The sequence below is a fragment of the Bacteroides sp. D2 genome (genome assembly GCF_025147085.1).
GTDB lineage: Bacteria > Bacteroidota > Bacteroidia > Bacteroidales > Bacteroidaceae > Bacteroides.
The window spans coordinates 1,787,818-2,018,503 of record NZ_CP102261.1; the positions used below are offsets into that span (position 1 = coordinate 1,787,818).

Here is a 230,686-nt window from a genome sequence, read left to right on the forward strand (position 1 = left end):
TTGTGTTGGGGAGATGATAATACATTGTTTTTTGGAACTGCCAGTCAGGGAGTAGGCATGATGGATATGCGTACTCGTGAAATAAAAAAAGTTCAAGGTCAGAGCGGTAGCACGAAAATGTCGAACGATGCGGTAAATCATGTGTACAAGGATAGTCGGGGACTGATATGGATTGCTACACGTGAGGGATTGAACGTATATGATGTAAGACGCCATCTGTTTCTTGATTTATCTCCTGTTGCAGAGGCCAAAGGAAGTTTTATTGCTGCGATTACGGAAGATCAGGAGCGTAATATGTGGGTATCGACCAGTAGGAAGGTAATCCGGGTGACAGTAGCTTCTGACGGAAAAGGGAGTTACCTTTTTGATTCCAGGGCTTATAATAGTGAGGACGGATTGCAGAATTGTGATTTTAACCAGCGTTCTATCAAAACCTTGCACAATGGAATCATTGCCATTGGAGGTTTATATGGGGTCAATGTTTTTGCTCCCGATCATATACGCTATAATAAAATGCTGCCTAATGTGATGTTTACAGGTCTTTCGTTGTTTGATGAGGCAGTAAAGGTGGGACAGTCGTATGGTGGAAGAGTATTGATAGAAAAGGAGTTGAACGATGTAGAAAATGTCGAGTTTGATTATAAGCAGAACATTTTCAGTGTATCTTTTGCTTCGGATAACTATAATCTGCCGGAGAAAACTCAATACATGTATAAGTTGGAAGGGTTTAATAATGACTGGCTAACCTTACCGTTAGGAGTACACAATGTCACTTTTACGAATCTTGCTCCGGGAAAGTATGTTTTGAGAGTGAAAGCGATAAATAGTGACGGTTATGTCGGCATGAAGGAAGCGACGCTGGGTATTGTAGTCAATCCTCCTTTCTGGATGTCATGGTGGGCCTATTTGTTGTATGCCATCGGTTTGGTGGTCGTGCTTTTCGTGGCACGCTACCGGATGCTGAAACGTGAACGTGAGAAGTTTCATCTTCAGCAGATAGAAAACGAGGTGGCGAAGAACGAAGAAATCAATAATATGAAATTCCGTTTCTTCACGAACGTCAGCCATGAATTGCGTACACCGCTTACATTGATTATTTCTCCTTTGGAGGGTATGCTGAAAGAAACAACCGATGAATTGCAAAGTACACGTTTGCAGTTGATGTATCGCAATGCGCAGCGGTTGTTGCACTTGGTCAATCAACTGCTCGATTTCCGTAAAGGGGAGATGAGTACTCATCAGTTGTCTCTGTCGGAAGGAGATATTATCTCGTATGTGCATAGTGTTTGCAACTCTTTCCTGTTGATGGCGGATAAGAAACACATTCAGTTCTCTTTCTTCTCGGGGATAGATACATTCTCAATGGCTTTTGATGCTGACAAGGTGGGAAAGATTGTCATGAATCTGCTTTCCAATGCCTTTAAGTTTACTCCCGAAGGAGGACGGGTGACGGTGATGATAGAGCATGTGGCTGGAACTCCTGATATGCTGGAGATCAAGATTGCCGATACCGGAATAGGAATAAGTGATGTGGATAAGGAACATATCTTCGAGCGTTTCTACCAGGCAGATCATAAGGGGGTAGAGGAAACTACCGGAAATGGTATCGGCTTGAGTTTGGTACGTGACTTTGTAACTCTGCATGAAGGAGAAGTGAAGGTCTTTGATAATATAGGAACAGGCTCCGTTTTCGTTATTCAGTTTCCGGTAAAGCATGTGGAGACACAGGTGCAATTGCCGCCAGAGACAGGTATATCGATCGGGGAGGAAGAAGATAAGGAGATAAAAGAGGAAACGGAACGCAAGGATTTCCCATTGTTGCTGATAGTAGATGATAATGAAGACTTCCGTATCTTTATGCGTTATAGTCTGGAATTGCAGTATCGTGTCAAACTGGCTGTGAATGGTAACGAAGCATGGGAGATGATGCAGGAAGAATTACCCGATCTGGTTATCAGTGATGTGATGATGCCTCAAATGGATGGTAATGAGTTGTGCCGTCTGATTAAGCAGGATAAGCGCACAGCGCATATCCCTGTGATTTTGCTGACAGCACGGCAGAATACCGAAGCGAAGCTGGAAGGATTGCAGACGGGAGCGGACGATTATGTAACGAAGCCGTTCAATATGACTATTCTTGTATTGCGTATCCGTAAACTGATAGAATTAAGCCGCTATCATCGTGTCACCCAGGGAATGATTGACCCTGCCCCCAGTGAGATTGTGATTACTTCATTGGATGAGAAGTTGATAGAGAAAGCAATCAAGTATGTGGAAGATAATATGTCGCGTACCGAACTCTCGGTAGAGGAGCTTAGCCGGGAACTGGGTATGAGCCGTGTGCATCTGTATAAGAAATTACTCCAGATCACAGGAAAGACGCCGATTGAGTTTATCCGTGTGATCCGCTTGAAACGGGCAGCGCAATTATTGCGTGAAAGCCAGCTTCATGTATCTGAGGTAGCCTTCGAAGTAGGCTTTAATAACCCTAAATATTTCAGTCGTTATTTCAAGGATGAATTTGGTGTTTTGCCCTCTGTTTACCAGGAAAAAGAAGGGAAATAACAAATGATACCTCTGAAAAAAACATATCGTCCGGTCACTGTTTAAAAGTTCCCCTTCTATAAAACATTAGAAGGGGAACTTTTCATTTATAGTACTTACTTTTGCGATATGAGAAAATATATTGTTGAACCCTAAAGGTAGGTATGATTATGAATATGAAAAACATTTTCTGTTGCCTGTTGCCGGGACTTCTTTTCGGAGCATGTGCCAATAAGGTCTATGAGGAAGCAGGCGACAGCGTGATAGTTAAAGTACAACAGGAAGTAACGGGAGGTCCCCGACTGGTTCGTCTGCAAGTGATGGGAGATAAATTAATCCGTGTTTCTGCTACTGCCGACAGCAAGTTTGCCGATCCGCAAAGTTTGATTGTTGTTCCGCAGGAAAAACAAATCCCATTTGCCGTCATGCAGAATGGCGATACGATTACAGTGTCTACAGAAGAAGTGAAAGCGTCCGTACTGGCCAGTACCGGAGAGGTGTGGTTTGTGGATAAAGACGGAAAGTTAATCCTGCAGGAAAACAAGGGAGGAGGAAAGAAGTTTACTCCAATCGAAGTAGAAGGGACAAAGGGATATACGATCTGTCAGGTTTTTGAATCTCCTGAAGATGAAGCGTTCTACGGATTGGGGCAGCATCAGGCGGATGAATTTAATTATAAGGGTAAGAACGAAGAACTGTTCCAATACAATACGAAAGTCTCTGTTCCATTCGTTGTTTCAAATAAGAATTATGGTATACTGCTGGATAGCTATTCATTGTGTCGTTTCGGTAATCCGAATGACTACTCCCAATTGAACCGGGTCTTTAAGCTTTATGATAAGACAGGTCGGGAAGGTGCGCTTACCGGTACTTATGTGCCGAAAAAAGGAGAGACGTTGGTTCGCCGGGAAGACTCCATTTATTTTGAGAATCTGAAAACGATTCAGAATCTTCCGGAGAAATTGCCGTTAATGGGGGCTAAGGTCACTTATGAAGGCGAAATAGAACCTGCTCAAACAGGAGAATTTAAGTTTATTCTTTATTACGCCGGATATGTCAAGGTCTATTTGAATAATGAACCGGTGGTGCCGGAACGTTGGCGGACTGCATGGAATCCTAATAGCTATAAGTTTGCTGTTCATCTGGAAGCAGGGAAACGTGTGCCGTTGAAAATCGAATGGCAGCCTGATGGTGGGCAGTCTTATTGCGGGCTGCGGGCATTGACTCCTGTAGATCCGGCAGAACAGGGAAAACAGTCATGGTGGAGCGAGATGGCAAAGCAGCTTGATTATTATTTTGTGGTTGGTGAGGATATGGATGAGGTAATCAGTGGCTATCGGACTCTGACCGGAAAGTCACCTGTTATGCCGAAATGGGCAATGGGTTTCTGGCAAAGTCGGGAGAAGTATAATACACAAGATGAAATGTTGGGCGCTCTGAAAGGTTTCCGTGATCGTAAAATCCCGGTGGATAATATCGTACTGGATTGGAATCACTGGCCGGAAAATGCCTGGGGGAGTCATGAGTTTGATAAGGCACGCTTTCCGGATCCCAAAGCAATGGTCGATTCCATTCATGCTATGCATGGGCGTATGATGATTTCGGTGTGGCCTAAGTTCTATGTTACTACCGAACATTTCAAGGAGTTCGACAAGAATGGGTGGATGTATCAGCAGTCTGTCAGGGATAGCTTGAAAGATTGGGTAGGTCCCGGTTACCATTATGGTTTTTATGACGCTTATGATCCGGATGCACGTAAACTGTTTTGGAAGCAGATGTATGAGCACTATTATCCGTTGGGTATCGATGCCTGGTGGATGGATGCCAGCGAACCGAATGTACGTGACTGTACCGACTTGGAATATCGGAAGGCTTTGTGCGGACCTACGGCGTTGGGTTCCTCTACGGAATTTTTCAATGCTTATGCACTGATGAATGCAGAAGCCATTTATGACGGTCAGCGCGGAGTGGATAATAATAAGCGTGTGTTCTTATTGACCCGTTCGGGATTTGCCGGGTTACAGCGTTATTCTACAGCTACATGGAGTGGAGATATCGGTACACGTTGGGAGGATATGAAGGCACAGATTTCTGCCGGACTGAATTTTGCCATGAGTGGAATACCTTACTGGACAATGGATATTGGCGGCTTTTGTGTAGAGAACCGTTATGTAGCGGGACAGAAGCAATGGAATGCGACAAAGACAGAAAATGCCGATTATAAAGAATGGCGTGAATTAAATGCCCGTTGGTATCAATTCGGTGCATTCGTTCCTCTGTATCGTGCACATGGACAATACCCGTTCCGTGAAATATGGGAGATTGCTCCGGAAGGGCATCCGGCCTATCAATCGGTTGTTTATTATACCAAGCTACGCTACAATATGATGCCGTATATTTATTCGTTGGCAGGCATGACCTGGTTTAATGATTATACAATCATGCGTCCATTAGTCATGGATTTTACAGCGGATACCCAAGTGAATAATATTGGTGACCAGTATATGTTCGGTCCTTCATTTATGGTATCTCCGGTTTATCGATATGGTGACCGTAGTCGTGAGATTTATTTCCCCCAGGCAGAAGGCTGGTATGATTTTTATTCCGGTAAATTCCAGCCCGGAGGAGAGAGAAAAGTAATAGAGGCTCCTTATGAGCGTATCCCGCTGTATGTGCGTGCAGGCGCTATCGTACCGTTCGGAGATGATATTCAGTATACGGATGAAAAACCGGCGGATCATATCCGTTTATATATTTATCAGGGGGCTGATGGAGAGTTTACGCTATACGAAGATGAGGGGGTGAATTATAACTATGAACAGGGTATGTACGCCATGATACCGATGAAGTATGATGAGGCTACTAAGACTTTAGTAATCGGTGAACGCCAGGGAGAATTTCCGGGTATGTTGAAGGAACGTACTTTCACTGTAGTTACGGTTAATAAGGAGAAAGCACAACCGTTTGATTTGAATGCGAAAGGAGTGACTGTGAAGTATAATGGCAGCGAGCAGACATTGAAACTGTAAGCTGAATGATAGGATTCGATGATGATTGGGAAACTGAAATATTTGATACTGGGGAGCTGTCTGATGCTGTTGGGAGCATGTAACAGTTCTTCTCCCATTTCTCCACGCGAGCGGTCTGACTTTAATGCGGATTGGCGTTTCCACTTGGGAGACGGACTACAAGCTGCACAACCCGGTTTTGCCGACAATGACTGGCGGGTATTGAATCTGCCTCATGATTGGGCGATTGAGGGAGACTTTAGCCGTGAAAATCCTTCCGGCACAGGGGGAGGGGCGCTTCCGGGTGGAGTTGGATGGTATCGCAAAACTTTTAGTGTAGACAAAGCTGATATAGGAAAGATCTTCCGCATTGAGTTTGACGGAGTATATATGAATTCGGAAGTATTCATCAACGGTGCTTCGTTAGGAGTGCGTCCTTATGGGTATATTAGTTTCAGCTATAATCTGACCCCTTATCTGAAATGGGATGAACCGAATGTGCTGGCTGTGCGTGTGGATAATGCCGAACAACCCAATTCACGTTGGTATTCGGGTTGTGGCATTTACCGGAATGTATGGCTAAGCAAGACTGGTCCGATACACGTAGCCGATTGGGGAACGTATGTCACGACATCATCGGTTGACAAGGGAGAGGCTGTACTGAATCTTGTTACTACCATTGTGAATGAAAGTGATACAAATGAAAATATCACGGTCTGCTCATCCTTGCAGGATGCTGAAGGCAGAGAAGTTGCCGGAACACGGTCGGCAGGAAAAACGGAAACTGGCAGAGAAGCTGTTTTCGCCCAGCAATTGACTGTAAAACAACCGGAGTTGTGGGATATTGATACTCCTTATTTGTATACATTGGTTACCGAGGTGATGCGAAACGAGGAATGTATGGATAGGTATACGACTCCTGTCGGTATCCGTACATTTAGTTTTGATGCCCGGAAAGGATTTACATTGAACGGTAGGCAAACCAAGATTAACGGGGTATGTATGCACCATGATCTGGGTTGTCTGGGGGCAGCTGTCAACACACGTGCCATTGAACGGCAATTGCAGATTCTGAAAGAAATGGGATGCAACGGCATACGTTGTTCCCATAATCCTCCCGCACCCGAACTGCTTGATCTCTGTGATCGTATGGGATTTATCGTGATGGATGAGGCTTTTGATATGTGGCGGAAGAAAAAAACAGCACATGATTATGCCCGTTACTTCAATGAATGGCACGAGCGCGATTTGAATGACTTTATTTTGCGTGACCGCAATCACCCTTCTGTCTTTATGTGGAGTATCGGTAATGAAGTCCTCGAACAGTGGAGTGATGCTAAAGCGGATACATTGAGTCTGGAAGAGGCCAATTTGATCCTGAATTTTGGGCATTCTTCTGAAATGTTGGCAAAAGAAGGAGAGGAGAGTGTCAACTCTTTGCTGACGAAGAAATTGGTAAGCTTTGTGAAAGGGCTTGATTCTACCCGTCCTGTCACTGCCGGATGCAATGAACCGAATTCCGGCAATCATTTATTCCGTTCCGGTGCACTGGATGTGATTGGCTATAATTATCATAATAAAGATATTCCTCATGTTCCGGCTAATTTTCCGGACAAGCCTTTTATCATTACTGAAAGTAATTCGGCATTGATGACACGTGGATACTACCGTATGCCCAGTGACCGGATGTTTATCTGGCCCGAGCGTTGGGATAAACCCTTTGCTGATTCTACTTTTGCCTGTTCATCTTATGAGAACTGTCATGTGCCTTGGGGAAACACTCATGAAGAAAGTCTGAAGTTAGTCAGAGACAACGACTTTATCAGCGGGCAATATGTGTGGACAGGATTTGATTATATCGGAGAACCGACTCCTTACGGATGGCCTGCACGTAGTTCATTCTTTGGTATTATCGATCTGGCAGGTTTCCCCAAAGATGTCTACTATCTATATCAGTCGGAATGGACAGATAAACAAGTGTTGCATCTTTTCCCGCATTGGAACTGGACTCCGGGGCAGGAGATCGATATGTGGTGCTATTATAATCAGGCTGATGAAGTGGAATTGTTTGTGAATGGAAAGTCGCAGGGAGTGAAATGTAAAGATGCTGATAACCTGCATGTTGTTTGGCGTGTAAAGTTTGAACCGGGAACGGTGAAGGTCGTTGCACGCAGAAAGGATGAAGTGATAGCAGAAAAGGAAATTCGTACAGCCGGAAAGCCTGCAGAAATTCGCCTGACTCCTGATCGTTCAGTTCTGGCTGCTGATGGAAAAGATTTGTGTTTCGTCACTGTAGAGGTGCTGGATGAAGAAGGGAATCTTTGTCCGAATGCAGATAATTTGGTGAATTTCACAGTGAAAGGTAATGGTTTCATCGCAGGAGTGGACAATGGAAACCCGGTATCGTTGGAACGCTTTAAGGATAAAAAGAGGAAAGCATTTTATGGAAAATGCCTTGTTGTAATTCAGAATGACGGGAAACCGGGAAAAACGGAGCTGACAGCTACTTCGGAAGGGCTTCGGCAAGCCGTGGTAAAGGTCTCGGCAAAAGATTGTAAACTGTAAATGATTATTGGAATAATGAAGATATTTTTATTGACTATATGTTTCCTGTCTGTTCAGACAGGCATGGTGGCGATTGCTCAAGACAAGAAACAAACACTGGTGTATCTGGATGATGCACAACCGATAGAGGTTAGGGTACAGGATGCGCTGAACCGTATGACTGTGGAGGAGAAAACTCGTCTTAGTTATGCACAAGGGAAGTTTAGCTCCCCTGGCTGTCCCCATTTGGGTATCCCTGAACTTTGGGTGAGTGACGGACCCCACGGCGTGCGTGCCGAAATTAACTGGAATGATTGGGGATATGCCGGATGGACGAACGATAGTTGCACTGCTTTTCCTGCACTGACCTGTCTGGCAGCTAGCTGGAATCCGCTATTGGCAGAGAAATATGGATATGCCATCGGTGAAGAAGCCCGTTATCGTGAAAAGGATGTTTTGTTGGGACCGGGTGTGAATATCTATCGTACCCCGCTCAACGGACGTAACTTTGAATATATGGGGGAAGACCCTTATTTAGCCTCGGAGCTTTGTGTGCCTTATATTCAGGGAGTGCAGAAGAATGGAGTAGCCGCCTGTGTGAAACATTACGCACTGAACAATCAGGAATTATGGCGGGGACATATCGATGTGCAACTAAGCGACCGTGCATTGTATGAAATATATCTGCCTGCTTTCAAGGCTGCTGTAGAAAGAGGTAAAACGTGGTCTGTTATGGGAGCTTATAATAAAGTGCGTGGAACCCATGCTACCCATCACAAATTGTTGAATAATGATATCTTGAAGGGGGAATGGAACTTCGACGGATGCGTCATCACGGACTGGGGAGCTGCACATGATACTTATGAAGCTGCCATGTACGGATTGGACATTGAAATGGGATCTTACACAAATGGTTTGACTTCGGAATCGGAATTTGGTTTTGATGATTATTATTTGGGTAAGTCTTATCTGAAAATGGTTCGCGAAGGTAAGATTCCGATGGAGGTAGTGAATGATAAGGCCGCACGTGTGTTACGTCTGATTTTCCGTACAGCGATGAATCGCCGGAAACCGTTCGGTGCACTGACCAGCGAAGAGCACTATCGTACAGCTTATGAGGTTGCAACAGAGGGCATTGTCTTGTTGAAAAATGGGACAGGTAAGAAACAGCCTGCATTATTACCTATTCCCCAGGGAAAATATAGACGTATTTTGGTTGTGGGAGATAATGCTACCCGTAATTTGATGTTAGGCGGCGGCTCTTCGGAGTTGAAGGTTCAGAGGGTGGTTTCACCATTGGAGGGTATAAAAGCGAAGTTTGGTGAGAATGTGGTTTATGCACAAGGCTATACAAGCGGTCGCCCGATGTATGGCCGGGCGGATGTTGTTCCACAGACAACTGTAGATTCTTTACGTAATGACGCGGTAGAAAAAGCAATGAATGCGGACTTGGTGATCTTTGTCGGAGGACTGAATAAGAATCATTTTCAGGATTGTGAGGGTGGTGACCGTCTGTCGTATGGACTTCCTTTTGGACAGAATGAATTGATAGAAGCTCTGTTGAAAGTAAATAAGAATCTGGTAGCAGTGATTGTTAGTGGAAATGCAGTGGAAATGCCTTGGGTGAAGGAGATACCTTCTATTATTCAGTCGTGGTATTTAGGCTCTGTCGGCGGAGAGGCACTGGCTGATGTGTTGAGCGGAGATGTGAATCCCAGCGGTAAGTTACCTTTTTCTTATCCGGTGAAACTGGAAGATTGTCCGGCACACTTCTTCGGTGAGATTAGTTACCCGGGTGATAGTATCCGTCAGGAATATAAAGAAGATATTTTGGTTGGTTATCGCTGGTATGATACGAAGAAGATTCGGCCGCTCTTTTCTTTTGGCTATGGTATGAGTTATACCGCTTTCGAATATAGTAAGCCTGTGGTATCGGCTAAAACAATGAATGCTGATGGCAGTATTGATCTTACTGTAAAAATTAAGAATACAGGAAAAATAGCAGGGAAAGAGATCGTTCAGTTATATATTGGCGACGAAGAGTGTAGTGTTCTTCGCCCGGTAAAAGAGTTGAAGGACTTTCGGAAAGTACAGCTTCTTCCGAATGAAGAAAAAGAAGTGAAGTTTACGATTAAACCGGAAGCATTGCAATTCTTTGATGATAAACAGCATACTTGGGTGGCAGAACCTGGTAAATTTAAGGCATACATTGCCGCTTCTTCTTCTGATATTCGCGGTACGGTGACATTCGAGTATACCCAATGATAAAGTTAACAGGTTAATACACAGCGTTTAGTGGGCATATAGATACAGCGCGGTGGATATATACTCACCATTGTGTATCTATATGTCCACTACGATAAGTATATATGTCCACCGAACTGAAGGACGATGTCTTATGATTGTTTATTGAATACCCTATTTTAGTTTCTTCTGATACTCGTCCGAATTCAGTATTTCCAAAGCTTTTTGTATACTTTCATTCGTTGTATTCATTACCCGGAAATATTCGTTCATATCCCAAAGGTCACGGGCTATCAGTGCTTTGAGCTGGGTTTTGATAAGAGGGAGCGATTTCTGATATTGCTCTTCATTGAACTTCACCCCTTCTTTCTCTCCGATTTCCTTTAAAGTGGCGAGCATATCATCATCGACTACGAACTTCTCATCAAACGATTCGAACTTCTTGTATTTGTTTGCCAACTCTTTCCGGTGTCCTTCAATAAACTGCATGGTGAATTTAATCACGGCTCCTTTAGCTACCAGATTACGGTGATAATCCGTATAAAGAGTCGTGTCGATAGGCACGAAATAATCCGGCATGATACCACCTCCACCATAAACGGTACGTCCGAGTTTCTTGGTTTGTACTTTCAGTGAATCCGGGAAATGGATGCTGTCGGCATTCATCAGTTCACCGTGGTTGAAACGCTCTATCAGGTCTTTATTGTAATCGACAGTGCTGTCGTATGGTTTCTGGATCGAGCGTCCTGATGGAGTATAATAACGGGCGATAGTTAAACGAATCATGGAACCATCCGGCAAATCGATAGGACGTTGCACCAAGCCTTTGCCGAAAGAACGGCGGCCTACAATAATTCCTCTGTCCCAATCCTGTACCGCACCGCTGACAATTTCGCTGGCGGAAGCTGTATACTCGTCTACCAATATGATGAGGCGGCCATTACGGAAGTCTCCGTTACCTTTGGCATAGAAATCACTACGCTTGGCAGTCCGGCCTTCGGTATATACGATTAGCTCCTTTTGTCCCAGGAATTCGTTAGCAAGGTCAATGGCTGCATTGAGATAACCACCTCCGTTTCCTTGCAGGTCAAGAATCATATCTTTCATACCTTGCTTCTGGAGATCCTTCATTGCTTTCTTGAACTCTTCAGCAGTTGTTGCTCCGAAGCGGTTGATGCGAATATAACCCGTTTTAGGTTGAATCATATAAGAGGCGTCGAGGCTAAGGATAGGTATCTTATCTCTCTTTACTGTAAACAGTAAAGGGTCCTTTACGCCGCGACGAACGATTGTCAGATTAACTTTCGAACCTTTCGGGCCACGAAGACGCTTCATTATATCTTCCGTACTCATTTTCACTCCGGCAATAGCGCTGTCGTTCACGGCAATGATACGGTCACCGGCAAGGATACCGACTTTCTCGGAAGGTCCGTTGCTGACAGGCTGTACCACCAACAGGGTGTCTTCTATCATCTGGAATTGCACTCCGATACCCTCGAAGTTACCTTGGAGCGGTTCGTTCATCTTCTTCACTTCCTCTGCATCCGAGTAAGTAGAGTGCGGATCAAGTTGTGCCAGCATCTTGATGATGGCTTCTTCTACCAACTTGTCTTCATCTACTTTGTCCACATAGAAATTGGAGATTGCAAACTCTGCCATTTGTAGCTTTCGCATGGCTTCGGAACCGAAGTTCTGGGCTTGTGCGGCAACTGCCCACAAGCAAACGGATAGTATAATCGTTAGTTTCTTCATCATCTTTTCTGACTCACTGCCTATTCCCTAACGAGTGTTATTCACTCATTTTCATTCCTTTGGGAATAAACAGGCTGATATCTTTATTATAGGTTAATAACTCGCGTACAATTGTAGAGCTGACGCAAGTCAGTTCCGGTTCTGTGAAGAGCAGGATGGTTTCAATCCCTGCCAGTTTGCGGTTAATGTCTGCAATGGTCTCTTCATACTCGAAATCCTTCACCGTACGAATACCGCGAACAATGAATCTGGCTCCTACTTCTTGTGCAAAATCAATTGTCAGACAATCGTAGGACATCACCTGGATACGAGGTTCGTCTTTATAAAGTTCCCGAATCATTTCTTCTCTTTTCTCAATGGGGAAGTAGGTATTCTTGTTCTCATTGATACCGATTCCTATCACGATTTCGTCCATAAAGGTAAGTGCACGTTCCACTACCGAGTAATGTCCGATGGTGAAAGGGTCGAAAGTACCCGGGAATATTGCTTTTCTCATGATGCCAAGTCTTCTTCTATAACCAGATTGTCTATAATAAAGTTCTGTCGTTCCATGGTATTTTTGCCCATGTAGAATTCGAGTAGTTCTTTTACCGCGTCCGTTTTGCGCAGTGTCACCTGCTCCAGACGCATATCTTTACCGATGAAATGTTTGAACTCATCCGGTGAGATTTCTCCCAAACCTTTAAATCGGGTGATCTCCGGATTCGGTCCTAGTTCATTAATGGCATTGATACGTTCTTCCTCGCTGTAGCAGTAATTTGTCTTTTTCTTGTTGCGTACACGGAATAAAGGCGTTTGCAGGATATATACGTGCCCTTTCTTGATGAGATCAGGGAAGAATTGCAGGAAGAAAGTAATCAGCAATAGGCGGATGTGCATACCGTCCACATCGGCATCGGTTGCTACGATTACTTTGTTGTAGCGTAATCCTTCAATACCATCTTCTATATTCAGGGCTGCTTGAAGCAGGTTGAATTCCTCGTTCTCGTAAACCACCTTTTTGGTCAGTCCGAAAGAGTTCAACGGTTTACCACGGAGACTGAATACTGCTTGTGTGTTGACATCACGACTTTTGGTGATGGAACCGCTTGCAGAGTCTCCCTCGGTGATAAAGATACAGGAGTCTTCTTCCAGTCCTTTGCCTTTCGGGTCGTTGAGGTGGACGCGGCAGTCACGCAGTTTGCGGTTGTGCAGGTTGGCTTTCTTGGCACGTTCACGGGCAAGTTTCGTTACCCCTGCAATGGCTTTACGCTCCTTCTCGGATTCTTGTATCTTTTGTTGTATTGCTTCGGCTACGTCCGCATTTTTGTGCAGGAAGTTGTCCACTTCCTGTTTGATAAAGTCGCCTACATACTTGTTGACCGTTACGCCACCGGGAACCATATTGGTAGAACCCAGTTTAGTCTTCGTCTGACTTTCGAAGATCGGTTCTTCCACATTGACGGCAATGGCAGCAACCAATCCGTTACGGATATCGGTGTAGTCCATGTTCTTGTTGAAGAACTCTTTGATGGTGCGGGCAATATGTTCTTTGAAAGCACTTTGATGCGTACCACCCTGGGTAGTATGCTGACCGTTGACGAAAGAATAATATTCTTCTCCGTACTGCCCTGTATGTGTGAAAGCGATTTCGATATCTTCCCCTTTCAGATGGATGATCGGGTAAAGTCCGGTTGCCGTCATGTTGTCGTTCAAAAGGTCTACCAGACCGTTGCGCGACAAGATACGGTGTCCGTTATAGATGATAGCAAGCCCCGTATTGAGATACGTGTAGTTGCGTAGCATTGTTTCAATAAATTCGGGCTTGAAACAGTAATTCAGGAATAGTGTATTATCCGGTTCGAAGAAGATGTAAGTTCCGTTTTCTTCTTCGGTGCTTTGAGTCTCATCGGTCAGCAGGTTACCTTTTGAGAAAGTGGCAATACGCACTTTGCCGTCGCGGTAACTGCGTACCTCGAAACGGGAGCTTAAAGCGTTGACGGCTTTCACACCGACACCATTCAGTCCGACACTTTTCTTAAATGCCTTGCTGTCGTATTTACCACCGGTATTCAGCATGCTGACGGCCTCGATGAGTTTTCCTTGCGGGATGCCTCGTCCGTAGTCGCGTACACTGACACGAAGGTTTTCTTCAACGGTAATCTCGATTTTCTTACCGGCTTGCATTTTGAACTCGTCAATACTGTTGTCAATTACTTCTTTCAGGAGGACATAGATTCCATCTTCGGCATGTGCACCGTCGCCCAGCCTTCCGATATACATACCGGGGCGTGTGCGTACATGTTCCATGTCACTCAAGTGGCGGATGTTGTCGTCAGTGTACTCTACTGCATTGTTGTTGTCTACAGGTATCAATTCGTTCTCTTCCATAGCTGTTTTTTATTTTATCTCTTTGATGAACGCACGGCGGCGCTTATGTTGTTGAGTCTCAAAGTAATCCCATTGTGCCTGAACTTTACCGTTCAATTCCAGTTCGGGATTGCTTTCTGCAAATATAAAACCTAATTTTTGATAAACTGGAATTAAATCGGAAAATAACAAAGCGTTAACACCTTTATTCTGATATTCCGGCTTCACTGCAACGAGTAGTAGATCAAGCATTTTGGCACGGCGTTTCATGAATAGTGCCTTTAATAGATAGAACCATCCGAGTGGCAACAAACGTCCGTTTGATTTCTGTAAAGCCTCGGCCAGTGAGGGCATGGAGATGCCTACGCAGACCAGTTCATCGTTGGCGTCAGTGATAAGGGTAACCATCCGTAAGTCGAGGATCGGCAGATACATTTTTACGTACTGGTCGATCTGTCGCTGTGTCAATGGAGAATAGCCGTAGAGTGGGCTGTATGCTTCATTCATCAGTTCGAAAATCTTCTGTCCGTAGTCTTTGGCTATCTTTCTTCCGGAGGAGTATTTTTTTATCTTGAGGTTGTATTTTCGTTGGATTAGTTCGGAGATACGCTTATGTTTGTCGGGAATGGCATCCGGTATGTAGATTTTGTATTCCACCCAATCGGCGTCTTTCTCGAAGCCCAACTTTTCCATGTGTACCGGATAGTACGGGTAATTGTAGATAGTGGCCATGGTGCTAAGTTGATCGAATCCTTCGATCAGCATTCCTTCCGCATCGAAATCGGTAAATCCGAGAGGGCCGGCAATATGAGTCATGCCCCGTTCTTTTCCCCAGTCTTCCACTGCTTTGATGAGTGCGGACGATACTTCGGGATCGTCGATAAAGTCTATCCATCCGAAACGAACGTTCTTACTTTCCCACTTTTCGTTCGCTTGATTATTGATAATTGCAGCTACACGTCCTACTATTTTATCGTCTCGGTATGCGAGGAAATAATCTGCTTCACAGAATTCGAATGCTGCGTTTTTCTTCTTGTTGAAGGTGTTGAGCATGTCGTCATAGAGGTCGGGCACAGAGTAAGGGTTGCCCTTGTACATTCTGTAATTGAAACGGATAAATTTCTTAAGCTCTCTCTTTGTGGAGACTTTCTTGATTGTAATAGCCATATCTCGTATTTATGATTTGAGGAGGCAAAGATACGTGATAATCTTTAAATTACAACGTGCCTGAAAGAGAAAATATAGTGTCAGGAGGATTAAGCAGTGGGTTGTAAATAGGAAAATACCGGAAATGATGGTCATACATTCATTACCGGTATTTTCTTTTTGTTTTTTGGTATATCGTTTATTGGCTGATGTGTCCTTCGAACGGGGAAGCCGGCAGATTCACTGAATTGTATAAGTTTGCATCATCCGGGTTATCCCCCCAGGCATATCGTACGGAAACCGGTTGTTGTATTTCCGTATTCCATACTATTACTTTATTATTTTCTATTTTAGCTTGTGCCCATTGGTATTTACCATCTGTGCCGGCAATGGCGAATCCTGATAAGTAACCGTATTTATTACGGGCTATTAGTTCTCCGGCACAAGAGTCAAAAGTAACTTCCAGCGTATTCCCGATTCTTTTTACTGACTTGAATACCGGACCTGTACAGACGATGGAGTCATATCCATAGTCATTGCGAAGTGCATGTAAAGCAAGCCGTTTACCTACATCCTGCTTATTGCGGGGATGTATATCCTTTTCCTCACCGATATCTATAATGACAGCTTGTCCTGTATATGGCAAGGCCAGTGTCTTTGACTGTGCATCTCTTAGATTTGCCCAATGGCTTTCGGAAGGCTGTCTGGCAGGAGCCATAAAGTTTGCCAGCTGAACCCAATAGAATGGGAATTCGCAATCCCATCTGTTTCTCCAGTCTTTGATTAAAGCAGGGAATAGATCGATATATTCATTGGCACGACCGGCATTGTTTTCTCCCTGATACCAGATCACTCCTTTCATACCCAAGCCGATCAGCGGATTGATCATTGCGTTGAAGAGTAAAGAGGGAAAAGAGTTGGGACCATATTCTACGTAATCATATTGGGCGTTTGATACGGCTACTTTGTATTTCCAGTCATCACATAAAGGGAAAATCCGGTTGTTGATTTTCAAGTATACTTCATCTTTAGTACCATACAGCCCGCCTCCTCCGCGATAGTCGGATATTTTGATAGTGATGGTATTTTGCTCTTTTAATATCTTTGCAGGTATTTTGTATAGACGTTTCAAATCATAACCTACTGTACGTCCAACTTCATGTCCGTTAACCCATGTAATGTCATCATCGTCAATGGTGCCAAGACTTAATTCCGCATCCTGATTCAGGCAGTTGGCCGGTATGGAGAACTGATAAGTAAACCATACAACACCGTCTATGGCAGATAATTCTTCATTAGACCATAAAGATGGGACGGCATGCTTCTTCCAGTTTTCTGTAGAAGTATCTTCTGAATACCATTTTTCAGTTTCTCCCGGCTCATTAAGGATGGCTTGTTCAAACTCTGTTTTAACTTTGTCACTGCGTTTGATATATTCTTCAAATTCTGGAGAACGCATACGGGACAATGACTTCTCATATTTTGGGAAATGATCCATAACTTCCATGCTAATCCAAGTCTCAATATCCGTCCCACCCCACGACGAGTTTATGAATCCGATAGGAATATTGAGTTTCTGGTATAATTCACGTGCAAAGAAATAACCGACAGCCGAAAAGTCAGAAGCGGATGTGGGGGAACATACTTCCCATTTGCCTTTCAAGTTGTTTTTGGGAGTATGTCTCATTTCTTGTATGACATTGAAAGAACGGATTTGAAGATAATTGGCTGCTGCAATTTCTTCGACGGCATGGTTAGCGCTACGTAAGCGAAACTCCATATTCGACTGTCCGCTGCAAATCCATACTTCACCGATTAGGATATCAGAAAAGAATAAGGATTGTTCAGGGCTCTTTACAGTCAGTGTATATGGTCCGCCTGCTTGCATGGGAGGTAGGCTGACCAACCATTTTCCGTTTTTATCTGCCCGGATACTCTTCTTGATATCTCCTAATGTTACACTGATTTTCTCGCCGGAATGGGCCGTTCCCCATATACGAATTGGTTTCTCACGTTGCAGTACCATGTGATCTGAAAAGAAAGAAGGCATGGAAAGCTGTGCAATCATCTGTGATGCAGCAAATAGCAAACAATATGTAAATAATAAAAATCTTTTCATCATGCGGGTATTTAATGATTATTCATTAATGTATTCTTTTGGGAGCAGTATTTTGCGGAGTGTATCTGCAAAAATGGCAGCCATGCGTTGCTGGATGAATGAGTGCTCTCCGTGAGGTGGATGCCATCCGAATACTTCTCCGTGAGTTGTTTGTGAGTCTCCTGTGTAGATTAGGCTATATTGTTTGCCTGTAACCGGATGTTTCCGGTTTTTGGAAAATCCGATGTATCTGTCGAATTCCACTACCGGAAATCCCCATTTCTCTGCCAGTTTCCGGACTGAAGTGTTGAATACTGGACGACTGTCATGCCAGTGAGTACATAAAACGATAGAAGCAGGTTTTCCGTAGGGAGTATTGTAATATTTGGATTTGGGGTTGAATTTTTGGTTATAACAGTCTGATATGTAACGCTTGATGACATAATCGTAGCAAACGGCATAATCGGAAGCATCAAAAGGAGTTGCGTAGTCCTTATAGTTCTCTTTTAGGTTTGCTTCATTATATACGTCTTTTTCATGTACTTGCATTAGGACGAAGACATCAATGTCGTCAAACTCTTCCGGAGTATAGAGGGTGCCGTCCAGCATTTTATTGGCTGTGTGGGCTATGGATTCTGCACTTATGGCACGATTGATAGGAATGGCGTGAAGGGCACGACATCCCATTTCAAACCACTTATTGTTAGGTTCGGCAAAAGATGCTCCGGATAATAAAATGGTATAAGTATCTTTATTTTGAGCTACTCCTGCTAAAGCAAGCAGGCAAATGAATGTAAATAAGATGATTCTTTTGTACATAATTATTGCTGATTGATTAATAGTTGTGTGAAATCAAGTTCAAGTGAATGTTTTCCGGCTTGTAAAGTTATCGATTTTTGGGATTCCTGCATTGTAAAAGGAACAAATGTTGCAGAAGTTCCTGCCGGGATATCGATTGTATAACGGATGCAGTCATTAGTTTGACGAATCCAGTTGATATTTAACCACCCATAAGGAGTATTATAGCGTATGGTAAGTTCATTCATATCTGCCGGAAAGAAAGGTTTTAGCAGGATATGTCTGAATCCGGGATGCTTTTCATCGATTTGAATCCCTCCCAGTCCTTTGTATAGCCATGCTCCTATTTCTCCGAACATAATATGGTTATATGAGTTGTCAACGATGACATCTGTCCGCCAATTCTCATGTAGGGTGGTAGCTCCTTGTTTAATCCAATATCCCCACGAAGGATAGGTGTCTTGTGATGCGACTTTGTAGGCAGTTTCTGCATATCCGTTATCTGACAGGGCGGAGAGTAGTGCCTTACTGCCCAATAAACCGACATCCAGATGATAATTGTCTTTTTCCACTAGCTGATGAAGTCTGGCAGCTACCTTCTTTTTATCTTTTTCCGGAACGATCCCCCAATATAGCGGCATGGCCAGTTCGGTTTGTGTTCCTTCTGCGTATATTCCAGTTTCCGGGTTGAGAAAACGAGTGTTGATGGCATTCTTTATGTTCTGGGCTAATGTGTTATAATAGGATGCATCTTTTGGATATCCGAAAAGTAGTGCTGCTTTTGCCAAAATATGGACATCCGTATAGTAATAGATCGAAGAGGTCAGGGTGATATTGCTTTTTGAGCGTACAGGCACCCAATCTCCCAATCCCCAATCTGTAAGATATTCCGGTGATATGGATTCTATATACGAAACATATTTCTTGATTGGTTCATACATACGGCGGAGTAGTGTGGTGTCTCCGTAAAAGCGATAAATCTCCCAAGGGATAATGGCGACGGCACTTGTCCAGTCAACCCCGTTGGCCCAGTCATATCCCCATATAGAAGTTGGAATGATACACGGGAGCACTCCGTTGTCTTTTTGCTCATCGCAGAAATCGTTCATCCATTTTTCATATACGGAGATGCCGTCGAAATTGTATAATCCTGTTTCAATGGTGATATGCGCATCTCCTGTCCAACCATTCTTTTCCCGTTGAGGGCAGTCGGTCGGATAACCGAACAGGTTGGCTAAGTAGGAACTGTTGGTAGCTTCCCATATTTTATTTAGCAGGTCGGATGAAGAAGACCAGTAGCCGGTTGCCGGAACATCACTGTGCATTTCGACAGCAATGAGATTCTCACCGGATAGTTCGATGGGAGCGGATGACGAAATTTCTACAAACTGAAAACCTTTGTAGTTGAACTTGGGCATGAAGCTGTCTTCTTTTCCGCTAAGGATGACGATGTCTGTTTGAAAAGGATCGCTGTCGTCTGTCGGCCGGTAGTGATAATCTATATTTGCCATGTTTACCCTACCGTTTTTGTCTAAAAGTTCTCCATGTTTCAGGCGCAATATTGTTCCTTTTTTCCCTTTCACATTTAGTTCGGTGACACCTGCAATGTTTTTGGGGAAATGGTAGACGTAGCAGCTGTCATTTATTTTTTTACATTGAGTTGCTGTATAGCGGGCTGTTTCACGAATCGGATGCATAACTTGTGATTTGATTGTTTCCGTAGGTGATTCGGTTTCTTGTGCATGATGCCATTCGGTAGCGTTGAATCCGGGTGAGTCCCAACCTGTTAATTCTTTTTGTGCATCATAATGTTCGGCTGTATAGATACTGTTGAAAATAATGGGGCTGTCAGTTTTTTGCCAGGTTGAGTCAGTACCCAGATATTTTGTTGTGCCGTCTGTGTAACGCAGATGCAGTTGTGCAGTGAATCTAGGACGGTTTCTCCATGAAGCCTTGTCGAAAAACCATACTGCTGTGGATTGATGATTATACCATCCGTTCCCTAGCTGTACTCCCATAACATTCTCACCCATAGACAGTGATGATGTAACATCATGAGTGACTGATAATATACGTTTGTCGAAATGTGTATACATAGGGTCTAGGAAATGATTTCCTGTCCGTTTTCCGTTGATAAAAAGTTCATGTAGGCCTGCCGATGCAATAGTAAGTAAGGCCTGTTCGACTGTTTTGTTTAATTGGAAACTCTTTCTATAATAGGGTGCCGGGCGGTATGTGATGTCATGTCCGTCAGTAATCCATTTCCCTTTCCAGTCATTGGTTGATAAACAGCCTGTTGTGAAGGAGGATATGGGGGAAAATGTAGTTTTCTGTTTGGAGGAGGTTTGATAACCTATTTTCCAATAATAAGTCGTATATGAATCTAATGGTTGTCCATCATAGGAGGCTCTTATAGGAGCTCCTATGATGGATTTGTTCCAATAAACGGACTGACAGTCTGATAATTGGGCACTGTCTGTTGATAGCCATATTTCAACTTTGTTAATACTATCTTCCTCTAGCAGCGGAAGTTTCCAGGAAAGTCTGGGAGTTTGAGTATCCACTCCTATAGGAACGGGTATATTCTCACATTTTAATTCAAATGGCGTTTTTAGCTCTTGAGGCGTACATGAGAATAGGGCTGTACCAAGTAGTAAATACAAATAGGATCGAATTGGAATATGAGCCATATTGATTCGTTGATTAGTGATGAATTTATTTTTTTCTTCTTTCTTCGAGTTCCGTTGATATCTCATATAATCTTTTTTCATTTAGCGGATAACGTGAAATGAAGATTGCAGATAACATGGTAGCAATGGCCGGGAAAATACTCATCATCATACAAATACCGGTTTGGGCAAAATCAGATTGAATCACGTTTGCTTTGAAACCGAAATAAGCCAGTAACCATCCGGTCAAAGCACCTCCGATAGTCCATCCGAACTTTTGAGACATGGATGAAGAAGAAAATATCAGACCGGTTGCCCGTCTTCCGGTTTTCCATTCGGAGTAGTCCGATATATCTGCATACATAGACCATAACAAGGGGGAGATAATACCGGCACAGATACTTATTAAGATCTGTAAGCATAAAATTCCCCAAATAAAATCTTTGGGAAGAAAGTAGAATAACACACTTAAAATGGTGGCGCAAACCATAGCCATGAAGTACGTTTTCTTTTTACCGATTCTCTTGGTGAGGGATGGTACGAACATGATTCCGAGAATATTGGCTGCTTGTCCTAATACCAGGTAAATAGTAATAAGTGTGATGGCACTGTTCATGAATGAGAAGGAGAATGTGTCGGAACCATCTACATAATATTTAAAATAGAATACAGCGGAACCGTCACGGAGAGAATTGAAAACTAATGCCATGATTCCTGCGCATAAAAGTATCCACCAAGGTTTGTTTTTACCTAAATCTTTCAGGTCTTCTTTGAGTGATCCTTTTTCTTCCTTTATAGGCTGCACTCTTTCTTTGGTCCATAGAAACGTTAACAGGAACATGCCGCTGGCCATAATGGCGAATACGACTGCGGCCATCTGCCAGCCGAAAGCAATGTCGGGTAGGCTCTCTGTTATCTTCATCTTACTGAATATATCGACCAGCGGCTCAATGAGGAATAATACCAGAATACTTCCCCCAAACGCAAATGTCATACGGTAAGAGGAAAACTCTGTGCGTACTTGAGGATTGGCAGACATTACTCCTAATAGAGATGCATATGGCACATTGATTAAGGAATATACCATCATCATAAGAGTGTATGTGGCGTAGGCAAATATTATTTTGGTGGTCATGTTATCTCCGAAAGAAGAGAAGGTTAGTATGCCACAGATACCGAATGGTATTGCCACCCATAATAGGTAAGGACGGAATTTTCCCCATCGGGAACTGGTCCGGTCACCTAATATTCCGACAAACGGGTCAAGGAAAGTATCCCAGATACGTGTGATGAGAAACATTGTTCCTACAACGGCCGAGGAGATACCTACCACGTCTGTATAGAAGAATAATAGATACATGGTGAATAACTTCCAGAACATGGAAGAAGCTGCATCTCCTAATCCATACCCGATTTTTTCTTTTAGTTTTATGTTTTCCATGGTGGTGCGTTTATTGTTTCAGGTATTGTTTATTATGATTTACCATAGTAATGATCTGTTTCACGGATTCTATGGAACGAAAACCGTCTGCCGGCGTGTGCAGACAATAATCTACAAGCTGGCTTACTGTTGATTCGGCTACATGAAGACGGGTGTCGGAAGACGCATAATAGATATAAACTTTTCCGTTGTCATCTTCAATCCATCCATTTGAGAATAATACATTCGATACATCACCGATTCTTTCTTCTCCTATGGGAGCCATGAAATAACCTGCAGGTTCGGCTATAATCTGTGTCGGATCTTCTAAGGAAGTCATATATAGGTATAATACATAGCGTAGTCCGGCTGCGCATCCTCTTACTCCATGTGCCAAATGTAACCATCCTTGTGGGGTTTTTATGGGGTGTGGCCCTTCTCCGTTTTTTACCTCCTTGATCGTATGATAAAACCGTTTATTGATGATCTTTTCTTCTTTTATTTCGGCATGACAGATGTCGTCTATGAGTGCCCAGCCAATGCCTCCTCCATTACCAGCGTCGATAAAGCCATCTTGGGGGCGGGTATATAAAGCGTATTTCCCGTTAACGAATTCCGGATGAAGCACAACGTTTCGTTGCTGGCTTGGAGATTTCAGGTCCGGTAAACGTTGCCATGTTTTCAGGTCCTTTGTTCGTGCAATACCTGCTACGGCCACTGCTGACGATAAATCACCTGCCGGAGCGTTCGTATCTTTACGTTCCGCACAGAAAATGCCGTAGATCCATCCGTCTTCATGTGCGGTCAGGCGCATGTCGTACATATTGGTGTCGGGAACATCTGTTTCCGGCATTTCTATCGGATAATCCCAAAAGCGGAACCCGTCTACCGGGCTGTCGCTTTCCGCTACTGCGAAGAATGACTTTCGGTCTGCTCCCTCGACACGTGCCACAAGGTAATATTTATGATTGATTTTGATTGCTCCTGTATTCATTACCGCGTTGATGCCAATCCGCTCTTCCATGAATGGATTCTGTTTCTCATCAAAATCATACTTCCAGATTAATGGTGCATGTTCTGCTGTTAACACAGGGTAGTGATAACGTCTGTATATACCGTTATTGTTATTGCATATCTCATTTTTCCGGGTGATAAGAGCTTCATAGTGCTGTGTCAGCTCTTCTAATCTGTTACTTTTCATATTCTATAGTTATTTTTTATCAGTTGGTTATTCGATTATTAGAACCCAGTCATTTCCTTTTCCTTCTGTAGGCGAGGATATGGAAATCGTATCTGTTGTCGTATACTGGTAGAATGTGGTTTGTCCGTTACGGGGATTCATCCATTTTAAAGTCTGTTTGGGACTACTCATGGGAGGCAGATAGATGGTTCTTTTCCCACCTTGCGGAAGATATACCAGTATATAGTCTTTGTTGCCGAAGGCTACGGGGTAGTTTGTCTTTTCTAAAGAGGCATTGCCAAAAATGCTTTGTTGGCTCTTCCCTTGAGTAAAATCAAATTTCTCCCATAATCTGCGAAAGTGAATTAAATCCCATGCTCCTTGTTTGTCCATAGCCTGATGCCATGGAGTATCGGCATCACATTTAGATTCGCGTCCGGTGTCGAACATTTGCCATATATCATTACAACCATATGTATAGCCACAGGCTCCACTGAACATGCTTTGGTAGAGTGTATGGCGGACGTCATCCTCTCCGAATCTTCCGTTCTCTTTTTTAAAATTGATCGGAATATTCTCATATCGGGGTTCTCCATCCATACATGGTTTGTGTGGCTTCCTATTTAAGTCGGGTAGAAGTATGCGTTGATAGATGGCGAAATCCTGTTGAGCATGTCCGGACTGACACATATTGAAGTCCAACCATGGAGCGTCGTGAAACCAGTATGAGGATGAGTGTTCACCCTGCGGATGATAGGTCATCAAATGATTTTGGTCTATACTTTTAATGCCGGTTGCCAATGCGTTCCAGATGGATAGGTTTTTTCCGCCTCCACTCCGGTCACCTCCTATTACCCATATCAGGTTGGGCATATTCATATAGCGTTCTCCTAACCACTTGCCGTATCTATACGCATTCTCCGGGGTGAAGATTTCCGGTCCTTTTCCCCATTGTTTGTCTACTTTATCGCCCCAGGTTGGTAGCAATGCTATATATAAACCTTTGGCCGCAGCCAGAGAAATTACTTTGTCTACACGGGCGAAATACTCGGGGGAAGGTTGGTCGATATTACCGTCGATTAATTGGGGGACTCCGTTGGAGGAGGTGTTAATGCCGTCTAATTCATCCAGAATTACAGTTTGTATGACGGTAAATCCCTTTTCTCTGCGATTCTCCAGATATCGTTCTGTCTCTTTGTCGTTTAAACGGCTGATGAGTTCCCAAGCTGTATCTCCCAGATAAAGAAAAGGAGTTCCATCCGTGTATTCCAGGTAGCGACCGGACGAATTTACCCGTAAGTTGCCTTTTGATAGATTCGTGGCACTTCCTGTCCACCGGTCTTCTTGAGCAGAAACACAGGTTGTACAAAGAATGAATAAAACGTAGCAGATGGAGAGTCGTTTGAGCATGATTCTATTTCTTTAAAGTATGCGTATATTTCTCAACTATGGGCATTTGCGGCCTGTCTTTTCCCTCTTTAGGGGTGATTGCCATGAAATAGGTATCCCACCACGGACCTGCTGCCCAATAGGTGCCGTTGATTCCGTTCTCTTGTAAATAGTGCAGGAACAAATCAAGAGTTTCATTCCAACGGGGATCATTGTCGGGAATTCCATATTCTCCGATAAAGCCATGGAAATTATTTTGTTTGATCCATTCGACAAAAGGTTTTACCCGGTCGATACCTTTTTCCGGATAACATCCCTCTTCTTCATAGGAATATTTATAAGTACCGGATGCATCTTTGTCAAAATATACATGCGCTTCAAAAGCGAGATTATTAGCAGGGTCTTTTAAGAATTTGAGTGTATCGCTTTGCTCAATCCAGCGTTCTGCCGATGACCAGTCATTGCCGCCTACCATGATAAGGGTGTTGGTATCGACCTGTCGAATGGCATTGATGGATGCTTGCGCCATGTCGAACCAATTACTTCCGGGAGCCAGATCGTGTGGTTCATTCATCAGCCCGTAGCCGTATATATTTTTGAAAGTCGAGAATTCTTTAGCGATAGCTTGCCAGAAAGAGGCCAGATCTTCTATTGTTAATCCGTTACTTCCGATAAGGGTGTGTTCGTTATTCATGTAACGGCGACAATAATTATGCAAATCAAGAAGTACGACCATATCCCGCTTTTCTGCAGCTCTGACCAGTTCTTTCATTTTATTGAGGTCATGTTGGTTCAGCGGGCCTTTCAGATCCAGTTGCAACCGTTCCCATTTAAATGGTAACCTGATAAGTTTCAGACCTTTTTTGTGCCAATATTCGAGGTCCTGATCTGTCGGATAAGTATAGTCTTTATTATATTCTCCGGGAAAAGATGAACCGAAGTCGGCACATGCGAGGTTGACACCATAAGGTTCACCAGTCTCTTTTACTGGAGGTTGATTGCTTTTACATCCATTTAGAGTAAGTAAGCTTAGTAGTAGAAAAGCCGAAATAAAAACTTTTTTCATAATGTTCTGTTTAATAGGGTTATTGGAGGTTCCAGCCTTTTACAATCACTGGAGATTCCAAGTTTATTTTTAATTTTTTTGATTCCTGTGGATTAAGCCATATATAGTTCTCCGAAACGATGAGTTGATCCATCTTCTCCGGTACTTCTATGTGTACTCCGATGGCAGGATATTTTCCTGTATTTGTCAGAATCACTGCATTGCCCCTACGTTCCGTCTTTATGGTTGTCTGGGGCATTGATAAGATGGAGCCCGGGCGCACTTCATAATTGGTGAAGTAGTAATTCCGGTAGATACTCCGGTTATTTTTCACTATATCCAATACAAAGAACAACATGGTAGATTTGGTTTGCTCTCTGTTTAAATAGATTTCTCCTAGTTTTTTTACAACATTCTCATCTCCGGTGCCATTAAACGTATGGTTGGCGACAGTGTCTAGTTGATCATTGTATATAGATACCTTCACTTGATAAGGTTTTTTGTCCAGTTCTTGGCAATCATCGAGCAGATAAACAGGAAGGCTGACTTCCTGGCTGGAGAGATTGCTACGGTCAAATAACATAACTGCCGCTAGCGGAGCAAAAGATTTTTGCACAAAATAATGAATGGGTTTAATGATGCCGTAATAATCTACGCACGACCACGAGACGCCGGGATAATTGTCGTTCATCTTATAATAAAGTGCTCCCGTAGTATGAGGCCATAATGTACGTGCCCGTTCTAGTGTATGTCTCACTCCCACTACTTGTGCTAATTGTGATCCGAGAATGAAAGAAGCCAGCGAATCTTTCGGCATAAAATAACCGGAGTATTGAACGAGCTTTCCCATTTCTCCCATTGTTCCGAAGATAGGAGTGTGGTGTGTGAAGTTACCGCTCCTTCGGGGAGGCCACACCTCTTTCTCCCCATCTAAATATTTGTGTACTGTCTCAATGTGAGGCAATGATGCTATCCCAAATTCTCCCCAAAAAGGAGCGGTCATATTCAAATTATGATTGAGGTGGGCATTATCCCACCAGCAGTTATAATTGTGTTGGCTGCCTCCCCAAGCTTCCCCGCGATGGAAAGGACGAGTTCCGTCGAGTTCGATGCTTAGTCGTCCCATCATGTCAATGGCAGGGCCGAATGGCTTGTCCGATTCATTTCCTGCTCCCCACATCACAAGAGAAGGGTGGTTTCTGAGTCGTTTGGTATTTCTTTCTACCGTCTCTTTTAAAAGAGAGTACGGCTGCGTGTTATGGCTATTCCAGGCTGTTGGCCATTCTTGCATAACCAGTATTCCGTATCTGTCGCATAATTCGTAGAAATCATCCGTCTCGGGCATTCCTCCTCCCCAAGCTCTTAGCATTTGTATGTGCTGGCTTTTGGCTATCTGAAGTAAATGCTCATATTTATTTCTTGAAAAGTCCATTAATGCATCCATGGTACACCAACCTGTTCCTTTTATAAACATCGGTTTCCCGTTGATGACAAATGTCCAGTTATAATAATCTTCTTTAGCACCATCGGTTAATGGCCTCATCTCAATCGTCCGGATGCCGAATGATGTTTTTACATGAGCTGTTTTTCCTTTTTGTGGAATGAAACGGAGATTAAGATCATATAGAGCTTGTTCTCCTCTGTCATTAGGCCACCAAAGGTGTGGATCCTTGATTTGAAAGTCCAAAGACAAGGTTTCTTGTTTACGTCGGCTGTTAATGTCAAAACGATAATATTGTTTTATTCCTTTGAAGTTTTTGGGAGATACTTCAGCATATAATACTCCTTTTAATGGAGATGATTGTTCGTGTAAATCAAACGTCAGACGCATTTGACCATCGAGTGAACGAGTGGCGACGAAAGGTGAGTCTATATCTACGGCGGCTTGTTCTTTTAGTTGGACACTTCGCCAGATTCCCAATGACGGAATTTGTGCATAATGCCATCCGTAAACACAATTGAACACGACTGTATATTTCCAACTTTCATTTGCGTTGGGCGGCCAGTTCCCTAAAAACATTTGAGGAATGGCTTCAAGTTTTACTATGAGCGTATTTTTGTTCTTTAAATATTTACCTATTGAGAAATCAGGTCCTCCGAACATTCCTTCGTGTGTTCCTAGGAGTTTTCCGTTGAGCCATATAGTACATTTATTGGCAATTCCGCCAAAAGATAATATGCTGTGAGATAAAGGGGAGTTTAGTTCGAACTCCCGCTTCATCCACCATGTTTTATAAGATTGTTTTTCCGCTATAGAATCATTTTGACCGATGTATGGATCGGGTATGATTTTATTTTCTACCAGTGCGGTATGAATACTTCCCGGTACACGGGCAGGTATTTGATCTCTCCAGGAGGTATGCAAGCGTTCTTTTTCTGTTCCTCCTTCCGCCAGTTGCCAGATTCCGTCCAAAGAGAACTCCGCAGGTATATTTCCAACTGGAGGAATATTACCTGTTTCAGTCATCTGTGTACCTTTTACCTCTATGGGAGAAGGCTTTGCTGCAAAGCTTTTCCTGTCTATCTCATCCATGGATTTCTGTGCGATAACCATTGGTGTAGATAGAAGTAAAGTGATGATAGTGATGAATCGGGTTCTCATGGACAGTATTTAAATCTGGTTATTGTTGCGTACTTTTATATTTCAGGAGCGTATTCAGTTGCGGACGATCCTGAGTGTAATTGTTGGTCGGTTGGACAGATAAGGGATAATCGCCCCATCGCGGACCGGCGGACCAATAAGTTCCGTTCACTCCATTTTCTTGTAGATATTTGAGGGCTGAGTCAAGAATATCTAACCATCGGCCATCGGTATCAGGTACTCCATATTCTCCGACAAATCCGCGTTTGTTGTTTTCTTTCAACCAGTCAACGAAAGGTTTCAAACGTGCTACTCCTGTTTGAATGGTTGCTCCATCTTCATCATATCCTTTATCATAGTTTCCGGAAGAATCCGAATCGAAATAGATATGAGCCTGGAATATCAGGTTGTTACTTGGGTCTGTCAGAGTTTTCAGGTTGTCGCTACATTCCTTCCATCGTCTGGCGGAGCTGAATTCATCTCCACTGACAATGATGGTTGTTTTAGTATCTACTGTACGGATAGCGTTAATGCAGGCTTGGGCTATGTTCACCCATGGAGTTGATGCGAGCATCTCATAAGGTTCATTCATTATATCATATCCCCAGATATTCTTGTAATCCTTAAACTCTTTTGCCAGTTTTTTCCATACGTCGCAGAAATTATCAACAGTGCACCGTGCATTACCAATGATTGCATACTGATTGTTTTGCGAACTTTGTCCGTCGCAATATACGCAATATCTTCCAAAGTTATGCATATCCAAGAGTATCTGCATGTTTCTATCTTCAGCAGCTTTGACGAATTTTTTCATTTTTGCCAACTCTGTTGCATTTAGTTCTCCATTCATTGTGGGTTGTATGCGTTCCCAACGGAATGGAAAACGTACCAGATAGAGGCCTTTGGCTTTGAAATAGTCCAGGTCTTTTTCTGTTGGATAACCATAGTGTGTACCATCTACCCCCGGATATACATTTCCAAATTCAGCTCCTGACAGATTCACTCCGAAATAAACCGTCTGTTTGGTGGGTTGGGGGTCATCACCATTTTCTTCTTCTTCTGATTTAGAACAGGATGAGAATAGAAGTGCTACAATTGTAACTAATGAAAATAAATCTTTTAGCATAAATCGAATCATTTTTGTTGGTGAGGGAACGCCTTTGTTTTGGCGTTCCCTTTTTATTTTTACTTATGAACAAATCTGAAATTACACATACTCAAGTCGAAATCTTGAGCAGATTCGGGTGAAAATATGATTTTGAAAGCAGTATTGGTACTAGGATCGATAGGGTTAGGTAATAATGCTTCCGTATCGGCACTGATTCGTACTGTTTGCCATCCGCCATAGGTGTTGACTGGAAGTCCGCCTTTGGAAGGATACCATCCATAATCTCCTAAAATGATACGTGCTTGGGTTGAAATCGGGAATTTAGCTCCAGTACAAATCTCAAATCTTAAATCGTAAGAGGAAGGATCTGCGGCTACTTCTGTCGGTACGGTGATATATCCGGCCCACATAACCATCCATCCCCAAGCTTTCACGGAATTATTGAAGCGGATATATTTTCCTCCTTCTACTAATGGTTCCGGTTGTCCTTCTAATGTGCCATCACATAGGAAATTTTTCGGGGCATCAGGGAATTGACTGGAATGCGTAAAAGCACCAGCTCCCGGCCAATTGTTGAAGTCGAAAAGCTGAGATACTCCCGGATCCATGTATGTGAGTTTGTATGCTTCATCCATGTTTGCTCCTTTTATGGTAAGGGTTGATTTGGGAGTGGCATTTGCCGGGATTTCTATTGTCAGTTCTGTACGGGTTGCATCGATTACATTAACCGGTAGGTTACCCAGATTGACAATCGCTTCTTCGATGGTAATGCCGTAAAGGTCGAAATTGTCGCCTGTAATAACTGTCGTATCTCCCGGTTGGGTGAATTCATTCTTGAGTCCGTTGATGGTTAAATCAGGGATGGAAACAACAAAAGGAATACTAAGTTCTCCATGTTTGGTTGTGATATAAATCGTGTTTGACACTTCTTTAGGAAGTGCACGGGGAATAGGTGCAAGAAGCATATCGTAGGTAGAATAGATCTCCTTGCTATCCACTTCAATGTCATTGAATTTCAGTGAAGTGATGTCTCCGAGATTTGTTCCTTCAATTCGTACTACTTGTTCGAAATTTGCCCCGTCGATAGGAAATTCGGCATCTGTTGCCAAAACGACTTTGTCTACGGTCGGAGCACCTGTTGACGGTTTGTTTTCTTTGGCCTTCAGATCGTCCACTTCAACAATATCCGTACAGGATGTTAAAGCGAATATGGATGCTGCGATTATTGCAAAATATTTTATTTTCTTCATAATCTGTTTTTTTACATGGTTATAAGTGATTAATCCCATCCTGGATTATTTTCATTAATTCCTTGGTTGGTCAGGATTTCGAGAGTCGGAATCGGGAACAGTAAATGCTTGCTGGAACGTTGTTTTACGTTGTTTGCCTCATCCATTCCGCCTAAAGCATTCATGGCTTGCAAATAAATTCCCCAGCGTATTAAATCCCAACGACGATCACCTTCTAAGGCTAATTCCATTGCACGTTCTTCAAGGATAGCGGAACGCAGGCTGGCTTTGTCGGTGAAATTTGCTAATTCTTTGCCTGTTGCGTTACTGCGTGTGCGGACATCGTTTAAAGCATCTACCGATTCTTTTGTCGGACCGTTTAATTCATTGGCTGCTTCTGCAAAGATTAAAACAACATCGGCATAGCGGAGGAATGGGTAATTAGCATCCGTACGGGGCTGTGTCTGATCAGCTATCTGTTGCGAGTATTTAGTCGTGAAAGCAAAGAACTGTTCTGATCCTCCCTCGTCACATCTCCATCCGGAAGTTACTTTAGGATTATCGAATGGAGGTTCTTTAGCTTCAACCATACGTTGCCATTTTCCGAAATTCGGATAATATGAGCCGCCTCCCCAGCTGGTATCGGAGTTCTGGCGTATCCAGCAATGTAACACTCCTTTGTCTACACGGTAGTCTTTTTCTTCAAATAATAGATACCAGTGTTTTCTGCATCCTACTGTCAAGCTGTTGTCTATGTTGCCTGCTGCATTGAGTCTGCCACAGTAGTGAGAGCTGAATAATGTACCATATAGTTCGTCTCCGGATTTAGTTTGCAAGCTGAATAAATGCTCGCTGCAAGTCTTACCGGAAGGAGACCAGATCAAATCATAGTTTTCAAGTTGGTGTGTTCCGTATTCTCCTCCTATTACATCTTCAGCAATTTCATAAGCCAGTCTATAGTATTCTCCGGAAGAGAAACTTTCATATCCGGCAACCTGATCTTTAGAGAATGTGGTTGGGACAGGTTCTGTGTACACTTTAGTCATAGTACCATTTACATTCTGCATGACAAACGGTGCACCGGTTTTTACTGTTATTTGTTCTCCGGTAGCCATAGAAGCAGAGCCGATAGTTGCATATACTTTGGCTAACAAACCTGCTGCAGTTGCAGCACAGACCCTTCCGGGTTTAAAACCATTATCTGTGTTTTTATAAATCATATCTTTAGCGTCTTTAAGCAAAGGTATGATTGTTTCCGTGTATACTTGTGCAATCGGAATACGCGGATTGTTGGTGTATTGTCCGGATTCGTTTACACTGACAGAATAAATAGGGATAGCTCCATAAGCGCGTACCAGATAGAAATATGCCCATGCTTTAAGAAAATAGCATTCTCCTAATGCATTCTTTTTAAATGCTTCTGATACATTTTGCATCTTATTGATTTCAGAGACCGCTATATTGGCCCGGTTAATCAAAGAGTACATTCCGGTCCAAAGTACATCGGCCTGTCCGTCACCTCCCTGGAAGTTTCCGCTTCCGAACTGGCTGAACTGCCATACAGCGCCGGAGATATAGTCACAGTCATAATCCAGAGGACGTGGAAAACTACCATATCTGAACATGGCTTCGTGCAATGTATTATAGACTCCGGTTACCCACATGTCGGCACCATTATCGGAATCCTCAACATCTTCAGGTACAATGAAGTCGAAAGGCTTTTCTTCGATCATACTTTCGCATGATGTCATTACTGCTCCGGATAATAGGAGAGTGGATGCCATCAGATATATGAATATATTTTTCTTTTTCATCATTTCTTGAGATTATAACGTTAATTTAAAACCTATTGAATATGTTCTGCTGCTCGGGTATGAGAAGATATCGACTCCTCTTCTGGAAGCGTCAGAACCAAAGGCGTTTACATCCGGATCAAACCAGCTATAACCTGTAATCGTGAATACGTTTGTTACTGTTCCGAAAACAGACAGGTTGCTGATACCTTTTATGACTGAACCGAAATTATAGCTTAAGTTGATCGTTTTTAGTCTGAAGTAAGAGCCGTCTTCTACATAACGGTCAGAGAGTTTCATGTCACGAGTCATGGCAGTAGTGACGCGGGGCCATTTGGCGCCAGCTGCGTTTTCCGGTGTCCAGCGGGAGTCATAAGCATCTTGGGTGATATTGGCAATACTGCTCATTCCGATATTTGTCAGGTTACCGTTGAAAATATCATTACCGTGAGTTCCTTGGAAGAATAGTCCCAGAGACAAGTTTTTCCATCGTAGGTTGGCATTCAAACCGTAAATAAAGTCCGGATTGGTATCACCGATGATAGCACGGTCTTCTGATGTTATCTTTCCGTCGTTGTTTTTATCCAGATATTTGATCTCACCGATCATTCTGCGGGCTTCGTCATCAGAAGCTTTGGCATATATCGGATCTGCACGGACTTCTGCTATATTATCGTAGAAGCCGTCTTCTATATAGCCGAAAATTGTTCCGATAGGCAATCCGTTTCTTTGCAAAAATACTTCTTTGGCGCTATACCATAATTGGTTGGCATATTGATCTGCTGTTAAACCTCCAATTTCGTTTTTATTAAAGGAGATGTTACCGTCGAATTCTAAAGTCCAGTCTTTTTTATCCAGTGCAACGATTTTACCGGTTAGCTCAAGTCCTTTGTTTTTGACATGGCCGAAATTCGTCCACATGGTAGTATATCCTGTACTATTAGGTATAGATACATTTTGTAACAGGTCTTTGGTTTTCTTGTAGTAATAGTTGGCGGATAAGCTGATTCTGTTGTTCCAGAATCCTATGTCGAGTCCGACATTGTATTGGTCGGTTGTTTCCCATTTGAGTTTGTCATTCAGGGGACCTTTATAAGTTTGTCCGGCAAATCCACTGCTCAATGTTCCGTCCAGAGGATAATTGGAAGGTGCAAGTGATGCCATAGTTTGATAACTGCTGATGGCCTGGTTACCTGTTTGACCGTAGCTGAGGCGCAACTTTAAATTGCTGAATATATTCAGATTCTTGATGAATTCTTCTTCGGATAGAGTCCATGCTACTGCTCCTGAAGCGAAGTTGGCAAATTTGTTTCCGGGAGCGAAACGACTTGAACCATCGCGACGGAATGACGCTGTGAAGATATAACGGTCTTTGAATGTGTAGTTGGCACGTCCTAATAAAGAGACAAGAACTGCCTGTCCTCGGTAACTGGCCGGAGTTTCAATATTTAATGCCTGGCTCATATCGAAGTCTTGTGTGATATCAGTCGGAAAATTAGATGCATTCATTGTTTTGCCACCCCAGTCTGATTTTTCGTAAGTAAAACCTGCTACTACATTAAGATGGTGTAGCTTATTGAATGTCTTATCAAAGGTGATCAATGATTCTGCAGTTAGATTCTGCCAGAAGTTATCGCTCTTACCGGCTCGCCCATTGGATGCTTTGCCTTCTCCCGTTTCGCGATTATAGTAACTTGCACGGTCGTTTACCGAATAGCTGATACCTAAATTCTGGCGGAACTTCAGACAATCGAGAATGGAGATTTCAGCAAAAGCGGAAGTAAATACATTGATTGATTTCAGTTCGTCCTTAGCCGTATTAACGTATGTGCGAGGATTTGCTGATAACCATGCGTAAGAATCATCCTCTGTCTTGTCTCCTACATATAGTGTTGGTAAATAGAGCATGGCAGAACGGATAATACTATAATCATAAGAGTTTGATTTGGCAAACTTAGTCAACGAACGGGTGAAGTTGATATTCAATCCTGTGTTCAGCCAAGGTTTGATGTGGCTCCCGATGTTGGCACGAACAGCAAAACGTTCATAACCGGAATTCTTGATGATACCCGATTGATCTGTGTAATTACCGGAGAATGCATAATTGCTTTTCTCATTTCCTCCCGATACACTAAGGTTGTATTCCTGTGTTAATGCATCCTGTAAGATTTCATCCATCCAGTTTGTACCCTCCACCCACTCTTTATTGCCATATTCATCTTCACGATAGCCAGGGTTGAGATAATCTTCCGGTGAAGCATAGTATTTACCGGAGTTAGGAACGATTTTGTCGTTCTCATCGCGACGGTAGTTCCATTTTCCACGATAAGGAAGGTATGAATAGGGAAGATTGTCATAAGCAGCTCCGTTGATTACACCTTCATTTACATAATTAGCGTAGGTGTAAGCATCCAGCATTTTTACCATTTTGGCTATTTTAGAAAGGCCGAAGTTGGCAGAGAACTCAACCTTAGCGTCTCCGGCACGACCTCTTTTAGTGGTGATCAATACAACACCATTGGCTCCGCGGGAACCATAAATAGCTGTTGCAGAAGCATCCTTCAATATATCGATTGATTCGATGTCGTTAGGGTTGATTAATGAAAGCGGATTGGTGGTGGAATTATTGCCTTCATTTGCTTTACTGCTCGGAGTATCTCCCACTTCGAACGGAATGCCGTCAACGATGTAAAGTGGCTGTGAATTTGTAGAGAACGAGTTTGCGCCACGGATAGTGATACTTACACCTGAACCGGGAGCGCCGTCACTCTGGTTTACCTGCACACCGGCTAACTTACCTTGTAAAGCTTGGGAAATATTGGTAGGATTACCGATCATCAGATCATCACTTTTGATAGAAGCAACGGCTCCGGATAAATCTTTTTTCCTCATTGTACCATAACCGATGACTACCACTTCATCCAGAGACTGAGTATCATCTTTTAATGAAACGTTGATTGTTTTGCGATTTCCTACAGTAACTTCTGTTGTTTTATAGCCGATAAAAGTGTACTGAAGAACAGATTTCTGGCTTTCAACTGTTATAGTATATTTACCACTCAAGTCGGTGATAGTACCATTGTTTTTTTTGACTCCTAGTTCAACAATATTAACCCCGGGAAGAGGTTCGCCTTTGCTGTCTGTTACAGTACCCTTAATCTCAATACCTGCTGCTACGGCAGCTGTATTTACTATCCAGAACATAATCAAGAAGAGCCAGACTCTTTTTGACTCTTTAAGCATCCGCACTTTTGAGCGGGGAAAAGAAAAGAGATTCTTTTTCATTTTTATCAAATTTAAAATTAACTTTAGTATAAAATCTCGTATTGTTATTTATTGGTGCAAAGTTAACGAATCGGGAATGTAAATAATTGACGTTTTTTGCCTAAAGCTGATATTATTTTATCATTCTTTATTTTTTATAAATATGTGAGTTGTATTGTCGGATAAACTTACGGCTTTGGAGGCCTGCAGGTTTTATTAGTGACTCGTCCCATCCTCCGTTTTTATTAGCTCGTGGGAGGATCATGGAGCAGGTTTCGTTCTTGTCTGAAATGGACCAGTTGACCCAGCTGATTTTTTTGCTTTCCAACCATTCTACCCAGCGGGTCCATTCCGGTATGTCTAATGGTCCATCGCCAGTACATTCCATACCGGCACATTCTGAAACAAAGATAGGAATGCCTTTTTCCCATGCTGCTTCAGCTCTATCCCGTAGCTCTTGTTTGTGGGTGGCGGCATAAAAATGAAGAGTATACATTATATTATTAAATCCTTTTAAAGGGCTTTCTGCTACCAGATGTAAGTCCTGATCCCAATGAGGGTTGCCTACGAGAATGATATTGTCAGGATCATATTTACGTATTTCAGATATGATGTCAGTCGCATATTCTTTCACACTTTCCCAACTGTCTTCCATGGGTTCATTGTATATCTCATAAATAATATGAGGGTACTTCCCATACTTTTGTGCCATCATTGAGAAAAATGCCTTCGCTTCTTTTTGCTGCGGGTAATAAGTGTGCCAGTCAATTATTACATAAATATCATTTTTGATGGCTGCTTTAATTACTTTATTCATGCATTTTAGAGCAAATTCCGGATTTTCAATGTAATTATCTTCAATAACTGTTCCCATTGCTGCGCGTAAAACGGTGCATTTCCAATCTTTTTTCAACCATTTTACAGATTGCTTATTGTAAAACCTGGGCCATAGATTATGCCAACCATAACTGACCCCTCTTAATACGATAGGTTCTCCGGCCTGGTTACATAATTGATTACCTTTTACTTGTAGTTGTCCCCATTGTTTTACAGGATCTTTGCTGTAACTGAATAATGATATCATGGAGAATAGAGTGATGAATAAAAAGACTTTTTTCATTTTCATAATAAATTAGATATAACATATAAGATGGACGTTGCAAAGTAAGCACAAAAAACATATGTAAAAAAGTGCTTTATTATCATATAATGATACTTTTCTTACTAATTATTTGAATAGAGAGTATATTGCCTTAATTATATATATACAAAAAGGTTAAGTAGGAAAATAAATATGATAACAGATGTTTATAGGTCAGAATAGTATATTAATTTGATAATAAAGTGGTTGTATCCTTCTATAAGTTGCCGTACTTTTATGAATTAAATTTTATAGAGAGATTGATGTTTTATTTTATAATTATCACCTTATGAAAAAAAGTATTTTTTTAGTTTGTTGGGCTGTATTTGGGACTGTATCATTGTCTGCAATCAGTCCGTTAGTGACAGAGGTCTGGTCGGATAAGCAGCCGGATAGTATTTCTTATGGTATATCCCGGATGGTGAATATTGCTTCTTTGCCTTTGTTAGATCGTGGAGTTTCGGTACATTATGAAGGCAGTATTGATAAAAAAGGAAAGAATGCCGATTGGGATTGGAGTCTTTATCAGGATCAGCGTGGAGAATGGGTCATCTTTGATGTTGAGGGTCCGGGATGTATTTATAATCTTGTGCAACATCGTTATATGAGTTCAAGCGATCCTCTGTTCCGTTTTTATTTTGATGGAGAAGAAGCACCTCGTTTTAGTCTGCGTTTATCTGAATTTGGGGAGAAGGCTCCTTTTATAAAACCTTTGGCTGAAAGCTATATTGGTCCGTTTGATAATGGAAGAGGTCCCATACGTGTGGCACGAAGCTTTGTACCGATGGCATTTAATAAGGGGTGTCGTGTGACTACAGATGTAAAATTGGAAGGCTATGACAGAACAAAAGGTGAAGGAGGTTGGGGACATGTTGTATACCACACTTACACGGACAATGGAATCAAGACATTTACCGGGAAGGAGAATTATGATACTTTGATACAATTGTGGAAGAAACAGGGAAGCAGTTTTTTGTGTGATGATCAATTGGCATATCATCGAAAGTCGGAACAAAAGGTCGATGCTGGTGAATGCATTACTTTATTGGATGAAAAAGGAGAGGGAGCTATCGGTTCTTTAAAATTTTATCTTCCGGAGATTAATGAGCAGCACTTGCAGGATGTGTGGATTCATATGTTTTGGGATGCTCATCAACAACCCGACATTTCTTGTCCTTTGGCTTGTCTGGGAGGTAACTCTTTGGGTTTTCACGATACTAACTATTTACTGTCCGGATATAACACGGACGGTTGGTTCTATAATTATTTTCCAATGCCATATTGGAAGCATGTGAAGATAATGATTGAAAATCGTAGTGGCGTTCCTGTTTCTTTGGGATTTTCAGAAATAGCAGTTTCTCGCTCGGTTTATCCTACATCTAATACCGGATACTTTCGTAATACACCATATTATACACGAAAATATGTGGCAGGAACAGATAGTCCGATAGCTGCTATTCAAGGAAGAGGAAAAATGGTTGCCGCTCATATCACATGTCATGCCGAACGTTCACATATCATTTCTTGCGAAGGGGATGTTCGTGTATATGTTGACGGCAAACGGACACCACAAGTTGAGAGTGACGGTTCTGAAAGTTATGTTTGTTATGGCTGGGGATTCCCGACTCCACCTGAAGTACATCCGATGGGTGGATATGACGGTCTTCCGGATAATCCTTGGTCTATGACTCGTTTTTGTATTGGTGATAGTTATCCTTTCTATTCGGAGTTAAAGTTTGGAATAGAGTCGGGAGAATATAACAATCAGTATTTGGAACATTCGGGTACTATCTTTTATTATGGTCAGGATAAAAGTGTGTTGGTGAAAACCGATAGTTTGAATTTGAGTTCTCCGCATGCTATTAAACAGCATTCTTATAAGGCTATGGGCAATGTGCGGAAAACAAAACTGGAAAGTTTCTTTGAAGGGAAAGAGGACGGTGTTTTATGCATGGGAGAAGTTGTCCGGTTCAAGAACTGTAGTAGCTTCAGAGTGAATATCCTTTCTCAAAATGAAGGAGTGCGCTTGCGTAGGTTGAGTGATCAAAACGATGCCCGGCAAGCTGCACGTGTTTTTGTTGATGGTGAAGAGGTTATAGAACGTTTATGGTATGTAGCTGATAGCAATCCTTATAAACGCTGGCTGGAAGATGATTTTGAAATTCCAGCCAGATATACTAAGGGAAAGAAATCTTTAAATATTCGTATTGTTCCTGTTTCTATGTCTAAGGAGGGGAGGATTGCTTGGAATGAGGCAGAATATCAGGTCTTTTGTTATATTATTTAAGTGTTATAAATCAATACCACCGTGTATGCCACATAACAAAGTATCATAACCCCTCCTTCAATTCTTGTAATCGTTCTTTTGGCAAAGAACAACCCGAATAACCAAAGCAGAATACCGGAACCTACTAATGTGAACAAGTCGAAATTGGTGATTCCGCTAAGGTGGAGAGGCGTGATGCTCGCGCTGCATCCCAGTACAAAGAATATATTGAAGAGGTTACTACCAATCACATTTCCGATGGCTATTTCCGGATTTTTCTTTAATGCGGCAACGATAGACGTAGCCAGTTCAGGAAGAGAAGTTCCTCCTGCCACCAGAGTCAGCCCGATAATCGATTCGCTGACACCCAGGTTGCGGGCGATGCCCGTAGCGCCGTCGACAAACAACTGACCTCCATAAATAAGTGCAGCCAAACCTCCGATGATATAAAGAATGGATTTCCACCAGGGCAGTGATTTGATTTCTGTTTCCTCTTCTATGACCGGATATTCTGCTTGTTGTTCCATTGTAGCCGGCTTGGAAGCGATGGCAAAAGTGTAGCCCATGAAAATGACAAAGAAGCAAAGCAACAACAAGCCGTCTACTCTGTTCAGGATATTTTCTGAAGCTTTATCCAGAAAGACGTCATTGGCACAAATCAGCAGGACAATGGAAGAAAGTATACAGAGCGGAATTTCTTTTCTAAGTGTATTGCGGGTGATGACAATCGGGGCGAATAATGCCGTGCAGCCTACAATCATCAATGTATTGAAAATATTACTTCCCACTACGTTACCTATGGCAATATCCGTACTGCCTTTGAGGGCGGAAGATACGCTGACCGTCAGTTCAGGGGCGGAAGTGCCGAATGCAACGATGGTAAGACCGATTACGATGGGAGGGATGCGAAAACGTCTGGCTACTGAAGCAGCACCATCTGTCAACCCGTTAGCTCCTAAAAGAATGAGGATTAATCCTCCGATGAGTAGCAATATATTCATGGTTTTTCTCTTTTAGTGGCAAAGATAATCAAATTGGAAATGGTAATGTCAAAAACAATCCGTATGTTTGCCCTGTTTTTAATGAAAAGTTAGATTTACCTTAATTATAATCAAGGAGTATAAGGTATGGAAATAAATAAAATGAAGCGGTCATTACTGGTGTTATTCCTTTCTTTCCTGGCAATCGGTGCGCAAGCACAGCTGGAACAGGCTGTCAAGAAGATATTTGCCGGAGATACAATAACGAACGGACATGTTCCTCTGAAACGGGATTCGGACTCTATCCATCTGGCGAATATGCAGAAATCGTTGGAAGAAGCCCGGCTCAATGAGGCGAATATGCGGATGGAAATGGAACAGATGAAGCTCCAGATGGCTTCCGCCGACTCTGTAAAATATGCACAGCAGAGACAGCGTATCGACTCTTTGCGCCAGTTCACTAAAGGAGTACCGGTAGTGGCGGACGGCGATACTTTATTTTACCTTTTCACTAAACGAGGCGGATATACTCCCCAGCAACGTGCTCAAATGACCGGTGCGGCGATTGAAGAAATAGGAAAACGCTTTAATTTGCAACCCGACTCTGTGGCTATCGATCATTCGGATATTGTCTCCGATTTGATGTATGGCAGTAAGGTATTGCTTTCTCTTACCGATCAGGATGCTTTATGGGAAGGCATTTCCCGTGACTCGCTGGCCAAAGAAAGGCAGCAGAATGTCATCACCAAACTGCACGAGATGAAAGCGGAACACGGACTTTGGCGAATGGCCAAACGTGTGCTTTATTTTGTATTGGTGATTGTAGGGCAGTATTTCCTGTTCCGCTTGACCAACTGGCTGTTCCGAAAACTGAAAGTGCGTATCCTGCGTCTGAAAGATACGAAGATTAAACCGGTATCGATACAGGGATATGAATTGCTGGATGCGCAGAAACAGGCGAATCTGTTAGTGTTCCTGTCCAGTATCGGGCGCTATATACTGATGGCCTTGCAGCTACTGTTTACCGTACCGCTGATTTTTATCATCTTCCCGCAGACGGAAGGACTGGCATACCGCCTGTTAGGCTATATCTGGAACCCGGTTCGCACTATCTTTGTCGGTATTATCGATTACATACCCAAATTGTTTACTATCATCGTTATCTGGTATGCTGTGAAGTATCTGGTGCGTCTCGTTCTGTATCTGGCGCGTGAGGTGGAAGCAGGACGGCTCAAAATCAACGGCTTCTATCCGGACTGGGCAATGCCGACTTTCCATATCGCCCGTTTCCTGCTCTATGCATTTATGATTGCGATGATTTACCCTTATCTGCCGGGTTCTGATTCCGGTGTGTTCCAAGGTATTTCAGTATTCGTCGGGTTGATTGTTTCGCTCGGATCAAGTACGGTTATCGGTAATATTATTGCCGGACTGGTGATTACTTATATGCGCCCGTTCAAAATGGGCGACCGGATCAAATTGAATGATACCACGGGAGATATTATCGAAAAGACTCCTCTTGTTACCCGTATCCGGACACCCAAGAATGAGGTGGTGACCGTACCTAACTCATTTATCATGTCGTCTCATACGGTAAATTATAGTACCTCGGCACGTGAATATGGGCTGATTATTCACTCGGAAGTATCCATCGGTTATGATATTCCCTGGCGACAGGTTAATCAGATACTGATTGATGCTGCATTGAACACTCCCGGAGTGGTAGATGATCCGCGTCCGTTTGTGTTAGAGACCTCTTTAAGCGACTGGTATCCGGTCTATCAAATCAATGCATACATCAGGGAGGCAGATAAAATGGCACAGATTTATTCGGATTTGCATCAGAATATTCAGGATAAATTTAATGAAGCCGGTATTGAAATTATGTCGCCGCACTATATGGCTGTACGGGATGGAAATGAGACAACCACTCCCAAAGAGTATCAGAAAAGTAATAATCCTTCCAATAAGGCGGGGGAAGAAAATAAACCTGATTAAAAAAGGTGTCCCTTTCATCACGAAAGGAACACCTCCGGTTGTGTGTTTTTTCACTGAGAGTAGAATTTATATCATCAAGAGAATTTATTTCTTTCGGGTAACCGTATAAAGTATATTCCCTTTTTTATCTATCATACGAAGGTTGAGCTCTTTTTTGTCGATAGAACAAACGGAGAAGCCCGGTTCGGGGCTACAGAATTTCGTTCCTTCGATAGGCTCCACTTTGCGTGCCAGTGAGCCGGCGGAGTTGACGATATAGTCGATGTCGCTTCCCGGAACACGGATATGCTGGAAGTTATGGATGTGTCCGCAGATATACATATCTACCTTATGTTTGCGTAAGATGGAGTCAACCCGTTTCTGCATGTCCAGTCGTTCACTTTCTTCTTTGGGGGTATAAGCGTAGATGGGATGGTGTCCGGCTACGATAATCCAGTCCTCTTTGGCATTGGCAAGCACAGATTCCAACCATGACAGTTGTTTGTTGACATCCTGTTTGCAGGCGTCGGGATATTTGTCACTTTCCTTGCGGTATTTCTCGATCAGAGGAGTGGTGTCGATCCAGATAATGCGGATGGTGGCACCTTTCTCTTCGAATGTCCGGGTGTAATAACGGTCGGGCATTATCCAGCGGCGACTGATGTTGGTGTAATCCAATACGGCTTGCGTGTTTCCACGATATTCATGGTTTCCCAGGATAGGGAACCAGTCAATCATCAGTTCCGGATGCGAATAAATTAATTCGTAGTTGGTCATCCACAAGGGGTCGTTTACGCTGCGGACTCCTTCAAAGTGATGAACGTCTCCGGTAGCCAGAACAAATTCGGGGCCTATCTCTTCGCCCATCGTACCCATTAATTCGGCAATTAGCTTCTGGTCGTAATAGCCGTTACGCCCTAAATCGTTTGCTACATAGAAGTTAAACTTCTTGTCAAATATAGAGTAATCCGTCAACTGTGCCTGAACAAATGTGCAGACGAAGATCAGGGAGAGAATCAATAAACTTTTAATCTTAATATTCATATTCTGTTGTATATTAGTGATTTATAAATGTACGTAATTACTTCAATTTTTTCGGGTTTGTTGGTTTAAAAGGAAGAGGTCGTTCCTTTTAAACCAACACCCCGTTCCTTTTAAACCAACGGGGGCTTCCTTTTAAAGGAATAAATGGCGTGATTTAGTTCGTATCAGAAGTTTATTTTTACACCGGCATTTATCTTTACACCGTAGTGCTCTGACTGCATGGTACGGTCTTTAGTGCCCTGGTAATAACGTAAAGGTTGGTTCAATAGGTTGGTAGCGTCTGCATAGAACGTTGTTTTGAACTTCTTGCCGAATGTATAGCTTGCATTCAGGTCCATGTAATTTACGGCATCGTAGTAGCGGTCAAGTGCGGCAACTTCTCCCATTTCATCGATAAAGCTGGATGCAAAGTTGTAGGATAGACGCACGTTGAATCCTTTTTTCTCAAAGTAGAGCGATGCATTTGCCGTGTGTTCGGGAGAACCGGGCAGGGAAAGGTCTTTCTCATTTTCGCGTCCCTCAAAGTTGAAGTTGTTCACTTTGGTGTGAGTATAGGTGTATGTACCGTAGAATCCTACGCATTTCAATGCGGGAGCAATGAAGCTGAAATCGCGTTGATAGGCAAGTTCTACGCCAAGCAAGTCGGCATCACCTGCGTTTTTGGGTTGGGTGAACTTCTTGTATTCGTTATTCTGGTAGGTATAATTACCAATTACCTGATCGACAATAAAGTCATTGATCTTTTTATAGAAGATACCTGCGCTGACCAGACCGACACTTTTGAAATAGTAATCGGCACTTAAATCGAAGTTGTAGGAAATGGTGGGAGTCAGGTCGGAGTTACCCATCACCAGTTCGTTATCGCTGCGGTTGATATTGACGCATGGGATTAATGCGGAATATTTAGGACGGCTCAATGTCTCTGTGAAAGATGCGCGTACTTTGAAGTCATCGGTTACATCATATTTCAATAATACGCTGGGGAGCCAGTTGGTATAATTGTTCTTATGATTCCCGGTCGGTTGAAGCGTTTCATTTTCGTCTTCATCCACCATCCAGTTCCAGCCGTCGTATTTGATATGAGTGGCTTCCATGCGGAGCCCCAGCATCATTTTTAGTTTCTTTCCCAAGTTCTGGTCGAAGCGGAAGAAAGCGGAAGTGACATTTTCTTTAGCGTGATAGTTGCCGGAAGATTCTTCGAGCACTTGTTCGCCTTCCATATTTTTCAGGTCGAGCGAACCCAGATATTCTTTCGATACGAAATCGGTGGCTTTATACTGATTGCCGGGCATGAAACCGTCGCGAATCTGGCTTGTGAGATTGTTCATGTATTCTGTCTGGTAGGTATCTTTGTATGCATCTGCGTAGTCGTAGCAAGTCACATCACGATTTTTAGTCTTAGATGCGTATTTGGCTCCGAATTTCAGACTGTTTCCATAGATTCCGTTAACCAGCGGCAGTTCGAAGTCAACTTTGAATTTCAAGTCTTTTTCGTAGATTTCCTGATTGCTTTCAGTCAGTTCTTTCACTTTCCATTTACCTCTTTCACCATCCACTTCGCCGTTGTGCAGACTTACGTCTGTTGTCACATACGGGAAACGGCCGCCTGCATCTACGATGTTAAATCCGAGAAAGTTCTGTTTCAGATTAAAATATCTTTCGTTCGGGCGGTCTTCGCTGGCACGTGCGTAAGAAGCTCCCCAGTTCATGGACAGTTTACCGAACTGGTGTTCTCCGCCCAGACTGAAATCCATTGTCTGTTGTAGTTCCAGACGGGCATTTCTGTTGTTGGGGGTACCTCCCTTAGTCTCTATCTGGGCAGATTGTTGCATTTCACCTTCATCGTCCAGTCCTGTTTTGTCCAGGTCTTTGTAGGTGACGCGATAGCGGTTTTCCCAGTCGTGACGACGGTTGTAGATGCCTTGCAGCGTCAGTCGGTGGTTCGGGTTTATTTCGTAGTCGAAGGCAAGTGAGTAGCTTTGGCGTTCACGTGTCACGTAGTACTGGCGTTTTTGTGCTTCCACCATTACGACTTCCCCTTTCTTGTTGACATCGTATTCAAATTCTACATCATCCGAACCTACCGGAGCATTTTGATAAGAGACGGCTGCCATCATTCCCAGTTTGTCGTTAAAGAAACGGTCGCCGTAAGTGAAACCCAGGTTCAGTTGGGCTTTCTCGCTGATCCAGTTGTATCCAGTCCCTGCTGTAGCACTGATAACTCTCTTGTAAGGCGTACTTTTAGTGACCAGATTGATAGAACCGCCGATGGCGTCTCCATCCATGTCCGAAGTAACCACTTTGTTTACTTCGATGGTCTGTATCATATCAGCGGGGATCAGGTCGAGCTGGACGTTGCGTGTGTCGCCTTCGGCAGAAGGGAGGCGGTTGCCGTTGATTGTAACGGAACTAAGATCGGCTGAAGTGCCGCGTACTTGTCCGAAGCGGGCTTCCCCCTGATCGTATTGTACGTTGATGCCATTGATACGTTTCAACGCATCCCCAATATTGGAATCAGGAAATTTACCTACCTCATCGGCTGAAACGACATTAGTGATACCCAGCTTGTTCTTCTGCGAATTGATGGCGCGTCGTTGTCCCTGGAAGGCTCCGCCTACTACTACCTCTTGCAACTCGAGTCCTTCATTCAAGACTACGTCTTTCTCGAGTGTCTTTCCGGCAGGAATGGTGATTTTCATTTCAACGGGTGAGTAGCCTACGTAGCTGACTTTGATAGTGTATGTGCCTGGAGTAAGATTGGCGAAAGTATAATAACCGTTGACATCGCTCGTCACTCCGGTATGTAATTTTTCGATGTAGATGGATGCTCCCGGGAGAGTTTGTTTGGAAGTATCTACAATGCGTCCGCGGATAGTGCCTTGTCTGACTATGTTCACTTTTTCTTCTGCGAAAGTGTTACCGCTTGTGCTCATGACTAAAAGAACGAATGAGACAAATTTCAAAAATCGTTTCATAAATGTTAGCGTGCGTTAATTATTTGCTGCAAAAGTAGAGGGTTGACGTTTCTTACTTTTTACAGCCGGTTGAAGAACGTGTAACAATTATGCTACGTTTATATTACAGCATCCGGAAGCTCCGGATGAGAGGATGTGTTGCTGCTGTTATTACTGTCGCCGCCGTTATTATTGTTGTGTTGTATAATGAATATCAAAACGTCCGTTAGTCAGACGTTTGCCGTTGCCGAAGGTTGCACTGATAATATTCAATTCTGGGTCGAAATGGCTTATAAAGGCTGTTCCGTCTTCCAGTTCTTCTCCTCTGAACCGTATATCGGTGAGAGTTGCTTCTTCTCCTTCCCGGGGGGATAAAATGGTAAAGTGTATGTTGATGTCAGGCTTAACGCAAACATGGACGGATAGTTTGTCCTCCTCCGGATAGTAGTGGAATGAATCATACGTCCAGACATACGAGTGTCCCCAATTCAGGTATCGTCCTCCCACATAAATCCATCCGTCCATCAGGCAGCCAAAGGTGTTGGCACCTGTAGTGGTGGCAGGAGGTAAAACGGTGATGTCAATCGATTCATCTTCCGTACAGCTCCAAAAGCTGATGATGGAAAAAAGAATGAGTATATATTTCTTCATAGTGCTTTTTTAGTGAATGTTAGAAGTAATAGGATAATCCCGTAGTGAAATTTATTCGTGTGAGGTTGGTATCATCATTGCCATCGAGTTTTACAATAACCCTTTCTCCGTGATAGTGGGTTCTCATTCTAAGCAGTTCGCTATACATATATTGTACTCCTAGACTGACTCCCAGATTGGGATTCAGCTTATAGGTGAGATTGGCATTGGTCAAAAGACCAATAGTGAAGGCTTTTACTTTCCGTGTTTTGCCGAACACCTCACTGTTGTTCCGTAGAATGACTCCACCGGGACCGGTTGTTACGCGGATTTGCCAATGTTTGGTGTTGGCATTACACATTCCGATTTGGGTGCCAATGAAATGAACCCATAAATGGTCCTTCCCTTCCGGATGACTTCCTTTGGAAGAAAATCCGGAGTAGATTCCTCCAAAGACAAAACGTTTGAGAGGGCGGAAATTATATTGTCCATCCCAGCTTACGCCTTGTGCGAGTGTACGTTGGTAGCTATGGGTGCTTAACGTGAGTGTGGGAGGGTGATGGAACATAACACCGTAGCCCGCGTGAAAAGAGAACTCGTGTCGCTCAAAATCTCTCTGTGAGAAAAGTGGAGTGTGACAGGACAAGGTGAATGCAATTAGTAATAGAATCGCTTTTATGAGTGTTTGATTCATCTGGATTAGTTTAGATTGTGTTTCTTTTTTGCAAAAATAGAAAATAGTTCAGACTTTCTCACAGCGAATCAGAACTTTTTGCCCATTATTTAATGTACTGGCAAATAAGTAGGTATCTCCTCCTTCAGCCAAATGGATTCGTTTGCGGAGTTCGGCTACTGTGGCGGGGAAGTTACGGACAGTCACATTTGCTTTTTTCAGGTCTGTCAGATTCTCCTTTACTTCTTTTTTATTGAAACTGCACTGGTTGACAATACGGAATATTCTTCCGGGGAAGTTTTCAATGAAAGTATCGGAAGTATAAAGATGGCTATTGGGATGCAGTTTGCGGACAGGGTAAGCTGCTGCAATGCTACGGAAAGCACCGGCTTTCAGAAGGGAGGCATTCGGTTCGTAAAGATAGGTTTCTAAAGAATCCGTATACGTACATTCGCTGTATTGCTCCTGTTCGCGGGTGAATACAAAGTGTTGTTCTTCTTGAGTCCCTTTCGTGGAGAGGTTCACGCAATGAATGGAGATTTCTGTCGGTGATGTTTGTCCGAGTAGGATAAGTAGTTCCTTACATTCGTTGTTGACGGACAGAATGTGAACTTCTTGTGTCTGTTTCAGTTCTTTCAGTGCCAATGAAAGATCGAGCATGGGGGAGAGTTTTATCATTACCCGGTTGGCCTTTTGAAGTAAAAGCTCTTCCAGTTCGGCTACGTTTGGTTCGCAGTCGGAGATGGCAACCGTTTTTCCGCCGTGCTCATTGCGACGTGCGGGGTCGAGGAAAAGGCAGTCTACGGGGGACATTGCTTGCAGGTAGGTTACTCCGTCTTCGTTTTTTATGTTTATATGGTTTAGATTCAGTACGGGAAAGTTATGTGCTGCTATTTCGCAGAGTTCCTCCTGACGTTCTACGTAAGTGGCGGACTTGAATCCGATGGCAAGAAAAGAACAGTCAATGCCGAATCCGCCGGTGAGGTCGGTCAGAGAATCTCCCTGCAAAAGACGTGCTTTGTAGCGGGCGGTGATTTCTGAAGAGCATTGTTCCAGCGACAGATGTTTCGGATACCATATCTTTTCGATTTCCCACCATGAAGGAATCTTTTCGGCCGCTACCTTCCTTCCTGCAATTTGGGTGATGGCAGTTGGCATATCTATATCCGGGTACTTTTTAGCTTGTAAAGCCAGCGCACGTACATCGTCCGATGAATGTTCGCGAATAAAAAGTTGAGTTTCAGGAGAGATTTGCATCATGGTGTTATTGTGTTATAGGATATTACAATGAATCGTCGAGCTCTGATTATGGGGTTGTTGAGTGTCGGTTATGGTATTAACTTATACTTCTGTTTGGCTACGTCCCGGCTGCAAAAATTGAAATGCCACCATTCGCTGGATAATGCACGGAATCCGGCCTCTTTCATCACTTTTCGTAGCAGTAATCGGTTCTGACGCTCTGTTTCACTCATTTTTCCATTATGTACCAATCCGATCTCGTCTGTGATGTGTGCTTCCATGCCTAAGTGGTCTACTTTGGTTCCCATCGGTAGGGGCTGTCCCAGAGAGTCTTGGATACTGATGTCTACTGCCAGTCCGTAGTTGTGTAACCCGCCTCCACGGTTGGGGTTGGAGACATATTTATATTTGGACGTTCCTTTCACTACGTTCCACATCTTTTTCTGTACCGACATTGGACGCGCCGCATCGTAAATGATAAGACTATAAGACGGGTGTAGTTTCTTTAAGGCTTTTTGTGCTTCTATCAGAGCGTATGCCGCATCCGGATGCAGGTAGGCTTCCGTTAAGTTGTCGTAAAGCACTTCGCCTGTGAAATTATCAGCCTGTGTATACATCAGTTTTACAACGAGACTGCTATCCAGGTCAGCTATATTGACGAGCCCTAATGAGTCCATGTAGAGAGCCATTTCGCTTCGCTCCGGTGGTGAGACGGTGGAATATTCTTCGTGTGGTTGTATATCCTCCGTCGTTTGTTCGTATTCCATGAGGGGAGTGCTCTCCTTTTCCTTATGACTGGAAAAGAAGGAGCATCCTGTCAGCAGCAAACAGAAAATAGCTAAACTATATTTTAGAATAATCATTCAACCTTTTGTATTTAGTGTGCCAAAGATACTTCTTTTCGGCTTTAGCTCCAATAAGCTACCTCTCTTACCGTTGGATATTAGCTACTGCTTTCTTCAGATTGGCCACTCCTTTCCATGCGTCAAGCAGGTGCAAAACATGTTCGTCTTCGGTTTTGCTATGGTTGATGGATAACAGCTCTGCATATATTTCCAGTAATTTCTTTAAGTCTTTGACAGGCTTTTCTGGAAGTCCGGTCAACATTGCCACGATTAGTTTCTCCAATTCCCGGTTATGCAGCGGACTGACGTTTATCATTTGTTGCTGTATCAGGTCAGTGAGTCTTTTCAGTGGTCCCCAGCCGGTATGTTGATGCGAACCTAAGATACTGCCTATTCGTCCACTGTCTATGGAGCCTTGACCTACACGCTCTATCCAGATTTCGGCAGCATAGGAACGGGAAGTTTTATCGGCTACCAGCATGCAAGTGGCTTCCAGCAGATAAGACACTTCGTGCCATGTATGCCTTAACTGATGAAGCGCTTCAATGGCAGCTTGGGTGATACCTGCTTCCCTTACCTCATTTAACGTCGGGTCGTATATGGCGCTGCGGATGCACCATACCAATAGTGGCTCCGGTATATTGGGAGTTAACCATGCCAAACGTGGCAAGTCGTTCTGTATGTCGTCAAAACGTTCTATCTGTGGGTACATTTCAACCAGTAACGGATGCGGATCGTATGAATAGTAACTGACTCTTTCATTATATTTGTCTTTATTGATGACATGAGAGTTCTCGCTTTCCGGAATATCGAAAGTAAGAGTTGAACAAATCCATTCTACCGTTTTCTTGTTATAATCCGTGTACGAGTCAGTATACTGATAGGTTCTCCATTTAAAGTTTCCGGTCAGAAATTCACGTGGACTTTTATTGTAAGAGAAGTCTTTAAATTCAGTATAGATTGTTTCCGGTGATTTCATTAATCCTGCCATCATCCACCAGGAAGGATGATTGAAAGGTGCTTGGGGAAGTACGTCTTTTTCTCCCAGCAAAAAAGTGAGCAGGTGCCGGTATTCTCCTTTCAAACTTTGGAGGAGCAGAGGAAGCTCTTGCGACGAACTTTCCAGTGCCACTCGTGAAAGTGCCGTTTGCATATCCATATCGTCCGGTTCGGCATTTGCCTGCTGATATTGTTTTAATCTTTCTATCAGGGTTGCCGGAGCGATAAACATCGGTGTATGAGTGGGAGTGGACAATAGGGGCAAAGGTTTCTCCTTGCTTTCCAGAAGGTCTAATGTCCGGCATAACAGTTGCTTATGAACGGGGAACTTTATTTTTTTGTTCGTCTTTTCACGAATGGTAAGTTTTTGCAGATTACGATACCCCCATTTGCCTTTTTGAAGTTCGTCTTTTTGTACCATTTTCAGATGTAAGTTGTTTAACTCTTGGGCTTCTTCAGGGAAACGTTTAATCAGCAGTTTGGCATAATCAAGGAGGAAGATGGCCATTAACTGGTCTAATATACCGTTTCGGGAACTCCCTCCGCTCATCAGCAATTTGTAGGCACGTTGGAGGATAGGGGTCCATTGAGAGATTTGTTTTGCTTCCTGTTGTCGGTCCCATTCCACTAAGGCGCCGAGTAACAGGTCGAAGTGATAGATCTCGTTCACGTCGAGCACTTGGCTGGCTAGAAATATCAGGTCTTCAGTGGAAGTGATTTCCTGTATCCGGTTGTCTTCACGGATGATAGGGAGTATTGGCTCATACGTGAAAGAGGCGGAATCTTCCGGCTCGTTATTTTCCAAATACGCTTTCAGATCCTTTTTAGTATTGGCCAACATGGTTTCCGTATATATGGAAAGTACCTCTTTTAATGTGGTGGATGCTGTCTCTCCATACGTCTGAATGAGTTTGACTATCTTACTTTGGGTGGATTCTTCCCGGCTCATCAGTCCTTGTGCGGCTGCACAACAGATAGCGTCGCGATGTTCTTTTCTTTCTTTTGCCAGCTTATGGAGTACAGCCAGTGTGTTTTGGTGAATCGCTTTTACGTCCGAAGCAAAGAGCACGGAAGTCTGATTTAGAAACTCTTCAATCTGGAATTGTGGGTGAGTGCATAGGTTCTTCAGCAATCCGAGTATGATATTTACCGGACGGCTGTGAGGGGCGGACAGAACGGCGAATATTTCCGGTTGAAGTGTCAGCTGTTCTTCTATATTGGGGCTAAGTGCGGTAAACATGCCTGCAAACCAACTGCTTAGGTTTTTGTTCAGATTCCGGTTGACGGCAAGCAAAGATTCTTTTAATACACGCATACGATCTAGTTGACCGTGTTCTACGAAGTATCTGAAAGAGAAATAAGGTTGTCCGCCTGTACGATTATCCGTCCAGTTTTGCCCGCAATCGTATTGGAACAGATACCAGATATGTTCTTTGAGTGTGATTGCCCGCTTTTGCAGGAAATCGGTGTTGTTCATGTAGTTCACCAGATAACCGGCGATGGTTTGCGGAGAGGGTGTTAGGGTGAGTACTCCCTGTTCTATCCAATCCATCAGAGTTTCGTAATTCATTCCATAGAAACCGCCGAATTCCTTGCTTTCACCCTCTTTGAAGAAACTGTCGAGCCAGGAAGGAATATACCATGGGATCAATTCATTCAGTTGTTCCGTATAGATTCCCCATTGGTGTTTGCGGAATTCTTTCAGCGAGTAGATGACGAGGGCGGTAAGATTGATGATACGATGCTGTTCGGGAGTTCCGTGTGTACCGTATGTGTTTTCGTTAAGTTGCACGAATTTATTGTAGTGTTCTTCCAATTTGTTAAGACAGGGAACAAGTGTTTTTCGTTCTTCCTGCGTTAGTCCTTGCAGAAAAGGGATGATGGCGTCGCCTTGTCCTTTTTCTACTATCTCGTTGAGGCGTTCTTCTATGGTCATAATCATGAATTTGTTATAGGTTGTTGAGTGAAGTCGTCACTTTTTTCAGGTTGCTGTTTGTGCCCCATTCTTGCAGGCGTTGCAGGAGTTGTTCGTCTGTAACCTTGCTGTGGTTGATGGTCAATAGCTCCAGATAAAGTTCGAGCAGTTGTTTGAGTCCGGTAACGGGTTTGTCGGGGAATCCGCCTATAAATTCTGTGAGCAGTGCTTCCAGTTGCTGGTTGTGGAAAGTACTTCGTTTGTACATGCTTTCGTACACTTGGGTGGTGAAGCGTTTTAGCGGAGCAAGTTCCATCTGGATGAGGCGGGCCAGGATTTCTCCTATTCGATGATTGTTTATTCTTCCTGTGGATACTCCTTCTATCCATAATTCGGCTGCATAGGAACGGACTGTTTTGTCTACAAAAAGCAGCGAACCACTTAGTAGGAGCAAACTCATCTCTTTGAGCGGGCAGTGGAAAGACAACAGCATGCGCAAGGCACAGGCGAGGGTACGTTTGCTATCTTCCTGCGGAGTGCCGAAAGTCATGTAGCAAGTGATAATCTGGGCTATTAATGGTTCCGGGCGGTTGGGAAAGCAGCATAACAAAGGTTCCATGTAACGGGAATCATCCATGTTATATTTACTGTTGATAATCAGATGTTCCTGCCATAACTGATGGCTGTTGCATTCGGCATATGTATGCCATTTGTAGAACTCGAGTTGGAGTAGACGCCTGTCTGTTTCGTATGATTTCTCTTTGGGTTTTACCTCTTTCCACTCGTAGTCTCCTGTCAGATAGTTGTGCGGTAATGTGTTACAAGCGAAAGATTTGAATGCTTCGAATTCCGTCTCCGGTGCTTTTACCAGTCTGGCGGCCACCCAGGCGGTCGGATAATTGTAGGGCGGTTCGGGTAGCGTGTTTTCATCCAACAGGAACAGAGAGAGATGCAGGTATTCATCTTGCAACAGTTGTCGGGCGGTGGCGATGGCTTCTTCTTTGTCTTCCATGGTGCAGCGGGCAATAGCTAGCTGGAAATCCCATGGACAGGGTTTCGCTCCTGCTTTCTGATATACGGCAAGCCGGCGTATCAGTTCGGTAGCCTGTACGTATGCCGGGGTATGGGTGGGAGTAGAAAGTAGAGGGAAGGCATTGCCTCCTTTTATTTTACGGATCACATTCAGCCATAATTGTTTGATGGGGGTGAAACAGGTTGCGTTGCTGTAGCCGGGTTTCCAGTCGGCAAGTCGTTTGAAAGAGCGCTCGTCATAAGCTCCTCTGTTTTCATCTATTCCTTTCAGTCTTTCTTCCAATCGGGTGAACATATTTCTCAAAAATCCAGTGTTGGAGGTATCTTTCTGTGCCCATAAACGTTGATATTCCAGTAGGAAGGTAGCGAGAAGATCTTCGTATGGCTCCCAACCATTGGCAACGATAGTGGCAGCCCGTTGGAAAACCGGTTCCATCCGGTTGAGATCTTCTTTGTCCAATTGGGGATGGAAAGCAATGATGGCGGCAATGGTTGTTTCTATCTCCCAACTTTCCTCCATGTCGAACAAACGACTAAGCTGGAACAGGAAATCTTCTTTGTTGGCGGGGAAGGAAATAAGGTTGTCTTCCTTGCAGATGCGTCGTACCGTTTTTCCCATACTTACATCGGGTTCATGGGCTTCTTCTGCAGGCCGCGGTTTAAAAGACGAGAGTATCGTATACACGCTTTGAAACATCTCCGGTTGATAAGATTGCAGTGTTCCTTGGAGATTGGATGAAGAGGCGTCTCCATACTTTGATATAAAATTAGCGGCTTTCTTTTGCAGGCTTTCGTCTTTCTTCAAGAAGAGTTGGCAGAGAATGATGCAGCAAGACTCTTTCATCTCGGGATGTTGTGCGACGATCTTTTCAAAGAGGGCGTAAATGGTAAGCAGCGAGTTTTTGGGGCTGGAGAAGAAAAGGGTGGTTGCCCGTTCGATGAATTCCTGATAACGGAATCCTTCTTCGGATGCAATATTTTTCAACTGTTGCAACATCACGTTCACCGGTTTGGTATAGGAAGAGGTGAATATTTGCATCATCTCTTCTTGCAAGGATAACAGTTCTCCGGTAGTTGGTTGCAGGGTTTCGAAGAATCCGGCAAACCATCCTGCCATGTCTTTCTTGAAACCCCGGTGGAAAGTGGCGAGTGTGGCTTTTAATAGGCGTTCTCTGTCCAGATGGCCGTCCTGCGAAAAGCGGTAGAGAGCGGCACTGATACTTTCATCCCGTGCGGTAACTCCTTTTTTATAAGCCTCTTGGGCGCAATCATCTTGATAGCCGATGGACGATTCGTATTCGAAAATCGTCCAGATATGTTCTTTCAGGGTGATGTCACGCTTGAGTAATAACTCACTGTTGAAAGTATCGTTTCCTTTGGGTTCCTTATTTCTGATACGGGTAATCCAGGGGAGTACATGTGCAATGCGGCTTGGAGCGATTTCTTTGAGGTATCCCATATCCATGAGCTGCATCAGCTGTTCGTAATTGAGATCGAAATTAAACCAAGTTTTGTCATCATTGATAAAATCAGTCAACCAGGTGGGGTAGTAGAGCGGGAGTAGTTTGCAAAGCATATCAAACTTCACATGATATGCCATATCCATCTCCCGTTTGTTGGCGCAGACAAACTGGACAGCAGATAGAAAATGTGCCCGTGCCGCACTGCAGGTTGTCTCACTACTGAAACCGGCAAACTTACTTTTTATCCATTGTAAATCCCGGATAACCGGCAGCAGTTTCCGCCTTTCTTTCATTGGTAACTCCAGTAATCTCTTAACAAAAGGGATTAATATCTTCTCTTCATTCTCCGGAGTATCCACATAAGCCTTGGATAATTTCTCCAGTTCTTTTTTTAATTCTTCCATTGTACTAGTTTCTTTACTGCCAGAATATGTTTGCAAGCTCCCCGTTCTCCCTGATTGCTGCTGAACCAGGTGCAAGTGCAACGCTCCTTCTCACTCTCTCTGTCGAGAATGACCGTATGCCTGACACCTCCGCTTCCTGCCACGCGTGCTTCTGTCCGTTTCTCGTCATTCGATATGATTTCTACTTTTTCTTCTTCCAGTAGTTTTTCTGCTGCTATCATTCGAGGATTGAGACTTAAAATACGTTCGGTTTTGAAAGGCAGGCGACGGTAGAAGAAGCTGTTTTCATCCAAATCGAATCCCAATAACCCCATGGCTGCCAGCCGTGCCGCGAGAGAATCTACCTTATTCAGGTCAATATGTTCCTCTATGGCAAAAAGAGTGGGGTTGAACTGTTGGTTGGCATAACTGTATTTGTCCATTGCCTCTATCCATCTTTCGGGAACATCTTCGAGCAGAGATTCCAGTGCGGCGCCTTCTCCGGAAAATCCTCTCCAACATTCGCGGGAAAGAGAAAGGCTGAAGCGTACTGGACCGAAATAAAGTTGCCAAATGGTAGATTGCATGGTGGGATGCGCAAAGACTTTCAGCTCATCGGCAAATGGAAGCAAGGGTTCGAGCAAACGTAAACGATGAAGTCCTCCGATGCAGACGGCATTCATACTTTTCACCGGTGAAAAGGCGGGTTTTTGACCGTGCATCACTAAATAATAGTCGCATTTCACGTTACTTTTCGGAAGAGTCTGGAAGAGTTGCAAGGTTTGTATGCGATTGAAGGAGTAGAGCTGTTCCGCAACGGATTGATAAATCTGTACCGTAGTCAGCCCTTTTATCCATTTCACGGGAAGAGGTACTTTCCGTTCTATCACTTTCTCACCTTTATGATAAAGTCCCACCTCTTTGGGACCGACCGACATCACCACATTCTCCTGTCTGACTATTCCTCCTAAAGCGGAAATCATTCCGGGGTTAAAATCTACGTTTGTTGTCCCGTTTTCCAGAAATTCTCCGTCGTGTCCGTCAGGAAGTACGTCGACCCTGGCATATACACCTGCACAATTAGAAAATCCTTCAAAGCGCAGGCGGTCATTTCCTGCGGTTACAATCGGATCTTTCAGCATGGAAAGCTGTGCCGGTGTCAGATTAAAACTGGACTGCACAACATTGGATAATGCGATGAGGCAGCGTGCTGTCATGTAGGGTTGTGTCAACTTTCCCCAAAAGAAACAGGGTGCTTCTTTCTTTTCTATTTCGCTGTATTTGGCAAGAAACAGTTCGTCCTGATCGGCTGACCGTTGCAGTGCGGAAGGAGCTGCATATTGGTAAGAGATGGTATCAGTCATAGATAGTAAATCTGAATTTGGTTGTATATTCTCCAAATATAGAAATTAATTCTTAGTGAAAAAAAGAAGTAGGAGAATTTACATCGCTTTGCAATGCTGATATTATAAAATATCGTCAAATGAAGCATTTATGCCTCTTTGGGCAGCAAATATTAAATACAATTCTTTATAGTTAGGCACAATTTTTTATACATAAAACAATTATTCTTTATAACTATTCTTAAATCCTACGTTCCTTTTTGCTGGAAAATAATACTTTTGTTCCCATAATTAGAATGTTTTAGCAACATAATCTAAATTAAGTCTTATGAATTTTTAAAGATGAAAAAGACAGCTGTTTGTGAAAATCGCTAATATTGTTTGTTTTGTTTGTGTTATCCCATTTTGAGTCAGGTGTGACTTCAAAATGGGATTTTCGCTATAAGGACAGTCTCAAAACCACCTGAATACTATCAAATATGACCTAAATTCTATCAGTGGATAGATTTTCCCCTAAACAATGTCTGTTCTTCACCTGTCACATTTGTTGAAAACCCGTAAACTTGCAACATCGAAATGATGATAACGAATACTCACAATTTAAAAATAACGTATATGAAAAGTTTAAGCTTCAGGAAAGATCTGATAGGAGTACAGGATGAATTACTCCGTTTTGCATATAAACTGACAACCGATCGTGAAGAAGCAAACGATTTGTTACAGGAAACCTCATTAAAAGCATTGGATAACGAAGATAAATATACCCCCGACACAAATTTCAAAGGATGGATGTATACTATAATGCGGAACATCTTTATTAATAATTACCGCAAAGTAGTGCGCGATCAGACATTTGTCGATCAGACTGAAAACCTCTATCACTTAAACCTGCCGCAAGATTCAGGTTTTGAAAGTACGGAAAGAGCTTACGATTTAAAAGAAATGCACCGTGTAGTCAATGCTCTGCCAAAAGAATACAGAGTTCCGTTTGCTATGCACGTTTCAGGATTCAAGTACCGTGAGATTGCAGAAAAGCTGAATCTTCCGTTAGGTACTGTAAAGAGCCGCATATTCTTTACCCGTCAGAAATTGCAGGAAGAATTGAAGGACTTCCGCTAAGCGTTCACTATCAATTTTCAGTTGGTATCAATAGGTATAGGGCAAAAGGATCTCGTTTCCTTTTGCCTTTTTTATTTTATGTGTTGGAGGTCTGTATTTGTTATGGGAATTTTTTCAGTAACTTTGTCACTGTTTAATTGACTGCTCTGACTTATCAGTCGAGGATAGTCGATTTGCTTCTCTAAATTATCGAAGAATGAATAAAGATATAAATGTTATGATAAAAGCAATCATGCTCGATGTGGATGGAACATTGGTAAGTTTTGAAACTCATAAAGTGTTGCCATCCTCTGTTGATGCCCTTAGGAAGATTCATGACGGTGGAATTCGAATAGCCATTGCTACCGGTAGAGCGGCAGGCGACCTTCATGAAATAGCTGATGTTCCGTATGACGGAATTATAGCATTGAATGGAGCCGACTGTGTTTTACGGGATGGCACTGTGATAAGAAAGCACCTTATTCCGAAAGATGATTTTAAGAAAGCCATGGAAATAGCAAAGGCCTTTGATTTTGCAGTTGCTATTGAATTGGATGAAGGTGTGTTTGTCAATCGTCTGACTCCGACTGTCGAACAGATTGCAAAAATCGTGGAACACCCTATCCCGGCCGTTGTAGACATTGAAGACCTGTTTGAAAAGAAAGAGTGCTGTCAGCTTTGTTTTTATATCGATGATGAGATGGAACAAAAGGTGATGCCGTTTCTGCCTAATCTTTCTTTGTCGCGCTGGCATCCTTTATTTGCTGACGTGAATGTGGCAGGAATAAGTAAGGCAACCGGCCTTTCGGTATTTGCCGATTATTATGGGATCAGAATGACGGAAATAATGGCTTGCGGTGATGGTGGTAATGATATTCCTATGTTGAAAGCTGCCGGAATCGGAGTGGCGATGGGAAATGCATCGGAGATAGTCAAAGCTTCAGCCAATTTTGTTACTGATACGGTGGAGAATGACGGGCTTTGTAAGGCGTTGAAACACTTTGGAATTATTTAATATTAGGTGCTCTGAAGCTTAATATTATAGGCTTGTTTCCCTATTCCTTATTCTTCGCTATTCCTGCTTTGTCCGTTGCTGTTGTTTTTACCTGTTTGGGAACAATTAGTTATCTTTTACTCTAGTTGGAGGATGGTTATAAAAAGGAAAAATCCCTGCAAGTATTTCACTTACAGGAATTTTTCAGTGGACCAGCCTGGGCTTGAACCAGGGACCTCCAGATTATGAGTCTGTTGCTCTAACCAACTGAGCTACAAGTCCGATGTATCCTTTGTTGGATGCGGTGACAAAAGTAGTATTTTCCCTCGAATTATGCAAATCCTTTTGATAAAAAACTACGATACTTTATTTTTAGAACTTATATTTGCGCTTCGGGTTCTTGGGGAACCATCCTTTTTGTACCCGCTCTTCCTGTTCGAAGACCTCTTTAATCGTCCAGAAGGAAGAAAACGCAAACACGCCAAGCAAAGAAGATAAAATCACATTATCGATGCTTAATGAGGCGACCACACCGGCTATGCCGAGTACCAGGAATATCCACCAGCATTTTGTACCCCAATAGTATTCGGCCTTTACCACGACGGGGTGAAAAAGGCCGATAATCAAAAAGGTACATATTCCGATGAATAACCCCGCAAGGTGATATTCATTTAGAAACTCCATCACAATTATTTTTCAACGCGGATGGGGATTTCTTTCTTGATACTCTGTTCCAGAGAAATCAATGTCTCGGTAGCTACCACACCCGGTATTTCTTGCATTTTGTTATTCAGCAAATCCATCAGATGTTCGTTGTCGCATGCATAAAGTTTTGTCAGCATTGTGTACGGGCCTGTAGTGAAATGACATTCCACAATTTCGGGAATCTTTTGTAGTTCCGCTACGACAGATTTGTACATGGAGCCTTTTTCCAGTTTGATACCCACGTAGGTGCAAGTTCTGTATCCCAGCGATTTCGGGTTAACGTGGTAACCAGAGCCTACAATGACACCTAGGTCAATCAGTCTTTGCACACGCTGATGAATAGCTGCGCGTGACACTCCACATTCGGCTGCTACGTCTTTAAAAGGGATGCGGGCATTCTGGGAGATAATCTCTAAGATCTGCCTGTCGAGGTTGTCTATTCTTTCCATAATAATAAATTGTAATTTCCTGTTGTTATCAAATAGTAAGCAAATATAGAGATTTATTTTAATTATTCTTCTTTTCCGAGAAAAAAAATAGGAAAAAGCAAAAAAAGAGGCGCAAAACATTTGCGCCTCTTTCCTTTTTCTATTTAGAAGGAACTTTCTTATTTTTCGATGCTTACCAGTTCAACTTCGAAAATCAAAGTAGAGAACGGTTTGATCTGGTTGCCAGATTCTCTTGCACCGTAAGCAAGGTCTTGAGGGATGTAAAGTTCCCATTTAGAACCTACAGGCATCATAGTCAATGCTTCTGTCCAACCTTTGATTACTTGGTTAGCACGGAAAGTAGCCGGTTCGTTACGTTTGTAAGAGCTGTCGAATTCTGTTCCGTCGATCAAAGTACCTTTGTAGTTTACTTTCACTTTGCAAGTGTCAGCAGGAATTTCACCCTTACCTTCAGTGATTACTTTGTATTGCAGACCGCTCGGAGTTGTTTTTACACCGTCTTTAGTCTTGTTTTCAGCAAGGAATTTTTCGTTTTCAGCTTTGTAGTCAGCATATTTTTCTGCCAAAGCTTTTGCTTTGATAGTTTCCATAGCTGTACGAGTATATTCTTGAGCTGCTTCCATAGTCATTACGCCACCTTTTTCCAAAGTACCTGCGATGAAACCTGCCAGGAAGTTTTCTTTGCTGATAGTTTTAGTAGAGTCAGTGCCAAATAATTCCTGGTTGATACCTTTCATCATCTGGTTGCTGATTTGCTGACCGATTTGCAGACCTGCCATGTAAGCGATGTCTTTTTTGCTAGTCTTGTTTGCACCTTCGTTCAAACCTTTGATGAAATCTGCCATGTAGGTAGTATCAACATCCAGACGACCTGTCAGATAGCCTTTCAGACCTTGAGTCTGCGCCATACCGATAGAATAAGACAGTGAGTCGATGTCTGATTTCAGATTTGCTTTAGGAGCTTGAGCTGTACAAGAAGCAAGGCTTGCAGCAGCGGCGATTGCCATAAAAATACTAACTTTTTTCATTTTGCTTTGAAATTTTTTATTTATAATACTTCGAGTAATTCTACTTCAAAAATGAGTGTGCTATGAGGAGGGATCATTTCTCCGGCACCTCTTGCGCCATAGCCAAGTTCTGAAGGAATATACAGTTTCCATTTAGAACCTTCCGGCATCAGCTGCAATGCTTCCACCCATCCCGGGATTACTTGGTTGACACCGAATACAGCCGGTTCTCCGCGTTGGATAGAGCTGTCGAACAGTGTACCGTCGATCAATGTTCCTTCATAGTGGCATCTTACCTGGTCGGTAGCTTTCGGCTTTTTGCCTGTGCCTTCTTTGATAATTTCATATTGTAGTCCGCTGGGAAGAACAACTACGCCCGGTCCTTTTTTGTTTTCTTCGAGGAAAGCCTGTCCTTGTTCGATAGCAACGGCACCCATTTTAGCTTCCAGTTCTTCGAAATACTTGTTTACTATTTCGCGGGCTTCATTGTGGCTGATAGCCGTCTGATTGCCTTCCAATACGTCTTTGATTGCTTGTGCGAAATCATCTACCGCAAGGTTTCCGATTCCCATACTTGATAAGTTTTGACCAATTCCGAGGCCAATAGCGTAACTGAATTTATCCATATAATGTTTTTTGTTGGCGATTGAAATGTATCACCATCATGGTTTTAGCTTTCAATCAATTGCAAATTTATGAATCGCAAAAGTACGTGTTTTATTTGAATGATTTAGCATTTGCTATTTAAAAATTCTTATATCTGTGAAAGTTAATCGCTTTTCTTTAAAGAATTAGTTTTTTTGTTCGTAGGATTTAATCGGCTTATTCTTATTATTTAGGTTGGTTTATGTAGATAATTAATCGTCTGACAACTGTTGAACTTGCGTCTGACAATTGTTGTTTTTTCGTCTGACAACTGTCAGACGAAAGAATAACAGTAGTCAGACGAATAGTTGTTGCCATAAATAATGCTAACTATCTGCATCTTTCATTTTAAAGTTCTGTATAAACCGGATTATATTAAGCGTAAGAAAGTATTCTTTTATTCGATGATTCTGATTACATTTGTGTGGTTATTAAAAAAGAAGGAGGAATAGTAATGAAGAATCTGGTAGTTTTGACGGGTGCGGGTATGAGTGCCGAGAGTGGGATTAGTACATTTCGCGATGCAGGCGGTTTGTGGGATAAATATCCTGTGGAGCAGGTGGCTACTCCTGAAGGTTATCAGCGTGACCCGGCTTTGGTGATTAATTTCTATAATGAGCGTCGGAAACAGTTGTTGGAGGTAAAACCGAATCGTGGACATGAATTGTTGGCGGAACTGGAGAAAAATTTCCATGTAACGGTGGTGACACAGAATATCGATAACTTGCATGAACGTGCCGGGAGCAGCCATATCGTTCATCTGCATGGCGAACTGACGAAAGTGTGTTCCAGTAGAGATCCTCATAATCCCCATTACATAAAAGAGCTGAAACCGGAAGAATATGAAGTGAAGATGGGGGACAAGGCAGGCGACGGCACTCAATTGCGACCTTTTATCGTATGGTTTGGAGAAGCTGTGCCGGAAATTGAAACAGCCATCCAATATGTGGAGAAAGCGGATATTTTCGTTATTATCGGTACGTCGCTTAATGTATATCCTGCAGCGGGGTTGCTTCATTATGTACCGAGAGGAGCAGAGGTGTATCTGATTGATCCGAAACCGGTAGATACGCATACTTCCCGTTCGATACATGTAATTCAGAAGGGAGCTTCTGAAGGAGTGGCTGAATTGAAACAGTTGTTGGGAGTTTGAGAGGTTTTCTCTTCCCGGTTTTATTCCAGTTCGGTGGCAAAAATATGATTGTTCCGGAGTACTTCCGATATTTCGAGTGCAGAGATATCCCTGCACTCGATTCTTAATATTTTCTCCCAGTCCTCAAAGTCCACATTCCATTTGTCTATTTGGGGGAACTCTGCCAAAAGCTCTCCTATGCGCTTGATGTCACGCTTTTGAGTGATAGAAGTTCGAAAAATCAGAATCTTATTTTCTTTTTCCATATTCTTTAGAGTTTTATTTTAATGAACGGAACTTCCGGATCGTCATACTGAAATGTAACCTAAAATTGCGACTTAAAAGTGAAAGGCTGCTAAAGCCGCAAAGGCGGGCGATTTCAGTGGCGGAAAGTTCCTTGTTTCGTTTTAATAATAGGGCTGCTTTTTCAATCCGGATGCGTTTGATATAATCCGTAGGCGTTTCGCCCGTCAGAATTGTAAATACGCGATGGAAGTGGAAAGGAGAAAAGCAGGCAATACCTGCCATTTTCTGTAGTGATAACGGCTGGTCTATGTGATTGTGAATATAGTCGGTCACTTTATTGATCCGTAACTGATATTCCTGTTTATTGATATCTTTCGTCTCCATGTTTTCTGCAAAGTAAAGGATAATAAATGCCGGAGAGTTGTCCTATCTTGCTAACTTCTCCGGCAGATAATCAATCTCTTTTTTGTCCTATATAGAATACGTAGCCGTAGTATTCTTTATACTTATTATATAGACTCTCTTCATACCGTTGCCCGGTGATGAGGTCTGCGGCTGCGTCATTTCCTGCATATTCCTTTAAGAAAGCTTCCTGAACCGGGAACTGGGGAGCATAGAAATGCTCGGTCCAGCAATTTTCCGGTAAAATGAAATGGGCTGTCGGGATATATCCTGCTTTTTCCATTTGCATTATCTTTCTTGGGATCGTATCGATTTCCGGGTAATTGGCCATCCAGAAGTCTTCTATTTCGGAGGGACGTTCCGGGGTGAACCAGGAGGCTTCCGTTACAGCGATAAATCCGTTCTTTTTCAGGAATTTGTTCCATTCGTTCATACCGCGTTCGAATCCTATGTTATAGATAGCGCCTTCGGACCAGATCAGATCGAGTTCTTCCTCTTGAAACGGCAGAGCGTCCATGGAGCCGACGATACCCTTTACTCTGTCTTCACAATGGGCTTCTATTGCATTTTTGTTGAATCGCTCGATAAAGTCGGGGAAAAGGTCGATACCTGTAATTTGTCCTTTCGTATAGTTGGCTAATGCCATTGTCTGACCGCCTGTGCCACAGCCAATGTCGGCTATTCGTGCCTTGTCGGACAGTTCGTTGATGAAGCTTACGGCTTTTTGTGTGACTTCAGGACTTCCGGGACCTTGACGTTTTAATGCCTTGAAGTAATTACATATCAGTGTAAAATCGAATTCGTGGATTGATTTAAAATCGTTACTCATTGTTTTAATGTTTTAGTTGTACGGCGAATGGAGGCATATAATGATGCTTGCAACCATTTGACCATACAAATAGTTTGAAAATTTAGATATAGAAAATAACTCTGACAAGAGTATGTCAGAAAACATAAGGGATAATCTGTAATGAGAGGAAGGTTTACAGATTATTTACAGAACGGAATCCTTATGGAATGAAAATGAGTTAAACATCCAATTTTTCTTTTAGTTTGTGACAAAGATAGGGTTTTAGCTGTAAAACTCAATGATAACTTGATTGAAAAAAGACTGTAAACCTGCATTTTAGCAAGAATAGTCAAATAGGAATGTGTTTATATATCCGCTTGTATGGATGAGATTGATCGCCCAAATTGATTGAAACTACATTTTTTTGAGTTATTTTTGTCGAATATTAAATACAAATCTCTTATTTAATGTATGATACCGATGAAAAGCAAATTATTACTCACATGTACCATCCTGTTTTTCTGTTCCTCTTTTCTGTGCGGACAGAATCAATCTTCTAAAGTGGCAAACTCTGTTGAAACGAATAATGGATGCATCCGGCACCCGTGGCAAGGAAAAAGAGTGGGATATTTGGGAGACTCTATTACAGATCCCAACTGTTATGGTGACAAGATAAAGAAATACTGGGATTTTCTGCAGGAATGGCTGGGAATCACTCCTTATGTATATGGTATCAGTGGCAGGCAATGGAATGATGTGCCCCGGCAAGCCGAGCAACTGAAGAAAGAACACGGTGGAGAAGTAGATGCTATTGTGATTTTGATGGGTACGAATGATTTTAATGACGGTGTACCTATTGGAGAATGGTTTACGGAAACAGAAGAACAAGTGATGGCAGCCCGTGGGCAAACCCAAAAGCTGGAAACCCGTAAGAAACGCACTCCTATAATGGATGGAAGCACGTATAAGGGACGTATCAACATAGGAATCAATAGACTGAAACAACTTTTCCCGGACAAGCAGATTGTGTTGCTGACCCCGTTGCACCGTTCACTGGCCAATTTTGGAGAAACGAATGTGCAACCGGATGAAAACTACCAGAACAGTTGTGGCGAATATGTGGATGCCTACGTGCAGGCTGTTAAAGAAGCCGGCAATGTGTGGGGAGTCCCCGTGATTGATTTTAATGCGGTAACCGGATTGAATCCGATGGTGGAAGAACAACTGATTTATTTCTACGATGCGGGATATGACCGTTTGCATCCCAGCACGAAAGGACAGATACGGATGGCACGAACGCTGATGTATCAGTTGCTTGCGTTGCCTGCTACATTTTAAATAGGCCGGATGGAATTCTATGAAATTGTACACTATTCTATAGTACATTTTCTGCAAACTTGTAATTTTGTCTTCTATAAATAATAGAACCTATGGGATATAAACTTCTGTTTTCTTTTTTCATCTTTTTGATAGTTGCTTTACCGATTCGTAGTAAGGATTTTGTTTTGACTTCCGGTCAAACAGTTGTCATCGCTTGCAGCCCTTCTGAAGAACTGGTTGTGCGAACCGCATTGGAAATGCTGGGACGTGATATTCAGACAGTATTGTCGTCAACCACCCAAACGAATGAGAAAACAGGTGAAATTGTGATAGGAACGGTGGGCCAGAATGAGCTTATCAGCCGGACCGGGGTAGATGTTTCTGCGTTAAGAGGCAAGAAGCAGGCTTTTCTATTATCTGTTTCTCCGGAGGGTAAATTGATCGTAGCTGGCAGTGACAAACATGGTACGGCTTATGGAATACTCGAAATATCCCGTTTGTTAGGTGTCTCTCCCTGGGAATGGTGGGCGGACGTAACTCCGGAAAAGAAGAAACTTTTTAAGCTATCTTCCAAATTCCAAAGTCTTCAGGCTCCTTCGGTGGAATATCGGGGTATATTTATTAATGATGAAGACTGGGGCTTGATGCCATGGAGCAGTCGGACCTATGAACCTTCAAAAGTGAAAGGTGAGATAGGCCCGCGTACCAACGAGCGTATTTTTGAACTCTTACTTCGTCTTCGTGCCAACACCTATTGGCCTGCAATGCACGAATGTACACTTCCTTTCTTCCTGACCAAAGGCAATCGGGAAGCTGCCAAGAAATATGGAATCTTCATCGGTGCTTCCCATTGCGAACCGATGGCTTGCAGCGCTGCCGGCGAGTGGAAACGAAGAGGGGAAGGGGCTTATGATTATGTGAATAATGCTCCGGCTGTTTACAAATTCTGGGAAGACCGTGTAAAAGAGGTGGCAGATCAGGAAATACTCTATACGTTGGGTATGCGTGGTGTACACGATGGCAAGATGCAGGGAGCGAAGACGGTGGAAGAACAGAAGGCCGTAATAGATCGTGTGTTTGCAGATCAACGCGGGTTGATTGAAAAATATGTTGATAAGGATGTAACTAAAGTCCCGCAGGTTTTTATCCCTTATAAAGAGGTACTCGACATTTATCATGCCGGATTACAGGTGCCCGATGATGTAACATTGATGTGGTGTGACGATAACTATGGCTATATCCGCCATTTTCCTACGGCCGAAGAATGCGCACGTAAAGGAGGGAATGGAGTCTATTATCATGTTTCTTATTGGGGACGTCCGCACGACCATCTCTGGTTGAGTACGATGAGTCCGTATCTGATTTTCCAACAAATGAAGCTGGCTTACGATCGAGGCATACAGAAGATGTGGATACTGAACGTCGGAGATATCAAGCCTGCCGAGTATCAGATAGAGTTGTTTATGGATATGGCCTGGAATATAGAAGCTGTTGCCTCGGAAGGAGTGACCTCTCATCTGAAACACTGGCTGGAACGGGAATTGGGAGCTTCGTGCGCAAAGGCAGTATTACCTGTGATGCAGGAACACTATCGTCTGGCCCATATTCGTAAACCTGAATTTATGGGAAATACGAGGGAAGAGGAGAAAGATCCTGTTTATCGTGTTGTCAAAGATCTCCCATGGAGTGAAAAAGAAATCAACGGACGTTTGCAGGCTTATGATAAATTGTCGGAGACAGTGGAACGGGCAGCTTCGAGAATCCCATCCGGCAGACAAAGTGCCTATTTTGAATTGGTGAAATACCCGGTACAAGCTGCTACACAGATGAATCGGAAATTGCTATATGCCCAATTAGCCCGCCACGGAAAAGCGGATTGGGAGAAAAGTGATCTTGCCTATGACAGCATTGTAGTATTGACGAAGCAGTATAACTCACTGGAAGATGAAAAGTGGAACCGCATGATGGATTTTCAACCCCGAAAACTCCCCGTATTCAATCGCGTGGAAAGAGAAACGGCTACTTCTCCGATGATGAAAGAGCGTGTAGCTATCTATAAATGGAACGGCTTGGATGGGAAGAATATCCCGAATGGTAAGAATACATTAAATGCACGGAAAGGAACTTCTGTTATTTGTGAGGGTCTGGGATATGAAAGCAAAGCGACAGGCATTGACAAGGGAGATGCACTGATGTTCTCTTTTGACAACTGGAAAACAGACTCGGTAGAGGTTGACATCCGCTTATTGCCTAATCATCCTGTGGGAGGAGATCAATTACGTTTCTCAATATCGTTGGACGATGCAGCGCCTGAAGTGATCTCTTATGAAACGAAAGGACGGAGTGAAGAATGGAAAGAGAACGTGCTGCGCAATCAAGCCATTCGAACGGTTCGACTTCCGATATCTGGAAAGAAATCCCACAAATTGGTAATCAAGGCATTGGACGAAGGAGTGATATTAGACCAGGTAATGCTTTATATGCCTTCGCCTACTGGTGAGTAACTGCACGGATCACGAACCATGCATGATGCGCCACGGTTCCAATCAGCCCGTAATGCTTTGCCATGATCCGAAATCTTTCTTTGAGAGATGCTTTCTGATTCCGGGTAGTCATTCCCTCCTCCAGATAGTCGATGATTGTCAGGTGAGTATTGTGCAAAGTACGTGCTTTCTTCATGATGCGGATGCACCAGTCGAAATCTGCAGAAAAGCGATATTGCAGATTGTATGGCCCTACGAGCGTGTGGCGGGGGAAGAATGCCTGGTGGCAGACTAACATTCCCTGTTTGAAACTTTTCCAGGTGAGCGTTTCAGGGGCGGACAATCTGCGCATCCGCAGGAAATGCCTGTCCTTGTCTACAATAGCGGTTTCCCCGTAAAGCACATCAGGCAGCTCGTTGCCATTGATGGTGTGCACCATTTGTTGCAGAGTATCGTCCTCATGAAAACAGTCGCCTGCATTCAGGAAACAGAGATAATCACCGCTGGCAAGGGCGATGCCCTTATTCATGGCGTCATACAGTCCTTTGTCGGGTTCGCTGACGACGGTGTGTATGCGTGACCGGTAGCGGTTGATAATAGAGAGGGTTCCATCCTTGGAAGCTCCATCCACGATAATGTATTCTATATGATGATAGGTTTGTGAAATAACACTTTGAATCGTGTCTTCCAATACCTTTTCAGCATTGTATGTCACCGTAATGATAGAGAACTTGGGAGTAGGATGGACACTATGCATATTTCCCCGTTATTTTATTGTAGACATCTGTATATTTCTTTGCAACGATACTCTCCGAATAATTACCCAGAACCTTGCGGCAGGCCTGTGCAGAGAGTTCGTTGTATTCCGGTTCCGTCAATATCCAATGTATGCCGTTGGCAAAATCTTCCGAGGATTTGTATTGTGCCACGTAGCCGTTGTGCAGATGATCGATCATTTCGGGGATACCTCCCACATTAAAACCGACACAAGGCACTCCACAGGCCATTGCTTCCATAATCATATTGGGAAGATTCTCTTCCAGAGACGGGATGGCGAAGAGGTCTACGGCATTGTAGATATTCACTACTTCATGCTCATTTTTGATATAAGGGAGCGGGTATACATGGAAAGGAAGTTGTTCCTGTAACTGCTGCGACTGGTTGCCGAATACGACTACACCCAGTGAGTCTTTCCATTCCGGATGCTTTTCTGCTAACAGTTTGCATGCCCCAATCAGATAGTCGACCCCTTTTCGTTTATCGGTGATCTTTAATGAGCCGAACAAAACTAGTTTCTTACCTTCCGGCAACATGAATTTGGCACGCGCTTCCTTCTTGTTCATGGGTTTGAACAAGTTGGTATTAATAGCGTTCGGAATATTGGTCACGCTTTTCCCTTCAAATAATGCACTGGTCTGGGCTTGTTCCTTCAGCCAATGGCTGCACGTGACGAAATGAATGGGAGCGTAGCTGTATAACTTCTGTTTTTTGCGGAACGTGCGATAGGATAAATCCTTTCGTCCCCCGCCTTTGTAGATGTACGGACAGTCGTGACATTCCTGCTGATAGTTGTTGCACTCCCGTGCGTAATGGCAGATGCCGGTGCATGGCCACATATCGTGCATGGTCCAGACTACGGGTTTGCCGGAGGTCAGTATCTTTCGTATATCGTTCAGTGAGAGCATTCCCTGGTTGATCCAATGCAGATGGATCACGTCGGCCTGGCGGAATTCCGGGAGTGAGGTGATGTCTGTACCTGTGTTGGCGATGTCTACGTCAAACAAATGGTAACGCCGGAAACGGTTGGCACTCCAGATCACAATCCGTTCCCACATGAACTTCCACACTTGCAACCAGTTACTTTTTAAGCGGACAACACTGATTTGGTCGGTCTGTTTGTCACGTACCAGCATTTTGGCTTTGATGCCGTTGTTTTTCAGTGACTCCATCAACCGGCTTGCTGCGATGGCTGCTCCTCCTATTCGTTCAGATGTATTTATAATCAGGACTCTCATGGGCAAAAGTTTATGCAAATGTACGGTTTTTAGAGGAAATGTTTGATATTTCCAGCAAGCTTTCTGCTATTTCGCGTGAAAAGATTTCGAGGTTGAAACGTTCTTCCGCCAGTTTGCGGGCATTCTCTCCCATGCGCCGTGCCTCTTCGGGGTGGTCGGCGATGTAGCGGATAGCGTCTATCCAGCCTTGTACGTCGTTATATTCTACGGTGATGCCTATTCCTTCCTTATCGATGTCTATTTCGAAGTTGGGGTTGCGCGAACAGATGACGGGGATGCCGAGGGCGAATGCTTCCACGAGCGTGGTCAGTCCTACGGTATAGGGGAAGTCCAGGCAGCAGATCACGATGCAACTTTTGCGTGCCACCAGTTTCCCTAGTTCATAGGGAATGACTCCGTCGGTATAATGGATGCGAATGGAGTCGGGCAATGCATACGGGTCGATGATCTTTTTATAGTTGATGTTACCGCATGAGACGGCAATGTACAAATCCAGTTTCTCGTTCGTTGCGGCAAATGCCTGGAGCAAGGTGTCTACGTCCCGGTTTTCTTTGCCGGTGGAGATAAATCCTTCGGGCTTCCGGTCGGGCATTTCTGCAAGCAGGTGGTCGTAGAAAGGAAGATCCGGTCCCCAATGGATGAGTTTCAGTTTGTGGGACGGTGCTTTCCGGGTTTTCTGCGAGTCCTGAATCAGTTTCCGACTGAACAGGAACATTTGGTCTATACCTTTGTAGAAAAGGCGGGAGATTTGTTCGCGCCACGGTTTGGGATTGGTCACGACTGCCGTATGATGCCAGATCACGATGGGTTTGCGATACAGTCCCAGGGCACGGAGGAAGATGACGGGCTCTATACCCCGGAAAGAGGTGGCGTAGAGGACGTCGTATTTCTCCTTGCAGAAGAGAATCTCTTTGGTGGCGTAAAGCATGAGTTTCAGACGGCCGGAGAAATATTTGCATTTGTGCATCACGGAGCGTATTCCGTAATTCTCCAGTAAAGGAAGTCCGTATAAGATGTGTCCGGGGAATTTATATTCTTTCCATTCCTCGTAGCTTTCCCGTGTGAGGCGGGTATGGTAAAAATAAATAGTAAGCAACTTATTTAGTGGTGCTTGTTTCTTTTCAGCCATTTGTTGATTCGGTTTTTGACAGCTTTCGTAATGAGGAAGAAATTACCGTATTTCAGGTTGAGGAACAGTTCTTCGAACGAACGTCCGATCTTGATCCACGGATGATCCCAGCCCATGATGCGGTAAACGCTCTCTTTGTAGGCAACGTTTTCGATGACGTAGCGGGGATGTTTCAGTGGAAAATCCACCTCATAGCGCTTCATCGTGAAGATGCGGCGGTAACCTTTGGGCAGGGTATGAATCGAGCCGGCGAAATGGGTGGAATCTGCCGTTGCTCCCAGGTTGTTAATCATGTTGCGGGTAGGCACGATGCTTAGCCCGGAGTTGAACAGTATGGAGGCGTGGAAGATCGTTTCATAAAAGGCTTTCTGCTGTTCCCGGTGACGCTGGCACATGTAGATAAAGTCGCTCCGGAATTTGCGTTCCTTGATAAGCTGTTCCAGTTGTTGCATGTTGAAGGAGTCGTCCAGGAAGCTGTAGAACTCATCCCATTGGTCGACTACCCGTTTCCAGCTTGCCCATCCCCAGATAGAGAAGGTGGTGGTAAAGAAATAGTCATAGGGCATGTCTTGGGTGATTTCTTCGGGGTTAAATCCGGCAATCATGCTGATGCGGGTGTCATGTTCGTATTTATCCAGCATCTCCTTGCAGAATTGGAAAAAGGAGACGGCGGGCACATCGTCGTCTTCCAATACGATGCACTTGTCGACTTTCGAAAAGGCCCATTTCTGCGAAATGTATTCCGAAGGGTCGCAGCCGAAATTCTTTTCCTGATAAAGCCGTTCTACTTCACATTCCCAGTCTATCTGTGATACGATTTCACGGCAGGCTTCTATTCCGGGCAGGTCACGTTCGTTTCGTGCTCCGTCCTGATAGAGGAAGAGTCGGGACGGACGCGCTTTCTTCACTTGCTCGAACACTTGCGACAACTGTTGCGGGCGGTTGAAGAACAGGATAAGTACCGGGACGTCTACTAAAGCGGATTTCATATTCATAGTTCTTGTTTTGGGGTTGTACTGAATGACAGAGCGGCAGGATAGTGGTTGTTCACTTTTTCCTGCTCTTCTTCTGTAAATCGATGCAGGGTTGGATAGTTATAACGCAAAAATCCTTCCAGGTCATCGGGAGCGGTCACTGTGAGAGGGCCGAATTTCACGGGTTGCAGGTGGCGGATGCTTTCTACGGTTACGTGGTCGGCAGTGGCCATTACGTTGTTGTAGTAACGGGTGTTTCGTGAGTTGAAACAGCTTTGAACTGACACCAGCATGCGGTAGATTGCTTTTTTAGAGAAAAGCAGGTCGACTACCCTGTTCAGGAAACAGGAGAAGGCTCCCCGGTTCGTGGGGTTCTCTATTTCACATGTACCGAAGTGTTTCCACATCCATATCTCTTTTCCCATCAGGCAGCATTTGAGGAAGCCGAGTGTTTCGGATTGTATTCTTCGCAGCAGCTTGTTGTCGGGAATTTTGTCGAATGGGAATATATCGACAAAAATGCCCGGATGCATCGGGACATTCTTGAACATTTCTTCTACAAAAAGGGTGTCGTTTTTCTTGACTTTGGCAAAATAATACGGGGTATGAGGGTCTGTCTCTATCCATGAAAGGAAGTAGGAAGGACCCAGTTCCCCGGGAGCTACTTTCAGAAATTTGTTGTAGTTCTCCCGCGTCATGCCTATGTCAATATCATCATCCCAGGGGAGAATCGCCTGGTCGTAGAGTGCACCGATTGCCGTGCCGCCAATCACAAAATAGGGAATGTTGTGCTTCTGACACACCCGGATGGTTTCTCCCAATATGTCGTAGAGTTCGGCATGTAATAAATCAAGCTCTTCGGCTGTATATTTCTTGTTCATCGGAAATGGTTAATGCACGTTGTGCTACAAAAGTAGTAATTATATTGCTAAGTTACTATAACTTTGAGTTACTATCACTTTAAGTTCCCTTGCATGTTGAGTTTCCTTGCATAAATTCGGTGGCCACTTGTCCGCGTCCCGGTATGGGAAGGACGGATGCTTGCGGAAAGTCCTTGAGCAGACAGTCTGCCGGATTGATGTCCGGATAGAATTTCTTCAATAGGAACAGGCTGGGGCCGGTGGTGATGCTTCCTATAAAGACGGAGGCGTCCATCAATATCTGTATCGAGGAAAGGAAACGTGCCATTTGTTTCTGTTTCAGCTCTTTGGTGGTCTGCGTGAAGGCGCTGTTGACGTATCCTTTTTCGTCGGGGCTGCAAAGGGTGTACCAGTGTATGTCCGGGGCAAGGGTTTGTACTTGCTCGAAAAGACGGTAATCGTCGGTCAATACAAAGACGTCGCGTAGGGCGGTCTTTTCTTTAATAAGCCGTATGTAGTGTTCCGGTGGAAGCAGATTGGTTTCGGTGATCTTGTCTCCTCCCCGTATCTGGCATCCTGCGTATTGGGGTGGAAGTTGCAGGTCGGCGGCACATTGGCGACATTCCTGTGCGGTGGTGTCGTTGAGTTTCCAGGTGATTTCCGTCAGTTTTTGGAAGGTATGGAGATAGTCGCCGTCTATTCCCAGTTCGGGAATATGGAAATGCTGATTGGGGTTGAATGTCAGTTGAAAGTTGAGCAAGACCGGTTTGCCGTATGTGAAAAAGGCAATCGTTTTTCCGATGATGTTCTTACAGGTTACTTTCAGTTTCCATTTCAGTAACTTCGTCTTAGGCAGCTTTTTGTCTTTCATCAATGCCTGCCAGGAGGGGAGGCGATGGGTGTTATAGGTGTGATGAAACGGTTCGTGCACTTGCTCGCAGAAGGGGGCGAAACAATCTTCCCAACCTTTTTCCCATCCGAAGTTGGCGTCGTCGGAGTAGAGTTTGAACTGTATTTTGTGTTGCAGGCAATAAAGTATTGCGTGAAGCATATAGGTATATTCGGTGAAGAAACCGGCATCTATGCCTATGTGATAAATCATCGTCTTTTTGAAAGAACTATTCAGAAGGCGGTATCGGGTGGCAAGGTCATTTGGGTTCATGTGTCTTCTTTTTGATGAAATATTGGATGCTTTCTTTAAAAGTAACCGATCGGCTGCCCCACATGGCTGCTACGTAGAGTGCTGCAGCAAGCACTATCTTGCTTGCCAGGCGGAGATAAATATTCTCGATGGAGCGGGTGGTGTAATAGGTGATTACCATAACCGTAGCCGCAATGGCAGCATAAGGAAGTATGTCCATCAAGGCATGGCGAAGTTTCAGACCTATTTCCTGCCATACAAAGTAGTGCCATGTCAGTAGCCACAATATATTGATGGATACATAGACGGTAAGCATGGTAAAGATCCCGTAAGAGTGGGCTAATAGAACGCTTGACAGTAAGATGATGCCGAGCGCTATGGTGTTCCACATATAGATGCGGGATTTTCCTTTACTGATAATCAGTTGCTGATAGAGGTATGCGATGGGAGCAAAGGCTCCGCTGATACACAGTATTTGCATGATTAATATGCTGGAATACCACTTGTCGGTGATGGTGATGATAATCAGTTCTTCCGATACGATTCCCAATCCCAACATGGCGGGAAACGAGACAAAAGCGGTGAAACGCAGCATTTTGCGGAATACCCGTTTTTGCCGTTCAAGGTCGTCGGACACTTTGGTGAGTACCGGTTGCGCCACTCCGTTTATCATGCCGGAGATGAAGAGTTGTCCCATGCCGCACCATTTATTGGCTTGGTTGTAATATCCTACTTCTTTTTCGCTGTAGAATTTACCCAGTATCACGGAAAACAGATTGTTATTGATGTGATTGAATACATTGGTAACCAGTAGTTTCCCACTGAATCCGAACATTTCCTTAATCGGGGTGAAGTTGAACTGCAAGCTCGGTCGCCAACGGGTGAAATACCAATAACAGGCTGTGTTGATGGTTACGTAAACGATGCTTTGCGTAGCAATTCCCCAGTAAGAGAAACCAAAGTAGGCAAGAGTGACTCCGGTGAGTCCGGACACGGTGAGTCCGATAACCGAAGACAATGCCCGCTGTTTGACCATCAGATTACGCAGGAGATAGGCACTGTGGGATATTCCCAGACTGGCAATGAAGAAGCCGATAAAAGAATAACGTGCCAGTGGTGTCAGTTCGGGAGTATCGTAAAAGTCAGCGATAAGCGGTGCACAGAGGAATAACAGCAGGTACAGCGACAGACTGATGGCCGCGTTGAACCAGAATACGGCATTGTAATCATTGTGCGTCACTTCTTTCTTATTAACAAGGGCAGCTGTGAAACCACTTTCCTGTATTGAACTGGCAATGAGGGAGAAGATGGCCAACATTCCCACCATTCCATAATCTGACGGAGTGAGCAACCGCGCGAGGAATATTCCGAAAAGCAGATTTAGCAACTGCTGTATGCCATTGCTGAACCCTCCCCAAAATAGTCCTTTGGCTGTCTTTTCTTTTAGTGACTGATTCTCGCTCATGTTATTTGCAAAGAATACATGAAAAGGCTATGCGTGATGATAGCTTTTCATGTATTCCCTATTCTAGTTTTATTATTTTACTTCGCTACCTGGCTTCACTTCACGTCCCGGCATGATAACTGCCAGACTGCCGTCGTTGTTTTCGGCACTAAGAATCATGCCTTCGCTGACGATACCTTTCAGTTTGCGCGGAGCAAGGTTGGCGATGAAGCAAACCTGTTTGCCTACCAGTTCTTCCGGTTGATAATGCTTGGCAATGCCCGATACGATGGTACGTGTTTCCAGTCCGTCGTCGATTTTGAATTGCAGCAATTTATCCGCTTTCGGCACTTTCTGACATTCAAGAATGGTACCTACGCGGATATCCAGTTTCTCAAAATCCTCGAAGGCAACGTTTGCCCGGATAGGATTGGCTTTGTAGTTGGCTTCCTCGTTTGCTTTCTTTGTATCGAGCAATTTTTGTACCTGTGCTTCGATAGTAGCGTCTTCAATCTTCTCGAACAGCAGTTCCGGTTTGTTCAACTGGTGACCTACGGGAAGAAGGTCGTCACGTCCCAGTTCAGACCATTCGAAAGTATCCATGTTCAGCATTTTGCGGAGTTTTTCCGAGCTGAACGGCAAGAATGGGTCGAAGGCGATGGCAAGGTTGGCAACCAGTTGCAGGGAAATGTTGAGGATGGTTCCTACACGTTCCATATCTGTCTTAGCCAGTTTCCACGGTTCGGTGTCGGCCAGGTATTTGTTTCCGATACGTGCCAGGTTCATAGCCTCTTTCTGTGCATCGCGGAATTTGAATACGTCGAGCAGTTTTTCTACTTCTGCTTTCACGTCTGCGAATTCTTTCAGCGTTTCCTTGTCGTAGTCGGTTAAGCTGCCCTGTGCGGGTACGCGACCGTCGAAGTATTTTTGAGTCAGCACCATTGCACGGTTTACGAAGTTGCCGTATACGGCTACCAGTTCGTTGTTATTGCGTGCCTGGAAGTCTTTCCAGGTGAAGTCGTTGTCTTTCGTTTCCGGTGCGTTGGCGGTCAGTACGTAGCGGAGTACGTCTTGCTTTCCGGGGAAATCAGCCAGATATTCGTGCAACCATACGGCCCAGTTGCGGGAAGTAGAGATCTTGTCTCCTTCGAGGTTGAGGAATTCGTTGCTCGGCACGTTGTCCGGCAGGATATAGCTGCCTTCTGCTTTCAGCATGGCAGGGAATACGATGCAATGGAATACGATATTATCTTTTCCGATGAAGTGAATCAGACGCGTTTCAGGGTCTTTCCACCATGTTTCCCAGCTGTCGGGAAGAAGTTCTTTGGTGTTGGAGATGTATCCGATCGGAGCGTCAAACCATACATAGAGCACTTTTCCTTCTGCTCCTTCTACGGGAACAGGGATACCCCAATCAAGGTCACGGCTTACGGCACGTGGTTGCAGACCCATGTCGAGCCAGCTTTTGCATTGACCGTATACGTTCGGACGCCATTCTTTGTGATCTTCCAGAATCCATTTGCGCAGCCATGCTTCGTGTTTGTCGAGAGGAAGATACCAGTGTTTGGTTTCTTTCATTACCGGTTTGCTACCGCTGATGGCGCTTTTCGGGTTGATAAGATCTGTAGGGGAAAGTGAGGTTCCGCACTTTTCGCATTGGTCGCCGTAAGCGCCTTCCGAATGGCAGTGAGGACATTCTCCGGTGATATAACGGTCGGCAAGGAATGTTTTTGCTTCCTCGTCGTAATATTGTTCGGATGTTTTTTCGATGAATTCTCCTTTATTGTATAATGTTTTGAAGAAATCCGAAGCCAGTTGGTGATGCGTCGGTGAAGTGGTGCGACTATACACGTCGAATGAGATACCGAATTCTGCGAATGATTTTTTAATCAGTGAATGGTAACGGTCTACTACATCCTGTGGAGTAATTCCTTCTTTCTTGGCACGGATGGTGATAGGCACTCCGTGTTCGTCTGAACCTCCGATGAATAATACATCTTCTTTTTTCAGACGCAGATAGCGCACATAGATATCTGCCGGCACGTATACACCCGCCAGGTGACCGATATGGACAGGACCGTTCGCATACGGCAGTGCCGATGTGACGGTGGTTCTTTTGAATTTCTTTTCCATTATATAGTGTGATTTTTGTTGTTTTCAGCTTTGCAATGTGCAAAGATAGTGACTTTTCATCACAGATTACACGGATTAACACAGATTTTTCATTCTCATAGCCGTGGTTGTCTCATAAGAATGATGTAAATTTGATAGCTATTCTAACATAAAACTATTTGCTGATATGTTGGATTTATTTTCGTATGTTCTGTTTTTAAGATTGAAACAATATATGAGTATCTAAACTTCGTCCTAATAAAATAAATAATGTATAAGATATTGTAAGAATATGCAGAGATAATTATGTGGATTTGAATATAAATAAGCAAATATGTATAATTATTGGCAGAATTGAACACCGTTCCTTTTAAAGGAAGCTTCTGTTGCTTTTAAAGGAACGATTCATTGGTTAGAAAGAAACATGTCTTTGCTTTTAAACAAAGAGGTAAAAGAGTCTTTTAGGCACAAATTTTCTTCTGGTTGTTCCTGAAATAGTGAGATGCTAATGGTGTTAATTTGAAATGTAAAATTGAGATAATTGATTCTTTTTTATATATAATCTCTTTGAACTATTAATATAATTTGTTTTAATCCCTATTTCGTGTGAATTTGAAATTTACAAATGGTTTCTCTTTCCCTTTTTTGATACATATTGATCTTTGTAGCGTATATTCCAGATTCTCCATCAGTTTTATATCCGTTTTTTCTGCATAAAAATAATTTCATCCCTGATGATCTGAATTTCATGAAGAGATGACGGCTTCATTTTTCAAAAAGTTAGTATAATCTATTTGTAATCTTAATCTTTTTCTTTTTTACAGTCTGTTTCTATATACAATTCTCCCCTTTTTCTTTCTTTTTTCTCATAAGAAAGAATATATTTGTATTCAAGTTAAACGAAAACCAAAGCATGATATGATAACAACCCAGTTGCTTCGTCCTGAAAGCATTGTCGTAGTAGGGGCATCGAATAATGTACATAAGCCGGGTGGCGCAATATTAAAGAACCTCATTAACGGAGGTTATCAGGGAGAACTTCGAGCGGTGAATCCGAAGGAGAAGGAGGTGCAGGGAGTTCCCGCTTTTGCCGATGTGAATGATCTGCCGGATACGGATCTGGCGGTGTTGGCTGTGCCTGCTTCAATGTGTCCTGATATAGTGGAAACATTGGCTAGTAAAAAACAAACCAGGGCATTTATCATACTTTCGGCAGGTTTTGGTGAAGAAACTCACGAAGGAGCACTGTTGGAAGAACGTATTCTGGAAACAGTCAATAAATACGGGGCCTCATTGATTGGACCTAATTGTATCGGATTGATGAATACATGGCATCATAGTGTGTTCAGCCAGCCGATTCCTAATTTGAATCCGAAAGGGGTGGATTTGATTTCCAGCTCCGGTGCTACGGCGGTATTTATTCTGGAAAGTGCTGTGACAAAAGGTTTGCAATTTAATTCTGTTTGGTCGGTGGGAAATGCCAAGCAGATCGGGGTAGAAGATGTATTGCAATTTATGGATGAAAGCTTTGATCCTGAAAAAGACTCCCGTTTGAAACTGCTCTATATTGAAAGTATTCAGAATCCGGACCGGCTGTTATTCCATGCCTCCTCTTTGATTCGAAAAGGATGCAAGATTGCAGCAATCAAAGCTGGCAGCTCGGAGAGCGGAAGCCGGGCGGCGTCTTCCCATACAGGTGCAATCGCCAGTTCCGATTCGGCAGTGGAAGCATTGTTCCGTAAAGCGGGGATTGTACGTTGTTTCTCTCGTGAAGAATTGACTACTGTAGGTTGTGTGTTTACTCTGCCCGAATTGAAAGGGAAGAATTTTGCTATTATCACCCATGCCGGAGGTCCGGGAGTGATGCTGACAGACGCCTTGAGTAAAGGCGGACTGAATGTTCCTAAACTGGAAGGAGAAATAGCCGAAGAACTAAAAGCCCGACTGTTCCCCGGTGCTGCCGTTGGGAATCCTATTGATATTCTGGCTACCGGAACACCGGAGCATCTGCGTCTTTGCATCGACTACTGCGAGGAGAAACTCGACAATATAGACGCCATGATGGCCATCTTCGGAACTCCGGGATTGGTTACCATGTTTGAAATGTATGACGTGCTTCACGAGAAGATGCAAACTTGCAAGAAACCGATTTTCCCTATACTTCCTTCGATTAATACAGCCGGAGCGGAGGTTGCCGCCTTCCTGGCAAAAGGACACGTGAATTTTGCAGATGAAGTGACCCTGGGTACTGCCCTTTCCCGCATTGTCAATGTTCCTAAACCTGCAGTTCCTGAAATAGAACTGTTCGGAGTAGACGTTCCGAGGATTCGTCGCATTATCGATTCTATTCCGGAGAATGGTTATATTGCTCCCAATTACGTACAAGCATTACTGCATGCTGCCGGTATTCCGCTGGTAGATGAGTTTGTTTCCGATAATAAAGAGGAGATAGTAGCCTTTGCCCGTCGGTGCGGATTCCCGGTAGTTGCCAAAGTCGTTGGTCCAGTGCATAAATCGGATGTCGGTGGTGTAGTTCTGAACATCAAAAGCGAGCAACATCTGGCACTGGAATTCGATCGTATGATGCAGATTCCTGATGCTAGGGCAATTATGGTACAGCCGATGCTGAAAGGTACGGAACTGTTTATCGGTGCAAAGTATGAAGAGAAGTTCGGTCATGTGGTACTTTGCGGTTTGGGAGGTATTTTTGTGGAGGTGCTGAAAGATGTGTCTTCCGGTCTGGCTCCGCTTTCCTACGAAGAGGCGTATTCAATGATTCATTCGCTGCGTGCCTATAAAATCATTCAGGGAACACGGGGACAAAAAGGAGTCAACGAAGATAAGTTTGCTGAAATTATTGTTCGTTTGTCCACTTTGTTACGCTTCGCTACAGAAATCAAAGAAATGGATATAAATCCGCTTCTAGCAACACAAAAGGCTGTTGTAGCAGTTGACGCGCGTATCCGAATAGAAAAATAGGACTATTCTTTCATTCATTGAGACATATTTACTATCTTTCCGCTATGATTTTGCCTACATTTGGTAACTCAAACGGAAGGATAGAAAACACGTATGTTTATGAAGAAGGTTCTAATACTTTTAATATGTTTAATAGGCTATCAGATAGGCTGTCATGCACAAATGGCGGACGAACATTACTATTTTAAAAATCTAAGTGTACAAAACGGATTATCCCAGAATACGGTCAATGCGATTTTGCAGGACAGACAGGGCTTTATGTGGTTCGGCACCAAAGATGGCTTGAATAGATATGACGGTTTGTCATTCCGTAAATTCAAACATGATGACCGTACGCGGCAGAGTATCGGAAATAATTTTATCACAGCACTTTATGAAGATGCGAAAGGAGATATCTGGGTAGGTACCGACGTAGGACTTTATATTTATAATCCTGAAAAAGATTCTTTCCGGCACTTTGCTGAATTGAGTGAGGAAAACACTAAAATAGAACATACTGTAACTGCAATTTCCGGAGACAACAAAGGGTGTGTCTGGGTGGCGGTAGAATCACAGGGGTTATTTTGTTATGACCTGGAGGAAGGAAAACTCCGGAATCATACGTTAAAGAACTTTTCTTTTCTTACCACTAATATCCAGTCTTTTGTCTTCGATAATAGCGGAACTCTCTGGATCGGTTGCTATGGAGATGGGCTTTTTTATTCAAAAGACCATTTAAAAACTCTTCAGCCTTATGTCTCGCCCGTGGATAACAAGGAATTTTATGCGAACGACGTAGTGACCTGTATTGTGAAAGGTGCATACAATTGTCTGTATGTTAGTTCTTTAAAAGGAGGGGTGAAAGAACTGAATCTGACTTCAAATAAATTACATGATTTACTTTTTGAAGATGAAACCGGAGAGTCTGTTTTTTGTCGTGAACTGCTGGTTGCTTCTGACAATGAACTGTGGATTGGTGCAGAGTCGGGACTTTATATTTATAATCTCCGGACGGCCAAATATGTTCATTTGCGCAGTTCGATCAATGATCCTTATTCTTTGTCCGATAATGCTATTTATTCATTGTGCAAGGATCGTGAGGGTGGCATTTGGATTGGTTCTTACTTTGGCGGTGTGAACTACTATCCCCGTTTTTATACGTATTTCGAAAAATATTATCCGAAAGGAACAGATAATGGTTTGCATGGAAAACGAGTACGTGAGTTTTGCCAGGATAATCAGGGTATTCTGTGGATTGGTACGGAAGACGGTGGTTTGAACCGTTTCAATCCGAAGACTAAGACTTTCTCCTTCTTTACACCCAGCAATGCTTTTACAAATGTGCATGGGTTGTGTTTGATTGATAATTATCTTTGGGTAGGAACCTTCTCAAAAGGAGTGAAAGTGGTGGATACGCATACGGGGGCTATTGTGAAAACCTATCAGAAAACAGATTCTCCCCGTTCATTGATTGACAATAGTGTGTTCTCTATTTGCCGCACAACGACAGGTGATATTTACCTGGGAACTTTATTCGGCTTGCTGCGATATAATAAACAATCTGATGATTTCGACCGGATACCGGAATTGAACGGCAGGTTTGTATATGATATAAAAGAAGATTCCGGTGGTAATCTATGGCTGGCAACTTATGCAAATGGAGCTTATTGCTACAATGTGAGCGAAAAGAAATGGAAGAACTATTTGCACGATGAAAATAATCCGAAGAGTCTTCCGTATGACAAGGTATTGAGCATCTTTGAAGATTCTCACCGGCAAATCTGGCTGACTACCCAGGGAGGAGGGTTCTGTCGTTTTCAGCCGGATACGGACACATTTGCCAATTATAATTTATCGGCCGGATTGCCGAACGATGTTGTATATCAGATTGTGGAGGATAAAGATGGATTTTTATGGTTGACAACCAATAATGGTCTGGTTTGCTTCCAACCTAACACTGGAGTGATGAAAGTATATACCACCTCCAATGGTTTGTTGGGCGACCAGTTTAATTATCGTTCAAGCTTTGAGACCGAGGATGGTACGATCTATCTGGGTAGCATCGATGGTTTTATCGCTTTTAATCCCAAGAATTTCTCGGAGAATAAGTTCATTCCGTCTGTTGCCATTACTGATTTTTTTCTGTTTGGTAAGGAGGTATATGCCGGCGAACCGGGATCTCCGTTGGAGAAGAGTATAACTTTCTCCGACCAGCTTGTGCTTCAATCCAATCAGAATTCTTTTTCTTTCCGTGTAGCAGCGTTGGATTTCCAGGCTCCAAAAACGAGCCGGATTATGTATAAACTGGAGGGATTTGATACGGATTGGCTGACAGTTGGTGAAAGCCCTATTGTTACCTACTCCAATCTTCGATATGGTGATTATACCTTCCGGGTGAAAGTTGCCAATAGTGATGGAGTATGGAGTGACGATGAAGTGATATTGGAAGTGCATATTCTTCCTCCTTTCTATCTTTCTATATGGGCGTATTGTGTGTATGCTTTGCTGATTATTGGCTGTTCTTTATATACAGTTATGTATTTCAAGAGGCGTAGTAACAACAAACACCGCAGGCAGATGGAAAAATTCGAGCAGGAGAAAGAACGTGAAGTTTACCATGCAAAGATTGATTTCTTTACCAATGTGGCCCATGAAATACGTACGCCGTTGACATTGATTAAAGGTCCGTTGGAAAACATTATATTGAAGAAACAGGTTGATGCGGAAACACGGGAAGACCTGAACGTAATGAAACAGAATACGGAACGATTGTTGAACCTGACTAACCAGTTACTTGACTTCCGTAAAACGGAAAGTCAGGGATTCCGTTTGAATTTTGCGAAATGTAATGTAACGGAGGTCTTGAAGGAGACTCATGTACGTTTCACTTCCCTTGCCAAACAAAAAGGTTTGGAATTCACCTTGCAAGTGCCTGAAAAGGACTTTTATGCACATGTGAACCGGGAGGCGTTTACGAAGATTATCAGTAATTTGTTGAACAATGGGGTGAAGTATGCTGAAAGCTACGTACACATATCTTTGGAAGTGCCGGAAGCGGATGATAATAATTCATTCCGTATTCGTACAGAGAATGATGGGGTGATTATTCCCAATGAGATGAAGGAGGAGATATTTAAACCTTTCGTTCGTTTCAATGAAAAAGAAGACGGAAAAGTGACCACTGGAACAGGAATCGGCTTAGCTCTTTCCCGTTCATTGGCAGAACTGCATCAAGGAACCCTGGCTATGGGAGCAGGGGAAGAAAATAATACCTTCTGTCTGACTTTGCCGATCGTTCAGGATATGACAATAACCTTAACACCGGAACCGGAAGTTGAAATAGACAGGATGAATGAAATTCCTGTTGGAGAGACGGAAAAGAAAGATAATCGGCCTACAGTGCTGGTTGTAGAAGATAATCCGGATATGCTTGCCTTTGTAGTGCGTCAGCTATCGAAAGAATATACTGTATTGACTGCCACTAATGGTGCGGAAGCGTTGCAAGTGTTGGATGGTAATTATGTGAACTTGGTGGTTAGTGATGTTGTGATGCCTGTGATGGATGGTTTTGAATTGTGTAAGACGATCAAGTCAGATTTGAATTATAGCCATATTCCCGTTATTTTGTTGACTGCGAAGACGAATATCCAGTCTAAGATAGAGGGAATGGAACTGGGAGCAGATGCTTATCTGGAGAAACCTTTTTCTGTGGAATATTTACAGGCTTGTGCTTCCAGCCTTATTCAGAATAGGGAGAAACTGCGCAAGGCTTTTGCACAGTCTCCTTTTGTGGCAGCCAATACGATGGCGTTGACAAAAGCTGACGAAGATTTTATAAAGAAGTTGAATGAGGTTATCCAGGTGAATTATAGTAATCCGGAATTTAGCATGGATGATATGGCGGATAGCCTGAATATGAGCCGTTCTAATTTCTATCGGAAGATAAAGGGAGTCTTGGATTTGAGTCCGAATGAATATCTTCGACTGGAACGTTTGAAGAAGGCTGCTCAATTATTGAAAGAAGGAGAAAACCGGGTAAATGAGATTTGCTATATGGTAGGGTTTAATTCTCCGTCTTATTTTGCCAAGTGTTTCCAGAAGCAATTTGGAGTGCTTCCAAAGGATTTTGTAAGTTAATATTAATTTATAGCTATAAAGATAAGGTAAAAAGGAGCTTTTAAAAGAATGATTTGATGAAAAAGTATGTAAATTTGTTCGTTTTCGTATTCATGATAGGTGCTTGTCTTTCGCAGGGGAGAGCACAGACAAAGTCTGCAGTGAGTTATAAGAATCCGGTTGTAGATATTGCCATGCCCGATCCTACGGTGATTAAAGCTGCAGATGGTTATTTTTATGTGTATGCTACCGAATCTACCAGAAACGTTCCGATCATGAAGTCGAAAGATTTGGTGGAATGGACGTATTGCAACACTGCATTCACGAATAAAACTCGTCCCAGATTTGAACCTAAAGCTGGAATCTGGGCACCTGACATTAATTATATTAACGGTAAATATGTGCTTTATTATGCAATGTCAGTGTGGGGAGGAGAACAAACGTGTGGAATAGGGGTAGCTACGGCCAACTCTCCGCAGGGACCTTTTACGGATCATGGTAAGATGCTCCGTAGCAATGAGATTGGTGTACAGAACTCGATCGATCCTAGTCTCCTGCAGTATGAGGGGAGAAACTATTTGGTATGGGGCAGCTTCCGGGGAATATATGTTATTGAACTGACTGCGGATGGGTTGTCGATCATGCCGGGAGCGAAAAAAAAGAGAATAGCGGGAACTGCTTTTGAAGCTGTTTATATCCATAAGCACGACGATTATTATTATATGTTTGCCTCCATAGGAAGTTGTTGTCAAGGAGTGAAAAGTACATATAAAGTCGTAGTGGGACGTTCCAAGAAAGTATGGGGCCCGTACAAAGACAAGACTGGTAAACCGATGTTGAAAAATGGTTATTCTTTGGTGATAGGTGCGAATGATCATTTTGTAGGCAATGGGCACGGTTCGCAGATTATCCGGGATGATGCCGGACAAGACTGGCTTCTGTATCATGGTTTTTCAAGATCTACCCCGGAGAACGGACGTATTCTGTTGTTGGACCAGATCAAGTGGGACCAAGAAGGTTGGCCTTACGTAGAGGGAGGATCTCCTTCTTACGAAACACAAAAAGCACCTGTATTTAATAACTGATTTTCAAATAAACCAATTATAATCTTAAATACCACAAGCATGAAACATACCCCTATTAGCAGGCGGGATTTTCTAAAGAATTTAGGCATAGCCGGGGCTGGCACTCTTCTTGCTGCAAGCCCTTGGCTTTCTGCTTTTTCGGAGGTGACGAACACCTCAAACGAAAAGTGCCGTCTGGCAATAATCGGTCCTGGTTCCCGGGGACGTTTTTTAATGGGATTTCTGGCTAAGAACCCCAAAGTCGAGATCGTAGCATTGTGCGACATTTATAAACCGTCTATCGAGAGCGCATTGGAACTTGTGCCTAATGCCAAAGTGTATGGTGACTACCGAGAAGTGCTGGAAGATAAGTCGATAGATGCCATACTCGTAGCTACCCCTCTTAGTTCGCATTGTAAAATCGTCTTGGATGCTTTCGACGCAGGAAAGCATGTATTTTGTGAGAAGTCGATAGGTTTTACGATGGAAGAGTGTTACCGTATGTATCAGAAACATCGTAGCACGGGAAAGATTTTCTTCACTGGTCAACAACGTTTGTTCGACCCTCGTTACATCAAAGCGATGGAGATGATTCATGCGGGTACCTTTGGTGAAATAAATGCAATCCGTACCTTTTGGAACCGGAATGGCGATTGGAGACGCTCGGTACCTTCACCCAATCTGGAACGCCTGATAAACTGGCGTCTTTACAAGGAATTCTCGAAGGGACTGATGACGGAACTCGCTTGCCACCAGCTTCAGATCGGAAGTTGGGCTTTGCGTAAGATTCCCGAGAAGGTGATGGGGCATGGTGCCATTACTTATTGGAAGGATGGCAGGGATGTGTATGATAATGTGAGTTGTGTATATGTCTTTGATGATGGGGTGAAGATGACGTTCGACTCCGTTATATCCAATAAATTCTATGGACTGGAAGAACAGATCATGGGTAACCTTGGTACGGTAGAACCGGAAAAGGGAAAATATTACTTTGAGAATGTGGCTCCTGCACCGGCTTTCCTGCAGATGGTGAATGATTGGGAAAACAAAGTTTTCGATTCTCTTCCTTTTGCCGGAACGAGTTGGGCTCCGGAAACTGCAAATGAGAACACTGGAGAGTTCATTATTGGAGAACGTCCTAAGAGTGACGGTACGTCCTTGTTGCTGGAAGCGTTCGTTGAAGCCGTCATAACACAAAAACAACCGGAAAGAATAGCGGAAGAAGGATACTATGCAAGTATGCTTTGTTTGCTGGGACATCAGGCACTGGAGGAAGAGCGGATGCTCTACTTCCCCGATGAATATAAAATAGATTATCTGAACCATCAATCTGTAAAAACACCCGAAGCAGTATGAAAGACACGATTGTAACCGCACGACGAAAGAAAATAGAGTTAATTACTTTACTCGTTTGTTTCGTAGTATCCAATTTGATACACCTCTATGCAATTATAGCTTATCATGCGCCATTTACGGAGATGATAACTTCTATTTTTTATATCATCATATTTACTTTTGTGCTTTATGCTTTTTGGGGGATTTTGCGTCTCTTGTTTAATGGGCTACGGGCATTGTTTACTCGTTCACGAACTTAATCAATATCAATGAAAATAAATAACTTATGGTAACACGAAGAGATTTTCTGAAAACGATGTCAATGGCTTCTGCCGGATTAGCGTTGGGGGCAGGTGACTTACTGCATGCTCAAACGATTTCACCCAAGAAAGGAAGAGGTGACAAGGTAAAGATAGCCTATATCGGCATTGGTAACCGCGGTGAACAGATTATTGAAGATTTTGCGCGGACAGGTATGGTAGAAGTGGTAGCGTTATGTGATGTGGACATGGGTGCCAAACATACGCAAAAGATTATGGCTAAATATCCGAAGGCAAAACAGTTTAGAGATTTCCGCCAGATGTTTGATAAAGCCGGTAATGAGTTTGATGCTGTGGCGATTGCTACTCCCGACCATTCACATTTCCCGATCAGTATGCTGGCATTGGCATCCGGAAAACATGTATATGTAGAAAAACCGCTGGCCCGTACTTTCTATGAAGCGGAATTGTTGATGCAAGCTGCGCTTAAACGTCCTAACTTGGTTACCCAGGTAGGAAATCAGGGACATTCTGAAGCAAACTATTTCCAGTTTAAAGCTTGGATGGATGCGGGAATTATCAAAGACGTAACTGCTATCACTGCCCACATGAATAACCCGCGCCGTTGGCATAAATGGGACACTAATATCTATAAACTTCCTTCGGGACAGCAACTGCCGAAAGATATGGACTGGGACACCTGGCTCGGAGTTACCCCTTATCACGAATATAATAAAGATTATCATTTAGGACAATGGCGTTGCTGGTATGATTTTGGTATGGGTGCATTGGGCGACTGGGGGGCGCATATCCTCGATACGGCTCACGAGTTCCTGGAACTGGGGTTGCCTTATGAAGTCACCATGCAATACGCAAATGGTCATAATGATTATTTCTTCCCTTATTCTTCCACGATTCTCTTCCGTTTCCCGCAACGTAAAGGGATGCCACCGGTAGACATTACTTGGTATGACGGTCTGGATAATCTTCCTCCTATTCCTGCCGGTTATGGAGTTTCGGGACTGGATCCGAACATTCCTTCGACGAATCAGGGAGATACTCCTTCGGCTAAATTGAATCCGGGAAAGATTATCTATACGAAAGATTTAATCTTTAAAGGGGGGAGTCATGGAAGCACTTTGTCTATCATCCCGGAAGAGAAAGCGAAAGAGATGGCTGGCAAATTACCGAAGGTTCCTAAAAGTCCTTCCAATCACTTCGAGAACTTCTTATTGGCATGTAACGGCATTGAAAAGACGCGCTCACCGTTCGAAATCAACGGTGTTTTGAGTCAGGTGTTCTCACTGGGTGTAATGGCTCAACGGCTTAATACACAGCTGTTCTTTGACAGCCGCACGAAACAGATTACAAATAATGAATTTGCTAATGCAATGTTGGCGGGACTTCCGCCGCGTAAAGGTTGGGATGAATTTTATAAATTATAAATAGAAACAGCTTTTTCCATTCCTTTCTTTAGGAGAAGGGGATGGAGAAAGACCAATAAATAATCATGAAAAATATTGTATTAACTTTACTTTTATTTTGTGCCGCTTCGTTGGGCGCACAAAACTGGGAACCTCTTTTCAACGGGAAAAACCTGAAAGGATGGAAGAAATTGAATGGCAAAGCCGAGTATAAAATTGTAGATGGCGCTATTGTCGGTGTATCTAAGATGGGAACTCCCAATACATTCTTGGCAACGACAAAGAATTATGGTGACTTTATCCTTGAATTTGATTTCAAGATAGATGATGGTTTAAATTCCGGCGTACAGCTTCGCAGTGAAAGCAAGAAGGATTATAAGAAAGGCCGCGTACACGGTTATCAGTTTGAGATTGATCCTTCGAAGCGCGCTTGGTCGGGTGGCATTTATGATGAGGCACGTAGAAACTGGCTTTATCCTTTGACACTGAATCCGTCGGCAAAAACCGCTTTTAAGAATAACGCATGGAATAAAGCCCGTATTGAAGCTGTTGGTAATTCGATCCGTACCTGGATAAACGGAGTACCTTGTGCTAATATCTGGGATGATATGACTCCTGTAGGTTTCATTGCTTTGCAAGTGCACGCTATTGGAAATGCGGCAGATGAAGGAAAAACAGTTCGTTGGAAGGATATCCGTATTTGTACGACGGATGTAGAACGCTATCAGACACCGGAAGCGCAAGCTGCACCGGAAGTGAATCTGATTGCCAACACGATTTCTCCGAGCGAAGCAAAAGAAGGCTGGGCTCTATTATGGGATGGTAAGACTACTGACGGATGGAGAGGCGCTAAACTTTCTACTTTCCCTGCAAAAGGCTGGAAGATAGAAAATGGTATTTTGAAAGTAATGAAGAGTGGTGGAGCTGAATCTGCAAATGGTGGTGATATTGTGACTACCCGTAAATACAAGAACTTTATTCTGAAAGTAGACTTCAAGATTACTGAAGGTGCAAATAGCGGAGTTAAATATTTTGTGAATCCGGGGCTGAATAAAGGGGAAGGCTCTGCTATCGGTTGCGAATTCCAGATTCTTGACGATGACAAGCATCCTGATGCAAAACTGGGTGTGAAAGGCAACAGAAAGCTGGGCTCGTTGTATGACCTGATTCCGGCTCCTAAAGATAAACCATTCAACAAGAAAGAATTCAATACTGCTACTATCATTGTAAAAGGCAATCATGTAGAACATTGGCTGAACGGAGTTAAGCTGATTGAGTATGATCGTAACAATGATATGTGGAATGCATTGGTAGCATACAGTAAATATAAAAACTGGCCTAATTTCGGAAATCCGGAGGAAGGTAATATACTTCTTCAGGACCACGGAGATGAAGTATGGTTCAAGAACGTGAAGATTAAAGAACTGAAATAGTTCCGTTTTCTAGTTATTAGGAGATACGTCAAAACTCCTTTATGATTTTTATTCAGGCACGGATTACACGGGTTTCACGGTTACTCTAATGAAATAAAAACCGCGTAATCTGTGTAATCCGTGCCTAATTTGTGTTTTATACGATGCAGACCACTATTCAACATCTATACAAACCGTCAAATGATGGTAACTCCTTGTTTTATGCCTGGTTCCTTTCCATGCATACACGGGTGGATATTATCTTATGCAGCCGGAAACCGGAAGGGGAGTTGCTGCTTGTGGTCAATCGTATTTATGATGCATTGTGTCGGCTGGAAAAGATGGCGAACTTTTATGATCCGGCCAGCGAATTGTCTATTCTCAACCGGACAGCCTCTGTTTCTCCCGTTGTTCTTAGCGAAGAACTTTATTCAATGATCGATTTATGTCTGGAATATAATGGCAGGACTTTGGGATGCTTCGATATCACAGTTCATTCGGAGAATTACAACCAGAACACTATACATTCAGTACATTTATCTGCCGGAGATCGTAGTGTCGCTTTTTCACAGCCGGGAGTAACTATCAATTTGTCCGGCTTTCTCAAGGGATATGCTTTGGAAACAATCAGAGGTATATTGAATGAGGCTCTGATAGAAAATGCATTGATAAATATGGGAAACAGTTCTATTCTTGCTTTGGGTAATCATCCGGTAGGTTCGGGATGGAAAATTAATGATATACTTCTCCACAATGAATGCCTTACAACCTCCGGCAATGACTCTCCCAGCCGTCGGCACATCGTTTCTCCCCAAAATGGAAAACTGGTGGAAGGCGTTAAACAAATAGCTGTAGTAACGGCTAATGGATCAATTGGAGAAATCCTGTCTACCGCTTTATTCGCTGCTGACAGTGAACAAACTAAAGCTTTGATGGGTATATATGCACAATGTCGTGTATATATATATCCATCGTGTTGAATATATATACTCACCGTGCTGGTCATATATACCCACCATACAGTTCGTATACATCCATCGATGCTTATCTAATTATATCTGACGGCCTTTTTGAACATATTCTGCTATTTATAGGTCGGTTTCTTTTATTCGTTTTATTGCTTTTTGCCTTACTTTGCGTTATTAATTGTCAATCTAACGTTTATATGAAAAATAAGATTTTATTGCTGGGCTTATTTTGTTGTAGCCTGATTTCGGCAAAAGCACAAGTTTTACTCGACAAAGGAACCGGAAAGAATAGTTTCCCTATTGTTTCTTCATTAACGAATGCAGTCGTTTGTTTTGATGGAAAAGATGCAACTGTAGTACGTAAAAGTGCTTCTCTTTTTGTAGATGATGTTCGCCGTGTGACGGGGCAAGAGTTGAAGATGGATGAAAGCAAGCCCGGAAGAGTATCTGCGCGGTATGCGATTATTGCCGGTACTATAGGAGAAAGCGGGTGGATTGACGCTTTGGTATCGAGAAACAAAATAGATACGGCAGCTATTGCCGGAGGTTGGGAACGCTATATGATAGAAGTGGTCAACAATCCTGTGCCGGGCATAAAGAAAGCAATTGTTGTAGCCGGAAGTGACAGGCGTGGCACGGCTTACGGACTCCTCTCTATTTCAAAAGCAATAGGAGTATCTCCCTGGTATTGGTGGGCGGACGCTCCAATCAAACAGCAAAAACAAGTTAGTGTAAAAGTCGATAAGTTCATTTCTAAAACACCGTCTGTCAAATTCAGAGGTATCTTTATCAATGATGAAGACTGGGGACTTTATCGTTGGTCGAAACGCAATTTTGAAAAAGAACGTGGAAACTTCGGACCGAGAACGTATGCAAAAGTGTGTGAACTGTTGCTTCGTCTTCAGGCTAATTACCTTTGTCCGGCTATGCATGACGCATCCATGGCATTCCACCGTATTCCTGAAAATCGGCTGGTAGCGGATAGCTTTGCTATCGTCATGGGGTCTTCTCATTGCGAACCATTACTGTTTAATACAGCAAGCGAATGGAAACGTGATAAAATGGGTGAATGGGATTATATCAATAATAAAGAGGGTGTCAACAAGGTGTTGAAATCACGCGTAGATGAATGTGCTCCGTTCGAAAATGTATATACCCTGGCTTTGCGTGGATTACACGACCGGGCGATGAATGCAAGCAATAACATGGATGACAGAAAGAAAATGCTTCAGGAAGCACTGATGGCACAAAGACAAATGTTGGTAGATGCAATCGGTAAGCGTGCAGAAGACATTCCTCAAGCCTTTACTCCTTATAAAGAAGTGCTCGATGTATACGATCAGGGGTTGGAACTTCCGGATGATGTGACCATTATCTGGCCGGATGATAATTATGGATATATGAAACGTTTGAGTAGTCCGAAAGAGCAGAAACGTTCCGGCCGTTCGGGAGTATATTATCATTCTTCTTATCTCGGTAAACCTCACGATCATCTTTGGATGAACACAACTTCCCCTACATTGATGTATGAAGAACTCCGTAAGGCATACGATATGACGGCTGACCGTATTTGGCTACTCAACGCCGGAGATATCAAGTCCTGTGAATTTGCTGTAGATTATTTTCTGACAATGGCTTTCGATATTGATTCATTCAATTTTGAAAGAGCAGCAAATTATCGCACTGAATGGTTGTGCGGTATGTTGGGCGATGACTATCGGACCGAATATCAGGATGTGATAAACTCTTTCTATAAATTGGCTTTCGCCCGTAAACCTGAATTTATGGGATGGGGTTATCAGTGGGCTACGGATAAACACGGAAGAGAGCGAAATACGGATACTGATTTCTCGCTTGCTAATTATCGTGAAGTGGATACTCGTCTGGCAGAATATCAGCGGATAGGAAATGTGGCAGAAAAAATATTGAAAGCTTTACCGGAAGATAAAAAAGCATGTTATTATCAATCATTATATTATCCGGTCAAAGGTTGTGAACTATTGAACCGTATGATTCTCAACGGACAGAGAAACCGTTGGTACTCTATTCAACAGAGGGCAACTACCGCAGAACTGGAAAAAATGACTAAGGCTTGTTATGACAGTCTGGAAGTAATAACAAAAGGATATAACTCATTACTTGGAGGTAAATGGGATCATGTAATGACCATGAAACAGGGATTTGCCGCAGCCTATTTTGAACTCCCGGCTCTGCGGAAGGTAAATCTGGCACCTGCAGCCTCTTTGGGCATATTGGCCGAAGGAGAGGATATTTTGAAAGGGCAGAAGAGTTTCCATTCCCTGCCATGTTTCAACACATACTTCCGCCAATCCTATTACGTAGACGTTTTCAATAAAGGAGCGACTCCTCTGAAATGGAAAGCATCGGTTTCAGATAACTGGATTCTGTTAAGTCAGAAAGCCGGAGAAACTGCCATGGAAAATCGTATAGAAGTCTCAATCGACTGGGCTAAGGTCCCGACTGGTGAGAAAGTATTCGGAACGTTGGAAATCGCATCTGATCGTGGCGAGAAGGAGAATGTTTATATTTCAGTCTTCAACCCTTCTTCTCCTTCATTAGCCGAAATGGACACTTTATTTGTAGAGCACAATGGATATGTTTCTATTGACGCTGCCGGTTTCCACCGGAAGGTAGAGAACAAAGCTATTCAAATGAGAACGATTCCTAACTTGGGAATAGAAAATACAGCTATTCAACTAGGTGACCCGACAGCCGCCCCGCAGCGGACAGCAGGTCGCAGTACCCCTCGCCTAGAATATGATTTCTATACATTCGAACAAGGTTCGGTTGATGTCTACACATACGTATTGCCTACATTTACATTAAGTAAGGACCGTGGGTATGCCGGACATGAAGCAACGAATGTGGAAACGAAATATGGAGTATGTATTGACGAAGGTCCTGTGATGAATCCTTCTACTTCTTCTTTTGAGTATGCACAAATCTGGTACGAAAGTGTGTTGAAGAACTGTAGAATCAACAAAACCACTTTGCATATCGACAAACCGGGTAAACACACAGTGAAAATTATATGTGGCGATGCCGGAACTGTATTGCAAAAGATTGTCTTGGATTTCGGAGGAATGAAGCGCTCATATTTAGGTCCGCAACCGACGAGACAGGGAAAATAGCAAGTTGAATAAAATATACTAGAGCTATGAAAAACACTTTTTTTATGTTATTTTTCTCCATAGCTATCTCATTTATAGCGTGCGGGGGCAGTGGTGAAAATGATGAGAATTTACTAGCTGGTAACGGGAATACGGAGAAACCAAAGGAGGACGAATCCCAGGAGCCTGTGGTTTGTAGCATCACACCTATTGGGGAATTGAATCAGGGGACACCTATTATAAATTCCCACGCAGATGTTACGAAACGCTCTTCATTGATGATGAACTATCGGATGCTTGTGACTATGGAATCTTCGTATCCTCGCTATCCTCGTATAAAAAAGATGAAGAATGGTGACTATATTTTGTTCTATCACAATGGTAGTGCTAATAATAATATTGGTCGGCGTTGTGTTTATGCGCTTAGTAAGGATCTGAAAACTTGGAGCAATAAAGGAGAAATATTTAACAGTTATGACATTATCGATAGCAAAGGCAATAAGAATATACATTGCTATGCTAATTGCGATGGGCTGGTGCTCTCTAATGGAGATATATTGGCAGTTGCATCTTGCAGAGCTAATTCCGGTTATCGGGATTTGCCGGAAGATGCAGGAATTGAATTAAAGCGCAGTACGGATAATGGTGTTACTTGGAGTGAACCTATCAAGATCTATCAGGGAGTTAATTGGGAACCTTTCTTGTTGGAGTTGCCTACAGGCGAATTACACTGTTACTTTACAGATAGCAGTCGTACTGGCTTGGAAGGACATGGCACAGATACAGGTACGGCAATGGTTGTTTCTACTGATGGAGGAAAGACATGGAAACCGGACTTTAGTTCTTCTCCTTATTATGTATTGCGAATGAGGTGGGAGAAAAACGGAATTGTCGGCTATAATCATCAGATGCCTTCTGTTGTGAGACTCAATGATAATAAGGGATTAGCTGCTGCTGTGGAAACCAATAATTCAGGATATCATATTTCGCTTTGTTATTCAGATAAAGACAAATGGGAATATTTGGCTGCCGACCAGGAAGGACCTGTCGATAGTAATAATTGTGTTTTCTCCGGTATGGGACCATATTTGGGACAGCTCCCTTCGGGAGAAACCGTCCTTTCGTATGAATCGTCAAGTAAATATACTCTTAAAATAGGAGATGCTACTGCTCGTAATTTCGGTAGCGCTTATCAACCTTTTTCTGGTGGTTATTGGGGATCATTTTGTATTATTGATTCACATACTTTGGTTGGAACTAATATTAAAGCGAAAGAAGGACCGGTTCAGATGGCACAGTTTGTACTTAATCATCGTATTGATGCCGTGAAAAGAAAGGTAACAATAGATGGTAACAATAAAGAGTGGGCAAATACAGATCATGCACTCTTTGTGGGCAGTAAGTCACAAGCACAAGGAACGTTACGTTGTTCGTATGATGATGATAATATTTATTTCCTGTTAGAAGTACTTGATCGAAACTTGTTAGCCTCTGATTACGCTTCCTTATACGTATCTCCTGTGAGTAATAATAAGCTGTCAAAAGGGGCTTGCTGCATACAAGTAACAATGAATGGACTGAAGAATTGTGAAATATATGATGCATCATGGAAAGAAGCTCAATTAGATGCCCAGGTCAAAACTTATGTTTGCAATGAAACAAATGAGAGGCTTATAGATGATTATGGATATATTGCTGAAATTGCTATTCCACGTTCAAAATTGACTATCACTTCCGGGCAAGTACTTGTCAATTTTTCTATTACAAAGCGGAATTCTTTAGATGCCATTTGTGATGTTGCATCTACAAGTACGGCACGTTGGATACCGGTGACTGGGTTATGATTCGGAGAATTTAATATTGAATAATTAATTATATAGAACACTACGATTATGAAAAGGAATTATTTGATTTATGCCTTATTGATGACTGTTTTTTTGAGCTCAAATGTGATTTCTGCTCAAAATTATTTTGGAGATTTTCCTGTGAAGGCAGATCCAAAGACGGTTGGAAATAAATTGAGCAGACGTTTAATGGAAACTAAACATCAACTGTATTTTGATAGAGGAATACATTATGCAGAGGTGTGTACATGGTATGGAGCTCTTCGTTTTGCAGAATTGACAAATAATAAAGAATTGATAAAGCTGTTAAGAAACCGTTTCGAATTATTGTTTCATCTGGAAAAAGAACTTCTACCTCCACCGATTCACGTAGACCAAAATATGTTTGGTTGCTTACCTCTAAGATTTTATAATATAACGAAAGATAAGCGTTATTTAGATCTGGGACTGCCCTATGCTGACACTCAATGGGAACTTCCTGCCAATGCGAATGAAGAGGAGCGTAAATGGGATAAAAAGGGATATTCTTGGCAAACTCGTCTTTGGATTGATGATATGTATATGATTACTATTGTGCAATCTGAGGCTTATAAAGCTACTGGTGATCCTAAGTACATAAATAGGGCTGCCAAAGAAATGGTTCTGTATTTGGACGAACTGCAACATCCCAACGGTCTTTTCTATCATGCACCGGATGTGCCTTATTATTGGGGACGTGGTGACGGTTGGATGGCTGTCGGTATGACGGAGTTGCTTTATAACTTACCGGAAAAGGATCCTAATCGTGCACGTATTATGAAAGGTTATTTGTTGATGATGGATAATCTGAAAAAATACGTCAATAAAGATGGACTTTGGAATCAACTGATTACCGAACCGGACTTTTGGACAGAAACATCTGGTTCGGCAATGTTTACCTATGCCATGATTGTGGGTGTCAACAACGGTTGGCTGGATAAAGAAGAATATGCTCCGGTGGCACGTCGTGCATGGCTTGGCTTATGTAATTATATTAATGACAAGAATGATCTTACTGAAGTTTGTGTTGGAACCGGAAAGAAAAACAGTAAACAATATTATATGGATCGTCCCCGTATCGCCGGTGATTATCATGGACAGGCACCGATAATATGGTGTGCTTATGCATTGTTGAATAAATAAAACAATAGTTACTTTTAACATAACATATATTTATTTTTGGGTGGCCTGAAATTATAATGCTAGAATATGAAAAGAGAATTTTGTATTTTTATTGTACTTTTTTTAGTGTTTCATATACATGCTCAATTAGTATACTACGATGCTTCGAATTTTCCACTATTAGGAAGGGCGACAGAGAGTACTGGAGCACGATATGAGAGATTTCCGGATTCATTAAAGAATGTTTCTCGTGCTCCATTATGGAATTTAAGCCGTAATTCTGCGGGAATGGCAATACGTTTCCGTAGTAATTCCACCACGATAGCAGCTAAATGGGTGACTCTTTTTAATACCCACATGAATCACATGACCGATACTGGTGCAAAAGGTTTAGATCTTTATTGTCTTCAGAAGAATGGTGACTGGCGTTTTGTCAATAGTGCCCGTCCGAAAGGAAAAACAAATCAGGCCACCATTATAAAAAATATGCATCCTGAAGAAAGAGAATATATGCTTTATTTGCCATTGTATGATGGTCTTGTTTCTCTGTCTATAGGAGTTGATTCTTTGGCTACTATCAGTCAGCCGTTAATGAATTATCCAATCCGTAAGAATCCTGTTGTTTTTTATGGAACCAGCATTCTTCAAGGAGGTTGTGCTTCACGTCCGGGGATGGCACATACCAATATCATATCAAGAAGATTAAACCGTGAATGTATCAATTTAGGATTCAGTGGAAATGCATTTCTAGATTTGGAAGTAGCTAAAGTAATAGCTGAAGTAGAAGCTAGTGTTTTCGTTTTGGACTTTGTGCCTAATGCTTCTGTTGCAAAGATGAAAGAACGGATGGAAACATTCTATCGTATCATTCGTGGTAAACATCCGGATACACCAATTATTTTTATAGAGGATCCTATTTTTCCTCATACATTTTATGATGAAAGAGTTGCTAAAGAAGTGCGACGAAAGAATGATACGTTGAAAGAGATATTCAATCATTTAAAGAAAAGAAATGAGAAAAATATCATTCTTATTTCATCAAAGAATATGCTGGGAGAGGATGGAGAGGCTACTGTAGATGGTATTCATTTTACAGACTTAGGTATGATGAGATATGCTGATTTAGTTTGTCCGGTTATAAAGAAGGCAATTAGATAAAAATGGCTTGCTGTTAGCTTAGGATATAGTTATTATCTTAGAATAGTGGATTGTTGAAGAAGAAATTATCCAATAAAAGAAAGATATTGTTCAGATAAGTACTAATAAATGCTCTTCTGTGTTATCTTTGAATACTTTAGATTAGTTTGGGACTAATTTTTCATTTATTGACCTATATTTAATATCTTAAATACTCCTGATTCTCTACTTTTGTATCACACAATAGGGGCACTAGTACCTTTTATAAAGATAATGATCATTATTATATAATACGAAATTTAGTTTTTAGATACAGTTAAAAAGATAGTTCAAAGGATAACGTTTTTATAGTATAAAACACAGGGTATTACTTAAATCTATATGTAATGAATTACAATTCAATTAAAAAAAATATTCGAGAAATTGGGCTAATGTTTCTTAGTGCAGGGCTTTTGTTTTTTTTATCATGTGGCTCTGATGATACTAAGGATGTTTCTGGTGAAGATGGGGATGTCAATTCGAACCAGTATTTACAAGTACAGCCTAATGGACTAAATGTAATTAAAGTTTCCAGTAGTGATGTGGCACAAGTTGTGTACCCTTTTTCTGTAGAATTAAAGGGGGGCAGTGCGAGTGTCGCTCTTACTGCACAGTTAGAAGCGTGGAATGAAAAAGATCTGGAGGCATATAATAAGGAGGAAGAAACAGCTTATAAATTGTTGCCCTCTTCATTATATTCGATAAGTGCGCCACAGATTACTCTCGAACAAGGCATTGCTTCAAAGAAAGTAGAGTTGAAATTTGCTCCGGATAAAGTATTCACTGAGTTTAAAAAAAATGGAGCGGAATATGTTATTGCATTGAGACTTACTTCATCTGTTGCCAAGGTTCGTAAAAGTCAAAGCGATTTTCTTTTGCATATATCGTTTGATTATCCAACGGTTAGTTTGGTTATGCCATCACAGGAAATTAGTGTTAGTAAAATGTCAATGCCGGTTTCGGTGGATGCTACTTTTAATTGTAGGGCAGACGGAGAAATAAAGACTAATCCTTGGAACTTTACATGTACATTAGCAGTGCCTTCTAATGCGGAGGAACTGGTTGCTAAGTATAATGAGGATTATAAGACTTCTTATCGTCTTCTTCCTTCGGCTAACTATGATTTAGGAGAAGGGATATCTTTTAAAGCTGGAGAGAATGAAGCTACTGGAGGAATTACAGTGAAGCGTGAAGGAATGGAAGCTGTAAAATATTTGTTGCCTGTACAGTTAAGGGAGGCTTCTCATGAAAGCGTTGCTCTTCATAATGAAATTTGTTATTTCAAAATAGGTATGACTTATACAAATCCGGTAATAACTTTTTCTAGTGCAGCCGATCCTACGGTTATTCGTACTGATGAAGGCTTTTATTTGTATGCTACTCAAACTAATTCCTATTGGATTCCTATTTATTTTTCTAAAGACTTGGTTAATTGGGAATTTAAAAGAAGTGCTTTCAGAAAAGCAACTAGACCTACTGAAGATGTACTTCCTGGTGGAGGTGCATTTTGGGCACCGGAAATTCGCTACATCAATGGAAAATATATGCTTTATTTCTCATGGGCAAAATGGGGGGATGGAAGCATCAGTTATACGGCGGTTGCTACCTCAGATAGTCCGGTTGGTGATTTCTTAAATGCTAAACCATTACTGATAACAGATGATTTCGGTTCCAATTGTATCGACCAGTTCTATTATGAAGAAGATAGCAAGAAGTATATGTTTGTCGGAAGCTTCAATGGTATTTATGTGACGGAACTTACGGATGATGGTCTTTCTGTGAAACGGGGAGCAGATGGTAAGCCTGTGCTGAAGAAACAGGTCTGCGGCAGGGCATTTGAAGGCACCAATATTTATAAGAAGGGTAAGTACTACTATTTGTTTGCATCTATAAATAATTGCTGTCCGAATAATGGAATGGATAGTAAGTATAAAGTCGTGGTAGGCCGTTCGGAAAATCTCCTTGGTCCGTATGTCGATAGAAAAGGAAAAGATATGCTGGACAACTCTTGGGAGTTAGTGTTGGAAGGTGACGGTGAGACGTTCTTTGGTCCTGGTCATAATTCCATTATAATTCCGGACGATGCAGGAACGGACTGGATGATATATCATAGTTATGTAAAAGAGAATGGTGCGGTTGGAGGACGTCTGGGTATGCTCGACCGTATTGTGTGGTCGGCAGACGGCTGGCCGACCATAAAAAAATGTGTGCCTTCAAAGGGAGATTTACTGCCGGTATTTAATAACTGATATGTGTGAAACTATAGATAATATATAGACTTCTAAGTAAAACTAAAATTTAATGTATGAAAAAGAAAAGTGATTGGAGAACTCGGTTTATCCGATTATGTGCAGTGGTATTGCCATTGATCGTACTTTGCTTTACTGCTTGTAAGGATGAAGACAATGAAGAAAATCTTCCTTTCGATCCTACTAAGCCAGTGGTAATTACAGATTTTTCCCCAAAATCGGGTGGTATTGGTAACAATATTATATTGTATGGAGAAAACTTTGGGAATGATCCCCAAAAATTGAAAGTGATAGTTGGTGGTAAAGAGGCTAATATCATTTCAGTTAAGAACAATATATTGTATTGTGTAGTACCACGTATGGCTACTGAAGGTGATGTGGAAATTAGTGTGTATGATGACAATGGCGAAGAAGTGGCTTTTGCTGAAGCTGAAGAAAAGTTTACTTATGTAAAACAGTGGTTAGTTTCTACATTAGCCGGTCAACGCTTTGAGAATGAAAAAGATGCCTTTCAGGGTGAAGGGGCGTTTGATGCATGTGGATGTATAAAAGGAGCTACTTGGTTTTCGTTTGACCCGAAATCAAATTTTGATCATTTGTATTTGACTTGCTATGGAGCAGGTGCTATCCGTTTGATTGATTTGGAAGAGAAAACGGTGACTATGGTTCCTTTTTTAGCGAATACAGCGGACAGACCTGCTATTATTAATTGGACTACAGATGAAAATCGAGATATGATTATTTCTCGCGATTTGAGTAAGGACGGAAATGTAAATGTGTTGAAAACTCGTATATCAGAGTTTAAAACGGAAGTAAAGTTAGGTGAATCAAAGCAAAAAGGGGTTACTGGTGCATTTGTTCATCCTAAGACTGGCAAACTTTATTATACAGTTTATCCAGATCAAGAGATTTATGAATATAATTTTGAAAATAAGACAACAACGAAAATAGCTAGACATCCGCGTGTAAAGGAAACATTGCGTTCGGTAGTTCATCCGACAGGAAAATATGCGTATCTGCTTCGCCAATATAATGAAAGGGGAAATGGGTATATCTCCCGTATGGACTATAATTCAACTACTGATCAGTTTTCGACACCTTATATCGTGGCGGGAAGTGCGAGTGGTAGTGGTTATCGTGACGGAGTAGGTAGTAAGGTGCAAATGAACGGTCCGACTCAGGGAGTATTTGTTAAGAACCCAGAATATGCAGGTGAGGAAGATGAGTATGATTTTTATTTCTGTGATGAGTATAATCATTGTATTCGTATCCTGACTCCGACAGGTAGGGTGGTTACATTTGCTGGACGTGGAAATGACTCAAGTGATCCTGGCTTTGCAAACGGTTCCCTGCGTTCTGAAGCTAGGTTTGCTCATCCGTGGGCACTTGCATACGATGAAAAGAGAAAATGCTTTTATGTAGGTGAAAGAGGTATGAAACATAACGGGGATGAGCAAGCGGTGATACGTAAGATTGCTATGGAAGAATAATAAATGATAAACACATATATTTTATGAGGAGTAAAAAATTAATTGCATGTATGTTATTGCTGCTCTTTTCCATAACCATTTGGGCGCAGGAAAGTGCAATGATAACCGGAGTGGTGACCGATGAGAATAAAGAGCCTTTGATTGGTGTGAATATTGCGATACAGAATATGCCTGGATTGGGTGTCATCACTGATATAAATGGTCGATACAAAATAAAAGCATCTGCTTATGACAGACTTGTATTCTCATATATAGGTTATGAAACTGTGGTGGTATTGGTAAAAGAACAAAAAACCATCAACGTAAAAATGAAAGAAGCAGCTAGTACGATTATTGATGAAGTCGTAATTACAGGTACGGGAGCACAAAAGAAAATTGCAGTGACTGGTGCCATTACTAATGTGGATGTAGATGCGTTGAAATCGGTTCCTTCCACTTCTGTGGTGGATGGATTGGCTGGTGTTGTTCCGGGTGTAATGGCTATGCAAACTTCCGGACGACCAGGTAGTGTGTCCGAGTTCTGGATTCGTAGTATATCCACTTTTGGTGCTAATACAGCTGCATTGGTGCTTGTAGACGGATTCGAACGTGATATTGATGAAGTGAGCGTGGAAGATATTGAATCATTTACAGTGTTGAAGGATGCTTCTGCAACGGCTATTTATGGTAGTAAGGGAGCTAATGGTGTAGTCCTGATTAATACAAAGCGTGGTAAGGAAGGTAAAATTAATATTGATGCAAAGGTTGAAGGTTTCTATAGCACTTTTACAAAGGCACCAGAATTTGTAGACGGCTATACATATGCTTCTATGGCTAATGAAGCTCGTTTGACAAGAAATCAAGAGGCTTTGTATTCGCCATCAGAATTGGAACTGTTTCGTACACAACTTGATCCAGACCGTTTCCCGGATGTAGACTGGATGGATATGGTGTTACGTGACGGTGCTTGGAGCTCACGTGCTACGTTGAATATGCGTGGTGGTGGTAAAACAGCGCGTTACTTTGTTTCCGGAAGTTATCAGGATCAACAAGGTATGTATAAGACTGACAAAAGCCTTAAGGATTATAATACAAACGCACATTTCAGAAAATGGACGTACCGTATGAATGTGGATATTGATATTACGAAAACGACTCTGTTGAAGGTCGGGGTATCCGGTTCTTTGCGTAAGCAGAATGATACAGGTAGTGGTACAGATAATTTGTGGACTGTATTGATGGGATATAATTCTATCATGATGCCGGCAGAATATTCGGATGGAAAAATTCCGGGATGGGCAGACAAGGATGATAATATGAATCCTTGGGTAATGACTACACAATCCGGATATAATGAAAGTTGGAAGAATAATATTCAAACAAGTCTTACGCTGGAACAGAAATTGGATTTTGTAACTAAAGGATTGCGCTTTGTAGGTCGATTCGGATATGATACGTATAACTCCAATTGGATTAAACGTTATAAATCTCCGGCTGCTTACAAGGCCGACCGTTATCGTCAGCCAGATGGAACATTGAATTTCACGAAAATCAGAGACGAAAAAGTGATGTCGCAATCTTCCAATTCGGAAGGAGAAAAGAGGGAGTTCTTTGAATGGGAACTGCACTATAGTCGTGCTTTCAAAACTCATCATGTTGGAGGTGTACTGAAGTATACGCAGGCTTCTAAGATTTTTACTCAAAATATAGGTACAGACTTGAAGAACGGTATTCCTTATCGTAATCAGGGAATAGCCGGACGTTTCAACTATAACTGGAATTATCGTTATTTTATTGATTTTAATTTCGGATACAACGGCTCTGAGAATTTCCACAAAGACCATCGTTTCGGATTCTTCCCGGCTATCTCCGGTGCATGGAACTTGGCTGAGGAACCATTCATGAAAAAGATTGCCGGAAAATGGTTGAATATGTTGAAAATCCGTTATTCTTATGGAAAGACTGGAAATGATGCTTTGTATGAAGGCAATAAGAGAGTACGTTTCCCCTATTTATATTCGATAGCAACCGATAATAATGTTTACCATTTTGAAGATATTGGAACTGGAGAGAAATTGTGGAATGGAAAATATTACTCAACAGTGGCTTCTCCAGCTATTTCGTGGGAAGTTGCTACTAAACAAGATTTGGGTATTGACTTTTCTTTCTTTAATGACAAACTGACCGGAGAGGTTGACTACTTTAAAGAACGTCGCGACGGTATCTATATGACTCGTTCTTATATCCCTTACGAAGTGGGAATTGGTAATGCTTCGAAAGCAAATGTCGGTATTGTAGAAGCAAAAGGATTTGATGGTCATTTTGCATTCAAACAAAAAATCGGTAAGGTGAATTTTACCTTACGTGGTAATATTACTTACAGTAAGAACAAGGTGATAGAAAAAGATGAAGAGAACACCATTTACGAATATAAGCTGGACCAAGGACATCGTGTCAATCAGGCAAGAGGACTTATTGCTTTGGGACTGTTCAAAGATTATGAAGAAATCAGAAATAGTCCGAAGCAAACCTTTGGTGAGGTGATGCCCGGTGACATTAAATATAAAGATGTCAATGGTGATGGTGTAATTGACTCGAATGACCGAGTAGCTATCGGTGCTACCACTCGTCCTAACTTGGTGTATGGTTTTGGTTTCTCGGCCAAGTGGAAAGGATTGGATTTCAATGCTCATTTCCAAGGAGCAGGTAAGTCGTCTTTCTTTGTCAAAGGTACAACTATCTTTATGTTTCAAGGTGGTGACGGTTGGGGAAATATCTTGAAGGAAATGGCAGAAAGCAACCGTTGGATTCTTGGTGAGAATGAAGATCCAAATGCGGAATTTCCCCGTCTAACTTATGGCGATAATAAAAATAACTATCAAGAGTCTAATTATTGGTTGAGAGATGGCTCTTATCTTCGTCTGAAGACTTTGGATATCGGTTATACTTTTCCGAAAGCTTGGGTTAATAAGATTCATTTGAATCAAGTACGTGTTTTCTTTATCGGAACCAACTTGCTGACATTCTCTCCGTTTAAATATTGGGATCCGGAGTTGGGAAGTTCAGACGGGAAGAAATACCCGTTAAGCAAGACGCTTTCGTTAGGCGTATCAGTTAATCTATAAACAAGAACAGAATATGAAGAAACTTATAATAAATTTAGGTTTTGTATTAGGAGTGAGTACCATGGTTGTCGGATGCACCGATTATTTGGACTCAGACTACCTTTTTGAGGAACGTGTTAACATTGAGAATGTGTTTCAGAGTAAGGACTATACCAATGAATGGTTGGCAAAGGGATATGCTTATATGAATCACGATTATCTGCAACAAGTGAACAGCAAAAAGAACACTACTTTCAACTTTGCAGACGATATGTACTACATAGATTTGAATTATGTAGACTGGAAGGGTGGAAATTATACGGAAAAGGGATTAGGTAGTGGAAACAGTTTGTATATATGGCAGGCCGCCTATCAAGCGATTCGTCATGTCTCCATTTTCATTCATAACGTGGATGGTAATAAAGAGCTTACTGAAGCTGAGATTACGGATATGAAAGGACAGGCCCATTTCTTGCGTGCATATTTCTATTGGATGCTGATTCGTTCATTCGGTCCGGTGCCCATTGTCCCGGATGAAGGAGTCGATTATACGAAGGAGTATGATGATATCGCTTATCCTCGAAATACGTATGATGAATGTGCGGATTACATTGCCGAGGAATTGGTGAAAGCGGCTACGATGTTGGATGATACACGAGACGTACAGAATATTGTTCGTCCCACACGTGGTGCGGCATTGGCACTTCGTTCACGTGTGCTTTTATATGCGGCAAGTCCTTTGTATAACGGACAAGCACCGGCAGAGGTGATTGACGCATTGGTTGATAAGGGCGGGCGCAAGTTGCTGTCTGATACATATGACAACCGGAAGTGGGCAAGAGCTGCTGCTGCTGCTAAGGATGTAATGAATTTGAAACAGTATCAATTGTATGTAGCGTATAAAAGAGAAAGTGATGATATGGCCTATCCGACAACTATTACTCCGCCGGACGACAACGGGACTTTCCATTCGCAAGATTGGCCCTATGGCTGGAAGAATATTGATCCGTTTGAATCATACCGTTCTTTGTTTGATGGAGAAGTGGGTGCATACAATAATGACGAAATTATATTTACCAGAGGTGTCAATCAGGGTGGTGAGAATATCAGAGTAATGGTTATCCATCAGTTACCTCGTTCACAAGGTGGTGGGTATAACTGCCATGGTATGACACAGAAGCAATGTGATGCTTATTATATGAAAGATGGTAGTGATTGTCCAGGTATGAACTCAATGTATAAAGGTATGGACGGATATACCGACCCGAGCCGTTACAATGAACAACCACGTGTTTCAGGGGTGGTTGGAACGTCCGAATTGTCTAAACATCCTGAATTAGGTCCAAAGGGAATAGGCGTTTCCAAGCAGTATGCGGATCGTGAACCTCGTTTCTATGCATCAGTAGCTTACAATGGTAGTGTATGGCATATGTTGAATGCAAGTGCAGAGGATAAAGAAGAAACGAATGTTCCCATTTTCTACTACAGAGATGCTCAAGATGGTTACAAAGCAGGTACTAACTATTTGAGTACTGGCATTGGTATTAAGAAGTTTGTACATCCGAAGGATTTAGCTGATTCTGAGAAATCGTATGATGTGAGTCGTGTAGTGCAAAAGTATGCTCCGGACATTCGATATGCGGAAATCCTGTTGAATTATGCGGAAGCATTGAACGAAGTTGAAGGCTCTTATGAAATTCCTTCTTGGAATGGTGAGACTATGTATACTGTCACACGTTCGGCAACAGCTTTGAAGGAGGGTATTCAACCTATTCGCATTCGTGCCGGATTGCCAGACTATGAGGTGTACGATGATGTAAAGAAGTTCCGTATTAAAGTAAAACGTGAACGTCAGATTGAGCTGTTTGCAGAGGGGCATCGTTTCTTTGATATTCGTCGTTGGTGTGATGCTCCCATTGAAGAGGCTCTTCCCATTTATGGTTGTAACATCTATTTGACTTCGGAAAATCCGGATAGTTTTCATACACCGATAGAGGTCACTTCGTTGCCTACCATGTTTACTACGAAAATGTGGTTTTGGCCGATCCATCACAATATAATGAAACGAAATATGTGGATGATTCAGAATCCGGGCTGGAAAGATCCGGAATAAACCTACTAAATTTGGATAGAAAAGATGAATAATATATGTAAATTATTGATTGGCATGATGGCGGCAGTATGTTGCACTTCATGTAACAATGAGTGGGAAGATGAGCAATTCAAACAGTTGGCATCTTTCAAGGCGGAGATTAACAATGAAGGAGTAACTTCTACTTATGTACGTTACAAACCAGGAGGAGTGGTGACGTATCAGCTTCCGGTTTTGTTGAGTGGTTCTACAATGAACACACAGGCAAGAACTATCCATGTGGCACTTGACAAAGATACGTTAGATGTGTTGAATTATGAACGTTTCGGTGAACGTCGTCGGGAGCTCTTTTACCATTTGTTGGACAAACAATACTATTCCATACCGGAAACAGTAGAAATGTCTGCGGGTGAATCGGAAGCGCTGTTACCTATCGATTTCACACTGGGAGGACAGAACAATGCCAAACCGCTGGATATGTCTGATAAATATATTTTACCGTTGACTATTCAGAGCGATCCGTCTTACAATTATCAGGTGAACGACCGTTTACACTATCGGAAAGCATTGTTGAATATTATCCCATTCAATGATTATTCAGGTTCGTATGATGGCAGTTTGTTGAAGATATTCTTGGAGAATCAGAAGGATAACTTCATGTTAGCTACTCATAAAGCTTATGTGTATAACGAAAAAACCATTATGTTTTATATGGGGGTTCGTGATGTGAATTACTTAGATCGTAAGAACTATAAGCTGTATGTGGAGTTTACGGATGAACCGCTTAATGAAGGAAGTGAGTTGAAGAAGAAACTAAGATTGTGGACCGATAACGGGGGTGAGGATGGCAATAACTTTAAAGTTGTGTTACTGGGCGAAGGAGACGATGACAGATTTAAGGAAGCTCCTTATTATACGATTGTCGAAGAGAACGATCCTGTGAAGCCTTATTTGAAGCATATTTATATCACTTTGTCTATGGGATACTCATTTGAGGACTATACGCTTAGCCCGGGTAACCGTATGAAGTATAGAGTAGAAGGTACATTAAGTATGCAACGTGACTTGAATACGTTGATTCCGGACGAAGACCAACAAATCGAATGGAATTGATGGGTTGTTGATTGATGAATATAATATTGAGAGGCAGTGTTCAAAATTGGGATTGGGTACAGCCTCTCAAGTTTTTTAGAACTATCAAAACGATTTATTAATGGTTTAGACAGCTCTTTTGGGATAAGGAGCGTAATTAATTTGTTTACATATGAAAAACTACAAAATTCTAAAGAATATTTATATATGTCTGGCTTTGTTGTCAACCGTTTTATTAGTTGGTTGCTCGAAAAGTGATGAAAATCCAACTCCTGATGATCCCCAGCCTTCTGGCAAAGGTAAAATAACATTTAACTTGCATACTCCGGGTGCATTCCTTACCAAGGCAGTAGGTGTTGGTAACGAAAATGGAGGCACTAATGACAAAATAACCTTTTATCAATTTAGCAAAGAAGGTAAGTATGAACGAAGATATGTCTTAGATTATGCGGCTGCTTCTGTAGGTGCAAACGGTGATACAAGGTCATATACTGTAGAATTAGCTTCTTCGACTGGAGGAGAAAAGAGATTCATCATTGTGGAGAGTGAGAATGAGAGCAACTTCCCTAATTTGGGTGTAACAAATACAATCGATGAATTGCTAAATAGTAAGACTGTTGCAGAGAGTGGTAAGTTGAATCCTCCATTTGTTATGTCTAATGTCAAAACAGATGGTAAGGAGTACGTAACAGTTGCCAATGTAGAATCTTCTGACAATCAGGTTGATGTAAAACTTAAAAGACGTGTAGCCAGATTTGATTTGCTGAATGATCCGGCAGAATCGGGATTAGTGATTGATAAGGTATATATTAAGAATAGATACACTCAAGGATTCATCGGTGACGTAAGTGGTAATGCAGGCAATATATCTTCTGATGTTCTGGAAATACCGGCAGCTGATTTAGCTAATGATGGGAAAAGTTTCTATCTTTATCCGACTCAGTTGACTTCAACTCTTGAGCAGAATGAAAAAACAGTTGTATGGGCTACCACTAAACTTGCCAATACCAATACGGAAGGTCCGACTCTTTATCTGAATCTTACTGCTGATATCAATGTGGAGGCCAACTATCTCTATCAGCTTAATACGAAAAAGATAGCCGGTTCTACAGGCTTTGATATCTCAGTAGAAGAATGGAAAGATGGTACTTCAATTGATTGGGTAACGATTGAAGACGGAATCTCTGTAATGGATAACAAAGCTACTATCATTGCTGGTACAGATATTAAAGGGACTTATGTAAAGATTGCAGCTGATGCTGCAATGCCATATACTATAAAACGTGTTGTTACGGATTATAGTTCAGCAGCATTGGACGTTGCGTATGATGGAAGTTTACCGGCATGGCTTACCATTTCTTCATCTACTAAGGATGCAGGTAGTGGTCTTTATCGTCATGAGATTATTTACACGGTGACTGCACATCCTGCGAAGACAAGTCAGTTTGCTATCACACATCTTAACGGAGCCGTTTCAGATGAGAACTTGTTGGTAATCGGGTTTGCCAATCCGTATCCGGGCACTCCGCTGCCTTGTTTGTCAAGAGGGGAGAAACTTTATTCACCGGTACATTGTCGTCAGTCTACGTATCTTGTGCATAATACTGTGGATAAGGCATATTTCTGTGGAATTGAGGGATTTACGTTTAATACTCCAATGAAAGGTAAAACGGGTAATGAAGGGGCGAAGAATCTTTGTCCCGAGGGCTGGACAGCATTGAACAATGTAGAGGCCAAAGAGTATATTTTGTGGGTAGGAGAGCATCTCAAGTCACAAGTAATGGAGTCTGTATATACTTACTGTTGGTCCGAGGCAGACGATGAGGCTACCGATTTGCGTATATTGGCAGGATACCCATACAATAAAGCTACTCCCAATGTGAAAGATTTAGCTTGTTATGGCACTTGGCCAAGCGTGGCTTGGTTGAATATCAATGAGAAAGATCTCTCTATAAAAGACAAAACATTCTATGATTATAATAATTGGGATGTGAAGAAGGATTACGGAATTCCCTACAGATGTATCCGTGATAAAGCCGGTTGGGAATAATTATATGGATTCTCGAAAGGATATATATTCAATGATTAAATTTGTAAGACAATGCTAAAGAATACTTTATTTGTGATTCTTCTAATGATTTCCAGCCTATTCACGGCTTGTGCTGAAGGATATGTAAGTGATGTGCAGAAGGGGGATGACACAAAAGAAATACGTTTCAGTCTGAATATGGAGGGAGGGCTAACGATGTCCTCCACCAGGGCTTCTGTGTCTTTGGACGGAATGAAATGGAAGATATTCTGTTTTGACGATCAATATAATTATCTGTTTGACAAAACAGGAAGTATAGGGGATGTAGCAAATGAAATAAAGGTTTCTGTAACTAAAGGCGTCGTTTATCGATTCCTGTTTTTGTGCACCACAGCCGATAAATTTCCAGAGTTGACATCAGGTAAGACTTATTGGGATTTAGAAGCGTATGCTCCTCAATTGCCGTTAGCTGATCCGATGGCGATGCTTGTCAGTAGAGGTAATGAAAAAGATGGTACAATTCGTGTAGCTGCTGCGTCTGCATCGGTGCAGGTTACTCTTGCTCCGCGTGCATCTAAGATCGTTTTGCAAAAGGATCCGCAAACGGCTTCGAATATTACGGTGAACTCCGTGATTTTTGCGGATGCCGCTTCTTCTGTTCCTTATACTCATATCGAACCTCAACATTACAGTGAATATGAGAATCTTCCGGTAGCAACCCGAAAGACCTATCAGTGTGTGCCCCAAGAGGATGTATGCTATATGCTTCCGGATATGTGTGCCGGAACCTTTGGAGTGAATGCTACGCTGCATATCACTCATCCGATTTCTGGAGAACAGGACGTACGGGTAACGGTACCAGTGGGGCTTGCGCTGAATGTAGGCAGTGGAAAGACTTACTATATTGAAATGTCTACTGACGCAAACGGAAAAGTTGCTGCTACCTGGGCAACACGTGTAGCACCCAAAACGTTGAAACTTGCTACACAAAACTTATGGGGTAAATCGACTTCCGTTGTGTTGGATTACTTCAATAGAATTGATGTGGATGTGCTTTGTGCGCAGGAATGTAGTGGGCTCTCCGAATCTGATATACAGGCTCAGGGGCTTTACGTGCATACTCACTCCAACAATGGACAAGGAAAATGTAGCATTATATCGCGCTATCCTTTCTCGGGGATTACACCAAACAAGTATGGTGCTTATATCGACTTGGGTGAAGGCATTGTTGTACTGGTGATGAACTGTCACGGTGCTTACTTCCCTTACGGCCCTTATCAGTTGAATGGTATCGAGTATAAAGATTTTCCTGCTACGGACGATGTCGATTATGTAGTAAAAGTCAATAAAGAAGCTCGTCAGGGCATGGTGGATAAACTGCTGGAGGATTTTAATTCGTCTACCACTCCTTTTGTTTGTCTTTCGGGGGACTTCAACGAACCGTCATGGCTTGATTGGACGGAAGGTGCCTTGTCAGCAGGCCTTGCTCCTTACGTTGTTCAGTGGCCTACCACCCGTTCTTTGTGGGAAGGTGGTATAAAAGGTGATGCCTACCGGACGATACATCCGGATCCAGTGACGCATCCGGGATTCACGTGGACACCGCGTCCGAGCAAGAAGGACACCAAAGACCGATTGGATTTGACTCTTTATACTTTGTCTCCCAACACCGAGGTGAAAAGTTGTCAGGTGATAGGAGAGAACACAGAAACGTCGGATATCGTTCTTCCTAATTGGGGACCGTTTGAAAATGTATTCGATCACCGAGGATTACGGACAGAATTTGTCTTTACGAAATGACGGAACGGTGTACCGGAATTAGTGAGTCTCCAGACTGTTAATTATTGAGGTCTCGGGTATTAATACCTGTCGTGTAAGGTATTAATATCCGATAATTCAGCTATTAATAGCTAACATGCCAACTATTTGTAATGGATAAACCAATGATTAACCAATGTCTTTTTGTCTGTTGCTAGATAACCTTCAAATAAGCAATATATGGCAGTTTGGGACTCAAATTTCATTTATTGACTTGTTTTTAGCATACCAGACAGGTAGAAAACACTATTTTTGTCCTCATCCGTTTTAGACTTTTAAGATTATATAAACCAATAAATTGTAACGTACGAATATGCACAACATTGCTAAAACCTTTTTCCCGATTTTATTATTACTTTTTGCTGCAGTAGTGACAGCACAGAATGAGAAGAACAATGTCGGAAATGCGCAACGCATCTGGCTTGATTCTGAAATTGGTCATCAGGGCGACTACCAGTGGAAAATGATAAAAGCTGGAGATGCAACAGATCCCGGAGAAAAGATTTCGTTATCCAATTATGCAACTACAAATTGGATGCCGGCCATCGTTCCCGGAACAGTTTTGAATTCTTTGGTGTATAACCAAAAATATCCGGAGCCTTATTATGGAATCAATAATAAGATTGAATCTAAATTGATACCGGATATTTCTGAAACCGGACGTGACTTTTATACCTACTGGTTTCGGACAGATTTTACAGTTCCTCAATCATTCAAGGGAAAAACTGTCTGGTTACAGTTGGATGGTATCAACTACCGGGCAGAAGTATGGGTGAATGGCAACCTGTTAAGCACAATGAACGGTATGTTTATTCAGGATTACATTGATGTTACGGATTTTGTGAAAGTCGGGGAGAAAAACGGACTGGCTATCAAGGTCTATCCGGTAGATGTTCCCGGAAGTGCGAAGCCGAAATCCTGGGGAGCAGCCGGGGAATTCCATAACGGTGGAAACGGTAACATTGGTTTGAATACTACTATGTTGATGACGGTAGGTTGGGACTTTACCTTTATGGACGGTATCCGTGACCGTAATACAGGTATATGGAAAAATATTTCCCTCTATGCTACAGGCAGAGTAGCATTACGCCATCCTTTCGTTAAATCTGAATTGCGAAAACCCGATTATGACCAGGCTCGTGAGACTGTATCGGTTGAAATTATCAATCCATCGACCAGTAACCGGGTAATCAGTTGCAAAGTGAAGGGTGAAATTGAGGGTGAAAATATCACTTTCGAAAAGACCTTCCGACTGATGCGTGGAGAAGAAAAAACGGCAACCTTCTCTCCCGAAGAGTTCCCGCAACTGATTATTAACTCTCCGAAACTTTGGTGGCCTGTCAATAAAGGACCACAAAACTTATATGACTTGAAGCTGACAGTGTCAGTTGATGGTAAAGAATGTGATTCTGTAAAAACAAGATTCGGTATTCGTGAAATAGTCTCGGATAGAAAAACTCCGGATAAATCACGTGTCTTTTATGTGAACGGCAAACGATTATTTATTCGTGGTACCAATTGGATACCGGAAGCAATGTTGAGAACTTCAGATGAACGTACTTATGCTGAATTGCGCTACTCCCGTCAGTCAGGTGTCAACCTTTTAAGAATGTGGGGAGGCGGAATTGCAGAATCTGATTATTTCTTCCAGTTGTGTGATGAATTGGGATTGTTGGTATGGCAAGAGTTTTGGATGACCGGTGATACTCGTCATCCACATGACAAGGCTCTCTATATGAGCAATGTAGAATCTACAGTCAAGCGCATTCGCAATCATCCTTCTTTGGCTTATTACGTTGCTTCCAATGAAAGTACGGAAGTAACGGGTACTCCTGAATTACTGAATAAACTGGATGGTACACGTGGCTTCCAGATGCAGTCCGAATGTGAAGGAGTACATGATGGTAGTCCTTACAAACAGGTAAATCCGATGCAGCATTATGAAAATACGGCCTCTCCCAGAGGAAGCCGTGTAGACGGATTTAATCCGGAATACGGTGCACCTACTCTTCCGACTGTGGAAATCCTTCGGGAAATGATGGATGAAAAAGATCTTTGGCCTATCAATAAAGAAGTATGGGATTATCTGGATGGAAATGGTTTCCATCTGATGAGTACTATGTATACAGACTTGGTGAATAACTACGGAAAATCATCATCCATCGATGAGTTTGCACAGAAAGGGCAATTGTTGGGAGCTATTAATTCGAAGAGTATCTGGGAAGTATGGAACTACAATAAGCTGGATTATGGTGATCGTTTTTGTTCCGGTCTCCTGTTCTGGTATCATAACTGCTCTATGCCTCAAGTGGCTTCCCGTATGTGGGACTGGTCTTTGGAACCGACAGCATCCCTTTATCATACTGCCAACTCTTTAGAGCCATTGCATGCGCAGTTTGACTATTTGAAAAATACAGTGTCTGTAGTGAATGATTATTATCGTGAATTTAAGGATTATAAAGTGATAGCACAGGTTTACGATATTAACAGCAAAAAAGTCTTTGAGGAATCAGCAGTGGTTAATCTACCCTCGGATGGAGTGGTAAACGATGCGTTAACTATTCGTTTCCCGGAAAATATATCTCAAGTTCACTTTATTAAATTGATTCTGAAAGATGAAAAGGGAAAAGATGTTTCTTCCAATTTCTATTGGCGTTCTAATGACAAATATGAAGGAAGCAAAACTTTGACCGGTCCGGCTGCTTCAGGTTTTGAAGATTTGAGTAAACTGAAACAGGCAAAGGTGAAACTTACCTATAAAGTAAGAGAAGACGATAACAATTACTTTGTAGATATTACTTTGAGAAATACCTCCGGGCAGATTGCATTCTTTAATCAGTTGCAATTCCTGAATTCAAAAATGAGTCCGATACGTCCGTCATTCTATACAGACAATTTCTTCTCCCTGATGCCGGGTGAAAAGAAAACGGTAACCATTGAAACCGCAAAAGGAAAGTTGAAAGATGGAGTTGTATTGGCACTGAAAGGCTGGAATATAAATAAGCAGGAATATAAATTGAAGTAGAAAAGTAAGAATATGAATTGATTCTGCTTTCTTTGTTTCAGTAGATTGTAGAATCAATCATTGATATTATAGAGAAATCATTTAATCATTAAAAAGAAGTGAGATGAAACTTAAGTTTATCATAGGTGTAGTCGGTATATTATCAGCATGTGGGTTTACTAATGCACCTTCTTTAGATACTACTCAGGAAGAACAGGATAATAATTGGGTGATTGGCCCATTCCATCGTCCGGAAGGAGTTAATCCTGTCATATCACCGCAGCCGACAGAATTTTATTGTCCTATGCGGAAACAGCAAGTGAAGTGGGAAGAAAGTGATACTTTTAATCCGGCTGCTACTACAAAAGACGGAAAAATTGTTGTACTTTACCGTGCAGAAGATAATTCGGCCCAAGGCATAGGTAAAAGAACCTCACGTGTTGGTTATGCTGAAAGTAAGGATGGGATTGAGATGAAAAGGATGGGCAGCCCTGTTCTTTTTCCTGCCGAAGATAATTTTAAAGATCAAGATTGGCCGGGGGGCTGCGAAGATCCCCGTGTGGCTATGACTGAAGACGGATTGTATGTGATGCTTTATACGGCATGGAATCGAAAAAAAGCGCGTCTTGCTGTAGCTACTTCCCGAGATCTGAAGAATTGGACAAAGCATGGGCTTGCTTTTGATAAGGCATATAACGGTCGATTTAATGATCTTTTCTGTAAGTCAGGTTCTATTCTAACAAGATTGAAAGGAAATCAATTGGTCATTGATAAAGTTGACGGTAAGTATTTGATGTATTGGGGAGAGTATGCGGTATATGCTGCTACTTCTGATAACTTGATTGATTGGTATCCGGTTTTGGATGAGAAGAATGAGCTAATGAAAATTATACAACCTCGTAAAGGGCATTTTGATAGTTTGCTGACAGAATGTGGTCCTCCGGCTGTTCGTACCAAACATGGTATTGTTCTTATGTATAATGGTAAGAATAGTGGTAAAACTGGAGATGCTGACTATCCAGCCAATGCTTATTGTGCCGGACAGCTGTTACTGGATGGTGACGATCCTTATAAAGTATTGGATCGTTTGGATAAGCCCTTCTTTGCTCCTGAAGCTTCTTTTGAGAAGAGCGGACAGTACAAAGATGGAACAGTATTTATTGAGGGACTTGCATATCACAAAAGGAAATTATACCTCTATTATGGTTGTGCTGATTCTCGGGTAGCAGTCGCTGTGTGTGATGATGTAAAGAAGCTGAAGATAAAATAGTAGATTATAAAACAATGAGAATAAAGCTGAATACATATATTGCTTGTATTGCTATTTTTCTGTGTTCTTCTATAGAATGCATTTATTCGCAAAAATTGAAATGGAATTTTGGTTTATCACGTAAGCAAAGTTCCGAAGTGATACCTCATTCAAAATACTCGTTTCAGACAGCTAAACTTAAAGAGAAGGTTATAGAACCCGGAGAATTGAGTCCGCTTTCCGATTGGGAGTATCAACTATCCAAAGGATGGGAAATGATAGAAGGATATAAAGCTAGAGCTGCCGAAAAATCAGTAGTTGCGCAAGATTTAGATACAAGCGAATGGTATTCGGCAACAGTTCCAGGTACAGTATTAACTACATTGGTGGATCAGGGTGTATACCCTGATCCTTATTGGGGACTTAATAATTTATTGATTCCCGATACGCTTTGCCGGATGGACTGGTGGTATCGCAATTCTTTTAGTATTCCTCGTAATAAGAAGGGAGAGAAAGTGAAGTTGATTCTGAATGGAATCAATTATAAAGCGGAGATCTGGTTCAATAGGCAGTTATTAGGAACGATGACCGGTGCTTTTGAAAGAGGTATTTTTGATATAACTCCTTGGGTGGATTATGATAAAAAGAATCTGTTGGCCATTCGTATTCTTCCGCCTAACAATCCCGGTATTCCTCACGAGGCAAATAAGAAAGAAGGAATTGGTCCCAATGGTGGAGCATTGTGCCTGGATGGTCCTACTTTTATCTCTTCAGAAGGCTGGGATTGGATTCCCGGCATACGCGACCGAAACATGGGTATTTGGCAGGATGTCAGAATCAAATTCGGAAATGAATTGGAAATTGTTGATACACATGTGATTACGGATTTGCCTTTGCCTGACACTACTTCTGTCAATTTTATCGTTCAGACGGAGATTTATAATTCTTCTAAAACGACTCGTACTGCTAATTTGCATTTTAATATTGGCGGAGTGTCAGCTGTTTATCCGGTTTCTTTGAATGCAAATGAAAAGAGGATGATTAAGCTGACTTCTAATGAGTGTAAAGAACTGCAAATGAAGAATCCACGTCTCTGGTGGCCGAATGGGTATGGAGAACAGTATTTATATGATGCATCTTTAAGTCTGATTTCATCAGGTAAGGACACGCTTGACGTAAAGAAGATGCGTATCGGTATCCGTGAGTTGGAGTATGAATTGTCTGCATATGAGGATAACTCTCCTATAGTGCGTTTGAACTATAATCCGACTGCTGCTTTGCAAGATGGAAAACCCGCTTTTGATACTGTGAAACGTAAGAAAACAGATAATAAAGTTCGCTATACGAATTACGATGGAGAGTTTGTCCCCTATTTATTAAAACCAGTATCTTCACAAGGAATAGAGTTGATAAAAGATTCACTGATGAAAGAATATATGGTTATAAAGGTGAACGGACAACGGATTTTTTGTAAAGGAGGTAACTGGGGAATGGATGATGGTATGAAGAGAGTTTCCCGGGAACGACTGGAACCTGCCTTGAAGTTGCATAAGAATATGAATTATAACATGATTCGTAACTGGACAGGTGAGAGTACGGAAGAAGTGTTCTATGAGCTTTGTGATGAGTACGGAATGTTAGTGATGAATGATTTTTGGCTTTCGACAGATGGGTTTAACCTCAATCCGCTGGATAACTGCCTGTTCGTTAGAAATGTGACCGAAACAGTACGTCGTTTCCGCAATCATCCCTCTATTGCTTTATGGTGTGCACGTAATGAAGGATTTGCAACCAATGAACTTGAGTACATGTTGGCCGCCACTTTAGCTAAAGAGGACGGCAGCAGGCATTATACAGGAAATTCCCGTTCATTGAATAGTTCAGGAAGCGGACCTTGGCGTTATCAGTTTGATGCAGGCTGGTACTATCGTTCTTTGGCCGGAGGATTCCGATCCGAAGTGGGTACTCCTTCTCTGCCTACGGCTGAAACTGTTCGTGAGTTTATGGCGGAAGAGGATACATGGCCCATTAGTGATGTTTGGTATTATCACGACTGGCATAATCATAGATATGGTAGTAAGACTTTTAGTGAGCTTTATAAGGAAGGGATGGATCGTAAACTGGGACCTTCTGATAACTTGGATGATTTCTGTCGGAAAGCACAATTGATTAATTACGAAAGCCATCGGGCTATTTTTGAAGCATGGAATAGCAAGATGTGGAATGATGCTTCTGGAGTTCTGTTGTGGATGAGTCATCCCGCATGGCCTAGTATGGTTTGGCAGAACTACAGTTCGAATGGGGAAACAGCTGGTGCTTATTATGGCACGCAAAAAGCATGTCGTCCTCTTCATATTCAGATGAGTCTTAATAGTCAGCACAAAGTGGATATTATTAATACTACACTGAAAGAATATCGAAATTTGAAGGTAGGAGTTACTGTTTATGATAAAGTAGGCAAAAAAATACGTTCTTCACAACATAAGGTCGGACAAGTGGCAGCCAATGTGCTGACTTCTGTAACACAGTTGGAAGATATAAAAGGACTTCCTGATTTCTACTGGGTAAAGTTGGTGTTGACAACTAATAGCGGAAAGTTGCTGGATGATAATGTTTATTGGCTCAATCAGAAAGAATGGGACGGAAAGGTCTTGGCTAATTTGCCGGTTTCTTCGGTGAATGTTTCGGTGAAGAACTTCACGAAAAAGGCTAATCATTATGAAGGTAGGCTTATTGTGAAAAATCCGGGACAATACCTGGCCGCTGCAATAGCATTGACATTAAGGGATGCAAAAACAGATGCGGCTGTTCGTCCAGCTTATTTTGATGACGGATATTTTTATTTGATGCCCGGCGAATCTAAAGAAATCCGTTTTCAGGTAGACTGTAAAGAAGGGGTGGATAAGTTGCTTTTGCGGGTGGATGGATATAATGTTGAATCGAAAGATATATTGTTGAATAAATAAAGATTAGGTATTTATGTATAAGAAGGTATTAATATTATTATTTTTTATTCCTTTTCAGTTATTGTTTGCTCAAAAAAGTATGTTGAAAGACTTTCCGGAAGGCTCTACTCCGGAGGAAATAGGTAAGCGATTGGCCTACCGTTTTCTGACAGAGAAACATGCACTCCATATCGGAAAATGGATTGGTTATCCGGAGACTTTTTATTGGAATGGAGCTTTGCGATATGCTTATCTTGCAAAAGATAAGGAACTTATCAATCGTTTGCAAGATAAGTTTGAACCTCTGTTTACCGAGGAGAAAGCGTTGCAACCTATTATGAATCATGTTGATGTGAATATGTTTGGCAGCTTGCCTCTTGAGTTATATCTTGTGACGAAAGATAAGAAATATTGGTATTTGGGGTTACCCTATGCTGATTCTCAATGGAAAGTGCCTGCAAATGCGAAACCGGAGGAAAAGGAATGGGCTGAAAAAGGATATTCCTGGCAAACACGTTTGTGGATTGATGATATGTATATGATTACAATCGTGCAGACTCGTGCTTATAAAGTGACGAAGGATAAAAAATATATTGATCGTGCAGCTAAAGAGATGGTGATGTATCTGGATGAGTTACAACGTCCGAACGGCCTTTTCTATCATGCCCCCGATGTACCTTATTATTGGGGACGTGGAAATGGCTGGATGGCTGCAGGAATGACGGAATTACTTCAGTGTCTGCCTAAAAATCACCAAGACCGTCCCCGTATCTTGGAAGGTTATCGGACGATGATGGAAAGTCTGAAGAAATATCAGAATCCGGAGGGCTTGTGGAATCAGTTGATTGACCAGTCTGACTGTTGGACTGAAACATCCGGATCGGCTATGTTTACTTTTGCTTTTATCAAGGGAGTTAAGAATGGATGGTTGAATGCAGAAGAATATGCTCCTGCTGCGCGTAAGGCGTGGATAGCTTTAGTGTCATATCTTAATGACAAAAATCAGGTGAGAGAGATTTGCGTGGGTACGAATAAGAAGAATAGTAAGCAGTATTATTATGACCGTCCACGCCGCACGGGTGATTATCATGGGCAGGGACCTTATCTGTGGTGTGCTGCCGCTCTAATGGAAAAATAATCGTTCCGGTATTGAGTAGTAGTTGAGGCTTTTGGAGGATATTTCTATTGATTTGGATAATTTTTTTTATTTATAGCCCAATTTGTTTTATCCAATGTGAGGGATGTTCCATAACTTTGGCTCAACAATTTAGTACAAACGGAATCAGACAGGCTGATTCGCAATCATGTTTTATATGAGTTTGAAATATTTACTTTGTGGGATAGCTTTTGTGGCATGTGCCACTATTGTTGAGGCTTTTGATAATGTGCCGGAATCGATTTCTGCATCTATTTCTTTGAAGGTACCAGGAAATGGAGCGAAACACTATCCATTGACTTTTCAGAAATCGCAGAATAATAATGGCACTTATTATTTGGAGAATTCGGAAAAGATGCCGTTGACTGTGTCTCAAAATATAGTAACTGGTAATGATGGATTACGTATTAGTGTGTCTATCACTGCATTGGAAGATATATATTTTAATTACAATCAACAGATGGCAACCGGCTTCCGTCATGATGACTGCCTGTTCTATATGCCGGGGTTTTGGTATCGACGTAATCTGCGTTCACCCAAAGAGGCTCCTTCATTTCATACATCAGATAGTTGGATTGTGAGCGAAGACAGGTTAAGCGCACCTCTCACCGGGATTTTCTGTGAGAAGAAACAACGTTTTATGACTGTCAACAGACTGGATAAATTTGTAAATAACACGTTGGCTACTCATCGCGAAGGTGAGGTTATTCTTTCGGATAAGACTTCTTTAGGGTATACTGGATTTGAAAATAAGGACGGGGTTGCTACTCTTTCTTTCGGCTTTCCCTATCGGGAGGCTCCTAAAAGTTATATCCGTAAATTGACATTAGCTCCGGCTGTAACGGCTTATCAGCATCTTAAAAAAGGGGAGACGATTTTGTTGACTTGGCAAATTACTGAAGGTGAAGCCGAAGACTATTCTGATTTTGTGCGCCATACTTGGGAATATTGTTATGATACATATTCTCCCAAGCCTGTTGACACTCCCTATTCAATTGAATATATGAAGCAGACTCTTAGCCAATTCTTCGTAAGTAGTTTTGTAGATAAATATCCGTTGGTATATAATTCGGGTATACATCTTAGAACAGATGCATGTACAAGTAATGGGCAGGCAGAAGTCGGTTTTATAGGGCGTGTTCTTCTGAATGCATTCAATGCCTGGGAATATGGTTGGGAATGTAACCGGGAGGATTTGAAGGCTAATAGTACTAAAATCTTTGATAGTTACCTGAAGAATGGTTTCACAGAGGCAGGCTTTTTCAAGGAATCGGTAAATTATGACAAAAACTTTGAGGATCCTGTTCATAGTATCCGTCGTCAATCGGAAGGACTTTATGCAATTTTTCATTTCCTGGCTTATGAAAAAGAAAAAGGTCGTAAGCATCCGGAATGGGAACAGCGATTGAAGAACATGTTGAACATGTTTCTGCAATTGCAAAATGCTGATGGTAGTTTTCCACGAAAGTTCCGTGATGACTTCTCGATTGTAGATAAAAGCGGAGGAAGTACTCCTTCGGCTACATTACCTTTAGTCATGGGATATAAATACTTTAAGGATAAACGTTACTTGGATAGTGCTAAGCGGACTGCGGATTATTTGGAAAAAGAACTGATTTCTAAGGCCGATTATTTCTCGTCTACTCTTGATGCGAATTGCGAAGATAAAGAAGCGTCACTTTATGCTGCAACTGCTACTTATTATCTTTCATTGGTTACTAAGGGAGAGGAACATAAACATTATGCTGACCTGACAAAGCAAGCCGCTTATTTTGCATTATCGTGGTATTATTTGTGGGATGTTCCTTTTGCTCCCGGACAGATGCTGGGTGATATTGGTCTGAAAACACGTGGCTGGGGAAATGTTTCGGTAGAAAATAATCATATCGATGTGTTTGTATTTGAATTTGCCGATGTACTTCGTTGGTTATCGAACGAATATAAAGAATCCCGTTTCTCGAACTTCGCAGAAGTGATTTCAACCTCTATGCGGCAGTTATTGCCTTATGAAGGACACATGTGTGGCATTGCCAAAGTGGGTTACTATCCGGAAGTTGTTCAACATACCAGTTGGGATTACGGAAAGAATGGCAAAGGATATTATAATGACATTTTCGCACCCGGATGGACTGTTGCTTCTTTATGGGAATTATTTACTCCTGGGCGTGCCGAGATTTTTATGGAAAGGTAATATAATAAATTAATTTGTAATGACATCTAGAAGAGATTTTCTTAAAAAAGCTGGGTTGATTTCTGCTGCTTTTGCAGTTCCCGCTCTTAATGTGAATGGAAATACCACACAATCCAAAATGCGTTTGAAGAATACCAAGATTGCGGTGGATGATCGGTGGGATGTTATTGTAATTGGTGGAGGACCTGCCGGGTGTACTGCTGCGATTTCTGCAGCCCGGGAGGGAGCTAAGACTTTGCTGATTGAGGCAATGGGACAACTTGGCGGTATGGGAACAGCAGGTATGGTTCCGGCATGGTGTCCGTTCTCCGATGGTGAAAAGATTATTTATAGAGGTCTGGCAGAAAAAATATTCGAGGCATCGAGAAAAGGAGTTCCTCATGAGAGAAAGCAGAAACTGAATTGGGTGAACATAAATCCCGAATACCTGATGCAGGTTTACGATCGGATGGTCGCTGAATCGGGGGCAAAAGTCCTTTTCTTCTCGAGGGTTGCTGCTGTTGAGATGTCAGCTGATGATACGGTAGATGCTATCATTGTAGCAAATAAATCCGGGCTTGTTGCGTTCAAAGCAAAAGTATTTATTGATGCGACGGGAGATGGAGATGTGGCTACTTGGGCAGGTGCTTCATTTAAAAAGGGAGGTGAGGATGGTGTACTGCAAAGTTCTACTTTGTGCTTCTCGTTTGCCAATGTCGATAGTTATAACTACAATCTCATAGGTCCTTCATTGCATACGAGTAACAAAAATAGCCCTATCTTTGACGCGATTAAGTCCGGGAAATATCCATTGATAGGCAGACATTTCAATAGTAATCTGATCGGTCCGGATGTGGTACAATTCAATGCAGGACACATTGATAATGTTGATTCGACCGACCCATGGGCTACTACGCGGGCGATGGCTACCGGTAGACAAATCGCTGAACAATACTTGGAGGCACTGAAAGAACTTCAGCCTAAAACTTTTGGTAGTGCTTTTGTTGTAAAGACTGCCTCCTTGTTGGGGGTTAGAGATAGTCGTCGGATTGAAGGGGATTATACGTTTACTTTCCAAGATTGGCTGGAGCGTAAAACATTTGAAGATGAGATCGGACGTAATTGTTACTATATTGATGTTCATAAACCGGGGCATAAAGAGACGCGTTACAAAAAAGGCGAATCTCATGGAATTCCTTATCGTTGTTTGACTCCTAAAGGTCTGAAGAATCTATTGACCGCCGGACGCTGTATTTCTACTGATGAAGAAGCTTTTGGAAGCTTGCGAGTGATGCCACCTTGTCTGGTGACGGGGGAAGCTGCCGGAATGGCTGCGGTACATGCTATCAAACAGACAAAGAATGACGTTCATAAAATTGATACTGTTCATTTGCGTAAAAGATTAAAAGAGGAGGGACAATACTTCTTATAAATGTATAAAGGAGGAATTTAATGGGATATACCTCTTGACAAATGCTTTTAAATGTTGTATCTTTATAGTCTGAAAAAGAACCTGAACTTTGTAAATAATAGATAAAAGAGTATGAAATTAGTGACTTGAATGGTATGATATGATAACAAATTAAGAGAATAGTTCTAGTATGTGCTAGGAATAGCGGGCTAGATATAAGCAAAAAGGCTGCAGATTTTATGAAATTTGCAGCCTTTTTGTCGTAAAAAATAGAAATATAAAGTTGGAAATCGACTGTTGGAGTTTTTAATAAACTTGAATACCGTTTATAATAAACTACTCAAAAGTTTATTATAAATGTGATATGCGTTTATATATAAATCTGTCCATATTTTTGTATGCTCCTAAACAGCGGCTTGGAACATTCTCTATCGAAGGTAACTATAATAAACAAATCGAAAAGTAATCTAATGATACAAAGTATTCCTTATGCAAAATTCACACGTGAAGTTCCAGTATAAAGCGAGCTCCTTTTGTATAGCCTGTATCTAGCGTCAGACTTCCATTCATCTTTGTGGCAATAAGTGAACAGATTGGTAACCCTAGTCCGTCTCCAGTGGTGAGGTCTTTTACTTCCGTAAAAGGCTTGAAGAGATTTTCCTGTTGTTCTGCCGGAATGCCAGTTCCTGTATCCGTCACGATAAACTGATGAGTATGTGCACCACGTTTTTTGAATTCAAGGCTGATACGTCCTTGTTCGGTGTAGAAGGCTGCATTTTTCAGTAAATAGAGAAGGATACGTTCCAGTTGCTCCTTGTTTGTCTTTACCTGAAGTTTGGGAGCGTTGACTGAAGGAGTAACATCTATTTTTATATGCTCCTTAACCTTATCCATTACATTTTCGCAGAAAGTCCCTACGTTAATTTCTCCTAGTTCATAGAGCTCGGTTAATGAGTTCTCCAAAGAAGACAATTCCTGAATGTCATCACTGAATTTCTTCAGAGCTGCGACTTGTCCCTGCATCTGGCTTGCTTCTTGAGGAGCTTTCTGTGAAAGTTCATTCGCAGAAGTAGTCAATGTATTCAGGGTAGGTTCCATCTGTGAGGATATATTCTGTATGAATTTGGTTTTTAATTCATTGTGTTCATTGGCAATCTTCACGCTTTTCTTCAATTTGCGATTGCCGGCAATAAATTTCAGTAATATGGCAGCCAGTATTACCAGTCCGGCTACGAGGATGACCACAAGAATACACAGACCTATAATAATATACTGCTTGGCTGATAGTGTGTCGTCTTTTTCTTGTATGGTCAATAGACTTTCGTCATATTTTCTTTTCAGTACATTCAGTTCGTCTTGAGCTGTCAGCGCTTTCACAGAATCTGTCCAAACGATGTAGCTTTCATAGGTACGTTCCATCAATGGGGCGTTATTGGCTCTACGGGCGATATCGATAAGGTTCTTGTAGCAATCATTCACTTTGGCATAGTCTTTCTTTTCTTTATATTGGTTGAGCAGTTTACGGAAACAGGCATCGCCTTGTGTATTCTGGTTAAAAGTATAATAATAGTTGGCTTTTGTATATAGCAAAACCTCTGTTAATGAGTCATTCTTGGCAAGGTTAGCGGTTTCTTCCAATTTATTCAGCTGTGTTTTTGCCTGTGCTGGATTTTTAAGTGCCGTGTACATCCGCAACCGCTCCTTGTTCACGAGGAAGCGGAGGTCATAAAAGACTTTCTTCTGATTTTGTTCTCCGGTCCATATAAGTTGATCCATGTCACGACAAAGTTCGAAACCTTCTTTGTAAAAGTTCTCTCTGACGTATAAAGCATTGGCCTGAACACCACATTCTATCGCCTGTGGATAGTTTCCGCGGGTTGCAAATGCTTCGTATGCTTTTTTGAATAAGTAACGCGCTTTGATGTAATCTTTTTGATTGAGGCTACTTTGTGCTTGTTCTTTTAATTCTGTGGCTCTGTCTCGGGGAGTTTGAGCATAAGTCATTATACTCAAACAAAATGTCATTAAAATAGCTATTATCGATTTTCTCATATTAGAATTTATTTATTTGTTACAAATGTAAAACAAATATATGAAAAAAGATAGTGCTGATGATGAAATAATTCTCTTCTGTTTCTATTCATTGTTATTATCCAGCCCAGTTCTCTCTGTCGAGATTCCGATAACTGATAGCCTCTGCCAAATGATTGGGGAGTATTTGTTCTGCTCCTTCCAAATCGGCGATTGTACGGGCAACTTTTAAAATTCGGTCGTAGGCTCGGGCCGATAAATTGAGTCGTTCCATTGCATTTTTTAGCAATGCGAGTCCTTTGGCATCCGGTTGAGCATACATTGCAAGCAGTTTGCTGTTCATTTGTGCATTGCAATAAATTCCGGTATATTCAGTGTATCGTTTTTCCTGCATTTGACGGGCTTTTATCACTCGTTGCCTGATGAGATTGCTCGATTCTCCCTGCCTTTGATCGGAAATCTTATCAAAGGGTACAGGTACAATCTCTATCTGAATGTCGATGCGATCTAATAATGGACCGGATATCTTATTCAAGTACTTTTGAACCTGTCCGGGGCTGCATACGCATGTTTTTGTCGGATGATTGTAATATCCACAGGGGCATGGGTTCATGGATGCAATCAGCATCAGATTGGCAGGATAGCTGATAGTACTTTTGATGCGTGAAATAGTGATCTGGCGGTCTTCCAATGGTTGGCGCAACACTTCCAGCACTCCTCGGTTGAATTCCGGCAATTCATCTAAGAAAAGTACCCCATTATGTGCCAGACTGATTTCTCCGGGTTGTGGAAAACTACCTCCGCCAACCATCGCCACCTGGGAAATTGTGTGGTGAGGGTCGCGGAATGGGCGTTGGGAAATCAATGATGAACCGCGTTTCAGTTGTCCGGCAACTGAATGTATCTTGGTGGTTTCCAGACTTTCACCCAGTGAAAGAGGAGGAAGAATGGAAGGAAGACGTTTGGCCATCATCGATTTACCGCTACCCGGAGCACCTACCATTATTAAATTATGTCCTCCGGCTGCTGCAACTTCTAGTGCCCTTTTTACATTCTCTTGCCCTTTAACGTCTGCAAAATCCAAGTCACAGTTCGTCTGTTGTTGATAGAATTCTTCCCGTGTATTAACAACAGTCGGCTCTAATTCGCGTTCATTATTGAAGAATTCGATGACCTCCTTGATATTACTGACTCCGTATACTTTTAATTGATTGACAACGGCAGCTTCCCGTGCGTTTTGTTGGGGGATGATTAGTCCTTCGAAACCATCTTCGCGCGCTTTGATAGCAATGGGAAGCGCACCTTTGATAGGTTGTATACTTCCGTCCAGACTTAGTTCGCCCATTAACAAATAGCGGGAAAACTTCTCGGAAGAGATTGTTTCGTTAGCTCCTAACAATCCGATGGCAAGAGGCAAGTCATAAGCTGAACCCTCTTTTCGGATGTCGGCTGGTGCCATATTAACTACTATATTGCTAGTGGGCATTTTATAGCCATTTACCAGCAATGCGGAAATAATACGTTGATGGCTTTCTTTGACCGCAGAATCCGGAAGGCCGACGAGATAGAACATACAGCCGCGCGAGCTGTTGACTTCGATTGTGATGAGTGTTGCATCAATCCCTTGAACAGCCGCTCCGAATACTTTAATTAACACGTTTGATTACTAGTTATTTTTTCTTCTTATTGTCTTGTTTTTCCTTTTCTTCAGCAGCAGTGACTACTTCCTCAATTTTCTTCTTCAATTGTTCTCCTTTGAGGTTTTTCGCGAGAATCTTACCGTCTGCCGACAGAAGAATGTTGCTGGGAACTTGCTTGATGGCGTATTGTTTGGCTACTTCGGAATTTAGTCCGCCAAAATCACAGACTTGTTCCCAATTGAGCGTATCACGTTTTATAGCATCCTGCCATTCTTGTTTATCCATGTCAAGGGAGATACCGAGCATGGCTATATGTTTGTTTTTCTTATATTTCTGATAGATCTCTTTTAACTCGGTATTGCTTTGGTGATTGGAAATGCTATCTCCCCATAAAGCCCAAAAGTTGATTAACAGGTTCTTTTTCTTGAAATCTTCTGATGACCGGGTAATTTTCTCTCCTTTTATATTAGATAGACTGAAGAAGGGGGCATATTTGCCTGTCTCTGTTTTCTCTGACAGCGAGATGGCTTCATTGAGTTGTTCGATATACAGCTTGTCTTGCAATATTCCTGTCATGACTTCAATTAGCTTCTTTATTTTGTTGAAATCGGGCGAATCTTTCTGAACAAAGTATTTATCCAACAAGTAGAGGCTGACAAAAGAAGAATGATGCTTCATGATGAATTCTTCAGCTTTTTGCTCTAAATCTTTCTCGGATGGGGTAGGCAGGCTATTTAGTTCTTTCTGAAAGGTTGTAAACTCTTCATTATATATATTACCATTGATATCCAGATATTCCGGGTGATTGATATCTCCTTTTATTTTGATCTGATTTCCTTTGTCAAGGAAGATTGGATATTCTGTCTGATTGTCAATAAGTAAAAAGGCAGAAGTAATGGTGTCTATTGAAGCTGTATAAGAGAATTTATCGTTCTTCGCGAAAATGGTATCTATCCGGTCGAATGATTCGTCCATTCCATACAGATAAAGCGTATCTGTGCCCAGACCTTTGATCTCCCCGGTTATGCTAACCTTCTTTGAAGATTTACCACAACTGCATAGACAAATGATTATGAGGATTAAAATGCTACTCTTTTTCATTGCTTTGATTTCTTTTCTGCGAAAGTACGGTTTTTACAGATAAAAAAAAAGAATTGCCCGTCATTTATAATGACAGGCAATTCTTAATATTTAAAATAGAGTGGTAATTCTCTTATTTAATGATGTTCATGAAATCTGCATTTGTGAAGAATTTAGCAAATTCCAAGTCAGTAGCTGCTTTCTTAGCTAATGAAGAATCTTTAGCAACTGCGCTCTTCAAGCTGCTTGTTACCATAGAAGAATTATTAGTTCTAGCACCTAAAACTGCCATCAGGTAGTCAGTGTAAGCATCAGGTCTTTCTACGTTAGCCAACGTATTTTTAGCTTTATTGTAGTCCTTAGCAAGGATTTGAGCCAAAGCAGCACTGTTAGTCTTAGAGTCACCGAATGAGTTTACTGCTCTTTCGTATTGACCTTGAGCGATGTATAGGTTACCCATAGATTCGCCAAGTTCTTTTGTGCCGGCAGCTTTACCGAAGTATGCTTCTGCAGCAGCTTTGTCACCCTTCATCAAAGAGATCAAACCTAAGTTCATGTTAACTTCAGGAGTAGCATTAACGCTGGCAGCTTTCTTGAAGTAAGATTCTGCTTTGTCAATGTTACCAGCCTGGTAAGCTAATTTACCTAAGTTGTTGTAACCACGGTAATCGTTCGGGAACTGTTTGGTAGCTTGAGTGTAGATAACTTCTTGCTTAGCAGGATCGCTAGTCAGTGTAGCAGCATACAGCAATTCTTCTACGTTCAGTTCAGAAGGATTAGAAGAAGCCAACTTAGCGATTTCTTCGTCAGACTTACCGATGATTTCATAGTTCAAAGTCAAACGAGAACGACGCAATTGAGGAAGAATAGTGTTAGCCAATTCTTTGTATACAGCAGAGATGTTCTTGATTTCGCTTTCTCTTTGAGCAGGATCTTGGTACATTGCAATAACGCGGAGAATCAACTCTTTGTCTTGGATGTTAGATTTAGAAACCAGTTCTTGGAAACCTTCCCAGTCCTGTGCAGTGTATTTAGCATCGATCGGAGCATCGATTTTTGCTTTCTTCAGGTCTTTGCTCAACATCTTAGTTGTGTTGCCTTCACGGTTTTCAGCAAGAGTAGTATTCAAGCTTACACCACCATCAGGAGAAGCGTATGCAGAAACTTCGATGTTGCTGATCTTCTTGTTAGCAGCTTCGTTAACGTTAGCTACTTCTTTGTTGAATTCTTTAGCAGTCTTCAATTCGCTGGAACGAATGTTAGCTTGTTGGATCAAGAACATGATGTTGGCATCGTGTTTTTCTTTGATGATACGTTGGAAAGCGTCTTCGCCCAATGCAGGGTTAGCGTTACCTAATGTATTGTTTACTAATTCAGAAGTAGAGATTACACCGTCAGCTATTTTCACAGCAGGAATAGTCACCACTTTCTTACCGATAGTAGCTTTGAATTCCAGATACAATTCTGACTTAGCCATTTCAGGAACATAGTCAAAAGAAGTTTTCATCGTGTAGCTACCGCCCATCTTGTAAGAGATAGTCTGGTCGTTACCTTCCACTTTTTCACCTTGGAAAGTAGCTGGTTGGCCTTTAGCTTCGCCGCCATTCCATTTCAAAACCGGAGTAACTTCTACAACCGCTTTTTTGTTGAAATACTTTTCAGGAAATTTACCATTGATGGTCGCAGGAACTTTACCACCTACTGCCTCCAGCACTTGCGGAGTAACAGTGAAGTAATCAGCTGACAATTCACCCATTTTTTTGCTGCAAGAAGAGAATAATGCAACAACCATTGCCATGAGTAAAGGCAAGTACAACTTCTTAGTCATTTTAGGTATAAATTAAATGTTTGTAATTGAAATATCGTCAATTTGCCAACCTCCTTCTGCTCACACAGAAAAAGTAACGCAAAGATATTAATTCTTAATATAATTATATAGATAAGGGGGCGATTTTATCATAATTTAATGAAATAACTCCTCTTTTTCTTTCCTATACTTGATATTTCGTGGGTGATGCTCGATAATCTCACTACGAAGCATATTGCGGTCGATGTGGGTATAGATTTCCGTTGTCGCAATGGATTCATGTCCGAGCATACATTGAATGGCTCTCAAATTAGCTCCACCTTCCAGTAAATGAGTGGCAAAGGAGTGCCGGAAAGTGTGCGGACTGATGTTTTTGGTAATGCCCGCTTTTTGTGCTAATTCTTTTATCATATGAAAGATCATAATTCGGGAAAGACCTTTGCCTCTCCGCTGACTGACGAAAACGAAATCCTCATGCCCTTTTTTCACTTCAATCTGGTTACGGTCTGTGATGTAAAGCTTTATTTCATTAATGGCCCGGGGGGAGATCGGTACGAGTCGTTGTTTGCTTCCTTTTCCTTCTACTTTGATAAAGCCTTCATCAAAATAGAGGTCAGATAGTTTAAGGGTGATAAGTTCTGATACCCGAAGTCCGCAGCTGTATAGTGTTTCTAAAATAGCTCTGTTTCGCTGTCCTTCAGCTTTGCTGCGGTCGACGGCGGAGATAATCCGGTCAATTTCCTCCACAGTCAGTACTTCGGGAAGTTTGAAACCTATTTTAGGGCCTTCTAATAGTTCACTGGGATCTGCTTCCAGATAGTTTTCGAGGATGAGGAAACGGAAAAATGATTTGATTCCTGATAAGATGCGGGCTTGTGAACGGGGATGAATACCGATGTCATGTAATCCGGCCGCAAAACGTTGAAGATCGGACAGGCATACGTCCAATACGTTAATCCCTTCCAATGTCAGAAAGCTCATCAGTTTGTCCAGATCCGTCAGATAGGCATCCAGCGTATTAAGAGATAAGGACTTTTCCAGTTTGAGATACTGCTGATACTTCCTGATTATCAGCTCTTGTTGTTCCTTCTTATGCTTTTTTTCGTTGATTTCCATTTCTTTTTTCTACCTTTGCACATTCTTTCAGATACAAAGGTATAAAAAAACAGGATTGCGCGATGAAGATACAAATTATTAATGGCCCGAATATTAATCTGTTGGGTAAGCGTGAACCTTCCATTTACGGAAGCGTTACATTTGAAGATTACTTGGCTGATCTTCGCAAAAGATACGTTGACGTGGAGATCGACTATTTTCAATCGAACATCGAGGGAGAAATGATAGACTGCATACAGCAGGTGGGATTTGATGTGGATGGTATAATCTTGAATGCAGGTGCGTATACACATACTTCCATAGCTTTGCAGGATGCTATTCGTTCTGTGACATCTCCGGTGATTGAGGTGCATATTTCCAATGTGCATAGTCGCGAGTCTTTCCGGCACGTATCGATGATTGCTTGTGCTTGTAAAGGAGTGATTTGTGGCTTTGGGCTAAATTCGTACCGTTTGGCTTTGGAGGCTTTATTGGATAGATAATAAATAAGGTAATAATATATAATAGGTAGAAAGACTATGTTATTGAAACAGACTAAGATTGTGGCTTCCATCTCGGATAGACGTTGTGATGTGGATTTTATAAAACAGTTGTTTGAAGCTGGGATGAATGTAGTGCGTATGAATACAGCGCATGCTAGCCGTGAAGGTTTTGAAGCTTTGATTGCAAATGTACGTGCTGTGTCCAACCGTATTGCGATTTTGATGGATACAAAAGGTCCGGAAGTTCGTACGACGGCTAATGCAGAGCCGATTCCATATAAAATAGGAGAGAAAGTAAAGATTGTAGGTAATCCGGATTTGGAAACAACTCGTGAATGTATTGCTGTTTCATATCCGAACTTTGTGTCTGACCTGAATATCGGTGGTACGATTCTGATTGATGATGGCGATCTGGAACTGGAAGTTATTGATAAGACGGATGGTTATTTGCTGTGTGAAGTTAAGAACGATGCTACTTTGGGAAGCCGTAAAAGCGTAAATGTCCCGGGTGTTCGCATCAATCTTCCTTCATTAACGGAAAAAGACCGTAACAATATTCTTTATGCTATCGAAAAGGATATTGATTTTATCGCTCACTCTTTCGTGCGCAACCGTCAGGATGTACTTGACATACGTGAAATTCTGGATGCACATAATAGTGATATTAAGATTATTGCTAAGATTGAGAATCAGGAAGGGGTGGATAATATCGATGAAATTCTGGAAGTGGCAGATGGCGTAATGGTTGCCCGTGGTGACTTGGGTATCGAAGTGCCTCAAGAACGTATTCCGGGAATCCAGCGTGTATTGATTCGCAAGTGTATTCTGGCAAAGAAGCCGGTAATCGTTGCTACTCAAATGCTCCATACAATGATAAATAATCCTCGTCCGACTCGTGCGGAAGTGACTGATATTGCCAATGCAATCTACTATCGTACAGATGCTTTGATGTTGAGCGGAGAAACCGCTTATGGTAAGTATCCGGTAGAAGCGGTGAAAACAATGACTAAAGTTGCGGCTCAGGCAGAAAAAGATAAACTGGAAGAAAATGATATCCGTATTCCGTTAGATGAGAATAGTAATGATGTTACGGCGTTCCTTGCTAAACAAGCAGTAAAAGCTACTTCTAAGCTAAAAATACGTGCTATTATCACTGATAGTTATAGCGGACGCACTGCTCGTAACCTGGCTGCTTTCCGTGGAAAGTATCCAGTGCTGGCTATCTGCTATAAAGAAAAGACAATGCGTCATTTGGCTTTGTCTTATGGTGTGGAAGCTATCTATATGCCGGAATTGGCTAACGGACAGCAATATTACTTTGCGGCATTGCGCCGTCTGTTGAAAGAAGGCCGTTTGCAGCCTTCCGATATGGTAGGATATTTGAGTAGTGGTAAGGCAGGAACAAAGACCTCATTCCTCGAAATTAATGTAGTGGAAGATGCTTTGAAGCATGCAGAGGAGACTGTATTACCTAACAACAACCGTTATCTTTAATTTTTAAAGAGGTAAGTTTTATGCAGGAAACCGAATCGATAGACGAATATATTTTGCAGCATATTGATCCCGAGAGCGATTACTTGAAATCGCTCTATCGGGATACGCATGTAAAGCTCCTTCGTCCTCGTATGGCTTCCGGGCATTTGCAGGGACGGATGCTGAAGATGTTTGTAGAAATGATTCAGCCTCGTCAGATATTGGAAATCGGAACGTATAGCGGCTATTCTGCCCTTTGTTTGGCGGAAGGTCTGCCGGAAGGTGGACTGTTGCATACGTTTGAGATCAATGATGAACAAGAGGACTTTACCCGTCCATGGTTGGAGAAATCACCGTTTGCCGATAAAATTCGTTTTTATATAGGTGATGCTTTAGAACTTGTTCCGCGTTTAGGTGTTACTTTTGATATGGCTTTTATTGATGGCGATAAACGTAAGTATATTGAATACTACGAGATGACATTGGCGTATCTTTCCGAAGGCGGATATATCATTGCTGATAATACTTTGTGGGACGGACATGTGCTTGAACAGCCTCGTAATACGGACGCTCAAACAATTGGTATTAAAGCCTTTAATGATTTGGTAGCACAAGATGTGCGAGTGGAAAAAGTAATACTTCCTTTGCGTGACGGATTAACGATCATAAGGAAGAAAATAGTAAGTAGTAAATCGTAAAACAGTAAATAACTTATGGAAACAACCAGACAGAATAAGATATCTCGCCTGTTGCAGAAAGAGCTAAGTGAGATATTCCTGCTTCAAACAAAGTCCATGCCGGGTACATTGGTCTCTGTTAGCGCAGTTCGCATTAGTCCTGATATGAGTATTGCCCGTGTCTACCTCAGTGTTTTTCCTTCAGAGAAAGCAGAAGAGATGGTGAAAAATATCAATAACAATATGAAATCCATTCGTTATGAGCTTGGGACTCGTGTACGTCACCAGCTACGTATCATTCCTGAACTGAAATTCTTCGTGGATGATTCATTGGATTATATTGAGAAAATAGATTCATTGCTGAAGTGAAATAACTCATTGCAGAGGTGAACTTCCCTTTTTATATAGCCAGGCGTTATCTTTTCTCAAAAAAAAAGCATAACGCTATTAATATCATATCCGGTATTTCCGTATGTGGGGTAGCCCTTGCTACACTTGCTTTGGTTTGCACTCTTTCCGTTTTTAATGGTTTTCAGGATATGGTCGCTAGCTTTTTTACGGCTTTTGACCCGCAATTGAAAATAACAGTTCGTGAAGGAAAAGTCTTTGATGCGCAGGATAAACGGATTCGCGCTGTTTGTGCACTTCCTGAAGTGGAGGTGTTTACAGAAACACTTGAAGAAAATGCAATGGTGCAATACAAGGATCGGCAAGCTATGGTTGTATTGAAAGGTGTGGAGGATAACTTTGAAGAACTGACTGCTATAGACAGTATACTCTATGGCGCAGGTGAATTTGTTCTTCATGACTCTATTGTGAACTACGGGGTCATGGGAGTGGAACTGGTTGCGACTTTGGGTACAGGTTTGGAATTTGTTGATCCTCTTCAGGTTTATCTACCCAAGCGGAATGCCAAAGTGAACATGGCAAATCCCGGAGCTTCTTTTAATCGTGATTACCTGTATTCTCCGGGTGTCGTATTTGTTGTGAATCAGCAAGAATATGACGGGAAATATATTTTGACTTCTCTCGATTTCCTCCGTGAGCTTCTGGATTATACAACAGAAGTCTCTGCGATGGAATTGAAATTGAAAACTAATGTAAATATTTCATCTGTACAATCCAAAATTGAAAATATATTAGGTGATGATTTTGTAGTTCAAAACCGTTATCAGCAGCAGGCAGATGTTTTCCGTATTATGGAGATAGAGAAATTAATCTCTTATTTGTTTCTCACTTTTATCTTAATGATAGCCTGTTTCAATGTAATTGGTTCCCTTTCTATGCTAATTCTGGATAAGAAAGACGATGTAGTGACTTTGCGAAGTCTTGGAGCCAGCGATAAACTTATTTCTCGGATATTCCTTTTTGAAGGTCGTTTAATTTCTCTTTTCGGTGCTATTTCCGGTATTGTTTTAGGATTAATCCTATGTTTTATCCAACAGAAATTCGGTATAATTTCATTGGGAGGCGGTGGTGGTACTTTTGTTGTAGACGCCTATCCTGTCAGTGTTCACGCTTGGGATATCGTACTAATTTTTATCACAGTTTTAGCAGTTGGTTTTCTCTCTGTATGGTATCCTGTACGTTATTTAAGTAAGAGACTTTTATAGTTAAATGGTAATGTTCTTATTATAGCCACTTTTCTATAATTGATAACTTTTAATTCCTTTTTGTGGTGTTTTATTTTTATATTTGGTATGATACTGCTATATTTGGCTCAATTTTGTTAATTGAAAATAATCTATAAATACTTCTGTGAAACTTGAGAATAATGAAATAAGTAGAATAGTAGACGGTGATGAAATTGCTTTCAACCGTTTTATGGAGCATTATTCTTCGCGTTTATATCACTATACATTTGCGTTACTTGGTCAAAAAGAGTCGGCTGAAGAGATTGTGAGTGATGTTTTTTTTGAAGTTTGGAAAAATAGAAAAAGTCTGGCTGAAATTGGCAATATGAATGCTTGGATCCAGACAATAACCTATCGAAAAGCGATTTCTTTTTTGAGGAAGGAGACTGGAAAGTATGAATTGTCATTTGATGATATCGAAGATTTTACTTTTGAGCCGGTTCAGTCTCCAGCCGAAGAGATGATTAGTATGGAAGAAATGGCTAAAATTAATGATGCTATTCAACAACTTCCTCCCAAGTGTAAACATGTCTTTTTCTTAGCAAAAATAGATGGTCTGCCCTATAAAGACATTGCAGAAATGTTGAATATATCTGTGAAGACTATCAATAACCATATTGCTTTTGCGTTAGATGAAATTTCTAAAAGATTGAATATAAAATCTCGTAAGAACTAATCCTTTTAACTCTCTGTTTATTAGTATTTTGCTTCTTGTATAACTAACTGCTTCTATTTATTCTCTAAGAAAAATGAAAAAAAAATATTTTTGACTAGGAGATTTTTTCTTTAGTTGCGTCTTTATCTATAGAACAACATTAAAAAAGGATTATGAGCTTGAAAGAATACCATCGTCTCGCAGATTTGTTTAGTAAATTGAATTCTCAACAAAAAATTGAGGATGATTTTACTTCTATGCCTGATGGTGAGAGATTGAGATTCTTTTGGGAAAATTGTACGCAGGAAAAGATTGATCCATCTTATATTGTAGAGAGGACTCGACAAAAGATGCGAAAAGATGCTATGAAGCGCAGGAAGAAATACTTCTTAGTTGCTTCAGCTTCTATTGCAGCTTCTTTCTTGATTTGTTTTTCTACAATTTATTTTTTGAGTCAAAATGGGACTACTAATTTAGACTTTCAGGCTATTGCCGAAGAAATGGATAGCCGTTCTGTTCAGGAAGTGACTCTTATTACTTCCAAAGAGCAGCTTAATTTAGATGAAAATGCTTTCATTAAGTATTCAAAAGAAGGAAAGGTTGCTGTTAATTCGCAAGTAATAAAGGAGAAAGAAGAAAAAATTAAAGAAGAGCAAGAATATAACCAATTGCTTGTTCCTGCTGGAAAAAGGGCGAGAGTTGAGTTGTCTGATGGGACTCGATTGATAGTTAATTCTCAATCAAAAGTGATTTATCCTCGTCGTTTTGAAGGGGATATTCGTAAAATTTATGCTCAAGGAGAGGTTTTTCTGGAAGTTGCACATGATAAGAAGCATCCTTTTATAGTGGAGTCTGATGATTTTAAACTGCAGGTGTTAGGTACGAAATTTAATATTTCGAATTATAAAGGAGGGGCAACTAATATTGTATTGGTAGAGGGTGCGGTAGAAGTTACCGATAAGAATGAAAAGAAAGCACGTTTGAATCCTAATGATTTGTTGAATATAGCTAATGGTACAATTGCTTATCAAAAGCAGGTCGATGTAGCAGAATATATTAGTTGGGTAGAGGGAATAATGCTATTGAACGGTAATGATTTGTCGCAAATTATTCAAAGGTTAAGCATTTATTATGGCATACCTATTCAATGTGATCCAATTATTGGTAAAGAAAAAGTGTATGGGAAATTAGATTTGAAAGATGATATAGATGAAGTGATTGAATGCATTCAGCAAACCCTGCCATTCACGATCGAAAAAAGTGATACTAGTATATATTTAAATAAATAATTTTTTTAATTAATCTTTTAAACATGTTTGCCTATGAAGAACAGACAACCATAATGACACAAAAAAATCGGATAAATATTGCCGTATTTACCCGATAGTAATTCCTTAGTTAAATCAATAAATCCAAAATTGTTAACCTAAAAAGAAATTTTTATGGTAAAGAAAACTATTTTTTTACACTTAAAGAAAAGACTTAAGCTTTTTTGCATTATAAACGTCTTTTTTATGATTCCATTTTCTTCATTCGGTACTAATTCTATTAGTTGGAATTCCGAAGAAGATCTATTCTCAGTACAGTATGAGAATGCTACAGTTAAAGATATCTTAGATTATATCGAAAAACATAGTAAGTATATTTTTATTTACTCTGCCAATGTTCAGAAAAATCTGAATAATAAAGTCTCCATTTCAGTTTCCAATAAGAAAATAGATGCTGTATTAAAAGAGTTGTTCTCAGAGATAGGACTGAATTATAAGATGTCGGGAAGACAAATCACTATTTCTGTACCGGATGCTCCTAAAATACAGCAAACTACACAACAAAAGGGTATTAAGGTAACAGGTAACGTTTCAGATGAAAAAGGTGAGCCTTTGATTGGTGTAACAATCATTCTGAAAAATGATTCTACAGTACATGCATTGACAGACATGAATGGTAATTATAGTATTACTGTTCCTGAAAGAAAGTCTGTGCTTTCTTTCCGTTATATTGGTTTTGTTCCTAAAGAAGAGGTGGTTAATAACCGGAAGGTTGTTAATGTACAAATGGTAGAAGATGTTGGTCAATTAGATGAGGTTGTAGTAGTGGCCTATGGCGCACAAAAGAAAGAGTCTGTTGTTGGTTCTATCACGACGATTGAACCTGCTAAGTTAAAAGTTTCTACAACTCGTTCAATAAGTAATAATCTGGCTGGTACAGTTGCCGGTGTATTAGCTGTGCAACGTTCTGGTGAACCGGGATATGATAACTCTTCTTTCTGGATTCGTGGTATTAGTACATTCCAGGATGCTGGACAAAACCCATTGGTTTTGATTGATGGTATAGAACGTGATTTGAATAATATTGATCCTGAAGAGATAGAATCTTTTTCAGTATTGAAAGATGCTGCTGCGAGTGCTGTTTATGGAGTACGAGGAGCTAATGGTGTTATTTTAATTAATACGAAACGTGGACAAGTTGGCAAACCTCGTGTGACTGTAAAGGCTGAATTTGCAGCTACACAACCAGTTAAACTTCCTGAGTATTTAGGCGCAGCAGATTATATGCAGGTCTTGGATGATATTTTGATAGATACAGGGCAACAAGCTAAGTATACGGATCGTATTGCAAAAACTCGTGCAGGTTATGATCCTGATTTATATCCAGACGTGAATTGGATGGATGCAATTGCAAATGATTATGCTTCGAATCAGCGTGTAACAGTAAATATTTCTGGTGGTACAGAGACATTACGTTATTCTTTTGTTGCTGCTGCGTATAATGAACGTGGTATTTTGAAACGTGATAAAAGCTATGATTGGGATCCTACTATTAAATTGCAGCGTTATAACGTGCGTTCTAATGTGGATTTGAAATTGAGTCCTACTACGCAATTACGTTTTAATATTGGTGGATATTTGCAAGATAGAAATTCTACAACGAAAGATATATCTCAGATTTTCCAGAAAGCGTTCGTTGCTGTTCCTCATGCTTTTCCTGCACAGTATTCCAGTGGTCAAATACCGACAACAGAGGAGCCAAACGTTTGGGCATGGGCTACTCAAAGTGGATATAAAAGAAGAAGTGACAGTAAGATTGAAACACTGTTTTCGGTAGAACAAGATTTGAAATTCTTCCTTCCCGGATTGAAAGTAAAAGGAACATTCTCATTTGACAGGTTTTCTTCGGGTACTGTTTCCCGTGGAAAGACGCCAGATTACTATGTACCTGCTACAGGACGTGATGATGAAGGTAACTTGATTATAGCATCAAAATCCAATGGCACTAATTTCTTGGATTATTCAAAAAGCGGTGACTATGGAAATAAGAGTGTATATATGGAGGCTACTTTGTCTTATGACCGTACATTCGCTGATAAACATTCCGTTGCTGCAATGCTATTGTTTAATCGTCGTAATTATGATGATGGAAGTAAGTTGCCATACCGTAATCAAGGGTTGGCAGGACGTGCGTCTTATACCTATGCAGGCAAATATGTAGGTGAATTTAATTTTGGCTATAATGGTTCTGAAAATTTTGCCAAAGGCAAACGTTATGGCTTTTTCCCTTCAGGAGCAATTGGTTGGATTGTATCGGAAGAGGCATTTATGCAACCATTGCGTAAGGTCATATCTAAATTGAAATTACGTGCGTCTTATGGTCAGGTAGGTAATGCTAATTTAGGTGGACGCCGATTTGCATACCTTTCTACAATTACCGATGACTATGATACATTAAACATGTATAAATGGGGATTGGATAGCAGCTATGGCTTGACTGGTATGGCTGAAGGTGAGTTTGCAGTACAAGATTTGACATGGGAGATTGTTAATAAGATGAATTTGGGGGTTGAGCTAGGCTTCCTAAATGGTATGATTGATTTGCAATTAGATTATTTCGATGAACGTCGTAAAGATATATTTATGCCACGTGAGTCTGTTCCGATGACAGCTGGATTTATGAAGCAGCCTTGGAAGAATTTTGGAAAAGTGACTAATCAGGGTGTAGAGGTTTCTTTAAATGTTAATAAACAGTTTGGCAAAGACTTATTTGTCAGCTTAATGGGGACATTTACCTATGCTCATAATGAAATAACAGAAAAGGATGAACCTAGTGCAGTAGTTGGTACTAACCGTGCTGAAACAGGACATCCGGTAGGACAATTAACTGGCTATATAGCAGAAGGTTTATTTACAGAAGACGATTTTGAAGATGTAAGTACAGGTAAACTGAAAAAAGGAATTCCGACTCAAAGTTTTGTAAGTAAATTACGTCCGGGAGATATCAGATACAGGGATGTCAATGGTGATGGTAAAGTGGACGTATTTGATAAATCTCCAATTGGAGGAACAAAAGATCCGGAGATAGTATATGGCTTTGGACTGAATATGAAATATAAGAATTTAGATTTTGGGGCTCTCTTTCAAGGGATAGGTCGTAGTTGGAATATATTAGGATCAAGTATTATTCCGGGTGCTAATAGAGGAGTAACAGGCAATATGTTTACTAATGCAAATGATCGTTGGACTGTAGACAACCCAAGTCAGAATGTATTTTATCCGCGTTTGGATGATGGTATAAATAGTAATAATAACCAACCATCTACATGGTGGCTGCGGAATATGAGTTTCTTACGTTTAAAAAACATTGAACTCGGTTACTCTTTACCAAAGAGTTTGTGGAGAAATACTACAGTTATATCAGGCATTCGTCTTTTCGTGAGAGGAACAAATCTTTTGACATTCTCAAAATTTGATTTGTGGGATCCGGAAGTCGAAAATACTACAGGGGCTGCGTACCCAATTATGAAATCGTTATCTGCAGGTTTTGAAATTAAATTCTAATAATAGCGCATATGAAAAATAGCATATTAAAATTTATAGTACTAAGTATTATTACGACATTTGCTTTTTCTTCTTGTTCTGATTATCTGGATAAGCAACCAGATGACCAGTTGGACTTAGAATCAGTATTTGAGAATAAAAAGAATATGGAACGTTGGCTGGCATATATTTATCGCGGCCTACCTGAATATTATACTTATGATGGTCCCGATGCCATAGCTGATGAACTGATTCCTTCGGTTGGTTGGGAAGCGCAAGGATTTAAAGCCATTCAATATCAAAAAGGTAACTGGACAGCAGACAATCCCGGGGTAATTACTTATTGGAATACTTATCCAAAATATATCCGTTCTGCTTATTTGTTTATTAAACATGCTCACCCATTGGAGGCTGTACCGGCTGAAGAAGTAGACTTTATGAAAGCTGAATGCCGTTTCTTTATAGCTTATTATAATTCTATGATGGCTATAGCTTATGGTTCAGTTCCTATTATTCGCGAGGCTAGTGAAAGTACTTCGGCTGATGATCTGATGTTGAAACAAGAGCCGTTTTATAATGTAATTGATTGGGCAGATCAAGAAATGTTAGAAGCTTCTAAACAATTGCCTGCAACTCAAACTGAAGATAAGAAATATGGCCGTGTGACTTCTGTTGGATGCTTGGCAATGCGTGCACGTATGTTATTGTTTGCTGCAAGTGATTTGGTGAATGGTAATCCCGCATTGGCGAATATAAAAAATATCGATGGAACTCCTATTTTTAATTCTGCACATGATCCGGAACGTTGGAAAAGGGCAGTGGATGCTTGTAAGTTGGTTATAGATGAAGCAGAAGCGGCAGGATATCATTTGCATTATGAATATTTGGATAACGGTGATATTGATCCTTTTCTTTCTTATCAGAATGCAGTCATGAAGAGATGGAATGAAGCCAATAGAGAATTACTGTTTGTCCGTACAATGGATTCTGGTGGATGGTATGATAAAAACTGTATCCCGCGCGGTTTGGGTATTAATGGAGTGGGAGCGATCGGAATAACTCAATCTTTGGTTGATGCTTTTTTTATGAGAAACGGTCAAAGACCTATTGTAGGCTATAATTCGGATGGTTCTCCTAAAATTAACCCTGATGCTAATTATTCAGAGGCAGGTTTTAGTACGCAAAAAGAGACTTATTCTACAAAATGGCAGTATGGTTCCTCGGAAGGAGATCGTAATAAAGATGAAAATGTAGTTGTAGATGCCAATACATATAAAATGTATTGTGACCGGGAACCTCGTTTTTACATTTCAGTATTACATAATGAACAATGGCATATTGGTGGTAAGAGAAATACTGATTTTTATATGGATGGTAAAGATGGTGGTCCTTCTCATGACGCTCCATGGAGTGGTTATCTGGTACGTAAGAGGGTGGACCCATCTGCAAACCCTAAAGAAGGCAGTGGAGATTACAAGAATCGCCATGGTGCATTATGTCGTTTAGCAGAGGTATATTTAAGTTATGCTGAGGCGTTAAATGAATATAGCATTGAGAAGGGGACTTATACTGCTAATCAAAAAGAGATTTTGAGATATGTCAATTTGATTCGTGAGCGTGCGGGTATTCCCGAATATAGTGTTTCATCTGAAGAAGGAAAGATAACAGCTCCATCAGATCCTGTAGAAATGCGTGAGTTAATTCGTCAGGAAAGGCGCGTGGAATTAAATTGTGAATCTGGACTTCGTTTCAATGATCTGCGTCGCTGGAAATTAGCCGAGAATGTATTGGACGGTGATTTTTATGGTATGAATGCTTATATTAAAGTATCCGATGCAGACTATAGAAATAAATATTATACTCGTACTGTATATCAGACACGTAAGTTTATAAGTTATTGGTGGCCTATTCCACAGGATGATATTGATAAGAATTGGAATTTGGTACAAACTCCTGATTGGACGGTCGGGAACCAATAAATAGTTATAATATTAATATATTGAATATAGATATGAAAAACGGATATATATTTAAGAAGAACCTTTTACGGTTCTTCTTCCTGACACTTGCTTCGTGTTTCATGGTAGCATGCAATGATGATGACGATGCTACTAATTTGCTCGATGATCGTACAAGTTTAGTTCTTACTCCTTCTGATTATGAAATAGAACTTAAAGAAGATACTCCGGATGAGGTTGCATTGACGTTAAACTGGACGGAAGCTGCTCCAATAGGCACTGACTATTACATTTCCTATCTTTATAAAATGGATCTGGGAAATAACAGTTTTGGAACAAACACAATGATAAGAGAGTATATTGATGATGATTTTTCTAAAAGTTATACTCATAAAGAATTGCAGAATTTATTGGTGTCAAAGTGGAAACAGCATCCAGGTGATTTAGTAAAGTTACAAGCCCGTATTATCGGTTCTGTAGAAGGACCTAAGTTTGTAAAACCAGAAGTTTCTACAGTTACTATAAAAGTAAAGATGTATTCTGAAAAGACTTTTGTTGCAGATCATCTTTATATGTCAGGAACAGCTGTTAATGGCGAAGATATTGAAATCTTGCCAATGGAAAGTCAACCAAAGCGTTATGTTTCCATTTGTGACTTGAAGGCAGGTAATCTTCACTTCCCGATTGTTTGGAAAGATGAAAATAAGATTAATGCCATTTCACCAGTTGCTGCAGAACAACAGGTTACTGATGGAGCAATGGAAGCTAAAATTAAGGGGATAGATAATGCTGGATATTGGGTTATTCCTGAAGATGGACAGTATCGTGTAGTGGTAGATTTTGAAGCACGTACCGTTACTATAGGTTTGGCTAGCAATTTTATAGAAGCTGATAAGATTTATATTGCTGGAACTTGTGTTAGTGAAGATGTAGAGATGACTCGCACTATAGAGGATGAAAATCAATATGCGTTCCACGCAGAACTGCAAGAAGGTACTATTTATTTCCCAATCTTGTTTAATGGACAGAAAGATATGGCTATTGCTCCGGAAGAATCGGGAGATTTTACCGATGGTACAGCAATGAATATCTCAACAATGAGCCCGGAAGCAGCTGCACTTGCTTATCATTGGAATATTAAGACTGCAGGTGTTTATCGTATTGTGATTAATATAAATACTAAGAAAATTACCATTTACTCCCCCGAAACAGATCCTAAACCAATGGTTGTTACGTGGACATGGAACAATAATACGGTGACTACTACTATTGAAAGAGTCTTTATTTGGGGACCATACGATGGATGGGCTAAAGATGGCACTGGTGATACAGGATTCACGATGGCTCATTCTATGGCACCTAGTTTGGCAAATCCTTATTTGTTTATATACAAAGGGGAGGAGTTACCCAGAAAGAATTCCATTAAAGATAAAGATGGAAATGCACATCCGGGTGGATTGAATTTTAAAGTTGGACCGCAAAGTGCCGGTTGCTATACCTTTGGCTCAACAGCAGATGCCATCAGAGGATCTTATGATGGTTGTCTTGATATTGCAGAGAGTGACTACAATCAAAAGCAGACTGTAGTCGGAGGTCAAGCTAACAATCGCTATGCATTCTTTAGTGTACCTGTAGGAGTTAATTACATAGAATTAAATATTAAAGAACTGACAGTATTCTTTGATAAGAGATAATCAAACAGGATAAAATTAAGAGTGCTATATCAATCTTGTGATTTTTATATGGATAAAGAGAACAATGATATAGCACTCTTTAAAAATCAATTAGTAGTATGGTTGTAAGAAAGATTAGTTATTATAGGGTAATTGTGTCTCTCTGTCTGTTTGTATTCCTTTTATCTCCCGCTTTTGGAGACGAGAATTCAGCCATTTCATTAGATAAGGAACTATCAGAGAATAGTATAGTTACTATTCAACCTGATTCTATGCGTATTCTCCATAACCCACTTACAGGATGGGTGCTCTATGCAAGTATGGGAGTGGATGCTGCGGATTTTTGGGCACAGTATGACCATATATATATTCCTGAACTGGGACACAATGTTAGCGTGACAGATTATGCTCATACGCTTTATATTCGTGCTAGCTGGACAGATTTTAATCCACAGGAAGATGTATATGGTTGGAAAATTGATTCTAATTTAAGAGCATATATTGAAGGAGCTTATCAGCGAAATATGCGTTTGGCATTTCGTGTTGTTGTTGATAGTCGTGACAAGAGAACAGAATTTACTCCTCAATTTGTAAAAGATGCCGGTGCAAAAGGGTTTATGAATAAAGGTAAATGGTCACCTTATTCTGACGATCCTGTTTTTCAGAAGTACTATACTAAATTTGTTAAAGCCTTAGCTGCAGATTTCAATAATCCTTCGAGGGTTGAATTTATAGATGGATTTGGGCTTGGGAAATGGGGGGAATATCATACAATGATTTATTCGACAGGTGATGATACCCCAAAGAAAGCAGTTTTCGATTGGGTTACAGATATATACTCTCAAGCTTTTGATAAAGTTCCAGTGGTAATTAACTACCATAGATGGATTGGTGCAGGAAAAGATTGGGTAGATGATGAACATTTTGCTGCTGACAGTGAAGAAATGTTGGAAAAAGCAATCAAGAAAGGATATTCATTACGCCATGATGCATTTGGTATGACAACCTATTATGGCAGTTGGGAGCGTAGGTTTGCAAAAAAATACCGTAATATATGCCCCATTATTATGGAAGGTGGTTGGATTGTCAAATCACATAGTTATTGGCAGGATCCTAGAGGATATCGCAAGAATTCAGACGAGGACGTAAGACGCGGTGAGTTTGACGACAGCAAAGAGGCACATGTCAATATGATGGACTTTCGTTTTGGCGATACAGAGTCTTGGTTTAAAGATGCTTTTGATTTAGTGCGTCGATTCCTTCGGGAAGGCGGGTATAGGCTCTATCCTAGTGAAATATCTTTGCCGTTAGAAGTTTCTGAAAAAGCAACTCCGACTATTAAACATTGCTGGAACAATCTGGGATGGGGGTATTGTCCTACTAATATTCCGCAATGGAATCAAAAATATAAAGTAGCTTTTGCTTTGCTTGATTCTGAAACGAATGAAGTGCGATACACATTTGTAGATATGAATACAGATTTATCCAAGTGGATAAAAGGGAGTCCCACCGAATATGTATTTAAACCTAATATGTCCAAAGTTGAGAAAGGTACTTATGTTTGGGCTGTGGGCTTAGTTGACCGGAGTAATAAAGAACTCATAGGGCTGGATATTGCCGCAAAAGGTGATATATTGAATTCGGGGTGGTTAAAATTGTCGAAAGTAAGCATAAATAAATAAGAGCTATAGGTATGAAGATCAATTTTCAAAATATGTGCAGTTTGAGAAAAATAAGTTGTGGGCTTATTTTTTCTATGGCTATATCATTAGTCGCTTGCGGCAGTGATAATGATGAAGGAGGCGATGATAATGGTGATGATGGTTTGGTAGAAGATACTTCTATTCCAGGGAACAGCATTATCACTGTAAAGCAGAATCGAAATATCATTTTGCATAATCCTCTTTCCGGTTGGGTATTATATGCGGGTATTGGTGATGGTTTATCTTCCACATTTTGGCAGGATTATGATAATTTCCCATCATCAGAAGGTACTGTAAAGGTTTCTGATTATGCAAATACCTTATACCTTCGTGGTGCTTGGGCTGATTTTAATCCTGAAGAAGGAAAATATGCATGGAATTCCGATTGTGATACTCCTTCGGCTAAGCGACTGAAGATGTTGATAGAGGGGGCCAAACAAAGAAATATGAAATTAGCCTTCACTTTTGTGGTGGATAGTCGTGATAAGCACTATAATTTTACTCCGAATTTTGTAAAAGAAGCTGGCGCGAAAGGGTATGAAACACAAACAGGTTCAGTAAAAGTATGGTCTCCCTATCCGGACGATCCTATTTTCCAGAAATATTATGAAAAATTCATTAGGGCTTTGGCTAAGGATTTTAATGATCCCGATAAAGTTCAATTTGTAAGTGGTTCAGGATTTGGAAAATGGGGAGAATATCATAGTGTATGGTACTATCAGGTACGTGAGTTGGGTAAGCCGGAGCTGCCGACTCGTGAGGCTGTTTTTGATTGGGTTACCGATTTATATTCTCAAGTATTTGATAAGGTTCCTGTGTTTGTAAATTATCATCGTTGGATAGGTACAAGTAAAGAATGGGATGGCAATAATTATGATAAGGATACTGAAAGATTAATAGGAAAAGCAGTAGCTAAAGGATATTCATTACGTCACGATGCATTTGGTATGAAAACTTATTATTCTACCTGGGAACGCAATTTTATAGCTAAGTGGAAGTATCTGGTTCCTGTAGTAATGGAAGGTGGCTGGGTGAAAACCTCTCATGGAAACTCGATTCAGGGAGATGGATATGCTAATTATGCGGAAGTACGTCAAGGTGAGTTTGATGAGGCTAAAATAGCCTGCGTCAATATGATGGATTTACGCTATAATTCAGACTTGCATAATGGAGAAACTTATTCATGGTTTAATGAAGCTTTTCAATTAGTTAAACAATTCTGCACAGAAGGAAGCTATCGCTTATTTCCTGATAGAATTTCTTTGCCTACAACAGTCTCTAATGGTAAACAGATTGAAATAGCGCACCGTTGGAATAATTTTGGTTGGGGATATTGTCCGACAAATATTCCCCAGTGGAAGAATAAGTATAAAGTAGCTTTTACTTTATTGGATACCAAAAATGATAAGCCTATGTATGTATTTGTCGATGGGGAGCCGGAAGCTTGTGATTGGGTGAAAGGTGCGGCTAAATCATATACGTTTACAACCCAGGTTGAAGGAGTAAAGGCAGGTAAATACATGTGGGCTGTTGGTATTGTTGATACGACAAAACAGAATGAGATTGGGATTCACCTTGCTGTGAAGAACAATGTAACATCTGCCGGATGGTTGAAATTATTTGAAGTTACCGTTCGGTAAGTCATAATCAATAGGTACGAGATACATTAATTATTGGAAATTGAAATCAAGTAATCTTGGTTTACTTGATTGGTGAGGGCTTTCCAGGCTTAGTTGGGCTGTTGGCAGGTCATAGTTCTCTGGCTCGTTGGGGATATATATCCAAGGTGCTAGCCATATATATGCAACATATTGGATCTATATATCCAGCATGTTGGGCATATATGTCCAATAAATAGATTCTAAGTGGTTGGTACTTAGTTAAATGATAAGTGCATTGAATGGCTGGAATAAGTATCTGCTTACGTATTGCTTGATATACATTTGAAAAATAGAAATAATAACTAATCGACGAAAACATAGATGAGAAAAAAAGTTTTGATTTGGGGAATGTGCCTATTGGGAGTCACACATTCTCTTTCGTCAAAAGATAAAAATAGTATTCCTTTATACAAGGATGCCAAAGCTCCAATTGAAAAGCGTATTGATGATCTGATATCGCGTATGACATTGGAGGAAAAGGTTTTGCAGCTAAACCAATATACATTGGGACGAAATAACAATGTGAATAATGTTGGAGAAGAAGTAAAAAAAGTACCGTCAGAGATTGGTTCTTTGATTTACTTTGATATAAATCCCGAGTTGCGTAATAGTATGCAGAAAAAAGCGATGGAAGAATCTCGTTTGGGTATTCCTATCATTTTTGGCTACGATGCTATTCATGGATTTCGTACTATATACCCCATTTCGTTGGGGCAGGCCTGTTCCTGGAATCCGGGATTGGTAGAACAAGCATGTGCGGTATCTGCACAAGAAGCCCGTATGTCCGGGGTTGATTGGACTTTTTCTCCAATGATCGACGTGGCACGTGATCCTCGATGGGGACGTGTAGCTGAAGGATATGGTGAAGACCCTTATACAAATGGAGTGTTTGCTGCAGCTTCGGTGCGTGGGTATCAGGGAGATGATATGTCAGCAGAGAATCGTATAGCTGCTTGTCTGAAACACTATATTGGCTATGGTGCCTCGGAGGCTGGGCGAGATTATGTTTATACAGAAATTTCAGCTCAAACTCTTTGGGATACTTATCTACTGCCCTATGAGATGGGAGTGAAAGCAGGTGCAGCAACATTGATGAGCTCTTTCAATGACATCAGCGGAGTTCCTGGGTCAGCTAATCATTACACAATGACTGCGATATTGAAAGAACGTTGGAAACATGATGGCTTCATTGTGTCTGACTGGGGGGCTGTGGAGCAGTTAAAGAATCAGGGATTAGCCGCTACAAAGAAAGACGCTGCTTGGTATGCTTTTAATGCGGGGCTTGAAATGGATATGATGTCTCATGCCTACGATCGTCATCTGAAAGAGCTTGTAGAGGAGGGTAAGGTAACAATGGCACAAGTTGACGAATCAGTCCGTCGAGTATTGCGTGTAAAATTCCGTCTTGGTTTGTTTGAACGTCCTTATACTCCGGTTACCAATGAGAAGGATCGTTTTTTCCGTCCGCAAAGTATGGCGGTTGCCGCTCAACTGGCAGCAGAATCAATGGTACTGTTGAAAAATGACAATCAGATATTACCCCTTACAAACAAAAAAAGAATTGCCGTAGTAGGTCCAATGGCCAAAAATGGTTGGGACTTATTGGGTTCCTGGTGTGGACATGGAAAAGATACGGATGTGGAAATGCTCTATGATGGGTTGACTGCCGAGTTTGGAGGAGAAGCCGAATTACGTTATGCAATGGGGTGTAAACCGCAGGGCAATGACCGTTCAGGTTTTGCTGGAGCATTGGACGTTGTTCGTTGGTCTGATGTAGTAATTGTTTGTTTGGGTGAGATGCTTACCTGGAGTGGTGAGAATGCTTCTCGTTCTACGATTGCTTTGCCGCAGATTCAGGAAGAATTAGTAAAAGAACTAAAGGAGGCTGGTAAACCTATTATATTGGTGCTTTCTAATGGACGCCCCTTGGAGTTAAATCGCATGGAACCTCTTTGTGATGCTATATTGGAGATATGGCAACCGGGAATAAATGGTGCGCGTTCAATGGCAGGAATTTTATCCGGGCGTATTAATCCTTCGGGAAAACTGGCCATCACTTTTCCGTATTCAACAGGGCAAATTCCTATTTATTACAATCGTCGTAAAAGTGGGCGTTGGCATCAGGGATTTTATAAAGATATTACTAGCGATCCATTTTATTCATTTGGGTATGGTTTGAGTTATACAGAGTTTCAGTATGGTGTTGTTACTCCTTCAAGCACAACTGTGAAACGTGGTGAAAAGCTTTCAGTAGAAGTGACGGTAACCAATGCGGGAAAACGTGACGGTGCTGAAACAGTGCATTGGTTCATCTCTGATCCTTATTGTTCAATTACTCGTCCGGTGAAGGAATTGAAGCATTTCGAAAAGCAATTTATCAAAGTTGGTGAAACAAGAACTTTCCGTTTTGATGTTGATCTGGAGCGGGACTTGGGGTTTGTTGATGGAAATGGAAAACGTTTTTTGGAAGCAGGAGAATATAATATCTGGGTACAGGATCAGAAAGTAAAAATAGAATTGATAGACTAACAATATTTGAAATGAGAAAGATAATAACAACTATTGGCTTGTGCTTGTTGATGATGAATACGCTTGTTGTAGCACAAGAGATAACGCCAGAAGTGGAGCAACGCGCTAGGAAGATTGTATCCAGAATGACTTTGCAAGAGAAAATAGAGTATATCTCCGGATATACAAGTTTTTCCCTGCGTGCAATTCCCCGTTTGGGAATACCTGAAATCAAATTGGCGGACGGACCGCAGGGAATCCGCAATCATGCACCGAAGAGCACTCTTTATCCGTCCGGTATCCTTTCCGCTTCTACTTGGAACCGGGAATTGCTCTATAAATTAGGGCAAGGCTTAGGTCAGGATGCCAAGGCAAGAGGAGTTAATATCCTGCTTGGACCCGGAGTGAATATCTATCGTGCTCCGTTGTGCGGACGAAACTTTGAATACTTCGGTGAAGACCCTTATTTAACAGGCGAGACTGCCAAACAATATATCCTGGGCGTGCAATCGGAAGGAGTCATTGCCACCATCAAGCACTTTGTCGCCAACAATCAGGAATGGAGCCGTCATCATGCCAGCTCGGACATAGACGAGCGTACTTTGCATGAAATTTATTTTCCGGCTTTCCGCAAGGCCATACAGGAAGCGAATGTGGGTGCCGTAATGAACAGCTACAATCTTCTGAACGGCGTTCATGCCACTGAACATAAATGGCTGAATATTGATGTCTTGCGCAATCTTTGGGGCTTCAAAGGTATTCTGATGTCGGACTGGACTTCCGTATATTCTGCTGTCGGAGCGGCTAACGCCGGACTTGACCTCGAAATGCCCAAAGGGCGTTTCATGAATGCCGATAACCTTATCCCCGCCATTAAAACCGGTACGGTGACCGAAGAAACCATCAATCTGAAAGTACAACATATCCTGCAGACATTGATTGCTTATGGTATGCTGGATAAGGAACAGAAAGACAGTCGTATTCCGTTGGATAATCCTTTTTCCCGCCAGACTGCTTTAGAACTGGCACGCGAGGGGGTAGTATTGTTGAAGAATGAAGATAACCTACTACCGTTAAAAGGAAAAACAGCCGTAATGGGGCCTAATGCAAATTTGATTCCTACCGGTGGCGGCAGTGGTTTTGTCACTCCTTTTTCTACCGTCACGGTGGCTCAAGGCTTGAAAGATTTGAAGAAAAAGAATCTGGTGCTATTGACGGATGATGTGATTTATGAAGATATTGTCCATGAGTTTTATACTGATGCAAATCGTCAGGTGAAAGGTTTCAAGGCTGAATACTTCAAGAACAAGACGCTTTCGGGGCAACCGGAAGTTGTACGTACGGAGTCTTCTGTTGATTATGACTGGGGATATGGTGCCCCGTTGGACGGTTTTCCGACAGATGGCTTTTCAGTCCGTTGGACGGCCTGCTATGTTCCACAAACAGACGGTCAGTTGAAACTCCACATAGGTGGTGATGACGGTTATCGCTTGTTTGTGAACGACAAGCACATTACAGGTGACTGGGGAAATCATTCTTACTCCAGCCGTGAAGTTGAACTTCCGGTTGAGGCAGGTAAGGAATACCGTTTCCGAATTGAATTCTTTGATAATATATCTTCGGCAATCATCCGTTTCAACGCTTATAGCCTTAATGAGGCGAAACTTCGTCAAGGACTTGCTAAAGTGGACAATGTAGTTTTCTGCACAGGCTTCAACAGTAACACGGAAGGCGAGGGCTTTGACCGTCCGTTTGCTTTGCTTCGCTATCAGGAATTGTTTATCAAAAAGATTGCCTCCATGCATCCAAATGTCGTGGTTGTGCTGAACGCCGGTGGCGGTGTGGATTTCACCAACTGGCATGATGCCACAAAAGCTATTCTTATGGCCTGGTATCCGGGACAGGAAGGCGGACAGGCGATAGCTGAAATCCTGACCGGCAAGATTTCTCCAAGCGGAAAGCTACCGATTTCTATCGAAAAGAAATGGGAAGATAATCCGGTGCACGGTAGTTATTACGAGAACTTGAAGGCAGAGATTAAACGTGTAGATTATTCCGAGGGTGTCTTTGTCGGTTATCGTGGATACGACCGTTCGGGAAAAGAACCTTTCTATCCGTTTGGCTACGGATTGTCCTATACCACTTTTGCTTATAGCAATATGGTTGCGGAGAAAACGGGTGAACATCAGGTTACAGTTAGCTTTGATATAGAGAATACAGGTAAGATGGACGCCTCGGAAGTGGCGCAGGTGTATGTGCATGATGTACAGTCCTCTGTACCCCGTCCTCTGAAAGAACTGAAAGGATATGAAAAGGTATTCTTGAAGAAAGGTGAGAAGAAGCGGGTTTCTATAGTGTTGAATGAGGATGCATTCTCTTTTTACGATATGAATCAGCATCGGTTTGTAGTGGAAAAAGGAGATTTTGAGATTCTTGCTGGTCCTGCTTCCAGTCAATTGCCTTTAAAGACTACGGTTAAGTTGTAATGACCAAATCATAAACAAATAAATAGATAATGAAGAAAACACTTTTATTGGGAGTATCTCTGTTATGTTCCATTTTTATAATGGCAACAGAGATTCCTTTTCAAAAAGCAGAAATTAAGTCTATCATGAGAAAAGTTGCGGATTGGCAAATTGCCAATCCGCATCCCGCTCCTGAACATGACGACCTGAACTGGCCGCAAGGTGCTCTCTATGTCGGTATGGTCGATTGGGCTGAACTGGCAGAGAAAGAAGACGGTGATGATACCTACTATAAATGGTTGACCCGTATAGGTCGTCGGAATTGTTGGCAGCCGGACAAGCGGTTTTATCATGCTGATGACATTGCCGTGTCGCAATCCTTTTTGGATTTATATCGCAAGTATAAAGATGAAGCGATGATTGTCCCCACACTGGCTCGTACAGAATGGATTATCAATCATCCTTCTAAAGGCAGTTTCAAATTGGTGGAGGGAGACTTGAAAACTTTGGAACGCTGGACTTGGTGTGACGCCCTCTTTATGGCTCCCCCTGTATATGCCAAGCTGTATATGTTGACTGGAGACAAGAAATACATCAAATTCATGAACCGTGAGTATAAAGCGACTTATGATTACTTGTTCGATAAAGAAGAAAATCTCTTCTACCGTGACTGGCGCTACTTTGATAAGCGTGAAGTTAATGGCAAGAAAGTCTTCTGGGGACGTGGTAACGGTTGGGTACTCGGTGGCTTGGTTGAAATATTGAAGGAGTTACCCAAGAAAGATAAGAACCGCAAATTCTATGAAGAACTGTTTGTCAAACTGGCTACACGGGTTGCCGGATTGCAGCATCCCGATGGCTTCTGGCACGCCAGCCTGTTAGACCCTGCTTCTTATCCGTCACCGGAAACCAGTTGTACGACTTTTATAGTGTATTCCATAGCTTATGGCATCAATGAAGGTTTATTGGATAAGGAAACTTATCTTCCTGTGATGATAGAGGGATGGAAGGCATTAGTATCGGCAGTGGGGCCGGATGGGAAACTAGGCTATGTACAGCAAATCGGTGCTGATCCGAAGAAAGTGACTCGTGATATGACGGAAGTTTATGGCGTCGGCGCTTTCTTGATGGCGGGTAATGAAATCTACAAAATGGCAAGATAATTTGTGTCTTTATGGAGAGGATTTGTATCAAAACTAAAAAGCCTGTTCTGTAAAGTTCAGGTGGTAGCTGTTAAGTGTAGAAGAGCTATATCAAACTCTGTTTTCAGAGTGATGATGTAGCTTTTCTCATTCTTGGGGGGAATATGCTAATTGATAAAGAAAGTTAATATTATGTAGCTCAACCTATATAACATACAAGAATTCTGCGCCTGTAAATATATAAAATAGTAATCTAATTAAATGGAAGACTTGGAAAGAGAACTTTTGTTGATTTCCAAAGGGGATGAGCTAGCTTTTAATAGTTTCATGAACCGATATTCGAAGAGGTTATACTATCATGCCTTTGGTATTCTTAGTAATAAGGAAATGGCTGAAGAAGTGGTAGGCGATGTTTTCTTTGAAGTGTGGAAACTACGTAAGACGCTTTTGGAAATAGCCAGCATGTTGAGTTGGTTGAATACGATTGTCTATCGTAAATCAATCTCTTATTTGCGCAAGGAGGCAAAGGGCAATCAAGAGATATCTTTTGAGGAGCTTCAGGATTTCTCTTTCCCTGATATGCAAACTCCAATGGACGATATGCTTTCGCGTGAAGAAATACGGTGCTTGAATGAAGCAATCAATAGTTTGCCGCCCAAGTGCAAGCATGTATTCTTTTTGGCTAAATTGGAACAAATGCCTTATGCGGAAATCGCGCATATGTTGCAAATCTCACTTCCTACTGTGAATTACCATATAGGATATGCTATGAATGCTTTGAGAAAGAGACTTGTGAACGGATGATTAGAAAAAAATAGCACTAAAAGAAAAAAATAGAATTTAAACCTATAGATAAATCTAACCTTTGCGTCTTTATAATTAGAAGGGAACTTCTCATGAGAAGATAATAAAAGGGAAAAAGATATTGAAAGGATAAAAAGAATTGAAGATGGATAAAGATATTAATGATTACACATATGGGGATTTGCAGGGCGACATTAAACTGAAGTCGTTTATAGAACATAGTACCCCGCCAGAGATAGATATCTCCGGCATTAAGAAAAAAGCTTTTCTGAAAATGCATCAACAAGAACGTAAATCCAGACAGCGACATGTTTTGATGTATATTGGCTCAGTAGCTGCTACGCTACTTCTTTTAATAGGTATAAAATATATAGTTACAGAGAATGCAATGGACGGTTTGTTCCGCATGGAAGTTACGGAATTGATGGCAGATGTATATGATGAAGAGGTAGAGGTGCCTGTCGGCGAAAAGATGACGCTGATGTTGGCTGATGGCACAAGGATCGTAGCCAACTCGCGTACAATTGTCCGTTATCCCAAACGTTTTGATGGCGAGTACCGTGAGGTATATGTGAAGGGTGAGGCTTACTTCGATGTGGCACACGATGCAGAGCATCCGTTTCTGGTTCATTCCGATAATTTTAGAGTGAAGGTGCTTGGAACAAAATTTAATGTGAATAATTACGATACTTCGGATTCGCAAGTAGTGTTGGTTCAAGGAGCCGTAGAACTGAAAACGACAAACAATGACCGGGTTCGCATGAAACCGAATGAATTGGTGAGTTTGCAAGAGGGTAGTTTCGCCGAGAAACGGGCAGTGAATACGGACGAATACACTTGTTGGATGCAGGGTATGATTAACCTTGATGGTGAAAGTGTGGAGTCTGTAGCTCAACGGCTCAGCCATTATTATGGAGTGACTATTTTGTTTGACGATGGGATGTCGGCAGATAAATTTTACGGCAAACTAATGCTTGGTGATCGTGTGAGTGAAGCCTTGCAGTCCATTGAAACCATGACGCAAACTCGTATGGAAATTCATGGTGATACGATCTATTTAGTAAAGAAGTAACTGATTTTTTTCGCAGTTGCTACTGACTGAAATAATTACATAAAAACTTATTGTCAACCAATTTGTAATGCCTTTATAGCAAGGTAGAGGAGACTTGTATGCCTTCTCGTAAGGAGAAACAATGCTTTTTAATACCATTGGAAAATATGAAAAGATACACTTTGTTACGTACATTTATGCTTTTTATGCCCGTTTTAATACACTGTGGATGGGTTTCAGCGCATGCGCAATCAGCTATGCTTAAAGGAGTGAAGGCACTTGGTCAAACAGTATATTTTGAGCCTGATACTACTTCTGTACTCAAAAATCCCCTAACAGGTTGGGTGATGTATTTGGGACGTGCATGGGATGAAAACTTTTGGCAAACTCACCATTATGATGCTATGCCCGTAAATGGTGGGGATTCCACTGTTCGCGTGAGCGATTACGCCGGTACATGTTACATTCGCATCAATTGGAATATGCTTGAGAGTAAAGAGGGAGATTATGTATGGAACGATCCGGACTCACGTATCTATAAATTGCTTGCTTCGGTGCGTGAACGTGGTATGCGACTGGCTTTCCGTATCAATGTAGACAGCCGCGACCAAGGACAGAACACACCTCTTTATGTGAAGGAAGCCGGTGCGAAAGGTTTTCAAGATCCTAATAATCCCCAAATATGGTCGCCTTATCCTGACGATGCTGTGTTTCAACAGAAATACGAAAAGTTCCTTCAAGCCTTTGCTGTTGCTTTTGACGATCCCGATAAAGTAGATTTTATTGATGCTTATGGGCTTGGTAAATGGGGAGAAGCACATGGCGTGAAGTATAATAACTACTCAAATAAAGTAGAAGTATTCGAATGGATTACCGATACCTATGCAAAAGCTTTCAAACGTGTGCCATTGGTGATAAACTACCATCGTTTGGTGGGAGATACCATCAGCTGGGCAGAACCACACCCTGATAGTAAAAGATTGCTCGAAAGAGCCATTGCCAAAGGATACACCATTCGTCACGACGCTTTTGGCATGACTGGTTACTATGAACAGTGGGAAAAAGATTTTGCCCGTGCTTACCGCTTTCGCTTGCCCATCATTATGGAGGGAGGGTGGATTACCGGAGCGCACCACCGTTACTGGATTGATCCTAGTGGCAAGTATCGCCAGGGGCATTCGGAAGATGTGCGCTGGGGCGAGTACGAAGAAAGCCGTAATGCCCATGTCAATATGATGGATCTTCGCATTGGTGATGAAGTAGCCTCGTGGTTTAATAGCTCTTTCGATTTGGTGAAACGTTTCGAACGTGAGGGAGGATACCGGCTCTATCCCACTGAGGTCAGTTTTGTAAATAAAGCCCGTTCAGGCGAGCGTGTGAGCGTGCAACACAATTGGCGCAATCTGGGTTGGGGATACTGTCCTACCAATATTCCTCAATGGAAAGGAAAATATAAAGTCTGCATCGCTTTGATGGATGCCAATCATAACATTGTGAAAAAACAGCTTGCAGATGAGGCTGATCTCTCAACTTGGGTACAAGGGCGTGATGGTCATTATACCACAACAGTCAATTTGGATGGACTTCAAAAGGGAAACTACACTTGGCTTATTGGTTTGGTTGATACAACCAAAGCATGCCAGCCGGGCTTGAAAATGGCGGTCGACAAGAATCTTTTATTTGAGGGATGGTGCAAAGTCGGTAAACTTAAAATCAACAACTAACTGGTAGATTACTCATAAATCGTTATGCAATAAATATTAATTATTAATCTTATATTATGAATCGAAAAACAATCACAACTACGGTGGTAAGCTTAGCAAAAGCTTTCTGTTTGGCTGGACTACTGTCTGTGCCCGCTTATTCTAGCGCGTCGACTGTTTCGTTCGAAAAGGTAAATGGGATGTATATCCTTAAAGCCGAAGATTCGACAGTGAAACAAGTGTTCGACTACATTGAAAAACATAGCCAATATGTTTTTGTCTATGATCAACCTGTAAAAGATCGTCTCAACAACAAAGTGAACATCGAGTTGAAAGGAAAGTCGATCGATGCTATTTTGACGGAAGTATGTCGGCTAGCCGATTTGAAATATACCATTCAGAACCGTCAAGTAACCATCACTGCTAATCCTTCTAAAAAGGCTACTACTCAAGTGAAAAAGGCGAAGCGCATCTCTGGTCAGGTAGTCGATGCAACTGATCTTCCGATGATTGGTGCTACGGTTCGTGTGAAAGGTAGTGATGCAGCTACTATCACCGACCTTGATGGTAAGTTTCAGATAGACGTTCCCGAGGGTAGCGAATTGCTCATTAGCTATGTGGGCTTTGTGGATAAAATCGTGCGGATAGATAGCAAAAATATGTATGCCATAGTAATGGAAGAAGCTAGCAGAGTGCTCAACGAAGTAGTTGTTATCGGTTACGGTGTGGTAAAGAAGAAAGACCTTACCGGTGCGGTGGCAGCCGTGAAGGGAGAAGAGCTGGTGAACAAGCGTACAGCCATGCTTTCCAATGCATTGCAAGGATCACTCTCGGGTGTGATGGTGACGCGTAATAGCTCTGCTCCCGGTGCAGGAGCCGCCTCTATTCGTGTGCGTGGTATTACCACTATGGGTGAATCGAGCCCGTTAGTGATTGTAGACGGTGTGCAGAGTTCGCTCGACTATGTGAATTCTAATGATGTAGAGAGCATATCTGTATTGAAAGATGCTGCGGCTGCCAGTATCTATGGCTCGAAAGCTGCTGCTGGTGTTATCTTAGTTACTACCAAGCGCGGTAACGATACCGGTAAAATCAATCTGAAATATAATGCTGAATTTGGTTGGGAAATTCCTACCAAACAACCTAGTATGGTGGGAGTCACTCGCTACTTGGAGATGAGCAACGAGTTGAAATACAACGATAACCCTACTGGTGGTTTTTTCCAAGAATATACGGCTGACAAAACCAAGAATTGGGTGAAGTATAATGCTACTGATCCGAACAACTACCCCATTACCGATTGGACTGATATGATTTTGAAGTCAAGTGCTCCCCGTATGACTCATACTCTCTCTGTATCAGGCGGTAACAAAGCGGTAAAGTCGGTAGCTACCCTTTCGTATGACGAAGTAGACGGTCTTTATGACGGTCGTGGTTTCCAACGCTACATGTTCCGTTCGAACAACGACTTTAATATCAATGATAAACTTAGTGCTCAAATAGACGTAAATATCCGTCATGCTAAGAGTACTGCCACAAACTATGATCCCTTTGATACCATGCGTAAAATGCCCGCCATTTACCCCGCAACCTGGGATGATGGTCGTTTAGCTTCGGGTAAGAGTGGTGCAAATCCTTATGGATTGCTTGTAGCCGGTGGTAATTCGGTAGCTCATAGTACGCAGGTGGCAGGTAAAGGCTCGCTAACCTTCAAGCCTATCAAGGGACTAAGCATCTCGGGTATCGTATCTCCTTTTATCAACTATCAAAAGAAGAAAGCGTTTAAAAACTCATGTGGATACACCTTGCCCGATGATCCCGAAACCTTTGGCGGTTATTTCGACTCCGGGAGCACTTGGACTACCAATTCGCTCACAGAAACTCGTAACGATGATTATAATGTCACTAGCCAGGCAATTGCCAACTATATGGGAACCTTTGGCAGTCATAATCTCACAGTAATGGCCGGTTTCGAAAACTACTATATGAAGAGCGAAAGTCTCGGTGCTGCGCGCGATAAATATGAACTGACCGGTTATCCTTACCTCAATATCGGTTCGGAAGATTTCCAAACCAATAGCGGTACAGGTTCAGAGTATACTTCAAACTCTGTTTTTGGCCGTGTTATTTATTCGTATGCCGATCGTTACCTGTTCCAGGCTAACGTGCGTCACGATGGTAGTTCACGTTTTGCCAAAGGTTATCGTTGGGGTACTTTCCCTTCATTTTCAGCTGGTTGGGTAGCGAGTGAAGAGAAGTTCATGAAGAACCTCAAGTGGGATTGGCTCTCATTCTTGAAGTTGCGTGGTTCGTGGGGTATGTTAGGTAACGAACGTATCGGCAGCAACTACTTCCCCTACATTGCTCTGATGAGTTTTGGTAATTCACTTTTCTATATGGCTGATGGAAGTGTAGTTTCTGATAAAACTGCTCGTCCTGCTGTGTTGGCTGTAGAAGATATTACTTGGGAAACGACTACCAGTACTGACTTAGGTCTGGATGTCAACTTTTTGAACAACCGTCTGCAGTTTCATTTCGATTACTATTGGAAAGAGACCAAGGACATGTTGCTGAATATTGAAATCCCTTACTTCATGGGATATAACAACCCTAGTACGAATGCAGGTAAGATGTCTACTCATGGTTATGATATTGAAGTGGCATGGAACGACCAGATAGGAGATTTTAAGTATGGTGTAAATGTGAATTTCTCCGACTTCCTTTCAAAGATTGATTATATGAATGATGGTGAGCAAATCAGCGGTGGTAAGATTAAACGTGCCGGCGTGCTCTTCAATGAATTCTATGGTTATGTGTGCGAGGGCATCTATCAAACTCAAGAAGAAGTGAACAACTCGGCTCGCACTAGTACTACCGTTACAGTTGGTGACTTGAAGTATCGTGACATCAGTGGTCCCGATGGTGTACCCGATGGCGTAATCAGTCCCGAATACGACCGTGTACCTTTGGGTAACTCACTGCCTCGTTTCCAGTATGGTGGTAGCCTTAACGCTTCGTACAAAGGCATTGACTTCAGTCTTGCTTTCCAAGGCATTGGCAAGCAAAATTCTTACCTCTCTACTTCTATGGTACAACCTTTGCGTGATAACTATGGTAACGTACCAGCCATTCTCGAGGGTAAATATTGGAGTCCTTTCAATACTACTGAAGAGAATTTAGCAGCCAAGTATCCCCGCCTTTCGAATGTGTCGAAGAGCAATAACTATGCTACCTCTAACTTCTGGATGTTCAACGGTTCATACTTCCGTTTGAAGAATATCACATTAGGCTATACCCTGCCTAAGAGTTGGACACAAAAAGCCGGTATAAACCGTGCCCGCTTCTATGTGAGTGGTAGTGACCTCTTTTGTTTGAGCAATTTCCCTAGTGGTTGGGATCCTGAAATGGGTACATCGGATTATCCTATTACCACCTCTTTAGTAATGGGTATACAAGTTAACTTTTAAATAAATAGGAATAGAATATGAAAACAAAGATATTATTAGCCGGAATGTGCCTGAGTCTTGCTGCTTGCGAGAGCATGGACTTGGTACCCAAATCGCAAGGTAATACCGAGTCTTGGTACACATCCGAAACAGAATTGCGTTTGGCTTCCAATGATTTCTATATTTTAGGTTATTGGCAAGAACCTCTTAGCTCATCCGAACAATGGTCGGACAACACAACCTATCGTCAGACGAACCGTAACCCGGGAAGTGGTGGAACCGTGCTTGATGGAACCCTGAACGGCCAGCAGTATGAAGTATATGCTTTGTGGCAGCAATCATTCAAACTTATTGCCCGCACCAACACAATGCTCGAAAATATTCACAAGGCAAAGGGTGCTGTGACCGAGGAAGTTTATAATCGTTATGCCGGTGAGGCTTATTTCTGTCGTGCCTGCAAATATGCTGAACTGATCTTCTTTTATGGTGATGTGCCCTATCAGGAAGAGACTATAACCATTTCCGAAGCTTTGCAACGTGGTCGCAGACCTAAAGCGGAAGTGATTCCTTTGGTGTATGCTGATTTCGATAAAGCCATTGCCGGTTTGCCTGAAAGCTATGGAAAAGACGAAAATATCCATCCTACCAAAGGAGCAGCCCTGGCTATGAAAGCGCGCTTTGCCCTCTATATGGATGATTATGAGATAGCTGCACAAGCCGCCAAAGCTTGTATGGATCTTAAACTCTATTCTTTGGAACCTGACTATGCTAAACTTTTCAAGCAGAGCACCAAACTGAATGACGAGAAAGTGTTCGTGATACCTCGCTCCATTGAAAACGAAGTGATGCTCGATTCCTGGATTGTGAAGAACGGTCTTCCTCGTAATGCCGGAGGATATGGCTCATACAATCCCTCATGGGACCTCTTGGCCTCATATCTCTGTACTGACGGGCTACCTATTGACGAATCACCGTTGTTTGATCCTCGCAAGCCTTTCAAGAACCGTGACCCGCGTTGTACAATGACCATCGTTGAATTCAATACCGAGCACTGTGGTTTCGAATACGACCCCAGTCCTGCAGCTAAAACTGTAATGAACTATACCACAGGTAAGACACAAAGCAACCAAGATACCCGTATCGTGAATCAATATAGTTCATATACAGGATTGTTGTGGAAGAAAGGTATTGATGCTACGTGGACAGTAGACCAAAAGGTAGAACAAGACTATATCATAATGCGCTATGCTGACGTACTGTTGATTTATGCTGAAGCCATGATAGAACAGAACCTGATTGACGACAGCGTGCTGAAAGCCATTAATATGGTACGTGCTCGTGCTTATGGTGTGAATGTAACAGCTACTGATAGTTATCCTGCCGTGACCACTACCAACCAAACCGAACTGCGACGTGCCCTGCGTATAGAGCGCCGCATGGAGTTTGCTATGGAGAACCAACGCCTGCAAGACTTGATGCGTTGGAAATTGGCAGGAAAAGCATTGAATGGTTACAATTACATCATGCTTATTGACCCCACAGAATTGCTGAACAATATCGTGAACAAGAACCTCTGGTTCTGGGGAATGACTCCGCAAATCGACGAAGATGGTTTAGCAGACTTTGCAGCTCTCTTTAATGCCGGTTATTGTTCGCAGGGTGCTAAACGCATCTTCCCCGAACGCGAATATTTGTGGCCGCTGCCTACACATGATGTGGAGTTGTGTCCCAACTTGTTACCCAACAATCCGGGTTATTAATCCTATAAACTATTACGAACATGAAAACAATGCATTTATATAGAAACCTTGGAATGGTGGCTGTGGGAATGATGAGCATGCTTGCCACCTCGTGCGAAGAGGAGATAGACAATACTGCCTCACGCAATCAGTCGGAGATTGAGTTGACTCCTTCGGGCGAATATATTAAGCTCGATGAAAGTAAACCCAACGAGACAGCTTTTACACTGAAGTGGAGCACCGCTCACAATTTTGGTGAAGATTATATCACAACTTATAAATACGAGATGCAGCTTATCGGTAGCGATGTTGCAAATATCAAGGAATTTGATGATGATGGTGAATTTCTTCGCTCGTACACCAACAAAGAGATGCAGGATATATTGGTCGATTACTTCGGTCTTACCACCAGTACCATTGGCGAAGTTCTTTTTACTGTTACAGCCAACTTTGAAGGTCCCCGTCTTATGGTGCCCGATATTGCTACTGCAACGGTGAAGTTCAAAACTTATGGCCCCAAACAGTATAAAGCTGATAACCTTTATGTGGGAGGTACTGCCGTAGGCGATGATAATATTAAGATGACGCTGAAAGACGAGACAAACAGAATTTATAGTTACGAAGGAGCTTTGGTTGCCGGTAAGATAAACTTCCCCGTTGACTACGCCGACGAATTGAATGCCATTGGCCCGGAAACCGCCGATGCCCCCATCACCACAGGTGAAATGGCAGGCGTCATATCCGATCGCGCTGAAGCCAATTCGTGGTTAATTCCATCTGCAGCTACCTATCGTATCACTGTGAATATGAGTAAACAGACGGTGAAGATAGTAGAAGCTGGTGCTGTAGTTGAAGCCGACCAGATATTCCTGGCTGGTAGTGCCGTAGGTGGGGAACAGATTGAGATGGCTCAAGCCCTCGAAAATGACCAGATCTATGCTTGGCGTGGTGCACTGAAAGCTGGTAACCTTTACATCCCGCTCACCTTCGAAGGTGAACAAGCGATGGCCATTGTACCGGAAATAGCTGATAGTCATGACATCGAAGATGGTCAATTGTCAACATTCGGACAAGTACTCATTAGCAAAGTGGATAAACAATATTGGACAATTCCGGCCGATGGAACTTACCGCATTGTATTGAATAAGGAGGAGAAATCTATTACCATCTATTCGACCGCTACCGATCTGAAACCACTCACCGTATCGTTCAACAATACCGAACTGGGGAAAAACCCATGGAGTCAGGAAGTCAATGTACTGCACATGTATGGTGGTTTCAATAGTTTTGCTTACGATTCGGGTATTGATGAAGAAACCGGAAAAAGCTTCAAGTACTGTCAAGTGAAGTATAATCTTATTCAGAGTGTTGCCAATCCGAAAGTATTCGTTTATAAAGGTGATGTATTGCCACGTAATGAATATAAGGATAATTATGGGAAGACAAATGCCGGTTGGGTGAACTTCAGCACGCTGCGATATGCTAATAACGGATGGTTCGTTGGTTCTACTGCTGATGCTGTTCGTAATAGCTACAATGGATACACCACAGTAACAGCAGGTAAGATAGAAGGAGCCGTAACAGGTCAGGGCAATAACCGCTATGCTTATTTCCTCATCCCGGAGGGCTGTAACTATGTGGTAGTGGACCTGGAGAACAACACTGTACTCTTTGATATTAAATAAATCCAAAATGAAAGAATAAGAGGTGGAACTTTTATCACTTCACTTCTTATTCTACCTTTAAATGATAACAATAAACGAGATATATTTTATGAACAAAATAATAAAAAACAGCATCAAGACCTTGTCGATGTGTCTGCTGGCTACTACGCCTTTCATTGGCACTGCTTGTTCAGACGATGATGCCCCTATAACCGATTATAGTTGGAACATTGAAGGCAACACGACCGTCAATATCATGCCTGAACGCTACCAACTGCAGCGTAACCCTATGAGTGGATGGGTCATTTACGCGGGTATTGGAAGTGGTATGATGATGGATTTCTGGGATCTTTATGATAACTTCGAGTCGTCAGAAGGTACTGTGAAGGTATCTGACTATGGCAATACGCTCTACGTACGTGGTCTTTGGAGTAACTTTAATCCTGAAAAAGGCAAATATGTATGGGATGAAAGTGTACAGACCGAACCTGCCAAGCGTTTTCGTATGCTGGTGGAAGGAGCTAAAGAACGAAACTTGAAGCTCGCCTTTACCTTTGTGTGTGATAGTCGTGACAAACATGAAGATGCCTGTCCCGATTATGTAAAAGAGGCCGGTGCTGAAGGATTTACCACTACTACCGGTAGTGTAAACGTATGGACACCTTATCCGGACGATCCCATTTTCCAGAGGGAGTATGAAGAGTTTCTTACTGCTTTTGCAGCCAAATACAATGATCCTGATGTCACTCAATTTGTGAGTGGTTTTGGATTAGGCAAATGGGGCGAGACTCACACCCTGAAATACTCTACAGGTGATGAAGCTCCTAGACAAGCAGTATTTGAATGGATTACAGACGTAATGTCACGCCTTTTCACTAAAGTGCCTATCATGATTAATTATCATCGCTGTTTGCTTAGTGGCAAAGAGTTTAGTGATACCGATACCGATGTAGCTGCCGATATGGTGAAACGTGCCGTAGCTAAAGGCTTCTGTTTGCGTCACGATGCTTTCGGCATGAAGCAATATTATAAGGATTGGGAGCGTGGCATCAGTACTACCTATCATGGTATCGTACCTATTACTATGGAAGGTGGTTGGGTAGAATCATCACACGGTGGTTCTATTGCCGGCGATGGTTACAAGAATTTTGCCGAGGTGCGCCAGGGAGAATATGATGAAGCCAAGGGTGGTTATGTCAACATGATGGACCTCCGCTTTGATACCAACGTGAACAAAGGTGAAACTCATTCTTGGTTCAATACAGCTTTCCATTTGGTGAAGGAGTTTATTGCCGAAGGTGGTTACCGTCTCTATCCCGACCGTCTGTCTATTCCTACTATAGCTCGTAGTGGCAGTAGTGTATCACTTACTCACCGCTGGTCGAACTTGGGTTGGGGTTACTGTCCTACCAATTTGCCGCAGTATGGTGACAAATACAAACTTGCTATCGCTCTGCTCGATAAGAATACAGAGGAGCCCGTCCGCATCTATATAGAAGACAAAGCAAACATTGCCACTTGGATGAAGGGAGCTCCCAAGACTTACACTACTAATATCAAACTCACTGATGTAGCCGCAGGGAATTACATTTGGGCAGTAGGATTGGTAGATACTACCAAAGAGAATGCCATTGGTATCTTAATTTCAGCCCGCGATGAGTATCAAACCTCCAAAGGTTGGGTGAAAGTGGGTGATATAACTATTCAATAATTAAAAAACGCTGTGCTATGATGAAAAAAATCTTACTGACATGCATAGCCGTAGCCTGTAGCCTTGTGGCTGTAGCCGGAGAACTGCTCATCGAAGCAGAAAGCTTCAGCCAGCGAGGCGGCTGGGTGCTCGACCAGCAGTTCATGGATCAAATGGGTTCACCCTATCTCATGGCACATGGCATGGGTATTCCTGTGGCCGATGCTACGGCAGAAATCAATATTCCCCAGGCGGGCACTTACTATGTATATGCCCGCACCTACAACTGGACTTCACCTTGGACCGATGCCGAAGGACCCGGAAAGTTTCGTCTGGCTTTAGGTGGTAAGTTACTGAAAACTACGTTGGGACACACCGGTAATTCCTGGCAATGGCAGTCCGCCGGTAAGGTCGTATTGAAGGCAGGTACTATTACCCTTGCTTTGAAAGACCTTACAGGTTTTAATGGTCGTTGTGATGCCATCTATCTCACGACTGATATGAATGCGCAACCCACTGCATGGGGCGAGGCAGAGACAGCTGCACTTCGTGCCCGCTTGCAACAACAACAAACGGTGCCCACCCATCAGTACGACTTTGTGGTAGTGGGAGGAGGCGTAGCCGGCATGTGTGCCGCTACGGCTGCTGCCCGGTTAGGTTGTAGGGTGGCATTAGTGAACGATCGTCCTGTACTGGGTGGTAATAACTCGTCGGAGATACGTGTACACCTGGGTGGTATTATCGAAAAGGGACCCAACGAGGGGTTAGGTCGTATGATACGCGAATTCGGTCATGAACGTTCCGGTAATGCCCAACCGGGTGACTATTATGAAGATCAGAAAAAGGAAGACTTTATAGCTGCCGAAAAGAATATCACCCTTTATGCTTCGCAACGTGCTGTGGCCGTAAAGATGCAGGGTGATCGCATAGCATCAGTCACTATTCAACACATTGAGACAGGTGAACAAACGGAACTTACCGCTCCTCTTTTTAGTGACTGCACTGGCGATGCTACCATAGGCTACTTAGCCGGTGCCGATTGGACTATGGGACGTGAAGGCCGCGATGAATATGGCGAAAGTCTCGCTCCCGAGCAGCCCGACTCGCTAGTGATGGGCGCATCGGTACAATGGTATAGCAAGGACATGAAGAAGAAGACCTCTTTCCCCCGCTTCGAATATGGTATGCGCTTTGGCGCTGATAATTGCGAGCCTGTAACTATGGGCGAATGGAAATGGGAAACAGGAATGAACCGTAATCAAATCACCGAGGCTGAACGCATACGCGACTATGGACTTTTGGTGGTATATTCCAATTGGAGCTATCTGAAGAATCACTATGCGGATCGTAAAAAGTATGCCAACCGTTCACTCGATTGGGTGGCGTATGTTTCCGGTAAACGTGAATCTCGCCGCCTTCTGGGCGACTATGTGTTAGCACAAGACGATATAGACAAAAATGTGGCGCACGAGGATGCTTCGTTTACTACCACTTGGAGTATCGACCTCCACTTCCCCGATAGCGTGAACAGTGTGCGTTTTCCTGATAATGAATTCAAGTCGGCAACGGTGCATCGTTGGATTCATCCTTACGCTGTCCCTTATCGTTGTCTTTATTCGCGCAATGTGGATAACCTTTTTATGGCAGGTCGTAATATGAGTTGCACACACGTAGCCTTGGGTACGGTGCGTGTGATGCGTACTACTGGTATGATGGGCGAAGTAGTAGGTATGGCAGCCGGACTCTGTCATAAGCATGGCGTAGAACCGCGTGATATCTATCATCATCATCTGCCCGAATTAAAGCAGCTTATGCAGGCAGGCTTGGGCAAACACAATGTACCCGATAACCAACGTTTCAACGAACCCAACAAGTTGTTGGAGGCTCCGGCTTACATCAAACCGCAGACAAACTATGAGTAAAAAAAGTATTATCACGATATTTCTCTCAACCATATTGGGATTGCCGCTTTGGGGAGGACAACACTATTATGCTTTCTTGAAAGGTGATACACTACGTATGGGCAATAACTACATGGAGCGTACCATGCTGTGGAATAATGGTACACCTGTCACCATTAGCCTCACCGATAAGCAATGTGGAAAAATAATTCCGGCTCAAGGCAAAGAGCCCGACTTCTCGATTGTGAAAGGCATCCCTACTGCTGCTACTTTCACTGTGAATGAGATTCCAACGAATGGTATACATGCCAGCTATCTGCAAGCCACTGTGGCTTGCACCATCGGTTCTCTAAGTATAGAACGTCGCTATCGCATTTATGCAGACTGTCCCGCCATTGCCTGCGATACCTATCTGAAAGGACAAATAGAACTTTACCAGAATAAAGATGACAATCGTTCTAATGCCGATCGTAAAAATATAGAGCACACAGCCGATATGACTACGGGGGTGAAAACTCCGACGATCGACAGATTGCAACTCTCCGGTAATCATTGGCGTGCCCGTACGGTAGAGTTCTTCGACTATACTGATTGGAACGACAATCTGGTGACAGAACGTACCTGGCTTCCTTACCGTCGCAATACCTATCGTGGTAATCTGCTTTTTGCTCACGATGTGGCTACCCGGCAAGGTTTCTTTTTCTTGAAAGAGGCTCCTTGCAGCAGTACTCAATTACATTATAATGGTTCCGACTTCGTGGCCGACTTTAGCGATTTTATGGTAGTGGGTCTGGGCATTGCATCTGATGATGTGAAACCGGATAGCTGGACTCGTGTTTATGGATGCGTTACCGGTGTCTATACCGGAGATGAACAAGAAGCACTAACAGCATTGCGCCTTTATCAAAAACAACTGCGCCACCACACCGCCGCACAGGATGAGATGATTATGCTCAATACCTGGGGCGACCGTAGTCAGGATGCTAAAATAGATGAGGCTTTCTGTCTGGCCGAGTTGGACCGTGCCGCACGTTTGGGTGTCACCCTCTTTCAACTGGACGATGGTTGGCAGAGCGGAAAAAGCCCCAACTCAAAGACAGCCGGAGGCAGTTTTAAAGATATCTGGAAAAATGCCGATTACTGGACGCCCAACCCCACGAAATTCCCTCATGGACTGAAACGTATTGTAGAGAAAGGAAAGAAATTGGGTATTCGTATCGGATTATGGTTCAATCCTAGTATACAGAATGATTTTGCCGATTGGCAAAAAGACGCGCAAGTCATTATCGGGCTTTACAAGGAGTATGGTATCTGCTGTTTCAAGATAGATGGCTTACAAATACCTACTAAAACAGCCGAACAGAATTTACGCCGGTTGTTTGATACCGTGTTAGCACAAACCAACCATGAGGTGATTTTCAACCTCGATGCCACTGCCGGTCGTCGCGGTGGATATCATTATATGAATGAGTATGGCAATATCTTTCTGGAAAACCGTTATACCGATTGGGGTAACTATTATCCTTATCGCACCTTGCGTAATCTTTGGATGCTGTCTCGCTATGTACCGGCCGAGAAGATGCAGATAGAATTCCTTAATAAATGGCGTAATGCCGATAAGTATAGCACTACCGATCCATTTGCTCCCGCTCGTTATAGTTTCGACTACCTCTTCGCCATCACCCTGGCGGCACAGCCATTGGCTTGGATGGAGGCTTCGAACCTGCCCGAAGAGGCTTATGCTACGGCAACTCTGCTCAAGGAATATCAACCCTTGCAACTTCAATTTCATCAAGGCATCATATTGCCCATTGGTGAAGAACCTTCGGGACGCTCGTGGACAGGATTTCAATCAATAGCCTCTGACACGCAAGGTTATCTCATTATTTACCGCGAAGACAATGACATAGCCAAAAGAATCATTGATACTTGGCTTCCGGAGGGCAAGAAGGTAACTTTTACTCCTTTGATGGGAAATGGCAAAAAGTTTGTTACTGAAGTTGGTGTACAGGGTAAAGTAAGTTTCGAGTTGAATGATAAGAACTCTTTCACTCTTTATCAATACCAGGTAAAACCATGAAAAGACTATAAACAATAATGGAATTATGATAAAAAGTTTGCGTTCTGTTTTTCTTGCTTTGTTTGTTGCCGTGCAATTCGTTGTGTACGGGCAACCGGCGGAAAGGCTGATTCAAGTACTGGTCACTCCCGACCACACCAATTGGTTGTATCAACCGGGAGAAAAAGTGAAATTCAAAGTAGCTGTACTGAAATGCAATATTCCACAGGATCATCTGGAAGTGCGTTATGAGATTTCGGAAGATATGATGAAACCTCATCAGACAGGTAAACAACCTTTGAAGAATGAAAAGCTCGAAATTAATGCAGGTACAATGAAAAAAGAGGGTTTTCTGCGTTGCCGTGCTTTTGTCAGTTATCAAGGGCGTGAATATGAAGGTGTAGCTACTGTCGGCTTTGATCCGGAGAAGCTACAACCGACTACTCCGTTGCCCGCCGATTTTCTTGAATTCTGGAAGAGCACCAAAGAAGCCGCTGAAAAGTGGGCGCTGGAACCTATAATGACTTTATTGCCGGAAAAGTGTACGGACAAAGTGAATGTATATCATGTTTCTTTTGCGAATAATGACTATGCATCCCGTATGTATGGCATCCTTTGTGTGCCGAAAGCTCCCGGAAAATATCCGGCCATCTTGAAAGTACCGGGTGCAGGTATCCGCGCATATAACGGGGAGCCCGAACGTGCCGGAAATGGTTTTATCATTTTGGAAATCGGTATTCACGGCATTCCGGTCAACCTGACGGGGGATGTATATCACCGACTTTATAACGGGGCCTTGAAGAATTACCATTCATTCAATACGGATGATCGGGATAAGTATTATTATAAACGGGTTTATACAGGCTGTATAAGAGCCATTGATTTCATTTACACACTTCCCGAATTTAATGGTAATCTGGCAACTTTCGGTGGAAGCCAGGGCGGAGCACTTTCCATAGTGATTGCCGGACTGGATAACCGTGTCAAAGGATTAGTTTCTTTCTATCCGGCTTTGTGTGATATTGCAGGCTATGCTCATGGTCGCGCAGGAGGTTGGCCGCACATGTTTAAGGATGAAAGGAACCGGACACCGGAGAAGATTAAAACCATCCAGTATTTTGATGTAGTCAACTTTGCCCGGCAGGTTAAAGTACCGGGATTCTATACTTTCGGTTATAATGATATGGTCTGTCCGCCTACCACCACTTATTCGGCTTACAACATGATTAATGCTCCGAAAGAGTTGTTCGTGGCCGAAACGACTGCCCATTATGCCTATGCAGAGCAGTGGAGTGCTGCCTGGAACTGGGTGATGAATTTCCTGAAGAATGAATCGAGAAACGAATAATGTATAAATACCACAAACTAATAGATAAATGAAAATAGGTAAGAAATTAAATCTATGTCTGTTGTTGCTGATCGCTTTTGCAGGAAGCGTTGCGGCACAGGAACTGATAACGAATGTCTACGGTCGTGACATTCATTCACTGAATGGTAAATGGAATGCCATTATCGACCTGTACGATCAGGGACAACGAATGAAAATCTATGAAAATCAGCAACCGAAAGGAAATACTGATTTCTACGAATATGCATTCGAAGGCGGCTTGCGTCTTAATGTCCCGGGAGACTGGAACTCGCAGTCGCCCGAACTGAAATATTATGAGGGTACTGTATGGTATGCGCGTCATTTTGATGCCAAACGTCTGGCAGACAAACGTCAGTTTCTTTATTTTGGTGCTGTCAGCTATCGTTGCAAAGTCTACCTGAACGGAAAAGAAATAGCAGAACATGAAGGTGGCTTCACCCCTTTCCAAGTAGAAGTGACGGACCTGTTGAAAGACGGCGATAACTTCCTGGCAATAGAAGTGAACAATCGTCGTACCAAGGACGCCATTCCTGCTATGGCGTTCGATTGGTGGAATTATGGCGGCATCACAAGAGATGTGTTGCTGGTGAAAACTCCCCGCACATTTATAGAAGATTACTTCATCCAACTGGATAAAAATGCTCCCGACCGGATCATTGCCCGTGTACGTCTTTCTGATAAAAAGGCAGGTGAAAAGGTGACAGTCGCCATCCCCGAACTTAAAATCAATGCGGAACTTACCACTGATGCGGAAGGAAAAGCGGAAACCGTATTGAATGCAAAGAAACTGCAACGCTGGTCGCCCGAAGAACCGAAACTCTATGGTGTGGCCATTTCTTCAAGTACCGACCGCGTGGAGGAACAAATAGGCTTCCGTAACATCACAGTGAAAGGAACGGATATTTACCTGAACGGGAAACCGACATTTATGTGTTGCATCTCTTTCCATGAGGAGATTCCGCAGCGCATGGGACGTGCTTTCTCGGAAGCCGATGCAGCTATGTTGCTGAATGAAGCTAAGGCGCTTGGTGTGAACATGATTCGTCTGGCACATTATCCGCAGAATGAATACACGGTACGCTTGGCAGAAAAGATGGGTTTCCTTCTCTGGCAGGAAATTCCTATTTGGCAAGGCATTGACTTTACAGACAAAGATACCCGTAAGAAAGCACAGAAGATGCTTTCTGAAATGATAAAGCGCGATCAGAATCGTTGTGCAGTAGGTTACTGGGGTGTTGCCAATGAAACACAGCCTTCCAAAGAACGGAATGATTTTTTGACTTCCCTGCTTGAAACAGGCAAACAACTGGATACTACCCGTCTGTATGTCGCCGCTTTTGACCTTGTGCGCTTTAACAGTGAGAAACAGCGTTTTGTAATGGAAGATTCCTTTACTTCCCAATTGGATGTCGTAGCAATCAATAAATATATGGGCTGGTATCATCCATGGCCTGTTGAACCGAAAGATGCAATCTGGGAAGTAGTGACGGACAAACCGTTGATTATTTCTGAATTTGGTGGTGAAGCACTGTACGGTCAGTCCGGCGATGAGAATGTAGTCAGCTCCTGGAGTGAAGAGTATCAGGCACGTCTGTATAGAGACAATATCCGTATGTTCGACAATATCCCTAACCTGCGTGGAGTATCTCCCTGGATTCTGTTCGACTTCCGTTCTCCGTTCCGTTTCCACCCCACTAATCAGGATGGCTGGAACCGCAAAGGGTTAATATCCGATCAGGGAATGCGCAAGAAGGCATGGTATCTGATGAGAGATTATTACATGAAAAAAAGAAATAACTAAAAGTACTTATGATAAAGCATTTCAGAATAAAGAATAATTTTCTGTTGAGCGGATTATTCTTTTTAGTAACGTTATTTTCTGTTGGCAGTTCGTTGGTTTCCTGCTCGGACTCGGAGAAGATTGTAACCCAGACAGAAGAAAAAATAGTATATGTAGATGGAAACTGGATGGTGGTTGCTTCTAAGGAAGTCACTGTCATGACTGGTGAATCTGTCACTCTGAACGTATCGGTTGGTGGTGAAGAAGAGCTGAAACCGGAATATACCTGTACTTCCAAAGATGCAAACATCGCTACAGTAGCTGTCAGCGAAGATAATAATAGCATTATTATTACGGGTGTTGCGGATGGTAGCACAGCGATTTCTATCGAATGTCCTACAAATACAAAACCGCTAGTTGCTACAATTCCGGTGACCGTAAAGCAAAATCCCATACGAATACTGGCAATTGGCAATAGTTTCTCGCAGGATGCCGTTGAGCAATATCTGTATGAACTGGCAGAAGCGGCAGGCTATGAGTTAATTATCGGAAATATGTATATTGGCGGCTGTGACCTGGATAAGCATTGGGCTAACTTCCAGTCGGATGCCGCTGCTTATGAATATCGTAAAATAGTAAAAGGCGAGAAAGTAGGTAAAACCGGTTATAAACTATCACAGGGATTGGCGGATGAAAACTGGGATTATATCAGTCTGCAACAGGCGAGCGGTAAATCCGGTAAATACGAAACATATACGGTATTGGCTGATTTGATTGCAGGAATAAAGGAACGTTGTCCGAAAGCTAAACTGCTGTGGCATCAGACTTGGGCATACGCTTCCAGTTCCACTCATGAAAGTTTCCCGGATTATGATAGCAACCAGATGACGATGTATTCTTCTATCGTAACGGCTGCACGACAGGCTATGACGAATCATACGGATTTGAGCCTGTTGATTCCTTCGGGGACAGCCATACAGAACGGCCGCACCTCATTCCTGGGTGATGCATTCAACCGTGACGGTTATCATCTGGAGGTTACTTACGGGCGATATACTGCTGCCTGCACCTGGTTTGAGATGATTACGGGACAAAACGTTGTTGGCAACCCGTATGCTCCCGAAACGATTGACCCGCAGGTAGTGAAGATTGCACAAAATGCTGCCCATTACGCTGTGCAGAAACCTGATGAAGTGACCGATTTGGTTGACTTCAAGCAACCGGAGATATCTGACACCGACTTGAAAGTCCCCATCTATATTGATTTCGGTCCGACTTCACTTTCTGCCACTCCGTGGAATAATATAACTTCTCATCAGGAAAGTTCAACCACCAGCTGGATAAAAGATGTGGAAAACAATTATACGAATATTGGTGTCAGAGTGCTTGACGGATTTACTGCGACTCATGCTGGAGTCGGTTCCGAACCGGCTAGCCCAGTGACGGTGGATGGCGTGGAATTTCCTCTGACTGCATGGAAAGACGGTTTGTTAGTGAAAGGAGAGAAAAACCAGGGTGATGTAGGTCCAGGAAGAATAGAAATCTCTCAACTGGATGTAGCCCGGAAATATAATTTCACTATTTTAGCCATCCGTTTCAATGGAAGCAAAGACGCCCGTATCTCTTCTTATAAATTGGTAGGTAAAATGGAGAGTGCGGTTAAAGAAGTGAAGACAGGTATCAAGGATGCTGCCTCGTTTGCTGCCGCAAACTTCGAGGAGTACATTGCCAAGTTTGAGAATGTAGAACCGGATTCGGAGGGAAAGGTCATTGTCGAGGTGAAAGGGCTTGATACCGGTAGTGCCGCGGAAGGACATATCAATGCACTATGCATTAGCCTGGCGAAATAAGGTTTGTTTTTTATCATATTGATTACAATGAAGCAATATAGAAATATAGTGATTTGTATGTGCATACTGCTCCTTCTTGCCGGAGGAGCATATGCCCAGCAAAAAACGGTCAGAATACTTGCCATTGGCAACAGCTTTTCCCAAGATGCCGTTGAGCAATATCTGCATGAACTTGCGGAAGCCGAAGGCATTTCAACCATAATCGGCAATATGTTTATTGGTGGCTGTTCTCTGGAACGCCATGTGAAGAATGCACGTGAAAATGCTCCTGCCTATGCCTACCGGAAAATCGGTACGGATGGAAAGAAACGGGAAAAAGGCAAGATGTCTTTGGAAATGGTGTTGGCGGATGAAGACTGGGATTATGTCAGCCTGCAACAGGCAAGTACTTTTTCCGGAATGTATGAGACGTATGAAGCCTCTCTTCCCGAGCTCATAGAGTATGTAAAAGCCCGTCTTCCCAAGAAAACAAAGTTGATGCTGCACCAGACTTGGGCCTATGCATCCACTTCCAATCACGGTGGATTTAAAAACTACAACCGCGATCAGCTGACGATGTATCACGCAATTGTAGATGCAGTGAAAAAAGCAGGTAAGGCATATAAGATTAAGATGATTATCCCTACGGGCACTGCCATACAGAATGCCCGTACCTCTTTCATTGGCGATCATATGAACCGGGACGGACATCATCTGGATGTGAAAGTCGGACGTTATACTGCTGCCTGCACTTGGTTCGAACGTATCTTCAAACGCAATGTAATCGGAAATCCTTATGCCCCGGAGAGCCTGGATGAGGCTCGAAAAGCTGTTGCCCAGAAAGCTGCTCATGCAGCAGTGAAGCATCCGTATAAGGTGACTGATTTATCTGAAAGACGATAAAAAGAAGCCATGTTGTGGCTGTCTGATAAAGCTATATTTATATACTAATTAACCGACGAAAACACCGATGAGAAAGAAAGTATTGGTTTACGGATTATGTTTGCTAGGTTCTATATGCACCCTTTCGGCAAAAGATAAAAAAGATGTTGCACTATATAAAGATCCGAAGGCTCCGATAGAGAAACGCGTAAATGATCTCCTATCCCGCATGACTTTGGAAGAGAAAGTGATGCAGCTTAATCAATATACCCTGGGACGGAATAACAATGTGAATAATGTAGGTGAAGAAGTGAAGAAAGTGCCCGCAGAAATCGGTTCTCTGATTTACTTCGAAACAAATCCCGCACTGCGTAATAGTATGCAGAAAAAAGCAATGGAAGAGTCTCGTCTGGGTATTCCTATTATTTTCGGCTACGATGCAATTCATGGTTTCCGTACCGTGTATCCTATTTCGTTGGCACAGGCTTGTTCCTGGAATCCGGATTTGGTAGAGCAGGCGTGTGCTGTATCTGCACAGGAAGCGCGTATGTCGGGAGTGGACTGGACTTTCTCACCGATGATTGATGTGGCTCGTGATCCCCGCTGGGGACGTGTGGCAGAGGGTTATGGTGAAGATCCTTATACAAACGGGGTATTCGGTGCAGCTTCCGTCAAAGGTTATCAAGGAGATGACTTGTCAGCAGAAAACCGTATGGCAGCTTGTCTGAAACATTATGTAGGTTACGGGGCATCCGAAGCCGGGCGTGACTATGTCTATACCGAGATATCCAAACAAACTCTTTGGGATACTTATCTGCTCCCTTACGAGATGGGTGTGAAAGCAGGTGCGGCAACACTGATGAGTTCCTTTAATGATATCAGCGGTGTGCCGGGTTCGGCCAATTCTTACATAATGACCGAGATATTAAAGAAACGTTGGGGGCATGATGGATTTATTGTTTCCGATTGGGGAGCCATCGAACAGTTGAAAAATCAGGGATTGGCAGCGACCAAAAAAGAAGCAGCCTGGCATGCGTTTACTGCCGGTCTTGAAATGGATATGATGTCTCATGCTTACGACCGCCATTTGCAGGAGTTGGTAGAAGAGGGCAGAGTATCGGTAGCTCAAGTAGATGAAGCTGTACGTCGTGTTCTACTTTTGAAATTCCGTCTCGGCCTGTTCGAACGTCCTTATACTCCCGCAACAAGTGAGAAAGAACGTTTCTTCCGTCCGCAAAGTATGGATATTGCAGCCCGGCTTGCGGCGGAATCCATGGTCTTGCTGAAAAATGAAAACAAAACATTACCGCTGACTGATAAAAAGAAGATTGCCGTGATAGGACCAATGGCAAAAAATGGTTGGGACTTGTTGGGTTCCTGGTGTGGTCATGGAAAAGATACGGATGTTGCCATGCTCTATAATGGACTGGCTACTGAATTTGCAGGAAAAGCTGAATTGCGTTATGCAGCAGGCTGTGCTACGAAAGGAGATAACAAAGAAGGATTTGCAGAAGCATTGGAAGCTGCACGCTGGTCTGATGTAGTTGTTCTTTGTTTGGGTGAGATGATGACCTGGAGTGGGGAGAATGCTTCCCGTTCTTCTATCGCATTACCGCAGATTCAGGAAGAACTGGCCGCAGAACTGAAGAAAGCCGGAAAGCCTATCGTACTGGTATTGGTGAATGGACGTCCGTTGGAATTGAATCGTCTGGAACCGATTTCCGATGCTATACTGGAAATCTGGCAACCGGGTGTGAATGGCGCGTTGCCGATGGCCGGTATATTATCAGGACGTATCAACCCATCCGGTAAACTTGCCATGACATTCCCTTATTCAACGGGACAAATTCCTATTTATTACAATCGCCGCAAGAGCGGACGTGGACATCAAGGATTCTATAAAGATATAACAAGCGATCCGTTATATCCGTTCGGGCATGGATTAAGTTATACCGAATTTAAGTATGGCACCGTTACCCCTTCTGTTACTAAAGTGAAGCGCGGCGATCGATTGTCTGTAGAAGTGACTGTCACTAATGTCGGTGCTCGCGATGGAGCAGAGACTGTTCATTGGTTTATATCCGATCCGTATTGCTCGATTACCCGCCCGGTGAAAGAACTGAAACACTTTGAAAAACAGTTGATTAAAGCCGGAGAAACGAAGACTTTCCGTTTTGACATAGACCTGGAACGTGATTTCGGTTTTGTCAATGAGGATGGTAAACGGTTCCTTGAAGCCGGAGAATATCATATTTTGGTACAGGGACAGACCGTTAAAATAGAACTGATAGACTAGTTGGTTTTTAACAATGCTATATTAATACAAAATCACCATGAAAAAGAAAATAGGAGGCATAGGTTTATGTATGCTTGCATGGAGCATATTAACCTGTGCGCAGACAATCACTCCCCAAGCCGAACAACGTGCCAGGGAAATTGTATCTAAAATGACTTTGCAAGAGAAAATAGAGTATATCTCCGGATATACCAGCTTCTCGCTTCGTGCAATCCCCCGTCTGGGGATTCCTGAAATAAAACTGGCGGACGGACCGCAGGGAATTCGTAATCATGCCCCCAAGAGCACTCTCTATCCTTCCGGAATACTTTCCGCTTCTACCTGGAACCGGAGTCTGCTTTATCAACTGGGGCAAGGATTGGGACAGGATGCCAAAGCCAGAGGAGTGAATATACTGCTCGGACCGGGAGTAAATATCTACCGTGCTCCTATGTGTGGACGTAACTTTGAATACTTTGGCGAAGACCCTTATTTAACGGGTGAAACGGCTAAACAATATATCCTAGGCGTGCAATCGGAAGGAGTTATTGCCACCATCAAGCACTTTGCAGCTAATAATCAGGAATGGAGCCGTCATCATGCCAGTTCGGACATAGACGAACGTACTTTGCACGAGATTTATTTTCCGGCCTTTCGGAAAGCTGTACAGGAAGCGAATGTAAGTGCTGTAATGAACAGCTATAATCTTCTGAACGGTGTCCATGCTACCGAACATAAATGGTTGAATATTGATATCTTGCGTAATCTCTGGGGATTTAAAGGTATCTTAATGTCGGACTGGACTTCCGTATATTCTGCCGTAGGAGCCGCTAATGCCGGACTTGATCTTGAAATGCCGAAAGGACGTTTTATGAATGTCGACAATCTTATACCTGCTATCAAAAACGGTACGGTGACAGAAGAAACCATCAATCTGAAAGTGCAGCATATCTTGCAGACCTTGATTGCTTACGGCATGCTGGATAAGGAACAGAAAGACAGTAACATCGCGCAGGATAATCCTTTTTCCCGCCAGGCTGCTTTAGAACTGGCACGCGAAGGTGTAGTCTTACTGAAGAATGAAGGAAATCTACTCCCCTTGAAAGGAAAGACTGCTGTGATGGGGCCCAATGCCGACCGCATTCCTACGGGTGGTGGAAGTGGTTTTGTAACTCCATTTTCTACGGTATCTGTTAGTGAGGGACTGGAAAAACTGAAAAAAAAGAACCTCGTTCTGTTGACGGACGATGTGATTTATGAGGATATTCTTCATGAATTTTACGCGGATGCCGCTCGGCAGACGAAAGGATTTAAAGCCGAATATTTTAAGAATAAAACGCTTTCGGGACAACCGGAGGTCATTCGTACAGAAGCATCAGTTGATTATGACTGGCAATATGGAGCACCACTGGAAGGTTTTCCGGAAGATGGATTTTCTGTCCGTTGGACAGCCAGTTATATGTCTCAAAAGGATGGATTATTAAAACTATCCATTGGTGGCGATGATGGTTATCGCCTGTTTGTGAATGATAAGCATATTACAGGCGACTGGGGTAATCATTCATATTCAAGCCGTGAAGTGGAACTGCCGGTTGAGGCAGGTAAAGAATACAGCTTCCGAATCGAGTTTTTTGATAATATCTCTTCAGCAATTATCCGTTTTAAAGCATCCAGGCTGAATGAAGAGAAACTTCGTCAAGGATTGGCAAAGGTGGATAATGTTGTATTCTGTACCGGTTTCAATAGCAATACAGAAGGAGAGGGGTTCGATCGCCCGTTTGCTCTGTTACATTATCAGGAATTATTCATTCAGAAAGTAGCTTCTCTGCATCCGAATCTGGTAGTAGTGTTAAATGCTGGCGGTGGAGTTGACTTTACCTCTTGGCATGAGGCTGCAAAAGCGATTTTGATGGCATGGTATCCCGGACAGGAGGGTGGACAGGCAATAGCCGAAATATTGACTGGAAAGATTTCTCCGAGTGGTAAGTTGCCGATTTCTATCGAAAAGAAATGGGAAGATAATCCGGTGCATGACAGCTATTATGAGAATCTGAAAGCGGAAATTAAACGTGTCGATTATTCAGAGGGTGTTTTTGTTGGCTATCGGGGATATGACCGTTCGGGTAAAGAACCTTTTTATCCATTTGGCTATGGGTTGTCTTATTCTACTTTCGCTTATAGTAATTTAGCTGTGGAGAAAACCGGTGAACATCAGGTGACGGTTAGCTTTGATATAAAGAATACAGGAAAAATGGATGCTTCGGAAATAGCCCAGGTATATGTGCATGATGTAGAATCTTCCGTTCCCCGTCCTTTGAAAGAACTGAAAGGCTATGATAAGGTGTTCTTGAAGAAAGGAGAGACACAACGCCTTTCTATTGTATTGAATGAAGACGCATTTTCTTATTACGATATGAATCAACACCGCTTTGTAGTAGAAAAGGGGGTATTTGAGATTCTTGTCGGTCCGGCTTCCAATCAATTACCTTTAAAGGCTGCGATTGAATTATAATTACTGAATAGTGAATTGACAAATAAATAATTAAAACTTAATCGACTCTATAAAGTTTGAAAATGCAAAAACATCTTGCACCTTACACTAATCGGATTCAATTAGCTGATATACAATTGTTTTATGCAGTGCAAGATACGGTTGCAGATGTGTGTAAGATACCTTTATCTCACACGCTGTCTCGTGTGTAAGAATCTTGGCATATTTATAGAAGACTATGTAGTAATTTGTAGAATCCATGCATCAAATGTCTTGTTCATGCCGGTAAACAATCTGTTTCAAGGCGGGAAACTATTTGTTTCATACGCTTGAAACAAACTGTTTGCAGGTTTAAAACAAAATAAAACTGCCGTCAACCGGAAATTAGCACCTAAGTAATCAGACACTAATACTCTATCTCTAGGATATTAATACCTGAATTGTAGAGTATATATACGCAACGTGTTGGACATATATATCCAACACGTTGCGCATATATGCCCTGTATATTGGATATATATGTCCTTAATCTATATGAAAGACTCTACATGGTGAAGGAGGTGAAGGATGCTTTCTTCTGTATTTTGTGCTTTATGTCACTGTAAACCGTTGACTCATAGCTGTTCAGCTGAAGGTGAAACCTGTGAACCTTCTAAATGCTTCTTAATAGTTGTGTAAGCGTCTCCGCGATTCTATCTTGTCGTCCTTTTTTCATTCTTATATTTTTGCTATGTATAAAAATGAAGCATTATGGATTTAGCAGAAAATCGATTTGGAAAAACTTGGAAACATTTCCTTGAAGTATTGAAAGTAGACTACAATTGTTCTTTAGCCGATGTTTGCCGCGATCAGCATACCACTTTTGGTGGTATGAGTTCCTGGATGTCCAGACGGGGCTATAGCGTTAAACAAGCCAAGGCAGATGTGGTCCGTGATTATTATGGCGGCATTGAACCCTCCCAACCGACAACTTCCTCTCCTTCATTCACTCAAATAGCACCCGCCATGTTGTCGGAAGAAGAGTTTAGTCTTGCCGGGATCACAATCACCTTTAACAGTGGAACCACCATTTCGGTCAAACGGGCCACACCCGGTGGTGTTATTAAAATGTTGCGCGATTACGAAAGAAAGGAGGGAGATCCATGTATTCTCTAACATCAGCCAATCGATACTATCTGTACCAGGGCTTTGTTCGTATGAACCTTGGCATTGACGGTTTATTCAAAATTATACGATCGGAAATGAAGGACTTGTCTCCCGTTTCCGGAGATATCTTTTTATTCTTTGGTAAAAACCGACAAAGTGTAAAAATACTGCGTTGGGATGGCGATGGCTTTCTTCTGTACTACAAGCGCCTCGAAGGTGGAAGTTTTGAGTTACCGACATTTAACCCCAATACAGGTAATTACGAGATTTCTTATCAGGTTTTGTCTTTTATCTTAAATGGAGTGTCATTAAAGTCTGTACGGTTGAGAAAGCGTTTTAGGATCTAATTCAACATTCTGATTATTAGTTATTTGCGCTAAAGATATCATCCGGTTTATTTGGCCAATTCGTTGATTTTTTATATCTTTATGCCATGAAAAAGGATGAGATCATAGAGTTATTGAAGGAACAAATCAAGGGATTACGAGATGACAACAACAGACTCTTGGACCAAATAGATGCTTTGATAAAGGAGGTTTCTTCCCTTAAAGAGGCACTCCTTCAAAAAGGCGAATCTCTTAGCAAGCAACAGCGCCTTACTAAGGGACTCGCCAAACTTGTATCCAACACATCCGAACAGCAACAGGCTCCCCAATCTGCCATATCCGAAGAAGAGCGGCAGAAGATAGAAGCGGAAAAAGCAGATAAGCGTAAAGCAAGAAAGAACAATGGGGCCAAACGTGACATGCATTATGAGATGGAGGAAGAAGAACATGTCGTTTATCCCGATGATCCCGATTTTGACATCAATAAGGCCCGGTTGTTTACCACTGTTCCCAGAATATGCGTCCGCTATGAATGTGTACCCATGCGCTTCATCAAGCATGTCTACAAGATACACACCTATACGCAAGAAGGTCGCCTGTTTGAGGGAAAAACACCGGCTTCGGCCTTCTTGAATTCCAGCTATGACGGTTCATTTATTGCCGGATTGATGGAATTACGTTATATACAATCGCTACCTGTTGAAAGAATCATCAACTACTTCGAGAGTCATGGCTTTACGCTGAAGAAACCTACGGCTCATAAGTTGATAGAGAAAGCCTCAAACCTCTTCGAAAATCTTTATAAGTGCATCCGGCAGACAGCTTTGAGTGATCCTTATAAGGCAGCCGATGAAACCTATTACAAAATACTCGTCCCGGAAAAGAACAGCAAGGGAAAAGGAGTCAGGAAGGGATACCTTTGGGTGGTTGTCGGCATAAACACCAGGATGATATACTTGCTCTATGATGACGGCTCCCGGTCTGAAAGAGTTATTCTTAACGAATTAGGCAGTTGCAAAGGTATCATACAAAGCGATGGTTACTCACCTTACCGGAAGCTCGAAAGCGATGCTTATCCCAATATCACACGCATCCCGTGCTTGCAACATATAAAACGGAAATTTATAGATTGCGGTGAGAAGGACCCGGATGCAAAAAGAATCGTGGAGCTGATAAACGCACTTTATCAAAACGAGCATAAGCATAAAGTTGAGGTTGAGGGATGGACGGTAGAACAGAATCTTACGCATCGAAAAAAGTATGCGCCGGACATACTCGGAGAAATAAAAGATGTGCTTGATGAAATAGAAGAACGGGGGGATTTATTACCTAAGAGCGAACTGCAGGAAGCCATTACCTATCTTCGCAATGAGTGGAATGCAGTGGTGGACATCTTTAATTATGGTGACACTTATCTGGACAACAATATGGTTGAACGGATGAACCGGTACATATCCTTATCAAGAAAAAACTCATTGTTCTTCGGCAGCCATAAGGGGGCCGAACGAGGCGCCATACTCTATACGATAGCACTCACTTGTAGGATGCATAAAGTGAATTTATTTGAGTATCTCACGGATGTGATAAACAGAACAGCCGAATGGCAACCGAACACACCAATTGAAAAATACAGGGAACTGCTTCCTGACAGATGGGAAAAGGCTAATGACTAAAAAGGGATCATTAGCCTTTTTATTTTAATACACTATATAGAATCGCGGAGACGCTTACATAGTTGTATATTCGTTTTCAGAAATTTAGTGTTGAGTTTATAGCTATGAACCTGGTTCCAGTTTTCTACCCTTTTCTCCATCCTTCTCCATTTTTTATTTATAAATAAGTACCTGTTAAAATAGCTTCTTATCATCAGTTCTCTATCCATAAAGTTAATGATATTGATAAATAGGTGTTATTTAGTCAAAGGAAATGAGTAGTGTATATTGCAATATCGATTAGAGAAGGAGAGAAATGAAAACCGAGTTCTTAACGAACTTGGTTTTATTTTGATATGAAAACGAATGCCTTATTATTTTTAATTCTTAATAACAACAAAAGAATCGTTTAGAATATCATTATGGTGAAGCAAAAGTAGAATAAAATGAAATATTACGCAAGTAAATCTACTAAAATATTTTAAAACGGGATAGCTGGATTGTTGTGTTTTCTGGCAACAAAATGGGATAACAGTTTTATCAACTTGCCTTCGGTATCAAAATAAGTATTTATTATATAGCAATTTACATACAAATCGTCTCAAACTCAAAGCGGTGCGAGTGTATGGATGACTGTTTTATCTAAAATGTCCTTCCAAGTTGTGTTTCCAAGCATAGGTAAAACCAAGTTCGTTAAGAACTCTGGCAAGTATTAACCTAAGATAAAAATAGAAAAGCCTATGGAAAACTAAACACACAAATTGCCTGAAACATGGTGTCAAATAATATATGAAGGCACCATAAAACCTTAGAAATTCTAACTTACTAATGTCTAACTGAATAAATTAAAGTATGACAAGAAAAACTAACCGATGCCCGGCCTTTATGGAAGGACGGGGAACACGTTGCCTGAAAATAGCAGCAGTTGCTACTTTATTGTTATGGTGCACACAACCTATGCAAGCAGTAGCTAATACTAATGAAACACAGGAAACTGCTGATATACAGCAGCAAAAAGTAAAGACTACAGGTGTTGTAGTGGATGAAAACGGAGAACCTCTTATTGGAGTCTCTGTAAAGGTGCAAGGTACTGCCACAGGTACTGTTACTGATCTCAACGGACGCTTCTCTATCGATTCCCCCAAAGGAGCAGTTCTCTCACTTTCGTTTATTGGTTATAAAACTATTACCGTGAAAGCTGATGGGACACCCCTTAATATCGTTATGAAAGAAGATTCGGAACAGCTCGACGAAGTAGTCGTTGTAGGCTACGGAACACAAAAAAAAGTAAATGTAACCGGTGCGGTAGGTATGGTCGATGCGAAAGTGTTGGCTGCACGTCCTGTAACCAATGTGGCGCAGGCCCTACAGGGTACAGTGCCAGGCTTGAACTTCACGGTAGGAAGTGAAGGTGGGCCTTGGATGGTTCGATGAGTTTTAATATTCGTGGTGCAGGAACAATCGGTGATGGTTCCGGGTCGTCTCCACTTGTGTTGATTGACGGTATCGAAGGTAATCTTAATTCGTTGAATCCGAATGATATAGAAACGGTTTCTGTTTTGAAAGACGCTGCTTCTGCCTCTATTTATGGAGCGCGTGCTGCTTTTGGTGTTATTCTGATTCAGACCAAGAAAGGGAAAGCGGGTAAAGCCAGAGTCAGTTATAATGGAAATGTCCGTTTCAGCGACGCGGTATCAGTGCCTGAAATGATGGACTCATATACTTTTGCACAGTACTTTAATCGTGCCGCAGAGAATGCGGGCAGATCCGGTGAGGCTCCGTTCTCATCCGAGCAGTTACAGAAAATAAAAGATTATCAGGAGGGAAAGATAACATCCGTCACAACACTGAATACGAATAATAACCGTTGGAACAATTATGGCGGAGCGAATGCCAATACGGATTGGTTTAAAGAATTCTACAATGACTGGGTGCCATCTCAAGAACATAATCTAAGTATTTCGGGAGGTAATGAGAAAATCCAATTTTCATTGAGCGGTAGTTTTATGGACCAGAACGGTCTGTTGCGGCATGGTGAAGATAATTTGCAACGTTATACAATGAACAGCACCATTACAGCGCAGATCACAGATTGGTTCAGAGTGAACTATTCTACCAAATGGACACGTGAGGACTTTGACCGACCCTCTTATCTGACCGGGCTATTCTTCCATAATATCGCTCGCCGCTGGCCCACCTGTCCGGCTTACGATCCTAATGGCTATCCCATGAATGGTGTGGAAATTACAGAATTGGAGGATGGTGGCCGACAAACCAACCAGAAAGACTTGAATACTCAACAGTTGCAGTTTGTGTTTGAACCGGTCAAGAACTGGACAATTAATATCGAGGGTGCTCTAAGAACGGAAAACAAAAATGAACATTGGGAAGTATTACCTATCTTCTCTCATGACGGTGACGGTAATCCGTATTCTATACCATGGGGAAGTTATGGAGCCGGCAGTTCCGTTGTGAACGAATATAATTATAAAGAGAATTATTACAGCACGAATATCTATTCCGATTATTTTAAACAATATGAAAGCGGTCATTACTTTAAAGTGATGGCAGGTTTTAATGCGGAGTTGTATAAGACAAGAAGTTTGTCGGGGCAGAAGAATACGCTGATCTCCAATTCTGTGCCTACACTGAATACAGCAACGGAATCTCCTACTACTTCCGGTGGATATGCACACAATGGGGTAGCCGGATTCTTCGGGCGTATCAACTATAATTATAAAGAACGCTATCTGATAGAGTTGAACGGTCGTTATGACGGTTCGTCCCGTTTCATTAATGACAAGCGTTGGGGATTTTTCCCGTCATTGTCAGTCGGATGGAATATAGCACGTGAAGATTTCTTCAGGAATATAGCCGATAAAGCTCATATTGATGTATTGAAATTAAGAGGTTCATGGGGGCAGTTGGGTAATACGGATACTAAGGATGCATGGTATCCTTTCTATCAGACGATGCCACAAGGCACTGATTATAACTGGTTGGTGAATGGAAAAAGACCGAATTATGCAAGCCTACCCGGTATCGTCTCCAGCTTGAAGACTTGGGAAACGATTGAAACCTGGGATATCGGTTTGGACTGGGGGCTGTTTAATAATCGCTTGACCGGTTCGTTCGACTACTTTGTGCGTTGGACGTATGATATGATTGGCCCGGCTTCGGAATTGTCTTCCGTACTGGGTGCTACTCCTCCGAAAATCAACAATTCCGATATGAAATCCTATGGTTTTGAGCTGGAACTGGGGTGGAGAGATATGATTGGTGATTTCTCTTATGGTGCTAAATTTACGTTAGCCGATGACCAACAGAAAATCACTCGCTATCCGAATGAAAACAACAAACTTTCCGAAGCATATTATCCGGGAATGATGAAAGGAGAAATCTGGGGATATGAAACGGTAGGTATCGCACAATCACAGGAAGAGATGGATGCCCATTTGGCCAAAGTGGATCAGTCTTCTTTGGGAAGCAAGTGGGGAGCAGGGGATATTATGTATAAGGATGTAGACGGCGATGGAGTGATCTCGACAGGTGATAATACCACAGAGAAACCCGGCGACCGTGTGATTTTGGGCAATAATACACCTCGATTTAAATATGGTATCACGTTGGATGCAGCATGGAAAGGTGTCGATTTCCGCATATTTCTGCAAGGAGTGGCCAAGCGCGATTATGTGTTGAGCGGCCCCTATTTCTGGGGAGCCAATGGAGTGGACGAATGGCAGGCTACCGGATTTAAGGAACATTGGGACTTCTGGCGTCCGGAGGGTGACCCGTTGGGTGCTAATACAAATGCCTATTATCCACGCGTATTGAAAAGTGATTCGAGAAACATGGCAGTGCAGAGCCGCTATATTCAGAATGCCGCTTACTGCCGTATTAAGAATGTTCAGATAGGCTATACATTACCCAAGAGCTGGACGAATAAAGCCGGAATGTCTTCAGTTCGCGTATATGTGTCGGGTGACAATCTGTTGACATTCTCTCATATGTCCAAGATTTTCGACCCGGAGGCTTTGGAAAGCACTTATGATGCGAATAATGGTAAACTCTATCCGTTGCAGCGCACCATCTCGGTAGGTTTAAATGTTAACTTCTAATTTTAAGGCTTATGAAACTGAAACATATTATATTACAAACAATCTTGATGGCAGGAGCTACGTGGTCGCTTACATCTTGTAATGATTTTCTGGATATGGCGCCTCTGGATCAGGTGACTCCGCAAGAGTATTTTAATACGGCGGACCACTTGGCTGCATATAGTATTTCGCAGTACAACAACATCTTTTCAACGCATGGTGGATATGGAGTCGGTACAGTGAACAATGACCAGAATACAGATAATATGGTAGCCGGAGGATATTCTTCCACCTATTTTGAGAAAGGTCAGTGGCGTGTTCCTAATACTGGAGGTGGCTGGGATTTTACTCAAATTCGCTATTGCAATTATTTCTTCGAAAATGTGCTTCCTAAATTCGAGGTGGGCAAGATTGTGGGCAATCGTGAACAGATTCTTCACTATGTCGGCGAAATGTACTTTATCCGTGCATGGATTTATTACAGTAAACTGAAATCATTCGGAGATTTTCCAATTATAACCGAAGTATTGCCGGATAATCAGTCTGTTTTGACAGAGAAATCTGTTCGTCAGCCGCGTAATCTCGTAGCTCGTTTTATCATCAATCAGCTCGATTCCGCCGCCAAATATATGGTGGATGATATTTCAGGAAACAAAACGCGATTAACAAAGAATTGCGCGTTATTGATAAAGTCGCGCGTTGCTTTGTATGAGGCTACGTTTGAAAAGTATCATAAGGGAACAGGGCGTGTGCCGGGGGATGCAACCTGGCCGGGTAAGAGAATACATGCCGATTTCTCCACGAACATGGATAATGAAATCAATTTCTTTCTGGATGAGGCTATGAAAGCAGCGGAACAGGTGGCTGATGATATTACTTTGACCAATAATACCGGTCTGACCAATCCGAAAAACATATCGGGGATTGTTGGCTGGAATCCATATTTCGAGATGTTTGCGGAAGAAGATATGAGTAGTTATTCCGAAGTTCTTTTCTGGAAGCAATATATGAATGGTGGTGGCGTGTCAATCACGCATGGCACACCGGCTTATATTTTTACTGGAGGTAATAATGGTATGCTGAAGAGCTTTGTAGACTGTTTTGTCATGAAAGACGGACTTCCCTATTATGCAGCAGGAGATGAATATAAAGGTGACAAAACTATCATGGATGTGAAAGAGAATCGTGATCTGCGTCTGCAAATGTTTGTTTTGGGCGAGAAGGATTTGCTTCCATCCAGTTCGACAGAAGAACCTGCACTTAAAGAATTCAAACAACCTAATATTATATCATTGGAAGCCCAAACATCTGATAATACCGGGTATCGGATTCGGAAATGCTTGACATATAATAATAAGCAGATTATTTCCGGTCAGTCGCAATCGACTACAGGCTGCATTATCTTTCGTGGTGTCGAAGCTTATCTGAATTATCTGGAAGCCTACTATTTGCGTAATAATAAGGTAGACGGTAAAGCGAAAAGCTATTGGGATGCAGTACGCAATCGGGCAGGCATTACAGGCAATTTCCAGACAACCATTGACAATACCGATATGAATAAGGAGACGGATTTGGCCGCTCATCCCGGTTCGTATGAAGTGGATGCTACCTTATATAATATCCGTCGCGAACGTCGTTGCGAGTTTATTGGCGAAGGAATGCGTTGGGATGACCTGGTGCGTTGGAGAGCTTGGGATGGCGTACTTACTAATAAGTTTATTCCTGAAGGGTATAACTTTTGGGAAGAGGCTTATAAAACTTATGAACTTCCGGAAGACGTTACTTTAAAAGATGATCCGGATGATGCTACTTCTAATATTTCCTCCAGAGCATTCAAGTATATTCGTCCTTTTAGCAAGGTGAGAATCAATAATCAGGTATATGATGGATATTCTTGGGCTAAAGCCAACTATTTGAGTCCGGTTGCTATTAATGAAATGAGACTTGCGTCTCCTGATAATAGTACAGATAATTCTGTTATTTATCAGAATCCGTATTGGCCGGAAAAAGTGGGTGGCACTGCTCTCGAATAGGTTGATATAAATATAGGTTACACGATAGAAAGAATGAAAGGCGTAGAAAGAGAGTTGATTCTCTTGTCTACGCCTTTATTATTTTATGGATTGAAGTGGTGAATTACTTCACTTCCCAAGTATCATTAGTCATTAGCAATTCCTGGAAATTATGATATTTCTTCTTGCCTTTAATTTCTTCAATCTGTCCAATTACAGCATCATTGTAAGTTGGAGCATCTACATCGCGGATCACACCGAGTGCAATCGGGAAATCAGGACCTTCCATTAACGCCAGTTTCAATTGAAGCGTATTATCTTGGCAGTGAGCATCGTGAATAAGAATATCTTTTTCTGTGATACCATTTTCACCAAGTTTCACCACTTTCAGTCCGAAACCTTCCTGCATCAATCCGAATTCCTTGTTTTCACCGAACAACATGGGTTTGCCATGTTCCAGATAGATAGCGTTCTTGGCACGTCCTTCTTTGGTGGCTACAGAAGCATGAGTTCCATCGTTGAAGATCACGCAGTTTTGCAGAACTTCTACAACAGAGGCGCCTTTGTGATTAGCGGCAGCTTTCAATACCTCTACAGAAGCGGCACCGTCTACTGCAATACAACGTGCAAAGAAATGTCCACGGGCACCAAAAGCAAGTTCTGCCGGATGGAATGGATCTTCTACGGTACCGTAAGGAGATGATTTAGTTACAAGTCCACGCTCCGAAGTCGGTGAATATTGTCCCTTTGTCAAACCGTAGATGCGGTTGTTCAGCAGGATCATATTCAAATCAATGTTACGGCGTAATGCGTGGATGAAGTGGTTACCACCAATTGCCAGACCGTCACCGTCACCGGAAATTTGCCAGATCGTCAAATCAGGGTTGGCCACTTTTGCACCTGTTGCAACAGCAGCGGCACGTCCGTGAATCGTGTGGAAGCCATACGTATTTACATAGTAGGGCAGGCGGGAAGAACAACCGATACCGGAAATGACGGCAATATTGTGCGGAGCTACTCCCAGTTCGGCCATAGCTTTGTGCAGTGAGTTCAGGAAAGCGTGGTCACCGCATCCCGGACACCAGCGAGGTTGGCCTGATTTATAATCTTGTACGGTATATACTTTATCGCTCATCTTTTATTCCTCCAATAATTTAGTGAATGCATCTATCAATTCTCTCGTAACGAAAGGTTGTCCTTTCACTTGGTTGAACTGGCTGATGTTCAATCCGGGTATCTTCATCCGTAAATAACCTGCGAATTGTCCCAAATTCTGTTCAGCTACTACGATCTTCTTGTATTTACGCAATACATCGGCTGTATTCTTTGGCAGCGGGTTGATGTACTGGAAGTGTGCGAAAGCCACTTTCTTTCCATGATCGCGCATAAAGTCCATAGCCAGACGGAGATGACCATACGTGCCGCCCCAACCAACAATCAGTAAATCTGCATCTTCATCACCCAGTACTTCGAGTTCGGGGATATAGTCTGCAATCTTATCCACTTTAGCTTGGCGGAGATGAACCATCTTATTATGGTTTTCTGGTTCGGTAGAGATCGCGCCTGTTTCATTGCTCTTTTCAAGACCGCCGATGCGATGCATGAAGCCTTCAGTTCCCGGAGTTGCCCAGTAACGTACGCCGGTTTCTTCATTGCGTTGGTATGGAGTCCAGTTACCAGCCATGTCCGGAGTCACGTATGGAGGATTGATGGCAGGATATTCGTTTAAGTTAGGAAGTTTCCAGGCTGCCGAGCCGTTAGCTACGAAAGCATCCGTCAGCAATACAACCGGAGTCATGTGTTCCAGAGCAATCTTACATGCCATGTATGCGGCATCAAAACAGTTCGTCGGTGAAGTTGCGGCAATCACCGGCATCGGGCTTTCACCATTACGTCCGTAAAGAGCCTGCAATAAGTCTGTCTGTTCTGATTTAGTAGGCAAACCTGTTGACGGACCGCCACGTTGCACATTTACAATCACCAATGGAAGTTCACCAATTACAGCAAGGTTCATAGCCTCACTCTTCAAACAAACACCGGGGCCGGAAGTAGTCGTTACAGCCAAAGCACCGGCAAAAGCGGCACCAACGGCAGAAGCACAACCTGCGATTTCATCTTCGCACTGTACGGTTTTTACTCCCAGTGATTTATGTTTAGCTAATTCGTGCAGAATATCAGTGGCCGGAGTGATAGGATAAGAACCCAGGTAGAGTTCCAGGCCTGCTTTCTCGGCAGCAGCAATCAAGCCATAAGCAGTTGCCTTATTTCCGTTGATATCTGTATAAAGTCCTTTTGATTTCGGAGCTTTACTTTCAATTTTATAAGTAGAGACAGAAGCATGTGTATTGGCACCATAGTTGAAACCATCGTTCAATACCTTAATATTAGCTTCTGCAATTTCGGGTTTCTTGGCGAATTTCTCACGCAACATTTTTTCAGCAGCGGCAAGGTTGCGGTTGAACAACCAGCAAACCAGTCCGAGTGCGAACATATTCTTACAACGGAGTGCTGATTTATTGTCTAGTCCGGAATCTTTCAGGCTCTCTTTACACATGGAAGAGATGGGAACTTCAAGTACTTCCTGTTTTACGCCTAATTCCTCAAAAGGATTGTCAGTCTTGAATTGTGCCTTTTCCAAATCTCTGGCTTCGAATGAGTCGGAGTCGGTAATGATAAGTCCTTGCGGTTTACAGAATTTGATTTGTGTTTTCAGTGCGGAAGGATTCATAGCCACTAATACGTGGCAACGGTCTCCGGGAGTGTAAACCTGTCCGGCACCGATGTGGACCTGAAAACCGGAAACACCGGTCAGTGAACCTTGCGGGGCGCGGATGTCTGCCGGGTAGTCAGGGAATGTACAGATGTCATTTCCTACCGTAGCCGACACGTTCGAGAAGATATTGCCGGCCAGCTGCATACCGTCGCCGGAGTCGCCGGAGAAACGTACTACTACTTCCTCCAATTCTTTAACCATCATTTCGTCTGCCATAACTTTAATTACTATATTTAATTTAAAAACTGATTTTACTTTCAATTTGTGAGCGCAAAGGTCGGAAAGTTAATCGAATTATCAAAATAAATCGAACTTTATTGTCCTATTGACGCCAAATATTTGAAATATCTGAAAGGAACCTGTATTTTTATTCTTGTTAAATCGACAGAAACCGTTATCTTTGCAAGCAAATTTGAAGCGGCCTTGTAGTTCAACGGATAGAATAGAAGTTTCCTAAACTTTAGATAGGGGTTCGATTCCCCTCGAGGCTACTACGAAGAATCTGTGAGAAGTTGTTTTGTTTTGCTTTCATATCGTATCTGGTTTTAAGTTTAACAATGGCTTCTTTTAAGATGAACGTCTTATAGCTTCTATTTGTTTTAATAATCAATAGAAAAAGCCTCTACCGAATGTTCGGAAGAGGCTTTTTCTATTTCTGGGATTTATTATTCTTCCGTAGTTGATGCTACGACTTTTTTGTTCTTCATCATATTGTATGCAATCGGAGATGCAACAAACAGTGAAGACAATGTACCGATAATAACACCTAAGATCATTGCGAATGCAAAGCTGCGGATTGAATCACCACCAAGGATGAAGATACACAACAGCACGATTAAAGTACTCAATGAGGTATTGATGGTACGAGCCAGTGTTGTGTTCAAAGAGTCGTTGAACAACTGACGCTTGTCACGTTTCGGATATAAACCGAAGAACTCACGCACACGGTCGAAGATTACCACCTTGTCATTGATAGAGTAACCGATAGCTGTCAGGATAGCACCGATAAATGTCTGGTCAATTTCCAGTGAGAACGGAACGATACCCCACAACAGTGAATAAGCACCAATGATGATGACAGTATCACAACTCAAAGCTACCACTGAACCCACACTATAGGCAATGTTGCGGAAACGGAGCAGGATGTAAAGACCGATAGCAATCAATGCCAATACTACAGAGTAGATAGCACCTGTCTTGATATCGTCTGCGATACTCGGACCTACTTTCTGCGAACTGATGATACTACCACCTGTGTGATTATCGCGGTCGATAAATGTTTGCAACGAGATATTTTGAGTCAACAATGGTTTAACTGCATTATACAGACGTTCTTCAATTTCTGAATCGACAGTATTACCATTTTCGTTGATACGGTAGTTGGTGCTGACACGAACAGTTCTCTTGTCTGTTCCGATGGCAATGACACTTACTGTTGCTTCACCGAAGTCGTTAGCGATCAATTCACGTACTGCTTCCGGTTCTATCGGCTGCTCAAATTGCACCTTATAGTTACGTCCACCCGTGAAGTCGATACTCTGGCTTAGTCCGCGAATCACGAACGAAGCGATGCAGATAAGAATCACAGCACTAGTGATAATAAATGCCTTCTTGTTAGTTCCCATAAAGTCAAAATGTGTATTGACAAACAGGTTCTTTGAGAATTTCGACTGGAACTTGAGATTCAGCAACTTGTCTTTAGACATAAAGTGATCATAGAATACGCGTGTCATAAACACAGCAGTAAAGAATGAACAAAGAATACCAATGATTAATGTTGTTGCGAAACCACGGATAGGACCTGTACCGAAGTTAAACAAGATGACACCGGTGATGATAGAAGTTAAGTTAGAGTCGAAGATAGCCGAGAACGCATTGGAGTAACCGTCGGACAAGGCTTGTTTCACACCCTTACCACTGCGGAGCTCTTCTTTGGTACGTTCGTAGATAAGTACGTTGGCATCCACTGCAATACCTAATGACAATACGATACCGGCAATACCGGACATTGTCAGGGCAGCTTGGAAGGAGGACAGAATACCCATCGTAAAGAAGAAGTTCATGAATAGAGCCACGTTAGCCACCATACCCGGTATGAAACCGTAGAGGAAGCACATGAAGCACATTACCATAATCAAAGCTACGATGAATGAGAACATACCTGCATTGATAGATTCCTGACCCAATGACGGACCAACGATATCTTCCTGTACGATGTGAGCCGGAGCCGGCATCTTACCTGATTTCAATACGTTTGCTAAGTCCTTTGCCTGTTCAGGAGTGAAATGACCTGTAATCTGTGAACGTCCACCTGTGATTTCAGAGTTTACGTTTGGTGCAGAATATACATAGTTATCAAGAACGATAGCGATAGAGCGACCGATGTTCTGTTTAGTCAACTGTGCCCAACGACGTGCACCGTCAGAGTTCATAGTCATGCTGACAGCCGGTTTGCTGTATTGGTCGAATTCATCTTTCGCGTCTGTTACTACATCACCTTCCAACGGAGCTTTACCGTTACGTTCGGTAGACTTGATAGCATATAATTCGAAAGTCTGTCCTTTCTTGTCAAATTCAGAAGGAGAAACACCCCATTTCAAACGAAGGTCTTTCGGGAGTTCTGCTTTAACTTCCGGCATAGCCAGATATTTGTTGATATCAGCAGTGTCTTTGTAGTTAGCGTAACCGACCACAGGACCTTGGCCGCTAGAGTTCAACTGCAGGATAGCCAACAGAGGGTATTGCTTTTTAATTTCTGCCAGGTTGGCTGTAGACTTATCTTCAGCAGCAGTAGCGTCTCCTTTCAAGGCAGCAGCAAGACTGTCGGCAGCGCTAATGTTTTTCTTAGCAGGAGTAGCCTCTGCAAGTTGAGCTTCTTTGGTAGAATCTACTGCAGCGGTGTCCACTGCTGTTGTTTCATGTGCCAGTACAGCGCGCAATTTAGCGTCTGCAGATTGCATGGCAGGAAGTACTTCTTTAGCTGTATAAGTTTCCCAGAATTCTAGGTTAGCAGAACCTTGGAGAAGTTTTCTCACACGTTCCGGCTCTTTGATACCCGGCAATTCCACCATGATACGACCCATTTTGTCTTCCAGGCTCTGGATATTCGGCTGAACAACACCGAAACGGTCGATACGGGTACGAAGTACGTTATATGAGTTTTCAACAGCAGCTTTTACTTCTGTTCTCAATACTTTTTCAACTTCTGCATCCGATGATTTTTGGTTAACTTTGTCTTTCAACTGTTGTGTTGCGAAGAGTTCGGAAAGTTTTGCGTTAGGAGCAGCTTTGTGGTATTCTCTAACAAACAGGGTGATGATATCGTCCTGGCTGTTGATAGCCTGTTTTGCAGCTTCTGCCAATGCATTGTTGAAAGCTTCATCCGGCTTGTTGTCAGCCAGTGCTTTGATAACATCAGGTACAGAAACTTCAAGGATAACGTTCATACCACCCTTTAGGTCCAAACCTAAACTAATCTCCATCTCACGACATTGTTTCAGCGTCCAGTTACCCAACCACACTTTCTCATTGGAGAGAGAGTCGAGGTAGTCTTGTTCCACTTTCGGGTCGCCGTTCGCAATTTCTTTCGCCTTGTTGGTATAATGGCGTGTTACGAAGGAGAAGGAGAGATAGAACACACATACCAGTGTGAGTAATACCGCAAAAACCTTTACAAATCCTTTGTTTTGCATTTTACTTTTAATTTATGATGATTACTTTTTTAATTTAATTTTCAGTTAAATTCTGTCGTACACAAGTTCTTTTTGCCGCATACAAGGCTGCAAATATAGTTTTTTTTTCACATTCATGTGTAATAAGCCCTCAAATATTTGATGTTTAAGGGCTTTTTTGCTGAATTATTTCATTCCTCTGTTTTTCAGTAGTGGTTCCAGGCTTGGTTCCGCTCCACGGAAATTCTTATAAAGCACCATCGGGTCTTCGCTGTCTCCCTTCTCCAATACGTTATGGCGGAACAGGTCGGCGGTGTTTTTATCAAAAATACCATGTTCTTTGAAAGCTTCGAAAGCATCATTGTCCAATACGTTGGCCCATAGGTAACTATAGTATCCGGCTGCGTATCCGCCAATGATATGATTGAAGTAAGTCACGCGATAACGCGGTGCTATTTCAGGAATCAAATTAAGCTTGTCCATCGCTTCTTTTTCGAATGCAAGCATATCCAGATTCTTTACATCTGTCATCGTGTGCAGGTTCATGTCAAGGATGGCGGCAGCCAGTAATTCAGTGGTCATGAAGCCCTGGTTGAAAGTTTTCTGTTGCAGTATCTTTTCGATGATTTCGTCGGGTATCACTTCTCCTGTCTGATAATGTTTGGCATACATTTTCAGCACTTCGGGTTCAGTCGCCCAGTGTTCGTTGATTTGAGAAGGAAGTTCTACAAAGTCGCGTACCACGTTGGTTCCCGATGTTCCTTTGTATTCGCATTTTGTCAGCAGTCCGTGCAGGGCGTGACCAAATTCGTGAAACAGGGTTTCCACTTCATCCATGGTCAATAAAGAAGGAGTGTCGCCTACCGGCTTGGTAAAGCTGCAAACGTTGCATACCAACGGACGGGTTGTTCCGTGTTGTTCACGATAGTTGCTCATCCATGCACCGCCGCTTTTTCCGGGACGCGGGAAATAGTCTACATAGAAGATACCGAGCTGGGAACCGTCTGCGTCTTTCACTTCAAAGACTTCTACATCGGGGTGATAAGTTGGTATGCCTTCTAGTTTGCTTAGAGTGATGCCATATAATTTGTTGGCTACGGCGAAAGCACCATCGCGCACATTTTCCAGTTTGAAGTAAGGTTTTGTATCCTCTTCAGACAGATTGTATTTCTCTTTCCGCAGTTTTTCGGTGTAATACCACCAGTCCCATGCTTCCAGCTTTTCTCCTTTTCCTTCCTTGTCCATTAACTTCTGGAGTTCGCCAGCTTCTGCTTTCGCTTTGGGGAGTGCATAGCTCCATAGATTGTTCAAAAGGCTCATTACGTTGTTGGCGTTCTTTGCCATGGTTTCATCCAGGACAAAGTTTGCATAACTGTCGAAACCTAATAAGTTCGCTTTTTCCAGGCGGAGAGAAACGATCTTGCGGATGTTTTCCTTGTTGTCGTTTCCGTCGTTGTTGTTGCCGCGGTTGATATAAGCTTTGTATATTTGCTCCCGAAGCGGGCGATTTTCTGAATATTGCAGGAAAGGCAGACGGCTGGCGTTGTGCAGGGTGAACAACCATTTTCCCGGTTGTCCGGCTGCTTTCGCTTCTTCGGCTGCACTTTGGCGGAACCATTCAGGCAATCCTGCCAGATCTTCTTCCTTGTCAACGAAAAGTTGGAAGGCATTATTCTCATTCAGCACATTGTTGCTGAAAGTGATGCCAAGTGTAGAAAGCTCCTTGTTGATTTCGCGGAGGCGGGCTTGATCTTTTTCGCTAAGGTTTGCTCCGGAACGGATAAATCTTTTATAAGTCTTGTCCAGCAGGCGTTCTTGTTCCGATGTCAGGTTTAATGAGTCTTTCTTTTGGTAGACATCGTTCACCCGTTTGAATAGTTTCCCATTCAGGGAGATATTGTCATTATGTTCCGAAAGAACCGGTGCCAGTTTGATGGAAAGTGCGGTCAGCGAATCAGTGGTTTCCGCATCTGTCATATTGAAGAAAATGGTGCTTACCCGGTCTAAGATGGGTGCACTGTTATCCAAAGCTACAATCGTATTATCGAATGTCGGAATTTCCGGACTTTCGATAATGGCTTCGATATTTTGATTCTGTTCTTCTATACCTTTTAGAAAGGCAGGTTCATAGTGCTCTAATTTAATCTTGTCGAAAGAAGGAGCACCATACTCGGTTTGAAACTCTGTAAAGAAAGGATTGCTTTCTGTTTTCGTAGCACAGGAGTACATCATACAACTTACTGCTAAAATGGTTAGTGTCTTTTTAATCATCATAAGTGTTTTTTATTAGAGTTTTCAGTTCTTATCGTTTACTGATATAGCACCAGATCGGGTAATGGTCTGATGCCTTGATAGACCGGTCTACAGTGCAGTTGTAGGCCTTCAGGTTGGGGCTAATCAATATATTATCTATGCGGAAATAGAATTTGTTCAGATTGTAGGAAATACCCAATCCTTTGCCGGATTGTGTGAATGCATCGTCCAGTTCTTGAGTCAGGATGCGGTGTGTGTACGAAATGGAACCATCGTTGAAATCACCGCATACGATGGTTGTCGGGTATTTACTTTCGGCAATGACTCTCGCCACGGAATCTGCTTGTGAAGCCCGAATGGCCGATGCTTCCGTTAGTTTTCTTATTAACTGTCTGAGTCCGGTTTTTACTTTCTTGGCATTCGGGTCTTTAATCATATCTTCATAAATCCCTCTGTCTTCTTTGGTGAGTTTGTTAGATTCCAGATGATTGTTGATTAATGTAAGAGTGTCATTATTCACATTCAGTACATATCTCATGGAACCGTTATAGTTGCTTTTATATTCGATAGGATGTATCGAAAGTATAGGGAATTTAGAGAAACAGGCAAGCTGAACATCTCCTTTTCCTTGCTGGTGGATGGATTGATAAGGATAGGCCTTCAATGCTTTTTTTACATCCTGTTCTGTCAGATACTTTTTATTGGTGGCAGTGTTGTATTCTTGCAGACAAATGATATCGGCATTGCTATTTGCAAGATAAGACAATATAGGGTTTTTACCGTCTTTCTTTTCCAGATTGCTGAAACTCATTACATTGTACGACAGAATTTTGATGCTTCCTTCCGGAATAGTTTTAGTGGTGGAGTTGAAAGGGATATAAGTCCGTATCTGTGGAATACAAATGAGAAGGCCAATGGCGGGCAAAAGGGCATAGCGGTAATTAACGAATGCCCAGAAACCGATAAAAATTAAATTGATAGTCAGGAAGATCGGAAATGCAAGCCCCAGACTGGAGGCAAGTGGATTTATTTTCGGGTTAAGGTAAGGACTATAAGCACTTAGTATCAACGTTCCCACAAAGAGAGCGTTGACAGCAAGTATCAGATATGTGACAAATTTGCCAATATGTTCCATTCTTTTATCTTTTGCTTGCGTCGAACAAGCTTTTCTTTTCTTCTGTTGTCAGACTGTCGTAGCCGGATTTTTTAAGTTTTTCCAGAATACGGTCTACTTCATCAGACTGTGCTTTCTTTTGAGCGTTGTAATCATAATCCTTCTCACGACCGGTAGCACTGTTGCCGTAGTGTACTTTCATTTTCGGTTTCCGTTTCCATGTTTTCTTCTGAAACAGGGAGATGAAACCATCCAGAATCCAGTTGATCCAGGATGTTAAATCAGTTCCTTTGCTTAGGCTGGCAGCAAACCAAAGTCCTGCAAGGGCACCGCCTAAATGGGCGATATGTCCTCCGGCATTGCTTGAGGTAATGGACAATACATCAATTCCGATAACGATCAGTGCCAGGTATTTGAGACGGATAGCACCGAAAAGAAAAAGTTGTACCCTGTAATTAGGCTCACGATAAGCTGTGGCAGCTACGATGGCTAACACGGAGGCTGATGCTCCTACTAATGTTGCACCCGCTACTTGCGAGCTGAATAAAGGAAATACATTGTAGGCAACCATATACAGGAAACCTCCACAAATACCTCCCAGTACATACAAACCTCTTAAATGTTTTGCCGAGAAAAAGTAGAGAAACAAACTTCCGAACCAATACAGCCAAAGCATATTGAATAGAATATGCAGGATGCCGGCATGCATAAACATATAAGTAAATAACGACCACGGCTGATGAATAAATCCGATAAAGGATGCCGGCAGGGCAAATATACCGAATATATCGGGGGTACTCACTTCAAACAGTCGCAAGAAAACGTTAATCAACGTGCCAATCACAAAGATACCTACGTTGATATAAATCAGTTGGATAAAAATATTTCCTCTTCTGAACGTCTCCTTTAAATCAGCTATAATATGTCCCATTGTTATTGCTTTTTTTTCTCCAGTACAAAATCAGGATCAATCCGAACAGCATTCCTCCCAAATGTGCAAAGTGAGCGACATTGTCTCCGGCGCTATTGGCAAGTCCTGACCATAATTCAATCGCGGCGTATCCTATAACGAAGAACTTCGCTTTGATAGGAAATGGCAGCGGGAAGATAAACAACCGGTTATTGGGAAATAACATGCCGAATGCCAGCAATATGGCGTAAACGGCTCCCGAAGCACCTACGGTGGTCATCATGTTCAGATACTCTTCCATTGGGATAACACCTGTACCTATATTCACTTGTGCGTAGTGGCTAAGTTCCGTTACATATTGAATATACTGTACCCCTTCTTGAATAAGTCCCGCACCGATACCGCAGAGAATATAGTAGAAGAGGAAACGTTTGGGTCCCCAGGTTTGTTCGAGAATCGGTCCGAACATAAAAACGGCAAACATATTAAAGAAAATGTGGCTGAATCCGCCGTGCATGAACATATAAGTGATTAGCTGTGCCGGATTAAAGTCACTTGCAAGGAAAAAATGTAATCCCAGATAATTCGTTAAATCCAGGCCGTAACGTTGGGCTACGATTGTCCCGAAAAATACTAGTACATTGATAATTATCAGGTTTTTAGTTACAGTTGGCATCATTTTAATTTCTGAATATTTAGATAATAGACGCAAAAGTACGAATAAATTCTGTTTTAAAGCATGAAAAACGCTTCCTATTAGCTCTTTTTCAATAATTTGCTGCGTTTTTTTTATGTTTTTATTTGATATGTTGTTTTGTTCGGCTATATTTGTGGAATCAATCCATTGTGGGATAATCTTTTGTGTAACATATATATTAATTAATCATTTTACGTATTATGAATAAGTCTGATCTTATTAGCGCAATGGCTGCTGAAGCTCAAATGAGCAAAGCCGATGCAAAAAAAGCACTTGATGCTTTCATCACTTCAGTTACTAATGCTATGAAAGCTGGTGACAAAGTATCTCTCGTAGGTTTTGGTACTTTCTCAGTAAGCGAAAGAGCTGAAAGAACTGGTATTAACCCTTCTACAAAGGCAACTATTACTATTCCTGCTAAGAAAGTAGCTAAATTTAAAGCTGGTGCTGAATTATCTGCAGCTGTTGAATAAGATAGATAGTTGAAAGAAATTAAAAAAGGTGTCCTTTAAAAGACACCTTTTTTTTATTATCAATAAGTAGACTATGGTTATTTTCCAATAATTCCTGCCCAACTATCTGTAAAACGGAAGTTACCTATATTTCCTGCGTAATTATTGCGATTTTTAAGCATTATTCCTTTGATGCCGGCTTTCAAAACTCCTTCTTCAGTGGCTACCGCATCCGGTGTAGGTTCCTGATCCTTCAATTCCGAATCAATAAACAGGGAAGCCTGATTTTTTGCAAAATCGATTTTTAATACAATCAGGTGGGTCGTGTTCAAATCATAAGTCTTGGTTGCAGATCCACGTTGTTTCTGTATGCCTACTCCGAATTTGAGTTTGCTTCCCTGGTTAGAGGCGAAGACGAATCCCCGGCTTGTTCCCGTAGCATGATTGGCACTTGTGGAAATAAAATCCATATAACCTTTTGCCTTGAATTTGGAGAAGTTTACCAGGAATGACAGGTAATATGTTCCGGTAGAATATGTTCTTCCGGATTCTAATCCGTAAATGCTGGGACGGAACGTTGCTTCTTCCGGCAGTCCGCCAAAGGTAACCGACAGGCCTTCTTCATTATATCCTTTGTAAGACAGTTCTTTGCCTGCAACAGGGCTTTCACCTATAAAAGGCTCTTTCTCACTGAATACGGCACTCCATACATCTTTGTTAAGAGGGGCTTTCTTTGCAGTGTATGCTGCTTTTTCGATCGGTTCCCCCTCTTTACATCCGTTGAGAAAATTATTTCTCAATACTTGAGCATTACTTAATGAAGCTGTAGCAACTAATGCCAGCGTTAATAGTACTTTTTTCATGGCTATTTCTGTTATTAATTAAAATTTATCTTGTTGTTGATTCATGAGTTCAAATATATCAGCGACGGAAGTCAAACCAAAGTTTCATGCGCAATCCCTCGTCTCCCGATTTGATACGGATGGTACTGGGCTGGCTTTTGGGTCCCTGTTCCGGTATTGATTTGAAAGAACGTATGGCAGGAATATCATAAAGGAAGGAAAGGTCGCCTTCCGGGAAACTATGCATACTGTTTTCTCCATCCCTGCGATGCACCGGTTCTTCCGGGGTAAATACACGGAAGTACAAACCATCCGTTTCCGAATAAACAGTGAACGGTACTTTGTCCGCCTCCATGGTTGCCCAGTATAGGTTGCCATGATATCCTTTGAACTCGGGATATATCAGTTTCTCGAAACTCTCTCCGGTAACGGTATTATTGTATTCTTTCTCCCAAATATTATAATTTGCCCCTTTGATCCGGTTCTTCCAGACGCGATACGGACCACGTCCCATCCATCGCATCCCTTTTACTTCTTTTTCCGGGAAAGAAAAACTAAGTCCCAGGTAATAGATGTTTTTATCAAAGAATTCACCTTTATATCCGCCACCATTACCGCGGTTCAGCAGAATAGCATCCATTCCCAGCAAGCCATCTGCCGTCATACGCCAAACGATAGAATCAATGGCTCCCGTATATCTTACGACGAAAAGGGCATCGTTGCCGTCCATGCGTACCTCCCCCTTTTTGAAGTCGGCTTTTATTCCTACGGGTAGAGGGCCATTGTTCAGAGGAACAATTTGCTTATTGCTTTTTATCTCTACCAATGCTCCGCCCTTGCTGTTAAACGTTGCCGAAATGCCGTTTGCAGAAAGAGTAATACTTTCGTTTCCTTTTCTTATCTCTGCCGGTTTTGTAGAGGTTGTTTGTATGTGTTGAGTTTCAAAGTACTCTTTTGCATACTTCACCGGCCACGTCCAGTTGCAAATCACTTTCCCGTTTCTGTCATAAGCCTCCAGTTCCAGTACATCACCCAGGAAAAAGTTTTCCGGTAACTGCATACGTGCTTTACCTGTTTCTCCCGGATCAATAGCCGGCAGGCTGACTGTCCCTTCATTCAATAGCGAGCGCTCACCACCTTTTAATGGGGAGGGAGTAGCGTAAAGGCGATACTTCATACTACACTCCTTTAGATTAGTGAATAAATAAGTATTACTCACCATAAATTCTCCGTTGAAAGAGGGAGTGATAAATAGATTTTTGAATTGGATAGGTGCCCATACTTCACGAACTGTATAAAAGCTACCTTCCTTTTCCCGCCTGGGACCGACAATACCGTCCGGGCCATTCGGTCCGTCAGAATCGAGGATACCACCTTTATCACTGCGTGAAACGGCTTCATCAATAAAAGTCCATAAGAAGCCGCCGGCAAATAACGGATTGGAAGTGTAATTGTTCCAATAATCTTCCAATCCTGCGCCCAGTCCTTTATCATATTGTCCGTGTAGAAACTCTGTCGGCATAAAGACATTGTATCCGTTGGCAAGGCGTCCGGTTCCGGTCTGATAGGCTGGGTAATGATGTGTATCCAGTTGGTTGAAATCTGCCCACGGATGAATCACATGGCGCTTTTGCGGATCATAATCAGCAAAACGGGCATCCAGTTTCTTATTCCATCCGCCTTCATTGCCGTTACTCCATAAGAAGATACAGGGGTGGTTCACGTCATGGGCCATCATCTCTTTTAGTAATTTCTCTCCCACTTTCTCATCATATCTTCCATGCCAACCGGGAAACTCTTCCAGATAGAAAAGTCCCAGTGAATCACATACATCCAGAAAATGTTTGTCGGGCGGATAGTGAGAACGGACTGCATTCATATTCATTTCCTTGATAAGCAGTGCATCTTGCAGGCTGATCTCTTTATTGGTAGTACGTCCTCCGTCGGGATGGAAACTATGGCGGTTGATACCTTTCATTATCACTTTCGTCCCATTGACATAAATCCCGTCTTTAAGGCGGAACTCAATGGTGCGGAATCCGATTCGTTCTTCGTGTACATGTACAATTTGCTTCTGGCTGTCGAGCAGTTCCAACCGGAGCGTATAGAGATTGGGGTGTTCGCAATCCCAGGTACGGATACCTTTCCAGTCAGTCGAAATGGTTTGTACATTCCCGGTTCCCAACGTATTTGTTTGTTTTCCGATGGCTCTGCTTTCTCCTACCGGAGTCAGTGAAGTAGCCAGGGAATATCCCTCTGGCAAATTATTCATATAAACTTCTGTTGACAACTTACCATCGGCTGTTGCATTTACGGCAATGCGTTCGATGTGCGTCTTGGGCATAGCTTTCAGATAAACCGGACGGTAAATACCACCGAACAGCCACCAATCGGCCCGGCGTTCCGCCGCATTCACCGATTTATTGGCAGACTCTTTCCATACCTTCACTTCCAGTTCATTACTTTTACCGAATTTGAGTTTATCAGTAATGTCATAATTGAAGCAGATAAAACCGCCTTGATGAATCTCTCCTGCAAGTTTGTTGTTTATCTTTACTTCCGTATCTGTCATTACCCCTTCGAATACAATGCGGACCTGTTTGTCTTTCCAATCCGCGGGAACTTTGAACTTGTAACGGTATAATCCCGTTTCATCACTCGGCTTGGCTTCCTTTACCAGATAGAAACGGCCGAATGTATATTCCCCGAAACTTTGCAATTCCCACTGTGAGGGTACTTCTATCTTACTCCATTTGCCGCTGTTCATACCACCGGAACAATAGAAGTCCCAAGTGACGGTCTTCCCCAATCCGGTACCGGACAGGTACAGAGTCTCCGTATTCTGTGCGCCTATACTGCTGAAACACAGAAGAAATGCAAGTGAGAGTAGTTGTCTTATTTTTATCATATAGCGTTATCGTTACTTGCTTGAGCAATGTTTTCTTATTTCTTTATTGTTTCCAGAAATTCCACCTCTATGATACGCAGTCCGTTTTTCCCTTTGTTGCTTTGGGCTTTCTTTTCCATTTCATTGGCGGCTCCCCCTGCAACTTCAACAATTTCTCCGAATGCATCATTATCTATGGTGCTTCCTTTCAGTTGGATTGTAATCTTATCCGATTTTACAGGCTTGTCGATTTCCAAATGGACATAACCCAGACTTTTTTCCGTACTGCCGCTCCATATCTTCGTTTTTCCTGCATAGACTTCCAGTGGATAACTACGCGAACGCCAACCGTTTAACTTGATACAAATATCATCAATGGTGGCTTCTTTTTCCAGCTGATAAGTGATCCAGGCAGTATTCAGCTGTCCGTCGTTACTCCATTCGCTTAGTTCATTGTCATCGTAGCTCTTTATTGCTTCGCTCTGATTAGAACCCGCTTTGGCAGCAATGATTGCAACATCACGTTTACTATCTATATAAGAAGGTGTGAGAGGCGTTGCTCCTTTATCCAATTTTCCTTTTAAGCTGTATTGCGGTAGATAGTCACTGCATCCATCCGTAACTTTTACAGGTGTGGTTTGCAAAGTCAGTGTTGTAGCGGGAAGTCCCTCTGCTTGGGCAGTGACAATGATTTTGCCTGCTTCCGTCGTGCTGCGTATCAATGCCCGGTTGATTCCACACTCTACCGGCAGGTCTTTACTTAATATATAATTGTTCTCTCCTTGTGCAATACCGCCACGCCATTCCGCTTCCCCTGTTAGAGAGAATTTTATAGTGCGGTTATCCAATGGACAACGTCGGCCCTCTTTGTCGACAACTTCTATTTGCAACAATGCCATATCAGCGCCATCGGCATGAAATCCTTCGGGGTTTTGTATGGCAGTCAGTTTCAGTTGAGTTGCTTCTCCGGCTGTGCTTATATGGTATCGACTGACTTCCATACCATTTTTATCAGAGCTTACGGCTTCCAGTTTACCGGGACGGAAAGTGATCTTGTCGAAAGTAAAGAGAAAGTTTGACTCCCGCTTTCCTTTACCCAGTGACTTTCCGTTCAGGAATAATTCTACTGCTTCCCCGTTTGAAACGACATAGACAGGTTTTACAGTCTTTTCCGGATAATTCCAGTGGCCAATGATATACGTCTGATATTTATCCGTATCCACCCAGCCGTTCCACATTACCTGATGGGCGAAAAAAGCATCCTTTTCAATACGCATCGGGTCTGTAACACCACTTCTGCGGTAGTTCTCCTCGCCGCGACAGTGCGTGTTACTGTCGGAGAAGATTATCTTCGTTCCCCCCGAACTAACCCTTAACCCGGTTCCGGGACGTTCCCTCCAATAATCATACCAACGGTTTACCATTTCTATGGCGAACATATCCTGATTGTGATTATAGCTGGTGGCTGGTTTTCCTTTATGAAGAGGCCCCGCACCTTCCTTATGGAATGGATAACTATGCTCATCCCAATACTTACGTAAACCCTCGTCACGACAATATTCCGTAGCCCACATGGGGTGATGCTTGCTTTTGTTGATATAGAGCATTTCTCCGCCGTATTCGGCTTCGCGTATATCGAGCATCTCACGGGAACCTATGGCACGTCCGCCGTAAGGATCGAATTTGTCACGTATAGCCTTCATCTCGATCATGTGCTCCAGTCTGATGGCTTTGTTGCCACATTCATAAAACAAGATACTGGGATTATTACGGTTGTAAATGATAGCATCGCGCATCAGTTCTGTCCGTTGTTCCCATTGACGACCTCCGCAATCTTTTTCAGAATCACCGGCGGGCATCGCTTGAATGAGTCCGACACGGTCGCAAGATTCCACGTCCTGCTTCCAGGGAGTGACGTGCATCCAGCGGACTAAGTTTCCGTTACTTTCAACCATCAATCCATTCGAGTAATCACTCAACCAGGCAGGAACAGATACGCCGACCGCCGGCCATTCATTGCTGGTGCGCTGTGCATAACCTTTCATTTGGATTACACGGTCGTTTAGCCAAACTTTACCCTCACCGAAATGCGTCTTACGGAATCCGGTACGTGTGATAACTTCATCGAATATTTCTCCTTTTTCATCTTTCAAAGCTGTTGTCACTGTATAAAGATAACCATATCCCCAGCTCCAGAAATTCAATTTGTCTACTTCGGCTGCTGCCTGTATCACCTTCGTCTCTTTGGGATTCAGGGTAATTCCCGGACTGGTGAATGTTTTCACAGTCTTACCGTCCATATCCTTCAGAGTGACCTGATAGGTCAGTTTACGTGTTTCCCGGCCGTCGTTCCGTATTTCAGACTCGGCATGAATTTTAGCTTTACGCCCTTTGATGTCGAAATCCGTAGCATAGATGTATACACCGGTAGTTTTCAGATTACTGTAAAGAGGAAGAGTCTGATACACTTCGTCCGTAACATGCAGAAAGACATTTTTGGGAATACCACCATAGTTTGCATTGAAATTACGGTCGTTCCATTGGAATTTCGATTTGGTATTTTTTTCCCGGTATTGCCAGTTGTTATCAATACGTATGGCGAGCACGTTGTTTCCTTCTTTCATAAAGGGAGTCAGGTCGAAACCTACTGCCATGACACCATTCTCGTGAATACCCAGATATTCTCCGTTTAGATAGAAACTGCCACCCTGGCGGATACCTTCAAATTCGATAAATACTTTTTTATCTTTTATATCTTTCACCTGAAAATGTTTGCGATACCAAACAACTGTATCTGTCAACTGTGCTATGTGCAGCTTGAATGCTTCATCCTCATTGAAGGCATGCGGCAAGGTTACCTGTTTCCAGTTACTGTCATCAAATTCGGTTTTTGAGGCTTGTTCATTATCGCCGACATGCAGGCGCCATTCACTGTTGAAATTGTATTTCTTACGTTCGGAAGCCTGCACTGTTGTCATAACAGATAGGCTGAACGCGATAAATATAAACAGTATAATCTTTTGTTTCATAATCAAATATAATATTATTTTTTTTCTTTATTCTCTATCAGGTCGGAACCGATATAATAACTGGTATGAGTTGGCTGATTATAACCGATATTCTGATTAAGAGCACTCATTTCATAAATATGGTCACTCATCAGATATGGAAACTGATATTCCGTGGGGTACCAGGTGCTGAATATGCGTAATTCCGTATTGTCGGAGGTCGGTTGAATAATTTCTTCCCGCCAGTCACCCAGAAAATCTCCATAGAAACATGGGTTGGCTTTCGTTCCATTGATGGTGGTAACTCCATAACGGTATATGGTGAACACTCTCCCGTCTTTGTAGGAATTAACAGTACCTTTATCCAATAATTGCCTGTTAAGGGAACCGGAGAACCACACTGCCATATTGCACGAACTTGGAACATAACCCAAATCAACGCCGGAAGAAGAATGAGCATTTCCTTTATACCACCACATTTCGCAGCCGGGACTATCCGGATCGATGTCTGCCACCAAACACCGTCCTACATCTCCTGATTTGTCAAATTTCCATATAACATCTCCCGTATTGGCATCTCTTAGGGCAGCACCTACCGTACCGCTTTCAAAGCAAGACCATATTTGAAGTCCTTTTCTTGACGGGGCGAATTTTCCGAGATGCAATGCGTCGCCATGTCCCAGTCCGCAACAGTTGAGCCCCTTTCCATTGTGGTCTATGGTGCATGAACCGTATACTATTTCATCTAATCCGTCATTGTCCACATCACCCACACTCATGCTGTGATATCCTTGGCCATCATAATCGCTGTGAATACCGTCGGTAGTATCGAAACGCCAGACGCGGGACAGTTGGTTATCGCTAAAGTTCCATGCTTCCACTACAATTTTGGCGTAACATCCCCGTCCTATAATGACAGAGGTAGCGTCGTTGGAACAACGTGCCATTCCGATCCGGTAACTACTTGAACGCTTATAATAGTTATCTCCCCAGTCTTCACTTTGTCCGAGAGCGATGTAGTTCGTTCGTGCCAGTTCCTTGCCGGTAGCGCCTTCTATCACGGATAAGAATTCGGGCCCGCCATGTATATATTTCTTGCCTGCTACCCGATAGTCCGTTTTTCCATCCCCATCGGTATCACCAATTTCCTGTCCATCCCCGAAAATGGTGCCTTCAGCAGTACGCAATGCAATTTCGCATTTACCATCCCCGTTGAAGTCATATACTGCGAATGAACTTCCGTTTCCGGTTGGCACATTGGGACCCATTGCCATCCGCCACATGAATGTGCCGTCCAGACGATAGGCTTCTAGTAATACGGAGTGGCGTATGCCGTCATTCGTGTCGCCCGTCTCGCTGTCTTCATCACCATCCGGAGAAGAGATAAGCCGTTTCAGTACGATTTCATATTGTCCGTCGCCATCCAGATCACCTATGCTTATATCATTGGTTTTGTACACTAATCCGGGAGCGATGCCTTCCGTTCCTTGCAAGGGAATCGATATATAAGGCAGTCCGGCGGAAGCCTGTTGTGCAGTGATAGTATAGGTATCTATCGTTACTGTACTCGAATGGTAACAGAGCCTGTATGTGTTATCTACCGAAAGGTCGGCCGAAACATCTTGAAAGTTGGTGACCGTGATAGCGTTCTCGTTTACTTTGATTTCAGCCCGGTCGCCACTTTTTCTGTAAAGGTCGAATGCTACTTCAGTATCGTCAGTGGGCAGCATGCGCCAACTGACAAGAATCTTTTTATTATGTATCTTGTTCTTGTCGTTTGTAGCGTCTGCCCTGCCGTTGATAGATGCCCATAACATTCTTGGAGTATAGTTCCTTTCTTCTTTTACCACCGGTTTCTCCCCGTCATCCGAAGAGGACGGAAGAAGCTGATTATCCGTACATGCAGATAAGCAAAGTATAAATCCGATGATAAATAACGGCGTGTATTTCATGGCGTTGATACCTTTTTAAGGTTACTGTGGGAACACATAAAATTTACGGTTCGGCTTAAAGTCGATCATCCATTGGTCTACTACAACATGTTTATCCAAAGCGGTGATAGTCAGCGTGTGCTTGCCTTTTTTTAGTGAATGTTTAGTTTCCTTTATGGCTTGCCCACGCAGTACATTGCGTTTCCATGTCTCCGTACGTCCTTTTTCGCGGAAAGAAAGAACCTGGGGTTTTCCTCCGTCTATGCTGACACTGAAGCGGATATCTCCTTTGTCATTCGGTTGAGTCGGTATGACGGCAGTACGTAACAATGCTTCTCCTTCCCACGGACAGTCGAATTCAAATGTCAGTGAGCCGCCTTTAGGCAGGGCAACGGCGTTCATACTGTGTCCAAGTGCCTGAATAGGCGTAGCTCCTTCCGATGCTTGGGTATAATTACAAGCATTGTAACTGATACATTTATCCGTTTTAATTTTGCGGGAAGATGTTTTCTTTGGACTTTCAGCCAGGTATTTATCTACTTCTTTGTCGGTCAATCCTATAGGAAGAGTTGGCGGATAGAACACATACAAATCGCGCGGATAGAAACACATGGAATGTTTCCATTTGCCGTTCGCCATTTCGTTGTTATAGTAATCAGTCAGTTCCTTGATTTCCTGATAGGCTTTCATACTTCTGGCACAGGCCGAAAACATCGCCTTGTCACGTCCCCAAAGAGATTCGTCACACTGTCCTGTTGAGTAGGAACGGGCACGCTGCGCTTCCAGCATTTTGGTACTCATCGCGGCAGAAGCAAATACCTGATATTTGATATGTGAGAAGAATGCATCTTTACGTTCGGGTGCAATCAGGGCTTCTGCTTCCGTAACAGTCTTCTTGATCGTTTCGTAAGAATCCAGATAGCGGTCTAGCTCTCCGCCAAATTCAGTCAGGCTGAATTCGGTATCAATCACTTGCGAACGACCTCTGGGATACCTTCTCTTGTCTAATTCTACTTGTGTCCATCCCATGTGTTCCGGTTTGCGGATGCCACATAAACGGTAGAACTCATGCATGGCAGGAAATAATTTCTTGCCGGCCTGTTCGCCGAACTCACGGCAGAGCCATTTCTCCTGATGTTCGTTCAGGGTGGAAGGAGCCACGGAATGAATATCCCATGCCATATCCAGGAATAGCTCAAGGTTGTAAGCTGAAGGTTTCAGGTCATGCACATTGACGATCCATACACGGCGTGCATTATGGTCGTATGCTTGTTTCATTTCGTTATAGATAAGTCCCGGTTGGGTAGTACACAACCACATATAATCGTGCGGACGTCCCCAGTAGCTCAAATGGTAGTAAACACCACCGCCGCCACTGCGTTTCTGCTGTTCTTCGTCGCTAAGACGGGTCATGTATCCGTAGTTATCGTCACACCACATGAGCGTCACGTCATCCGGCACTTCCAAGCCGTTCTCCATAATTTGCAATACCTCTTTGTAGGGAACAAATACTTGCGGAACTTTCGTTAAGTCCGGATTGGTATATTTAGTCAATAATTTGCGCTGGTCATTGATTACCTGTTGCAGGGCGTTGACTTTTTCTTCCATGGTGCTTACCCCTTCCATGTGTCCGTCGTGGATTCCCCGCATGCCGATTGTATACATATTCTCGTATTTCCCGGCTTCTTTCAATCGTTCTATCCAGTAAGCCTGTACAGAATCGCGGTTAGTGATATAATTATAATCTCCCCGTCGTTTCACGCTCCATTCTCCTACATTGCTGCGCATCAAAGGTTCGCAGTGTGAGGTGCCGATGGCGATGCCGCAACTGTCGGCCACTTCTTTGGCTCCGGGTACAAGATAAAAAGGAGTGGTAATGCCATGCATACCCGGCCAAATGGCATTGGCACGCAGGCGGAGCAGTAATTTGAATATTTCTTTATAGGTACGGGGGCCGATGCGTCCTTTGATGTTGGAAGGCTCGAAAGTCATCCAGCTCCAGGGTTGCAAGGACCAGTCCTCGTCATTCAGGAAAATACCGCGATACTCTACGGACGGACTCTGGAAAGTCTTGTAATTGCCGTCAATGGTAAGTTGGCTCCGCTTTTCGGGAGTAACATCACTCCACCATACCCAGGGCGATACACCTGCCAGACGTGACAGTTCCAGTATTCCATAAGCAGTTCCTCTGCCGTCGCTGCCTACGATGAGTAATTGCTTATTTGCAGAGCCACCCGCTACTGAAATATAAAAGCCGTCTTTTTTAGCTGCGATATTATCGACCGGTATGTTTAATTCGCGCAACTCCTTCTGTACTTTTTTGTCTGCTTTATCCAGTTGTATGATGCGGATAGTTGCTTTGGATGCAGAGCTCTGTTTCGGCGAAAAGCCCGTAACCTGCTTCATGTCCCCGGCGAACATGTCAAAAGCTATTTTTACAACTGGGGCGGTAGACTGGGGCATAGCATACGATATGGCCTGTTTTCCATTGTACCAAACGAAGTCGTCACAGCGTACAATCTGACTACATACAAAAACGATGATTAGTAAGAAAGAACGTAAAAGCATGATATTAGTTTTTATGGTTATATTATTAATTTCCGTCGGGTTTTTCCATTTCGCAGAAAGGTGCCGGACACCAAAGGAATGTTTCTGCTTTGTCCGGTTGGGACGGGTTGTAAGAAATATCTGTTTTCAGGTATTTAGTCAATTCCGGCGTAACCTTTTTCATCCCTTCAATCACACATTTGGCTATCTGATAGGCCCCGTAAGGATTAAAGTGCGTATTATCAGCCAATTCCTTTTTTTGTCCGGAGAAACTTCCCATTGGATAGTGTACAAAGGCTTTTTTTGATTCACTTTCGCCTAATGCTTCATACAGCGTACCGGTCATGTTATTCAAATCTATTAAAGGTACATTCTCCTTTGCTGCGATCCATCGTACTGCATCCGGATATTCGCCATGTGTATTGACGGTACGGCCCTCCTTGTTAAATCTGCGGCGGCGTGTCGGGGTAATCAGCACCGGATTTCCGCCTTTCGCCTGCACTTCGTCGATAAATGTTTTCAGATAAGTCATAAAAGAGTAATAAGCTCCTTTACCGGCCCCTTTCTGTTTTTGGTCGTTATGCCCGAATTCCACAAATACATAATCTCCTTTCTTCATTTGTGAGATAATCTTTTTCAACCGGTTTCCACTGATAAATGTATTGGCGGATAAACCGGATTCCGCATGATTGGCTACGGAAATCTGGTCATTGAGAAAACGGGGAAGCATTTGTCCCCAACTGGCCCAGGGCTCATTTTCCTGATCCACTACCGTACTGTTTCCGCATAAGAAGATTGTGGGAATGGAAGGGTCGGCAGCTTCTACATGGATGCTTTCACATGCAGGTGCCTCTCCGTTGATTTCGATTGTCAATCTGTCGTCCCAATCTAACTTGCTCTTTTCGCGATCCTTTACCTTTACGGATTCTTTGGCGGAAATGCGGGGACTGCGTTTATTGACGATGAATGTTTCTTCTACGAATTCTCCTTTCTTTGTCGGCAGATTTTCTACGAACAGGCGGCGTGATTCTGCACGGACAGTCGTATTTCCTGCCTGATTCTTACTTCCCAGGCGTACAGTGACGCGGTAATTTCCGTCGGGCACACGTACCGAGAAATAAAAAGGTGCATTACTACCTTTTTTAGGAATGTCTACACGGTCGTATCCATATCCGGTTTTTTCCGAGTAGCGGGGAGCGTCGGCTAATTTAAAAGTCTGTGGTAAATTTTGTGCTTCTATACTAACTGATGCCAGTAATAAAAGGCTCAATAAAGTTGTTTTCATTTCAGGTAAAATTAGAGTATGTGTGAGTGAAATTCTTGTTTCTCGTTTCCGCAGCTAAAATAGTGCGTTTTTCTTTCATGTATAATGGACATACGTGTGAAAATATGGATTAATTGTGTTATTTACTGTCCGCACCAATATAATATCCCAGATGTGTCGGCTGATTGTAGCCTACATTCTGCATTGCCTGTGACATATCATAGGTATGGTCGTTCATCAGATGTACAAACCGGTGTCCGGTGGGATGATTGCTGGAGAATATATAAATGTACTCTCCGTCTTTGCTCCGGTATATCACTTCTTCACGGTAGTCACCCAGGAAATCTCCATAATAACAGGGATTGGCTTTGGTGGAGTTGTTGGAATAAACCCCACTGCCGTAATAGGTAAAAGTGACTACCCGCGATTTATCCCACGGAGCAGATTTCGTGTAGCTATGTACCATCACATCATCCAACATTTGGCGGGTCAGGTCGCCTGTCCAGAAGATAGCGTTGTTGTAGCTTTTGGAACCGGTTTTGGCAGAAGGCAAAGTCGTACTAAGCAGCTGTCCGGTCTGACAACTATACACGCCGCTGGCCTCGGACGACCAGTATTCATATCCGGGACTATCCGGAATAATGTCTGCTACCAGACATCTTCCTACATCTCCGGGCGGATCTTTATCTTCATCCTCTTCATCCTCTTCATCTGCACCATCTTCGCCACTTCCAGAGCCTGATCCGCCTGCATGACCGGTTATAAACTTCCCCGTCGCTGCATCGAATATGGCACAGCCATAGCCAAATCCGCTATTTATATATTTATTCGGGTTTTCGAAACAGGCCACCACTTGTAATCCCGGTCGGTCGGGAATGAATTTCCCTACATGGAGTGCATCTCCGTGTCCGTTTCCCGTGCAATAAAGTCCTTTGCCGTTGCGCGCGATGGCTGCTGATCCGTAGAGAATCTCGTCATATCCGTCACCGTTCAGGTCTGCCACTCTGAATGTATGTGAACCCATATCCCTGTAAGACTCATATCCTTTATCGTTCGTATTGAACTTCCAGCGGGGAAGCAGGGAAGAACCATTGAAATCGAGTGCCCATACCTGCCAGTTCCTGTAGATTCCACGAGTGACGATTAGGCTGGGATTGGCTTTTTTGACACCATTTTGCGGGATTCCGTCCAAATAAGCGGCTCCGATAAAGAAACGATCCATGCGGTTGCCGTAGTCGTCTCCCCAGTAATGATGCCAGTATTTGGCACGCTCATAGTTACTCCCTTCACCGCCCCGCGGAATATTATTGGTACGGCCTACTTCTATCCCCTGTCCGTTGACGATGGATATATATTCCGGCCCGTCAAAGATTAAACCACAGGTAGAGTGTAGCGACTTTCCCGAATACCATCCTTTCCCTGAAGGATCTTTTTGCCTGTAATCATTTATGTTTCCACTGGCATCCGTTATTTTTTCGCCGTTGGCGAATTTAGTGCCTTCGGAACTGCGGAAAGCAATTTCGCATTTTCCGTCACCGTCAAAGTCATACACGATAAAAGAGGTATAATGAGAGCCGGAACGTATATTGATACCCATGTCTATCTGCCAAAGGAAAGTGCCGTCCAGTTTGTAGGCTTCGAGCAGCGTAGTGCCCTCTCGCCACCCGCCCTGGTTTGCTCCGTCGTAAGGTTGACGTTTAAGTACGATTTCCATTACTCCGTCACCGTCGAGGTCACCTACTTGTGCATCATTAGCGGCATAGGTCAGGCTGGGGTCGGGGAGGTTACTGTTTAGCCGGATGGCACGATAAAATGTTTCCGCCATTTGGGGAGTGAATGTATATTCGCAGAGCGTTTGTTCCGAACCGGCAACAGTGACACGATATCTATGGGTCGTCTGTGCATGAATGCTTTTATCCGCCCAACAGGTAGCGTCTGTAACGGGAGTTTCGTTCAGTTTGACTTCCGGGCCGTTATCTTCGCTTTTATAAATATCAAATGCCAGGTTATCGGGGTCAGTGGGGAGTAGTCGCCAGCTGACTAAAGCATGTGAATAGCCGGAAGTGTGGTTTAACGTTCCCCTGGGAGTAGGGTCATAACTCACCCACATACCGCGTTCCCCTATTATAATTTCTTTTTCAGGTTCTTCTTTTTTTTCGGTATTCTCCATATTATCGTTTGCCGGCGATTGTATTTGTTCATCTCCGCAGGCAACAATAAAAAGGAGCATTCCGAATATGGATAAATAACGTAAATGTTTCATGGTCAATACATTTGGTTAACGTTCGCTTACAAAGATGATGAGAGTATCGTGTCCGTAACATGGACGCTCGTACGTTTGCATGGATTATTTGTCCGTGCTGTTTTTTATTCGGAGCGGATTTGATAATCTGTGCTGGTTTGTGTACGGATGTCCATTCCCCGGCACTTATTCTCTGCATACATTTGCCATACATTGATGAATGTATCTCTGTACTTTGTAAAAGTTGAACTATAAAAATAATACTATTATGAAAACTCGTAAATTGAAGATTGCGTATGCTTTCCTGCTTTTCATGCCGGCAGTTACGTTGCTCCAAACTTCTTGCTCAGATAATGAGTCTGATGATGCTGCCGGGCAAGGCAGCGTGGAAATTGCGGCAAACTGGGACGATTATTCGGAAGAAGCGGAACTCCCCGGCAATTATACCCTTGCCGTTGTGGGTATCGGTGAACAGGCAATGGATACCCGTACCGCCACTTTCAGCTCTTTGCTGGATGCGGGGACGTATGAACTGGCTGCCTACAACACCCCTGAGAATATGACTGTGAATAACCTTACCGCTACCGTGGCGCTCCATGAAAACGGGACACTTCAGCAACCGGGATACCTTTTTTCCAATACCCGTATTAAATCGGTAGTGGTTGAACCCGGCAAGACTGTGAAAACTTCCCTGAAAATGAAACAGCGTGTCAGGAAACTGACATTGACCTTGACTCCCAAGGGCGGCGACCCTGCACAGCTTGAAGCGACGGAACTGGAAGCTGTTTTGTCAGGCATTGCGTCTACATTTAATCTTGCGACGGAAGAACTGTCCGAAGCAAAAGACATCGAACTCGTCTTCAAGAAACAACCTTCCGGTTCTTATTCTGCCACCATTTGTATATTAGGTGTAATGGCGCAAGAAAAACAGGAACTCACTTTTCAGTTGGATTTGTCCTTGGGAAGACATTACAAATTCAAAGGCGACCTGACCGATGTCCTGAGATATTTCGGAAACGATATTGCCCCTCTTTCCCTCAAGGCTCGTTTTGAACTTCCCGGAGGTATTGACGGCTCCGGGACTATCCTACCATGGGAACCGGAATTTGTGGATGGGCCGGATGATGTCGAACTTCATTAAAATATAGAACTATGAGAACCAGAATTCTTTTGACGGCAGTATCATTTGTGATGTTGGCTGCATGTAACAATTTACAAGAGGCGGAAGAGGCAGCCGGGCAATTTCCGGTGGCCGCCAGTGTATGGGGAACTGTCAATGCGGACAACGTGCCGGTGAGCCGGGTTGCAAATGACGTATGGGAAACCGGAGACGCAATCGGCATAACCGGAAAAAGCGGAAATGTTGAATATGTGAATAAACGGTATGACTTCTCCAAAGGCTCTTCCTTCATTCCTGCGGGAGAGATAATTTATTATATAGATAAGAAGACTGTAGAGTTTTCTGCTTATCATCCTTTCAACGAAACGGGAGGTGCGTTTAAAGTAAATGTGAGTAATCAGAATGAAAGTAAAAACTTCGATTATTTATATGCTACTGCAGAAGGTTCGGAGGCAGCTCCACTCCTGGACTTTAAATTCCGGCATCAGATGTGCAAAGTAGTGCTGAACTTCCTACCGGGTAGTGGCTTTGCGGAAGATGCGGACTTTAGTAACGGTATTATCCGGTTTGCCTCTTTGCATCCCACCGGTACGTTTAATACCATCACCGGTAGTGCTGAAATTAATGCGGAAGAAGCGGGCGGACTTGAATTTATTGCCGGAACTACCATTGTACCGGCTGGAAATACTTACTCATTTATCCTCCTGCCCGAAACAGTTTCCGGCGGTGTTGCACTCTCATTCATTCAGGAGGATGGAACTGTCTATGAAGGAGCAAGCCTGACGGGGAAAGAATCTGCTGATTTGGCTTTAACACCGGGCAAAGTGTACGAGTATAACGTTACAGTGAACCGTGAACGGCTTACCATCTCTTCTTCCGCTATCCACGGGTGGGATGAAACTCCCGGAGATAAGGATGTGAACATAAATATATAATTCAACCTGTTAATGAGTCTGATAATTATGAAACCAGATAGTAGAAAATTACGGATGTTCGCCTGGCTGTTTGTTATGGCAGCAGGCGGTGTACTGACATCATGCACATCTGATGAAAAAGAAATTTCCGGTTCGCCGGACAATAAATATCCGATGGAGTTTGTGGGACAAGTCTTTAACCAGTCGATCACGCGGACTACTTCGGAAGGAACATGGACTGGAACGGAAGAAGTGGGCGTACAAGTCGGTGACGGAATAAAGTTGTATAAGGCAGATACATACGGAGCTTTGACAACCGAAGATACCCCCTTTTATTGGGAAAGCAAGACGGCAACGGTTGATGTATTGGCATGGTTTCCTTGCAATGGCACAGAAGCGTTGCCCGCATCGTTCCCTGTGCAACAGGATCAGAACCAAAATGATGGTTTTCAGAACAGCGACTTCTTGAGAGCCAAAGGTATTTTTACCTTTTCCGGTCAACAACCGGCTCTGGATTTTTATCATCTGCCAGCAAAAGTGAAACTGAATCTGAAAGCCGGCGAAGGAGTGGAAGATCCCGAAACAGTGAAGAATGCAGAAGTAACCTTTGTCAACATGGCATTAGCTTCCGGTGAAATAAACATGGCTACGGGTGAAGTGGCACAAACTACCGGAGAGGCAACAATTATTCCTCAAAAACTGGATGAAGAGAGCGTAACAGAAGGCTGTTTGCAGACACTGCAAGCCTTACTGGTGCCGCAACAAATGAGAGGCAAACAGTTTATTAAAGTAGTAGTGGATGGTGTTGAGGCCTATTATATCCCGGCGGAGGATGATGCAAACCTGCAAGCCGGTTACCTGTATGTTTACAATATTGAGATAACCCACAGAAATGAGATTGAGGTGACTCTTGCCGTTTCCGGTCCTGCCTGGGCAGAAGGGAAAGAACAAACTGTTGTCAGCAGTACTTATTACACGGCGGACGATATGAAACCCGGCGATTTCTTTTACCGTACAGCAGATGGAACGGGTTGGGCAGTAAGTGATGGTGGTTTGCGTAAAGTGAATCATGCAACAGGTGAGAAAGAGTGGGAAACTCCGGCGCAAAGTCCCGTTGACTTTACAGACGGGAGAGTATGTATCGGCATTGTTTTTCAGACAGAATCAAAACGTATCAGTGCACTTGAAAAGGCAAAAGGGTGGACACACGGGTACGTGATGGCTTTGACCGATGCTGCCGAAAAGTGTACTTGGGGTGATAAGACCATAGATGAAGATACGGGAGAAATGACTGAAGGCATTAATTACTTCCCGAATCTGGCAACAAACTTCGATATGTATGGCGATATTGACGGATATGGCAAGAAAGTATACATTGCCGGACAGAAACTTGCCGGAGTAACAACTGCCGACGGCACACTTTATGATGTTTTCTACCACTCGGAAAATTATGGAACGGATGATAGCGGACAGTATGCTGCACCTGCCGATGGAACGACTTCCGGCTGGTATCTGCCTACTATCGGACAGTGGTGGGACATTCTGGAAAATCTGGGTGATGCTAATGGATTGATAGCCTTGCGAAATAGTTCAGGAACTACTGTTGAACTCAAAAATGGAGTTTCCCAAGTTGCCATAGACCGGATGAACGAACTTATGAGTGCTAGTGGACAAACTGTTACTTTATTTAAGGCAGATGTTCATTATTGGTCGAGCTCGGAAAAGAGCAGCGGTGTCGCCCGGCGTGTCCTTTTCGATGGCTCGGGTAAGAAATATTCTTTGCGAATTGGAGATAATAATAAGGATAATCCTTCTACGAATGTCCGCTGCATTCTGGCTTTCTAAGTGGACTCCTGAAGAAACGTTCCGTATATGAAAAAAATAAAAATGAGAATATGATGAAATTATATAAGTTATTTATTCTGTCAGCTTCTGTTTTTCTGCTAACAGCTCTATCAGGCTGTTCCAAGGAAGAAAATGCTTTTACCACTTTGCCGGAAGGGGGACTTCCTCTCACTCTCAAAGTCACTTCGGACAATTATATATCTACCGGCACTGTTGAAACACGCATTGTAGAAGAAGGTTACACAACTCAATTTACTTCCGGTGACGAGATTGGTGTTTTGCAGCTCACACCGTCATCCGGAAATGGAGGAGAGACAGTAGCTAAAAATTATCGCTTTACTCTTGATGATGAGGGTAATTGGACAGGAGTACCATTGTCACATAAGCAAGGGGATGAGTATATCGTTTACTATCCTTATACTTCGGTTAGCAGTAAAGAGGAACTGGAGGTATATTTTACTTCATTCGAACCTCGTCTGAATCAAGCCACTTATGAGGATTATACGAAAAGCGACCTGATGAAAGGAGAAGGACTCGTATCAGGAACTACATTGAATGTCAATTTGGAACATCAGATGGCATTGATCGTAATCGAAGTTCCGTTGGGCAAATGCGCGACTACCAAAGACGGTAAAGTGAAATATCATCCGGCTACTACGGTTTTGGGTGCACCTGCTTTTTCGTGGGAAGAAGGAAAGGTTCCTTATCAGACTTCGGATGAAAGAATCCTGCGTTATATCATCAAGCCGGATGCGGATTTCTCCCTGAAAGGCAGCTATCCTTATTATATAGGTACACGGAAATTCGACATAGCGGCTACTGCCTCCGATGCAGCTGCTAAACACTATCTTTTCTATACGCTTGATGAGGGAGTAGAACCTCCGGGTAGCCGTGATGTTCAGGTAGGAGATTATTATATGAGTGATGGAACTATACTTCCCGGAGATGTAGCCAGTGTACCTGAAGGCTGTATCGGAATTGTGTTTCAGGCAGATACGGAGCGTATGAGTGTCGATGAACTGGCACAGGGATGGACACATGGCTGCGTCATGGCACTGACTAATGCAGGTAAAGACTCCAAATGGGGAAAGGCAGCCACGGAAGGCGATGGGGAAAATTCTCCATTTGCGGAACATGCATCTACCTATAAGGGGATGTATCAGGAGATAGGCGGATATGTGAAAACGAAGTATATGGTGGATACGTATGCAAATGAGGCTACTTTTCAGGAGGTGAACGGAGCTTTTTATCAGGCCAGCCAGTATGGAGAAACGGCGGCAACGACATCATATAAAGCTCCCAAAGGCAGCAGTGGTTGGTATTTGCCAAGTATAGGCCAATGGTGGGATATTTTTGAGAACTTGGGAGAAGCGAAAGGACTGACCGCTCTGAAAGATAACGAGACGACATCTAGCAATATCGCAATTAGTTTGAGTGGAGAATCGGTATTCGAAAATCTGAATACTTGTCTGAAAGCTGCATCATCATCAGTCGATGAATTTGAAAGTTCGAAAAATTACTGGTCGAGTTCAGAACACAATAGAAATAATAAGGGATTGGTTTATGCACATTCTGTGTCTTTGACTGCTACCTCCCTTACAACCACCGGTGCCACTAAAACAAGTAACAGTAACCGCAGAGTTCGTTGTGTACTCTCATTTTAGAAACCACAAAAGATATATATTAAATGTTAGTTCTCATGCCGGAATGCCTTGAAGGTATTTCGCATGAGAACTATGTCACACTTAAATGAATCATGATTATGAAAATGAAATTTCTTTTCCTGGTGGCCCTTGTACTTTTTACTTCCGCCATCACAGACAATTCTCCGGTAACAATTTATATGATTGGTGACTCGACTATGGCAAATAGAAATCTAGCGAAGAGTCCGCGAAATAAGGAACGTGGATGGGGAATGATGCTAGGCAGCTTTTTCCCTGCCGATAAAGTGGTAGTTGCCAATCATGCAGCTAGTGGTCGCAGCACAAAAAGTTTCATTGACGAAAAAAGATGGACGCGGGTAGTCAATCAGATTAAGCCGGGTGACTATGTGTTTATCCAGTTCGGACATAATGACGAGAAAAAAGACAATCCGAAACTCTATACCGAACCGGGCGGTACGTTCGACGATAATCTGCGTAAGTTCGTGAATGAAACCCGTGCAAAAGGCGGTATTCCCATCCTTTTCAATTCTATCGTCCGTCGTAAGTTCTGTCAGGATGCAGCGGGGAACTTTACCGATTCACTCTCTGATACGCATGGTGACTATCTTCTTTCTCCTAAACAGATAGCTGAAGAACTGAATGTGGTCTTCATTGATATGAACAAGATGACTCATGATCTGGTGCAACAGATGGGGCCGGAGAAATCGAAAGAACTGTATATGTGGGCTGGAAAGAAAGATGATACACATCTGAATATCAAAGGTTCCCGCGTATTTGCCGGAATGGCGATTGATGCGGTCGGCAAGAAAATTCCCGAACTGGGGAAATATATCCGTCACTTCGATTATGTGGTAGCCACGGACGGAAGCGGTGATTTCTTCACCTTGGATGAGGCTTTGAAAGCGATTCCGGCAAGGAAGAAATGTACAGTGCTTGTACGTACAGGGCAATATGGTCTCAAGCCGGAGATTAGAAACAAGTTGATAAAGATTACGGAAGATGAAGGCGTCACTTACGGAAGTCCGGCAATCTAGCAGGAAACGTCATTTGAATAGCAGACATAGAAAAACTATAATTCCCACCACAACGCTGGAACGGCTCATGTTTTCGAGGCATGAGCCGTTTTCGTATCGTTCAGAATTAGTTCCAATCAGCATCTATTTGTTTCTAGCATCTAAAGAATTTATCCCTAGTGCTGCATAATTCTATTCGTCTGACAACTGTTAAACTTTCGTCTGACAGTTGTTATTCTTTCGTCTAACAGTTGTCAGACGAAAAATAAACAGCTGTCAGACGAATAAATTCATGAATAAATTTTCTTTGTTTACTATTATTTGAACTGATATCCTCTGAAAGTTCCTTTTAAGTCCGTGCCGAAATAGAATCCGGGTTGGGTGGGTTGGTTATATCCTACATTTTGGGTGGCGATGCTGATTCTGTATATCGGATCTTCCAGGAAAGTATGAAAACGATATTCTGTTGGAATTGTTGATACATATAAATGCAGGGAGTTGTTATCTTCGGAGCGGAAAAGGACTTCTTCGCGCCAATCACCGAGGATATCTCCTTGCAGGCAGGGGGTGGCTTTCGTACTGTTATTGGAAGCAACTCCTTCAAACTCGACAAACGGGATAAAGCATTTCTGTTCCCAGTCATATTTGCTGATGCGGGTTTTATCCAATACTTCACGCAATAAATCACCATCCCACCAAACAGCCATGTTAACAGGGAAGTTTTTAGTCTTCGGAGCAATCAGTTCCCCTTTGAAATTGATGATGCCGCCTGTTCCCGGTGACCATAATTCCACTCCCGGATTCGTCGGGTCGATGTCAGCGGCCATACAACGGCCTATATCCCGGGTACTCTTGAGTTGCAGGATGATTTCTCCGGTGGCAGCATCCCGATAAGTACTGCCGTCACGTTTGTTTTCGTGGCAGGCCCATACTTGCAGACCTTTGCGGGCAGGGTCTATTTGAGTCAGTTGAATGGCATCGCCATGTCCGAGGCCGGTAGAGTAGAGCCCTTTGCCATTATGGTCGATGGTGCACGAACCGTAGATGATTTCATCACACCCGTCACCGTCTATGTCTCCTACACGGAGATTATGGTTTCCTTGTTTGGCATACTTTTCATTTCCGGGGATGTTTGTATCGAATACCCAATGCTTATTCAGTTTCTTTCCATCCCAGTTGAAGGCAGCCAGTACGATACGCGTGTAGTAACCGCGGCACATCACTACGCTGGGACGAACACCGTCCAGATAAGCGATGCAGGCGAGAAAACGGTCGCTGCGGTTGGCACGCGTATCACCCCAGTCTTTGGGATTTCCACGGGCAGGGATATAGTCAGTAGTGTAAAGTGCTTCACCGGTAAGTCCGGAGAATACGGTCAGATATTCGTTACCTTCCAGTATGCGTCCCTGACGAGTAAGTTTATTCTTTTTCTTATCAAATACGCCGGGCTCGCGATAGTCGGCTTTGGCATTTCCTAGCACTTTTCCTTTGCCGTCTACCGTTCCGTCCGAAGTACGCATCACTACTTCCGCTTTGCCGTCGCCATCGAGATCATACACCATGAATTGGGTGTAGTGTGCTCCGGCACGTATGTTCTTTCCCAGGTTGATACGCCATAGTTGCTCGCCATTCAGCCGGTAGCAGTCAAAATATACTTCGCCTGTATATCCGTCATGAGAATTATCTTTTGCGTTGCTGGGTTCCCACTTCAGGATGATTTCATATTCACCGTCACCATCTACGTCACCAATAGAAGCATCATTCGGACTGTACGTATAGGTATCTCCTGCCGGAGTCACACCGTCGGCAGGCTTCTGCAATGGAATTTGCAGGTAACCGAGAGGGGCGTTGGCGGGAAGCGTGTATTTGCCGTCAATGTGATGCGTCTCTTTTCCTTTCAGTACGGGGCGTACTTCGTATGCCGCCGTTTCCAGACTGCTATTCTCGTCACGGAACAAAGTACCCGTGACCACCGGTTGAGCAGTCAGCTTCTTACCGCCACGATATACATTGAAAGCCGTTTCCATCGGATCTGAAGAGAGGTACCGCCATGAGACTACTACTGTCGAGGGACTTTCACGGATGGCAACCACACCGCGTCCGAGTTTCTCCTTTTGTAGTTTTGAATAGTTATAGTTGGGTTGGGCATTTGCTGTCCATGTGGATGATAATGCGAATACGCACATCAACCGGTAAATATATCTTTTCATACCAAATTGTTTTTAGTTTCTATAAATTTCCGGAAGGCGTACTTTTCAGATGAATATTACATTGATCGTTGTTCTCGGATGCAATAGTGGTGTTGTCCTTGGTATCCAACATAATTTCCGCCAGATTAAAGTTTCTGCTATATCGGATTCGTCCTGCTTTCTGTGCCTGTGCTTCGATGGCATACAGGAAGAAATTCTCCAGACGTAATGTATCGTTCCATCCCGATGCGGAGATAAACTCTCTGACGTTGGTGGCTTTGACATGCGAAAGATAGACGTTACGGAATTTCGGATACCCCTTTTCTTCGGGTGCTACCGGAGTGAGCAGTATTTTCCAGTGCTCGGGGATTTCTTTGTGCGAATATTCTTCGGGCAGGGTACTGTAACTATATTGCGGATTCCAGTTCAGATCAGCGGCCAGTACATTGCGTACACTGTCTGCTTTGACACGGGTAATATAGATATTTTCTATGATTCCGCCCCGGTTCATAGCACTCTTTAGTCTTAATACACTCCAGGTACCTTGGGCTGTGAGGTCGTGTCCCAGGATATTTCGTATGCCGCCGGAAGTTTCGCTTCCGCAGGTGATAAGTCCCGCACCTTTGCGGGTGGTACAGTTACGTATGACTACATTCTCCGTCGGGCGGTTGACGCGCAGCCCGTCTGTGTCTCTGCCCGATTTCAGGCAGATATTATCATCATTGCAGTCTATCATACAGTTTTCTATCAATATATTGGTAGAGGAATCTATATCCACTCCATCTGTGCTCGGTCCGCGTCCGCCGATATTATTGTTGATGGTGAGTCCGTTGATACTGCAATAATCGGAGTAGAGAATCTGACAAGCCCAAAAACCGGTACGCATCAGGGTGAAGTCCTTTAAAGTCACGTCTGTGCTCCGTTCGACCAAGATACCGCGTACACGCTTGCAATCATAATCCACAGCCCAGCGCAAACCTTTCTTTTCGTACTCCCTGCGCATGCTCCAGTATTGATCCCAAAACTTCTTTCCACGGCAGTCAATCATTCCCTCGCCACTGATAGCTACATTCTTCTGCTTGATGACATTAAGAACGGCCGACGGCCATATCATTTCAATACCGGCGATGCGCGAACGGAACTCGGGATAGTTGTTTATATCGGTAGAAGCGAGTAAGGTCACCCCCTTATCCAGTTGCAGGTTGACACCGCTTTTGATAAACAGAGCTCCCACCAGGTAGTATCCGGGAGCCAGTATCACGGTTCCGCCCCCTGCAGCGGAACATTCGTCAATCGCCTTTTGAATAGCTTCCGTACTAAGTCGGGTGCTGTCGGCTACTGCGCCGAAAGAGTTGGCGGATATAATTCTCCCGTCCGGTTGCTGTCTGCTACCGACGCTGTCTGCCCAACTCAAGTCCACTTGCTGCGGCAGTTTTCCCCAGTCATAGGTGTGGTGAGTCTGTTTGCCGGGATTGCAGGCTGTCAGGAGTACACCGGTTAAGAGGGAAGTAAGAATGCTGTTTATTCTCATTTGATAAACTTTTGGTGATTAAGATTTCTAAGAAATATTGTCTACGTAATTTTTTCGACTAAATTAGCGGCTTTTATTGGAGAGGCGAATGGAGTGGTGTACGAAAGCATGGACTATTTCTTGTATATTGACCGCTTGTGATAGAATGTCCATGAATCACATAAAAAGTCCATACTTATTAGATATTCGCAGTTAGAACCCCTTCAGGATGGGGTACATTGATAGTCCATACAAAAGTACGAATGTCCATTCCCGACAGGGATGTGCAGTCCTATCTTTGCCGTATAATAAAATCTTGTTGATAACTCTATTTTAATTTTAAGACTATGATACACACGTTATTTGGTTTATGCAAGAAACGTTTCAGCCGGTTGGAAACTTGCGGCCTGGTCATGTTGATGTTGCTATTGCTGGCAGGTTGTACCGATACGGAGGAACAGTATGAACGTCCTTCGTGGTTGGAGCCACCTATTTATGATGTATTGGCAGGGAAAGGTAATTTCTCCATGTATTTGCATGCGGCGGATAAGACGTTGTATAGTTCCATCCTCAAAGGAGCAGGTAATTATACTGTATTTGCCCCGAACGATGATGCCTTCCGCAAATTCCTCTCTGAACACAATTATACTTCTGTTGATGAAGTTCCCGTGGATGTACTGACACAAATTGTCGCTTATTCGATGGTATTCAACCGTTTCGAGACTGCCCGCCTGGGAGATGTCTTGAATAGTGGTATTTGGGAAACCGGGACTTCTATCAAAAAACGCTCCTCTTATTATAAGACACTTTATAAAGAGACTATCGACGGAGTGGAACAGTGGGTGGTAGACAGTCCTGCCGATGTGACGGCTGTTGTTACTCCTTATAAGTTTTTACCCATTTTCACCGATTCTTATTTTACGGGTAATCTGTTAACTGCAACCGATTATGAGAAATTCTTTCCGGATGCCGCCTATTCAGGATTGAATGCTGCTGCCGGAAGCGTATCGAATAAAGATATGTATGCCGAAAATGGAATTATCCACGAGGTGGATGCAGTTAGTTTGCCATTGGATAACCTGGATGAGATGTTGAGAAGGGACGAGCATGAATCCTTCCGCAAGATTTTAGAAACGAAAGTAGGAAGTTCCTATCTGTTTGTCTCTTACTTGTTGGGTGAAAATACAACCGAAGTTTATAAGAAACTTTATCCGGATCGTAATATCTCTGCAGTTTATTGCAAGACTTATCAAAACTTGCCTTACTTATTGAATAATGAAGATTATAAAGGTACGGAAAGCGGTACGACGGAACAACATGGATATACCCTGCTCGTTCCTTCCAACGAGTCTGTGCAACGGTTTGCGGAAATGTTGTGCGAACGTGCCGAGGTGGGTGACTTGTCAGAACTTTCACTGACCGCATTGACCTATTTCCTGAAAGCCCACATGGTGCCGCGTATTGTATGGCCTTCGCACTTTGCCTCGGAACAGAACTCCAATGAAGAGTATCTGAATGGTGAAGGAAAAGACGGGCCGGATTTTGATGCTTGTGTAACAAAGAGCAGCTTTGCCAGCAACGGTGTACTGTATGATACGAAAGAAATCGTGCAGAGCAAATACTTCACCACTGTTTATTCCGAAATCCTGCTGAATAAAGACTGTCGTAACTTGGCAAATATAGCCTACGAGAAGTTTTTTATCAACGATTGGATACCGGAGATGACCAAAAGTAAGTTGACGGGAGATAAAGAAGTAGATTATATCATGGTACTTCCTTCAGACGAATTGCTGAAAGCGGACGGATTCTCTTATGACGAAGTGAATAATAAATTTCTGAATGAAAATCTGACTGCTTCTGCCGATGCGGAAGACCGCATGAAAAGGTTGCTCCGTTCGTGTGTGTTTAAACGTACGAAGGGATTGACGGAACTGGATGATTTTGCCGGATTTCCCCAACTGTCTTACGACGGATATGGCTATGCGGTAAATATCTATGGAGATATGATACGCTTCAGGGATAACAAACTGCAAGGCTTGGGCAACATCCTTGATGGTACGGAAGTAGAGGTGGAAGAAGTCGATTTTGACTATATCAACGGTCATGTTTTCCGCATTACAAACGGAACAATGATCGAATACAGTCCGCGCAACAGCGGTGGTACGGCTGCATTTACCGTTCCTAAACTTTACGACCGTATCACCATGTACGCACAGGAAAATAGTGACTGTCGTTTATTCAAGCAATATATGGATAGAGTCTATGGAGGGAGTTCTCCTTCTTTTATCAGAGAAAGTACTAATTATACAGTTCTGATTCCTACGGACGAAGCGATACAAAATGCGGTGGGTTCGGATCTTCTTCCCGCTTTACCCAGCGGCAGTGATGCTTTTGAATCGGAAGACAAATCGATGGTAGAACGTTTCATACAACTTTGTTTCCTTACCGGAACAGTAGTGCCGGATGATGGAATGCCTTATATAGAACCGGGAAAGAATGAAAGCCTTGCATTGAATACTGTCTACAAACTGACGGATAGCGAGCTGGATTTATGGTCGGTCACCACTGCGGTGGTCGTATCCAAACAGGCAGACAAAAGTTTGACTTTCCGTTTTCGGGATATAACCAAAAACGACTGGCTTCAGGTGGAGGGATATGCACCGGTCAATGTCGTACGTGAATCTGGTAAGAGTAATTATGTAGGCCCCTTGTCTGTGATACATGCCGTGGATGGCATCATTGGGTTTACAACACATCCCAAAGAATAATTGAATCTAATATTTACCTAATTAAACACAATG

At 42.5% G+C, this 230,686-nt stretch carries 140 protein-coding genes, 2 tRNA genes and 1 pseudogene (1 of these 143 cut by a window edge); 79 read left to right on the plus strand and 64 right to left on the minus strand.

Annotation, left to right across the window (positions count from 1 at the left end):
• The 4 genes from NQ505_RS06070 to NQ505_RS06085 all read left to right on the plus strand — a co-directional run.
• Window positions 1-2,565: the 3' portion of a two-component regulator propeller domain-containing protein gene (locus NQ505_RS06070; protein ID WP_032854034.1), read on the plus strand. It extends 1,464 nt beyond the left edge of the window; the window shows 2,565 of its 4,029 coding nt (coding positions 1,465-4,029); its start codon lies beyond the left edge, outside the window; it ends in the stop codon at window positions 2,563-2,565.
• 143 nt (window positions 2,566-2,708) lie between these two features.
• A complete protein-coding gene (locus NQ505_RS06075; protein WP_198286899.1) occupies window positions 2,709-5,573 on the plus strand; it encodes an alpha-xylosidase BoGH31A in 2,865 nt (954 codons plus the stop codon).
• An 18-nt stretch (window positions 5,574-5,591) separates the two neighbouring features.
• Window positions 5,592-8,117 (plus strand): glycoside hydrolase family 2 TIM barrel-domain containing protein, encoded by a 2,526-nt coding sequence (locus NQ505_RS06080; protein ID WP_032854033.1) that lies wholly within the window; start codon window positions 5,592-5,594, stop codon window positions 8,115-8,117.
• A 15-nt stretch (window positions 8,118-8,132) separates the two neighbouring features.
• Window positions 8,133-10,361 carry a glycoside hydrolase family 3 C-terminal domain-containing protein gene (locus NQ505_RS06085; RefSeq protein ID WP_009001147.1) on the plus strand — a complete coding sequence of 743 codons (2,229 nt, stop codon included), beginning with the start codon at window positions 8,133-8,135 and terminating at the stop codon, window positions 10,359-10,361.
• 153 nt (window positions 10,362-10,514) lie between these two features.
• Here NQ505_RS06085 and NQ505_RS06090 read toward each other — a convergent pair whose 3' ends face one another.
• The 17 genes from NQ505_RS06090 to NQ505_RS06170 all read right to left on the minus strand — a co-directional run bounded on the left by NQ505_RS06090 (window position 10,515) and on the right by NQ505_RS06170 (window position 37,281).
• Window positions 10,515-12,092, minus strand: coding sequence for a S41 family peptidase (locus tag NQ505_RS06090; protein ID WP_009001146.1), 1,578 nt, complete (start codon window positions 12,090-12,092; stop codon window positions 10,515-10,517).
• Window positions 12,093-12,129: 37 nt separating this feature from the next.
• Window positions 12,130-12,588 carry a pantetheine-phosphate adenylyltransferase gene (gene coaD, locus NQ505_RS06095; protein WP_009001145.1) on the minus strand — a complete coding sequence of 153 codons (459 nt, stop codon included), beginning with the start codon at window positions 12,586-12,588 and terminating at the stop codon, window positions 12,130-12,132.
• Window positions 12,585-14,462: a DNA topoisomerase IV subunit B gene (locus tag NQ505_RS06100; RefSeq protein WP_009001144.1), complete on the minus strand. Its 1,878-nt coding sequence runs from the start codon at window positions 14,460-14,462 to the stop codon at window positions 12,585-12,587. Before NQ505_RS06100 ends, coaD begins: the two co-directional genes overlap by 4 nt.
• A gap of 9 nt (window positions 14,463-14,471) precedes the next feature.
• On the minus strand, window positions 14,472-15,608 hold the full coding sequence (locus NQ505_RS06105) for a GNAT family N-acetyltransferase (RefSeq protein ID WP_008646659.1): 1,137 nt from the start codon (window positions 15,606-15,608) through the stop codon (window positions 14,472-14,474).
• Window positions 15,609-15,786: 178 nt separating this feature from the next.
• Complete coding sequence (locus tag NQ505_RS06110) at window positions 15,787-17,706, minus strand: sialate O-acetylesterase (RefSeq protein ID WP_009001143.1); 1,920 nt, start codon at window positions 17,704-17,706, stop codon at window positions 15,787-15,789.
• 18 nt (window positions 17,707-17,724) lie between these two features.
• Complete coding sequence (locus NQ505_RS06115; RefSeq protein ID WP_009001142.1) at window positions 17,725-18,504, minus strand: DUF5040 domain-containing protein; 780 nt, start codon at window positions 18,502-18,504, stop codon at window positions 17,725-17,727.
• Between the two features lie 2 nt (window positions 18,505-18,506).
• Complete coding sequence (locus NQ505_RS06120; protein ID WP_009001141.1) at window positions 18,507-21,239, minus strand: alpha-L-rhamnosidase; 2,733 nt, start codon at window positions 21,237-21,239, stop codon at window positions 18,507-18,509.
• Complete coding sequence (locus NQ505_RS06125) at window positions 21,199-22,593, minus strand: MFS transporter (protein WP_009001140.1); 1,395 nt, start codon at window positions 22,591-22,593, stop codon at window positions 21,199-21,201. Before NQ505_RS06125 ends, NQ505_RS06120 begins: the two co-directional genes overlap by 41 nt.
• A gap of 10 nt (window positions 22,594-22,603) precedes the next feature.
• Complete coding sequence (locus tag NQ505_RS06130) at window positions 22,604-23,773, minus strand: glycosidase (RefSeq protein ID WP_009001139.1); 1,170 nt, start codon at window positions 23,771-23,773, stop codon at window positions 22,604-22,606.
• A gap of 27 nt (window positions 23,774-23,800) precedes the next feature.
• A complete protein-coding gene (locus NQ505_RS06135) occupies window positions 23,801-25,162 on the minus strand; it encodes a DUF4038 domain-containing protein (RefSeq protein WP_009001138.1) in 1,362 nt (453 codons plus the stop codon).
• 4 nt (window positions 25,163-25,166) lie between these two features.
• Window positions 25,167-26,207, minus strand: coding sequence for a glycoside hydrolase family 5 protein (locus NQ505_RS06140; protein ID WP_009001137.1), 1,041 nt, complete (start codon window positions 26,205-26,207; stop codon window positions 25,167-25,169).
• 19 nt (window positions 26,208-26,226) lie between these two features.
• On the minus strand, window positions 26,227-28,788 hold the full coding sequence (locus tag NQ505_RS06145) for a glycoside hydrolase family 2 protein (protein WP_009001136.1): 2,562 nt from the start codon (window positions 28,786-28,788) through the stop codon (window positions 26,227-26,229).
• A 19-nt stretch (window positions 28,789-28,807) separates the two neighbouring features.
• Entirely contained in the window at window positions 28,808-29,893 is a 1,086-nt protein-coding gene (locus NQ505_RS06150; RefSeq protein WP_009001135.1) for a glycoside hydrolase family 5 protein, read from the minus strand.
• Window positions 29,894-29,952: 59 nt separating this feature from the next.
• On the minus strand, window positions 29,953-31,125 hold the full coding sequence (locus NQ505_RS06155; protein WP_032854124.1) for a glycan-binding surface protein: 1,173 nt from the start codon (window positions 31,123-31,125) through the stop codon (window positions 29,953-29,955).
• Between the two features lie 29 nt (window positions 31,126-31,154).
• A complete protein-coding gene (locus tag NQ505_RS06160; protein WP_009001133.1) occupies window positions 31,155-32,918 on the minus strand; it encodes a RagB/SusD family nutrient uptake outer membrane protein in 1,764 nt (587 codons plus the stop codon).
• Window positions 32,919-32,930: 12 nt separating this feature from the next.
• Window positions 32,931-36,182 (minus strand): SusC/RagA family TonB-linked outer membrane protein, encoded by a 3,252-nt coding sequence (locus tag NQ505_RS06165; protein ID WP_009001132.1) that lies wholly within the window; start codon window positions 36,180-36,182, stop codon window positions 32,931-32,933.
• 127 nt (window positions 36,183-36,309) lie between these two features.
• A complete protein-coding gene (locus tag NQ505_RS06170) occupies window positions 36,310-37,281 on the minus strand; it encodes a glycoside hydrolase family 5 protein (protein ID WP_009001131.1) in 972 nt (323 codons plus the stop codon).
• A 310-nt stretch (window positions 37,282-37,591) separates the two neighbouring features.
• On the opposite strand from NQ505_RS06170, the gene NQ505_RS06175 reads away from it, so the two are divergent.
• Window positions 37,592-39,589 carry a DUF2961 domain-containing protein gene (locus tag NQ505_RS06175; protein WP_009001130.1) on the plus strand — a complete coding sequence of 666 codons (1,998 nt, stop codon included), beginning with the start codon at window positions 37,592-37,594 and terminating at the stop codon, window positions 39,587-39,589.
• Here NQ505_RS06175 and NQ505_RS06180 read toward each other — a convergent pair.
• Entirely contained in the window at window positions 39,586-40,569 is a 984-nt protein-coding gene (locus NQ505_RS06180; protein WP_009001129.1) for a calcium/sodium antiporter, read from the minus strand. The genes NQ505_RS06175 and NQ505_RS06180 overlap by 4 nt on opposite strands.
• Window positions 40,570-40,695: 126 nt before the next feature.
• On the opposite strand from NQ505_RS06180, the gene NQ505_RS06185 reads away from it, so the two are divergent.
• Window positions 40,696-42,546 carry a mechanosensitive ion channel family protein gene (locus NQ505_RS06185; RefSeq protein WP_032854029.1) on the plus strand — a complete coding sequence of 617 codons (1,851 nt, stop codon included), beginning with the start codon at window positions 40,696-40,698 and terminating at the stop codon, window positions 42,544-42,546.
• 84 nt (window positions 42,547-42,630) lie between these two features.
• On the opposite strand, the gene NQ505_RS06190 is transcribed toward NQ505_RS06185, so the two are convergent.
• The 9 genes from NQ505_RS06190 to NQ505_RS06230 all read right to left on the minus strand — a co-directional run bounded on the left by NQ505_RS06190 (window position 42,631) and on the right by NQ505_RS06230 (window position 57,066).
• Complete coding sequence (locus NQ505_RS06190; protein WP_032854122.1) at window positions 42,631-43,563, minus strand: metallophosphoesterase; 933 nt, start codon at window positions 43,561-43,563, stop codon at window positions 42,631-42,633.
• A 170-nt stretch (window positions 43,564-43,733) separates the two neighbouring features.
• Window positions 43,734-46,544 (minus strand): TonB-dependent receptor, encoded by a 2,811-nt coding sequence (locus tag NQ505_RS06195; RefSeq protein ID WP_009001126.1) that lies wholly within the window; start codon window positions 46,542-46,544, stop codon window positions 43,734-43,736.
• Window positions 46,545-46,712: 168 nt separating this feature from the next.
• Window positions 46,713-47,174 carry a hypothetical protein gene (locus NQ505_RS06200; protein WP_009001125.1) on the minus strand — a complete coding sequence of 154 codons (462 nt, stop codon included), beginning with the start codon at window positions 47,172-47,174 and terminating at the stop codon, window positions 46,713-46,715.
• 19 nt (window positions 47,175-47,193) lie between these two features.
• Window positions 47,194-47,847 (minus strand): hypothetical protein, encoded by a 654-nt coding sequence (locus NQ505_RS06205; RefSeq protein WP_008775247.1) that lies wholly within the window; start codon window positions 47,845-47,847, stop codon window positions 47,194-47,196.
• 48 nt (window positions 47,848-47,895) lie between these two features.
• Window positions 47,896-49,086 (minus strand): THUMP-like domain-containing protein, encoded by a 1,191-nt coding sequence (locus NQ505_RS06210; protein WP_009001124.1) that lies wholly within the window; start codon window positions 49,084-49,086, stop codon window positions 47,896-47,898.
• 68 nt (window positions 49,087-49,154) lie between these two features.
• Window positions 49,155-49,928 carry a M15 family metallopeptidase gene (locus NQ505_RS06215; protein WP_009001123.1) on the minus strand — a complete coding sequence of 258 codons (774 nt, stop codon included), beginning with the start codon at window positions 49,926-49,928 and terminating at the stop codon, window positions 49,155-49,157.
• Window positions 49,929-49,995: 67 nt separating this feature from the next.
• Window positions 49,996-52,845, minus strand: a complete 2,850-nt coding sequence (locus NQ505_RS06220) for a DUF6493 family protein (protein ID WP_009001122.1) — start codon at window positions 52,843-52,845, stop codon at window positions 49,996-49,998.
• A gap of 13 nt (window positions 52,846-52,858) precedes the next feature.
• The gene (locus NQ505_RS06225; protein WP_009001121.1) at window positions 52,859-55,723 is read right to left on the minus strand and encodes a DUF6493 family protein; all 2,865 of its coding nucleotides are present in this window, start codon (window positions 55,721-55,723) and stop codon (window positions 52,859-52,861) included.
• Window positions 55,711-57,066, minus strand: coding sequence for an SWIM zinc finger family protein (locus tag NQ505_RS06230; protein ID WP_009001120.1), 1,356 nt, complete (start codon window positions 57,064-57,066; stop codon window positions 55,711-55,713). Before NQ505_RS06230 ends, NQ505_RS06225 begins: the two co-directional genes overlap by 13 nt.
• Before the next feature lie 594 nt (window positions 57,067-57,660).
• Between NQ505_RS06230 and NQ505_RS06235 the strand changes: the two genes are divergently transcribed.
• Both NQ505_RS06235 and NQ505_RS06240 read left to right on the plus strand, forming a co-directional pair.
• The gene (locus NQ505_RS06235) at window positions 57,661-58,164 is read left to right on the plus strand and encodes an RNA polymerase sigma factor (protein ID WP_004323001.1); all 504 of its coding nucleotides are present in this window, start codon (window positions 57,661-57,663) and stop codon (window positions 58,162-58,164) included.
• A gap of 217 nt (window positions 58,165-58,381) precedes the next feature.
• Complete coding sequence (locus NQ505_RS06240; RefSeq protein WP_009001119.1) at window positions 58,382-59,158, plus strand: Cof-type HAD-IIB family hydrolase; 777 nt, start codon at window positions 58,382-58,384, stop codon at window positions 59,156-59,158.
• Between the two features lie 187 nt (window positions 59,159-59,345).
• Here the strand turns inward: NQ505_RS06240 and NQ505_RS06245 are convergent.
• The 5 genes from NQ505_RS06245 to NQ505_RS06265 all read right to left on the minus strand — a co-directional run bounded on the left by NQ505_RS06245 (window position 59,346) and on the right by NQ505_RS06265 (window position 61,924).
• Window positions 59,346-59,419: transfer RNA gene (locus tag NQ505_RS06245), tRNA-Ile, on the minus strand.
• 90 nt (window positions 59,420-59,509) lie between these two features.
• A complete protein-coding gene (locus NQ505_RS06250) occupies window positions 59,510-59,821 on the minus strand; it encodes a DUF4491 family protein (RefSeq protein WP_004302581.1) in 312 nt (103 codons plus the stop codon).
• Window positions 59,822-59,826: 5 nt separating this feature from the next.
• On the minus strand, window positions 59,827-60,291 hold the full coding sequence (locus NQ505_RS06255; RefSeq protein ID WP_004302580.1) for an Lrp/AsnC family transcriptional regulator: 465 nt from the start codon (window positions 60,289-60,291) through the stop codon (window positions 59,827-59,829).
• A 158-nt stretch (window positions 60,292-60,449) separates the two neighbouring features.
• The gene (locus NQ505_RS06260; RefSeq protein WP_009001118.1) at window positions 60,450-61,319 is read right to left on the minus strand and encodes an FKBP-type peptidyl-prolyl cis-trans isomerase; all 870 of its coding nucleotides are present in this window, start codon (window positions 61,317-61,319) and stop codon (window positions 60,450-60,452) included.
• Window positions 61,320-61,339: 20 nt separating this feature from the next.
• Complete coding sequence (locus tag NQ505_RS06265; RefSeq protein WP_008775241.1) at window positions 61,340-61,924, minus strand: FKBP-type peptidyl-prolyl cis-trans isomerase; 585 nt, start codon at window positions 61,922-61,924, stop codon at window positions 61,340-61,342.
• A gap of 473 nt (window positions 61,925-62,397) precedes the next feature.
• Between NQ505_RS06265 and NQ505_RS06270 the strand changes: the two genes are divergently transcribed.
• Window positions 62,398-63,096 carry an SIR2 family NAD-dependent protein deacylase gene (locus tag NQ505_RS06270; RefSeq protein ID WP_009001117.1) on the plus strand — a complete coding sequence of 233 codons (699 nt, stop codon included), beginning with the start codon at window positions 62,398-62,400 and terminating at the stop codon, window positions 63,094-63,096.
• 20 nt (window positions 63,097-63,116) lie between these two features.
• Here NQ505_RS06270 and NQ505_RS06275 read toward each other — a convergent pair whose 3' ends face one another.
• The 3 genes from NQ505_RS06275 to NQ505_RS06285 form a co-directional block, all read right to left on the minus strand.
• Window positions 63,117-63,341, minus strand: a complete 225-nt coding sequence (locus tag NQ505_RS06275; RefSeq protein WP_009001116.1) for a hypothetical protein — start codon at window positions 63,339-63,341, stop codon at window positions 63,117-63,119.
• A 13-nt stretch (window positions 63,342-63,354) separates the two neighbouring features.
• Window positions 63,355-63,705, minus strand: coding sequence for a helix-turn-helix domain-containing protein (locus NQ505_RS06280; RefSeq protein WP_032854025.1), 351 nt, complete (start codon window positions 63,703-63,705; stop codon window positions 63,355-63,357).
• A gap of 70 nt (window positions 63,706-63,775) precedes the next feature.
• Window positions 63,776-64,552, minus strand: a complete 777-nt coding sequence (locus NQ505_RS06285; RefSeq protein WP_009001115.1) for a class I SAM-dependent methyltransferase — start codon at window positions 64,550-64,552, stop codon at window positions 63,776-63,778.
• A 441-nt stretch (window positions 64,553-64,993) separates the two neighbouring features.
• Between NQ505_RS06285 and NQ505_RS06290 the strand changes: the two genes are divergently transcribed.
• Window positions 64,994-65,851, plus strand: coding sequence for an SGNH/GDSL hydrolase family protein (locus NQ505_RS06290; RefSeq protein WP_008646570.1), 858 nt, complete (start codon window positions 64,994-64,996; stop codon window positions 65,849-65,851).
• Between the two features lie 92 nt (window positions 65,852-65,943).
• Window positions 65,944-68,337 (plus strand): glycosyl hydrolase 115 family protein, encoded by a 2,394-nt coding sequence (locus tag NQ505_RS06295; RefSeq protein WP_009001114.1) that lies wholly within the window; start codon window positions 65,944-65,946, stop codon window positions 68,335-68,337.
• On the opposite strand, the gene NQ505_RS06300 is transcribed toward NQ505_RS06295, so the two are convergent.
• The 8 genes from NQ505_RS06300 to metG all read right to left on the minus strand — a co-directional run bounded on the left by NQ505_RS06300 (window position 68,324) and on the right by metG (window position 78,012).
• Window positions 68,324-69,073, minus strand: a complete 750-nt coding sequence (locus NQ505_RS06300) for a glycosyltransferase family 2 protein (protein ID WP_009001113.1) — start codon at window positions 69,071-69,073, stop codon at window positions 68,324-68,326. The genes NQ505_RS06295 and NQ505_RS06300 overlap by 14 nt on opposite strands.
• Window positions 69,066-70,331, minus strand: coding sequence for a glycosyltransferase family 4 protein (locus tag NQ505_RS06305; RefSeq protein WP_004296595.1), 1,266 nt, complete (start codon window positions 70,329-70,331; stop codon window positions 69,066-69,068). Before NQ505_RS06305 ends, NQ505_RS06300 begins: the two co-directional genes overlap by 8 nt.
• 10 nt (window positions 70,332-70,341) lie before the next feature.
• Entirely contained in the window at window positions 70,342-71,460 is a 1,119-nt protein-coding gene (locus NQ505_RS06310; protein WP_009001112.1) for a glycosyltransferase family 4 protein, read from the minus strand.
• The gene (locus NQ505_RS06315; RefSeq protein ID WP_009001111.1) at window positions 71,433-72,455 is read right to left on the minus strand and encodes a hypothetical protein; all 1,023 of its coding nucleotides are present in this window, start codon (window positions 72,453-72,455) and stop codon (window positions 71,433-71,435) included. Before NQ505_RS06315 ends, NQ505_RS06310 begins: the two co-directional genes overlap by 28 nt.
• Window positions 72,452-73,315, minus strand: a complete 864-nt coding sequence (locus NQ505_RS06320) for a phosphorylcholine transferase LicD (protein WP_009001110.1) — start codon at window positions 73,313-73,315, stop codon at window positions 72,452-72,454. The genes NQ505_RS06315 and NQ505_RS06320 overlap by 4 nt, the downstream gene beginning before the upstream one ends.
• A gap of 79 nt (window positions 73,316-73,394) precedes the next feature.
• Window positions 73,395-74,456: a hypothetical protein gene (locus NQ505_RS06325; RefSeq protein ID WP_009001109.1), complete on the minus strand. Its 1,062-nt coding sequence runs from the start codon at window positions 74,454-74,456 to the stop codon at window positions 73,395-73,397.
• Window positions 74,443-75,900, minus strand: coding sequence for a lipopolysaccharide biosynthesis protein (locus NQ505_RS06330; protein ID WP_009001108.1), 1,458 nt, complete (start codon window positions 75,898-75,900; stop codon window positions 74,443-74,445). The genes NQ505_RS06325 and NQ505_RS06330 overlap by 14 nt, the downstream gene beginning before the upstream one ends.
• A gap of 72 nt (window positions 75,901-75,972) precedes the next feature.
• A complete protein-coding gene (metG, locus tag NQ505_RS06335; protein ID WP_009001107.1) occupies window positions 75,973-78,012 on the minus strand; it encodes a methionine--tRNA ligase in 2,040 nt (679 codons plus the stop codon).
• Between the two features lie 897 nt (window positions 78,013-78,909).
• On the opposite strand from metG, the gene NQ505_RS06340 reads away from it, so the two are divergent.
• The 25 genes from NQ505_RS06340 to NQ505_RS06460 all read left to right on the plus strand — a co-directional run bounded on the left by NQ505_RS06340 (window position 78,910) and on the right by NQ505_RS06460 (window position 124,628).
• Window positions 78,910-80,970 carry an acetate--CoA ligase family protein gene (locus NQ505_RS06340; protein WP_009001106.1) on the plus strand — a complete coding sequence of 687 codons (2,061 nt, stop codon included), beginning with the start codon at window positions 78,910-78,912 and terminating at the stop codon, window positions 80,968-80,970.
• 99 nt (window positions 80,971-81,069) lie between these two features.
• On the plus strand, window positions 81,070-85,086 hold the full coding sequence (locus tag NQ505_RS06345) for a two-component regulator propeller domain-containing protein (RefSeq protein WP_032854022.1): 4,017 nt from the start codon (window positions 81,070-81,072) through the stop codon (window positions 85,084-85,086).
• A gap of 56 nt (window positions 85,087-85,142) precedes the next feature.
• Window positions 85,143-86,150 carry a family 43 glycosylhydrolase gene (locus NQ505_RS06350; protein WP_009001104.1) on the plus strand — a complete coding sequence of 336 codons (1,008 nt, stop codon included), beginning with the start codon at window positions 85,143-85,145 and terminating at the stop codon, window positions 86,148-86,150.
• A gap of 39 nt (window positions 86,151-86,189) precedes the next feature.
• Window positions 86,190-87,485 (plus strand): Gfo/Idh/MocA family oxidoreductase, encoded by a 1,296-nt coding sequence (locus tag NQ505_RS06355; RefSeq protein ID WP_004311144.1) that lies wholly within the window; start codon window positions 86,190-86,192, stop codon window positions 87,483-87,485.
• Window positions 87,482-87,724, plus strand: coding sequence for a hypothetical protein (locus tag NQ505_RS06360; protein WP_008646559.1), 243 nt, complete (start codon window positions 87,482-87,484; stop codon window positions 87,722-87,724). The genes NQ505_RS06355 and NQ505_RS06360 overlap by 4 nt, the downstream gene beginning before the upstream one ends.
• Window positions 87,725-87,750: 26 nt before the next feature.
• Window positions 87,751-89,169, plus strand: coding sequence for a Gfo/Idh/MocA family oxidoreductase (locus tag NQ505_RS06365; protein ID WP_009001103.1), 1,419 nt, complete (start codon window positions 87,751-87,753; stop codon window positions 89,167-89,169).
• Between the two features lie 62 nt (window positions 89,170-89,231).
• A complete protein-coding gene (locus NQ505_RS06370) occupies window positions 89,232-90,581 on the plus strand; it encodes a DUF1080 domain-containing protein (protein WP_032852408.1) in 1,350 nt (449 codons plus the stop codon).
• A gap of 143 nt (window positions 90,582-90,724) precedes the next feature.
• Window positions 90,725-91,540 carry an FAD:protein FMN transferase gene (locus tag NQ505_RS06375; protein WP_009001102.1) on the plus strand — a complete coding sequence of 272 codons (816 nt, stop codon included), beginning with the start codon at window positions 90,725-90,727 and terminating at the stop codon, window positions 91,538-91,540.
• Between the two features lie 185 nt (window positions 91,541-91,725).
• On the plus strand, window positions 91,726-94,680 hold the full coding sequence (locus NQ505_RS06380) for a glycosyl hydrolase 115 family protein (RefSeq protein WP_009001101.1): 2,955 nt from the start codon (window positions 91,726-91,728) through the stop codon (window positions 94,678-94,680).
• Window positions 94,681-94,706: 26 nt separating this feature from the next.
• Entirely contained in the window at window positions 94,707-96,503 is a 1,797-nt protein-coding gene (locus NQ505_RS06385) for an exo-alpha-sialidase (RefSeq protein ID WP_004296576.1), read from the plus strand.
• A gap of 48 nt (window positions 96,504-96,551) precedes the next feature.
• Window positions 96,552-97,664, plus strand: coding sequence for a glycoside hydrolase family 105 protein (locus NQ505_RS06390; RefSeq protein ID WP_009001100.1), 1,113 nt, complete (start codon window positions 96,552-96,554; stop codon window positions 97,662-97,664).
• A gap of 66 nt (window positions 97,665-97,730) precedes the next feature.
• Window positions 97,731-98,801, plus strand: a complete 1,071-nt coding sequence (locus NQ505_RS06395; RefSeq protein WP_009001099.1) for an SGNH/GDSL hydrolase family protein — start codon at window positions 97,731-97,733, stop codon at window positions 98,799-98,801.
• A 365-nt stretch (window positions 98,802-99,166) separates the two neighbouring features.
• A complete protein-coding gene (locus tag NQ505_RS06400; RefSeq protein ID WP_009001098.1) occupies window positions 99,167-101,068 on the plus strand; it encodes a family 43 glycosylhydrolase in 1,902 nt (633 codons plus the stop codon).
• 56 nt (window positions 101,069-101,124) lie between these two features.
• Entirely contained in the window at window positions 101,125-102,558 is a 1,434-nt protein-coding gene (locus tag NQ505_RS06405) for an IPT/TIG domain-containing protein (protein ID WP_009001097.1), read from the plus strand.
• A 23-nt stretch (window positions 102,559-102,581) separates the two neighbouring features.
• Window positions 102,582-105,662, plus strand: a complete 3,081-nt coding sequence (locus NQ505_RS06410) for a SusC/RagA family TonB-linked outer membrane protein (protein WP_009001096.1) — start codon at window positions 102,582-102,584, stop codon at window positions 105,660-105,662.
• Between the two features lie 13 nt (window positions 105,663-105,675).
• Window positions 105,676-107,754 (plus strand): RagB/SusD family nutrient uptake outer membrane protein, encoded by a 2,079-nt coding sequence (locus tag NQ505_RS06415; protein ID WP_009001095.1) that lies wholly within the window; start codon window positions 105,676-105,678, stop codon window positions 107,752-107,754.
• A gap of 24 nt (window positions 107,755-107,778) precedes the next feature.
• Complete coding sequence (locus tag NQ505_RS06420) at window positions 107,779-108,846, plus strand: DUF4973 domain-containing protein (RefSeq protein ID WP_032854020.1); 1,068 nt, start codon at window positions 107,779-107,781, stop codon at window positions 108,844-108,846.
• Between the two features lie 151 nt (window positions 108,847-108,997).
• Complete coding sequence (locus tag NQ505_RS06425; protein ID WP_009001093.1) at window positions 108,998-110,875, plus strand: hypothetical protein; 1,878 nt, start codon at window positions 108,998-109,000, stop codon at window positions 110,873-110,875.
• Between the two features lie 51 nt (window positions 110,876-110,926).
• Window positions 110,927-112,654 (plus strand): endonuclease/exonuclease/phosphatase family protein, encoded by a 1,728-nt coding sequence (locus tag NQ505_RS06430; protein WP_009001092.1) that lies wholly within the window; start codon window positions 110,927-110,929, stop codon window positions 112,652-112,654.
• A 331-nt stretch (window positions 112,655-112,985) separates the two neighbouring features.
• On the plus strand, window positions 112,986-115,697 hold the full coding sequence (locus NQ505_RS06435; protein ID WP_009001090.1) for a glycoside hydrolase family 2 protein: 2,712 nt from the start codon (window positions 112,986-112,988) through the stop codon (window positions 115,695-115,697).
• Between the two features lie 103 nt (window positions 115,698-115,800).
• Window positions 115,801-116,946, plus strand: a complete 1,146-nt coding sequence (locus tag NQ505_RS06440; protein ID WP_009001089.1) for a glycoside hydrolase family 130 protein — start codon at window positions 115,801-115,803, stop codon at window positions 116,944-116,946.
• Window positions 116,947-116,960: 14 nt separating this feature from the next.
• Entirely contained in the window at window positions 116,961-119,891 is a 2,931-nt protein-coding gene (locus NQ505_RS06445; RefSeq protein WP_009001088.1) for a glycoside hydrolase family 2 protein, read from the plus strand.
• A 13-nt stretch (window positions 119,892-119,904) separates the two neighbouring features.
• The gene (locus NQ505_RS06450; RefSeq protein ID WP_009001087.1) at window positions 119,905-121,008 is read left to right on the plus strand and encodes a glycoside hydrolase family 105 protein; all 1,104 of its coding nucleotides are present in this window, start codon (window positions 119,905-119,907) and stop codon (window positions 121,006-121,008) included.
• A 175-nt stretch (window positions 121,009-121,183) separates the two neighbouring features.
• On the plus strand, window positions 121,184-123,217 hold the full coding sequence (locus NQ505_RS06455; RefSeq protein WP_032854118.1) for a hypothetical protein: 2,034 nt from the start codon (window positions 121,184-121,186) through the stop codon (window positions 123,215-123,217).
• A gap of 19 nt (window positions 123,218-123,236) precedes the next feature.
• Window positions 123,237-124,628 (plus strand): FAD-dependent oxidoreductase, encoded by a 1,392-nt coding sequence (locus NQ505_RS06460; protein ID WP_009001085.1) that lies wholly within the window; start codon window positions 123,237-123,239, stop codon window positions 124,626-124,628.
• Between the two features lie 477 nt (window positions 124,629-125,105).
• On the opposite strand, the gene NQ505_RS06465 is transcribed toward NQ505_RS06460, so the two are convergent.
• The 5 genes from NQ505_RS06465 to xerD all read right to left on the minus strand — a co-directional run bounded on the left by NQ505_RS06465 (window position 125,106) and on the right by xerD (window position 132,281).
• On the minus strand, window positions 125,106-126,632 hold the full coding sequence (locus tag NQ505_RS06465; protein ID WP_369749095.1) for a sensor histidine kinase: 1,527 nt from the start codon (window positions 126,630-126,632) through the stop codon (window positions 125,106-125,108).
• A 124-nt stretch (window positions 126,633-126,756) separates the two neighbouring features.
• Complete coding sequence (locus NQ505_RS06470) at window positions 126,757-128,295, minus strand: YifB family Mg chelatase-like AAA ATPase (protein WP_009001082.1); 1,539 nt, start codon at window positions 128,293-128,295, stop codon at window positions 126,757-126,759.
• A gap of 13 nt (window positions 128,296-128,308) precedes the next feature.
• Window positions 128,309-129,379 carry a TlpA disulfide reductase family protein gene (locus NQ505_RS06475; protein WP_009001081.1) on the minus strand — a complete coding sequence of 357 codons (1,071 nt, stop codon included), beginning with the start codon at window positions 129,377-129,379 and terminating at the stop codon, window positions 128,309-128,311.
• A gap of 112 nt (window positions 129,380-129,491) precedes the next feature.
• Entirely contained in the window at window positions 129,492-131,186 is a 1,695-nt protein-coding gene (locus tag NQ505_RS06480; protein ID WP_004323056.1) for a tetratricopeptide repeat protein, read from the minus strand.
• A gap of 135 nt (window positions 131,187-131,321) precedes the next feature.
• The gene (gene xerD / locus NQ505_RS06485; RefSeq protein WP_009001080.1) at window positions 131,322-132,281 is read right to left on the minus strand and encodes a site-specific tyrosine recombinase XerD; all 960 of its coding nucleotides are present in this window, start codon (window positions 132,279-132,281) and stop codon (window positions 131,322-131,324) included.
• A gap of 62 nt (window positions 132,282-132,343) precedes the next feature.
• Here xerD and aroQ point away from each other — a divergent pair, with 62 nt between their 5' ends.
• The 35 genes and pseudogenes from aroQ to NQ505_RS06660 all read left to right on the plus strand — a co-directional run bounded on the left by aroQ (window position 132,344) and on the right by NQ505_RS06660 (window position 191,060).
• Entirely contained in the window at window positions 132,344-132,763 is a 420-nt protein-coding gene (gene aroQ / locus NQ505_RS06490; protein WP_004311171.1) for a type II 3-dehydroquinate dehydratase, read from the plus strand.
• 36 nt (window positions 132,764-132,799) lie between these two features.
• Window positions 132,800-134,257: a pyruvate kinase gene (gene pyk, locus NQ505_RS06495; protein WP_004311172.1), complete on the plus strand. Its 1,458-nt coding sequence runs from the start codon at window positions 132,800-132,802 to the stop codon at window positions 134,255-134,257.
• Window positions 134,258-134,277: 20 nt separating this feature from the next.
• A complete protein-coding gene (locus tag NQ505_RS06500) occupies window positions 134,278-134,934 on the plus strand; it encodes an O-methyltransferase (protein ID WP_004311173.1) in 657 nt (218 codons plus the stop codon).
• 15 nt (window positions 134,935-134,949) lie between these two features.
• The gene (gene rbfA, locus NQ505_RS06505; protein ID WP_004296522.1) at window positions 134,950-135,282 is read left to right on the plus strand and encodes a 30S ribosome-binding factor RbfA; all 333 of its coding nucleotides are present in this window, start codon (window positions 134,950-134,952) and stop codon (window positions 135,280-135,282) included.
• 17 nt (window positions 135,283-135,299) lie between these two features.
• A complete protein-coding gene (locus NQ505_RS06510) occupies window positions 135,300-136,526 on the plus strand; it encodes an FtsX-like permease family protein (protein WP_009001079.1) in 1,227 nt (408 codons plus the stop codon).
• A gap of 145 nt (window positions 136,527-136,671) precedes the next feature.
• Window positions 136,672-137,223, plus strand: coding sequence for an RNA polymerase sigma factor (locus NQ505_RS06515; RefSeq protein ID WP_009001078.1), 552 nt, complete (start codon window positions 136,672-136,674; stop codon window positions 137,221-137,223).
• Window positions 137,224-137,375: 152 nt separating this feature from the next.
• The gene (locus tag NQ505_RS06520; protein ID WP_009001077.1) at window positions 137,376-138,491 is read left to right on the plus strand and encodes a FecR family protein; all 1,116 of its coding nucleotides are present in this window, start codon (window positions 137,376-137,378) and stop codon (window positions 138,489-138,491) included.
• 153 nt (window positions 138,492-138,644) lie between these two features.
• Window positions 138,645-142,034 (plus strand): TonB-dependent receptor, encoded by a 3,390-nt coding sequence (locus tag NQ505_RS06525; RefSeq protein ID WP_009001076.1) that lies wholly within the window; start codon window positions 138,645-138,647, stop codon window positions 142,032-142,034.
• Between the two features lie 11 nt (window positions 142,035-142,045).
• The gene (locus NQ505_RS06530) at window positions 142,046-143,992 is read left to right on the plus strand and encodes a RagB/SusD family nutrient uptake outer membrane protein (protein WP_009001075.1); all 1,947 of its coding nucleotides are present in this window, start codon (window positions 142,046-142,048) and stop codon (window positions 143,990-143,992) included.
• Window positions 143,993-144,024: 32 nt separating this feature from the next.
• Window positions 144,025-145,665 (plus strand): SusE domain-containing protein, encoded by a 1,641-nt coding sequence (locus NQ505_RS06535; RefSeq protein ID WP_009001074.1) that lies wholly within the window; start codon window positions 144,025-144,027, stop codon window positions 145,663-145,665.
• Window positions 145,666-145,763: 98 nt separating this feature from the next.
• The gene (locus tag NQ505_RS06540) at window positions 145,764-147,326 is read left to right on the plus strand and encodes a hypothetical protein (RefSeq protein ID WP_009001073.1); all 1,563 of its coding nucleotides are present in this window, start codon (window positions 145,764-145,766) and stop codon (window positions 147,324-147,326) included.
• 11 nt (window positions 147,327-147,337) lie between these two features.
• The gene (locus NQ505_RS06545) at window positions 147,338-148,987 is read left to right on the plus strand and encodes a hypothetical protein (RefSeq protein WP_009001072.1); all 1,650 of its coding nucleotides are present in this window, start codon (window positions 147,338-147,340) and stop codon (window positions 148,985-148,987) included.
• A 342-nt stretch (window positions 148,988-149,329) separates the two neighbouring features.
• Window positions 149,330-151,537, plus strand: a complete 2,208-nt coding sequence (locus tag NQ505_RS06550; RefSeq protein WP_009001071.1) for a glycoside hydrolase family 3 N-terminal domain-containing protein — start codon at window positions 149,330-149,332, stop codon at window positions 151,535-151,537.
• 11 nt (window positions 151,538-151,548) lie between these two features.
• Window positions 151,549-154,002, plus strand: a complete 2,454-nt coding sequence (locus NQ505_RS06555) for a beta-glucosidase (RefSeq protein WP_009001070.1) — start codon at window positions 151,549-151,551, stop codon at window positions 154,000-154,002.
• 29 nt (window positions 154,003-154,031) lie between these two features.
• Window positions 154,032-155,144, plus strand: coding sequence for a glycoside hydrolase family 105 protein (locus tag NQ505_RS06560; RefSeq protein WP_009001069.1), 1,113 nt, complete (start codon window positions 154,032-154,034; stop codon window positions 155,142-155,144).
• 240 nt (window positions 155,145-155,384) lie between these two features.
• Window positions 155,385-155,927, plus strand: coding sequence for an RNA polymerase sigma factor (locus tag NQ505_RS06565; RefSeq protein WP_004302520.1), 543 nt, complete (start codon window positions 155,385-155,387; stop codon window positions 155,925-155,927).
• 145 nt (window positions 155,928-156,072) lie between these two features.
• A complete protein-coding gene (locus tag NQ505_RS06570) occupies window positions 156,073-156,999 on the plus strand; it encodes a FecR family protein (protein ID WP_004302519.1) in 927 nt (308 codons plus the stop codon).
• Window positions 157,000-157,145: 146 nt separating this feature from the next.
• Window positions 157,146-158,702 (plus strand): DUF4832 domain-containing protein, encoded by a 1,557-nt coding sequence (locus tag NQ505_RS06575; protein ID WP_004302518.1) that lies wholly within the window; start codon window positions 157,146-157,148, stop codon window positions 158,700-158,702.
• Window positions 158,703-158,758: 56 nt separating this feature from the next.
• Window positions 158,759-162,148 carry a SusC/RagA family TonB-linked outer membrane protein gene (locus NQ505_RS06580; RefSeq protein WP_009001068.1) on the plus strand — a complete coding sequence of 1,130 codons (3,390 nt, stop codon included), beginning with the start codon at window positions 158,759-158,761 and terminating at the stop codon, window positions 162,146-162,148.
• Between the two features lie 17 nt (window positions 162,149-162,165).
• Window positions 162,166-163,887 carry a RagB/SusD family nutrient uptake outer membrane protein gene (locus tag NQ505_RS06585; RefSeq protein WP_009001067.1) on the plus strand — a complete coding sequence of 574 codons (1,722 nt, stop codon included), beginning with the start codon at window positions 162,166-162,168 and terminating at the stop codon, window positions 163,885-163,887.
• Between the two features lie 20 nt (window positions 163,888-163,907).
• Window positions 163,908-165,551: a SusE domain-containing protein gene (locus NQ505_RS06590; protein ID WP_004302515.1), complete on the plus strand. Its 1,644-nt coding sequence runs from the start codon at window positions 163,908-163,910 to the stop codon at window positions 165,549-165,551.
• Window positions 165,552-165,639: 88 nt separating this feature from the next.
• The gene (locus NQ505_RS06595; RefSeq protein WP_004302514.1) at window positions 165,640-167,241 is read left to right on the plus strand and encodes a hypothetical protein; all 1,602 of its coding nucleotides are present in this window, start codon (window positions 165,640-165,642) and stop codon (window positions 167,239-167,241) included.
• Between the two features lie 20 nt (window positions 167,242-167,261).
• Window positions 167,262-169,142: an FAD-dependent oxidoreductase gene (locus NQ505_RS06600; RefSeq protein ID WP_008646516.1), complete on the plus strand. Its 1,881-nt coding sequence runs from the start codon at window positions 167,262-167,264 to the stop codon at window positions 169,140-169,142.
• Complete coding sequence (locus NQ505_RS06605; RefSeq protein WP_009001066.1) at window positions 169,135-171,201, plus strand: alpha-galactosidase; 2,067 nt, start codon at window positions 169,135-169,137, stop codon at window positions 171,199-171,201. The genes NQ505_RS06600 and NQ505_RS06605 overlap by 8 nt, the downstream gene beginning before the upstream one ends.
• A 25-nt stretch (window positions 171,202-171,226) precedes the next feature.
• Window positions 171,227-172,528: an acetylxylan esterase gene (locus tag NQ505_RS06610; protein ID WP_009001065.1), complete on the plus strand. Its 1,302-nt coding sequence runs from the start codon at window positions 171,227-171,229 to the stop codon at window positions 172,526-172,528.
• A gap of 28 nt (window positions 172,529-172,556) precedes the next feature.
• Window positions 172,557-174,350, plus strand: coding sequence for a glycoside hydrolase family 2 protein (locus NQ505_RS06615; protein WP_009001064.1), 1,794 nt, complete (start codon window positions 172,557-172,559; stop codon window positions 174,348-174,350).
• 8 nt (window positions 174,351-174,358) lie between these two features.
• Complete coding sequence (locus NQ505_RS06620; protein ID WP_009001063.1) at window positions 174,359-176,179, plus strand: DUF4886 domain-containing protein; 1,821 nt, start codon at window positions 174,359-174,361, stop codon at window positions 176,177-176,179.
• Window positions 176,180-176,206: 27 nt separating this feature from the next.
• Window positions 176,207-177,061: a DUF4886 domain-containing protein gene (locus tag NQ505_RS06625; protein ID WP_004311199.1), complete on the plus strand. Its 855-nt coding sequence runs from the start codon at window positions 176,207-176,209 to the stop codon at window positions 177,059-177,061.
• A 67-nt stretch (window positions 177,062-177,128) separates the two neighbouring features.
• Window positions 177,129-179,336: a glycoside hydrolase family 3 N-terminal domain-containing protein gene (locus NQ505_RS06630; protein ID WP_009001062.1), complete on the plus strand. Its 2,208-nt coding sequence runs from the start codon at window positions 177,129-177,131 to the stop codon at window positions 179,334-179,336.
• A 37-nt stretch (window positions 179,337-179,373) separates the two neighbouring features.
• Complete coding sequence (locus NQ505_RS06635; protein WP_008646513.1) at window positions 179,374-181,827, plus strand: beta-glucosidase; 2,454 nt, start codon at window positions 179,374-179,376, stop codon at window positions 181,825-181,827.
• Window positions 181,828-182,556: 729 nt separating this feature from the next.
• Window positions 182,557-182,961, plus strand: a complete 405-nt coding sequence (locus NQ505_RS06640) for a hypothetical protein (protein WP_009001061.1) — start codon at window positions 182,557-182,559, stop codon at window positions 182,959-182,961.
• Window positions 182,949-183,299 (plus strand): IS66 family insertion sequence element accessory protein TnpB, encoded by a 351-nt coding sequence (tnpB, locus tag NQ505_RS06645; protein ID WP_004296723.1) that lies wholly within the window; start codon window positions 182,949-182,951, stop codon window positions 183,297-183,299. Before NQ505_RS06640 ends, tnpB begins: the two co-directional genes overlap by 13 nt.
• An 86-nt stretch (window positions 183,300-183,385) precedes the next feature.
• Window positions 183,386-184,951 (plus strand): IS66 family transposase, encoded by a 1,566-nt coding sequence (gene tnpC / locus NQ505_RS06650; RefSeq protein ID WP_259827539.1) that lies wholly within the window; start codon window positions 183,386-183,388, stop codon window positions 184,949-184,951.
• A gap of 831 nt (window positions 184,952-185,782) precedes the next feature.
• A pseudogene (locus NQ505_RS06655) lies at window positions 185,783-189,048 on the plus strand (SusC/RagA family TonB-linked outer membrane protein).
• An 11-nt stretch (window positions 189,049-189,059) separates the two neighbouring features.
• Window positions 189,060-191,060 carry a RagB/SusD family nutrient uptake outer membrane protein gene (locus tag NQ505_RS06660; RefSeq protein WP_009001057.1) on the plus strand — a complete coding sequence of 667 codons (2,001 nt, stop codon included), beginning with the start codon at window positions 189,060-189,062 and terminating at the stop codon, window positions 191,058-191,060.
• Window positions 191,061-191,163: 103 nt separating this feature from the next.
• On the opposite strand, the gene NQ505_RS06665 is transcribed toward NQ505_RS06660, so the two are convergent.
• Window positions 191,164-192,174: a 2-oxoacid:ferredoxin oxidoreductase subunit beta gene (locus tag NQ505_RS06665; protein ID WP_004302501.1), complete on the minus strand. Its 1,011-nt coding sequence runs from the start codon at window positions 192,172-192,174 to the stop codon at window positions 191,164-191,166.
• A 3-nt stretch (window positions 192,175-192,177) separates the two neighbouring features.
• Window positions 192,178-194,028: a 2-oxoacid:acceptor oxidoreductase subunit alpha gene (locus tag NQ505_RS06670; protein WP_032854016.1), complete on the minus strand. Its 1,851-nt coding sequence runs from the start codon at window positions 194,026-194,028 to the stop codon at window positions 192,178-192,180.
• Window positions 194,029-194,231: 203 nt separating this feature from the next.
• On the opposite strand from NQ505_RS06670, the gene NQ505_RS06675 reads away from it, so the two are divergent.
• A tRNA-Arg gene (locus NQ505_RS06675) sits at window positions 194,232-194,303 on the plus strand.
• Between the two features lie 174 nt (window positions 194,304-194,477).
• Here the strand turns inward: NQ505_RS06675 and secDF are convergent.
• From secDF to NQ505_RS06700, 5 genes are all read right to left on the minus strand, one after another.
• A complete protein-coding gene (gene secDF, locus NQ505_RS06680; protein ID WP_009001055.1) occupies window positions 194,478-197,504 on the minus strand; it encodes a protein translocase subunit SecDF in 3,027 nt (1,008 codons plus the stop codon).
• Between the two features lie 165 nt (window positions 197,505-197,669).
• Entirely contained in the window at window positions 197,670-199,754 is a 2,085-nt protein-coding gene (locus NQ505_RS06685) for a M3 family metallopeptidase (RefSeq protein ID WP_009001054.1), read from the minus strand.
• A gap of 31 nt (window positions 199,755-199,785) precedes the next feature.
• Window positions 199,786-200,871, minus strand: coding sequence for an endonuclease/exonuclease/phosphatase family protein (locus NQ505_RS06690; protein ID WP_009001053.1), 1,086 nt, complete (start codon window positions 200,869-200,871; stop codon window positions 199,786-199,788).
• 4 nt (window positions 200,872-200,875) lie between these two features.
• Entirely contained in the window at window positions 200,876-201,781 is a 906-nt protein-coding gene (locus NQ505_RS06695) for a rhomboid family protein (RefSeq protein WP_009001052.1), read from the minus strand.
• The gene (locus tag NQ505_RS06700; RefSeq protein WP_008776855.1) at window positions 201,762-202,436 is read right to left on the minus strand and encodes a rhomboid family intramembrane serine protease; all 675 of its coding nucleotides are present in this window, start codon (window positions 202,434-202,436) and stop codon (window positions 201,762-201,764) included. Before NQ505_RS06700 ends, NQ505_RS06695 begins: the two co-directional genes overlap by 20 nt.
• 221 nt (window positions 202,437-202,657) lie before the next feature.
• Between NQ505_RS06700 and NQ505_RS06705 the strand changes: the two genes are divergently transcribed.
• Complete coding sequence (locus NQ505_RS06705; RefSeq protein ID WP_004296482.1) at window positions 202,658-202,930, plus strand: HU family DNA-binding protein; 273 nt, start codon at window positions 202,658-202,660, stop codon at window positions 202,928-202,930.
• Window positions 202,931-203,007: 77 nt separating this feature from the next.
• On the opposite strand, the gene NQ505_RS06710 is transcribed toward NQ505_RS06705, so the two are convergent.
• From NQ505_RS06710 to NQ505_RS06740, 7 genes are all read right to left on the minus strand, one after another.
• Complete coding sequence (locus tag NQ505_RS06710) at window positions 203,008-203,772, minus strand: hypothetical protein (RefSeq protein ID WP_009001051.1); 765 nt, start codon at window positions 203,770-203,772, stop codon at window positions 203,008-203,010.
• 58 nt (window positions 203,773-203,830) lie between these two features.
• The gene (locus tag NQ505_RS06715; protein ID WP_009001050.1) at window positions 203,831-206,659 is read right to left on the minus strand and encodes a glycoside hydrolase family 2 protein; all 2,829 of its coding nucleotides are present in this window, start codon (window positions 206,657-206,659) and stop codon (window positions 203,831-203,833) included.
• A gap of 35 nt (window positions 206,660-206,694) precedes the next feature.
• Window positions 206,695-209,667 (minus strand): glycoside hydrolase family 2 protein, encoded by a 2,973-nt coding sequence (locus tag NQ505_RS06720; RefSeq protein ID WP_009001049.1) that lies wholly within the window; start codon window positions 209,665-209,667, stop codon window positions 206,695-206,697.
• 14 nt (window positions 209,668-209,681) lie between these two features.
• Window positions 209,682-211,598 carry a hypothetical protein gene (locus NQ505_RS06725; RefSeq protein WP_009001048.1) on the minus strand — a complete coding sequence of 639 codons (1,917 nt, stop codon included), beginning with the start codon at window positions 211,596-211,598 and terminating at the stop codon, window positions 209,682-209,684.
• A 21-nt stretch (window positions 211,599-211,619) separates the two neighbouring features.
• Window positions 211,620-214,145 carry a glycosyl hydrolase 115 family protein gene (locus NQ505_RS06730; RefSeq protein WP_009001047.1) on the minus strand — a complete coding sequence of 842 codons (2,526 nt, stop codon included), beginning with the start codon at window positions 214,143-214,145 and terminating at the stop codon, window positions 211,620-211,622.
• 25 nt (window positions 214,146-214,170) lie between these two features.
• Window positions 214,171-215,409: a rhamnogalacturonan acetylesterase gene (locus NQ505_RS06735; RefSeq protein WP_009001046.1), complete on the minus strand. Its 1,239-nt coding sequence runs from the start codon at window positions 215,407-215,409 to the stop codon at window positions 214,171-214,173.
• A 118-nt stretch (window positions 215,410-215,527) separates the two neighbouring features.
• Complete coding sequence (locus NQ505_RS06740; RefSeq protein WP_009001045.1) at window positions 215,528-217,651, minus strand: hypothetical protein; 2,124 nt, start codon at window positions 217,649-217,651, stop codon at window positions 215,528-215,530.
• A gap of 247 nt (window positions 217,652-217,898) precedes the next feature.
• Between NQ505_RS06740 and NQ505_RS06745 the strand changes: the two genes are divergently transcribed.
• The 5 genes from NQ505_RS06745 to NQ505_RS06765 all read left to right on the plus strand — a co-directional run bounded on the left by NQ505_RS06745 (window position 217,899) and on the right by NQ505_RS06765 (window position 224,207).
• Window positions 217,899-218,771: a FimB/Mfa2 family fimbrial subunit gene (locus tag NQ505_RS06745; protein ID WP_009001044.1), complete on the plus strand. Its 873-nt coding sequence runs from the start codon at window positions 217,899-217,901 to the stop codon at window positions 218,769-218,771.
• A gap of 11 nt (window positions 218,772-218,782) precedes the next feature.
• Window positions 218,783-219,685, plus strand: a complete 903-nt coding sequence (locus tag NQ505_RS06750; protein WP_009001043.1) for a fimbrillin family protein — start codon at window positions 218,783-218,785, stop codon at window positions 219,683-219,685.
• Window positions 219,686-219,712: 27 nt separating this feature from the next.
• Window positions 219,713-221,509, plus strand: a complete 1,797-nt coding sequence (locus NQ505_RS06755) for a fimbrillin family protein (protein ID WP_157179105.1) — start codon at window positions 219,713-219,715, stop codon at window positions 221,507-221,509.
• Window positions 221,510-221,559: 50 nt separating this feature from the next.
• On the plus strand, window positions 221,560-223,173 hold the full coding sequence (locus NQ505_RS06760) for a hypothetical protein (RefSeq protein WP_032854010.1): 1,614 nt from the start codon (window positions 221,560-221,562) through the stop codon (window positions 223,171-223,173).
• A gap of 98 nt (window positions 223,174-223,271) precedes the next feature.
• Window positions 223,272-224,207, plus strand: a complete 936-nt coding sequence (locus NQ505_RS06765) for a rhamnogalacturonan acetylesterase (RefSeq protein WP_009001040.1) — start codon at window positions 223,272-223,274, stop codon at window positions 224,205-224,207.
• A gap of 296 nt (window positions 224,208-224,503) precedes the next feature.
• Here NQ505_RS06765 and NQ505_RS06770 read toward each other — a convergent pair whose 3' ends face one another.
• Both NQ505_RS06770 and NQ505_RS06775 read right to left on the minus strand, forming a co-directional pair.
• Window positions 224,504-226,396: a rhamnogalacturonan lyase gene (locus NQ505_RS06770; protein ID WP_009001039.1), complete on the minus strand. Its 1,893-nt coding sequence runs from the start codon at window positions 226,394-226,396 to the stop codon at window positions 224,504-224,506.
• A gap of 19 nt (window positions 226,397-226,415) precedes the next feature.
• On the minus strand, window positions 226,416-227,906 hold the full coding sequence (locus NQ505_RS06775) for a glycoside hydrolase family 28 protein (RefSeq protein ID WP_009001038.1): 1,491 nt from the start codon (window positions 227,904-227,906) through the stop codon (window positions 226,416-226,418).
• Between the two features lie 326 nt (window positions 227,907-228,232).
• Between NQ505_RS06775 and NQ505_RS06780 the strand changes: the two genes are divergently transcribed.
• Window positions 228,233-230,653, plus strand: a complete 2,421-nt coding sequence (locus tag NQ505_RS06780) for a fasciclin domain-containing protein (protein WP_009001037.1) — start codon at window positions 228,233-228,235, stop codon at window positions 230,651-230,653.
• Window positions 230,654-230,686: the final 33 nt, after the last annotated feature.

Coding starts and splice junctions, on each gene's coding strand:
- NQ505_RS06075 (WP_198286899.1), top strand. CDS start 2,709: ATGATTATGAATATGAAAAACATTTTCTGTTGCCTGTTGCCGGGACTT.
- NQ505_RS06080 (WP_032854033.1), top strand. CDS start 5,592: ATGATGATTGGGAAACTGAAATATTTGATACTGGGGAGCTGTCTGATG.
- NQ505_RS06085 (WP_009001147.1), top strand. CDS start 8,133: ATGAAGATATTTTTATTGACTATATGTTTCCTGTCTGTTCAGACAGGC.
- NQ505_RS06090 (WP_009001146.1), bottom strand. CDS start 12,092: ATGAAGAAACTAACGATTATACTATCCGTTTGCTTGTGGGCAGTTGCC.
- coaD (WP_009001145.1), bottom strand. CDS start 12,588: ATGAGAAAAGCAATATTCCCGGGTACTTTCGACCCTTTCACCATCGGA.
- NQ505_RS06100 (WP_009001144.1), bottom strand. CDS start 14,462: ATGGAAGAGAACGAATTGATACCTGTAGACAACAACAATGCAGTAGAG.
- NQ505_RS06105 (WP_008646659.1), bottom strand. CDS start 15,608: ATGGCTATTACAATCAAGAAAGTCTCCACAAAGAGAGAGCTTAAGAAA.
- NQ505_RS06110 (WP_009001143.1), bottom strand. CDS start 17,706: ATGAAAAGATTTTTATTATTTACATATTGTTTGCTATTTGCTGCATCA.
- NQ505_RS06115 (WP_009001142.1), bottom strand. CDS start 18,504: ATGTACAAAAGAATCATCTTATTTACATTCATTTGCCTGCTTGCTTTA.
- NQ505_RS06120 (WP_009001141.1), bottom strand. CDS start 21,239: ATGAGATATCAACGGAACTCGAAGAAAGAAGAAAAAAATAAATTCATC.
- NQ505_RS06125 (WP_009001140.1), bottom strand. CDS start 22,593: ATGGAAAACATAAAACTAAAAGAAAAAATCGGGTATGGATTAGGAGAT.
- NQ505_RS06130 (WP_009001139.1), bottom strand. CDS start 23,773: ATGAAAAGTAACAGATTAGAAGAGCTGACACAGCACTATGAAGCTCTT.
- NQ505_RS06135 (WP_009001138.1), bottom strand. CDS start 25,162: ATGCTCAAACGACTCTCCATCTGCTACGTTTTATTCATTCTTTGTACA.
- NQ505_RS06140 (WP_009001137.1), bottom strand. CDS start 26,207: ATGAAAAAAGTTTTTATTTCGGCTTTTCTACTACTAAGCTTACTTACT.
- NQ505_RS06145 (WP_009001136.1), bottom strand. CDS start 28,788: ATGAGAACCCGATTCATCACTATCATCACTTTACTTCTATCTACACCA.
- NQ505_RS06150 (WP_009001135.1), bottom strand. CDS start 29,893: ATGCTAAAAGATTTATTTTCATTAGTTACAATTGTAGCACTTCTATTC.
- NQ505_RS06155 (WP_032854124.1), bottom strand. CDS start 31,125: ATGAAGAAAATAAAATATTTTGCAATAATCGCAGCATCCATATTCGCT.
- NQ505_RS06160 (WP_009001133.1), bottom strand. CDS start 32,918: ATGAAAAAGAAAAATATATTCATATATCTGATGGCATCCACTCTCCTA.
- NQ505_RS06165 (WP_009001132.1), bottom strand. CDS start 36,182: ATGAAAAAGAATCTCTTTTCTTTTCCCCGCTCAAAAGTGCGGATGCTT.
- NQ505_RS06170 (WP_009001131.1), bottom strand. CDS start 37,281: ATGAAAAAAGTCTTTTTATTCATCACTCTATTCTCCATGATATCATTA.
- NQ505_RS06175 (WP_009001130.1), top strand. CDS start 37,592: ATGAAAAAAAGTATTTTTTTAGTTTGTTGGGCTGTATTTGGGACTGTA.
- NQ505_RS06180 (WP_009001129.1), bottom strand. CDS start 40,569: ATGAATATATTGCTACTCATCGGAGGATTAATCCTCATTCTTTTAGGA.
- NQ505_RS06185 (WP_032854029.1), top strand. CDS start 40,696: ATGGAAATAAATAAAATGAAGCGGTCATTACTGGTGTTATTCCTTTCT.
- NQ505_RS06195 (WP_009001126.1), bottom strand. CDS start 46,544: ATGAAACGATTTTTGAAATTTGTCTCATTCGTTCTTTTAGTCATGAGC.
- NQ505_RS06200 (WP_009001125.1), bottom strand. CDS start 47,174: ATGAAGAAATATATACTCATTCTTTTTTCCATCATCAGCTTTTGGAGC.
- NQ505_RS06205 (WP_008775247.1), bottom strand. CDS start 47,847: ATGAATCAAACACTCATAAAAGCGATTCTATTACTAATTGCATTCACC.
- NQ505_RS06210 (WP_009001124.1), bottom strand. CDS start 49,086: ATGATGCAAATCTCTCCTGAAACTCAACTTTTTATTCGCGAACATTCA.
- NQ505_RS06215 (WP_009001123.1), bottom strand. CDS start 49,928: ATGATTATTCTAAAATATAGTTTAGCTATTTTCTGTTTGCTGCTGACA.
- NQ505_RS06220 (WP_009001122.1), bottom strand. CDS start 52,845: ATGACCATAGAAGAACGCCTCAACGAGATAGTAGAAAAAGGACAAGGC.
- NQ505_RS06225 (WP_009001121.1), bottom strand. CDS start 55,723: ATGGAAGAATTAAAAAAAGAACTGGAGAAATTATCCAAGGCTTATGTG.
- NQ505_RS06230 (WP_009001120.1), bottom strand. CDS start 57,066: ATGACTGATACCATCTCTTACCAATATGCAGCTCCTTCCGCACTGCAA.
- NQ505_RS06235 (WP_004323001.1), top strand. CDS start 57,661: ATGAAAAGTTTAAGCTTCAGGAAAGATCTGATAGGAGTACAGGATGAA.
- NQ505_RS06240 (WP_009001119.1), top strand. CDS start 58,382: ATGATAAAAGCAATCATGCTCGATGTGGATGGAACATTGGTAAGTTTT.
- NQ505_RS06250 (WP_004302581.1), bottom strand. CDS start 59,821: ATGGAGTTTCTAAATGAATATCACCTTGCGGGGTTATTCATCGGAATA.
- NQ505_RS06255 (WP_004302580.1), bottom strand. CDS start 60,291: ATGGAAAGAATAGACAACCTCGACAGGCAGATCTTAGAGATTATCTCC.
- NQ505_RS06260 (WP_009001118.1), bottom strand. CDS start 61,319: ATGAAAAAAGTTAGTATTTTTATGGCAATCGCCGCTGCTGCAAGCCTT.
- NQ505_RS06265 (WP_008775241.1), bottom strand. CDS start 61,924: ATGGATAAATTCAGTTACGCTATTGGCCTCGGAATTGGTCAAAACTTA.
- NQ505_RS06270 (WP_009001117.1), top strand. CDS start 62,398: ATGAAGAATCTGGTAGTTTTGACGGGTGCGGGTATGAGTGCCGAGAGT.
- NQ505_RS06275 (WP_009001116.1), bottom strand. CDS start 63,341: ATGGAAAAAGAAAATAAGATTCTGATTTTTCGAACTTCTATCACTCAA.
- NQ505_RS06280 (WP_032854025.1), bottom strand. CDS start 63,705: ATGGAGACGAAAGATATCAATAAACAGGAATATCAGTTACGGATCAAT.
- NQ505_RS06285 (WP_009001115.1), bottom strand. CDS start 64,552: ATGAGTAACGATTTTAAATCAATCCACGAATTCGATTTTACACTGATA.
- NQ505_RS06290 (WP_008646570.1), top strand. CDS start 64,994: ATGAAAAGCAAATTATTACTCACATGTACCATCCTGTTTTTCTGTTCC.
- NQ505_RS06295 (WP_009001114.1), top strand. CDS start 65,944: ATGGGATATAAACTTCTGTTTTCTTTTTTCATCTTTTTGATAGTTGCT.
- NQ505_RS06300 (WP_009001113.1), bottom strand. CDS start 69,073: ATGCATAGTGTCCATCCTACTCCCAAGTTCTCTATCATTACGGTGACA.
- NQ505_RS06305 (WP_004296595.1), bottom strand. CDS start 70,331: ATGAGAGTCCTGATTATAAATACATCTGAACGAATAGGAGGAGCAGCC.
- NQ505_RS06310 (WP_009001112.1), bottom strand. CDS start 71,460: ATGGCTGAAAAGAAACAAGCACCACTAAATAAGTTGCTTACTATTTAT.
- NQ505_RS06315 (WP_009001111.1), bottom strand. CDS start 72,455: ATGAATATGAAATCCGCTTTAGTAGACGTCCCGGTACTTATCCTGTTC.
- NQ505_RS06320 (WP_009001110.1), bottom strand. CDS start 73,315: ATGAACAAGAAATATACAGCCGAAGAGCTTGATTTATTACATGCCGAA.
- NQ505_RS06325 (WP_009001109.1), bottom strand. CDS start 74,456: ATGAACCCAAATGACCTTGCCACCCGATACCGCCTTCTGAATAGTTCT.
- NQ505_RS06330 (WP_009001108.1), bottom strand. CDS start 75,900: ATGAGCGAGAATCAGTCACTAAAAGAAAAGACAGCCAAAGGACTATTT.
- metG (WP_009001107.1), bottom strand. CDS start 78,012: ATGGAAAAGAAATTCAAAAGAACCACCGTCACATCGGCACTGCCGTAT.
- NQ505_RS06340 (WP_009001106.1), top strand. CDS start 78,910: ATGATAACAACCCAGTTGCTTCGTCCTGAAAGCATTGTCGTAGTAGGG.
- NQ505_RS06345 (WP_032854022.1), top strand. CDS start 81,070: ATGAAGAAGGTTCTAATACTTTTAATATGTTTAATAGGCTATCAGATA.
- NQ505_RS06350 (WP_009001104.1), top strand. CDS start 85,143: ATGAAAAAGTATGTAAATTTGTTCGTTTTCGTATTCATGATAGGTGCT.
- NQ505_RS06355 (WP_004311144.1), top strand. CDS start 86,190: ATGAAACATACCCCTATTAGCAGGCGGGATTTTCTAAAGAATTTAGGC.
- NQ505_RS06360 (WP_008646559.1), top strand. CDS start 87,482: ATGAAAGACACGATTGTAACCGCACGACGAAAGAAAATAGAGTTAATT.
- NQ505_RS06365 (WP_009001103.1), top strand. CDS start 87,751: ATGGTAACACGAAGAGATTTTCTGAAAACGATGTCAATGGCTTCTGCC.
- NQ505_RS06375 (WP_009001102.1), top strand. CDS start 90,725: ATGCAGACCACTATTCAACATCTATACAAACCGTCAAATGATGGTAAC.
- NQ505_RS06380 (WP_009001101.1), top strand. CDS start 91,726: ATGAAAAATAAGATTTTATTGCTGGGCTTATTTTGTTGTAGCCTGATT.
- NQ505_RS06385 (WP_004296576.1), top strand. CDS start 94,707: ATGAAAAACACTTTTTTTATGTTATTTTTCTCCATAGCTATCTCATTT.
- NQ505_RS06390 (WP_009001100.1), top strand. CDS start 96,552: ATGAAAAGGAATTATTTGATTTATGCCTTATTGATGACTGTTTTTTTG.
- NQ505_RS06395 (WP_009001099.1), top strand. CDS start 97,731: ATGAAAAGAGAATTTTGTATTTTTATTGTACTTTTTTTAGTGTTTCAT.
- NQ505_RS06400 (WP_009001098.1), top strand. CDS start 99,167: ATGAATTACAATTCAATTAAAAAAAATATTCGAGAAATTGGGCTAATG.
- NQ505_RS06405 (WP_009001097.1), top strand. CDS start 101,125: ATGAAAAAGAAAAGTGATTGGAGAACTCGGTTTATCCGATTATGTGCA.
- NQ505_RS06410 (WP_009001096.1), top strand. CDS start 102,582: ATGAGGAGTAAAAAATTAATTGCATGTATGTTATTGCTGCTCTTTTCC.
- NQ505_RS06415 (WP_009001095.1), top strand. CDS start 105,676: ATGAAGAAACTTATAATAAATTTAGGTTTTGTATTAGGAGTGAGTACC.
- NQ505_RS06420 (WP_032854020.1), top strand. CDS start 107,779: ATGAATAATATATGTAAATTATTGATTGGCATGATGGCGGCAGTATGT.
- NQ505_RS06425 (WP_009001093.1), top strand. CDS start 108,998: ATGAAAAACTACAAAATTCTAAAGAATATTTATATATGTCTGGCTTTG.
- NQ505_RS06430 (WP_009001092.1), top strand. CDS start 110,927: ATGCTAAAGAATACTTTATTTGTGATTCTTCTAATGATTTCCAGCCTA.
- NQ505_RS06435 (WP_009001090.1), top strand. CDS start 112,986: ATGCACAACATTGCTAAAACCTTTTTCCCGATTTTATTATTACTTTTT.
- NQ505_RS06440 (WP_009001089.1), top strand. CDS start 115,801: ATGAAACTTAAGTTTATCATAGGTGTAGTCGGTATATTATCAGCATGT.
- NQ505_RS06445 (WP_009001088.1), top strand. CDS start 116,961: ATGAGAATAAAGCTGAATACATATATTGCTTGTATTGCTATTTTTCTG.
- NQ505_RS06450 (WP_009001087.1), top strand. CDS start 119,905: ATGTATAAGAAGGTATTAATATTATTATTTTTTATTCCTTTTCAGTTA.
- NQ505_RS06455 (WP_032854118.1), top strand. CDS start 121,184: ATGAGTTTGAAATATTTACTTTGTGGGATAGCTTTTGTGGCATGTGCC.
- NQ505_RS06460 (WP_009001085.1), top strand. CDS start 123,237: ATGACATCTAGAAGAGATTTTCTTAAAAAAGCTGGGTTGATTTCTGCT.
- NQ505_RS06465 (WP_369749095.1), bottom strand. CDS start 126,632: ATGACATTTTGTTTGAGTATAATGACTTATGCTCAAACTCCCCGAGAC.
- NQ505_RS06475 (WP_009001081.1), bottom strand. CDS start 129,379: ATGAAAAAGAGTAGCATTTTAATCCTCATAATCATTTGTCTATGCAGT.
- NQ505_RS06480 (WP_004323056.1), bottom strand. CDS start 131,186: ATGACTAAGAAGTTGTACTTGCCTTTACTCATGGCAATGGTTGTTGCA.
- xerD (WP_009001080.1), bottom strand. CDS start 132,281: ATGGAAATCAACGAAAAAAAGCATAAGAAGGAACAACAAGAGCTGATA.
- aroQ (WP_004311171.1), top strand. CDS start 132,344: ATGAAGATACAAATTATTAATGGCCCGAATATTAATCTGTTGGGTAAG.
- pyk (WP_004311172.1), top strand. CDS start 132,800: ATGTTATTGAAACAGACTAAGATTGTGGCTTCCATCTCGGATAGACGT.
- NQ505_RS06500 (WP_004311173.1), top strand. CDS start 134,278: ATGCAGGAAACCGAATCGATAGACGAATATATTTTGCAGCATATTGAT.
- rbfA (WP_004296522.1), top strand. CDS start 134,950: ATGGAAACAACCAGACAGAATAAGATATCTCGCCTGTTGCAGAAAGAG.
- NQ505_RS06520 (WP_009001077.1), top strand. CDS start 137,376: ATGAGCTTGAAAGAATACCATCGTCTCGCAGATTTGTTTAGTAAATTG.
- NQ505_RS06525 (WP_009001076.1), top strand. CDS start 138,645: ATGGTAAAGAAAACTATTTTTTTACACTTAAAGAAAAGACTTAAGCTT.
- NQ505_RS06530 (WP_009001075.1), top strand. CDS start 142,046: ATGAAAAATAGCATATTAAAATTTATAGTACTAAGTATTATTACGACA.
- NQ505_RS06535 (WP_009001074.1), top strand. CDS start 144,025: ATGAAAAACGGATATATATTTAAGAAGAACCTTTTACGGTTCTTCTTC.
- NQ505_RS06540 (WP_009001073.1), top strand. CDS start 145,764: ATGGTTGTAAGAAAGATTAGTTATTATAGGGTAATTGTGTCTCTCTGT.
- NQ505_RS06545 (WP_009001072.1), top strand. CDS start 147,338: ATGAAGATCAATTTTCAAAATATGTGCAGTTTGAGAAAAATAAGTTGT.
- NQ505_RS06550 (WP_009001071.1), top strand. CDS start 149,330: ATGAGAAAAAAAGTTTTGATTTGGGGAATGTGCCTATTGGGAGTCACA.
- NQ505_RS06555 (WP_009001070.1), top strand. CDS start 151,549: ATGAGAAAGATAATAACAACTATTGGCTTGTGCTTGTTGATGATGAAT.
- NQ505_RS06560 (WP_009001069.1), top strand. CDS start 154,032: ATGAAGAAAACACTTTTATTGGGAGTATCTCTGTTATGTTCCATTTTT.
- NQ505_RS06565 (WP_004302520.1), top strand. CDS start 155,385: ATGGAAGACTTGGAAAGAGAACTTTTGTTGATTTCCAAAGGGGATGAG.
- NQ505_RS06570 (WP_004302519.1), top strand. CDS start 156,073: ATGGATAAAGATATTAATGATTACACATATGGGGATTTGCAGGGCGAC.
- NQ505_RS06575 (WP_004302518.1), top strand. CDS start 157,146: ATGAAAAGATACACTTTGTTACGTACATTTATGCTTTTTATGCCCGTT.
- NQ505_RS06580 (WP_009001068.1), top strand. CDS start 158,759: ATGAATCGAAAAACAATCACAACTACGGTGGTAAGCTTAGCAAAAGCT.
- NQ505_RS06585 (WP_009001067.1), top strand. CDS start 162,166: ATGAAAACAAAGATATTATTAGCCGGAATGTGCCTGAGTCTTGCTGCT.
- NQ505_RS06590 (WP_004302515.1), top strand. CDS start 163,908: ATGAAAACAATGCATTTATATAGAAACCTTGGAATGGTGGCTGTGGGA.
- NQ505_RS06595 (WP_004302514.1), top strand. CDS start 165,640: ATGAACAAAATAATAAAAAACAGCATCAAGACCTTGTCGATGTGTCTG.
- NQ505_RS06600 (WP_008646516.1), top strand. CDS start 167,262: ATGAAAAAAATCTTACTGACATGCATAGCCGTAGCCTGTAGCCTTGTG.
- NQ505_RS06605 (WP_009001066.1), top strand. CDS start 169,135: ATGAGTAAAAAAAGTATTATCACGATATTTCTCTCAACCATATTGGGA.
- NQ505_RS06610 (WP_009001065.1), top strand. CDS start 171,227: ATGATAAAAAGTTTGCGTTCTGTTTTTCTTGCTTTGTTTGTTGCCGTG.
- NQ505_RS06615 (WP_009001064.1), top strand. CDS start 172,557: ATGAAAATAGGTAAGAAATTAAATCTATGTCTGTTGTTGCTGATCGCT.
- NQ505_RS06620 (WP_009001063.1), top strand. CDS start 174,359: ATGATAAAGCATTTCAGAATAAAGAATAATTTTCTGTTGAGCGGATTA.
- NQ505_RS06625 (WP_004311199.1), top strand. CDS start 176,207: ATGAAGCAATATAGAAATATAGTGATTTGTATGTGCATACTGCTCCTT.
- NQ505_RS06630 (WP_009001062.1), top strand. CDS start 177,129: ATGAGAAAGAAAGTATTGGTTTACGGATTATGTTTGCTAGGTTCTATA.
- NQ505_RS06635 (WP_008646513.1), top strand. CDS start 179,374: ATGAAAAAGAAAATAGGAGGCATAGGTTTATGTATGCTTGCATGGAGC.
- NQ505_RS06640 (WP_009001061.1), top strand. CDS start 182,557: ATGGATTTAGCAGAAAATCGATTTGGAAAAACTTGGAAACATTTCCTT.
- tnpB (WP_004296723.1), top strand. CDS start 182,949: ATGTATTCTCTAACATCAGCCAATCGATACTATCTGTACCAGGGCTTT.
- tnpC (WP_259827539.1), top strand. CDS start 183,386: ATGAAAAAGGATGAGATCATAGAGTTATTGAAGGAACAAATCAAGGGA.
- NQ505_RS06660 (WP_009001057.1), top strand. CDS start 189,060: ATGAAACTGAAACATATTATATTACAAACAATCTTGATGGCAGGAGCT.
- NQ505_RS06665 (WP_004302501.1), bottom strand. CDS start 192,174: ATGAGCGATAAAGTATATACCGTACAAGATTATAAATCAGGCCAACCT.
- NQ505_RS06670 (WP_032854016.1), bottom strand. CDS start 194,028: ATGGCAGACGAAATGATGGTTAAAGAATTGGAGGAAGTAGTAGTACGT.
- secDF (WP_009001055.1), bottom strand. CDS start 197,504: ATGCAAAACAAAGGATTTGTAAAGGTTTTTGCGGTATTACTCACACTG.
- NQ505_RS06685 (WP_009001054.1), bottom strand. CDS start 199,754: ATGATTAAAAAGACACTAACCATTTTAGCAGTAAGTTGTATGATGTAC.
- NQ505_RS06690 (WP_009001053.1), bottom strand. CDS start 200,871: ATGGAACATATTGGCAAATTTGTCACATATCTGATACTTGCTGTCAAC.
- NQ505_RS06695 (WP_009001052.1), bottom strand. CDS start 201,781: ATGGGACATATTATAGCTGATTTAAAGGAGACGTTCAGAAGAGGAAAT.
- NQ505_RS06700 (WP_008776855.1), bottom strand. CDS start 202,436: ATGCCAACTGTAACTAAAAACCTGATAATTATCAATGTACTAGTATTT.
- NQ505_RS06705 (WP_004296482.1), top strand. CDS start 202,658: ATGAATAAGTCTGATCTTATTAGCGCAATGGCTGCTGAAGCTCAAATG.
- NQ505_RS06710 (WP_009001051.1), bottom strand. CDS start 203,772: ATGAAAAAAGTACTATTAACGCTGGCATTAGTTGCTACAGCTTCATTA.
- NQ505_RS06715 (WP_009001050.1), bottom strand. CDS start 206,659: ATGATAAAAATAAGACAACTACTCTCACTTGCATTTCTTCTGTGTTTC.
- NQ505_RS06720 (WP_009001049.1), bottom strand. CDS start 209,667: ATGAAACAAAAGATTATACTGTTTATATTTATCGCGTTCAGCCTATCT.
- NQ505_RS06725 (WP_009001048.1), bottom strand. CDS start 211,598: ATGAAATACACGCCGTTATTTATCATCGGATTTATACTTTGCTTATCT.
- NQ505_RS06730 (WP_009001047.1), bottom strand. CDS start 214,145: ATGCTTTTACGTTCTTTCTTACTAATCATCGTTTTTGTATGTAGTCAG.
- NQ505_RS06735 (WP_009001046.1), bottom strand. CDS start 215,409: ATGAAAACAACTTTATTGAGCCTTTTATTACTGGCATCAGTTAGTATA.
- NQ505_RS06740 (WP_009001045.1), bottom strand. CDS start 217,651: ATGAAACATTTACGTTATTTATCCATATTCGGAATGCTCCTTTTTATT.
- NQ505_RS06745 (WP_009001044.1), top strand. CDS start 217,899: ATGAAAACTCGTAAATTGAAGATTGCGTATGCTTTCCTGCTTTTCATG.
- NQ505_RS06750 (WP_009001043.1), top strand. CDS start 218,783: ATGAGAACCAGAATTCTTTTGACGGCAGTATCATTTGTGATGTTGGCT.
- NQ505_RS06755 (WP_157179105.1), top strand. CDS start 219,713: ATGAAACCAGATAGTAGAAAATTACGGATGTTCGCCTGGCTGTTTGTT.
- NQ505_RS06760 (WP_032854010.1), top strand. CDS start 221,560: ATGATGAAATTATATAAGTTATTTATTCTGTCAGCTTCTGTTTTTCTG.
- NQ505_RS06765 (WP_009001040.1), top strand. CDS start 223,272: ATGAAAATGAAATTTCTTTTCCTGGTGGCCCTTGTACTTTTTACTTCC.
- NQ505_RS06770 (WP_009001039.1), bottom strand. CDS start 226,396: ATGAAAAGATATATTTACCGGTTGATGTGCGTATTCGCATTATCATCC.
- NQ505_RS06775 (WP_009001038.1), bottom strand. CDS start 227,906: ATGAGAATAAACAGCATTCTTACTTCCCTCTTAACCGGTGTACTCCTG.
- NQ505_RS06780 (WP_009001037.1), top strand. CDS start 228,233: ATGATACACACGTTATTTGGTTTATGCAAGAAACGTTTCAGCCGGTTG.